The sequence below is a fragment of the Anaeromyxobacter sp. genome (assembly GCA_016718565.1).
Lineage (GTDB): Bacteria > Myxococcota > Myxococcia > Myxococcales > Anaeromyxobacteraceae > JADKCZ01.
In genome coordinates this window covers 1-227,454 of sequence record JADKCZ010000008.1, presented here as the reverse complement: position 1 = coordinate 227,454, position 227,454 = coordinate 1, and the positions used below count along the sequence as shown (strand labels likewise).

At 75.1% G+C, this 227,454-nt stretch carries 197 protein-coding genes and 6 pseudogenes; 91 read left to right on the top strand and 112 right to left on the bottom strand.

What is annotated here, in order from left to right:
- Positions 1-108: 108 nt before the first annotated feature.
- The 7 genes from IPO09_16455 to folD all read right to left on the bottom strand — a co-directional run bounded on the left by IPO09_16455 (position 109) and on the right by folD (position 7,410).
- A complete protein-coding gene (locus IPO09_16455) occupies positions 109-777 on the bottom strand; it encodes a hypothetical protein (protein ID MBK9518905.1) in 669 nt (222 codons plus the stop codon).
- Positions 778-871: 94 nt separating this feature from the next.
- Positions 872-2,407: an aminomethyl-transferring glycine dehydrogenase subunit GcvPB gene (gene gcvPB / locus IPO09_16450; GenBank protein MBK9518904.1), complete on the bottom strand. Its 1,536-nt coding sequence runs from the start codon at positions 2,405-2,407 to the stop codon at positions 872-874.
- Between the two features lie 26 nt (positions 2,408-2,433).
- Positions 2,434-3,768: an aminomethyl-transferring glycine dehydrogenase subunit GcvPA gene (gene gcvPA, locus IPO09_16445; protein ID MBK9518903.1), complete on the bottom strand. Its 1,335-nt coding sequence runs from the start codon at positions 3,766-3,768 to the stop codon at positions 2,434-2,436.
- Between the two features lie 46 nt (positions 3,769-3,814).
- On the bottom strand, positions 3,815-4,201 hold the full coding sequence (gene gcvH / locus IPO09_16440; protein ID MBK9518902.1) for a glycine cleavage system protein GcvH: 387 nt from the start codon (positions 4,199-4,201) through the stop codon (positions 3,815-3,817).
- Between the two features lie 20 nt (positions 4,202-4,221).
- The gene (gcvT, locus tag IPO09_16435) at positions 4,222-5,310 is read right to left on the bottom strand and encodes a glycine cleavage system aminomethyltransferase GcvT (GenBank protein MBK9518901.1); all 1,089 of its coding nucleotides are present in this window, start codon (positions 5,308-5,310) and stop codon (positions 4,222-4,224) included.
- Between the two features lie 142 nt (positions 5,311-5,452).
- Positions 5,453-6,538 carry a metallophosphoesterase gene (locus tag IPO09_16430; GenBank protein MBK9518900.1) on the bottom strand — a complete coding sequence of 362 codons (1,086 nt, stop codon included), beginning with the start codon at positions 6,536-6,538 and terminating at the stop codon, positions 5,453-5,455.
- 29 nt (positions 6,539-6,567) lie between these two features.
- Positions 6,568-7,410: a bifunctional methylenetetrahydrofolate dehydrogenase/methenyltetrahydrofolate cyclohydrolase FolD gene (gene folD, locus IPO09_16425; GenBank protein ID MBK9518899.1), complete on the bottom strand. Its 843-nt coding sequence runs from the start codon at positions 7,408-7,410 to the stop codon at positions 6,568-6,570.
- A gap of 100 nt (positions 7,411-7,510) precedes the next feature.
- Here folD and IPO09_16420 point away from each other — a divergent pair, with 100 nt between their 5' ends.
- On the top strand, positions 7,511-7,990 hold the full coding sequence (locus IPO09_16420; protein MBK9518898.1) for a hypothetical protein: 480 nt from the start codon (positions 7,511-7,513) through the stop codon (positions 7,988-7,990).
- 4 nt (positions 7,991-7,994) lie between these two features.
- Positions 7,995-8,999, top strand: coding sequence for an adenosine deaminase (gene add, locus IPO09_16415; protein ID MBK9518897.1), 1,005 nt, complete (start codon positions 7,995-7,997; stop codon positions 8,997-8,999).
- 10 nt (positions 9,000-9,009) lie between these two features.
- On the opposite strand, the gene IPO09_16410 is transcribed toward add, so the two are convergent.
- The 6 genes from IPO09_16410 to IPO09_16385 form a co-directional block, all read right to left on the bottom strand.
- On the bottom strand, positions 9,010-10,629 hold the full coding sequence (locus IPO09_16410) for a hypothetical protein (GenBank protein ID MBK9518896.1): 1,620 nt from the start codon (positions 10,627-10,629) through the stop codon (positions 9,010-9,012).
- The gene (locus IPO09_16405) at positions 10,629-11,483 is read right to left on the bottom strand and encodes an N-acetylmuramic acid 6-phosphate etherase (GenBank protein ID MBK9518895.1); all 855 of its coding nucleotides are present in this window, start codon (positions 11,481-11,483) and stop codon (positions 10,629-10,631) included. The genes IPO09_16410 and IPO09_16405 overlap by 1 nt, the downstream gene beginning before the upstream one ends.
- Positions 11,484-11,538: 55 nt before the next feature.
- Complete coding sequence (locus IPO09_16400) at positions 11,539-11,760, bottom strand: 50S ribosomal protein L28 (GenBank protein ID MBK9518894.1); 222 nt, start codon at positions 11,758-11,760, stop codon at positions 11,539-11,541.
- Between the two features lie 82 nt (positions 11,761-11,842).
- Entirely contained in the window at positions 11,843-13,324 is a 1,482-nt protein-coding gene (locus IPO09_16395; protein MBK9518893.1) for an NAD(P)-binding protein, read from the bottom strand.
- 27 nt (positions 13,325-13,351) lie between these two features.
- Entirely contained in the window at positions 13,352-14,032 is a 681-nt protein-coding gene (locus IPO09_16390) for a phosphoribosylglycinamide formyltransferase (GenBank protein ID MBK9518892.1), read from the bottom strand.
- Positions 14,029-15,063 carry a phosphoribosylformylglycinamidine cyclo-ligase gene (locus IPO09_16385; GenBank protein MBK9518891.1) on the bottom strand — a complete coding sequence of 345 codons (1,035 nt, stop codon included), beginning with the start codon at positions 15,061-15,063 and terminating at the stop codon, positions 14,029-14,031. The genes IPO09_16390 and IPO09_16385 overlap by 4 nt, the downstream gene beginning before the upstream one ends.
- Before the next feature lie 97 nt (positions 15,064-15,160).
- On the opposite strand from IPO09_16385, the gene IPO09_16380 reads away from it, so the two are divergent.
- The 13 genes and pseudogenes from IPO09_16380 (at position 15,161) to IPO09_16320 (ending at position 32,649) form a co-directional block, all read left to right on the top strand.
- The gene (locus IPO09_16380) at positions 15,161-17,533 is read left to right on the top strand and encodes an adenylate/guanylate cyclase domain-containing protein (GenBank protein ID MBK9518890.1); all 2,373 of its coding nucleotides are present in this window, start codon (positions 15,161-15,163) and stop codon (positions 17,531-17,533) included.
- Positions 17,534-17,619: 86 nt separating this feature from the next.
- Positions 17,620-18,267, top strand: coding sequence for a Crp/Fnr family transcriptional regulator (locus IPO09_16375; protein ID MBK9518889.1), 648 nt, complete (start codon positions 17,620-17,622; stop codon positions 18,265-18,267).
- Positions 18,264-19,028, top strand: coding sequence for a 3',5'-cyclic-nucleotide phosphodiesterase (locus IPO09_16370; GenBank protein ID MBK9518888.1), 765 nt, complete (start codon positions 18,264-18,266; stop codon positions 19,026-19,028). The genes IPO09_16375 and IPO09_16370 overlap by 4 nt, the downstream gene beginning before the upstream one ends.
- Positions 19,029-19,037: 9 nt before the next feature.
- Positions 19,038-19,895, top strand: a complete 858-nt coding sequence (locus IPO09_16365) for an acetyl-CoA carboxylase carboxyltransferase subunit beta (GenBank protein MBK9518887.1) — start codon at positions 19,038-19,040, stop codon at positions 19,893-19,895.
- 34 nt (positions 19,896-19,929) lie between these two features.
- Positions 19,930-21,139, top strand: a pseudogene (locus IPO09_16360) (bifunctional folylpolyglutamate synthase/dihydrofolate synthase).
- Between the two features lie 155 nt (positions 21,140-21,294).
- Positions 21,295-21,921: pseudogene (locus IPO09_16355) on the top strand (AMIN domain-containing protein).
- 1,095 nt (positions 21,922-23,016) lie between these two features.
- Entirely contained in the window at positions 23,017-25,518 is a 2,502-nt protein-coding gene (locus IPO09_16350; protein MBK9518886.1) for an LPS-assembly protein LptD, read from the top strand.
- Between the two features lie 38 nt (positions 25,519-25,556).
- On the top strand, positions 25,557-26,216 hold the full coding sequence (locus tag IPO09_16345; protein ID MBK9518885.1) for a TetR/AcrR family transcriptional regulator: 660 nt from the start codon (positions 25,557-25,559) through the stop codon (positions 26,214-26,216).
- Between the two features lie 98 nt (positions 26,217-26,314).
- Positions 26,315-27,898 carry a phosphoglycerate dehydrogenase gene (locus tag IPO09_16340; GenBank protein ID MBK9518884.1) on the top strand — a complete coding sequence of 528 codons (1,584 nt, stop codon included), beginning with the start codon at positions 26,315-26,317 and terminating at the stop codon, positions 27,896-27,898.
- A gap of 12 nt (positions 27,899-27,910) precedes the next feature.
- Positions 27,911-28,921: an ATP phosphoribosyltransferase regulatory subunit gene (gene hisZ / locus IPO09_16335; protein MBK9518883.1), complete on the top strand. Its 1,011-nt coding sequence runs from the start codon at positions 27,911-27,913 to the stop codon at positions 28,919-28,921.
- 170 nt (positions 28,922-29,091) lie between these two features.
- On the top strand, positions 29,092-30,387 hold the full coding sequence (locus tag IPO09_16330; protein MBK9518882.1) for an adenylosuccinate synthase: 1,296 nt from the start codon (positions 29,092-29,094) through the stop codon (positions 30,385-30,387).
- Between the two features lie 110 nt (positions 30,388-30,497).
- Positions 30,498-30,971 (top strand): annotated as a pseudogene (locus IPO09_16325) (tetratricopeptide repeat protein).
- 628 nt (positions 30,972-31,599) lie between these two features.
- Positions 31,600-32,649 carry a tetratricopeptide repeat protein gene (locus IPO09_16320; GenBank protein MBK9518881.1) on the top strand — a complete coding sequence of 350 codons (1,050 nt, stop codon included), beginning with the start codon at positions 31,600-31,602 and terminating at the stop codon, positions 32,647-32,649.
- A gap of 6 nt (positions 32,650-32,655) precedes the next feature.
- On the opposite strand, the gene IPO09_16315 is transcribed toward IPO09_16320, so the two are convergent.
- Both IPO09_16315 and IPO09_16310 read right to left on the bottom strand, forming a co-directional pair.
- Positions 32,656-33,282, bottom strand: a complete 627-nt coding sequence (locus IPO09_16315) for an FHA domain-containing protein (GenBank protein MBK9518880.1) — start codon at positions 33,280-33,282, stop codon at positions 32,656-32,658.
- Positions 33,279-35,681: a DNA internalization-related competence protein ComEC/Rec2 gene (locus tag IPO09_16310; GenBank protein ID MBK9518879.1), complete on the bottom strand. Its 2,403-nt coding sequence runs from the start codon at positions 35,679-35,681 to the stop codon at positions 33,279-33,281. The genes IPO09_16315 and IPO09_16310 overlap by 4 nt, the downstream gene beginning before the upstream one ends.
- A 161-nt stretch (positions 35,682-35,842) precedes the next feature.
- On the opposite strand from IPO09_16310, the gene IPO09_16305 reads away from it, so the two are divergent.
- From IPO09_16305 to IPO09_16290, 4 genes are all read left to right on the top strand, one after another.
- Complete coding sequence (locus IPO09_16305) at positions 35,843-36,358, top strand: CarD family transcriptional regulator (protein MBK9518878.1); 516 nt, start codon at positions 35,843-35,845, stop codon at positions 36,356-36,358.
- 193 nt (positions 36,359-36,551) lie between these two features.
- Positions 36,552-37,709 (top strand): 2-C-methyl-D-erythritol 4-phosphate cytidylyltransferase, encoded by a 1,158-nt coding sequence (gene ispD, locus IPO09_16300; GenBank protein MBK9518877.1) that lies wholly within the window; start codon positions 36,552-36,554, stop codon positions 37,707-37,709.
- On the top strand, positions 37,706-38,356 hold the full coding sequence (locus IPO09_16295; protein ID MBK9518876.1) for a hypothetical protein: 651 nt from the start codon (positions 37,706-37,708) through the stop codon (positions 38,354-38,356). The genes ispD and IPO09_16295 overlap by 4 nt, the downstream gene beginning before the upstream one ends.
- 14 nt (positions 38,357-38,370) lie before the next feature.
- Entirely contained in the window at positions 38,371-39,816 is a 1,446-nt protein-coding gene (locus IPO09_16290) for a cysteine--tRNA ligase (protein MBK9518875.1), read from the top strand.
- A 131-nt stretch (positions 39,817-39,947) separates the two neighbouring features.
- On the opposite strand, the gene IPO09_16285 is transcribed toward IPO09_16290, so the two are convergent.
- From IPO09_16285 to IPO09_16275, 3 genes are all read right to left on the bottom strand, one after another.
- Entirely contained in the window at positions 39,948-40,133 is a 186-nt protein-coding gene (locus tag IPO09_16285; GenBank protein ID MBK9518874.1) for a hypothetical protein, read from the bottom strand.
- A gap of 81 nt (positions 40,134-40,214) precedes the next feature.
- The gene (locus IPO09_16280) at positions 40,215-40,418 is read right to left on the bottom strand and encodes a cold-shock protein (protein ID MBK9518873.1); all 204 of its coding nucleotides are present in this window, start codon (positions 40,416-40,418) and stop codon (positions 40,215-40,217) included.
- A gap of 163 nt (positions 40,419-40,581) precedes the next feature.
- Positions 40,582-41,841, bottom strand: a complete 1,260-nt coding sequence (locus IPO09_16275) for a hypothetical protein (protein MBK9518872.1) — start codon at positions 41,839-41,841, stop codon at positions 40,582-40,584.
- Between the two features lie 89 nt (positions 41,842-41,930).
- Between IPO09_16275 and uvrB the strand changes: the two genes are divergently transcribed.
- The 3 genes from uvrB (at position 41,931) to IPO09_16260 (ending at position 46,254) form a co-directional block, all read left to right on the top strand.
- Positions 41,931-44,027: an excinuclease ABC subunit UvrB gene (gene uvrB, locus IPO09_16270; GenBank protein ID MBK9518871.1), complete on the top strand. Its 2,097-nt coding sequence runs from the start codon at positions 41,931-41,933 to the stop codon at positions 44,025-44,027.
- Positions 44,024-44,617: a hypothetical protein gene (locus IPO09_16265; GenBank protein MBK9518870.1), complete on the top strand. Its 594-nt coding sequence runs from the start codon at positions 44,024-44,026 to the stop codon at positions 44,615-44,617. The genes uvrB and IPO09_16265 overlap by 4 nt, the downstream gene beginning before the upstream one ends.
- Positions 44,618-44,814: 197 nt before the next feature.
- On the top strand, positions 44,815-46,254 hold the full coding sequence (locus IPO09_16260; protein ID MBK9518869.1) for a hypothetical protein: 1,440 nt from the start codon (positions 44,815-44,817) through the stop codon (positions 46,252-46,254).
- 78 nt (positions 46,255-46,332) lie between these two features.
- On the opposite strand, the gene IPO09_16255 is transcribed toward IPO09_16260, so the two are convergent.
- Entirely contained in the window at positions 46,333-48,507 is a 2,175-nt protein-coding gene (locus IPO09_16255) for a hypothetical protein (GenBank protein MBK9518868.1), read from the bottom strand.
- Positions 48,508-48,708: 201 nt separating this feature from the next.
- Here IPO09_16255 and IPO09_16250 point away from each other — a divergent pair, with 201 nt between their 5' ends.
- Positions 48,709-49,578: a neutral zinc metallopeptidase gene (locus IPO09_16250; protein MBK9518867.1), complete on the top strand. Its 870-nt coding sequence runs from the start codon at positions 48,709-48,711 to the stop codon at positions 49,576-49,578.
- 14 nt (positions 49,579-49,592) lie between these two features.
- Here the strand turns inward: IPO09_16250 and IPO09_16245 are convergent, their stop codons facing one another.
- Entirely contained in the window at positions 49,593-50,228 is a 636-nt protein-coding gene (locus tag IPO09_16245) for a PilZ domain-containing protein (protein ID MBK9518866.1), read from the bottom strand.
- A gap of 272 nt (positions 50,229-50,500) precedes the next feature.
- Positions 50,501-51,904, bottom strand: coding sequence for a peptidase T (gene pepT, locus IPO09_16240; protein MBK9518865.1), 1,404 nt, complete (start codon positions 51,902-51,904; stop codon positions 50,501-50,503).
- 124 nt (positions 51,905-52,028) lie between these two features.
- On the opposite strand from pepT, the gene IPO09_16235 reads away from it, so the two are divergent.
- Positions 52,029-53,606 carry a glycosyltransferase gene (locus IPO09_16235; GenBank protein ID MBK9518864.1) on the top strand — a complete coding sequence of 526 codons (1,578 nt, stop codon included), beginning with the start codon at positions 52,029-52,031 and terminating at the stop codon, positions 53,604-53,606.
- Positions 53,607-53,657: 51 nt separating this feature from the next.
- On the opposite strand, the gene IPO09_16230 is transcribed toward IPO09_16235, so the two are convergent.
- Complete coding sequence (locus tag IPO09_16230) at positions 53,658-54,176, bottom strand: hypothetical protein (protein ID MBK9518863.1); 519 nt, start codon at positions 54,174-54,176, stop codon at positions 53,658-53,660.
- A 242-nt stretch (positions 54,177-54,418) separates the two neighbouring features.
- On the opposite strand from IPO09_16230, the gene uvrC reads away from it, so the two are divergent.
- From uvrC to IPO09_16210, 4 genes are all read left to right on the top strand, one after another.
- On the top strand, positions 54,419-56,524 hold the full coding sequence (uvrC, locus tag IPO09_16225; GenBank protein MBK9518862.1) for an excinuclease ABC subunit UvrC: 2,106 nt from the start codon (positions 54,419-54,421) through the stop codon (positions 56,522-56,524).
- Positions 56,525-56,597: 73 nt separating this feature from the next.
- Positions 56,598-57,530 carry a cysteine synthase A gene (gene cysK / locus IPO09_16220; protein MBK9518861.1) on the top strand — a complete coding sequence of 311 codons (933 nt, stop codon included), beginning with the start codon at positions 56,598-56,600 and terminating at the stop codon, positions 57,528-57,530.
- Positions 57,527-58,450 carry a serine acetyltransferase gene (locus IPO09_16215; GenBank protein ID MBK9518860.1) on the top strand — a complete coding sequence of 308 codons (924 nt, stop codon included), beginning with the start codon at positions 57,527-57,529 and terminating at the stop codon, positions 58,448-58,450. The genes cysK and IPO09_16215 overlap by 4 nt, the downstream gene beginning before the upstream one ends.
- Before the next feature lie 32 nt (positions 58,451-58,482).
- The gene (locus tag IPO09_16210) at positions 58,483-59,076 is read left to right on the top strand and encodes an inorganic diphosphatase (protein ID MBK9518859.1); all 594 of its coding nucleotides are present in this window, start codon (positions 58,483-58,485) and stop codon (positions 59,074-59,076) included.
- Between the two features lie 58 nt (positions 59,077-59,134).
- Here the strand turns inward: IPO09_16210 and IPO09_16205 are convergent, their stop codons facing one another.
- From IPO09_16205 to IPO09_16185, 5 genes are all read right to left on the bottom strand, one after another.
- On the bottom strand, positions 59,135-59,698 hold the full coding sequence (locus IPO09_16205) for a DUF4287 domain-containing protein (protein MBK9518858.1): 564 nt from the start codon (positions 59,696-59,698) through the stop codon (positions 59,135-59,137).
- Between the two features lie 1,716 nt (positions 59,699-61,414).
- Complete coding sequence (locus tag IPO09_16200; protein ID MBK9518857.1) at positions 61,415-61,807, bottom strand: hypothetical protein; 393 nt, start codon at positions 61,805-61,807, stop codon at positions 61,415-61,417.
- A gap of 34 nt (positions 61,808-61,841) precedes the next feature.
- Positions 61,842-62,813: a putative Ig domain-containing protein gene (locus IPO09_16195; protein ID MBK9518856.1), complete on the bottom strand. Its 972-nt coding sequence runs from the start codon at positions 62,811-62,813 to the stop codon at positions 61,842-61,844.
- Between the two features lie 133 nt (positions 62,814-62,946).
- Positions 62,947-63,327, bottom strand: coding sequence for a NifB/NifX family molybdenum-iron cluster-binding protein (locus tag IPO09_16190; GenBank protein MBK9518855.1), 381 nt, complete (start codon positions 63,325-63,327; stop codon positions 62,947-62,949).
- Entirely contained in the window at positions 63,324-63,950 is a 627-nt protein-coding gene (locus tag IPO09_16185; protein MBK9518854.1) for a hypothetical protein, read from the bottom strand. The genes IPO09_16190 and IPO09_16185 overlap by 4 nt, the downstream gene beginning before the upstream one ends.
- A gap of 75 nt (positions 63,951-64,025) precedes the next feature.
- Here IPO09_16185 and IPO09_16180 point away from each other — a divergent pair, with 75 nt between their 5' ends.
- The 3 genes from IPO09_16180 to IPO09_16170 all read left to right on the top strand — a co-directional run bounded on the left by IPO09_16180 (position 64,026) and on the right by IPO09_16170 (position 67,661).
- Positions 64,026-64,232 carry a zinc ribbon domain-containing protein gene (locus tag IPO09_16180; GenBank protein MBK9518853.1) on the top strand — a complete coding sequence of 69 codons (207 nt, stop codon included), beginning with the start codon at positions 64,026-64,028 and terminating at the stop codon, positions 64,230-64,232.
- Between the two features lie 103 nt (positions 64,233-64,335).
- Positions 64,336-66,171: a type II/IV secretion system protein gene (locus IPO09_16175; GenBank protein ID MBK9518852.1), complete on the top strand. Its 1,836-nt coding sequence runs from the start codon at positions 64,336-64,338 to the stop codon at positions 66,169-66,171.
- Complete coding sequence (locus tag IPO09_16170) at positions 66,168-67,661, top strand: AAA family ATPase (GenBank protein ID MBK9518851.1); 1,494 nt, start codon at positions 66,168-66,170, stop codon at positions 67,659-67,661. Before IPO09_16175 ends, IPO09_16170 begins: the two co-directional genes overlap by 4 nt.
- 46 nt (positions 67,662-67,707) lie before the next feature.
- Here the strand turns inward: IPO09_16170 and IPO09_16165 are convergent, their stop codons facing one another.
- Positions 67,708-68,493: an inositol phosphatase gene (locus IPO09_16165; GenBank protein MBK9518850.1), complete on the bottom strand. Its 786-nt coding sequence runs from the start codon at positions 68,491-68,493 to the stop codon at positions 67,708-67,710.
- A gap of 284 nt (positions 68,494-68,777) precedes the next feature.
- Here IPO09_16165 and IPO09_16160 point away from each other — a divergent pair, with 284 nt between their 5' ends.
- Positions 68,778-69,236, top strand: coding sequence for a hypothetical protein (locus IPO09_16160; GenBank protein MBK9518849.1), 459 nt, complete (start codon positions 68,778-68,780; stop codon positions 69,234-69,236).
- A gap of 270 nt (positions 69,237-69,506) precedes the next feature.
- Here the strand turns inward: IPO09_16160 and IPO09_16155 are convergent, their stop codons facing one another.
- From IPO09_16155 to IPO09_16140, 4 genes are all read right to left on the bottom strand, one after another.
- On the bottom strand, positions 69,507-71,039 hold the full coding sequence (locus tag IPO09_16155; GenBank protein MBK9518848.1) for a succinate CoA transferase: 1,533 nt from the start codon (positions 71,037-71,039) through the stop codon (positions 69,507-69,509).
- A 142-nt stretch (positions 71,040-71,181) separates the two neighbouring features.
- Positions 71,182-73,743 (bottom strand): 1-acyl-sn-glycerol-3-phosphate acyltransferase, encoded by a 2,562-nt coding sequence (locus IPO09_16150; protein ID MBK9518847.1) that lies wholly within the window; start codon positions 73,741-73,743, stop codon positions 71,182-71,184.
- A gap of 4 nt (positions 73,744-73,747) precedes the next feature.
- On the bottom strand, positions 73,748-74,497 hold the full coding sequence (locus IPO09_16145) for a HEAT repeat domain-containing protein (GenBank protein MBK9518846.1): 750 nt from the start codon (positions 74,495-74,497) through the stop codon (positions 73,748-73,750).
- A 48-nt stretch (positions 74,498-74,545) separates the two neighbouring features.
- The gene (locus IPO09_16140; GenBank protein MBK9518845.1) at positions 74,546-75,526 is read right to left on the bottom strand and encodes a J domain-containing protein; all 981 of its coding nucleotides are present in this window, start codon (positions 75,524-75,526) and stop codon (positions 74,546-74,548) included.
- A gap of 75 nt (positions 75,527-75,601) precedes the next feature.
- Here IPO09_16140 and IPO09_16135 point away from each other — a divergent pair, with 75 nt between their 5' ends.
- From IPO09_16135 to IPO09_16050, 18 genes and pseudogenes are all read left to right on the top strand, one after another.
- On the top strand, positions 75,602-76,267 hold the full coding sequence (locus IPO09_16135) for a hypothetical protein (GenBank protein ID MBK9518844.1): 666 nt from the start codon (positions 75,602-75,604) through the stop codon (positions 76,265-76,267).
- Between the two features lie 59 nt (positions 76,268-76,326).
- The gene (gene rimI / locus IPO09_16130; GenBank protein MBK9518843.1) at positions 76,327-76,785 is read left to right on the top strand and encodes a ribosomal protein S18-alanine N-acetyltransferase; all 459 of its coding nucleotides are present in this window, start codon (positions 76,327-76,329) and stop codon (positions 76,783-76,785) included.
- Between the two features lie 8 nt (positions 76,786-76,793).
- Positions 76,794-77,867 carry a quinone-dependent dihydroorotate dehydrogenase gene (locus IPO09_16125; GenBank protein MBK9518842.1) on the top strand — a complete coding sequence of 358 codons (1,074 nt, stop codon included), beginning with the start codon at positions 76,794-76,796 and terminating at the stop codon, positions 77,865-77,867.
- Between the two features lie 209 nt (positions 77,868-78,076).
- Complete coding sequence (locus IPO09_16120; protein ID MBK9518841.1) at positions 78,077-78,547, top strand: hypothetical protein; 471 nt, start codon at positions 78,077-78,079, stop codon at positions 78,545-78,547.
- A gap of 4 nt (positions 78,548-78,551) precedes the next feature.
- Positions 78,552-78,884, top strand: coding sequence for a phasin family protein (locus IPO09_16115; protein MBK9518840.1), 333 nt, complete (start codon positions 78,552-78,554; stop codon positions 78,882-78,884).
- A gap of 206 nt (positions 78,885-79,090) precedes the next feature.
- Entirely contained in the window at positions 79,091-79,576 is a 486-nt protein-coding gene (locus IPO09_16110) for a lytic transglycosylase domain-containing protein (protein MBK9518839.1), read from the top strand.
- Between the two features lie 5 nt (positions 79,577-79,581).
- Positions 79,582-80,214, top strand: coding sequence for a radical SAM protein (locus IPO09_16105; GenBank protein ID MBK9518838.1), 633 nt, complete (start codon positions 79,582-79,584; stop codon positions 80,212-80,214).
- Between the two features lie 119 nt (positions 80,215-80,333).
- Positions 80,334-81,035: a hypothetical protein gene (locus IPO09_16100; protein ID MBK9518837.1), complete on the top strand. Its 702-nt coding sequence runs from the start codon at positions 80,334-80,336 to the stop codon at positions 81,033-81,035.
- A 21-nt stretch (positions 81,036-81,056) separates the two neighbouring features.
- Entirely contained in the window at positions 81,057-81,518 is a 462-nt protein-coding gene (locus IPO09_16095; GenBank protein MBK9518836.1) for a hypothetical protein, read from the top strand.
- A gap of 16 nt (positions 81,519-81,534) precedes the next feature.
- A complete protein-coding gene (locus tag IPO09_16090; GenBank protein ID MBK9518835.1) occupies positions 81,535-82,296 on the top strand; it encodes a tetratricopeptide repeat protein in 762 nt (253 codons plus the stop codon).
- A 6-nt stretch (positions 82,297-82,302) separates the two neighbouring features.
- Positions 82,303-82,680, top strand: coding sequence for a helix-turn-helix domain-containing protein (locus IPO09_16085; GenBank protein ID MBK9518834.1), 378 nt, complete (start codon positions 82,303-82,305; stop codon positions 82,678-82,680).
- A 7-nt stretch (positions 82,681-82,687) separates the two neighbouring features.
- Entirely contained in the window at positions 82,688-83,458 is a 771-nt protein-coding gene (gene recO / locus IPO09_16080) for a DNA repair protein RecO (protein MBK9518833.1), read from the top strand.
- Positions 83,459-83,585: 127 nt separating this feature from the next.
- Positions 83,586-84,494: pseudogene (locus IPO09_16075) on the top strand (glycine--tRNA ligase subunit alpha).
- An 84-nt stretch (positions 84,495-84,578) separates the two neighbouring features.
- Positions 84,579-86,690, top strand: coding sequence for a glycine--tRNA ligase subunit beta (locus IPO09_16070; GenBank protein ID MBK9518832.1), 2,112 nt, complete (start codon positions 84,579-84,581; stop codon positions 86,688-86,690).
- A gap of 2 nt (positions 86,691-86,692) precedes the next feature.
- Complete coding sequence (locus IPO09_16065; protein MBK9518831.1) at positions 86,693-88,138, top strand: hypothetical protein; 1,446 nt, start codon at positions 86,693-86,695, stop codon at positions 88,136-88,138.
- Positions 88,135-90,801, top strand: coding sequence for a hypothetical protein (locus tag IPO09_16060; GenBank protein ID MBK9518830.1), 2,667 nt, complete (start codon positions 88,135-88,137; stop codon positions 90,799-90,801). The genes IPO09_16065 and IPO09_16060 overlap by 4 nt, the downstream gene beginning before the upstream one ends.
- A gap of 87 nt (positions 90,802-90,888) precedes the next feature.
- Entirely contained in the window at positions 90,889-93,717 is a 2,829-nt protein-coding gene (polA, locus tag IPO09_16055; protein MBK9518829.1) for a DNA polymerase I, read from the top strand.
- 91 nt (positions 93,718-93,808) lie between these two features.
- Positions 93,809-94,546: a carbonic anhydrase gene (locus IPO09_16050; protein ID MBK9518828.1), complete on the top strand. Its 738-nt coding sequence runs from the start codon at positions 93,809-93,811 to the stop codon at positions 94,544-94,546.
- A gap of 78 nt (positions 94,547-94,624) precedes the next feature.
- On the opposite strand, the gene IPO09_16045 is transcribed toward IPO09_16050, so the two are convergent.
- On the bottom strand, positions 94,625-95,131 hold the full coding sequence (locus tag IPO09_16045; GenBank protein MBK9518827.1) for a DivIVA domain-containing protein: 507 nt from the start codon (positions 95,129-95,131) through the stop codon (positions 94,625-94,627).
- A gap of 99 nt (positions 95,132-95,230) precedes the next feature.
- On the opposite strand from IPO09_16045, the gene IPO09_16040 reads away from it, so the two are divergent.
- Genes IPO09_16040 through IPO09_16025 form a run of 4 tightly spaced genes read left to right on the top strand, consistent with a single transcriptional unit; the run spans position 95,231 to position 100,782 of the window.
- Entirely contained in the window at positions 95,231-96,409 is a 1,179-nt protein-coding gene (locus IPO09_16040) for a DNA polymerase III subunit (GenBank protein MBK9518826.1), read from the top strand.
- On the top strand, positions 96,399-97,844 hold the full coding sequence (locus IPO09_16035) for a DNA polymerase III subunit delta (GenBank protein ID MBK9518825.1): 1,446 nt from the start codon (positions 96,399-96,401) through the stop codon (positions 97,842-97,844). The genes IPO09_16040 and IPO09_16035 overlap by 11 nt, the downstream gene beginning before the upstream one ends.
- A complete protein-coding gene (gene metG, locus IPO09_16030) occupies positions 97,841-99,973 on the top strand; it encodes a methionine--tRNA ligase (protein MBK9518824.1) in 2,133 nt (710 codons plus the stop codon). The genes IPO09_16035 and metG overlap by 4 nt, the downstream gene beginning before the upstream one ends.
- Positions 99,974-99,984: 11 nt before the next feature.
- The gene (locus IPO09_16025; protein ID MBK9518823.1) at positions 99,985-100,782 is read left to right on the top strand and encodes a TatD family hydrolase; all 798 of its coding nucleotides are present in this window, start codon (positions 99,985-99,987) and stop codon (positions 100,780-100,782) included.
- 18 nt (positions 100,783-100,800) lie between these two features.
- On the opposite strand, the gene IPO09_16020 is transcribed toward IPO09_16025, so the two are convergent.
- From IPO09_16020 to IPO09_16010, 3 genes are all read right to left on the bottom strand, one after another.
- Positions 100,801-101,304, bottom strand: coding sequence for a GNAT family N-acetyltransferase (locus IPO09_16020; GenBank protein ID MBK9518822.1), 504 nt, complete (start codon positions 101,302-101,304; stop codon positions 100,801-100,803).
- Positions 101,283-102,008: an HAD family phosphatase gene (locus tag IPO09_16015; protein ID MBK9518821.1), complete on the bottom strand. Its 726-nt coding sequence runs from the start codon at positions 102,006-102,008 to the stop codon at positions 101,283-101,285. The genes IPO09_16020 and IPO09_16015 overlap by 22 nt, the downstream gene beginning before the upstream one ends.
- 100 nt (positions 102,009-102,108) lie before the next feature.
- A complete protein-coding gene (locus tag IPO09_16010) occupies positions 102,109-103,710 on the bottom strand; it encodes an HD domain-containing protein (GenBank protein ID MBK9518820.1) in 1,602 nt (533 codons plus the stop codon).
- Positions 103,711-103,832: 122 nt separating this feature from the next.
- Between IPO09_16010 and IPO09_16005 the strand changes: the two genes are divergently transcribed.
- Positions 103,833-104,468 carry an isochorismatase family protein gene (locus IPO09_16005; protein ID MBK9518819.1) on the top strand — a complete coding sequence of 212 codons (636 nt, stop codon included), beginning with the start codon at positions 103,833-103,835 and terminating at the stop codon, positions 104,466-104,468.
- A gap of 47 nt (positions 104,469-104,515) precedes the next feature.
- On the opposite strand, the gene IPO09_16000 is transcribed toward IPO09_16005, so the two are convergent.
- The gene (locus IPO09_16000) at positions 104,516-105,163 is read right to left on the bottom strand and encodes an SOS response-associated peptidase (protein ID MBK9518818.1); all 648 of its coding nucleotides are present in this window, start codon (positions 105,161-105,163) and stop codon (positions 104,516-104,518) included.
- Between the two features lie 84 nt (positions 105,164-105,247).
- Between IPO09_16000 and IPO09_15995 the strand changes: the two genes are divergently transcribed.
- From IPO09_15995 to IPO09_15975, 5 genes are all read left to right on the top strand, one after another.
- On the top strand, positions 105,248-106,948 hold the full coding sequence (locus IPO09_15995; GenBank protein MBK9518817.1) for a hypothetical protein: 1,701 nt from the start codon (positions 105,248-105,250) through the stop codon (positions 106,946-106,948).
- Entirely contained in the window at positions 106,941-108,287 is a 1,347-nt protein-coding gene (locus IPO09_15990) for a hypothetical protein (protein MBK9518816.1), read from the top strand. The genes IPO09_15995 and IPO09_15990 overlap by 8 nt, the downstream gene beginning before the upstream one ends.
- Positions 108,288-108,482: 195 nt before the next feature.
- On the top strand, positions 108,483-108,797 hold the full coding sequence (locus tag IPO09_15985; protein MBK9518815.1) for a TraR/DksA C4-type zinc finger protein: 315 nt from the start codon (positions 108,483-108,485) through the stop codon (positions 108,795-108,797).
- Between the two features lie 61 nt (positions 108,798-108,858).
- The gene (locus IPO09_15980) at positions 108,859-109,545 is read left to right on the top strand and encodes a radical SAM protein (protein ID MBK9518814.1); all 687 of its coding nucleotides are present in this window, start codon (positions 108,859-108,861) and stop codon (positions 109,543-109,545) included.
- Positions 109,546-109,651: 106 nt separating this feature from the next.
- Positions 109,652-111,079 carry a sigma-54-dependent Fis family transcriptional regulator gene (locus IPO09_15975; GenBank protein ID MBK9518813.1) on the top strand — a complete coding sequence of 476 codons (1,428 nt, stop codon included), beginning with the start codon at positions 109,652-109,654 and terminating at the stop codon, positions 111,077-111,079.
- Here IPO09_15975 and IPO09_15970 read toward each other — a convergent pair.
- Genes IPO09_15970 through IPO09_15960 form a run of 3 tightly spaced genes read right to left on the bottom strand, consistent with a single transcriptional unit; the run spans position 111,076 to position 114,083 of the window.
- Positions 111,076-112,209, bottom strand: a complete 1,134-nt coding sequence (locus IPO09_15970) for a response regulator (GenBank protein ID MBK9518812.1) — start codon at positions 112,207-112,209, stop codon at positions 111,076-111,078. The two genes, IPO09_15975 and IPO09_15970, sit on opposite strands and share 4 nt — an antisense overlap.
- Positions 112,206-112,931, bottom strand: a complete 726-nt coding sequence (locus IPO09_15965) for a response regulator (protein ID MBK9518811.1) — start codon at positions 112,929-112,931, stop codon at positions 112,206-112,208. Before IPO09_15965 ends, IPO09_15970 begins: the two co-directional genes overlap by 4 nt.
- Positions 112,932-112,946: 15 nt before the next feature.
- Positions 112,947-114,083 carry a histidine kinase gene (locus IPO09_15960; protein ID MBK9518810.1) on the bottom strand — a complete coding sequence of 379 codons (1,137 nt, stop codon included), beginning with the start codon at positions 114,081-114,083 and terminating at the stop codon, positions 112,947-112,949.
- Between the two features lie 286 nt (positions 114,084-114,369).
- Between IPO09_15960 and IPO09_15955 the strand changes: the two genes are divergently transcribed.
- The gene (locus tag IPO09_15955) at positions 114,370-115,473 is read left to right on the top strand and encodes a cardiolipin synthase B (GenBank protein MBK9518809.1); all 1,104 of its coding nucleotides are present in this window, start codon (positions 114,370-114,372) and stop codon (positions 115,471-115,473) included.
- A 62-nt stretch (positions 115,474-115,535) separates the two neighbouring features.
- On the opposite strand, the gene IPO09_15950 is transcribed toward IPO09_15955, so the two are convergent.
- Positions 115,536-115,736: a twin-arginine translocase TatA/TatE family subunit gene (locus IPO09_15950; GenBank protein ID MBK9518808.1), complete on the bottom strand. Its 201-nt coding sequence runs from the start codon at positions 115,734-115,736 to the stop codon at positions 115,536-115,538.
- Positions 115,737-115,825: 89 nt separating this feature from the next.
- The gene (locus IPO09_15945) at positions 115,826-116,482 is read right to left on the bottom strand and encodes a Crp/Fnr family transcriptional regulator (protein MBK9518807.1); all 657 of its coding nucleotides are present in this window, start codon (positions 116,480-116,482) and stop codon (positions 115,826-115,828) included.
- Between the two features lie 286 nt (positions 116,483-116,768).
- Here IPO09_15945 and IPO09_15940 point away from each other — a divergent pair, with 286 nt between their 5' ends.
- Genes IPO09_15940 through IPO09_15930 form a run of 3 tightly spaced genes read left to right on the top strand, consistent with a single transcriptional unit; the run spans position 116,769 to position 119,873 of the window.
- Complete coding sequence (locus IPO09_15940; protein MBK9518806.1) at positions 116,769-117,935, top strand: molybdopterin molybdotransferase MoeA; 1,167 nt, start codon at positions 116,769-116,771, stop codon at positions 117,933-117,935.
- Entirely contained in the window at positions 117,911-118,471 is a 561-nt protein-coding gene (gene mobB / locus IPO09_15935) for a molybdopterin-guanine dinucleotide biosynthesis protein B (protein ID MBK9518805.1), read from the top strand. Before IPO09_15940 ends, mobB begins: the two co-directional genes overlap by 25 nt.
- Positions 118,472-118,508: 37 nt before the next feature.
- Positions 118,509-119,873, top strand: a complete 1,365-nt coding sequence (locus IPO09_15930) for a glycosyltransferase (GenBank protein MBK9518804.1) — start codon at positions 118,509-118,511, stop codon at positions 119,871-119,873.
- Positions 119,874-119,966: 93 nt separating this feature from the next.
- Here IPO09_15930 and fliS read toward each other — a convergent pair whose 3' ends face one another.
- The 16 genes from fliS to IPO09_15850 all read right to left on the bottom strand — a co-directional run bounded on the left by fliS (position 119,967) and on the right by IPO09_15850 (position 134,194).
- Complete coding sequence (gene fliS, locus IPO09_15925) at positions 119,967-120,353, bottom strand: flagellar export chaperone FliS (protein MBK9518803.1); 387 nt, start codon at positions 120,351-120,353, stop codon at positions 119,967-119,969.
- Between the two features lie 87 nt (positions 120,354-120,440).
- On the bottom strand, positions 120,441-121,277 hold the full coding sequence (locus IPO09_15920; GenBank protein MBK9518802.1) for a flagellin FliC: 837 nt from the start codon (positions 121,275-121,277) through the stop codon (positions 120,441-120,443).
- Positions 121,278-121,447: 170 nt separating this feature from the next.
- Positions 121,448-121,729, bottom strand: a complete 282-nt coding sequence (locus tag IPO09_15915; GenBank protein MBK9518801.1) for a hypothetical protein — start codon at positions 121,727-121,729, stop codon at positions 121,448-121,450.
- Between the two features lie 6 nt (positions 121,730-121,735).
- A complete protein-coding gene (gene fliD / locus IPO09_15910; protein MBK9518800.1) occupies positions 121,736-123,121 on the bottom strand; it encodes a flagellar filament capping protein FliD in 1,386 nt (461 codons plus the stop codon).
- 62 nt (positions 123,122-123,183) lie between these two features.
- On the bottom strand, positions 123,184-124,020 hold the full coding sequence (locus tag IPO09_15905) for a flagellin FliC (protein MBK9518799.1): 837 nt from the start codon (positions 124,018-124,020) through the stop codon (positions 123,184-123,186).
- A 50-nt stretch (positions 124,021-124,070) separates the two neighbouring features.
- On the bottom strand, positions 124,071-126,308 hold the full coding sequence (locus IPO09_15900) for a hypothetical protein (GenBank protein MBK9518798.1): 2,238 nt from the start codon (positions 126,306-126,308) through the stop codon (positions 124,071-124,073).
- A gap of 3 nt (positions 126,309-126,311) precedes the next feature.
- Positions 126,312-127,196 (bottom strand): flagellar biosynthesis protein FlgL, encoded by an 885-nt coding sequence (locus tag IPO09_15895; protein ID MBK9518797.1) that lies wholly within the window; start codon positions 127,194-127,196, stop codon positions 126,312-126,314.
- A 9-nt stretch (positions 127,197-127,205) separates the two neighbouring features.
- Complete coding sequence (gene flgK, locus IPO09_15890; GenBank protein MBK9518796.1) at positions 127,206-128,615, bottom strand: flagellar hook-associated protein FlgK; 1,410 nt, start codon at positions 128,613-128,615, stop codon at positions 127,206-127,208.
- Positions 128,616-128,623: 8 nt separating this feature from the next.
- Positions 128,624-129,103 (bottom strand): flagellar export chaperone FlgN, encoded by a 480-nt coding sequence (gene flgN / locus IPO09_15885; GenBank protein MBK9518795.1) that lies wholly within the window; start codon positions 129,101-129,103, stop codon positions 128,624-128,626.
- 21 nt (positions 129,104-129,124) lie between these two features.
- Positions 129,125-129,430 carry a flagellar biosynthesis anti-sigma factor FlgM gene (locus IPO09_15880; protein ID MBK9518794.1) on the bottom strand — a complete coding sequence of 102 codons (306 nt, stop codon included), beginning with the start codon at positions 129,428-129,430 and terminating at the stop codon, positions 129,125-129,127.
- A gap of 15 nt (positions 129,431-129,445) precedes the next feature.
- Positions 129,446-130,126: a M23 family metallopeptidase gene (locus tag IPO09_15875; GenBank protein MBK9518793.1), complete on the bottom strand. Its 681-nt coding sequence runs from the start codon at positions 130,124-130,126 to the stop codon at positions 129,446-129,448.
- Positions 130,127-130,200: 74 nt separating this feature from the next.
- On the bottom strand, positions 130,201-131,286 hold the full coding sequence (locus tag IPO09_15870; protein ID MBK9518792.1) for a flagellar basal body P-ring protein FlgI: 1,086 nt from the start codon (positions 131,284-131,286) through the stop codon (positions 130,201-130,203).
- A 90-nt stretch (positions 131,287-131,376) separates the two neighbouring features.
- Positions 131,377-132,057, bottom strand: coding sequence for a flagellar basal body L-ring protein FlgH (locus tag IPO09_15865; GenBank protein MBK9518791.1), 681 nt, complete (start codon positions 132,055-132,057; stop codon positions 131,377-131,379).
- Positions 132,054-132,671 (bottom strand): hypothetical protein, encoded by a 618-nt coding sequence (locus tag IPO09_15860; protein MBK9518790.1) that lies wholly within the window; start codon positions 132,669-132,671, stop codon positions 132,054-132,056. The genes IPO09_15865 and IPO09_15860 overlap by 4 nt, the downstream gene beginning before the upstream one ends.
- 11 nt (positions 132,672-132,682) lie before the next feature.
- The gene (gene flgG / locus IPO09_15855) at positions 132,683-133,468 is read right to left on the bottom strand and encodes a flagellar basal-body rod protein FlgG (GenBank protein ID MBK9518789.1); all 786 of its coding nucleotides are present in this window, start codon (positions 133,466-133,468) and stop codon (positions 132,683-132,685) included.
- A gap of 15 nt (positions 133,469-133,483) precedes the next feature.
- Positions 133,484-134,194: a flagellar hook basal-body protein gene (locus tag IPO09_15850; GenBank protein ID MBK9518788.1), complete on the bottom strand. Its 711-nt coding sequence runs from the start codon at positions 134,192-134,194 to the stop codon at positions 133,484-133,486.
- 170 nt (positions 134,195-134,364) lie between these two features.
- On the opposite strand from IPO09_15850, the gene IPO09_15845 reads away from it, so the two are divergent.
- The gene (locus tag IPO09_15845; GenBank protein MBK9518787.1) at positions 134,365-134,802 is read left to right on the top strand and encodes a flagellar FliJ family protein; all 438 of its coding nucleotides are present in this window, start codon (positions 134,365-134,367) and stop codon (positions 134,800-134,802) included.
- A gap of 22 nt (positions 134,803-134,824) precedes the next feature.
- Here IPO09_15845 and IPO09_15840 read toward each other — a convergent pair whose 3' ends face one another.
- The 15 genes from IPO09_15840 to IPO09_15770 all read right to left on the bottom strand — a co-directional run bounded on the left by IPO09_15840 (position 134,825) and on the right by IPO09_15770 (position 147,738).
- Complete coding sequence (locus IPO09_15840; protein MBK9518786.1) at positions 134,825-135,520, bottom strand: FliA/WhiG family RNA polymerase sigma factor; 696 nt, start codon at positions 135,518-135,520, stop codon at positions 134,825-134,827.
- Positions 135,521-135,522: 2 nt separating this feature from the next.
- Positions 135,523-136,392 (bottom strand): MinD/ParA family protein, encoded by an 870-nt coding sequence (locus IPO09_15835; protein MBK9518785.1) that lies wholly within the window; start codon positions 136,390-136,392, stop codon positions 135,523-135,525.
- 15 nt (positions 136,393-136,407) lie between these two features.
- Entirely contained in the window at positions 136,408-137,598 is a 1,191-nt protein-coding gene (gene flhF / locus IPO09_15830) for a flagellar biosynthesis protein FlhF (protein ID MBK9518784.1), read from the bottom strand.
- A 75-nt stretch (positions 137,599-137,673) separates the two neighbouring features.
- Positions 137,674-139,755 carry a flagellar biosynthesis protein FlhA gene (gene flhA / locus IPO09_15825; protein ID MBK9518783.1) on the bottom strand — a complete coding sequence of 694 codons (2,082 nt, stop codon included), beginning with the start codon at positions 139,753-139,755 and terminating at the stop codon, positions 137,674-137,676.
- Between the two features lie 21 nt (positions 139,756-139,776).
- Positions 139,777-140,883, bottom strand: a complete 1,107-nt coding sequence (locus IPO09_15820) for an EscU/YscU/HrcU family type III secretion system export apparatus switch protein (GenBank protein ID MBK9518782.1) — start codon at positions 140,881-140,883, stop codon at positions 139,777-139,779.
- 3 nt (positions 140,884-140,886) lie between these two features.
- Complete coding sequence (locus IPO09_15815; protein MBK9518781.1) at positions 140,887-141,630, bottom strand: flagellar biosynthetic protein FliR; 744 nt, start codon at positions 141,628-141,630, stop codon at positions 140,887-140,889.
- 4 nt (positions 141,631-141,634) lie between these two features.
- Positions 141,635-141,886, bottom strand: coding sequence for a flagellar biosynthetic protein FliQ (locus tag IPO09_15810; GenBank protein MBK9518780.1), 252 nt, complete (start codon positions 141,884-141,886; stop codon positions 141,635-141,637).
- Between the two features lie 8 nt (positions 141,887-141,894).
- Entirely contained in the window at positions 141,895-142,590 is a 696-nt protein-coding gene (gene fliP / locus IPO09_15805) for a flagellar type III secretion system pore protein FliP (GenBank protein ID MBK9518779.1), read from the bottom strand.
- Complete coding sequence (locus IPO09_15800; protein MBK9518778.1) at positions 142,587-143,234, bottom strand: flagellar biosynthetic protein FliO; 648 nt, start codon at positions 143,232-143,234, stop codon at positions 142,587-142,589. Before IPO09_15800 ends, fliP begins: the two co-directional genes overlap by 4 nt.
- Before the next feature lie 7 nt (positions 143,235-143,241).
- Positions 143,242-143,538, bottom strand: coding sequence for a flagellar motor switch protein FliN (fliN, locus tag IPO09_15795; protein MBK9518777.1), 297 nt, complete (start codon positions 143,536-143,538; stop codon positions 143,242-143,244).
- 12 nt (positions 143,539-143,550) lie between these two features.
- A complete protein-coding gene (locus IPO09_15790) occupies positions 143,551-144,558 on the bottom strand; it encodes a FliM/FliN family flagellar motor switch protein (GenBank protein ID MBK9518776.1) in 1,008 nt (335 codons plus the stop codon).
- Between the two features lie 10 nt (positions 144,559-144,568).
- Positions 144,569-145,087: a flagellar basal body-associated FliL family protein gene (locus IPO09_15785; GenBank protein MBK9518775.1), complete on the bottom strand. Its 519-nt coding sequence runs from the start codon at positions 145,085-145,087 to the stop codon at positions 144,569-144,571.
- Positions 145,088-145,208: 121 nt separating this feature from the next.
- A complete protein-coding gene (locus IPO09_15780; GenBank protein ID MBK9518774.1) occupies positions 145,209-146,075 on the bottom strand; it encodes an HDOD domain-containing protein in 867 nt (288 codons plus the stop codon).
- 12 nt (positions 146,076-146,087) lie between these two features.
- Positions 146,088-147,266 (bottom strand): response regulator, encoded by a 1,179-nt coding sequence (locus IPO09_15775; protein ID MBK9518773.1) that lies wholly within the window; start codon positions 147,264-147,266, stop codon positions 146,088-146,090.
- A gap of 19 nt (positions 147,267-147,285) precedes the next feature.
- On the bottom strand, positions 147,286-147,738 hold the full coding sequence (locus IPO09_15770) for a chemotaxis protein CheX (protein ID MBK9518772.1): 453 nt from the start codon (positions 147,736-147,738) through the stop codon (positions 147,286-147,288).
- Positions 147,739-148,067: 329 nt separating this feature from the next.
- Between IPO09_15770 and IPO09_15765 the strand changes: the two genes are divergently transcribed.
- From IPO09_15765 to IPO09_15730, 8 genes are read left to right on the top strand one after another with little or no spacing between them, the layout of a single operon-like run.
- Entirely contained in the window at positions 148,068-148,430 is a 363-nt protein-coding gene (locus IPO09_15765; protein MBK9518771.1) for a response regulator, read from the top strand.
- Positions 148,427-148,903, top strand: coding sequence for a chemotaxis protein CheX (locus tag IPO09_15760; GenBank protein MBK9518770.1), 477 nt, complete (start codon positions 148,427-148,429; stop codon positions 148,901-148,903). Before IPO09_15765 ends, IPO09_15760 begins: the two co-directional genes overlap by 4 nt.
- Before the next feature lie 15 nt (positions 148,904-148,918).
- Positions 148,919-149,395, top strand: a complete 477-nt coding sequence (locus IPO09_15755; protein ID MBK9518769.1) for a hypothetical protein — start codon at positions 148,919-148,921, stop codon at positions 149,393-149,395.
- Between the two features lie 10 nt (positions 149,396-149,405).
- On the top strand, positions 149,406-151,580 hold the full coding sequence (locus tag IPO09_15750; protein ID MBK9518768.1) for a chemotaxis protein CheA: 2,175 nt from the start codon (positions 149,406-149,408) through the stop codon (positions 151,578-151,580).
- Between the two features lie 3 nt (positions 151,581-151,583).
- Positions 151,584-152,396, top strand: a complete 813-nt coding sequence (locus IPO09_15745; protein ID MBK9518767.1) for a protein-glutamate O-methyltransferase CheR — start codon at positions 151,584-151,586, stop codon at positions 152,394-152,396.
- On the top strand, positions 152,393-152,872 hold the full coding sequence (locus IPO09_15740; protein ID MBK9518766.1) for a chemotaxis protein CheD: 480 nt from the start codon (positions 152,393-152,395) through the stop codon (positions 152,870-152,872). The genes IPO09_15745 and IPO09_15740 overlap by 4 nt, the downstream gene beginning before the upstream one ends.
- Before the next feature lie 29 nt (positions 152,873-152,901).
- Entirely contained in the window at positions 152,902-153,294 is a 393-nt protein-coding gene (locus tag IPO09_15735; GenBank protein ID MBK9518765.1) for a response regulator, read from the top strand.
- Entirely contained in the window at positions 153,287-153,733 is a 447-nt protein-coding gene (locus tag IPO09_15730) for a chemotaxis protein CheX (GenBank protein ID MBK9518764.1), read from the top strand. The genes IPO09_15735 and IPO09_15730 overlap by 8 nt, the downstream gene beginning before the upstream one ends.
- A gap of 9 nt (positions 153,734-153,742) precedes the next feature.
- Here IPO09_15730 and IPO09_15725 read toward each other — a convergent pair whose 3' ends face one another.
- From IPO09_15725 to IPO09_15630, 20 genes and pseudogenes are all read right to left on the bottom strand, one after another.
- The gene (locus IPO09_15725; GenBank protein MBK9518763.1) at positions 153,743-154,828 is read right to left on the bottom strand and encodes a chemotaxis response regulator protein-glutamate methylesterase; all 1,086 of its coding nucleotides are present in this window, start codon (positions 154,826-154,828) and stop codon (positions 153,743-153,745) included.
- A gap of 65 nt (positions 154,829-154,893) precedes the next feature.
- Positions 154,894-155,427 (bottom strand): purine-binding chemotaxis protein CheW, encoded by a 534-nt coding sequence (locus tag IPO09_15720; GenBank protein MBK9518762.1) that lies wholly within the window; start codon positions 155,425-155,427, stop codon positions 154,894-154,896.
- 264 nt (positions 155,428-155,691) lie between these two features.
- Positions 155,692-158,535 (bottom strand): PAS domain-containing protein, encoded by a 2,844-nt coding sequence (locus IPO09_15715; GenBank protein ID MBK9518761.1) that lies wholly within the window; start codon positions 158,533-158,535, stop codon positions 155,692-155,694.
- Positions 158,536-158,861: 326 nt separating this feature from the next.
- Positions 158,862-159,644 (bottom strand): OmpA family protein, encoded by a 783-nt coding sequence (locus tag IPO09_15710; GenBank protein MBK9518760.1) that lies wholly within the window; start codon positions 159,642-159,644, stop codon positions 158,862-158,864.
- Between the two features lie 22 nt (positions 159,645-159,666).
- Complete coding sequence (locus tag IPO09_15705) at positions 159,667-160,440, bottom strand: flagellar motor protein (protein ID MBK9518759.1); 774 nt, start codon at positions 160,438-160,440, stop codon at positions 159,667-159,669.
- Between the two features lie 3 nt (positions 160,441-160,443).
- Positions 160,444-160,686, bottom strand: a complete 243-nt coding sequence (locus IPO09_15700) for a flagellar FlbD family protein (GenBank protein ID MBK9518758.1) — start codon at positions 160,684-160,686, stop codon at positions 160,444-160,446.
- 70 nt (positions 160,687-160,756) lie between these two features.
- Entirely contained in the window at positions 160,757-162,091 is a 1,335-nt protein-coding gene (locus IPO09_15695; GenBank protein MBK9518757.1) for a flagellar hook protein FlgE, read from the bottom strand.
- 61 nt (positions 162,092-162,152) lie between these two features.
- Complete coding sequence (locus tag IPO09_15690) at positions 162,153-162,836, bottom strand: flagellar hook assembly protein FlgD (protein MBK9518756.1); 684 nt, start codon at positions 162,834-162,836, stop codon at positions 162,153-162,155.
- Between the two features lies 1 nt (position 162,837).
- Complete coding sequence (locus tag IPO09_15685) at positions 162,838-163,482, bottom strand: hypothetical protein (protein MBK9518755.1); 645 nt, start codon at positions 163,480-163,482, stop codon at positions 162,838-162,840.
- A gap of 1,375 nt (positions 163,483-164,857) precedes the next feature.
- Positions 164,858-165,436, bottom strand: a complete 579-nt coding sequence (locus IPO09_15680) for a hypothetical protein (protein MBK9518754.1) — start codon at positions 165,434-165,436, stop codon at positions 164,858-164,860.
- Positions 165,437-165,734: 298 nt separating this feature from the next.
- Positions 165,735-167,069 carry a FliI/YscN family ATPase gene (locus IPO09_15675; protein MBK9518753.1) on the bottom strand — a complete coding sequence of 445 codons (1,335 nt, stop codon included), beginning with the start codon at positions 167,067-167,069 and terminating at the stop codon, positions 165,735-165,737.
- A pseudogene (locus IPO09_15670) lies at positions 167,066-167,687 on the bottom strand (flagellar assembly protein FliH). Before IPO09_15670 ends, IPO09_15675 begins: the two are co-directional and overlap by 4 nt.
- Before the next feature lie 2 nt (positions 167,688-167,689).
- Positions 167,690-168,757, bottom strand: coding sequence for a flagellar motor switch protein FliG (gene fliG / locus IPO09_15665; GenBank protein ID MBK9518752.1), 1,068 nt, complete (start codon positions 168,755-168,757; stop codon positions 167,690-167,692).
- Positions 168,750-170,339, bottom strand: a complete 1,590-nt coding sequence (gene fliF, locus IPO09_15660; GenBank protein ID MBK9518751.1) for a flagellar M-ring protein FliF — start codon at positions 170,337-170,339, stop codon at positions 168,750-168,752. The genes fliG and fliF overlap by 8 nt, the downstream gene beginning before the upstream one ends.
- Positions 170,340-170,346: 7 nt before the next feature.
- A complete protein-coding gene (gene fliE / locus IPO09_15655) occupies positions 170,347-170,643 on the bottom strand; it encodes a flagellar hook-basal body complex protein FliE (protein ID MBK9518750.1) in 297 nt (98 codons plus the stop codon).
- 8 nt (positions 170,644-170,651) lie between these two features.
- A complete protein-coding gene (gene flgC, locus IPO09_15650; protein ID MBK9518749.1) occupies positions 170,652-171,080 on the bottom strand; it encodes a flagellar basal body rod protein FlgC in 429 nt (142 codons plus the stop codon).
- Between the two features lie 11 nt (positions 171,081-171,091).
- On the bottom strand, positions 171,092-171,517 hold the full coding sequence (flgB, locus tag IPO09_15645; protein MBK9518748.1) for a flagellar basal body rod protein FlgB: 426 nt from the start codon (positions 171,515-171,517) through the stop codon (positions 171,092-171,094).
- Positions 171,514-172,677 (bottom strand): sigma-54-dependent Fis family transcriptional regulator, encoded by a 1,164-nt coding sequence (locus IPO09_15640; protein ID MBK9518747.1) that lies wholly within the window; start codon positions 172,675-172,677, stop codon positions 171,514-171,516. The genes flgB and IPO09_15640 overlap by 4 nt, the downstream gene beginning before the upstream one ends.
- Positions 172,674-173,990 (bottom strand): hypothetical protein, encoded by a 1,317-nt coding sequence (locus tag IPO09_15635; protein ID MBK9518746.1) that lies wholly within the window; start codon positions 173,988-173,990, stop codon positions 172,674-172,676. The genes IPO09_15640 and IPO09_15635 overlap by 4 nt, the downstream gene beginning before the upstream one ends.
- Positions 173,991-174,141: 151 nt before the next feature.
- Positions 174,142-175,275, bottom strand: coding sequence for a sigma 54-interacting transcriptional regulator (locus tag IPO09_15630; protein MBK9518745.1), 1,134 nt, complete (start codon positions 175,273-175,275; stop codon positions 174,142-174,144).
- A 384-nt stretch (positions 175,276-175,659) separates the two neighbouring features.
- Between IPO09_15630 and metX the strand changes: the two genes are divergently transcribed.
- Positions 175,660-177,882: a homoserine O-acetyltransferase gene (gene metX / locus IPO09_15625; GenBank protein MBK9518744.1), complete on the top strand. Its 2,223-nt coding sequence runs from the start codon at positions 175,660-175,662 to the stop codon at positions 177,880-177,882.
- A gap of 69 nt (positions 177,883-177,951) precedes the next feature.
- Positions 177,952-178,941, top strand: a complete 990-nt coding sequence (gene map, locus IPO09_15620) for a type I methionyl aminopeptidase (protein ID MBK9518743.1) — start codon at positions 177,952-177,954, stop codon at positions 178,939-178,941.
- Here the strand turns inward: map and IPO09_15615 are convergent.
- Together IPO09_15615 and IPO09_15610 are read right to left on the bottom strand one after the other, a co-directional pair.
- A complete protein-coding gene (locus IPO09_15615; GenBank protein MBK9518742.1) occupies positions 178,904-180,400 on the bottom strand; it encodes a HAMP domain-containing histidine kinase in 1,497 nt (498 codons plus the stop codon). The two genes, map and IPO09_15615, sit on opposite strands and share 38 nt — an antisense overlap.
- A gap of 63 nt (positions 180,401-180,463) precedes the next feature.
- Complete coding sequence (locus IPO09_15610; protein ID MBK9518741.1) at positions 180,464-182,407, bottom strand: acyl-CoA dehydrogenase family protein; 1,944 nt, start codon at positions 182,405-182,407, stop codon at positions 180,464-180,466.
- Positions 182,408-182,588: 181 nt separating this feature from the next.
- Between IPO09_15610 and IPO09_15605 the strand changes: the two genes are divergently transcribed.
- The 3 genes from IPO09_15605 to IPO09_15595 all read left to right on the top strand — a co-directional run bounded on the left by IPO09_15605 (position 182,589) and on the right by IPO09_15595 (position 191,245).
- Positions 182,589-185,144: a M1 family metallopeptidase gene (locus IPO09_15605; GenBank protein MBK9518740.1), complete on the top strand. Its 2,556-nt coding sequence runs from the start codon at positions 182,589-182,591 to the stop codon at positions 185,142-185,144.
- Between the two features lie 420 nt (positions 185,145-185,564).
- Positions 185,565-188,216 carry a hypothetical protein gene (locus IPO09_15600; GenBank protein ID MBK9518739.1) on the top strand — a complete coding sequence of 884 codons (2,652 nt, stop codon included), beginning with the start codon at positions 185,565-185,567 and terminating at the stop codon, positions 188,214-188,216.
- 347 nt (positions 188,217-188,563) lie between these two features.
- Complete coding sequence (locus IPO09_15595; protein MBK9518738.1) at positions 188,564-191,245, top strand: hypothetical protein; 2,682 nt, start codon at positions 188,564-188,566, stop codon at positions 191,243-191,245.
- Positions 191,246-191,337: 92 nt separating this feature from the next.
- On the opposite strand, the gene IPO09_15590 is transcribed toward IPO09_15595, so the two are convergent.
- Both IPO09_15590 and IPO09_15585 read right to left on the bottom strand, forming a co-directional pair.
- Positions 191,338-192,693 (bottom strand): aminotransferase class I/II-fold pyridoxal phosphate-dependent enzyme, encoded by a 1,356-nt coding sequence (locus IPO09_15590; protein MBK9518737.1) that lies wholly within the window; start codon positions 192,691-192,693, stop codon positions 191,338-191,340.
- A 64-nt stretch (positions 192,694-192,757) separates the two neighbouring features.
- The gene (locus IPO09_15585) at positions 192,758-195,322 is read right to left on the bottom strand and encodes a pyruvate, phosphate dikinase (protein ID MBK9518736.1); all 2,565 of its coding nucleotides are present in this window, start codon (positions 195,320-195,322) and stop codon (positions 192,758-192,760) included.
- A gap of 162 nt (positions 195,323-195,484) precedes the next feature.
- Here IPO09_15585 and gdhA point away from each other — a divergent pair, with 162 nt between their 5' ends.
- From gdhA to IPO09_15545, 8 genes are all read left to right on the top strand, one after another.
- A complete protein-coding gene (gene gdhA, locus IPO09_15580; protein ID MBK9518735.1) occupies positions 195,485-196,834 on the top strand; it encodes an NADP-specific glutamate dehydrogenase in 1,350 nt (449 codons plus the stop codon).
- Between the two features lie 82 nt (positions 196,835-196,916).
- Complete coding sequence (locus tag IPO09_15575) at positions 196,917-198,191, top strand: MFS transporter (GenBank protein MBK9518734.1); 1,275 nt, start codon at positions 196,917-196,919, stop codon at positions 198,189-198,191.
- A complete protein-coding gene (locus IPO09_15570) occupies positions 198,175-199,449 on the top strand; it encodes a TIGR04013 family B12-binding domain/radical SAM domain-containing protein (protein ID MBK9518733.1) in 1,275 nt (424 codons plus the stop codon). The genes IPO09_15575 and IPO09_15570 overlap by 17 nt, the downstream gene beginning before the upstream one ends.
- Positions 199,450-199,528: 79 nt before the next feature.
- Positions 199,529-200,161, top strand: coding sequence for a hypothetical protein (locus IPO09_15565; GenBank protein ID MBK9518732.1), 633 nt, complete (start codon positions 199,529-199,531; stop codon positions 200,159-200,161).
- Positions 200,162-200,175: 14 nt separating this feature from the next.
- Positions 200,176-201,096, top strand: coding sequence for a 4Fe-4S dicluster domain-containing protein (locus IPO09_15560; GenBank protein ID MBK9518731.1), 921 nt, complete (start codon positions 200,176-200,178; stop codon positions 201,094-201,096).
- Positions 201,097-201,109: 13 nt separating this feature from the next.
- Positions 201,110-202,324, top strand: a complete 1,215-nt coding sequence (nrfD, locus tag IPO09_15555) for a polysulfide reductase NrfD (protein MBK9518730.1) — start codon at positions 201,110-201,112, stop codon at positions 202,322-202,324.
- 35 nt (positions 202,325-202,359) lie between these two features.
- Complete coding sequence (locus IPO09_15550) at positions 202,360-202,659, top strand: cytochrome c (protein ID MBK9518729.1); 300 nt, start codon at positions 202,360-202,362, stop codon at positions 202,657-202,659.
- Between the two features lie 215 nt (positions 202,660-202,874).
- Positions 202,875-203,861, top strand: a complete 987-nt coding sequence (locus IPO09_15545) for an acyltransferase family protein (protein MBK9518728.1) — start codon at positions 202,875-202,877, stop codon at positions 203,859-203,861.
- Here the strand turns inward: IPO09_15545 and IPO09_15540 are convergent.
- Genes IPO09_15540 through IPO09_15530 form a run of 3 tightly spaced genes read right to left on the bottom strand, consistent with a single transcriptional unit; the run spans position 203,837 to position 206,664 of the window.
- Positions 203,837-204,811: an alpha/beta fold hydrolase gene (locus tag IPO09_15540; GenBank protein MBK9518727.1), complete on the bottom strand. Its 975-nt coding sequence runs from the start codon at positions 204,809-204,811 to the stop codon at positions 203,837-203,839. The genes IPO09_15545 and IPO09_15540 overlap by 25 nt on opposite strands.
- Positions 204,808-205,437 carry a DTW domain-containing protein gene (locus IPO09_15535; GenBank protein MBK9518726.1) on the bottom strand — a complete coding sequence of 210 codons (630 nt, stop codon included), beginning with the start codon at positions 205,435-205,437 and terminating at the stop codon, positions 204,808-204,810. Before IPO09_15535 ends, IPO09_15540 begins: the two co-directional genes overlap by 4 nt.
- 3 nt (positions 205,438-205,440) lie before the next feature.
- Positions 205,441-206,664 carry a methyl-accepting chemotaxis protein gene (locus IPO09_15530; protein MBK9518725.1) on the bottom strand — a complete coding sequence of 408 codons (1,224 nt, stop codon included), beginning with the start codon at positions 206,662-206,664 and terminating at the stop codon, positions 205,441-205,443.
- 83 nt (positions 206,665-206,747) lie between these two features.
- Here IPO09_15530 and IPO09_15525 point away from each other — a divergent pair, with 83 nt between their 5' ends.
- The 3 genes from IPO09_15525 (at position 206,748) to IPO09_15515 (ending at position 209,409) form a co-directional block, all read left to right on the top strand.
- Positions 206,748-207,782: a pyridoxal-phosphate dependent enzyme gene (locus IPO09_15525; protein ID MBK9518724.1), complete on the top strand. Its 1,035-nt coding sequence runs from the start codon at positions 206,748-206,750 to the stop codon at positions 207,780-207,782.
- Between the two features lie 43 nt (positions 207,783-207,825).
- A complete protein-coding gene (locus tag IPO09_15520) occupies positions 207,826-208,215 on the top strand; it encodes an ACT domain-containing protein (GenBank protein MBK9518723.1) in 390 nt (129 codons plus the stop codon).
- A 126-nt stretch (positions 208,216-208,341) separates the two neighbouring features.
- Positions 208,342-209,409 carry a patatin-like phospholipase family protein gene (locus IPO09_15515; protein ID MBK9518722.1) on the top strand — a complete coding sequence of 356 codons (1,068 nt, stop codon included), beginning with the start codon at positions 208,342-208,344 and terminating at the stop codon, positions 209,407-209,409.
- Between the two features lie 21 nt (positions 209,410-209,430).
- On the opposite strand, the gene IPO09_15510 is transcribed toward IPO09_15515, so the two are convergent.
- The 3 genes and pseudogenes from IPO09_15510 to IPO09_15500 form a co-directional block, all read right to left on the bottom strand.
- Complete coding sequence (locus IPO09_15510; GenBank protein ID MBK9518721.1) at positions 209,431-210,285, bottom strand: DMT family transporter; 855 nt, start codon at positions 210,283-210,285, stop codon at positions 209,431-209,433.
- Positions 210,286-210,322: 37 nt separating this feature from the next.
- On the bottom strand, positions 210,323-211,453 hold the full coding sequence (lysS, locus tag IPO09_15505) for a homocitrate synthase (GenBank protein MBK9518720.1): 1,131 nt from the start codon (positions 211,451-211,453) through the stop codon (positions 210,323-210,325).
- 18 nt (positions 211,454-211,471) lie between these two features.
- Positions 211,472-216,124, bottom strand: a pseudogene (locus tag IPO09_15500) (AMP-binding protein).
- 138 nt (positions 216,125-216,262) lie between these two features.
- On the opposite strand from IPO09_15500, the gene IPO09_15495 reads away from it, so the two are divergent.
- Complete coding sequence (locus IPO09_15495) at positions 216,263-217,534, top strand: mechanosensitive ion channel (GenBank protein ID MBK9518719.1); 1,272 nt, start codon at positions 216,263-216,265, stop codon at positions 217,532-217,534.
- 58 nt (positions 217,535-217,592) lie between these two features.
- On the opposite strand, the gene IPO09_15490 is transcribed toward IPO09_15495, so the two are convergent.
- Both IPO09_15490 and IPO09_15485 read right to left on the bottom strand, forming a co-directional pair.
- A complete protein-coding gene (locus IPO09_15490) occupies positions 217,593-218,528 on the bottom strand; it encodes an NADH:ubiquinone oxidoreductase (protein ID MBK9518718.1) in 936 nt (311 codons plus the stop codon).
- Complete coding sequence (locus IPO09_15485; GenBank protein ID MBK9518717.1) at positions 218,522-219,313, bottom strand: hypothetical protein; 792 nt, start codon at positions 219,311-219,313, stop codon at positions 218,522-218,524. Before IPO09_15485 ends, IPO09_15490 begins: the two co-directional genes overlap by 7 nt.
- 104 nt (positions 219,314-219,417) lie before the next feature.
- On the opposite strand from IPO09_15485, the gene IPO09_15480 reads away from it, so the two are divergent.
- Positions 219,418-219,795, top strand: coding sequence for a hypothetical protein (locus IPO09_15480; protein ID MBK9518716.1), 378 nt, complete (start codon positions 219,418-219,420; stop codon positions 219,793-219,795).
- A 255-nt stretch (positions 219,796-220,050) separates the two neighbouring features.
- On the opposite strand, the gene IPO09_15475 is transcribed toward IPO09_15480, so the two are convergent.
- The 7 genes from IPO09_15475 to IPO09_15445 all read right to left on the bottom strand — a co-directional run bounded on the left by IPO09_15475 (position 220,051) and on the right by IPO09_15445 (position 227,416).
- Entirely contained in the window at positions 220,051-220,773 is a 723-nt protein-coding gene (locus tag IPO09_15475) for a hypothetical protein (protein ID MBK9518715.1), read from the bottom strand.
- A 200-nt stretch (positions 220,774-220,973) separates the two neighbouring features.
- A complete protein-coding gene (locus tag IPO09_15470; protein ID MBK9518714.1) occupies positions 220,974-222,260 on the bottom strand; it encodes a hypothetical protein in 1,287 nt (428 codons plus the stop codon).
- A 103-nt stretch (positions 222,261-222,363) separates the two neighbouring features.
- On the bottom strand, positions 222,364-222,696 hold the full coding sequence (locus IPO09_15465) for a hypothetical protein (protein ID MBK9518713.1): 333 nt from the start codon (positions 222,694-222,696) through the stop codon (positions 222,364-222,366).
- A gap of 236 nt (positions 222,697-222,932) precedes the next feature.
- Positions 222,933-224,768, bottom strand: a complete 1,836-nt coding sequence (locus IPO09_15460; GenBank protein MBK9518712.1) for a hypothetical protein — start codon at positions 224,766-224,768, stop codon at positions 222,933-222,935.
- Positions 224,765-225,208 (bottom strand): hypothetical protein, encoded by a 444-nt coding sequence (locus IPO09_15455; protein ID MBK9518711.1) that lies wholly within the window; start codon positions 225,206-225,208, stop codon positions 224,765-224,767. The genes IPO09_15460 and IPO09_15455 overlap by 4 nt, the downstream gene beginning before the upstream one ends.
- Before the next feature lie 145 nt (positions 225,209-225,353).
- The gene (locus IPO09_15450) at positions 225,354-226,724 is read right to left on the bottom strand and encodes a sigma-54-dependent Fis family transcriptional regulator (GenBank protein ID MBK9518710.1); all 1,371 of its coding nucleotides are present in this window, start codon (positions 226,722-226,724) and stop codon (positions 225,354-225,356) included.
- 146 nt (positions 226,725-226,870) lie between these two features.
- The gene (locus IPO09_15445; GenBank protein ID MBK9518709.1) at positions 226,871-227,416 is read right to left on the bottom strand and encodes a hypothetical protein; all 546 of its coding nucleotides are present in this window, start codon (positions 227,414-227,416) and stop codon (positions 226,871-226,873) included.
- Between the last annotated feature and the right edge of the window lie 38 nt (positions 227,417-227,454).

Genomic DNA, 227,454 nt, shown 5'->3' with positions numbered 1-227,454 from the left:
ACCTCGACCGCGACCGCGACGGCGACCTCGACCGCGACCTCGACCGCGACCTCGCCCCCGACCTCGACAGCGTCCTCGACAGCGTCCTCGACCCCGAAGGCGGGTCGCTCAGGCTCCGCCGGGACCGATGGCCGTCCGGACGTTGCCCACGGCGCGGGCGGTGGCGCTCCGCAGGGCCTGGCTCACCCACTCGTGCCACTCGGGGCTGCCCGTCTTGACGACGTCGGCGCCCGGCGAGTTCTCGAACCAGCGGGCGTGGACCGCCTTGCCGTCCACCTCCAGGTCGATGACCACGATGAGCGGGGGCCCGGCGGTGGTCTGCTCGTTCCCGGTGTAGCCGCCGGTCAGGTCGTCCGCCGCGCAGCCGTGCACCGACTGGTCGTTCATGAGGGCGGGGATGGCCCCGCTGTGGGTGGCCGCCACCTGCCCGCGCAGCCGCCCGGACAGGTTGAAGTGCACCGTGTAGTTCTTCAGCGTCACCTTGCGGCCGGCCAGCTCGGCGCCGAGCGCCCGATCGAGGTCGCTGCGCAGCACCGCCACGCGGTCGGGCGTGAACTTGTCGTCGCCGAGCCGGTAGATGCCGTAGTCGCAGCTCGTGATGAGGAGCGACTCGTTGCCGGATGACTTCTGGCCTCCCGGCCGGGCGTCCACGAAGGTGAAGCCGGCGTTCGGCCGCAGCTCGTCGTGGCGCAGGTTCACCAGGTAGGGGTTGCAGCCGGTCAGCGCGGAGGCGCCGAGGACGGCCAGGGCAGCGAGCAACGAGCGGGCACGAGACATGCGGGGACCCCCGGGGCCGGGCGCGGGGCGCGCCCAGGCGGAGGGGTATCCTACCATGGGGCCCAGCACGCGGCGTGCGTCCCGGCCCCGCCGGTCACTCCACCTTCATCCCCGGCGTCCAGCGCAGCACCGGCCTGCGCGCCGCCCGGGTCTCGTCGAGCCGCGCCCGCACCGGCTTCAGCGGCGCCGCCTTGACGGCCTCCGGATCGGCGACCGCCTCGGCGGCGATGGCCAGCATGGCGTCCACGAAGGCGTCGATGGCCTCCTTCGACTCGGTCTCGGTGGGCTCGATCATGAGCGCCCCGTGGACCACCAGCGGGAAGTAGATGGTGGGCGGGTGGAAGCCGTGGTCGATGAGCCGCTTGGCCACGTCCATGGTGGTCACGCCGGTGGCCTTCTGCGCCTTGTCGTCGAAGACCACCTCGTGCAGCGAGTCGGTCTCGTACGGCAGGTTGTAGGTGCCCTTGAGCCTGGCCCGGGCGTAGTTGGCGTTGAGCACCGCCAGCTCGCCGGTGGCCTTGAGCCCCTCCGGGCCGTACTCGCGGATGATGGCCCAGGCGCGCACGAACATGCCGAAGTTGCCCCAGAACTCGCGCAGCTTGCCCACCGTGCCGGGCCGCTCGGCCACCTCGGTCACCAGCCGGTAGCCCTCGCCCTCCTTGACCACCACCGGCAGCGGCAGGAAGGGCGCCAGGGTGGCCTTCACCGCCACCGGGCCGGAGCCCGGGCCGCCGCCGCCGTGCGGCGTGGCGAAGGTCTTGTGCAGGTTGTACTGGATGACGTCGAAGCCCATGTCGCCGGGCCGGGCCACGCCCAGCAGGGCGTTCATGTTGGCGCCGTCGCCGTACACCAGCCCCCCCTTGGCGTGCACGATGGCGGCGATCTCGGCGATGTGGCTCTCGAAGATCCCCAGGGTGTTGGGGTTGGTGATCATGATGGCGGCCACGTCCTGGTCCATGGCGGCCGCCACCGCCTCGGGGTGGAGCCGGCCGTCCGGGCCGCTGGCCAGCTGCACGCAGGTGTAGCCGTTGAGCGCCGCCGAGGCCGGGTTGGTGCCGTGGGCGGTGTCCGGGATGAGCACCTTCTTGCGCGGGTTGCCGTGGGCCTCGTGCCAGGCGCGGATCACCATCAGGCCGCACAGCTCGCCCTGGGCGCCGGCCGCCGGGGAGAGGGTGGTGGCGTCCATGCCGGCGATCTCGGAGAGGGCCCGCTCCAGCTGGTACATCAGCTCGAGCGCGCCCTGGACCAGCTCGGCCGGGGCCAGCGGGTGGACGTTGGCGAAGCCCGGCAGGCGGGCCAGCGCCTCGCTCGACTTCGGGTTGTACTTCATGGTGCAGGAGCCGAGCGGGTAGAAGCCGGTGTCGATGCCGTGGTTCCAGGCCGACAGGCGCGTGAAGTGGCGCACCGTCTCCAGCTCGGAGAGCTCGGGCAGGCCCTCCACCGGGCCGCGCACCAGCCCGGGCGGCAGGTCGGAGGCCACCTCGGGCCCGGGCGCGGCGGGGAGCGCCACGCCGCAGCGCCCCCTGGAGCCGTGCTCGAAGACCAGCGGCTCCTCGAAGGCGATGCCCTGCACCGCGCCGCCCAGCCCGGGGGCCAGCGGCGTCCGGGCCTGGCCAGCGCCCGGCTCCATGCTCGGCTTCCAGCCGGTGGGGTTGCTCACGGCTGCACCGCCTTGGCGAAGAGGTCGATGAGCTCCGGGGTGTGGAGCTCGGTGGCCACGCAGAGGAGCGCGCCCCTGGCGCGCGGGTGGTCGGGGTACCAGCGCGACAGCGGGGCGCCGGCCACGATCCCCTTCCTGGCGAGCCTGGCCACCACGGCCTCGGCGTCGCCCACCTCGAAGGCCTGCTCGTTGAAGACCGGGCCGGCGAAGACCGGGTGGACGCCACGCGCGCCCAGGGCCTCGCGCAGCAGGCGGAGCCGGCCGTGGTTGAGCCGCGCCAGCGCCGCCAGCCCCTGCTTGCCCAGCAGGGTCAGGTGGATGGTGGCGGCCAGGGCGCACAGCCCGGCGTTGGTGCAGATGTTGGACGTGGCCTTCTCGCGGCGGATGTGCTGCTCGCGGGTGGAGAGCGTCAGCACGAAGCCGCGCCGCCCGTGCTTGTCGAGCGTGGCGCCGCAGATCCGGCCGGGCATCTGGCGCAGGTACTGCTCCTTCAGGGCGAAGAAGCCGGGGGCCGGGCCGCCGAAGCTGACCGGGTTGCCGAAGCTCTGGAAGGTGCCCACCGCCACGTCGGCCCCCAGGGCGCCGGGGGACTCCAGCAGGCCCAGCGCCACCGCCTCGGCGGTGACGGCGATGGTGAGCGCGCCGGCCGCCTTGGCCAGGGCGGCCGCCTCGGGCAGCACGTCCACCACCCCCAGGAAGGAGGGCCAGCCGACGATCACGGCGGCGGCGCCCTTCACGGCGGCGGCCAGGGCGGCCAGGTCGGTGCGCCCGTCGGCGCCGAACGGGACGGTGACCACCTCGTCGTGGGTGGAGCGCAGGTAGGTGGCCAGCACCTTGCGGTACTCGGGGTGGACCGCGGCCGAGACCACGATCTTCTTGCGCCCGGTCACCCGGGTGGCCATCAGCGCCGCCTCGGCGGTGGCGGTGGCGCCGTCGTACATGGAGGCGTTGGAGACGTCGAGGCCGGTCAGCAGGCTGACGAAGGTCTGCCACTCGAAGAGCGCGGTGAGGGTCCCCTGCGCGATCTCCGGCTGGTAGGGCGTGTAGGCGGTGAAGAACTCCCCGCGCAGCAGCAGCTGGTCCACCACCGGCGGCACGTGGTGCGGGTAGCTGCCGGCCCCGGCGAAGGGCGGGTGGGCCACCTGGTTGCGGCCGGCCAGCCGGCCGAGCTCGGCGAAGAGGGCGATCTCGTCGAGCGCCGGCGGGACGTCGAGCGGCCGCCCCAGGCGCAGCGGCGCCGGGATGGAGCGGAACAGCTCGGGGACGGAGCCGGCCCCGATGACGTCCAGCATGGCGCGGACGTCCTCGGGGGTGTGCGGGTGGTAGCGCAACGGTGCCTCCGCGGCGCAGGCGCGCCGGCAGCGGGGAGCGGCGGGCCTACTCCTGCTCGGCCACGAAGGCCGCGTAGGCCTTCACGTCGAGGAGCTCGGCGAGCTCCTTCGGGTCGGAGGGCTCGATGGCGATCATCCAGCCCTCCTCGTACGGATCCTCGTTGACGGTCTCGGGGGCCTCCACCAGCGGGTCGTTCACCTCGACCACCTTGCCGCTGACCGGGGCGAAGAGCTCGGAGACCGCCTTGGTGGACTCGACCACCCCGAAGGACTCGCCGCGCTTCACCTCGTCGCCCACCGCCGGCAGCTCCACGTAGACCACGTCGCCGAGCTGGTCCTGGGCGAAGTCGGTGACGCCGACCACCACCTTGGCCGCCGACAGCCGGGCCCACTCGTGCTCGCGGGTGTACTTCAGGTCCTCGGGGAAGTTCATGGGGTCGCCCTCCAGGGAGATCAGCGGCTGCTGCGCGTGTAGAACGGCGTCTTGACCACCGTGGCGGCCACCGGGCGGCCACGGACGTCGACGGCGAAGGTGGAGCCCTCGGCGGCCAGCGCCGGGGGCAGGTAGGCCAGGCCGATGGAGGTGCCCAGGCTCGGGCTCCTGGTGCCGCTGGTGACGGTGCCGATGGCCCGGCCGTCCTGCACCACCGGGTAGCCGTGGCGGGCGATGCCGGGCTGCGACAGCTGGAAGCCCACCAGCTTGCGCGACAGCCCGGCCTCCCGCTGGCGCCGCAGGGCCTGGCGCCCCACGAACTCGCCCTTGTCGAGCTTGACCACCCAGGCCAGGCCGGCCTCGAGCGGCGTGGTCTCGTCGTCCATGTCCGACCCGTAGAGCCGGTAGGCCATCTCCAGGCGCAGGGAGTCGCGGCACCCCAGGCCGCAGGGCTGGAGCTGCTCGGGCCTCCCGGCCTCCAGCAGGGCGTCCCACAGCGGGGTGGCGTCGTCCGGTCGGCAGAAGAGCTCGAACCCGTCCTCGCCGGTGTAGCCGGTGCGGGCCACCAGGCAGGCGCGGCCGGCCACCGTGCCGGGGGCGAAGCGGTAGGTCTTCACCTGCGCCAGGTTCACGTCGCAGAGCCGCTGCAGCAGCGCTGCGGCCAGCGGCCCCTGCAGCGCCAGCTGGGCCCACTCGTCCGACTCGTTCCGGACGTCGGCGCCGGCGGCGTGGTCGGACAGCCACTCGAAGTCCTTCTGGCGGTTGCCGGCGTTGACGCACACCAGCAGGTCCTCGGCGCCGCGCCGGTAGACCACCACGTCGTCGACGATGCCGCCCGACTCGCGGCAGAGGCAGCCGTACTGGGCCTGCCCGTCGGCCACGGTGGAGAGGTCGTTGGTGAAGACCGCCTGCAGCGCGGCCAGGGCCCTGGGGCCGCGGAAGACCACCTCGCCCATGTGGGACACGTCGAAGAGGCCCACCTGGGTGCGCACCGCGGCGTGCTCGGCCAGCAGGCCGGCGTACTGCACCGGCATCTCCCACCCGGCGAACTCCACCAGGCGGGCGCCGGCGCGGACGTGGGCGTCGTAGAGGGGGGTGCGGAGAGCCATGGGGGGGACGCTCGGGGCACGGCGGGGAGGGCGAGGGAGGCGGGCGGATTCTAGCGGGGGTGACCCTGGAATCAAGCGCGTCGGGAGGCCACCCGGCGGTCCCTGGACGCGGGTGGGCCAGCCGGCCCGGGCGGGGCTGCGCTCAGGGCGCGCAGGTGACCGGCTCGCACCGGCCCGCGCCGGTTGCGGCGCAGCAATAAAGCGCCGCGCCCCCCGGCGCCTCGAACCGGTAGCTGAAGCCGTCCGGCCGGACGGCCAGCACCCCGTGGCCCGGGCGGACCGACCCGAACAGGAGCTGGCCGCCGTCGTTGACCCGCTCGAAGCGCTCGGTGGGGCGGGCGGTGGCGCCGTTGCCGGAGACGAAGACGTCGAGGCCGCCGGCGGTGCGGGCGTGCTGCAGGTCGTGGTCGTGGCCGGCCAGCCAGCCGCGCACGCCCGGGCCGAGGGCGGCGAGGAAGCGCGCCACCCGCGCCGACCGCGCCGGCGTGAAGTCCTTGACGTGGCCCCCGGCGGTGGCGGGCGGGTGGTGGCCCACCACGAAGCAGGCGCGCGCGTCGCAGCCGCGCGCCGCCTCGGCGGCGAAGGCCAGCTCGTCGTCGAGGGTGAAGCCGGCGTAGTCGGCGTAGAGCAGGCTGGAGTCCACCACGATGAAGCGGGCGGGCCCCTCGTCCACCACGTAGTGGCGGCCCGGCATGGACCAGAGCGGCGAGCGGTAGGCCACCTCGGCGCAGGCCTGCCGGCGCGCCGCCTCGGCGGCCTCCACCCCGGGCGCCTGGCAGCCGGGCCAGGTGGCCACGTCGTGGTTGCCGAGGCCCAGGTAAACCCGCGGCGGCGGGCCCGCCGCGGCCAGGCCGGCCAGCGGCTGGTCGTGGAGCCGCTCGAACTGCGGGTCGGTCCCGAGCGGCGGGGTGGCCAGCGTGCTCCGATCGGCGGCGAAGGTGCAGGCCGCCGCGCCCGGCCGGGCCGCGTCGGGCCCGCAGGGGTAGAGGTTGTCGCCCGCCAGGAAGGCCAGGGCGAAGGGGGCGCGGCGGTGGGCCGCCGCCAGGCCGGCCGCCACCTCGGCCTGCTGGGCCGTCTGCTCGCCGAAGTCGGCCAGGTGCAGCACCCGCAGCGCGCCGGTCGCCTCGGGCGGCGCCGCGGCCGGCGCCAGGGCGGCCCCGCGGCGCACCGTGAAGGCGGCGTCGGCGCAGGCGGCGCACCCGGCCAGCGCCAGCAGCGCGCCGGCCAGCGTGAGGGGGGTGGCCGGCCCGGGCCGGCTCACCTCACGGTCCGCGCGGCCAGGTCCACCGTGTTGGCCAGCAGCATGGCGATGGTCATGGGGCCCACGCCGCCCGGCACCGGGGTGATGGCGCTGGCGCGCTGCGAGGCGGCGGCGAACTCCACGTCGCCCACCAGCTTGCCGTCGGCGCCGCGGTTCATCCCCACGTCGATGACCACCGCGCCCGGCTTGATCCAGGCGCCCCTGATCATCTCGGCCTTGCCCACCGCGGCCACCACCACGTCGGCGCGCGCCACCTCGGCGGCCAGGTCGGGGGTGCGCGAGTGGGCGATGGTGACCGTGGCGTGGCGCTCCAGCAGCATGGCGGCCATCGGCTTGCCCACGATGTTGGAGCGGCCCACCACCAGGGCGTGTCTGCCCTTCAGCTCCACCCCGGCCTCGTCGAGCAGGCGCATGACGCCGAACGGGGTGCAGGCCCGCGGCGCCGCCTTGCCGGTCCAGAGGCAGCCGACGTTGAAGGGGTGGAAGCCGTCGGCGTCCTTCTCCGGCGAGATGGCCTCCAGCACCACCTGCTCCGAGATCTGCTTCGGGAGCGGCAGCTGCACCAGGATGCCGTGCACCGCCGGGTCGGCGTTGAGGCGGGCGATGAGCGCCAGCAGCTCGGCCTGGGTGATGGAGGCGTCCGGGTGGTGCTCGGTGGAGACGATGCCGGCCTCGGCGCAGGCCTTGATCTTGTTGCGGACGTAGACGGCCGAGGCCGGGTCCTCGCCGACGCGCACCACCGTCAGCCCGGTGGCCACGCCCCTGGCCTTCAGGTCCGCCACCCTCGCCGCCACCTCGGCCCGCACCCGGGCCGCCACTGCCTTGCCGTCGATGATCATGGGGCGTGCAGTATAGCCGCAGGGCGACCCGCCGGGGCACCCCGTGGGGGAGGGGGCGGGGCTATGCTCCAGGGGCAGCTCCCGGAAGGAGGAGGTCATGGTGTCGACGTGTCCGACGTGCGCCACGCCGCTCGACGAGGCCGGCGGGTGCATCACCTGCGCGGCCAAGGGCGAGGGGCTGGTGCTGCTGGCCCGCAACGGCTACGCGCAGATCCGCGAGGTGATGACCCTGCTGGAGGGGCAGGGGCTGTCGGCCGAGATGGAGAAGGTCCCGCCCGCCACCAAGGAGGAGGCCCACCACCCCAAGTGGAACCTCTACGTCCCGGAGGCCGAGGTCGCGGTGGCCGGCGCCTTCCTGAAGCAGGACTGGGCCAGGCTGCTGGGCGACGGCGACGCCGCCGAGGCGGCGGCCCGCGGCGCGGCGCCGGTGGACCTCGACGCCGGCGGCGAGGTGGCCTGCCCGGCCTGCGGCCACCGCTTCACCATCTCGGCGGCCCAGCCCGACTGCCCGGAGTGCGGCCTGTCGCTGGGCGCGGGCGGCGAGTCGGTGCCGGGAGAGACCGAGGGCGGACGGGCCTGACCGGATGGCGGCCCGCGAGCTCTCCGACCTGCACATCCACCTGGGGGGCGCGGTGGCCCCGCACGTGCTCTGGTCCATCGCCCACGAGCAGGGCTTCAAGCTGCCGGTGGCCAGCTACTGGGAGTTCAAGGAGCTGGTCTCGGCGCGCCCCGGCAAGGTGAGGTCGCTGGAGGAGTACCTGGCGGTGATGCACACCTGGACGGAGCGGATCCAGTCCTCGCCGCAGGCCATCGAGCGGTCGGTGCACGAGGTGATCGGCAAGGAGTACCGCTCCTCGCGGGTCTCGCTCATCGAGCTGCGCTTCAACCCCATGAAGCGGAACGTGGGGGGCGAGCGGGACCTCGACCACATCATCCACGCGGCGCTGCGCGGCATGGACCGGGCGGTGCTGGAGTACGGGGTGCAGGCCGGGCTGATCTTCTGCCTGGCCAGGGAGTTCGAGCCCCGCCTGAACGAGATCATCGTGGAGAAGGCCATCAAGTACCGGCGCCGCGGGGTGGTGGGCATCGACCTGGCCGGCACCGAGCGGCTGGCGCTGGAGCTCGACCCCAGGGAGGTGCCGCGCTACCGGGAGCTCTACCGGCACGCCCGGGCCAGCGGCCTCAAGACCACCGTGCACACCGGCGAGACCGCCGGCACCGGGGCCGAGGGGGTGCGGGCGGTGGTCGAGCAGCTCGAGCCGGAGCGCATCGGCCACGGCATCCGGGCCGCCCAGGATCCGCGCGTCATGGCGCTGCTGCGCGAGCGGGGCGTCACCCTGGAGATCTGCCCCAGCTCCAACCTGGCCACCCGGGCGGTGGCCTCCATCGAGGAGCTGGGCGGGATCCTGCGGACCTTCTGGGACCACGGCGTGCGCTTCACCATCAACACCGACGGCCCCTACCTGCTCGACACCTCGATGCGCGGCGAGCTGAGGCTGCTGCGGGACGCCGGGGCCCTCTCGGACGAGCAGCTGGAGCAGACCCACCTGTGGGCGCGCCAGGCCACCTTCCTGGTCCCGGAGGCCTGAGCGGCCTGCGCTACGGCGAGACCAGCACCGCGGTGATCAGCTCGGGGCTCGAGGCGGCCTGCTCCAGGGTGGCGCGCAGCTCCTCGGCCCGCTCCCGGGCCAGCGCCAGGAGGAGCGCGCCGGCCTCGCCGCGGGCCGAGAGCCTGGGATCGTCCAGCGGCTCCAGCCGGGCCGCCGCCTCGGGCAGCTCGGCCGCGGCCAGCGGGGCCGGGGCGAAGGGGCGGCCCAGCCGCTGGTTGGCCAGCGCGGTGAGGTAGAGCGCCGAGAGGCGCGGCCCCGCGGCGTCGGCCCGCCCCGGGACCAGCCCCAGCTCGGTGGCCAGGGCGGCCAGCCCCTCGCACAGGTCGAGCGCGGCGGCGGTGCGGGCCAGGTCGGCCTCGCCGAGGAAGCGGCGCCCGTCCTGGGCGGAGGCCGCCGGCGTGCCCCAGTCCCCGCGCGGCAGGTCCAGCCCCGGCCAGTAGCGCGGCCGGCGCCCGGAGAGGGCGGTGAGGGCCTCGCCGAGCGGGGCGTCCAGCAGCGGCGCGGCGCGCGTCCCGGCGCCGCCGGCCTTGAAGAGCCGCTCGGCCCGCCAGCAGAGCGCCAGCACCCGGCCGAACCCCTCCTGGAAGAGCCGCTTCACCGGCGTGGCGGCCAGCACCTCGGCGGCCCGCGCCTCGTCGCCGCCGGCCAGGTGGGCCAGCCCCAGCTCGACCATGGCCCGGGCCCCGTCCACCGCGGCCCGCACCTGGTCCAGGTCCACCGGGTCGATGCCGTCGGCCACCAGCACGGCGTTGCCGGCCCCGACCAGCTGCAGCTCCAGCCCCTCGCGGTCCTCGGCCTCCAGCCGGGCGGCGGCGCGCCCCAGCAGCGTCCCGCCGGCCAGCGGCGCCATGAAGAAGCCGGGGGCGCGCGACGGCGAGCCCGGCGCCTCGGCGGGGCGGGTGGGTGGGCGGGCGTACCAGGAGAGGGCCTCCTCCAGCGACGGGAAGCCGAGATCGGCCAGGCGGCCGGTGCGCCAGCGCAGCGCGGTCTCCTCCAGCTCGCTGGGCAGCTCCCAGGCCAGCGAGGCGAAGAGGCGCGAGAGCTTGAAGGCGTCCTCGGCCTCCAGGTCGTCGATCAGCCCGCGGATGGCCACGTAGTCGGTGCCGTCCACCAGGAACTCGACCAGGTAGGCGCCGTCCGGCGAGCGGAAGGTCCGGTCGCTCTCGATGTCGGGGTCCTCCTCCACCTTGAGGTCGTGGATGCGCAGGGCGTCGCGGAAGAGCAGCAGCGCGATCTCGGGGTCGAGCGCGCGCATCTTGCGGGCCAGGCGGGACGCCGCCTTCGGGTCGTCGAGCGCGCCCACCCGCGCCGCCCGCAGCCAGGGGAGGGCGCGGCGGGGCTCGAAGCGCCCCTGCCGCCAGGCGTCGAGGTCCAGGATGACCTTGAACTGCTCGGCCGAGGCCAGCTGCACCAGCTCCACCGCGTCGGCCAGGCCGATCTCGCGGATGGTGAAGTAGAGCTCGTCGGGGGGCAGCGCGCGGATCAGGGCGCCCGGGTCGCTGGCGTCGAAGATCAGGTCGAGCCGCCGCTTGCCGGTGGCGCCGGCCAGCTGCCCGCGGACCTGGCGCAGCTCGGCGAGGGTGAGGGACTTCTCCGGATCCTTGGCCATCAGCGGCTCCTCCTGGACTGCGACCTCGCCCTCGACCCACCACCCGAACCCGCCTCGTCCAGCACCACCCGCACCCGCCAGCCCCGCCGCGCCAGCGCGGCCCGGGCCGCCGCCGCCGACAGGCCGGTGGCCTCGACCACCAGCCGCACCGCCCGCGCCCGCAGCTTCTGGCTGGCTGGCCGCAGGTCGATCATGGCCCCGCCGCGCACCGCGCCCAGCCGCACGAAGGCGGCGGTGGAGACCAGCCCCAGCGCCATCTTGGCCGCCGTGCCGGCCTTCATGCGGGTGGAGCCGGCGATGCGCTCCGGCCCGGTGGCCAGCAGCACCCGCAGCCCGCCGCGGCGGGGCGCGGCCGGGTTGGAGGTGAGGAGCGCCGTGGCCGCCCCGCGGGCCCTGGCCTCCGCCAGCGCCGCCAGCACGAAGGGCGTGGTGCCCGAGGCGGAGACGCCGATCAGCAGGTCGGGCGCCGCCACCCTGGCCCGCGCCACCATGCGCCGCCCGGCGCCGCGGTCGTCCTCGGCCCCCTCGACGGCCCGGGTCAGGGCCCGCGCGCCGCCGGCCACCAGCGCCCGCACCCGCGACGGCGCCACGCCGAAGGTGGGCGGGCACTCGGCGGCGTCGAGCGCCCCCAGCCGGCCGGAGGTGCCGGCGCCGGCGTAGAGCAGCCGCCCGCCGGCCGCCAGCGCGGCGACGGCGGCGTCGGCCAGGCGCGCCAGGGCGGGCAGCGCGCCCGTCACCGCGCGCACGGCCTCGCGATCGCCCAGGTGCAGGCGAGCCACGAGCCGCGCGGTGGGGAGCCGCTCCAGCGCAGGACCGTCGGGGTGAGGCGCCTCGGTGACCGGGATGCGGCCCATCCGGCGCCACGCGCCGCCCTCGCGCTCGGGGCGCGGCGGGGCGGCGCGAGAGACCTTACGCCGAGGCGGGGACGTTGGTGCGCCCGCGCCCGGCCTTCACGACCTTGCCGGCCTTGAGGCAGCGGGTGCACACCCGGATGTGCTTGACCTCTCCGGCGTGGATGACGCGAACCGAGCGCAGGTTCGGGAGGGACCGAGTCTTCGTCTTGTTGTTGGCGTGGGAGACGTTGTTGCCGACGAGCGGCCCCTTCCCACACATTTCGCAGCGGCGTGCCATGGCTTCATCTCCGAAAACGACCGAAAACCGAAAGAGCGCGGCATGATACGCATCCGCGCCCAGAATGCAAGCGGGGAGGGGATTACCTGGGGCGGTCCTTGGCCCCGAGCAGGGCGGCGACCTGCACGGCCGCCTGCAACCCGGCGTAGAGCTCGCCCTCGTGCCCCAGGCCCGGAACCACCTCGCGGCTCCCCAGCAGCAGGTTCTTCCAGGGGCTCCGCACCGGCAGCCCGGCCACCCCGAGCGCCGGCTCGTCCACCGCCAGCAGGTGGGGCGAGAGCAGCGGGCCGGCCCGGTGGACCAGGTGCCGCTGGTGGAACGGGAGGACCTCCGCCAGCGCGGCCTCCAGCCGGGCGGTGGCGGCGGGGTCGGGCGCCTGGCCGGCCTCGGCCAGCGTCCAGAGCGACACCAGCCGCTCGGCCTCGGGCGGGTGGCCGGGCCCGACGGCCTTGCCCTCGCGCCGCGCCGCGGCCACCTCCACCAGCACCGCCTCGTCGGGGCCGCCCGCGGCGGACAGCAGCAGGGCGGCGGGTCCCAGGCCGGGCGGGAGCGCCGCCGGCCGCACCACCAGGTGCAGCCCGGCCAGCCGCCGCCCCGGGCGCACCCGCGCCAGCGCCCGCTGGGCCCGCGCCGGGGGCGCCGCCGGCAGCAGCGGCAGGAGCCAGCCCACCGGCGCGGCCAGCACGTAGGCGCGCGCCAGGTAGGCGTCGGTGGAGCCGGCCAGGCGCACCGTGGTGAGCCGCCCGCCCTCCAGCCCCAGCGACTCGAGCCGGACCGGCTCGGCGGCGCTGCCGAGCACCTCGCCGCGCGACTCGACCACCTTGCGCCGCAGCGCCTCCTCCAGCGTGGCGGCGCCCGGGGCGGCGCGGTGCAGCCCCTTGAGCGCGGCGCCGCCGAGGCGGGCCAGCGCCAGCGGCGCCGGCGGCCCGTCGAGGTGGGCCAGGAAGCGGGTCAGGGCCACCACCGCCGCGCCCACCGGGTGGTCGGCCAGGGCGCCCAGGGGCGGGCGGGAGATGAGGAGCTCCCTGGAGGTGCCGGCCGCGGCGGCGCCCACCTTGAGCGCCTTGCGCAGGGCGAAGCCGTCGAGGAAGCCGGCGGGTGGGAGGGGCGGCGCGGCGCGCAGGAAGTGGCCGCCGGCCTCGGCGGCGGCGCCCAGCCCGCCCAGCGCCTCCAGCAGCGCGGCGGCCTGGGCCGGCCACTCCCGGCGCAGCTCGGCGGCCAGGACGGCCGGCTCGCGACCCAGCTCGAGCCGGTGGCGCGGCAGCAGGAGCTGCAGGTCGGGCGAGAGCGGCTCGAGGGCTCGCGCCGCGTCGTTGGCCAGCCCGACCTCGGAGAGCAGGGCCTCGGCCGCCGGCAGCTGGCGGGTGGAGGGCAGGAGCGCAGGACCGGCCGGCAGCAGCCAGCCCCCCTGGGCCGGTGGAGCCCGGCCGCCGGCGTCGAGCAGCAGGACCCGGAAGCCGCGCCGCGCCAGCAGCGCGCCGGCCGCGGCGCCGCCCAGGCCGCCGCCGAGGATGCAGGCGTCGTAGACACGCTGGGTGGCGGGGGGCTTGAAGGTGGCGGCCACGTGGCTCCGGGGGAGGGCGCTGGCGGATCAGGCCGGCGTGAGCGCGGGGGCGCGCAGCGCGCCGGCGGCCGCGGCGGGCGCGCCCGCCAGCCGGACGGTGCGGCCGGAGAGCGAGAGCCGCCCCTCGGCGAACCAGCCCACCGCGGCCGGGTAGAGGCGGTGCTCCTCCACCAGGATGCGGGCCGCCAGGCTGGCCTCGTCGTCGCCGTCCAGCACCGGCACGGCGGCCTGGGCGATGACCGGGCCGGTGTCGGTGCCCTCGTCGACGAAGTGCACGGTGCAGCCGGCCAGCTTGACGCCGGCCGCCAGCGCCTGGGCCTGGGCGTGCAGCCCGGGGAAGGCCGGCAGCAGGGCGGGGTGCACGTTGACCACCCGCGGGCAGCCGCGGCTGGTGGCGGAGGGGCCGAAGGCGCGCAGGAAGGTGGGGGTGACCAGCCGCATGTAGCCGGCCAGGCAGACCAGGTCCACGCCGGCCCCGGCCAGGCGGGCCACCAGGGCCGCGTCGTAGGCGGCCCGGTCGGCCACCCCCTTGGAGGGCAGGCAGTCGCTGGCCACGCCGGCGGCGGCCGCCCGCGCCAGGGCCCCGGCCCCGGGCACGTTGGAGAGCACCAGCGCCACCTCGGCGTCGATGCGCCGCCCGGCGCAGGCGTCCAGCAGCGCCTGCAGGTTCGTCCCCGACCCGGAGGCGAGGACGCCGAGGCGGATCACCGGACCACCTCGCAGGTGGCCTCGCCCGCGCCCTTCTCGATGGCGCCGACGGTCCAGGCGTCGAGGCCGCGCCCGCGCAGGCACGCCAGCGCGGCGCCCTCGTCGCCGGGCGCCACCACCACCGTCAGGCCCAGCCCCATGTTGAAGGTCCGGTACATCTCGTCGCGCGGCACGTTCCCCTCGCGCTCCACCAGGTCGAAGATGGTCGGGCGGTCCCAGCACCTCTCCAGGAGCACGGCGCGGGTGCCGTCCGGCAGGTTGCGAGGCACGTTGCCGGGCAGGCCGCCGCCGGTGATGTGGCTCATCGACTTCACCTTCACCACCTCGACGAGCGCCAGCACGTCCTTGGCGTAGATGCGGGTCGGCTCGAGCAGCAGGTCGGCCAGCGTCCTGCCGCCGAAGGACTCGGGGCGGTGGGTCAGCGGGTACTTCTCCAGCAGCGCCTTGCGGGCCAGCGAGTAGCCGTTGGAGTGCAGGCCGGAGGAGCCCACGCCGAGGACCACGTCGCCGGGGACCACGGTGGTGCCGTCGATGAGGCGCGGCCGATCCACGCAGCCCACCGCGAAGCCGGCCAGGTCGTACTCGCCCCGCTCGTAGAAGCCGGGCAGCTCGGCGGTCTCGCCGCCGATGAGGGCGCAGCCGGCCTGCCGGCAGCCCTCGGCGATGCCCTTGACCACCTCGGCCCCCTGCTCGGCCGAGAGCTTGCCGGTGGCGTAGTAGTCCAGGAAGAAGAGCGGCTCGGCCCCCACCACCGCGATGTCGTTGACGCACATGGCGACGAGGTCGATGCCCACGGTGGCGTGCCGGTCGGCCGCGAAGGCCACCTTGAGCTTGGTGCCGACGCCGTCGGTGCCGGAGACCAGCACCGGCTGCTTGTACTTGGCGACGTCGAGCGCGAACAGGCCGCCGAACCCGCCGATGCCCGCCAGCACCTCGGGGCGCATGGTGGGCCTGGCGTGCGGCTTGATGAGCTCGACGAGCCGGTCGCCCTCGTCGATGTCGACGCCGGCGTCGCGGTAGGTGAGGGACATGTGGCCCGCTGTACCGCGGCGGGGGTGGGAGCCGCAAGCCGCGCGCCCGGCGCGAACTGGCCGCCCGGCCCACCTCTGGTACCATCCGTGACGCCCCATGCCCTCCGCCCGCCGAGCCCTGCTGCGCGTCGACGCGTTCCGGCTGGCGCTGTACGCGGGCCTGGTGGTCTCCGCCCTGCACGTGCTGGACGTGCTCTTCGCCCAGCAGGGCTCGCAGCTGCCGGTCATCTCGCGCATCGAGCACGCCGCCCAGGACTACGTCCTGACCACGCTGCGCGGGCCGCGGGCGCCCTCGGGCCGGGTGGTGGTGGTGGCGGTGGACGAGCGCTCGGTGGAGGCCGAGGGGATGTGGCCCTGGAGCCGGGCCACCATGGCGCGGCTGGTGGACGCGCTGGCCGAGGGCGGCGTGGCGGCGGTGGGGTTCGACGTGGTCTGGTCCGACCAGGACCAGCAGGGGCGGCGGCTGGCCGAGGTGGCGGGCCTGGTCAAGGCGGCGCGCGCCGAAGCCAGCGACCCGGCCCAGGCCCGTCGGCTGGACCAGGCCTGGGCGGCCGCCGGCGGCGGCCAGCCGGGCCTGCCCCCCGACGTGGACCCGACCCGCCAGCTGGCCGATGCCATCGAGCGGGCCCGCAACGTCACGGTGGGCTTCATGTTCTCGGCCGACCCGCCGGCCTCCGCGCAGGCCGCCGAGGCGCGGGCCGGGGCGCTGCGCTTCTTCCGCGCCGAGGCGGTGGAGGTGCTGGACGCCGGCGGGCGGCTCTCCGGCGAGGCGGCGGCCGCGGGCGGCCCGGCCGGGCGGCAGCGCGCCGTGGGCCGGACCTTCCCCGACGTGGTCCCGCCGGTGGCCGAGGTGGTGGAGGTGGCCGACAGCGGCGGCTACTGCACCGTGCTTCCCGACGCCGACGGCGTCATCCGCCGCTACCACGCGCTGGCCTCCAGCGGCGGCGCCACCTACCCGGCGCTGGGGGTGGCGGTGCTGGCGCGGGTGAGCGGCCGCGACGGGCTGCCGGCCCCGGTGCGCCCGGTGGGGGTGGCCGGCTCGCAGGTGCTGGTGGGGCTGCGGGTGGGGGCCCTGGAGATCGCCACCGACGACTACGGCCGCGCGCCGCTCAACTACTACGGCCCCTTCCGCGACTTCCCGGCCTGGTCGGCCACCGACGTGCTGCACGGGCGCATCCCGCGCGAGCAGATGGCGGGGCGCATCGCGGTGGTCGGGACCACCGCCCCCGGGACCTGGGACCAGCGGGTCACCCCCTTCGACCCCATCGCGCCCGGGGTCATCACCCACGCCACCTTCCTGGACAACGTGCTGCACGGCCAGCTGCTGGAGCGGTCGCAGTGGGTGGTGATGGGCGAGGTGCTGTTCATGGTGCTGGCCTCGGTGGGGCTGGCGCTCCTCTTCTCCCGGGTCAGCTCGCTGGCGGCGCTGCCGGCCCTGGCGGCCGTGATGGCGCTGTGGGCCGCCGTCTCGGTGCTGGCGCTGCGCCGCTACAACCTGGTGCTGGCCAGCGGGCTGCCGCTGCTGCAGGTCTTCGCCATGTTCCTGGCCGCCACCTCCTACCGGGTCTTCTCGGAGGAGCGGGAGCGGCGCAAAGCGCGCGAGCGGTTCAGCCGCTTCCTGGCGCCGGCCATCGTGGACGAGGTGCTCAAGAGCGAGGGGTCCCTCAAGCTGGGCGGCGAGAAGCGGGAGCTGACCGCGCTCTTCGCCGACATCCGCGGGTTCACCAGCATCTCGGAGCAGCTGGACCCGCACGTGCTGCTGGGGGTGCTGAACCAGTACCTGACCCCCATGACCGACATCATCGTCTCGGGCCACCAGGGCACCCTCGACAAGTACATGGGCGACGCCATCATGGCGTTCTGGGGGGCGCCGCGGGCCCAGCCGGACCACGCCCTGCGGGCCTGTCGGGCCGCCCTGGCCATGCTGGAGGAGCTGGAGCGGCTGCGGGCCGGCTGGCGGGCCCAGGGCGTGCCGGACATCGACATCGGCATCGGCCTCAACACCGGCCCCATGTCGGTGGGGTTCGTCGGCAGCCAGGACCGCTTCTACAACTACACCATCCTCGGCGACGCGGTGAACCTGGCCTCGCGCCTGGAGGGGGCCAACAAGGAGTACGGCACCCGCATCCTGGTGGGGCCCGACACCTGGGCGCAGGTGCAGGGCGAGGTGGTGGGGCGGCCGCTCGACCTGGTGCGGGTCAAGGGCAAGCGGGCCCCGGTGCGGATCCACGAGATCCTCTGCCTGGCCCCGGCGCCGGCGGCGCTGGCCCCCTTCCTGGAGGCCTTCGCCTGGGGGCTGTCGGCCTGGCAGGCGCAGCGCTGGGACGAGGCCAGCGCCCATTTCAGCGAGGCGGACCGCCTGCGGGGCGGCGACGCCTGCGCCCGGGTCTACGTGGCCCGCTGCGAGGCCATGCGCCGCGCGCCCCCCGGGCCGGAGTGGGACGGGGTCTTCGAGATGAAGTCCAAGTGAGCGACGCACCGCGCAACGCCCCGAAGCGTCTGGACCTTTCGTTGACACGCCGCGGGCCCCTCGGATAAGGACGGGGCCGGAAACCAATGGCCGACGACCCCATGTTCCAGCGCTTCGGCAGGGAGTTCCCGCGTGGCGCGGTGCTGTTCCACGAGGGCGAGCGCGGCCAGGAGATGTTCGTGGTGCACCAGGGCAAGGTGACCATCTCCAAGCGGGTGGGGGAGGTGGAGAAGATCCTCTCGACCCTGGGGCCGGGCGAGTTCCTGGGCGAGATGGCCATCCTCAACAACCGGCCCCGCTCCGCCACCGCCACCTGCGCCGAGGACTCCAAGGTGCTGGTCATCGACGCCAAGACGTTCGAGACCATGGTCCGCTCCAGCGCCGAGATCGCGGTGCGGCTCATCAAGAAGCTCTCCGACCGGCTGGCCGAGGCCAACGAGCAGATCGAGAACCTGCTGCTCACCGACGCCGCCTCGCGGGTGGTGCACTGGCTGGCCATGTCGGCGGAGCGCGGCCTGCGCACGCCGGCCGGCCAGAAGATCGAGGTGCCGCCCAGGGAGCTGGCGGCGCGGGTGGGGGTGCGGCCGGAGCAGGCCGACGAGGCGCTCCTCAAGCTGCTCAAGGCCAAGCTCATCGCGGTCCACCCCGACGGCTTCGTGGTGGCCGACGTGGCCAAGCTCCGACACTTCCTGGAGTTCCTGCAGATGAAGGCGCAGTTCGGAGACGTGGCGTGAAGCTCCGCGTCCTGGGCTGCTCCGGCGGCGAGCTGCCCCGCCACAAGACCACCTGCTTCCTGCTCGACGGCCGGGTGGCGCTCGACGCCGGCGCGCTCACCTCGTCCCTCTCCCTGGAGGAGCTGCTCCGGGTGGACGACGTGGTGCTGAGCCACAGCCACTTCGACCACGTCAAGGACGTGCCGCTGCTGGCCGACCTGCTGGTGGGCCGGCGCACCACGCCGGTGCGGGTGCACGCCTCCACCGAGTGCGCCCGCACGCTGCGCGACAGCGTCTTCAACGACCGGCTCTGGCCGGACTTCACCCGCATCCCCAGCCCGGCCCGGCCGGTGCTGGAGCTCCGGCCCTTCGCCCCCACCCGGCCCTTCAAGGCCGGCACGCTCACCTTCCGCCCGGTCCCGGTCTGCCACCCGGTGGAGTCGGTGGGCTTCGTGGTCTCCGACGGCCGGTCCGAGCTGGCCATCTCCGGCGACACCGGCCCCACCGTGGCCTTCTGGAAGAAGGTCAACGCCACCCGCAAGCTGCGCGCGCTGCTGGTGGAGGTCTCCTTCCCCAACGACCTGCAGGGGCTGGCCGACGTCTCCGGCCACCTCACCCCCAACACCCTGGCGACCGAGCTCGCCAAGCTCGACCGGAACGGCTTCCCGGTGCTGCTCTACCACCTGAAGCCTGCCTACGCCGCCGCGCTGCGCCGGGAGGTGGCCGCCCTGAAGCTCCCGGGCGTCCGCATCCTGGCCGTCGGCGACCAGTTCACGCTCTAGAGGTGCCCCATGGCCTGGTTCTCGAAGGAGAAGAAGCTCAAGTCGAAGGCGACCACGCCCGACGCCCCGCCCCCGGCCGCCAAGAAGGGCGAGGGGATCTGGAACAAGTGCGACGGCTGCGGCGAGGTGGTGGCCAAGTCGGAGTGGACCAAGAACTGGAACGTCTGCCCGCTCTGCGGCCACCACGACATGCTGCTGGCCGCGCGCCGCTTCGAGATGCTGCTCGACCCGGGCACCTGGCAGGAGCTCGACACCGACCTGACGCCGCAGGACCCGCTCGGCTTCACCGACGCCAAGAAGTACAAGGACCGCCTCAAGTCCACCTACAAGGCCACCGGCCTGCGCGACGCCTTCATCTCCGGGGTGGGCAGCATCGGCGGCACGCCGGTCTCGCTGGGCAGCTTCGCCTTCGAGTTCATGGGCGGCTCGATGGGCTCGGTGGTGGGTGAGAAGGTGGCCCGGGTCATCGACCGCGCCTACGAGCGACAGATCCCCTGCATCGTCTTCAGCTCCAGCGGCGGCGCGCGCATGCAGGAGGGCATCTTCTCGCTGATGCAGATGGCCAAGACCTCGGCGGCGCTCAACCGCTTCCGCACCGTGCGCAAGCCCTACGTCTCGGTCATGCTGCACCCCACCACCGGCGGGGTGGCGGCCTCCTTCGCCTGGCTGGGCGACGTGATCATCGCCGAGCCCAAGGCCCTGATCGGCTTCGCCGGCCCGCGCGTCATCGAGCAGACCATCCGCGAGAAGCTGCCGCCGGGGTTCCAGCGCTCCGAGTTCCTGCTGGAGCACGGCATGATCGACGCCATCGTGCCGCGCGGCGAGATGCGCGACCGGCTGGCCCAGATCCTGGCGCTGCTCGGGTAGCCGCCCGAAGGGCCGCGCCCTGCGGAGCCCGCCCGTGCCTGACGTCCACCGCTACCTGGAGGGGCTCTCGCCGCTGGCGGTGCACCTCGGGCTGGAGCGCGTCGAGCGGGCCCCTCACGGCGCTGGGGCGCCCGGAGCGCGCGGCGCCGGTGCTGCACGTGGCCGGCACCAACGGCAAGGGCTCCACCTGCGCCCTGGCCGCCGCGGCCCTGCAGGCGGCCGGCCTGCGCACCGGGCTCTACACCTCGCCGCACCTGGTGCGCTTCAACGAGCGGATCCAGGTGGACGGCGCGCCGGTGGACGACCGGGCGCTGGCGCAGGTGGTGGCCGAGGTGCGGGCCGCCTGCCCCTGGCACGAGGGCGGCGCCCCGGAGGAGCGGCTCAGCTACTTCGAGGTGGCCACCCTGGCGGCGCTGCGCCACTTCGCCCGCCAGCGGGTGGACGTGATGGTGGTGGAGGTGGGGCTGGGCGGGCGGCTCGACGCCACCAACGCGGTGCGGCCGGCGGTGACGGCGGTGGCGCGCATCGGGCTCGACCACACCCAGTGGCTGGGCGACACCGTGGCGCTGGTGGCCCGCGAGAAGGCCGGCATCTTCAAGCCCGGGGTGGCGGCGGTGGTCCACGCGGCGCAGCCGCCCGGGGTCCTGGAGGTGCTCTCCGACGCGGCGGCGCGGGTGGGCGCGCCCTTCGAGGTGGCGCCGGCCGGCTGGGACGGGCCGCTGGGGCTCCTGGGCCCGCACCAGCGCGGCAACGCCGCCCTGGCGGCCGCCGCGCTGCGGGCCCTGGCGCGGACCGGCCTGCCGGTGGGGGAGGGCGAGGTGGCGCGGGGCTTCGCGGCCGCCCGCTGGCCTGGCCGGCTGGAGCGGGTGGGGGGCGTGCTGCTCGACGGGGCCCACAACCCGCAGGGCGCCGAGGCGCTGGCCGCCGCCCTGGCGGCGCTGCACCCGGGGCAGCCGGCCGAGCTGGTCTTCGGGGTGCTGGCCGACAAGGACCACCGCGCCATGCTGGCGGCGCTGGCGCCGGCGGCGCGGCGGCTCCACCTGGTGACGCCGGTCACGGCGCGGGCCCGGGCGGCGGCCGAGGTGGCGGCCCTGGCGGCCGGCCTGGGGCTCACGGCCGACGTGCACCCGGGGCTGCCGGAGGCGCTGGCCTGCGCCCGGGCGGCGGCGGGCGGCCGGCCGGTGGTGGTGGCCGGCTCGCTCTACCTGGTGGGCGAGGCGCGGGCGCTGCTGCTCGGCGCCTGAGCCGCAGCCTGGGGCGGTCCGCCGCGGCGCCCGGCGGTGGCCCGGAGGAGGCGCCAGGTGGCGGCGTGTGCGCACGATATCGGCGGACCCGATAATTCGACCCCTCCCGACCCCGTGTTATCTTTTCCGACCGGAAATCACGGACGGAGCCCACGATGCGATCCCGCCACCTGCTGGCCCTCACCTGCCTGATCGCCGGCGCCTCCCAGGCGCAGGAGCTGAACGTCATCTCCGCCGTCGACGTCAAGGACGAGGGGACGACCGTCGTGGTCACCGTCAAGGGGACCCGGCCGCCCAACTTCACCACCTTCTCGATGGCCGACCCGCCGCGCTTCGTCATCGACCTGTCGGAGTCGCAGTTCTCCGGGGTGACCGAGAGCCTGTCGGTGGAGGACGGCGTGATCTCGGTGGTGAAGAACCTGTCCTACGGCTCGGGCGCCACCTCCATCGCCCGCGTCATGGTGGCCTTCCTCGTCGAGGTGGAGCCGCCTGACGTGCAGTCGGTGGGCAACGACCTGCTGGTGCGCGTCGCCAAGCCGCCCGCCGCGGCCGCCGCCGCGCTGGCCGTCGAGGCGGCGCAGCAGGCCAAGGACGACGCGCTGGCCCAGGCCCGCGCCGACGAAGCGGCCAGGGCCCAGGTCGAGGCGGAGGCCCTGGCCCAGGCGCAGGCCCAGGCCCAGGCCGCCTCCGAGGCGCAGGTGCGCGCCCAGGCCGAGGCCGACCGGGTGGCCCGGGAGGCGTCCGCGGCCAAGGCGGCCGCCGAGGCCGAGGCGGTGGCCGCGCAGGCCAGGGTGGCCGACGCCGAGCGCGAGGTGGCCGCCGCCCGCAGCGCCGAGATCAAGGCCAAGGCCAGCGCCCAGGAGGCCCCGCCGGACGGGGTGAAGCTGGCCGAGGAGGGCGTGGTGGTGGCGCCCGCCGAGGATCCCGCGGTGGCCGCCGCCGCCGCCGAGCGCCAGGCCAGGGAGGAGGCCGCCGCCCAGGCGCGCGCCGCCGCCGAGGCCAAGACCGCCGCCATCGAGCAGGTCCGCGCCGACGCCGAGGCCAGGCGGCTGGCCGCCGCCGACGCCAGGACCCGGGCCGCCGAGGAGCTGCGCGCCCGCAAGGAGGCCGACCGGCTGGCCCGCGAGCAGGCCAGGGCCGAGGCCCAGGCCACCAAGGCGGCCGAGGCCGAGGCCCGGGCCGCCGCCGCGGCCGAGCGCAAGGCGGCCGCCGCCGCCGCCGCCGTCGAGAAGCAGGCCGCCGCCGCCGCCGCGGTGGCCGCCAGGCGGGCCGCCGCCGAGGCGGATCGCCAGGCCCGCGCCGACGCCAGGCAGCGCGCCCGCGAGGAGGCCGAGGCCGCCAGGGTGGCGGCGCTCGAGGCCCGCCGGCTGGACGTGGAGGCCCGCGCCGCCGCCAAGGCCGCCGCGCTGGCCGGGGCCGGTCCCGCCACCAGGCTGGCCGAGGTGGGCTTCCAGCAGGTGCCCGGCGCGTCGCGGGTCTTCCTGCGCACCAGCGCCCCGCCGCGCTTCACGGTGACCGACGTGGGCGACGACGTGGTGCGCATCGAGCTGGAGAACACCCGCGCCACCCGCCGCAACGACACCCGCTTCCTCGACACCTCCTTCTTCGCCTCGCCGGTGGCGCTGGTCACCCCGAGCATGCGGGGGAGCAGCTACGTGGTGGACATCAAGCTCAAGCAGCGCGTCCCCTACCAGCAGAAGGTGGAGGGGGACATGCTGGCCCTGGACTTCGAGCGGCCCCCCAGCGCGGCCGAGGCGGCCGCCCTGCCCGCCGCCGACGAGCCCGCGGCCGCCCCCGAGGACGAGGGCATCCTGGTGGCCCCGCCCGACGCGCCCGCCGGGGCCCCGGCGGAGCCCGCGCCGAAGCTCTAGGCGGGCGTGCTGCTCCCGCTCGCCGCCCTGCTCGCGGCCGGGCTCCTCGCCGCCACCCCCGTCCCGGGCGGCGATGGGGCGGTCCGCGTCGAGGCCGGCTCCGCCGCCTACGACGTGGCGGGCGGCACCTACCGGCTCGAGGGCGGCGTGGTCATCAGCCGCGGCGTGGTGCGGCTGCGCGCCCGCTCGGCCCGATGGGACCCGCGCAGCAGCACGGTGGAGGCGGCCGGCGACGTCCTGCTCACCGACGCCACCCGGGCCGTGGCGGCCGAGGGGCTGCACGCCGTGCTGGACGGCGACTTCGAGGCCAGCGGGGTGGTGGTCTACCTCAAGCGCGGCCCGACCGACCTGTCGGCCGCGGCCGACGCGGCGGCGGCGGGCCGCTGCGGCGCCAACGCCCTGGTGGCGCGGGCCGATCGCATCACCGGCACGGCCGCCGGCGAGGTCGGGCCGGTCCAGCTCACCGGCGTGCGGCTCACGCTGTGCGACTGCCCGGCCGGGCCGCCCTCCTGGGAGCTGCGGGCCGATCGGGCCGTGGTCCACCCGGGCGAGCGCGTCGAGCTGACCTGGCCGGTGGTCTACGTGACGCCCCGCTTCCTCCTGCTGGAGCGGCCGGTCCCGGTGTTCACCTTCCCGTGGGTGGCGCTGCCGCTCGGGGAGCGGGTCACCGGCCTGCTGGCCACCGAGCTCGGGACCACCGGCCCCACCGGCTTCACCCTGGGCCAGCCGGTCTACGTCACCCTGGGGCCGGCCGCCGACCTGACGGCCACGCCCCGCTGGCACTTCGGTCGGCGCCGCGCCCAGGTGGCGGCGGGCGACCCGGCGGTGCGCGGGCCCGGGGCGTCCCTGGAGCTGCGCTGGACGCCCACCCCGGAGGCGGCCGGGCGGCTGAAGGCCGATCTGGCCTGGGATCTCGACGACGAGGAGGAGCTGGGGCCGGTGGATGGCGCGGCCGGCGCCAGCGGGCTGCGGCTGGCGCTGTCCGGCGGCTGGGCCCAGCGGCTCTCGCCGCGCGCCACCCTGCGCGCCGACCTCGACCTGGTGGGAGATCCGCTGCACGTGCGCGACTTCACCCCGGACGTGCTGCAGCGAGACGCCACCACCCGCCGCTCGGCCCTGCAGGTCTCCGGCCGGGGCCAGGACCTGGTGCTGGACCTCTCCGCCGCCTGGCTCCAGCCGGTGGCGCGCGACGGCAGCCTGGCGGCCTGCGCCGGCGGCGACACCGGCTGCCAGGGCGGCCTCTTCGGCGGCGGTTTGCCGGCCTTCCAGCGCTGGCCCGCGCTGGCGGCCACCCTCCTGCCCACGGCGCTGGCCGGGCCGCTGCGGCTCTCCGGCCGGGCCGGCCTGGCCCGCTTCGCCCCGCCCGGCGGCGCCACCTCCGACGGCGGCGCCGACGGCCTCGGGCCGGGCGACCGCGGCTGGACCCGGGACGCCGCCGATCCCACCGAGCTGGACGGGCGCTGGCAGGTGGGGGAGCGGCGGGCGCTCACCCGCCTCGAGACCCGCGCCGAGCTGGCCGCTCCGTTCACCGTGGGTGGGGTGCTCTCGCTGATCCCGTCGCTGCAGGGCGCCGCGCAGGGCGCGCTCGCCGACGGCGAGGGCCAGGTGGTGACCGCCGGGTGGGGCCGGGCGCGGCTCGGCGCCGGGACCACGCTGGCGCGCCGCTTCGGCGGGCTGCGCCACCTGGTCCAGCCCAGGCTCGACTGGTCGCTCACCTCGGGGGTGGCGGGCGGGCGGGCCGAGACCTTCGCCGCCGACGGCCTGGACCGCGGGCCGGCCACCCCGGCCGGCGCCGCCGCGGCCTTCGCCGGGGCGCGCCTGGCCGCGGCCGCCCCGCCGGGACTGTCGCACCAGCTGCGGCTGGCCCTGGCCACCCGGCTGTCCCGCGGCGAGGTGGAGCTGGTGCGGGCCGAGGTGGGGCAGGAGGTGGACCTCGGGCGCGGCACGCTGGCCGAGGCCTGGCTCTCGGCGGCCGCCGCCGGCGGTCCGCTCACCGCCGAGGCCGACCTGCGCCTCTGGACCGCCGGGCGCCCGGCCGGCGCGCCGGTCTCCGCGGGCGGCTCCTGGCTGGACGCCTTCTCCGAGGTGCGCCTGGCCCTGGCGCTGGCCGACGGCCGCGGCGACTCGCTCAGGGCCGGCCTGCTGGCGGTGGGCGCGGGCGGCTCCGGGCGCCTGGGCGCGGGCCAGGACGTGCTCTTCGACGGCCGCGTCGCGCCGGTGGACGCCCTGGCCACGGCCACCCTGGGGGCCACGCTCCAGCTCGGCCCGGCGGCGCTGCGCTACGACGTCCGGCTGCCCGGCCGCACCGCCCAGGTGGCCGCCTGCCAGGGCTCGGGCACCAGGCTGGTGGGCCCCTGGGACGCCCAGCAGCACGTGGCCGGGGTGGAGTGGGACTCGCCGTGCCGCTGCTTCCGCGTCCAGGCGGCGCTCAGGGTGGACGGCTGCGGTGACCTGGGCGGCTCGGTGATGCTCGATCTGGGCCGCGCCGCCGGGCTGGGCGGGCGCTGAGCGGTCTGCTAGATACCGGCGGCACCCAGGAGCCACGAGTGACCGCCCCGCGCCCGCAGAGAGCCCCGCCGCACCGCGTCGCCGCCGACGCCGCCGAGCCGGAGAAGCGCCGCGCCATCCTGCACGCCGCGGTGCGGGTCTTCGCGGAGAAGGGCTACCACGGCTGCCGCATCGCCGACGTGGCGCGCGCCGCCGGCGTGGCCTACGGGCTCGTCTACCACTACTTCAAGAACAAGGACGAGCTGCTCGAGAGCGTCTTCGCCGAGCAGTGGACCATCCTCATCAACGCCCTCAGGGCCATCGACGAGGGGCCGGGCACCTCCGAGGAGAAGATCGCCGGGGTGTGCGGCTTCGTGCTGGACGTCTACAAGACGGCGCCGACGGCGGTGCGGGTGCTCATCCTGGAGGTGACCCGCACGCCCAACGCGCTGCGGGCCGGCTCGACTCCCCAGACCTTCGCGGCGGCGGTGGGCATCCTGGCCGACCTGGTGCGGCGCGGGCAGGCGGCCGGCGAGCTGCGCGCCGACGTCGAGCCGGTGGTGGCCGCGGCCGCCGTGCTGGGCGCGCTGGAGATGACCCTGACCGGCCTGGTGATGGGCCTGGTGCGGCCGCCCGAGCCGTCGGAGGACGAGCTCGACGCCGTCAAGGCGCAGCTGGTCGGCCTGCTGCTGTCCGGGCTGCGCGCGCCGGGGCGCTGAGCCGCCCCATCCCTGCCGGAGCGTTGACGCGCCGGCGGGCCGCTGACAGCATGCGGCCCCTTTTTCAGACACCACCCGCTCTCGCAGCAGGAGGCAGCATGTTCCGGGTCCTGGTCTCAGACGACCTCTCCACCGAGGCGGTCCAGATCCTCCGCGACGCCGGCCTGGAGGTCGACGTCAAGGTCGGCCTGAAGGCCGAGGCGCTGGAGGCCATCATCGGCGACTACGAGGGGCTGGCCGTCCGCAGCGCCACCAAGGTGACGGCCCGCCTGCTGGAGAAGGCCACCCGCCTCAGGGTGGTGGGGCGGGCCGGCGTGGGCGTGGACAACGTGGACCTGGAGGCGGCCACCCGCCGCGGCGTGGTGGTGATGAACACCCCGGGCGGCTCCTCCACGGCGGTGGCCGAGCTGGCCCTGGCGATGATCCTGTCGCTGTTCCGCCACGTGGCCGCCGCCACCGCCAGCGTCAAGGCCGGCAGGTGGGAGAAGAAGAAGTTCCAGGGGCGCGAGCTGGCCGGCAAGACGCTGGGGGTGGTGGGCATCGGCAACATCGGCTCCATCCTGGTGGACCGCTGCCGCGCCATGAAGATGAAGGTGGTGGCCTACGACCCCTTCATCTCGCCGGAGGCCGCCGCCCGGCTGGGCGTGACGCTCACCGACCTGGAGGGGGTGTGGCGCGAGGCCGACGCCATCTCGCTGCACGTGCCCCTCACCGACCAGACCCGCAACCTGGTCGACGCCGCCGCCCTGGCCAGGATGAAGCCGGGGGCGGTGCTGGTGAACTGCGCCCGCGGCGGCATCGTCGACGAGGTGGCCCTGGCGGCCGCGCTGGCGTCCGGCCACCTGGGCGGCGCGGCGCTGGACGTCTTCGACCCCGAGCCCCCGCCGGCCGGCCACCCGCTCCTGGCGCTCGACAACGTGGTGCTCACCCCGCACCTGGGCGCCTCCACCGAGGAGGCCCAGGTGGCGGTGGCGGTGGCGGTGGCCGAGCAGATGGCGCAGTACCTCAAGGCGGGCGAGGTGACCAACGCCATCAACGTACCCAGCCTGCCCAAGGAGGTGCTGGCCGCCCTGGGCCCGTACCTGCCGCTGGCCGAGACCCTGGGCGCCCTGGCCGGGCAGCTCCTGCCGGCCGGTCCCACCGAGGTGGTGGTGTCGGTGGCCGGCGAGCTGGCCTCGGCGCCGACCCGGGCGCTGGCCAACCGGGCGCTGGTGGGGCTGCTGCGCCACGTCCTCGACACCCCGGTCAACGAGGTGAGCGCCCCCAGCGCGGCCAGGGAGCGCGGCCTGGTGCTGCGCGAGGAGCGGGTGGCCGAGGCGGTGGACTACGCCAGCCTGCTCACCGTGACGGTGCGGGGGCAGGGCGGCGAGGTGAGCGTGGCCGGCACGGTCTACGGCAAGTCCGAGGCGCGGCTGGTGCGGCTCAACGGCTTCCGGCTCGAGGCGGTGCCGGCCGGCCTGGTCATCCTCTGCGAGAACGACGACGCCCCGGGGGTGGTGGGCAACCTGGGCACCACGCTGGGCGCCGCCGGCGTCAACATCGCCCGCATCTCGCTCTCCCGCCTCGACGACCGGACGCGGGCCTTCGCCTTCCTGAACGTGGACTCCGTGCCCGAGCCGGCCGTGCTGGACCGGGTGCGGGCCCTGCCGCACGTCCGCACCGTCAAGGCCATCACGCTGTAGCCCGAGGACCCGATGCTCGACCTGTCGCTGCCCACCGGCCTGCGGGACCTGCTGCCCGACCACTCGGCCCACCTGGCCGAGCTCTCCAGCCGCCTGCAGGAGGTCTTCGCCGGCTTCGGCTACCGCCGGCTCTTCCTGCCGACCCTGGAGCGCCTCGAGGTGGTGGAGCGCGGCCTGTCGCGGGCGGCGCTGGCCGACGTCATGAAGTTCGTCGAGCCCGGCTCGGGCGAGGTGGTGGCCATCCGGCCCGACATCACCCCGCAGATCGCCCGGCTCTACGCGGCGCGGCCCGACGCCCTGCCGGCGCCGGCGCGGCTCTGCTACGACGGGCCGGTGCTGCGGGCCCGCGAGGCGCGCGCCGGCCGGCCGCGCGAGGTCTACCAGGCCGGCGTGGAGCTGCTGGGCGCCGGCGGCCCCCGGGCCGACGCCGAGGCGCTGGTGGTGCTGCGCCAGTCGCTGGCCACGGTGGGCCTGAGCGACGCCGTCATCGAGGTGGGCCACGCCCGCTTCGCCGCCGCCGCGCTGGAGGCGGCCGGCCTGTCCGGCCCGGCGCAGGAGGAGGCCTGGCTGGCGCTGGCCCGCAAGGACGGCGGGGCGCTGGAGCGGCTGGCCCGACGGGCGCGCGGCGCCACCGCGGCGAGGGCGGCGCTGGCCGAGCTGGCCGGCCTGTACGGCGACGGAGCCCTGACCCGGGCCCGGGCCTTCGCCCGCCGGGTGCCGGCCTGCGCGCCGGCGCTGGCCGAGGTGGAGGCGGCGCTCCGGCTGGCCCGCCGGAAGGGGCTGGGCGAGGTGGCGGTGGACCTGGGCGAGGCCCGCGGGCTCGGCTACTACACCGGGCTGACCTTCGCCGGCTACGCGCCGGGGGCCGGGGCCGCGGTGGCGGCGGGTGGGCGCTACGACGAGCTGCTGGCCCGCTTCGGGCGGCCCGGCCCCGCCATCGGCTTCGCGGTGGACCTGGAGTTCGCCACCCAGGCGCTGGAGCGCCAGGCCAAGGCGCCGCGCCGGCGCGCCGCCAGGCGGTAGGCCGGTCCGGCGGGCCGGCCCGCGGCGCTCCGTCCGCCCCCGGGGGACGTGCGCCGCGGCGCACGTCTGGGCGCTTCCAACCTCCCGGCCCTGCTGGTATCTTTCCCGTCCCGCGCGCCCGTCGGCGCGCCGCGCCGGCCCGCCCGGGCCGGACACCAGGAGCCATCCAGATGCCGAACGTCGTGGTCGTCGGAGCCCAGTGGGGCGACGAGGGCAAGGGGAAGATCGTCGACCTCCTCACCTCGCACGCCGACGTGGTGGTCCGCTTCCAGGGAGGGAACAACGCCGGCCACACGCTGGTGGTGGACGGCGAGAAGACCGTCCTGCACCTCATCCCGGCCGGCATCCTCCACCCGGGCAAGTCCTGCGTCATCGGCAACGGCGTGGTGCTCGACCCGGCCGTCTTCGTGATGGAGATCGACCGGCTCAAGCAGAAGGGCTTCCTGAAGGACGACGCCCAGCTGGTGCTCTCGCTGGACGCCCACGTCATCATGCCGTGGCACAAGCAGATCGACGTGGCCCGCGAGGCGGCCGCCGGCGCCGGCAAGATCGGCACCACCGGCCGCGGCATCGGCCCGACCTACGAGGACAAGGTGGCGCGGCGTGGCCTGCGGGTCCGCGACCTGCTCGACGAGGCCCGGCTGGCCCGCAAGGTGAAGGAGCGGGTCCAGCAGGCCCGCGAGGAGCTGAAGCGGCTGGGCGCGCCGTCGGAGCTCGACGAGGCGGCCATCGTCCGGGAGCACGCGCTGCTCGGCAAGCGGCTGGCGGTCTACGCCACCGACGTGTCGCTCTGGCTCCACCGCGCCCTCAAGGCCGGCAAGCAGCTCCTCTTCGAGGGGGCCCAGGGCACCATGCTGGACGTGGACCACGGCACCTACCCGTTCGTCACCTCCTCCAACACGGTGGCCGGCAACGCGGTGGTGGGCTGTGGCCTCGGGCCTCGCGCCGTGGACTACGTGCTCGGCATCACCAAGGCCTACTCGACCCGGGTGGGCGGCGGCCCGTACCCCACCGAGCTGAAGGACGAGACCGGCGAGCGGCTGCGCAAGATCGGCAACGAGTTCGGGGCCACCACCGGCCGCCCCCGCCGCTGCGGCTGGCTCGACATGCTGGCGCTGCGCTTCGCCGCCCGCGTCAACGGCCTGGACGGCCTGGCCATCACCAAGCTCGACTGCCTGACCGGCTTCGAGACGCTGAAGATCGCGGTCGGGTACAAGATCGACGGCAAGGTGATGGACGAGATGCCCTCGGATCCGGAGCTGCTGGAGCGGGCCGAGGCGGTCTACGAGGAGCTGCCCGGCTTCACCGAGAAGGTGGACGGGCTGCGCGACTTCGAGGCCTTCCCGAAGAACGCCAAGGCCTACGTGCGGCGGGTCGAGGCGCTCTCCGGCGTGAAGGTGATGGGGCTGTCGGTGGGCGCCGACCGCGGCGAGACCATCATCCTCGAGAACCCGTTCCGGCGCTGAGCGCCGGCGGCCAGGCGGCCCGCCCCCCGGGCCGCCGCCGCGCCGCCGCGAGGCGCCTGGTCGCAGCCCGCCTCGTCGCGGGCCGCGGCCGCCTCAAGTAGAATGGGACGATGCGCGCCCTCCTCCCGCTCCTCGTCCTGCTCGCCGGTCCGGCCCTGGCCGCGGCCCCGCCGGCCCCTCCCGAGGCGCGGGCGCTCAAGGAGCAGGGCGACGCGCTGCGGAAGGCCGGCGACGCCGACGGGGCGCTGGCGGCCTACGCCGGCGCCCTGAAGCGCCACGGCGCCTACGCCGAGGCCTACGAGGCCCAGGGCGAGGTGCACTTCGGCCAGAAGCGGCTCCCCGAGGCCCTGCAGGCCTTCGGCTACGCCGTCGAGATCGACCCGGAGTATGCGCTGGCCTGGTACAACCTGGCCTTCGCGGCGCGCAAGTCCGGCGACCTGGCGCGCGCCCGCCAGGCCTACGGCCGCTACGTCAAGCTCCGCCCGGCCGACCCCGACGGCCACTACGGCCACGCCGAGACGCTGCGGCTGCTCGACGACAAGCCCGCCGCCGTCGCCGAGTACCGGCTCTACCTGGACCTGGCCAAGCCGCTGCCCGACCAGGCCGCCTGGGTCGAGAAGGCCAAGGCGCACCTGGAGGCGCTGCAGGCGCCGGAGCCGAAGGCCGATCCGGCGGCCGTGGTTGCGGCACCGATCGTGGCCGCGGCGCCCCCTCACCCCGGCCCTCTCCCCCAGCAGGCTGGGGGAGAGGGTGAGCGGAGCGTGGCGACCTCGGCCGCGAGTTCGACCGCGGTCCCGAGCCCGACCGCCACCCCGACTGCGACCGCAATTGCGGCCGCGACGGCGACCGCGGCCCCGACTGCGACCGAGACCGCGACCCCGACTGCGACCGAGACCGCGACCCCGACCGCGACCCCGACTGCGACCGCGACCGCGACCCCGACCTCGACCTCGACCGCGACCGCGACCCCGACCTCGACCTCGACCTCGACCTCGACCGCGACTCCGACCGCGACCCCGACCGCGACCCCGACCCCGACCCCGACTGCGGCCGCGGCCGCGGCGCCCCATCACCCCGGTGAGCAGCGCGCGGTGACCCCGGCCGGTCCCTCCTCCTCCGGCCCCGGCCTCGCCTCGGCCCTGATCACCGCGGGCGCTGCCGTGGGAGGGGCGGGTGCGGGGCTCACGGCTGCTGCGCCAGCGGCTTCCCCTGTTGCTTCCGGCACCGCTGCCGCAGCATCCGCCGCGCCGGCGCCGGCGACCACCCCACCTTCCGCCGGGCCCGTGGGCGCTGCCGTCCCCTCGGCCACGCTCGCTCCAGCCGCCGCCGCGCCGCCTGGCCACCCTCGCTCCGCCGGTCGCCGCATCGCCGCCGGCCGCGCCTGCGCCTGGCGCCGCCCCGCCAGCGGCACCGCCCAGCCCGGCCTTCGCCGAGAAGCTCGCGGCGGGGGATCGCGCGGCGGCGGCGGGCGAGCCCCGCAGCGCGCTCTTCCTCTACCAGGACGCCGTCTACCTCGACTCCGCCTCGTCGGAGGCGCGCCTCCGGCTGGCGCGCACCTACGCCACCCTCCGCCACCCGGACAAGGCCGAGGCCCAGCTCCGGCTGGTGCTGGAGGCCGAGCCCGGCAACCTCGAGGCCAGGAGGCTGCTCGACGAGGTGCGGAACCCGCCGCGCCCCGGCGTGCCCGGGGGCGGGGCGCCCGGGGTGGGCGCGGGGGCCGCGGCGGGCGTCGGCCCTGCGGGGAGCGGCGCCGGGGTCGGGGCCGGCGGCGCCGGCGCCCGGGTCTACAGGCTCGCGCCCGAGGACGGGGCCGCGCCCGGCTTCGGGGGTGGACTGGCCGCCCCACCTCCACCGGCCCGGGCGGCCCCGCCCGCGCCGCCGGAGCCCGACGGCCCCAGCGCGGCGGAGCTGTACCGCTCCGGCCTGACGCAGTTCGCGGCGCGCGACTTCGCCCTGGCGGTGGACAGCCTGAGCCGGGCGCTGGAGCGGGCCCCGGAGCTCGGGGTGGCCCACGAGGCGCGTGGCAGCGCGCGCCTCGGGCTCGGCCAGCTGCGCGAGGCGGCGCGCGACTACCAGCGCGCCGCCGAGCTCGATCCCGACCGGGCCTCCCCGCTCTGGGGGCTGGCCGAGTGCTACCGGCAGCTCGGCGACCGGCGCGCCGTGGAGGTGTACCAGCGCTACGCCTCCCACGGCGGCGCCGACGCCACCCCGCGGCTCCGGGAGCTGGCGAGCCAGCGGGCCGAGGAGCTGCGCAACCGCTGAGCAGGCTCACCAGGCCGCCAGGCCCGCCGAGGCGCCGGCCAGCAGGAGCGAGGCGGCCGCCAGGAGCGCCCAGGCGTGGACCGCCCGGTGAGGCGGCCCCGGCGCCGGAGCGTGGTCCTCGGCCGGGGTCGACGCGGCCGCCGGCGCGCCCGCTTCGACCACCAGGCCAGGCGCCAGCTCCCCGGCGCCGTGCACCAGCGCCTCCACCGGGTCGACGAAGCGGAGCTCGGTCCCGCCGAGCACCAGCCGGTCGCCCGGCCGGAGCGCCACCGCCCCGGACGCCAGGCGCGCGCCGTTGAGCACCACGCCGTTCTTGGAGCCGAGGTCCTCCACCGTGGCCTGGCCCGCCTCGCCGAGCCGGAGCCGGGCGTGCCGGCGCGACACCCCCGGGTCGGCGAGGCGCAGCCCGGCGCCGTGGTCCCGGCCGACGATCAGCTCCTCGGCCAGCGCCACGGACCGCTCGCCACCACCCCGGGCGAGGACCACCAGGTGCGGCGCCACCGGCGCCGATCCGCCTCCCAGGGCCCACCGCAGCAGGACCCCCGCAGCCACCCGGGTGGCGCCCGCAACCGGCGCTGGCGCCTCGATCCCGAGCTCAGCGCCGCCTTCGTCCTCGCCCCCGCCCTCGCTCATGGCCCCTCCTTCCCGTGCGACTCACCGAGCGCCGGCGCTGGCTCACGGGCCACGGCTCCGCCGTCCGGGACCGATGCCGGCGCCCGCCGCTCCCGCCACACCGCCAGCGGGTCCACGGCGTCGCCGGCCGGCACCCTCCGGAAGGCCTCCCCGTCCGAGAGGAAGCGCGCCGCCCCCTGGTCGGTCCGGGCCCAGGCCGCGCCGGCGCCGCGCCAGCGCGCCTCGGCCTCGGCGTGCGGGAAGCCGAAGCGGTTGCCGGCCCCCAGGCTGGCCACGGCCCAGGTCGGGCGCACCAGCTCGACGAACGGCACCGACGAGCTGGTCCGGCTCCCGTGGTGCGGCACCTTCACCAGGTCGGCGCGCAGCAGCGGGCCCGAGGCGGCCAGCGCCGCCGCCTCGCCCGCGCCCTCCAGGTCGCCGGTGAGGAGCAGCGCGGTCCGGCCGTGCTCGACGCGCAGCACCAGCGAGGCGTCGTTCTCCTCGAGCGCCGGGTCGTCGGCCGAGACGGCCAGCAGCCGCACCCCGGCCCGCTCCCAGGCCTGGCCGCGGCGCAGCCGGCGGGCGGCCGGGAGACGGGCCAGCACCTCGGCCACCGCCCCGTCGGGCGGCCCGCCGCCCAGGATGACCTCCTCCACCGGGAAGGCCGCCGCCACGGCCGCCAGCCCGAGCGTGTGATCCGGGTGGGGGTGCGACACGACCACCAGCGCCAGCCGCTCCACGCCGAGGTCGCGGAGCAGCGGCACCAGGTCGCGGGCGCCAGGGTCGACGCCGCCCGGGAAGGTCCCGCCGGCGTCCACCAGCACGGCCGCGCCGTCGGGCAGCCTGAGCAGCGTGGCGTCGCCCTGGCCCACCGAGGTGAAGATGACCTCCAGCTGCCCGCGCGACCGGGCGGCGGCGGCCCGCACCGGCCCGGGCAGGGCCAGGCAGGCCACGAAGGCCGCGGCCGCGGCCCAGCGAGCCATCCCCCGCAGCCACCCCAGCGAGAGGGCCAGGGCGCAGGCCACGCCGGCCACCAGCGGCCCGGGCGAGGCCACCCCGATCACCGCGAACGACGGGGCGGCGGCGGCATCCGAGACCGCCAGCAGGGCGGTCGCCAGCGGGCGGCACACCCAGAGGAGCGGCAGGGCCAGCGGGGGCCAGGCGGCCGCCAGCAGGGCCGCGGCGGCGGTCAGGGCGGTGAGCGCCGTGCCGATGGGGACGCCGGCCAGGTTGGCCAGCACGCCCAGGGCGGGCAGGCGGTGGAAGTGGAGCGCCAGGATGGGGGCCGTGGCCAGGCTGGCCGCCACGGTCGCGGCCAGGCCGGCCAGCAGGGGCTCGAGCAGGCGAGCCCGCCAGCTGCCGCGGTGGGGCCGAGCGAAGGGGAGGGCCCGGCGGAGCGGTCCGGCCAGCGCCACCAGCCCGGCCACCGAGGCCAGCGAGAGCTGCAGCGACGGGTCGAGCAGGGCCCCCGGCTCCACCGCCAGCACCGCCAGGGTGGCCAGCCCCAGGGTGTTGGAGGAGGAGCCCTCGCGGTCGAGCAGGCTGGCGCCGAAGAGGGCGCCCGAGGCCAGGGCGGCGCGGACGATGGCGAACCCGGCGCCGGTGGCCAGGGTGTAGGCCAGCACCGCCGGCAGGGCCAGCGCCGCCGCCAGGCGGCGGGTGTCGTACCGCGCGGCCAGCGGCTCCACCCGGGCCAGGCCGGCCCCCAGCAGCCAGGCCAGCCCGGCCGCCACCACCACCAGGTGCAGGCCGGAGACGGCCAGCACGTGGGCCAGGCCGGAGCGGGCGAAGGAGTCGCTGGTGGCCTGGTCGAGCCCGGCCCGGTCGCCCGTCCCGATGGCGCGCACCAGCCCGGCCTCCCGGGCGGGCAGGGCGGCCCTGGCCGCCTCGGCGAAGCGCTCGCGACCCCGCTCCAGCCAGGCCAGCGGGCTCGGGGGCGCCACCCGCACGGGCGGGAGCAGGGCCTGCGCCTGCAGCGCCACGCCCACCGCGGCCAGCCGGGCGGCCTGATCGGCGGCGCCTGGGTTGCGCGGTCCGGGTGGGCGCGCCAGCCGCGCCGGGAAGCGGAGCCGGTCACCCGCCGAAAGCGGCCAGGCGGCCGGCGGCGCCAGCACCTCGTAGAGATCGCCTGCCGGGGTCCGCAGGGTGAAGCGCAGCCGGTCGAAGCCCGGCGAAGGGACGGTGGTGACACGCCCCTCCAGCTCGACGGGGTGCTCCGGGACCCTGGGGGCGGGGGTCGCCCTGGCCAGGTCGGCCGAGAGCCAGCCCGCGGCGGCGAAGGCCACCGGGGCCAGCGGCGGCGAGGCGGCCAGGGGAAGCGCAACGAGCCCGGCGGGGTGGAACGGGACACCGCCGAGCGACAGGGCGGCGCCGAGCAGCAGCCCCACGGCCAGCGGCAGGAGGGGTGCGCTCGGATTCATGGATGAATCCGGACTGCGCCCGTTGACGCGCCGCGCCCACGGGGGAAATCCCGAGTGATATTGATTTGGTCCGAAAAACGTGGTACTTCTCCGCGACTAAGCTCCCGCCTCGGCCCTCCTATCAGGAGGGGGCCGGGAAGCCATGGCGAGCGGAGGTGCGAATGGCGGCTACGCAGTCTACTCAGGTTTCCCCGAGCTTCAAGGTCGGTGACAAGGCCGTCTACCCCGGACAGGGGGTGGGCGAGGTCCTGGGCATCGAGCACAAGGAGGTGGCCGGCCAGCGCCAGTCCTTCTACGTGCTGCGGATCCTCGAGAACGGGATGAAGATCATGATCCCGATGAACAAGGTCAACTCGGTCGGCCTGCGCGAGATCATCGGCGAGAAGGACGTCAAGAAGGTCTACGCCATCCTGCGCGAGAAGGAGGTCTCGGTCGACTCCACGACCTGGAACCGCCGGTACCGCGAGTACATGGACAAGATCAAGACGGGCTCGGTCTTCGAGATCGCGGAGGTGCTGCGCGACCTCTACCTGCTCCGCTCCGACAAGGACCTCTCCTTCGGCGAGCGGAAGATGCTCGACACGGCCCGCTCGCTCCTCATCAAGGAGCTGGCCATCGCCAAGGAGTGCGACGAGCAGGACGTCGAGACCGACCTGAAGAAGATCTTCAACTGTTGACCGGCCGCCCCGGCCGCACGCCGGGGCGGGCAGGGCTGGACCGCCGCCCGGACCCCCGTCCGCGCGGCGTTCTCGTTTCCGGGGCTTCCGGGCGGCGGGTGGCGCCAGCGAGCGCATGCCGCCCGGGGAGTGCAGCCGAGGTGCCAGCGCCGCCGCCGGGCCCCGAGCGGGCGCGGCGCGGCTGGAGGAGCGGATGATCGCCGGGGAGCGGGTGGGGGCCATCGTGGCAGCGGGCGGCGCCGGGCTGCGGGCCGGGGTGGCCAAGCAGTGGCTCACCCTGGGCGGGGAGTCGGTGCTGCGGCGCTCGGCCAGGCTGCTGGCGGACTGCCCGGCGGTGGACGACCTGGTGGTGGTGGTGCCCCCTGGCGAGGAGGGACGCGGCCAGGCCGAGCTCCAGGACCTCGGCAAGGGCGTCCGGGTGGTGGCCGGCGGGGCCCAGCGGGCCGACTCGGTGCTGGCCGGCCTCGAGGCCCTGGAGGGCTGCGCGGTGGTGCTGGTGCACGACGCGGCGCGCCCGTTCGCCTCGCCCGACCTGGTCCTCAGGGTGGCCCAGGCCGCCGCGGCCGGCGGCGCGGCGCTGGCGGCGCTGCCGGTGACCGACACGGTCAAGCGGGCCAGCCCCGGCCTGCCGGTGGTGGCCGAGACCCTGGATCGGCGCACCCTCTGGCTGGCCCAGACGCCCCAGGGCTTCCGGCGCGACCTGCTGCTGCGCGCCTACCAGGCGGCCGGCGCGGACGCCTCCTCGGCCACCGACGAGTGCGGCCTGGTGGAGCGGCTCGGCGCCCAGGTGGCGCTGGTGCCGGGCGAGCCAGCCAACTTCAAGATCACCACCCCGGAGGACGTGGCGCGGGCCCGGGCCCTCACCGAGGCCCCCTTCGCCACCGGGGTGGCCTACGACTGCCACCGCTTCGAGGCCGGGCGGCGGCTGGTGCTGGGCGGCGTGGAGTTCGAGGGTGACGGCCTGCTGGGCCACTCCGACGCCGACGTCTGCGCCCACGCCATCGGCGACGCCATCCTGGGCGCGGCCGGCCTGGGCGACCTGGGCCGCCACTTCCCGGACACCGACCCGCGCTGGAAGGGGGTCAGCTCGCTGGTGCTGCTCCGCGAGATCGCGGCCAAGGCCGCCGCGGCCGGCTGGCGGCTCGGCAACGCCGACGTCACCCTGGCGGCCCGGCGCCCCAGGATCGCGCCGCGGACCGAGGAGATGCGGGCCCGGCTGGCGGAGGCGCTGGGCGCCTCGCCGGCGCAGGTCAACGTCAAGGCCACCACCGGCGAGGGGATGGGGTTCGTCGGCCGCGGCGAGGGCATCGCCGCCCACGCGGTGGCGCTGCTGGTGCGGAGGGGCGCGTGAGCCGGCCCACCCCGCCGCCCGCGCCGCCCCCGGCCGAGGAGGCCTTCTTCGCCGCCCCCGGGGAGGCCGCGCCCGGGCCCACCGCACCCGGTGAGGTCGCGCCGCCCCCGCCGCGCCCGCGCCGCGAGTCGCCGCTGCTGGCCCGCTCGCCCATCTTCGCCACCCTGGCCGTGCTGGTCTCCGGCTGGCTGCTCTGGGAGCTCTCGGCCGACGTGGCCTACGTGCTGTCGGCGCGCGACCCCATCGACCTGGGCGGGCCCGGCGCCTACGCGCTCGACCGGGCCCGCGAGAACCGGCTGGTGCAGGTGCGCGGCGAGCTCGGCGACGCGGTGCCGGTCACCGTGGCGCGCACCGGGCAGCAGCGCACCGTGGGCCGGGTGGCCGGGACCAACCTGCTGGTGGACCGGCCCGGCCGCGGCGGCCCGCCGGTCTACGAGGGGCGCCTCCTGCCCGCCGCCGCCCGCGCCGACTACGCCGAGGTGGCGGCCGCCCTGAAGGCCCGGGGCGCCCCGCTGGAGGATCGCTGGCTGGTCCTGCGCGACGGCGAGCGCCCCCGCGAGCGCTGGCTGCCGGTGCTGGGCGCGGCGGTGCTCCTCCTCGTCCTGGCCGTCAACCTGCGCGCCCTCGTGAAGGCGCTGGCCCGCTGACCCCGCCCCCCACCATGACCATCCAGATCCACGACACCCTCTCCGGCGGCAAGCGCCCGCTGGTGCCGCTGGTCCCGGGCCGGATCGGCCTCTACGCCTGCGGCCCCACCGTCTACGACCTCTCCCACCTGGGCCACGCCCGCTGCTACGTGGTGTGGGACGTGGTGGTGCGCCACCTCCGGGCGCGCGGCCTGGTCGTGACGTACGTGCGCAACTTCACCGACGTCGACGACAAGATCATCCAGCGCGCCAACGAGCGCGGCGAGGACCCGGTGGCGCTGGCGGCCCGCTTCGCCGACGAGTTCCACCGCGACCTGGACGCGCTCGGCTGCCTCAGGCCCGACGTGGAGCCGCGCGTCTCCGGCCACATCCCGGAGATCGTGGCGCTGATCGCCACGCTGGTGGAGAAGGGGTTCGCCTACGCCCCCGGCAACGGCGACGTCTACTTCGCGGTCCGCAAGTTCCCGGCCTACGGGCAGCTCTCCGGGCGCAACCTCGACGACCTGCTGGCCGGGGCCAGGGTGGCCACCGGCGAGGTGAAGCACGACCCGCTCGACTTCGCCCTCTGGAAGGCGGCCAAGCCGGGCGAGCCGCGCTGGCCCTCGCCCTGGGGCGACGGCCGCCCCGGCTGGCACATCGAGTGCTCGGCCATGACCCGGAAGCACCTGGGCGACACCTTCGACCTGCACACCGGCGGCAAGGACCTGGTCTTCCCGCACCACACCAACGAGATCGCCCAGTCGGTCTGCGCCTGCGGCGACGGCGTGCGCGCCGACAGCTACGCCCGCGCCTGGCTGCACAACGGCTTCGTGGAGATCGACGACGAGAAGATGTCGAAGTCGCTGGGCAACTTCTTCACGGTGCGCCAGGTGCTGGAGCGCTGGGACGCCGAGGGGCTGCGCTTCTTCCTGCTGGGCACGCAGTACCGGCGCGACTTCAACTTCTCCGACACCATCCTGGCCGAGGCAGACCGGCGGCTCGGCTACCTCTACGAGACGCTGGAGAAGGCCGACCGCGCCGCGGGCGGGGCGGCCGCGGCGGCGGACGACGGGCTGGTGGAGCGCTGCCGCGCCGCGCTGGACGACGACTTCAACACGCCGCAGGTGCTCGGCCTGCTGGCCGAGGCCTTCACGGCCGCCAACGCGCTGTGCGACCTGAAGGGCAGGCGGACCCCGGCGCAGCAGGCCCAGCTGGCGGCCTTCGCCGGCGCGGCGCGCACCGTGGGCGAGACCCTGGGCATCCTGCAGCGCCCCCCGGCCGTGGCCCTGCTGGCGCTGCGCGACCTGGCGGCGGCGCGGCGCGGGGTGGACGGGGCGGCGGTGGAGGCGCGGCTGGCCGAGCGCCGGGCCGCTCGGCAGGCCAAGGACTTCGCCCGCTCCGACGCCATCCGCGACGAGCTGCTGGGGCAGGGCGTGGCCATCATGGACGGCGCGGCGGGCACGACCTGGAAGGTGCTGTAGCGCCCCGGGCCACCTCCTGCGCGCGCGTCGCGCTGCGCCGGGAGGTGACCGTTCGGGCCGAGGGCCGCCCCCAGGGAGGGGACGGCCGCCGCCGCCGGTGCGCCAGCGGCGCCCGGCGGCGAAGGGTGTGGCTACTCCTCGGGCTTCGGCTGCGGGCCCGGGATGATGCCGGCGATGTCCGGATCCTCACCCGGGGCGAGCGGCCCGCGCTCGTCCTTCTCCTTCTTGCGCTCCTCGCGCTTGGCGTCCTTCTCGCGCTGCTTCTCGGCGCGCTTCGCTTCCTTCTGCCGCTTCAGGTGCCCTGGGTTGAAGGCCATTCAGTCCTCCTGTTGGATGCCCCGTGAAAAGAGAAAGCCCGGCCGCGATGGCCGGGCCTCCGTGGTCGAAGCGTCTGGCGCTCAGATGGCGCGGACGTTCGCCGCCTGCAGGCCCTTGGGGCCCTTCTTCACCTCGAACTCCACCTTCTGCCCCTCCTGGAGGGAGCGGAAGCCGTCCGCGACGATCGCGGTGTGGTGGCAGAAGACGTCCTCGCCACCGCCGTCCTGAGTGATGAACCCGAAGCCCTTCGCGTCGTTGAACCACTTCACGGTACCACTGGCCATCTGATCGCTCTTTTCGTTCGGGCGGCGGCGTGCCGACCCGGTCGCCGGTGCCGACTCTGGGCGTGGGAGACCGGCGCACACTAGTCGCTTCGACCGCAAATGTCGAGGGCCCAGCGATTAAAAGAAGACTTCAGCCGCCCGGGCCGGCCGCCCGGCGTGACGGTCAGTCCCAGCCTGGCGAGGCGCTGGTGGGGCAGAGCGGGGCGATGGAGATGGTGTTGAGCTCGACCCGTCCGGCGAAGAGGCCGTCGTAGCACCAGGTGGCGGCGGCGGTGGCGGTGGCCCGGGCGTAGCAGTTGCCGGCGCAGAACTGGCCGCTGTCGAGGCCGCCGGCCGGCGACCAGGCGTCGGCGGCCCGCTGGGCGGCCGCCTGGGTGTAGGTCCCGGGCGCGCTGCAGTCGTAGTAGGTCTGGCCGAGCCCGTTCGTGTGGGCGGTCTGGCAGCCGCCGGCGCAGCAGCTGGTGCCGGCGCAGCAGGCCTTGGCCGCGCCGACCGGGCAGGCCAGCAGCCCCGCGCCGCAGCAGGTGCCGAGGGTGCAGGCCTGGCCCGCGGCGCAGGAGGTGGTGCAGGTCCCGCAGTGCAGCGGGTCGCTGGCCAGGTCGGCGCAGGCGCCGGGCGCGCCGCCGCAGGTGACCTGGCCGCCCGGGCAGGCGCAGCTCCCCCCGGCGCAGGTCGCGCCGCTGGCGCAGCGGGTCCCACAGGCGCCGCAGTTGAGCGGATCGGTGGCGAGCGCCCGGCAGGTGCCGGCGCAGTCGACCTGCCCGGCCGGGCAGGCGCAGACGCCGGCGGTGCAGGTGGCGCCGAGCGCGCAGGTGGCGCCGCAGGCCCCGCAGTGCCGCTCGTCGGTGCGGGGATCGACGCAGGCGCCGCCGCACTCCAGGCGCGGCGCCAGGCACAGGCAGGCCCCGCCGCTGCAGCTCTGGCCGGTGGCGCAGCCGTTCCGGCAGGCGCCGCAGTTCCCGGTGTCGGTCAGCGGGTCCACGCAGCGGGTGCCCGGGCCCGGGCAGGAGGTGGCGCCGACGTCACAGGCGCAGGCCCCGCCGCCGCAGCTGCCGAGGCCGCAGGCCACGCTGCAGTCGCCGCAGTGGAGGTCGTCGGTCGCCAGGTCGACGCACTGGCCGCTCGGGCCGCCGCACACGTCCGGGAGGGCGGCCGGGCAGGTGCAGGTCCCGGCCTGGCAAGAGGCGCCGGTGGGGCAGCGGTGCAGGCAGGTGCCGCAGGAGCCGGGGTCCGACTGGAGGTCGAAGCAGAGGCCGCCGCAGGCGGTCTGGCCGGCGGGGCAGGAGGGGGCGGGCGTCGAGGCCGGGCAGCCGGCCAGCGTCGCCGTTGCCAGCAGGAGCGCCGCCAGGGCAGCCGGCCGGGCCGAACGGCCGGCAGGCGGGGCGCCGAGGGCGGGGGGGAGGGCTCGGACGGGGGGGCGCATTCACCCGGAGCATACCTCCGGCCGGGGCCCGGTCGCCGCCCGGATGGGGCGGCGGCGGGTGTCCGGGTCGGGCGGTATGTTCGGGCCCCGTGCCCTTCGACCTGCAGAGCGACTTCCTCCCCACCGGAGACCAGCCGCGCGCCATCGCCGAGCTGGCCGCCGGCCTCCGGCGCGGCGACCCGGCCCAGGTGCTGCTGGGCGTGACCGGCTCGGGCAAGACCTTCACGGTGGCCAACGTGGTGGCCGACCTGAAGCGGGCCACCCTGGTCATCGCCCACAACAAGACGCTGGCGGCCCAGCTCTACGGGGAGTTCAAGGCGCTCTTCCCCGCCGCGGCGGTCCACTACTTCGTCAGCTACTACGACTACTACCAGCCGGAGGCCTACGTCCCCTCGAGCGACACCTACATCGAGAAGGACTCGTCCATCAACGACGAGATCGACCGGATGCGCCACGCCGCCACCCACGCGCTGCTGACGCGCAACGACGTGCTCATCGTGGCCTCGGTCTCCTGCATCTACGGCCTGGGCACCGCCGAGGCCTACTACGGCCTGCTGCAGCAGCTGGAGAAGGGGCAGGAGTTCCCGCGCGACCGCTTCCTGCGCTCGCTCATCGACATCCAGTACGAGCGCAACGACCTCGACTTCCACCGCGGCACCTTCCGGGTGCGCGGCGACACGGTGGAGGTCTTCCCGCCCTACGAGGAGGAGCGGGCCATCCGCATCGAGTTCTTCGGCGACGTGGTGGAGCGGCTGCAGGAGTTCGACCCGCTGCGCGGGGTGGCCCTGGCCGAGCTCGACAAGGCCGCCATCTTCCCCAACTCCCACTACGTCTCGGCGCCGGAGACCCGCAAGAAGGCCATCGCCGGCATCCGCGACGAGCTGCAGGTGCGGCTGCAGCAGCTCACCGGCCAGAACAAGCTGGTGGAGGCGCAGCGGCTGGAGCAGCGCACCAGCTTCGACCTGGAGATGCTGGAGCAGATGGGCTTCTGCACCGGCATCGAGAACTACTCGCGCTGGCTCTCGGGGCGGAAGGCCGGCGACCCGCCGCCCTGCCTGCTCGACTACTTCCCCGACGACTTCCTCATGGTCATCGACGAGTCGCACCAGACCGTCAGCCAGATCGGCGCCATGTACAAGGGCGACCGCTCGCGCAAGGAGACGCTGGTGGAGTTCGGCTTCCGGCTCCCCTCGGCGCTGGACAACCGGCCGCTCAAGTTCGAGGAGTTCGAGGCGCTGTGCGGCCAGACCATCTACGTCTCGGCCACCCCGGCCGAGTACGAGCTGAACCGGGCCGGGGGCGTGGTGGTGGAGCAGATCATCCGCCCCACCGGGCTGGTGGATCCGGAGGTGGAGATCCGCCCGGTCGCCACCCAGGTGGACGACCTGCTCGGCGAGGTGCGCCAGCGGGCCGAGGCCGGCGAGCGGGTGCTGGTGACCACCCTGACCAAGCGCATGGCCGAGGACCTGACCGAGTACTTCACCGACGTGGGGGTGAGGTGCCGCTACCTGCACGCCGACGTGGAGACCCTGGAGCGCAGCGCCCTCATCCGCGACCTGCGCAAGGGGGAGTTCGACGTCCTCATCGGCATCAACCTGCTGCGGGAGGGGCTCGACATCCCGGAGGTCTCGCTGGTGGCGGTGCTGGACGCCGACAAGGAGGGCTTCCTGCGCTCCTCGGTGTCGCTCATCCAGACCATCGGCCGGGCCGCCCGCAACGTGAGGGGCCGGGTCCTGCTCTACGCCGACCGCGTCACCGACTCGATGCGGAAGGCCATCGACGAGACCGACCGGCGGCGCGAGAAGCAGCGGGCCTACAACGCCGAGCACGGCATCACCCCCCAGTCCACGACGCGGGCCTTCTCCGACCTGGGGCCGGCGGCGGGGGAGGGCGACTACCTCACGGTGCCGGTGGCCGCGGAGGGGGCGCCCGAGTACCGGCCGGAGGAGCTGCCGGCCATGGTGGCGTCGCTGGAGGCCGAGATGAAGGCCGCCGCCGCGGCGCTCGACTTCGAGAAGGCCGCCGCCCTGCGCGACCGCATCTCGGCCATCAAGGGGTTCGGCCTGGGGCTCTCCCCGAACCTGGCCGGCATGAAGGGGCTGCTGGGGAGCGGGGCCATGGCCGGCGCGGCGGCGGCCGGGCGGCTCAGCGGGGCCAAGCGGCCGCCCAAGCGGAGGAGGCGGTGAAGATCCCGCTGCGCTGTCGCTGCGGCGCCGTGGCCGGTGAGCTCGACACCGCCCGCGGGGGGCTGCACGTGGCCTGCTCCTGCGATGACTGCCAGGCCTACGCCCGGGCGCTGGGGCGCCCCGACGTGCTCGACCCCTGGGGCGGCACCGACATCTTCCAGACCACCCCGTCGCAGGTCGCCATCACCCGGGGCGCCGAGCAGCTGCGCTGCCTGCGGCTGGCCGAGCAGGGGCTGCTGCGCTGGCACACCGGCTGCTGCGCCACGCCCATCGGCAACGGGCTCTCCTCGCCGAAGATGCCCTTCATCGGCCTGGTCCACGCCTTCCTGGACTTGCCGGCGGCGGCGCGCGACGCGGCGCTCGGGCCGCCGACCCGCCTGCAGGGGCGCTTCGCCACCGGGGTGGCGCCCTTCCCGGTGCACCCCAAGGTGCCGCCTGGGCTGATCCTGCGGATCGCGCTGTTCCTGCTGCGCGGGCGGCTGCTCGGCCGGCACCGGCCCACCCCCTTCTTCGACGCGGCCGGCCGGCCGGTGGCCATGCCGCGGGTCCTCACCGTGGCGGAGCGGGACGCGCTGCGGCCCCCGGCTTGACCGGCGACAAGGGCCCCGGTCGCTGCGTCGCATCACCAGGAGTGAACCAGGCAGCTTCGGCCGTGTCGCCTGACACTCCAGGTTGATTCGGCGCCTGCCCCTAAGGTCCCAGGGATCCCGGGCCGAGGACTGAGGCAAGGAACCCGCGCTGACGCCCCGGCCGAACGTGATCTCCCGGTGGGCGATGGCGGCACACCATGTCCCTCTCGATCCGCACCAACGTCGCCTCCCTGAACGCGCAGAAGAACCTGACCGGCACCCAGTCGGCGCTGGACTCGTCGCTGTCGCGGCTCTCGAGCGGCTTCCGCATCACCAGGGCCGGCGACGACGCCGCCGGGCTCGGCATCAGCACCACGCTCGAGGCGCAGATCCGGAGCTACAACCAGGCCACCCGCAACGCCAACGATGGCCTCTCGGTCGTGCAGGCCAGCGAGGCGGCGCTCAACGAGCAGGCCAGCATCCTGACCCGGCTCAGGGAGCTGGCCATGCAGTCGGCCTCGGACGGCATCGGCGACTCGGAGCGGGGGTACGTCGACACCGAGGCCCGGGCGCTGGTGAGCGAGCTGGAGCGGATCTCGCAGGTCACCGAGTACAACGGCCAGAAGCTGCTGGACGGCTCGGCCACCACGCTCGACTTCCAGGTGGGCATCCAGAACAGCGCCACCGGGTTCGACCGCATCAGCCTGACCACCATCAACGCGACGACGGCGGGGGCGAGCGGTACGGTCACGGGGATCGGGCCCGTGGCAGCGACGACCGGCCCCGCGGCCGCCATCCTCGCCAACGTCGCCACCACCTTCGCCACCACGTTCCAGGCAACGGACAACGTCGATACCGCGGCCAATGCGGCAGACGCCCTCGGTGTGACCCAGAGTGGCGCCGTCGGCCTGACCAACGACTTCTACGGCTATGCGAGAGGAGTCTTCTCGACCGCCTACTGGCAGTCCACCGGCTTCCCCCATGTTGTCCCGATCGCCGACAGCCCGGGGCGGGCCGCCGCCATCGCTCTGGTCGCCGCGACCGCGAGCGGCGGGACCGGCGGCGACCCGCTGCTGGCGGCGGCCTTCCAGGCCTACGCCGCCGACATCGGCGCCGGCGGGACCGACTTCTCGGCCAGGACCGCCGCCGACACGGCCGCCACCAACGCCGCGCTCGCGATGGGGTCGGCCACGATGGCGGGCTCCGAGAGCATCGCGGGCAGCGACGCAGCGGGCGCCGCCTCCAGCCTCTTCCGGATCGCCTCCCAGGTGGGGGGTGGAACCGCCGCCGGCCTGGCCGCGCTCGGCTACGCCACGACCACCAGCCCTACGACCACCGGCGGCCTCGGCGTGGCAGGCCTCTCCCTCGCCACCAAGGCCTCGGCCCGGACCGCGCTCGCCACCATCGACAGCGCGCTGAGCGCCGTCTCCTCCGCCCGGTCCACCCTCGGCGCCACCGGCAACCGGCTGCAGAGCGCGGTGACCACCATCCAGTCCTACTCGGAGTCGCTGTCGGCGGCCAACAGCCGCATCAGGGACGTGGACGTGGCCGAGGAGACCAGCCGCATGTCGCGCAGCCAGATCCTCAGCCAGGCCGGGGTCTCGGTCCTGGCCCAGGCCAACCAGATGCCGCAGCTGGCGCTCAAGCTGCTCGGGTAGCGGCGCGCCGCGGGCTCGCGCCCCGGCCCGGACTCGGCGCCAGCGCCCGCCCCCGGCCGCGCCCGCTCGGCGCCCGGCTCAGCGCTTCCTGGGCGGCGGCGCCGGGCGCGGCGCGTGCGGCGGGTGGCAGCTGGCGCAGCGCCCCGCGCCTCCGCTGGGCCCGTGGGCCGCCGCGAAGGCCGGCGTACCGGTCACGTGGCAGCGGGCGCAGAGCGCGTCGCCGGCCTCCCGGACCAGGTGGGGCTCCGAGGCGGCGTGGGGTGAGTGGCACCCGAAGCAGGCGCCGGTGGCCACCGGCTGGTGGGCCCCCCGGGCCGCCACCAGCGCGTCGAAGTCGTGGCAGTCGGCGCAGCGCGCCAGCCCGCCGGGCAGGAGGTCGGGCCTGGGCGGGGCGGCCGGCGGTGGCGGCACCGGGAAGTGGCAGGCGCCGCAGCTCCCCTCCTCGAAGGGCGGGTGGAGCTGGGCCCGCAGCAGCCCCTTGGCGGCCCCGCTGTGCGGCTCGTGGCAGCCGGTGCAGCGCGCCGCCGAGGCGTCGAACCCGCCGTGGCGGGCCGCGAAGGCCGGCCCCGCCAGGTCGTGGCAGCGGGCGCAGAGGCGCGGCGCCCGGTCCCGCTGCAGGGAGGGCTCGCTGGCGGCGTGGGCGCGGTGGCAGGTGAGGCACCCGTCCCGGGCCGGCGGGTGGACCACCGCGCCGGCCTTGCCGAGGGCGGTGGCCAGGTCGTCGTGGCAGCCCAGGCAGAGCTGCCGCTCGGGCTGGTGCAGCATGCGCGGCTGGGCGGTGCCGTGGCCGTCGTGGCAGGCGCTGCAGGGGCCGTCGGCGAAGGGCGGGTGCACCGAGGCGGCGCGGGCCCAGGTCTTGCGCACGCCCAGGTGGCAGGCCAGGCAGACGTCGGCGCCGTCCCCGCGCAGGCTGGCCTTCCCGCCGGCGTGTGGCTCGTGGCAGGTCAGGCAGTCGCCGCCGGTGAAGGCCACGTGCAGCTTCACGCCGGGGCGCATGGCGGCCGGCGTCCCGTGGCAGGAGACGCACAGCGCCCCGGGCGGCCTGGCCAGCAGGCGCGGGTGCTCGGAGACGTGCGGCGCGTGGCAGTCGAGGCAGGCGCCGCGCGGCTCCGGCGCGTGCACCCGGCTGTCCTTCCTCCAGGCCGGGGCGCCCTGCCGGTGGCAGGACAGGCAGAGCGGCTCGGCGGCCTGGCGCACCAGGTGGGTGGCCCCGCCGTGGGGGTCGTGGCAGGCCTCGCAGCGCCCCTCCCGCACCGGGGCGTGGGCGTCGCGCCGGGCGCCCCAGGCGGCCACCTGGGTGTGGCAGGCGCCGCACCGCTGGCCGGGGGGCTGCCGCAGGAGGGCCGGCTGGGCGGTGGCGTGCGGGGCGTGGCAGGCCAGGCACTTGCCCTCGCCGGCGGGCCGGTGGGGCGCGCCGGCCACCTTGGCCTGGATGGCCTGGTGGCAGCCGAGGCAGAGGGTGCGCGGCGCCTCGGTGAGCAGCGCGGGCTGGGTGGTGGCGTGCGGCGAGTGGCAGCTGGTGCAGCGCTCCCGCACCGGCCGGTGCACCACCGGCCGGGCGGCGTCGGCGGCCGCGTCGTCGTGGCACTGGTGGCACAGCGCCGGCTCGGCCGCGCTCCGGGCGAAGGGCGCCGCCGTGGCCGGGCCCGCATGGCACGAGCCGCAGTCGGCCGCCACCGGGTGCACCGTGGCGCGCAGGAGCTTGTCGCCCCCGCCGTGCAGGCCGTGGCAGCGGTCGCAGGCCACGGTGGCCACCGGGTAGCCGCCGTGGCTGCCGGCCAGGTCGGCGTGGCACTCGGTGCACAGGCCGGGCAGCGCGGCGCGCAGCAGGCGGGGCTGGTTGGCGGCGTGTGGGGCGTGGCAGGTGGTGCAGCGGGGCCGGCCGGCCGGCGCCCGCCCGTGCACCACGGCGAAGCGCGGCTGCGGGTGGCACTCGGTGCAGGCGGCCACCTTGCCCACCGGGGCGGCGCCGGCGGCGCCGTCGTGCGGCGTGTGGCAGCCGCTGCAGGACCGGCCGGGGCGGAAGGGCGCGTGGAGTACGGCGCGGGCGCGCGCCGCGTCCACGGTGGTGGCGTGGCAGGCCAGGCACGGGTTGGTGGTGGCCTCCGGCGGCGCGGCGCCGCGGCCGCCGCCGCCCGGCCCGGAGGGCGAGGCACAGGCGAGGGCGCCGAGCAGCGCGGCGGTGGTCAGCCAGCGGGCGAGGCCCGCTGCGCCCGGCGGGGGGCGGGGGAGGCGGCGCGAGGTGGTCGGCACGCCGCCATGGTGCGGCAACCGTCCCGGGGGGGTCAACGGCCTTCGACGCGGCGAGGTGCCGCTCCTGCCCGCGGCCGGCCGCCTGGGCCGGTGGCCCCACCGGGCGGGGCGGACCGGGCGTACGGGCCGGGCGCCCCGCCCCGTGGTTGATGGCGCGGCGGGCCGGCGGTAGGGTCCGCGGACACCAGCGGGGGAGGCAGCATGCGGCTCGGGGACGACGGCGACCGCAGCAACGTGGAGGACCGGCGCGGCGCCCGCCTGGGCGGCGCCGGAGCCAAGCTGGGGGTGGGCGGCACGCTGGTGGTGCTGGTCCTCTCGCTGGTCTTCAAGCAGGACCTGTTCGCGGTGCTGGGCGGCGCCGCCGACGACCCCGCGGCGGCCGCCGGCGCCCCGGTCGGCCCCGCCACCGGGGCGCGCGCCGAGGCCGAGGCGGCCCTGGAGAAGGTGGCGGTGGCCTCCTTCAACGACGCGCAGCGGACCTGGGGGGAGAAGCTGGGGCGCGGCCCGGACCGCTACCGAGACGCCAGGCTGGTGCTCTTCTGGGACGAGGTCCGCTCCGGCTGCGGCGAGGCCGGCGCGGAGATGGGCCCCTTCTACTGCCCGGCGGATCAGCGGGTCTACCTCGACCTCGGCTTCTACCGGGAGCTGGGCACCCGCTTCGGCGCGCCCGGCGAGTTCGCCCAGGCCTACGTCATCGCCCACGAGGTGGGCCACCACGTGCAGCACCTGCTGGGCATCGACGACAAGGTCCGCGAGGCGCAGCGCCGCCGCCCGCAGGATCGCAACGCCCTCTCGGTGCGCCTGGAGCTGCAGGCCGACTGCCTGGCCGGCGTCTGGGGCCACGCCGCCCGGGCGCGCGGGCTGCTCGACCCGGGCGACCTGGAGTCGGGCCTGGGCGCCGCCGCGGCCATCGGCGACGATCGGCTGCAGCAGCAGGCGGGCCGGCGCGTGGCGCCCGAGAGCTTCACCCACGGCTCGTCGGCGGAGCGGACCCGCTGGTTCCGGCGCGGCTTCGAGGGGGGCGATCCGGACGCCTGCGACACCTTCGCCGGCGGGGCCGGCCGCCCGTAGGCCGGCCCGGCCGCTCAGGCCCGGTACTGGCGGCCGCGGCCCCCGGCGTCGAGCAGGGAGCGCCACCCCACCGGGTCGGCCGCCTCGAGGGCGTCGAGCGTGACCGTGCCGCGCCCGATGAGGGCGAAGAGGGCCCGCTGCGCCCGCGACCAGTCGGGGCCGAGCACGCGCTGCAGCTGCCCCAGGGTGGGCTGGCCGCAGGCGAGCCGCAGCACCACCTTCTCCTCGTCGCCGAGCGCGGGGGCGGTGGCCGGCGCCGCGGTCACGTAGAGGCGGGCCTTCAGCTCCAGCCGGTCGGGCACCCGCACCAGGTGCAGCAGCTCCGAGTGGTGCTCGGCCAGCTCGTCGAACCAGGTCTCGGCGCGCCCGCGGTCGCCCGCCGCGAACACCACGCCGTGGCGCCAGGGTGGGCCGGGCTCCTCCCACACCACCGCGGCGCGCAGCGCGAGCGGCCCGCTGGCCCCCTCGCAGGTGAGCCGCAGCTGGAGCTGGCTGCCGGCGGCCAGGCGGGTGGGCGCCACCAGGCGGCAGCCGCGCGCGCCGAGGTCCTCGGTGGTGCCGAGGCAGACCTCGCCGTCCGCCTGGATGTGGGCGGCGCAGCGGAGCTGCAGGCGCAAGGCCCTGCGCGGATTGGCGATGAAGTCGGTCACGCGGCGTGGTCGTTGATGCAGCAAGGGCATGATAGGCCACCACCGGAGGTGAAGTGGGTGGGTCGCCGATGGGGTGCGGCAACGGGACGCGTGGGACGCCACGGCCGGTGTCGCATGAGCGGGGGACGCGGGGGCGCCCGGGCCTCCCCTGGCCGTACCGTCGGTGCGTGGAGGCGGTGCGCGGGTGGCCCGGCGCCGCGCCCCAGGGGCAGCGGGCCAGGAGCGCGGGAGCCCGCCTGGCGCGCGCCAGCGCGGGACCGCGCCGGCGCCGCTCAGGCCGCCGACACCTCGACCCAGACCTGCAGCAGCTGCAGCGCGGTGGCCAGCGAGGCCTCCAGCCCGGCCACCGAGAGCCACTCGGTCTTGCCGTGGAAGTTGTGGCCCCCGGCGAAGAAGTTGGGCGTGGGCAGCCCCATGGCCGAGAGCCGCGAGCCGTCGGTGCCGCCGCGGATCGGGGACCAGCGCGGCTCCACCCCGGCGCGGCGGGTGGCCTCCTCCAGCGCCGCGGTGACGCGCGGCGCGCCGTCCAGCACCACCTTCATGTTGCGGTAGGACTCGGTGATCGACAGCTCCAGGCGCGCCCCGCGGTGGAGCGGGCGGACCTGCGCGAGGATGCCCTCCAGCACGGCGCGCTGCCGGGCCAGCCCCTCGGTCTCGAAGTCGCGCAGCAGCAGCTTCAGGGTGGCCCGGCCCTCGTCGCCGGCGGCGCCGTGCGGGTGGATGAAGGGCTGGTACCCCTCGGTGGCCTCCGGGGACAGCGCCGGCGGCAGCCGCACGATCACGTCGGCCAGCGCCTTGAGCGCGTTCACCAGCACCCCCTTGGCCTGGCCGGGGTGGATGGAGCGACCGGTCACCGTGACGGTGGCGGCGTCGGCGCTGAAGGTCTCGCGGTTGAGCTCGCCGGTGCCGTCGCCGTCCACCGTGTAGGCCACCTCGGCGTCGAAGCGGGCCAGGTCGAAGTGGCTGGTGCCGCGCCCGACCTCCTCGTCGGGCGTGAAGGCCAGCCGCACCTCGCCGTGCGGCGGCGCGCCCGGGCGCAGCAGCGCCTCGGCCAGCGCCATCATCACCGCCACGCCGGCCTTGTCGTCGGCCCCGAGCAGCGTGGTGCCGTCGCTGGTGACGATGCGCCGCCCCACCTCGGCGGCCAGGGCCGGGTTCTCGGCGGCGCGCAGCACCACCGACCGGTCACCCGGCAGCGCCAGGTCGCCGCCCTGGTAGGTCAGGAGCTGCGGCCGGACCCCGGCGCCGGGCGCGGCCGGCGAGGTGTCGAGGTGGGCCACCAGGCCGACCCGCGGGACGCGGCCGCGGGCCGGGTGGCCCGGCGGCAGGTTCGACGGGATGGCCGCCATCAGGTAGCCGTGGCGCCCCAGGTGGACCTTGCGGGCGCCGAGCGCCAGCAGCTCGGCCTGGAGCAGCCGGGCCAGGTCGAGCTGCCCGCCGGTGCTGGGCACCTGCGGCGCGTCCTCGGCCGACTGGGTGTCGATGACGGCGTAGCGCAGGAACCTGTCCAGCACCGGCTCGGGGGCCTCGGCGCGGCCGCGCGGTCCGGGCCGCCTGGCGGTCCGGGTGGCGGCGCCCGAGGCCGGCGGGCGGGCGGCGGGGCGGCCGGCCTTCGAGGCGCGGTGGGCCTGGGCGCGCGGGGTGCGAGGCGGGGTGCGGCTGGTGCGACGTGCCATCGAGGGGTCCTCGGTCGGAGAGCGGCGGCAGTCTGCCACCGATCGCCGCGAGCAGGGGGGCGGCGCCCACCCGGGACACGCCCGAGGTCGACACCGCACCCCTCCCGTGGTCTCTTGGGCGCCCATGGCCGCGCGCCTGTCCCTCTGCATGATCCTGCGAGACGAGGAGGAGCTCCTCCCACGCTTCCTCGACCACGCCCGCGGCCTGTGGGACGAGCTGGTGGCGGTGGACACCGGCTCCACCGACCGGACCCCGCGGCTGCTGGAGGCCGCCGGCGCCAGGCTGCTGCGCCGCGAGTGGACCGGCGACTTCTCGGCGGCCCGCAACGTCTCCCTGGAGGCGGCCAGCGGCGACTGGGTGGTGGTGCTGGACGCCGACGAGCTGGTCTCGCCGGAGCTGGTGGCCTCGGCCCGCGCCGTGCTGGAGGACCAGCGGGCCGGCGCGGCCACCGTGCTCATGCGCAACCGCCTGCCACACGGCCACCTGCGCGAGACCCGGCTGCTGCGCCTGTTCCGCCGAGACCCGGCCATCCTGTTCCGCCACGCCGTGCACGAGGACGTCGGCGAGGCGGTGCGGGCCTACCTGGGGCGGACCGGGCGGCGCCAGGTCCACCTGGACGGCTTCGTCGACCACCTGGGCTACGTGCGGGCCCGGGCCTCGGCGCGCGACAAGAAGGGGCGCGACGTGGCGCTGCTGGAGAAGGTGCTGGCCGCCGACCCGGCCGACCTGTACGCCCACTTCAAGCGGCTCGAGCAGGCCCGCTTCTGGGGTGACCGGGGGCTCTGGTGGCGGGCCGCCGGCGACGCCGTGGCGGCCATCCGGGCCTACCCGGAGCCCCTGCGCACCGCCCACTTCGGCGGCGAGCTGGTGGCGCTGGTGGCCGACGGGCTGCACCGCGGCGTGCCCGGCCAGGCCCTGGCCTTCCTGGACGTCTGGGCCGGGCGGGTCCGGCCCTCGGCCGCCTTCCACCTGCGCCGCGCCGAGCTGAACGAGGCGCTGGGCCGGCCGGCGGTGGCCGCGGCCGAGTTCGAGCGCTGCCGCGCCCTGGCGGGCGAGACCCAGAACCTGCAGCTGGCCACGGTGCGGCCGCTGCTCGGGCTGGCCCGGCTGGCGCTGGCCCGCGGCGACGTGGAGGGCGCCCTGGCCCGCACCGAGGAGGCGCTGGAGCTGGCCCCGCGCGACCCCGAGGCGCTGCTGGCCGCGGTGGCGCTGCACCGGGCCCGCGGCGGGGCCCGCGGGGTGGCGGCCTTCGCCAGCGTGCACGGGGCGGCCTGGGGCCACCCGCCGGAGCTGCACGACGCGGTCGGCGAGGGGGCGCTGCTGGCCGGGGACCTGCCGCTGGCCCTGGAGGCCCTGCCACACGCCGCCGGCAAGCCGCCCTCCGGCCGGGCCGGGCTGCGGCTGGGCGTGGCGCTGCTGGCCTCCGGCGACGCCGCGGCGGCCCGCGAGCTGGCGCGCCGGCTCACCCCGGAGCTGCCCGAGGCGGCGCTGCTGGAGCTGCTGGCGGACCTGGCCGAGGGGCGCAGCTCCGACCTCTCGGTGGACCTGGAGCCCGACGAGGCCGACCGGGCGCTGCGCCCCATGGTGGCGGCGCTGGCCGCCTCGGCCCTGCCGGCGGTGCGGGCCGCGCTGTGGCAGGGCGCGCCCGAGCTGGTGCAGCTCTTCCCCTGGCTGCCGTCGGCGCTGGCGCCGCGGGGCTGAGGCGCTTGCGCCGGGGCCCGCGGGGCCGATGCCCGCCCCGGCCTGGCGCGGCTACCCGGCGATCTTGTAGGCCACCGAGCCCTTCAGGCGCAGCTCGATGACGGCGTCGGCGGCCCCGTCCAGGGTGCCCGCGCCCATGGCGGTGAAGCGGCCGCTCCCCTGGAGGACCTCGGCCAGGAAGAGGTCGAGCGCCGCCGAGCCCGGCACGGTGACGCTGGCCCCCACCTCGAACCGCAGGCCGGCCAGGGTGCCCACCCCGAGGTCCTGGCTGCCGTCGGCCGGGGCGTCCTCGGCGCGGAAGCGGAGGGCCAGGTCGACGGCCTGGGCCTGGTGGCCGGCGCCCACCCAGACCACCGTGGCGGTGAGCTCGTCCACCGAGACGGCGTCCACCTTGTCCCGCTTCTCCCAGACCGCCTCGTCGGCGCTGAGGTCGATGGCCTGGGTGGCCTCGAAGGCCCCGGCGGGCGAGCGCAGGGTGATCTCCCGGGCCACGTCGATGGGGATGATGGCGGTGCAGGCGGTGAGGAGGGGCAGGAGGGCGGCCGCGAGCGCGAGGCGGAGGCTGGTCATGGGGCCGTGGAGTGCACGCCGGCGGCCAGCCGGTCCGGGCGCCGCCGGGCGGGCGAAGCGGCCGTGGACACTGGGCCGGGTCGGCCGGGAGGACCCACGCACCGGCCGGGTGCCGGGGGGCCCAGGGTGGCGGGCCCCGGCCCGGGGCGGGGTCGCCGCGCGCTGGGCGGTGTGGGCGGAGCGGGTGCGGCGTGCGCCGGGGTGGCACGCGCGCCCGCGCCGCGACAAAGTAGGCGCCGCCCATGGACGCCGCCCTCCAGCGCACCCTCGACGACCTGCCCGCCGCCCCCGGCTGCTACCTCATGAAGGACCGGGCCGGGGTGGTGGTCTACGTGGGCAAGGCCTCCAGCCTGCGCAGCCGCGTCCGCTCCTACTTCGGGGCGCCGCGGGCCGACGAGCGGGCCTTCGTGGCCCTGCTCGACCAGCTGCTGGGCGCCATCGAGGTGATCGTCACCCGCTCCGAGAAGGAGGCGGTGCTCCTCGAGAACGAGCTCATCAAGAAGCACCGGCCGCGCTTCAACGTGGTCTTCCGGGACGACAAGACCTTCATCGTCCTCAGGCTCGACCCGACCCACCCGTACCCGCGCCTGGAGGTGCGCCGGGCCAAGGAGGCCCGCGACCCGCAGGCGCGCTACTTCGGGCCGTTCAGCTCGGCCTGGTCGATCCGCGAGACGCTCAAGCTCATCAACCGCCACTTCCAGCTGCGCACCTGCACCGACCACGTGCTGGCCACCCGGCGCCGGCCCTGCATCCTGTACCAGATCAAGCGCTGCCCCGGCCCCTGCGTCTACGAGGTGCCGCAGGAGGAGTACGCCGCCTCGGTGCAGGACGCGGTGGCCTTCCTGGAGGGGCGCGAGCCGGAGCTGGCGGCGCGGCTGGAGGCCCGCATGGCGGAGGCGGCCGGCGCCCTGCGCTTCGAGGAGGCGGCCAGGCTGCGCGACCAGCTCCGCGCCGTGGCCCGCTCGCTCGAGACCCAGCGGGTCATGCTGGGGGACGGCGCCGACCGCGACGTGGTGGGGCTGCACCGCGAGGGGCCGGACCTGGTGGTGCAGGTGATGGTGATGCGGGCCGGGCGGCTCATCGACGCGCGGGCCTTCCCGTTCCGCGGGCAGGCGGCCGGCGACCCGGAGATCCTCTCGCAGTTCCTGGCGGCCTACTACGAGCAGGCGCCGGCGCCCGAGGAGGTGCTGCTGCCGCTCGAGCCGGACGGGGCCGAGGCGCTGGCCGAGGTGCTCTCGGAGGGGCGGGGCCGCCGGGTGCGCCTGCTCACGCCGCAGCGCGGGGCCAAGGTGGAGCTGCTGGAGGGGGCGGCCCGCAACGCCGCCCAGAGCTTCACCCAGTGGCACGAGCGCGACGAGCGGCGCGAGGAGGCGCTGCTGGGGCTGACCCGCGGCCTCTCGCTGGCCCGGCCGCCGCGCTGGATGGAGTGCTACGACATCTCCACCTTCCAGGGGGCCCTGGCGGTCGGCTCGGGCGTCTCGATGCGCGACGGCGAGCCCGACAAGGCCGGCTACCGCCGCTACAAGGTGAAGGGCGTGGCCGGGCAGGACGACTTCGCCATGCTGCACGAGGTGCTGGTGCGGCGGCTCCGGCGCGGCCTGGCCGAGGGCGCCCTGCCGGACCTGATCGTCATCGACGGCGGCAAGGGACAGCTCAACGCGGCGCTGGCGGCGGCGCGCGACCTGGGCGTGCCGGTGAAGCCGGTGCCGGGCAGCCCCGAGGCGCCCTTCGTGGAGCTGATCGGCCTGGCCAAGTCGCGGCTGGTCAGCGGCGACCTGGGCGCCACCCGGGTGGTGTCGCGGCGCAGCCGGCGCGGCCGCGGGGCGGGCGGGGCCGCCGGGGCGCTGGCCGACGCGGCGGAGGCGGCCGAGAAGGGCTTCGTGCCCGAGGCCGAGCGCACGCCCGAGCGGGTCTTCCTGCCCGGGCGCAAGGACCCGCTGGTGCTGCGGCAGAACTCCGCCGAGCTGTTCCTGCTGACCCGGCTGCGCGACGAGGCCCACCGCTTCGCCATCACCTTCCACCGCAAGCTGCGGCGGGAGCGGAACTTCCAGAGCGTGCTGGAGGCCATCCCGGGCATCGGCGACGGGCGCAAGCGGGCCCTGCTGCGCCACTTCGGGGCCCTGAAGCGGGTGCGCCAGGCCACCCCGGAGGAGCTGCGGCTGGTGGAGGGGTTCGGCGAGAAGCAGGCCGCCGCGGTGCACGCCTTCTTCCACCCGCCCGGCGGCGGCCCCGGGCCCGCCGCGGACGAGGGCGGGGGGGCGGACGAGGCGGCCGCCCCGGGGGGGGCGGCGGCGCCCACCGAGGACGACATCGATCGGGCGCTGGCGGAGGAGGGCGGTCCGGCGTAGACCCCCTGGGCCCCGCCTCCCGGCTGGCCGGGGGGAGGCCGGCGTGGTATCCGCCATCACGGAGGAGCGGCACATGCGCATCGCGGACGACGTCACGAAGCTGGTGGGCAACACGCCGCTGGTCCGGCTCAACCGGATCACCGACGGCGCCGGCGCCACGGTGGTGGCCAAGCTGGAGAGCTTCAACCCGCTCTCGTCGGTCAAGGACCGGATCGGCGTGGCCATGATCGAGGCGGCCGAGCGGGCCGGGACCATCCGCCCGGACACCATCCTGCTCGAGCCCACCTCCGGCAACACCGGCATCGGCCTGGCCTTCACCGCCGCGGCCAAGGGCCTGAGGCTGGTGCTGACCATGCCGGAGACCATGTCGGTGGAGCGGCGGCGCATCCTGCTGGCGCTGGGCGCCGAGCTGGTGCTGACCCCGGGCGCCGAGGGCATGAAGGGGGCCATCGCCAAGGCCAACGCCATGGCGGCCGAGGACCCGCGCTACCTGGTGCTGCAGCAGTTCGAGAACCCGGCCAACCCGGAGATCCACCGGCGCACCACCGCCGAGGAGATCTGGCGGGACACCGACGGGAAGGTGGACATCTTCGTGGGCGGCACCGGCACCGGCGGCACCATCACCGGCGTGGGCGAGGTCCTCAAGGCCAGGAACCCGAAGATCAGGATCATCGCCGCCGAGCCCAAGGACTCGGCGGTCATCTCCGGCGGCAAGCCGGGGCCCCACAAGATCCAGGGCTGGGGCCCGGGCTTCGTGCCCAAGGTGCTCAACACGGCCATCCTCGACGAGGTCATCCAGGTCTCCAACGAGGACTCGGGCGCCTGGGCGCGGCGCCTCTCCCGCGAGGAGGGGATCCTCTCGGGCATCTCCTGCGGCGCCGCCGCCTGGGCGGCCGTGCAGGTGGCCCAGCGGCCGGAGAACGCCGGGAAGCTCATCGTGGTGGTGCTGCCGGACACCGGCGAGCGCTACCTCTCCACCTGGCTCTTCGAGGAGCAGCCCAAGTGAGCGAGCCGAGGAAGGCGGCGGAGGTGAACCTCCGCGACATCGTCGAGCAGCTGGTCAAGGGGGCCAACGGACTGGCCGGCATCCCCGGCGGCCAGGCGGTGCTGCCGGCGCGAGAGGCGGTCATCGAGATCGTGGAGGCGCTGCGCTCGGTGATCTTCCCGGGCTACTTCGGCACCGCCGACCTGCGCGAGGAGAGCCTGCACTACTACATCGGCTCGACGCTGGAGAAGGCCGCGCGGGCGCTGGAGGAGCAGGTGCGGCGCGCCTGCGCCTTCTCGGAGCGGCACGACTACCACGGCTGCGCCCACTGCGCCGCGGCGGCCCGCGAGGCGGTGGCGGCCTTCCTGGTGCAGGTGCCGGAGATCCGCCGGCTCTGCGCCTCCGACGTGGAGGCGGCCTACGAGGGCGACCCGGCGCTCAAGAGCCGCGACGAGGCCATCTTCGCCTACCCGGGCATCTTCGCCGTCACCAACCAGCGCATCGCCCACGCGCTGCACCTGCAGGGCGTGCCGCTCATCCCGCGCATCATCACCGAGTACGCCCACACCCTCACCGGCATCGACATCCACCCGGGCGCGGCCATCGGCGAGAAGTTCTTCATCGACCACGGCACCGGCGTGGTGGTGGGCGAGACCAGCAAGATCGGCGCGCGGGTGCGGCTCTACCAGGGCGTCACGCTGGGGGCCAAGAGCTTCCCGCTCGACGAGCACGGCAAGCCCATCAAGGGCATCGATCGCCACCCCATCGTCGAGGACGACGTGGTGATCTACGCCGGCGCCACCATCCTGGGGCGCAACGTCATCGGCAGGGGCTCCTCCATCGGCGGCAACGTCTGGCTCACCACCGGGGTGCCGCCCAACAGCCGCATCACCCAGGCCGAGAACCGCGACGCCAAGTTCTCCCACGGCGGCGGCATCTAGCCGGCCGCCCCGCCCACCCCGAGAGGACCGCAGTGGCCCACCACCCCTGGCACGACGTCGAGCTGCCCCGCTACATCGAGGACGCCATCCCGGCCGTCATCGAGATCGCCACCGGCTCGAAGGTGAAGTACGAGCTCGACAAGTCGACCGGCCTGCTCATGGTGGACCGCATCCTCTTCTCGGCGGTGCACTACCCGGCCAACTACGGCTTCGTGCCGCGCACCTACTGCGACGACGGCGACCCGCTCGACATCCTGGTGCTCTGCTCCGAGGTCATCCAGCCGCTCTCCATCATGCGGGCCAAGGTCATCGGCGTGATGAAGATGCGCGACGACAAGGGGCTGGACGACAAGCTCATCGCGGTGCACGCCAACGACCCCAACTACTCCGACTACACCGACGTCTCCGAGCTGCCGCCCCACCGGCTGCGCGAGCTGAAGCGGTTCTTCCAGGACTACAAGGCCCTGGAGAACAAGAAGGTGGTGGTGAGCGAGCCGCAGGGGCGCACGGTGGCCCTGCAGGTGCTGCGCGAGGCCATCAAGCTCTACGACTCGGAGGTGGACCGGCTGAAGGGGCCGCAGGTGGCGCCGAAGGCGAAGCGGGGGAAGGGCGGGAAGGCGAAGTAGCCCGCGCCAGGGAGCGCGCATCGTCGCGAGGAGGCAGGCGCCTGCCCCGCGACCGCGCCTAGGCCTGGTCGTAGGCGGCGCGCAGCCACCCGATGAGCGCGGCGTCGATCTCGGCGGCCTTCGTCACCCGCACGCGGTGGCTCACCATGGCGCTGAAGCTGCCGGAGGCTTCCAGCCGGCCACTGGGGGCGACGCCCTTCAGGTTGATGCCGACGTCCAGCCGGTCGGCCGTCGAGGGCTGCACCAGGCCGAACTGCTTCTTGCGGCGAAGGCTCACGTAGCCCTTCTTGGGCGAGAGCTCGACGTCGCCGCCGAACTTCGAGACCGCCTTCGCGAGCTTGTCGTAGGCGGGTCTGAGCGCCGCCTTGGCGCCTGCGTACTGGAGCGCCACCGGGTCCTCGCCCGCGGGCCCGGGCGCATCGGCCGCCAGGGTGCGCTGCGCGGCGAGGTTCGCGTAGCCGTGACCCAGCCCGTGGCGCTCCTTGAGCCACTTCACGATCTCGCCGTGCTTCGAGAGCTTCTCCTTGCGGGCGAGGGCGACCCACGCCTCCAGGGGCTTGCCCGTGTTCTTCTGGTAGTTCGCGATCATCGTGGCGATCGCAGCATCGACGGTGTTGGCCATCCTGATCTCCCGTTGGAGCCGCGCCGCTGGCTCGACGCCCAGCCTGGCTCGCCGGGAATGTAGGGACGGCGTCCCCGCCTCCGCAAGGGACTCCCGCACCCGCGGCGCCTGGCTGCGCCTCGGTTCGCGGCCCGGGGAGGCGCACGCCCCGTCTGTGTTGTCCGGGCGCCCGAACAACACAGAAGGTGGCGCGGGTGATGGTCCATCGGGACCGTCCATCGCAAGGCACCTGCCAGCGACGAGGACACCCCGAGTGGAGCCTTCACATCGTCAGACCTCGGGCGTATCATACTGAACAGATGTGCAGCTATGCCGCCAGTCCCGCCCACCCCGCCTCCTCGGGCCCCGCCGCTCCTCCGGCGGCGCTCGAGGAGGCGGTGCGGGTGCTGGAGGTGACGACCCCGTGTGAACGGCGCTCGGTGCTGCGCGACGAGGCGGCAGTCCTCCTCGACGGGCTGCTGGTCCGGGTGGCGCGAGGGCGCGCCGCCATCGACGTCGCGCTCTGCGAGGGGCTGGGGGCGCTCTCCATGGGCGACCGGCTCCTCTCCCTCGGCTGGTCCGGCGTGGGCGACTACGCTCGGGAGCGACTCGGCGTGGCGGCGCGCACCGGCCAGGTCATGGCGCGCCTGGGGCGGTCGATGGTGGAGAGGCCGCTGCTCCGGGCGGCGGTCCGGTCCGGGGCGGTGAGCATCCGTGCGGCCGAGGAGATCGTGCCGGTCGCGGTGGGGGCCGACGAGGCGGCCTGGGTGGAGCGGGCGCAGGCGCTCACGGTCCGTGGGCTGGTGGCGGCGGTGCGGGCTGCGCAGGCGCGTGCGGCGCCGGCGGGCGCTGGAGCCGCGGCGAGTGCTGCGCAGGCGCCTGCGGCGGGGGCGGAGGCCTCGGCGGACGAGGCGCCACCGGAGGCCGAGCACCTCGACGGCGAGGAGAAGGGCGGCGAGCCCTGGCAGCGCGTCTCGCTGGAGGTCTCCAGCGGGGCCCGCGATGCGCTGCTGCGTGCGCTCGATCTCGCCGGGGGCGTGCTGGGCGAGGGGGCGCCGCGCTGGCAGCGGCTGGAGGCGGTGGCGCAGGAGTACCTGGGCGCGTACGGCGCCGACGAGGCCGACGACGAGGTGGTGGCTGGTGCGCTGGCGGACTGGCGCGGCGAGTCACTGGAGGATCGGGCCGCCGCGGGCTCCGGCGGCTACGCGGCGGACGGAGCGACGCACGCGGCGCCGGGCTGGCGCGCCGAGCTCGAGGCGTACCTCGAGGAGGAGACCCGCCGCTGGGAGTTCCTGGAGGAGAGTCCGCGGGTGACGGCGCCGGCGGTGGACGAGGCCGTCCACCCGGCCCGGCTCGACGCCACCCTGCGGGAGCTGGCGGCCCTGCGGGAGCGCTGGGAGTCACTCCTCGGCCATCTGGCGCTCCTGGTGCGCATGCTCGGGCTCTGGCGAGACATGCAGTTCGTCTCCTTCTCCCATTACTGCAAGGAGCGGCTGGGGCTCTCGGTCCGCTCGGTGGAGCAGCGCATCGCGCTGGAGCGTCGGCTCCATTCGCTCCCCTCCCTGCGAGCTGCGCTGGCCGAGGGACGCCTCGACGCCGAGCGGGCGCGGCTGGTGGCGCGGGTGGCCGAGGAGCCCTCGACGGCCGAGTGGATCGGCCGGGCCGAGCGCATGCCTGTGGTGGCGCCGAAGGCCAAGAAGGCCCGGGCGGCCAAGAAGAAGGAGGCGGGCGGCCTCCTCACCCGGCCGGCTCCCGGAGCTGGAGCACGTTCCCCTCCGGGTCGTGGCCGTCGCAGGCCCGGAGGCCCCCGGCCGTCCACTCCCGCTCGGGCGGATCCACCAGGCCGCCCAGCCCGTCCGCCGAGGCCCGGGCCGCCGCCAGGCTGGCCACCGGGAAGAACGGCTTGAGCGCGCTCTCCTCCCGGCGCTGCGGAGGGCTGCTGAGCGTGATGGTCGCGGCGATCTCGGCCGGGATGGCGTGGACGATCACCTGGCAGCGGGGACCGCCGAGCACCACGTGGCTCGGCCCCTGCTCCACGACCGCCAGCCCCAGCACCTCCTGGTAGAACCGGGCGACCCGGGGGAGGTCGAGCGCGAAGATCACGACGCCGGCGTCGGCGAGGTTCGTCACGGGGCCGTCCTCCCTGGAGCCCGTTGGTTGCGCCTCAGAGCCGCTCGAAGGTGGGGGTCCCGGTGATCACCGCGCTGGGGGCCGAGCCCTGCGTGAGGGTCGCCTCGACGACCGGGGTCCAGCGGGTGCCGCTCACCGCGCCGGTGGCGGGGGTCCCGGAGATGGCCCCCGTCGCCGGGTCGATCGAGAGCCCAGCCGGCAGGGTGCCGCCGACCTGCCGGAAGCCGGTGAGCAGGATCCCGGGGGTACCCCTCGTCCAGTAGAGCCCCAGGGCGACCGAGATGGGCGTACCGTCGGTGACGTAGATGACCGGGCCGAGCGCCCAGCCGAAGGCGGTCGGCAGCGGATCCACCAAGAACCCGAGCGTGTGGGTCAGGTCAGCGCTCTCCCCCTGGTAGGTGTACCGGGCCTGGACCACCACGTCGAAGCCCCCGCCGGCCGGGTCCTCGGGGGTGCCCGAGAGGACGCCGGTGGCCGGGTCGAGCGTGAGGCCGGCCGGGAGGGTCGAGCCGGGCGCCAGCGAGAAGGCGCGGGTGACCCCGGCGGCCAGCGGCGCCTCGTAGCCGAAGTCGGGCTGGTAGTCATGCGAGATGCGATCCATGAGGTGCGGCCTTGCGGGGGGGATGGGGAGGCCCACCCGATAGTTCTCCACCTGTTGGAAGAAGCCGTCCGGCATCGGGTCGTAGACCAGGTAGACGGGCGCCCCCTCGATGCTGGCGGTGCTCACCAGGCTGCCGTCGAACCCCGACACGGTGAGCGTGATCTGGGCGGCCCAGGTCCCGAGCGTGGCGGGCGCGCCCCGGATGATCCCGCTGCGCGCCTCCAGCGTGAAGCCGGGTGGGAGGCTGCCCCCGGAGAGCGTGAAGGTGGCGGACTTCCCGCCCAGCCCCTCCGTGCTCGGGGTGACGGTGCAGCTCCCGAAGCGCGGGCAGGAGACGGAAGGGTAGAAGTAGTTGACCGAGAGGTCGCCGCCGCCCGCCCCACCACACCCGACCGCCAGGAGCACCGCCGCCACAGCGCCTGCGGCCCGCCCGGCCGCTCGAACTCCACTCGTCATGTTCAGCCCTCCAGGGAGGACCGGAATGTAGCACGCGGAGTACGGCGGGCGGGAGGAGGGGAGGCCTCTCTCCACAGCCCCCTCAGTGCACGCAGCCGCAGCCGCCGTGCCCGGCCCCGCCCTGGTCGGGCGGAGGTGGCGCCGCCATCGGCGCGAGGGCGCCGGCGGCGAAGCGCTCGGCCAGCTCGGTGGCGGTGGCCCCAGGCGGCGAGGCGGCCCAGACCCGCAGGCCGGCCTCGGCGAGGTGGCGGAACGCGCCGCCCCCGAGGTGGCCCACCACCACGTCGGTGACCCCGGCGGCGGCCAGCGCCTCGGCCACCCAGCGGCCGTTCAGCCCCTCGTTCCTGAGGAAGCGGGGCGGGGCCCCGGCCTCCAGCACCCCCAGCCACTTGCACTTGCCGAAGTGCTCGGAGAGCGGCGCGTCGAGCCGGTCGTGCGAGAGCGGGAAGGCGAGGCGGGTCACCACTCGCCCACCAGGCCGATCCCCATGACCACCGACCAGCCGGCCACCTCCCAGGGGACGCCCTCCACGGTGGCACGCCCGGTGGTCAGGTCTCGGCGCAGCGAGAGCGAGACCTCCAGCCGGTCGGTCCGGCCGGTCTGCGGCCGCAGGCCGAACCCGGCCCGGCCCGTCACGCCGGCGTAGAGCGTGTCGGCCGCTCCCTCGCGGTCGTTGACGGCGCTGCCGGCGAAGTCCATGTAGCGCCGCCAGCCGAGCTCGCCGGCCGCCAGGAGCCGCCAGCGCTGGCCGGGCTCGAAGACGGCGCCGGCGCTGGCGCCCACCACCGTGACCGCCGGGGGGCGGAGCTGGAGGAAGCTGACGAGCTTGATGGGGTCGCGCCCCTCGTAGACCAGCCCCAGCTCCAGGCCGCCGAGGCGGATCGCCGGGGCCAGCCCGAGCTGCAGCCAGCAGGGGTTGTCCACCCGGGTGAGGTCGGAGCGCGGCGTGGCGCAGGCGCCGGTGCCCACCGACCCGTGCAGCACCGGCGCCACCTGGCTGGACGTCGCGGCGGGGGCGGCCGGGGGCGGGGGAGCGGCGGGGGCGGCGGCGAGGAGGAGGGCGAGCGCGGACGGGGCGAGCGGCATGCCCGGGCACTCTACCCCGGCCGGGGTGCGGGCCGGCACGAACCCTTCCGGGCGGACCGGGCTCCCACGGAGGCGATGCCGATCTACGAGTACGCCTGCCCCGCCTGCGACAAGTCGTTCGAGACCCTCATCATCCGCAAGTCGGACGAGGCCGAGGTGGCCTGTCCCACCTGCAAGTCCCAGGTGGTGACCCGCCAGATGTCCCGGCCGGCCGCCACGCGGGGGGGCGGCTCCGGCGGCGGGGGCGCCTCGGCGGCGCCCTCCTGCGGCCCAGTTGGTTGAGGCATCTAGCCAGTCGCCCGGTCGGGCGACCCGAAGACAGGCAGGGCCAGCCGCCGCCCGTGAAGTGGAGCCCCCCCCGGGGGCGGGGTAGAGTGAGCGCTCCGTGCGGCTCCCCCATCGCGCCAGCGACTACACCCTCGAGTTCGTCGCCGAGGCCCTGGCCCAGGCGGGCCTGATCACCGACGACGCCAGGCGCACCGCCTTCGCCCGCGAGAACGTGCAGCGCGCCCGGCTGCTGCGCGAGCAGGCCACGCGCACCGGCGGCCGCGGCCTGCGCCGCGCCGAGCTCTCCCCGGTGGAGCTGCTGGCCTCCTTCAAGTTCGTCGACGCCCGCCGCGAGGGCGAGGTGGTGGACGAGGACAAGGCCAGCGCGGTGGTGGCCCAGGTGGCCGGGCTGCCCTACCGCAAGATCGACCCGCTCCGGCTGGACGCCCACCTCATCACCCGCACCCTGTCGCGCCCCTTCGCCCGGCGCCACGCGGTGCTGCCGCTGGAGCGGGCCCACGGCAAGCTGGTGGTGGCCACCGCCAACCCCTTCGACCGCGAGCTCTTCGAGAACCTGCGCGGCCTGACCGGGCAGGAGATCGAGCCGGTGCTGGCCTCGCCGGCCGACATCCACCGGGCCATCGCCGAGGTCTACGGCTTCCGCGCCCAGATCAGCGAGGCCAGCTCGCAGATGTCGGCGGGCCAGCCGGCCGCCGACGTCGGCAACCTGGAGCAGTTCGTCGACCTGTCGGGCATCGAGGCCCTGGAGGCCTCCAGCGAGCCGGTCATCGCGGCGGTGGAGTACCTGCTCCACTACGCCTTCGAGCAGCGGGCCAGCGACATCCACCTGGAGCCGCGCCGCGAGGAGTCGATCATCCGGATGCGCATCGACGGGGTGCTGCACCCCATCCACCGCATCCCCAAGATGGTGCACGGCGCCATCGCCAACCGCTTCAAGATCATGAGCCGGCTCGACATCGCCATGCGCAAGCCGCAGGACGGGCGCATCCGCACCGCCCGCGGCGACGCCGAGATGGAGCTGCGCGTCTCCACCATCCCCACCACCTTCGGCGACAAGGTGGTGGTGCGCATCCTCGACCCCAACGTGCTGGTGCGCGACCTCTCCGAGATCGGCTTCCTGCCGGAGGAGCGCGAGACCTTCGAGCGCTGGCTGATGCGGCCGCACGGCCTGGTGGTGGTGACCGGCCCGACCGGCAGCGGCAAGACCACCACCCTCTACTCGGCCCTGCAGGCACTCACCTCGCCCGAGGTGAACGTGGTGACCATCGAGGACCCCATCGAGATGGTCCACGAGGACTTCAACCAGATCGCCGCCAACCCCAAGACCGGCACCAGCTTCGCCGAGGCGCTGCGCCACGTGCTGCGCCAGGACCCGGACGTCATCATGGTGGGCGAGGTGCGCGACCCGGAGACCGCCTCGCAGGCGGTCCAGGCGGCCCTGACCGGCCACCTGGTGCTGACCACCCTGCACACCAACGACACGGTGGGCGCCATCGCCCGCCTGCGCGACCTGGGGGTGCCGAGCTTCCTCATCGCCGCCACCCTGGCCGGGGTGGTGGCCCAGCGGCTGGTGCGCCAGGTCTGCCCGGCCTGCGCCGAGGACGTGCCGCTGACCGCCGACGAGGTGGCCGAGCTGGGCGTGCCCCACCCCGAGGACCACGCCGGGCAGCTGCTGGGGCGGCGCGGCCAGGGCTGCGCCAAGTGCCGCTACACCGGCTTCTACGGGCGCACCGGGCTCTTCGAGCTGCTGCCCATCAACGGCCGGCTGCGCCACCTCATCGCCGAGGGGGCCACCCCCGAGGTGCTGGCGCGCACCGCCCGCCAGGACGGCCTGAAGAGCCTGCGCGAGCACGCCGTCCGCAAGGTGGCGGCCGGGGTGACCGCCTTCGAGGAGGCCATCCGCGCCACCGCCGACGTGGAGGGCACCTCGTGAGCGCCCTGGCCGGCGAGGTGGCCGAGCTGTGGGCCGCCGGGACGCCCCTGGTCTACCTGGTCACCAGCGAGGAGGAGCGGGCGGTGGCGCTGTGCCGGGCCGCCGCCGAGGGCTTCGACGCCAGCCTGGCGGTCTGGTCCTCGCAGCGCGGGCTCGACCCCCTGGCCCCGGCCGCCCGCACCCCGCTGGCGGCCCTGGAGGCGGTGCTGGCCGCGCCGGCCCCGGTGCTGGCGGTGCTGCTCGACTTCCACCTGGCCCTGCGCGACCCGGCGGTGGCCCGCGCGGTGCGCGACGCCACGGCCCGCCTGGGCGCCGAGGGGCGCTGCCTGGTGGTGGTGGCGCCGCGCCTGGAGCTGCCCGACGGGCTGCACGGCGAGGTGGCGGTGCTGCGCCTGCCGCTGCCCGACGAGGCGGAGCTGGCGGCCACCCTGGCGGCGGCCCAGCAGGCGCAGGGGGCGCCGCCGCTGCCGACCGAGGCGCGCCACCGGGCCCTCACCGCGGCCCGCGGCCTCTCCGAGGGGCAGGCCCGGCGCGCCTTCACCCGGGCCTTCCGGCAGGACCCCACCCTGGGGCTGGCCGCCGCCGGGGTGATCCTCGACGAGAAGAAGCGGCTGCTGGCCCGCGACCTGGGGCTGGAGGTGGTGGAGTCGGGAGAGTCGGCCGACGATCTGGGCGGCCTCTCGGCCTTCAAGGGCTGGCTCGACGAGCGGGCCCAGGCCTTCGCCCCCGGGGCGGCCGCCTTCGGCCTGCCCGCCCCGCGCGGCGTGCTGCTGGTGGGCGTGCAGGGGTGCGGCAAGTCGCTGGCGGCCAAGGCGGCGGCCTCCCGCCTGGGCGTGCCGCTCCTGCGGCTCGACCTGCCGCGGGTGCTGGGGCGCGAGGGCGCCGAGGAGAGCCTGGCCACCGCCCTGGAGGCGGCCGAGGCGGTCTCGCCGGCGGCGCTCTGGGTGGACGAGATCGAGAAGGGGTTCGCCGGCAGCGCGCCCGGGCAGGGTGGCGAGGCGCGGGCGGCCCGCCTGCTGGGCGCCTTCTCCACCTGGCTGCAGGAGCGCAAGGGCTCGATCTTCGTGGTGGCCACCGCCAACGACGTGACCCGCCTGCCGCCCGAGCTGCTGCGGCGCGGCCGCTTCGACGAGCTGTTCTTCGTGGACCTGCCGGACCTGGAGGCGCGGCGCGAGATCCTGACGCTGCACCTGGTGCGGCGGGCCCGCCAGCCCGGCTCGGTGGACCTGACGGCCATCGCCGAGCTGTGCGCCGACTACTCCGGCGCCGAGCTGGAGCAGGTGGTGGTGGGCGGCCTGCACCGCGCCTACGCCCTGAAGCGCGACCTGGAGACCGCCGACCTGCGGCGCGTCGCGCAGGACCTGGTGCCGCTCTTCAAGACCTACGAGGAGCAGGTCAAGGCGCTGCGCGAGTGGGCCCGCGGCCGGGCCCGGGTGGCCGGCCGCAGCGGCGCGGTGGTGGACCTGTTCCGCCGCGCGCCGCCGCCCTGACCCGGACCGGGGCGCAGCGGCCGGGAGGGGAGGCCCGCTCGGCCCTTCAGCCGCGCAGCGCCGCCAGCAGGTGCTCGTGCACCAGGCCGTTGGAGGCCACGCAGGCGCCGCTCAGGTGGGTGGCCGCGCCGGAGAGGTCGGTGAAGCGCCCGCCCGCCTCCTCGATCAGGATCTTCAGCGGGGCGATGTCCCAGACCTGCACCCCGGCCTCCAGGAAGGCCTCGGCGCGCCCGGTCAGCACCATGGCGCAGCCGGCCAGGTCGCCGTAGCCGCGGGCCTGGGCGGCGGTCACGGTCAGCTCGTTGACGATGGCGCGGGTGGAGGGGGCCAGCAGGAACTTGAGCTCGCCCAGGGAGAGGGTGGCCTCCTCCCAGGCGGCCACCCCGGAGACGCGCAGCCGCTCCGGCACGCCGGCGCCGGTGGTGCGCCAGGCGCCGCGGCCGCGCGCCGCCCAGTAGACCTCCCCCAGCGCCGGCATGCCCATGGCGCCGGCCACCACCTGCCCGTCCACCTCGAGCGCCACCAGCGGGCCCCAGAAGCTGCCGCCGCGGGTGAAGCCGCGCGTGCCGTCCACCGGGTCGACGATCCAGCGGGCGCCCTCGCCGGCGTGCGCCCCGGTCTCCTCGCCCAGGATGGCGTGCCCCGGGAAGGTGGCCTGGATGACGGCCACGATGGCGGCCTCGGCCTCGCGGTCGGCGGCCGTTACCGGGGAGCGGTCGGGCTTGAGCTCGATGCGCACGCCGGTGCGGAAGTGGCGCATGGCCGCGGCGCCGCCGGCCTCCGCGGCGCGCCGGGCGGTGACGAGGGCGAGGTCGAGATCGAGGTCGGACATGGGCGGGAGTCTAGGCCAGTTCCGGGGGCCCCGGGTCGGCCGGGTGGGCAGGTGGCGGCCGGGCGTCTATCATGCGCCCCCATGTCCAGGCCCCTCGCCGCCGCCCTCCTCCTCGCCGCCACCACCCTGACCGCCCGGGCCGAGCCCGCGCCGGCCCCAGCCCTGGCCGCGAGCCCGACCGCGACCCCGGCCGCGACCCCGACCGCGACCCCGGGTTCTGATCTCCCTCTCCCCCCCGGGGAGAGGGCCGGGGTGAGGGGGCCCCGACCCCCGACGCCAACCCGATGGAGCGCTTCGGCTGGCTGCGCCACCTGGTCGGCGCCTGCTGGCACGGCCTGCACGCCGACGGCGTCACCTCCGACACCCAGTGCTACGAGGCGCAGTGGAAGCGCCACCTGCGCGGCACCATCACCATCAGCTGGCTCAAGGACGGCAAGCGGGCCGAGGACTTCGACGGCGACTCGGTCTTCTCCTGGAGCGACCAGCGCGGGCGCATCCTCTTCACCAACTGGTCCTCCACCGGCGGCTACGGGCTGGGCGAGGCCTACCTGGAGGGTGACTCGGTGATCTTCCCCAGCATGGCCAAGGTGGCCACCTCCGAGCAGCGCCACCGCTGGATCCGGCTGGGGCGGGACGAGTTCGCGGTGATCCGGGAGCGCAGGGTGGGCGAGGCCTGGACCGAGCTCACCAAGGTGACCTACCGGCGGGTCGGCAAGAAGGACCAGAAGGCCAGGAAGAAGTAGGGCAGGGCCGCCACGGGTCCCCGCCGCAGACCCGCGGAGGAGGGGCGCCGGTGGCCGTGCGGGCGGGCAACGAAACGAGGCGGCGGCCGCCCAGGACGGGAAGCCGTCGCCTCTGGGACACGTTGGGAGCGGTCCCTGTCCCTCTCATCGGCACGAAGCGCCGCCCAGGTAAGGCCGCCCCTGGGTGGCGCCCCACCGCCCCCCTGAACGACGGCGGCGGCCACCCGTCGCCGGGGGCCGCCGCCAGGACTGCGGGGTGCTTCGGGGGGACTACTTCTTCGGCATCATCGAGCCGGTCTGCAGGTACCGGTTGTGGAAGCCGAAGGCCTCCTCGAACATGTGCGGCGAGTGCAGGCCGGCGCTGGGCTTCTTCATGGCGCGCTTGACGTAGTCCCACAGGACGGGGCGGTACTCCGGAGCGGCCGCCTTCTCGATGATCTCCTTGGCCTTCTCCTTCGGGCTGCGGCCGCGCAGGTCGGCGAAGCCGTACTCGGTCACGATGCCCGAGACGTCGTGCTCGGTGTGATCGATGTGGGAGGCGAAGGGGACGATGGCGGAGATCTTGCCGTCCTTGGCGGTCGCCGGGGACATGAAGATGGTGTAGGCCGAGTTGCGGGCGAAGTCGCCCGACCCGCCGATGCCGTTCTCGATGCCCTTGCCGGCGATGTGGGTCGAGTTGACGTGGCCGTAGATGTCGGCCTCGACGAACCCGTTCATGGCGATGCAGCCGAGGCGGCGGATGATCTCAGGGTGGTTGGAGATCTCCTGCGGGCGCAGGATGATCTGCTTGCGGTACCGGTCGATGTTCTTGTTGAACCGGACCTGGCCCTCGGGCGAGACCGAGAAGGCGGTGGCCGACGCGGCGGTGAGCTTGCCGGAGTCGAGCATGTCGAGCATGCCGTCCTGGATCACCTCGGTGTACGAGATCATCCGGTCGAACGGGCCCTCGTTCAGCCCCACCAGCACGGCGTTGGCGATGTTGCCCACGCCCGACTGCAGCGGGTTGAGGTGCTTGGAGAGGCGGCCGGCCTTCACCTCGGCGTCGAAGAACGCCAGGATGTGGCCGGCGATCTTCTTGTGGATCTCCTCGGGCGGCTTGAAGGGCGCGTTCCGGTCGGCGTTGTTGGTCTCGACGACCGCCACCACCTTGGAGATGTCGAACTTCCAGACCTGCGAGCCCTTGCGGTCGTCGGCGGCGTTGATGGGCAGCGCCACGCGGGTGCCGTGGGCGGCCGGCACCGAGATGATGTCGTGCATCCCGAGCAGCCGCTCGTCCTGCCACTCGTTGACCTCGAGGATGATCTTGTCGGCGTGCTCCAGGTAGATGTTGTTGGCGCCGCACGACGAGGAGGGCACGCAGGTGCCGTCCTCGTTGATCTTGGTGACCTCGATGAGGCAGAAGTCGATGTTGTTCTTGCCGTTCTTGCCGAAGTAGCCGTAGCGGACCTGCGTGCCCGCGTGGCTCAGGTGCATGTCCTGGTACTCGACCAGGCCGGCGTTGATCTTCTCGCGGGTGGCGGCGTCGCCCTGGTACGGGTAGCGGAAGCGCTGGGCCTCGACGATGGACATCATCGTGTCCTGCTCCGGGCCGGTGGAGGCGCCGGTGAGGACGTCGAGCTTGAGCGACTTGCCCTTGAGCTTCTCGTCGAGGGCGCGCTTGGCCAGCGCGACCGGGACGGCCTTGGGGTAGCCGGCGCCGGTGAAGCCGGACATGCCGACCACCGAGCCGTTGGGGATGAGGGCGGCGGCTGCCTCAGCCGACATGACCTTCGCCTGAAGCGACTTGTTGAGAATCCGAGACATCGTGCAAGCCTCCTGGTCTGCATCCCCTCTGGGGGAAAGGTGGAACGGGCCTTGGGGGTGCTTCGATGCTGCGCGGGTGAGGCGGCAGACTAGTCCAAAAATGCGCACGACTGGAAGGGCGCGGCGCACATTTCGCGCGGCCTCAGGACGCCAGATACGGAGTCATCCCGTCGATGATTTCCCGAAGATCCGCGGGCGCCTGCGCGAGGCCGAGCTTTCCGCCGGCCTCGGTGAGCTGCCCCGTGGCCACCAGCCACTCGACGGCGTTCTCGATGGTGGCCTTGGAGAGCGCCTCGCGGGTCTGCAGCCGCCCGGCCAGGAAGGCGGCGCGGCCCCGCTCCAGCGCCGCCTTGACCAGGCCGCGCCGGTCCAGCGCCCCCCTCGGCGCCTCGCCCAGCAGCGCCAGCGCCGCCTCGGCGGCCACCCGGTAGGCCTCCAGGTAGGGGCGGAGGAACTCGGCCAGGAAGTCCAGCACGTCCGGCTCGGCCCCGGGTCGCACCTGGGCCCCGTCCAGGGCCACGGCGCCCACCCGCGCCAGGAAGGCCAGGTGCTCGGCGAAGATCGCGTCCAGCCTGGCGTCCGGCCGGTACATGAACTCCAGCTTGAAGAGGCGCGACAGCCAGGCCGCCCGCAGCTGCGCCGCCTCGGCGGTGGCCCCTGGACCGGCGGCCCGCAGCGCGGCGGCCACGATGGCCGGCGCCACGTAGCGGTGGATGACGGCGTTGCGGTGGTAGTCGAGCACCGGCCGCTTCTCGTCCACCACCTGGTAGATGTGATCGCCGGCCGCCACCTCCACCCGCACCACGCCGCCCGCGGCCAGCCGGGCCACCGCGTCGGCCACCGGGCCGGGCTGGCGCGGGTCGGAGGAGGCGCCCGCCAGGTCGCGGCCGAAGCGGGCCCCTCCCTCGGCGGCGATGTAGCGCAGCAGCTCGACCCGCCGCGTCACCTCGCCGGCGGTCAGGCCGCGCTTGACGTGTGAGAGCAGGGCGGCCGCCACCAGCCCCACCGGGGTGATGGTGACGGCGCGGCTGATGCCCCAGGCGATGCGGTTGGCGACCGCCTGCACCAGCTGCCGCTTGGCCGTGGCCGGGTCCTCGGCGGCGGCGCCCGGGCCGGGCAGGGTGGCCGGGTGGCGCGCCGCGGCCTCGCCGGCCCAGGCGGCGTCGGGCACCAGGGCGGCGGCGCGCGCCCCGAGCCGCTGCTCGGCCACCGCCCGCAGCGACACCGGGGCGTCGAACTGCACGTAGAGCCGCTCGTAGCTGCGGAAGAGCACGCCGAAGGCGCCCAGCAGCCCGGACAGGCTCTCCTGCTTCTTCTCGCCGCCGGCCAGCTCGCGCACGTAGGCCGACGCCTCGATGAGCCGCTCGTAGTCGACGGCCACCGGCACGAAGAGCACGTCGGCGGCGGCGCCGTCGAGCCAGGCGTCCACCTCCATGGAGACCAGGCCCATCTTGGGGAAGAGCAGCTTGCCGGTGCGGCTGCGCCCGCCCTCCACGTAGAACTCCTGCGGGAAGCGGTCGCGCAGCAGGTGCTTCACGTAGGCGCGCAGCACCGCCGTGTAGACCCGGTCGCCCTTGACGGTGCGGCGGATGAAGAAGGCGCCGCCGCGCCGCGCCAGGGCGCCGAAGGGCCAGAAGGACAGGTTGAGGCCGGCCGCGACGTGCGGCGGCGTCATGCCGCGCTCGTAGAGGAGCCAGGAGAGGACCAGGAAGTCCACGTAGCTCTTGTGGCTGGGGCAGAAGACCAGCGGCGCGTCGGCGGCCGCCTTCTTCACCTCGGCCAGCCCGGCCTCGTCCACCTCCACCGACTCGTAGAGCTTGCGGAACAGCACCGCCAGGATGGGGCGCATCAGCGAGATGAAGCCCGGGTCGTAGCGGCTGGCGATCTCCTCGAAGCAGCGCTCGGCCTCGGCGGCCAGCGCCGCCGGCGTGCGGCCGCCCTCGCGCGCCAGCCCGTCGAGGGCGCCGCGCAGGGTCCGGTCGCGCAGCACCTTCTCGCGCACCCGCGCGGCGGTCTTGAGGGGCGGCCCCACCGCGGTGCGGAGCTGCCGGGCCAGCTGCTGGGCCAGGGCGCCGCGGGCGGTGCGCCCCAGCGCGGCGTCGTCCATCTCCGGCCGCGCCGCCCCGAAGGCCACCAGGTCGAGCGGGCGGCCCAGCGCCAGGAAGGTGCGCCGGAAGTTGCGCAGGAAGCCGACGGCGTTGGCGAAGGCGCTGGGCGCCTCGGGCGAGCCGTAGAGCACGTCCCAGATCGAGGGGCGCAGCCGCTGGGCCCGCCGGCTGTAGGCCAGCAGCGCCGGCACCAGGAAGACCGGCCGGGCCAGCGAGCGCTGCAGCCGGGCCAGGTGCTGGAACGGGTCGCTGGTCCGGCCCGGCTGGTTGAGGAACACCACGCTGGCGTGCCCCGCGGCCACCGCCTCCTCGAGGGCCCGGCGCGAGCGGCGCACCCTGGCCAGGGCGCCGGCCAGGCCGGTGAACCCCTGGGCGGCGCGCAGCGGCGGCAGCCCCAGGCGCCTGAGCAGCCACTTCAGGTAGAGGTAGCTGAGCAGCCCGGAGGACCGCATCACCACCACCAGGCTGCCGCGCGCCGCCAGGGCCGCCAGCTCGGCGGCGGCGTCGGGCGGCACCTGGACCGGCGAGAAGAGCCGGCCGAGCAGGCCGCGCGGCCGGGGCGCCGGGGCTTCGGGCGGGGGCGCGGGCGTGGCCATCCGGTCAGCCGCGCTTCTTCACCACGCCGTCCTTGTCGAGGTACCAGGGCTCGACGAGGAGCGGCTCGACCGAGGGGCGGTGCCCCTTCACGTCGGCGCCCAGCTGGTGCAGCGCCGCCAGCACCTCGCCGCGCACCCTGGCGTTGTCGCCGGAGCGGAGCAGGAGCTGGAGCAGCCCCTCCCGCGCCGGCTCGGAGGGCGGCCGATCGGCCAGGGCCTTGGCGGCGCCGATGCGGACGTCGTCGCTGAAGTCCTCCAGCAGCGGCAGGAGCGCGCGCTCCACGTCCTCGGCGCCGGCGCCGGCGTGGTGCTGGGCGGCCCAGGCGAGCAGGGTCAGCTTCTTCTCCGGATCGCGGGTGTAGACGGTGCCCAGCCGGGCCAGCTCGGCGGTGACCACCGCCAGCACCTCCTCCGGCCGGGCCACCTCGGCCAGGGCCCGCAGGCCCCAGGCGATGCCGCTCTCCTGCTCCTGGACGAAGGCGGACACCGGGGCGATGGCGTCGCGCCGGGCGTCGACCAGCCAGCGCAGGGCGGCCTCCTTCTCCTCCTGGTCGGTGATGCCCGGCTCGGCGTGCACCGTGAAGCGCAGGCAGAGGGTCTGCAGGGCGGCCGCGGTGCCCAGCTCGCCCAGCTGGTCCACCACCTTCTGGCGGTTCTCCGGCGGGCCGTACTTCTCGGTCACCTTGCGGGCGAGCTTCTTGATCGCGCCCTGCTGGCGCTCGTCCTTGGAACCGAACAGATCGAAGATGCCCATCCGGCCTCCCGCCGTCCGCGGCCCTCCATCGGGCGGCGCGGGGTGGTTCTACAACGAGATGCCCGCGCGTGGATCACCCTTGTAGAGCGGCTCGAGCGCCTGGGCCGCCCGGTCGAGCAGCTCCCCCGGCTCGGGCAGCACCAGCCGCACCACCACGTAGAGGTCGCCGCGCGGCCCGCCCTTGGGGTCAGGCAGGCCGCGCCCGCGCAGCCTCAGGCGGGCCCCGCTCTGCGTGCCGGCCGGCACCTGGAGCCGCACCTTGCCGTCGAAGGTGGGCAGCTCCACGGCCGCGCCCGCCACCGCCTCCGGGATGGTCACCGGCAGGTCCAGCGTCAGGTCGCGGCCGTCCACCCGGACCAGCGGGTGGGGGCGGATCTTCACCCGCAGCAGCAGGTCGCCGGCCGGGCCGCCGTGCTGGCCGGGCCCGCCCTGGCCGGCCAGGCGCATGCGGGCGCCGTCGGCCATGCCCGGCCGGACCGTGACCCGCAGGGTGCGCCCGCCCAGGCGCACGTCGCGCTCGCCGCCGGTGATGACCTCCTTCAGGTCCACCTCCAGCTCGGCCTCCAGATCCTCGCCGGCCCTGGCGACGGCGCGGCGCGCGCCGTGGCCGCGGCCGCCGCGCGGGGCGCCCTGCCCGAAGATCTGCTCGAAGATGGAGCCGAAGTCGAAGGCCTCGCCGCCGCCGCCGGCCCCGTGGCGGCCGCCGCCGGCGAAGTCGCCGAAGTCGAAGGGCTGGCCGCCCGGCGGCGCGCCCTGGCGGCGCCAGCGGCGCACCTCCTCGGCCCGGCCGGCGTCGAAGCCGGTGCGCAGCGAGTCGGCCCCGAACTCGTCGTAGAGCGAGCGTCGCTTGGCGTCGTTGAGCACCTCGAAGGCCGCGGTGCCCTCCTTGAAGCGCTCCTCCGCCGCCTTGTTCCCCTGGTTGCGGTCGGGGTGGTACTGCTTCGCCAGCTTGCGGTAGGCCTTCTTGATCTCCTCCGCGGTGGCGGTGCGGGGGACGCCCAGGATGTCGTACAGATCGCGCGGTGGCACGGGCAGAAGGTAACCCGTTGGGGCGCAACGTCAACGTCGCCGCCCCCGACGGCGCTGGAAAGGAGCGGTCCTGACATGGCGGGCGTGCTGGCGATGCTGCTGCTCTCGACCCTGGCCGCCCCCCCCGTCGAGGGGCGGGTGGTGGAGCGGATCGTCGCGGTGGTGCGAAACCCCGCCGGCGCCGCGCCGCGCCCGCTCACCCTGACCAGGCTGGTGGAGGAGGCCCGGGTGGCCCTGGTGGGGCAGGGGGCGCTGGAGGCCGCCGAGGCGCCGCTCGACGAGGCCGCCCTGCGCGCGGCGCTCCGCTGGCTGGTGGACCAGTGGCTGGTGGCCGACGAGGCGGCCCGCCTCAAGGTGGACGACGTGGCGCGCGAGGACGCGCAGGCGGCGCTGCGCCGCTTCCGCGACCGCTTCGCCGGCGAGGAGGCCTACCGGCGCTTCCTGGCCCGCGCCGACCTGGCGGAGGAGGAGGTGGCCCAGTCGCTGCTGCGAGACCTGAAGGTGCGCCGCTACCTGGACAGCCGGGTGGGGCGATCCGCCCGGGTGACCGAGGCCGAGGTGGACGCGGCGCTGGCCGCCCAGGGCGCCGGGGGTGGGGACGAGGCGGCCCGCCAGCAGGCGCGCGGGCGCCTGGCCGGAGAGAAGGCGGGGGCGCAGGCCCGCCAGCTGCTGGCCGACCTGAGGTCCCGCGCCGACGTGCGGGTGCTGGCGCCGGCGCTGCGCCAGGAGGCCGCCCGGTGAGCCGGGCCGCCCCCGCGCCGCGCTTCCGCCCGGTGGTGGAGGCCGACCTGCCGCGCCTCATGGAGATCGAGGCGGCCGGCTTCCGCCACCCGTGGAGCGAGCGGCTGCTGCGCGACGAGCTGCGCAACGCCTGGTCGGTGCTGCTGGCGGCGGTGGAGGAGGGACCGGGGGGCGCCGAGCACATGGCCGGGTACGTCATCGTCTGGGTGGTGCACGACGAGCTGCACGTGCTCAACGTGGCCACCGCCCCGGAGGACCGCCGGCGGGGCGTCGGGCGGGCGCTCATGGAGGCGGCGGCGGCGCTGGGCCGCTCGCGCGCCTGCCGGCTCGCCACCCTGGAGGTGCGACGCTCCAACGAGCCCGCCATCGCCCTCTACCGCGCCCTGGGCTACCGCCAGGTGGGGCTGCGGCCGCGCTACTACGCCGAGGAGAACGAGGACGCGCTGCTGATGACCCTGGACCTGGCCGGGCCAGGGGGGGGCCACGACGCACCCCCGGGCGGACCCGATCCGCGGTAGACGGGGGCATGCTCTGGCCCCTCCTGCGCTGGGTCCTCTTCCGCTTCGACCCCGAGACCGTCCACCGGCTGGCCCACGCCTTCCTGCACCGGGTGCCGGTGGCCTTCGCCCGCTGGCGCCGCCCGGCCCCCGACCCCGCCCTGGCGGTGTCGTGCCTGGGGCTGCGCTTCGAGAGCCCGGTGGGCCTCGGCGCCGGCTTCGACAAGGGGGACGCCTCGGTGGCCGGCCTCTTCGGCATGGGCTTCTCGCACGTGGAGGTGGGCACCATCACGCCGCGCCCGCAGTCGGGCAACGAGCGGCCGCGCATCTTCCGGCTGCCGCAGCACCGGGCCCTGGTGAACCGCATGGGGTTCAACAACGACGGCGCCGAGGCCTGCGCCGCCCGGCTGGCCCGGCTGCCGGCGGCGGCGCGCATGGGGCCGGTGGGGGTCAACGTCGGCAAGAACAAGCTCACCCCCAACGAGCAGGCCGCCGACGACTACCTGGCCTGCATCGACCGGCTCCACCCGTACGCCGACTACCTGGTGGTCAACATCTCGTCGCCCAACACCCCCGGGCTGCGCCAGCTGCAGGAGCGGGACGCCCTCGACCGGCTGCTCAGGGCCTGCGTGGCCCGCCTGGCGGAGCGGTCGCCGGGCAAGCCCCTGCTGGTCAAGCTGGCGCCGGACCTCACGCCCGAGGCGCTCGACGAGGCGGTGGACGTGGCCATCGCCGCCGGCGTCGCCGGGCTGGTGGCCACCAACACCACCCTGTCCCGCGACGGCGTGGAGGCCCACCCCCTGGCCCGCGAGGCCGGCGGGCTCTCCGGCGCGCCGCTGACCGCGCGCGCCACCGAGGTGGTCCGCCGGGTGTCGGCCCGCGCCGCCGGGCGGGTGCCGGTCATCGCCTCGGGCGGGGTCATGTCGACCGAGGACGTCTACGCCAAGCTGCGCGCCGGCGCCTCGCTGGTGCAGGTCTACACGGGGTTCATCTACGGCGGCCCCGGCTTCGCCGCCCGCGTGAACCGAGAGCTGCCGGCCCTGCTCCGGCGCGACGGCTTCCGCACCGTGGCCGAGGCGGTGGGGGCGGACGCGCGGGGCTGAGGCCCCCGGGCCGAGCCGATCCCGGTCGGAGAGTCCGAAGCACCGGGGGCGGGCCCGGGCCTGCAGGCCCCGGGCGGAGGGCCGAGGCGGTCGGCGGCGGCGCCATGACGCGGCGCGTTGTCTTGACGGGGCTGACGCGACGCGTTAAGACCCACCGTGGAATGGGGATGGCGCACTTCCGCCCACCCCGCTACACGGAGGTTCACCACATGGCCGAGACGCAGAAGAGCAGCGCCAAGGGCGCGATCAAGGTTCCGGGTTTCTTGAAGGATCAGCTCGAGCAGGCCCAGGTGAAGCTCTCGCACCTCGAGGTCAGCGCCCAGAAGACGCTCAAGGAGCTGGTCCAGAAGGGCAAGGCGAGCCGCAAGGACCTCGAGGCCCTGGTGGTGAGCGTGTCCAAGGACAGCCGGGTGGCGGACCTGCGCGTCAAGCTGGAGAAGCTCCAGCGGACCGGCGCCGTGCGGGCCGAGGCCTGGCGCGGCAAGGCCGAGACCTTCCGCGAGGAGGCCCTGGAGCGGCTGGTGGAGCTGCAGGGGAAGGCCGTGTCCTTCCTGGGGGTTGCCACCAAGGACGAGGTGGACGAGCTGCACCGCGAGCTCGATCGGCTTGCCAAGCGGTTCGAGAAGGGGCAAAAGGCGCGCCCCGCCGCGAAGAAGAACGGCCGGAAGGGCGAGGCCTGAGGCCATGGCCGACTTCCAGGGGATGTTCAAGGAGGCCTGGTCCAACGCGCTGGCGGGCGTCAACGCGGCGGAGCAGGAGGCCGAGAAGGTGCTGAACAAGATGGCCGACGCGGCTGGCTTCTCGCCGGAGGACGTCCGGCGCCATGCCCGGGAGTTCGGCGAGCGGCTGCAGGGCCAGCGCAAGGAGCTGGAGAAGGCCATCGACGAGGGCGTGCGCAGGGCGTCCACCCGCCTCAAGGTCCCGACCAAGTCGGACCTGGACGCCATCGAACAGCGGCTGACGTCCCTCACCGAGAAGGTGGAGGCGCTGGCCAAGGACAAGGAGAAGCCAGCCTGATCTCGAGCGTGGCACGGGGGGCGACCAGGTTGCTGCTGGCGGCGGCGGTGACCACCGCCGTGCTGGCGGCGCCGTCGCGCCTGGACGAGGGCATCCGCCCGCTGCTGCCGGCCGAGGTGGTGCCGACGGCCTGCGCCGCCGAGGCCTGCCCGCAGGCGGCGCGCCAGGCGCTGCTGGCCCGCATCGAGGACCACCTCTTCGAGCGCATGCCCGCCGCCTCCCAGCAGGTCCACGAGGCGGTGGCCCGGGCGGTGATCGGCGAGGCCGAGGCGGTGGAGCTCGACCCGCTGCTGGTGCTGGCCATGATCGAGGTGGAGTCGGGCTACGACCCGGGCGCGGCCAGCGGCGCCGGGGCCCGCGGCCTGATGCAGCTCCTGCCTGGCACCATGCGGCGCGAGACCGAGGCGCTGGGGCTGGGCGTCGCCGACCCGGCCGACCCCGTCGCCAACGTCAGGGCCGGCGTCCGCTACCTGCGCCGCTGCCTCGACAGCTACCCGGGCCACATGGGGCTGGCGCTCATGGCCTACAACGCCGGCCCGAACCGGGTCTTCGAGCTGCTGCAGGACGAGACCGGCATGCCCGACTGGGCGCTGGCCTATCCGCGCCGGGTCGAGTCGGAGCACCGCAAGCTGCAGCGGGCCTTCGGCGCCGCCCCCGGCCCGCGGTTCGCCTCGGCCGGCCCGGCCCGCTAGCGGCCATGCGGGTCTCCGAGGTCTTCTTCAGCATCCAGGGGGAGGGGACCCGCGCCGGCCTGCCGTGCGCCTTCGTGCGCTTCACCGGGTGCGATCTGCGCTGCACCTGGTGCGACACCGCCTACGCCTTCCACGGCGGCGAGGAGCGCACCCGCGCCGAGCTGGTGGAGGCGCTCTCGAGGCTGCCGACCAGGCTGGTCTGCCTCACCGGCGGCGAGCCGCTGCTGCAGCCCGAGCTGCCGGAGCTGTGCCGCGACCTGCTGGCGCTGGGCTGGGAGGTCACGGTGGAGACCCACGGCCAGCGCCCCACCGGGGCGCTCCCGCCGGAGGTGGTCCGCATCGTGGACGTCAAGCCGCCCGGCTCCGGCGAGGAGACGCGCGACCTCACCTTCCTCGAGGGGCTGCGGCCGCACGACGAGGTGAAGTTCGTGGTGGCCTCGCGCGCCGACTTCGACTGGTCGGTCGAGGTGGTGCGGCGCAGCCGGCTGGAGGGGCGCGCCGAGCTGCTCTTCTCGCCGGTCTTCGGCCAGGTCGAGCCGAGGGCGCTGACCGAGTGGCTGCTGGCCTCCGGGCTGCGCGCCCGCCTCTCGCTCCAGCTCCACAAGCTGGTCTGGGGGCCCGAGGTGCGGGGGGTCTGAAGGCAGGCCTCCGGCGCGTCGCGGGAATTCGCGGGGGGCCCGGACCGTCCAACGACCGGGTGCGTCAAGCGCCCGCATTCTTGACGGCCCGTGCCGCCCGGGGCTAGGAACACGAACGGATGCGCCTACTTGCACTCACCTTCGCCCTGTCGATGGCGGCCGCGCCGGCTCTCGCCGCGCCCGGCCTGACGCTCAACGGCGTGCCCATCGACGGCGCCAGGGACCAGCGGTTCGAGAACGCCACCGTGGTGATCGACGCGGCCGGCGCGGTCCACATCACCGCCCGCGGCTACGCGGTGCGGGGCGCACCGGCCCAGGGCCCGGCGGGCCTGGCCACCGCTCCGGCCGCCGCCGTGGCGGGAGTCGCCGTGGCGGGAGTCGCCGCAGGCGGCGCCACGCCTGGCGGGCCCACGGCCGCCGCGCCCGCCGCCGCCGAACCTCGCCCCGCCGCAGAGGGCAAGCTGGCGCTGCGCTACTTCCTGGCCACCGAGCAGACCCAGCCCGACGGCACCCAGTACGACGTCGAGGTCTTCATCAACGCCAGCTGGATCCGCGTCATCCGCTCGGCCGACCCGCAGGTGGTGCTGGAGATCACCCGCTTCCTCCGGCCGGGGGCCAACAAGGTGACGCTGGCCGCCTCCAAGCGGCTCGCCGGGGTGGACCGGCGCTCCCACAGCAAGGACGTGACCCTCCGGGTGGTCATCGGGGAGGGGAACGTGGGCGGCGACCACGTCATGATCGACGCGCCGCTGGTGGTGATGACCCGGACGGCGGCCGAGGTGGACGACCGGACCGAGGAGTTCACGGTCGAGGCGCGCTGAGCAGGCGGGAAGGGGACAGTCGTGTTCACGCCGGAGCCGAGCATCCAGCACCTGACCGCCACCCGCGACCAGGTGGTGGCCCTCATCGAGGGGATCAACCAGCCGCAGATCTCCATCCCCGGCAAGGCGCCCCAGGGCGTCTCCGGTCACCTGGTCGGGCTGCGCAACGCCAGCGGGACCTTCTCCATCTACGTGGCGCTGCACCTGCCCAAGACCGGCGAGAACGTGGTCTACGTGCACGGGCACCGGCAGGTGGCCGCCGAGGCCTACCGCGAGGTGCAGGAGGAGGGGCTCCACTTCCTGGAGTCGATGGGCTTCATGCTCGACAACCTCAACTTCCGGAACCTGGCCCCCGCGCTGCAGGACGACACCCTGAAGCGCCTGCCGATCTTCTCCCCGCCCAGGCCCCCGGGCGCGGCGGACCCCGCCGATCCCGCCGCCGCCGAGGCGGGCCGCCTGGCCCGCCTCCTCGCCTCCTTCTGAACCCGAGCCCCCCACCATGACCTCCGCCACCCGCTCCGCGCTCCTCGCCGTCCTGGCCTCCGCCGCGCTGGCCGCCTGCGGCCACACCCTCAGCGCCAAGGCCCAGAAGACCGCCGAGATCCACCACGACCTGGGGCTGGAGGCGCTGCAGAAGGGGCAGGCGCAGGACGCGCTGCGCGAGTTCGACACCGCGCTGCAGTCCGACCCGGACATGCCCGAGGCCCACCTGGGGCGCGGCCTGGTGCTGGAGTACGCCTTCTCCAAGCTGAAGGACGCCGAGGCCGAGTACCGCAAGGCGCTGGCGGTGCGGCCGGCCTACCCCGAGGCCCACAACAACCTGGGGCAGCTCCTGGCCCGCACCGGGCGCCCCGAGGAGGCGCTGGCCTCCTTCGACGAGGCGCTGGCCAACACCTTCTACCGGGAGCCCTGGGTGGCCCGCTGCAACAAGGGCCAGGCGCTCCACCGCATGGGGCGGCGCGACGAGGGGCTGACCGAGCTGCGCGCCTGCCTGGGCATCGCCCCGCGCTACTGCGCCGGCCACCGCGAGCTGGGGCGCATCCTGCTCGGCGACGGCAAGGTGAAGGAGGCGCTGGACGAGCTGGGCGCCTACGTGCGCCACTGCGAGCAGGTGGTGGACGCGCACCAGCAGCTGGGGCTGGCGCGCATGAAGGCGGGCGACCTGCCGGGCGCCAGGGCCAGCTTCGAGCGCTGCCTCGAGCTGGCCAAGGGGACCCCCGCCGGCGACGGCTGCCAGCAGAGCCTGGAGCTGCTCCGCTAGGGCGCCATGTCGACCGCACCCGAGCCCGCCGCCCCGCTGCTCCCCGCCTTCGGCCGCTGGCTGAAGCAGGAGCGCGAGCTGCGCGACATGTTGCCCGAGGAGATCGCCGCCTCCACCAAGCTGGCCCCGGCGGTCATCGAGGCGCTGGAGTCCGGCGAGGAGGCGCGCATGCCGCCGCGCGCCTACGTGGTGGGCTACCTGCGCAGCTACGCCGCCGCGGTGGGGCTGGACGCCGACGAGGTGGTGCTGCGCTGGCAGGAGGCGGCCGGCGAGGCCCCCGAGGTGGCGACGCGCCGGGGGCGGCGCCGGCTGGTGCCGGTGCTGGTGGCGGCCGCGGTGCTGGGCGTGGTGGCCGCCATGGTGATCGGCGCGCTGCTCCGGTAGGCCCGCGGTGACCACCCGGCTCAAGCTCCGCGCGGTGGTGCTGCGCACCGTGGATCACGGCGAGGCCGACCGGGTGGTGACCCTGCTGGCCGAGGGGCGCGGCAAGCTGGCGGCCTACGCCCGCGGCGCCCGCGCCTCCACCAGGCGCTTCGGCGGCGCCCTGGAGCCCTTCACGCTGGTGTCGGCCGAGCTCTCCGGGCGGGGCGCCGGCGACCAGCTGCTGCGGCTGGAGTCGGTGGCGCCGGAGCGGGCCTTCCCGGCCATCCGCGGCGACCTGGCCCGCATCGCCTGCGCCGCCTACGCCGTGGAGCTGGCGCGCGAGCTGACCCGCGATCACGAGCCACACGACGACCTGTTCGGGCTGCTGGTGGACTACCTGGGCCGGCTCGACGCGGCCCCGGCCCGCCCGGGCACGCTGCGGGCCTTCGAGCTGCTGGCGCTGGCGGCGGCCGGCTTCCAGCCGCGCCTGGAGGCCTGCGCCCGCTGCGGCCAGCCCCTGCCGGACGGGGCGGTGACCTTCTCGCCGGCCGACGGCGGGCCGCTCTGCCAGGACGACGCTCCCCAGGCGGCGCCGGGTCGCCTCAGCCTGTCGCCGGCCGGGCTGGCGGCGCTGCAGCGGCTCCAGGCGGGCGGCCTGCAGGCCGGGGAGGCGCCCCTCGAGCCGGGGGCCGGGCGCGAGGCGCGCGAGGCCCTGGGGCGCTTCGTGGAGCACCTGCTCGGCCGCCGCCTCCAGGCCAGGCGCTTCCTCGACGAGGTGGGGCCCATGCTGGGCGAGTGAGGCCCGGCCGCGCGCAGCGGATCGCAGCGGAAAGACGGGCCTTTCCCGTTTGACATCGGGTGGGCATGGCCCTACCTTGCCGAGTCCCGGCGCCGGTTCCACGGCGCCGCGTCGCGGGAGCGAGCGCGTGTACTTCCAGGACCTGATCCTCAAGCTGCAGACCTACTGGGCCGGGCGGAACTGCATCCTGGCGCAGGGCTACGACCAGGAGGTCGGCGCCGGCACCATGAACCCGGCCACCTTCCTCAGGGTGCTGGGCCCCGAGCCCTGGAGCGTGGCCTACGTCGAGCCCTCGCGCCGCCCGGCCGACGGGCGCTTCGGCGAGAACCCGAACCGGCTCTACCAGCACCACCAGTTCCAGGTGATCCTGAAGCCCAACCCGCCCGACGTGCAGGAGCTCTACCTCGGGTCGCTCCAGGCCATCGGCATCGACCCGAAGGCGCACGACATCCGCTTCGTCGAGGACGACTGGGAGAGCCCCACCCTGGGCGCCTGGGGCCTCGGCTGGGAGGTCTGGTGCGACGGGATGGAGATCACCCAGTACACCTACTTCCAGCAGGCCGGCGGCTTCGAGATCCGGCCGGTGGCGGCGGAGCTCACCTACGGGCTCGAGCGCATCGCCATGTACCTGCAGGACGTGGAGAACGTCTTCGACGTGGAGTGGGTCAAGGGCGTCAAGTACCGCGAGGTCTTCCACCGCAACGAGGTGGAGATGAGCGAGTACTCGCTCAGGGCCTCCGACCCCAAGATGCTCTTCGGCCTGTTCGAGACCTACGAGGCCGAGTGCAAGCGGCTCATCGGGCTCAAGCTGCCGCTGCCCGCCTACGACTTCTGCCTGAAGTGCTCCCACACCTTCAACAACCTCGACGCGCGGGGCGCCATCAGCGTGACCGAGCGGGCCGCCTACATCGGGCGGGTGCGGGCGCTGGCCCACCAGTGCGCCAAGGGCTACCTGGAGAGCCGCGAGGCCCTGGGCTTCCCGCTCCTGCCGCCCAAGGAGCGGGCCGCCGCCGTCGAGGCCGCCCGCGCCGCCCGCCTGGCCGCCGACCAGCCGGCCGGCCAGGCACCCACCCGGCCCGCCGCGCCTGCCGCGCGCTGATCCACCTCCTGGAGAGAGATCATGGCTGACCTGCTGTTCGAGATCGGGGCCGAGGAGATCCCGGCCGGCTTCGTGCCGCCGGCGCTGCGCCAGCTCCAGGACGACCTGGCCAGGCTGCTGGCCGAGGCCCGCCTGGCCCACGGCGAGGTGAAGGCGGTGGGCACGCCGCGGCGCCTGGCGGTCTGGGCCCGCGACGTGGCCGCCAGGCAGGCCGACGCCCGCACCGAGGCCCTCGGGCCGTCGGTGGCGGCGGCCTTCGACGCGGCCGGCCAGCCCACCCAGGCGGCGCTGGGCTTCGCCCGCAGCCAGGGGGTGGAGGTGGCGGCCCTGGAGCGCGTCGAGACGCCCAAGGGGCTCCGGCTGGCGGTCACCAAGGTGGAGAAGGGGCGCCCGGCGGCGCAGGTGCTGCCGGCGCTGCTGACGCGCCTGGTGGGCGGCCTCAAGTTCAGGAAGGCCATGCGGTCGCGCCACGACGAGGTGACCTTCGCCCGCCCGGTGCGCTGGCTCACCGCGCTCTACGGCGGCAAGCCGGTCAAGGTGACCTTCGGCGAGGTGACCTCCGGCAAGGTCACCTACGGCCACCGCTTCATGGCGCCCAGGGCCATCGCGCTCGCGGGCACCCCCGAGGACTACCTGGCCCGGCTGGAGAAGGCCTTCGTGGTGGCCGACCCGGTGGTCCGCCAGGCGGCCATCGTGAAGGGGCTGGCGGCGGCGGCCCGCCGGGGCGGCGGCGTGGTGCGCCCCGACCCGGCGCTGGTGGAGCAGGTCACCTACCTGGTGGAGCACCCCACCGCCGTGTCCGGCGAGTTCGAGGCCTCCAACCTGGCGCTGCCGCCGGAGGTGGTGGTCACCGAGATGCGCAACCACCAGCGCTACTTCGCGGTGGTGGACGGGCAGGGCGCGCTGACCAACCGGTTCATCGCCGTCTCCGGCACGCCGGTGCGCGAGCCCCGGGTGGCGCGCCACGGCTACGAGCGGGTGCTGCGGGCCCGGCTGGCCGACGCCCGCTTCTTCTTCGAGGAGGATCGCAAGCGGACCCTGGAGAGCCGCGTGGCCGACCTGGGGCGCCGCACCTACCAGGCCAGGCTGGGCACCGAGCTGCAGCGGGTGGAGCGCATCGGCGCGGTGGCCGAGGCGCTGGCCGGGGCGGCCGGCCGCCAGGGCGGGGAGGCGCTGGCGCTGGCGGCCCGGCTCTGCAAGGCGGACCTGGGCACCGGCATGGTGGGCGAGTTCCCCGAGCTGCAGGGCATCATGGGCGGGCACTACGCCCGCCTGGAGGGGCTGCCGGCCGAGGTGGCCGACGCCCTCACCGACCACTACAAGCCGGTGGGCGCCTCCGAGGAGATGCCGCGCGGCGACCTGGGCTCGCTGGTGGGCCTGGCCGATCGGCTGCACCAGCTGGTGGGCATCATCGGGGTGGGCGAGAAGGCCACCGGCGCCGCCGACCCGTTCGGCCTGCGCCGGGCCGCCATCGGCATCCTGCGCATCCTGCTCGACCGCGGCTACCACCTCTCGCTGCGCGCCGCGGTGGAGGCCACCCTGGCGGCGCTGGCCGGGGTCAAGCTGGCGGCCGAGCCGACGGTGGTGGCCGACCAGGTGCTCGACTTCGTGCGCGGCCGGCTCAAGGCCCTGTGGAGCGAGGAGCTGGACGCCGACCTGGTGGAGGCGGTGCTCTCGGCCGGGTTCGACGACGTGGTGGACGCGCGGCAGCGGCTGCAGGCGCTGGCGGTGGTCAAGCGGCGCGACGACTTCGTGCCGCTGGCGGTGGCGTTCAAGCGGGTGGCCAACATCCAGGAGAAGGCGCCCGCGGGGCTGGCCGTGGCGGTGGACCCGGCCCTGCTCAGCGAGGACGCCGAGCGGGCGCTGCTGGCCGAGGTGGTCCGGGTGGAGCGCGAGGCGGCGGAGTGCCGCTCGCGCCGCGACTACCCGGCCATCCTGAAGGCGGTGGCCACGCTCAAGCCGGCGGTGGACGCCTTCTTCGACGGGGTGATGGTGATGGCCGAGGACCCGGCGGTGCGCGGCAACCGCCTGGCGCTGATGCGCCGGGTGGCGGCGCTCTTCTCCGACCTGGCCGACTTCAGGAAGATCCAGGCCGAGCTGCCCCCGGGCGCCGGCGCGCGGAAGGCAGGGTAGGGATGCGGAGGCTGGCAGCGCTGCTCGTCACCCTGGCCGCGTGCGGTGAGCCCGCCGCGGTCCGGACCCCCCCGATGGACCGCTTCCTGGCGCCCACCGGCCTGGCCCTGACGTCGGTGCCGGCGCGGTCCGGCGGCGGGGCCAGCGCCCTGCTGGTCGGGTCCTCCAACTTCGACCTCAACTACGACGGCCCCACCGGCGGCACGGTGCTCTCGGTGAACCCGGACCCGGCGGCCGAGGGCGGCTCGGCGGGCCAGCCCGGCGGCGCCCTGGTGAGGCTCCCGGCCACGGGCGGGGCGCGCATCGGCAGCTACGCCGGCAACCTGGCGGTGGCCGACGGCCGCACCTGCCCCGGGTACGTCGATCCGGTGCACGGCAGCCTGGCCACCGCCCTGGTCCCCTCCCGCTTCGACGGCGCGCTCCACCGGGTGCCGGTGGCGGCCGACGGCGGCGTGGTGGCCTGCGACGCCCCCGGCTGCAGGGTGGCCTTCGACGTGCGGCTGCTCGATCCCTACGTGGTGACCCTGGGCTGCCGCCGCGGCGGGGCGCGCCGCTCGGCCTTCGTGGGCTTCCTGCAGGTGGCCGCCCTCGACGGCGCCACCGCCGCCAGCGGCCACGTCGCCGAGGTGGACCTCGACGACCCCAGCGGCGCCACGCCGGGCTTCTTCCCGGTCGGCAGGGGGCCCATCTCGGACATGGCCTACGACGCCGTGACCGACCGGCTCTTCGTCGCCACCCGGCCGGCCGTGGCCGCAGCCCCGTCCTCGCAGGCGCTCCTGTACGCGGTGGACCTGGGGAGCTGCCGCCCCGGGCAGGCCGGCTGCGCCGCACCGCAGGAGGTGGACCTCTTCGACGCCCTGCGCGGCGCCGACCTGCAGGGGCTGGCGCTCTCCAACCCGCAGCCCGGCCTGACCCGCCGGCTCTACGTGGCGGTGCGGGTCTACGACGTCTCGCTGTTCTCCCTGCTGGGGTTCCGCCCCTCCACCGATCAGGCCGGCGCGCTGCTGGTGCTGGACGCGGAGGAGGACGAGACCGGCCGCCCCGCGCTCTCGCTGGTGCGGGTGGTGCCGGTCGGGCTGGGGCCGGGGCAGGTGCGGGTGCTGCCGCAGCGCCCGGCCCTGCCGGGCGGCGCGCCGCGCCGTGACCTGGTGGTGGTGGCCAGCACCCAGGACGGGGCGGTGGCCGTCTACGACGACCAGCTGGGCGCGGTGGCGCGCACGCTGGCGCTGGACCCCGACACCGGGGCCCCCGAGGCTGGCCGGGCGCCCTACGCGCTGGCCGTCGAGCCGGTGCCCACCGGCGGGGCCGCCCCGGTGGCCCGGGTCTACGTGGCCGCCTTCAAGCAGTCGGTGGTGTCGCTGGTGGACGTGCCGCTGCTGGCCCCGGGCTCGGCCCAGGCGCTGCGCGGCGCCGCCGGCGAGCTGATCCGCATCGGAGGTGTCGAGTGACCGCGCGCCGCTTCGCCCTGGTGGCGCTGCTCCTGGCGGCCGCCTGCACCCAGACCAGCACGCGCCCGGGCATCCGCCTCGACGGGCCGAGCGCGGTGGCGGTCTTCCAGGCCGTGACCACCCGCGACGCCGCGCTGCGCGCCTACGTGGCCATCGCCAACGAGCGCGGCGGCGACCTGCGCCTCCTCGACGCCATCGACGGCGCCGCGGTGCTGGCCCCTGGCCTGATCCTGTCGCTGTCGGTGCCGACGCACCCCCGGCCGGCGCTGCTGGCGTCCGGCTCGCTGTTCGATGCCACGCCGGGGGCCGACCTGCTGGCGGTGGCGCCGGCCGGCTCGGTGGCCTGCGATCCCGCCGGCACCCGGCTCTCCGGCTGCGTCCAGGTGGTGGCCACCTGGACCCCCGCCACCGCGGTGGCCTCGGCGCTCACGCTCGACCTCGGCGAGCTGGCCGGGGAGGGTGAGACCGAGGTGCTGGCCCTGGCGATCCTGCCGGTGCCCGAGGAGCTGACGCCCGGCGTGGTGACCAGCCGCCCCGGCCGGGCCCGGCTGGTGGCCGGCCTGGCCGGCGGCCGGCTGCTGGTGGCCGACTTCCGCCGCGCCGCCGACGGCCTGGCCATCGAGCTCGACACCGCCACCTTCGACGACCCGGCCGCGCCGGGCACGCCGCTGACCAGGCCCAGGGTCCGGGTCCACGAGCTGGGCTTCAGCCCACGCTCGCTGTCGGCCTCGCCCGACCTGGTGCACCTCTACGCCGCCACGCTCGACCCCATCGGCGCGGTGGAGGGCGTGGCCGAGCTCGACCTGTCGAGCCCCGGCGTGAGCGACCCGAGCCCGGGCTTCAGCGCTCCGGTGGTGCGCGCCTTCGACGCCGGCGCCCCCACCACCGTGGTGCTGGCCGCCCGGGTGCGCGAGTTCCTCGACACCCCGCTGGCCGGCACCACCGTGGCGCTCACGCCCGACAGCTACGGCGAGCCGGTGCTGCGGGTCTACGCGGCGCTCGATCCGGCGCGCTGCGGCCCAGCCGAGGCGGTGGCCTGCGGGATCATCACCTTCGACCCGGCGCTGGGCGCGCGCGCGCCGGATCCGGCCGGCGAGCTGCCGTACCGGGCGCCCATGCCGGTGCCGGGCACGGTGCTGTCGCTCACCGCCATCTACCCGCCGGCCTGGGGCGGCGCCGACCTCTCGGGCGCCGAGATCAAGCCGCCGGCGGCCGTCCCGCCGCTGGTGCCTTCCCTGCAGAAGCTGGCGGTCGAGGCCGGGGAGCGCTGGACCTCCACGCTGGCGGCGGTCGGCAGCACCACCGGCTTCACCTACCTGGCCGACCTGGGCCACTTCGGGCTGGTCAACGCGCAGTGGATGGGCGTGGCCGGCGCCAACACCACCCCGGCCCAGGTCTTCACGGTGAGCCTGGCGGTGCCGATCGAGGACGAGGACGGGGTGGTCTATCCCGAGGTCCCGGCCAACGTCGACTACCCGCGCATCGGCGCCTGGAACGACGTCACTCCGCGGCTGGACGGGCAGGGCAACCCGGCCCCGGTGATCAACGGCCTCGACATCCGCGACCAGCGCCTGATCTCGGTGACCCCCGGCTACACCCAGACCGAGGACTGGCGCCTCACCTTCGAGGGCGCGCTGCCCGGGCTGGACAGGCGGCAGGCCGAGGTGGCGGCGGGACCGGGCGGGCTGGAGTGGCTGGCCGTGCAGGCCGCCACCGGGCTGCCGGAAGCCACCGACCCCGCCGCGCCCACCGCCAGGTTCCGCGGCGTGGCCCGGCTCTATGACGTGCGGCTCGGCGTCCAGCCGGGAGACGTGGTCCGCATCACGCCGACCGATGCGGCCTGCGCCGGCGCGACCACCTTCGAGGTGCGGGTGGCCGACCTGCTGCCGCCGGACACCGCCTCCCATCCGGGCGGGGCCGTCTCGCTGACCGCCCCGGCCGCGCTGCCCGCCTGCTTCCAGGTGGCCTCGCCCACGGTGCGCCAGGCCACCGTCACCATCCGCTCCCGGGGGCTGGTCCTGACCGGCACCGAGTCCGGCTACGCCGGCCGGCCGGTCCTCGACGTCCCCTTCTCCTTGCGCCACGAGGACGAGGCCTCGCTGCCCTGCCCCATGCTGGAGAGCCCGGCCTGGCCGCCGGCCGCCTGCGACGCCGCCTGCCGGGCCACCTGCGAGCGGCGCCTGCTGGCGCGCAAGGCGCGGCGCTTCGCCTACGTGACCGAGAAGTGCCCCACGGCGCTCACCGATCCACCCACCGATCCGCCCGACGCCGATCAGGTGGCCAAGAAGGTGGCCTGCGAGACCCGCTGGACCAGGGCGGTCGTGCCCGTGCCGCCGCCGCTGGTCTTCCCCAACCCGACCGGCGAGGTGCTGTCCCTCCGGCCCGGCCTCGGCTGGGACGACTCGGTCACCACCCCGGTGGCGCAGCTGCGCCGGGGGACCGTCCTCTTCATCCAGGCGCGCAGCGGCTTCCAGCCTGCCACGCGCCGGCCCACCTCGGGCGGCACCATCTCCGGGGACGTCTTCCCGGCCGGCCACGCCACCTTCGACCGGTCCGCGGCCACGCTGGACGCGGCGGCCGGCCAGCGCGTCTTCGGCGCCTACCCCGGCAACCTGCTGCTGGACTTCACGCCGTCCAGCGCCACGGTGACCACCTACCGGTAGGCGGCGCCGCGGCCGGGGCGGGGCGCCGCCCCGGCGCCCCTCCTTTCGCCGCGGCCGCCCGGGCGCCCGGGGGGTATGGTCCCGCCCATGCCGACCCTGACCCTCATCGACGGCTCGGGCTTCATCTTCCGCGCCTACCACGCGCTGCCGCCCCTGACGAACTCCAAGGGGGTGCCCACCAGCGCGGTGCTGGGCTTCACCAACATGCTGCTGCGCTCGCTGCGCGAGCACGCGCCCACCCACGTGGCGCTGGTGCTCGACGTGAGCCGCAAGAGCTTCCGCACCGAGCTCGACCCGACCTACAAGGCGCAGCGCCCGGAGGCGCCCCCGGACCTGGTGCCCCAGTTCCCGCTGGTGCGCGAGGTGGCGCGGGCGTTCAGCGTGCCGGTGCTGGAGGAGGCCGGGTTCGAGGCCGACGACATCATCGCCACCCTGGCGGCGCACGCCCGCGGCCACGGCTGGGAGGTGGTGATCGTCACCGGCGACAAGGACTTCGCCCAGCTGGTGGACGACCGGGTGCGGCTCTTCGACCCCATGGCGGAGGCGCGCGGGCAGGGCGGCTGGACCGGGCCGGCCGAGGTGGAGAAGAAGCTGGGGGTCACCCCGGCGCAGGTCATCGAGTACCAGGCGCTGCTGGGGGACAAGGTGGACAACGTGCCGGGCGTGCCGGGCGTGGGCGAGGTGACCGCCGCGGCGCTGGTGCGCCACTTCGGCTCCCTGGAGGCGCTGCTGGCCCGCCCCGAGGAGATCCCGCAGGCGGTCAAGCGGGGGGGCGAGAAGCTGAAGGAGAAGCTGCTGGCGCACGCCGACCGGCTCCGGCTCAACCGCCGGCTGGTGACGCTCAAGACCGACATGGCGCTGCCCTGGTCGCCCGAGGCGCTGGAGCGGCGGCCCATCGACGCGCCGCGGGCCCGGGCGCTCTTCACCGAGCTGGAGTTCACCCGGCTGCTCCGGGAGCTGCCGGCGACCGCGCCGGGGGAGGGGGAGGGACCGGCCGCGACCTCGCCCTCGACCTCGCCCTCGACCTCGACCTCGACCCCGACCTCGACCTCGACCCCGACCTCGACCTCGACCTCGACCAGCAGCCTCCCCCCTTTCGCCACCGGCCCGAGCACCCCGCGCCCGGAGCGCCCCGAGGTGCTGCTGGAGGAGGCGGCGCTGGCCGAGGCGGTGGCCTTCCTGGGGCGCGCCCCCGCGGTCGGCCTGCTGGTGAGCTCCAGCGGCGAGGCGCCGCGCACCGACCCGGTGGTCGGGATCGGGCTGGCGGGCGGGGGGCGGGCCTTCTACCTGCCGCTGGGGCACCGCTACCTGGGGGCGCCGGCGCCGCTGGACGCCGGGCTGGTGCGCGCGGCGCTGGCGCCGCTCCTGGGGGGTCCGGGACCGGTGCACGCGCACGACCGCAAGGCGGCCAAGCACGCCCTGGCGCGGCTGGGGCTCGAGCTGGGCGAGGCCGGGGAGGACACCGACCTGCTCTCGCGGCTGCTGCTGCCGACCCGGCGCGAGCACGCCCTGGCCGACGTGGCCCGGGAGCGCTGCCGCTGCGAGCTGCCCCTCGACCCGACCGCGGGCGAGCGCAAGGGCGGGCCGGGGCGCGAGGGCGCCGAGGTGGAGCGGCTGGCCGCCTGGGCCGCGCCCTCGGCGGCGGCGCTGCCGGACCTGGCGGCCGCGCTGCTGGCGGCGGTGGAGGCGGCCGGCCTGGGCCCGCTCCACCGGGAGGTGGAGCGCCCGCTGGTGTCGGTGCTCTTCGAGATGGAGCGGGACGGCATCGCGGTGGACAAGGAGGCCATGGCCGCCATGAGCGTGGAGTTCGGCGCCGCCATGGAGGGGCTGGTGACCCGCATGTCCGAGGCGGCCGGCCACCCCTTCAACGTGGCCTCCACCCGCGAGCTGGCCAGGGTGCTCTTCGAGGAGCAGCACCTGCCGGTCCTGAAGAAGCTCAAGACGGGGCCCTCCACCGACGTGGAGGTGCTGGAGAAGCTGGCCGAGCAGCACCCGCTGCCCGGCCTGGTGCTGGAGCACCGCTCGCTCTCCAAGCTGAAGGGCACCTACGTGGACGCCCTGCCCCTGCTCGTCGATCCCGCCGACGGGCGGCTCCACACCACCTTCCACCAGGCCGGGGCGGCTACCGGCCGGCTCTCCTCCACCGACCCCAACCTGCAGAACATCCCGGTCCGCACCGAGCTGTCGCGCCGCATCCGCGCCGCCTTCGTGGCCCCGGCTGGCCGCCGCCTGGTCTCGGCCGACTACTCGCAGATCGAGCTGCGCATCCTGGCCCACTACTCGGCCGACCCGGCGCTGCTCGAGTCCTTCCGCACCGGCGAGGACGTGCACACCCGCACCGCCGCCGAGACCTACGGGGTGGCGCCGGAGCTGGTCACCCCCGAGATGCGCCGGGTGGCCAAGATGCTCAACTTCGGCATCGCCTACGGCCTCTCCGCCTTCGGCCTGTCGCAGCGGCTCGATCTGCCGCCGCGCGAGGGCCAGGCCATCATCGATCGCTACTTCGCCCGCTACGCCGGGGTGAAGCGCTGGCTGGAGGAGATCGTGGCCTCGGCCCGGCGCGACGGCGAGGTGCGCACGGTCTTCGGCCGGGTGCGGGCCATGCCGGAGATCCAGAACCGCAACCCCGCCATCCGGCAGGGGGCCGAGCGGACGGCGGTCAACACGCCCATCCAGGGGACCGCCGCCGACGTCATCAAGATCGCCATGCGCCGGGTGCACGCCGCCCTGGCCGAGGCGCGGCTGGACGCCAGGCTGCTGCTGCAGGTCCACGACGAGCTGGTGGTGGAGTCGGCCGAGCGGCTGGTGGAGCCGGTGGCGGCGCTGCTGCGCCGCGAGATGGAGGGGGCCGCGACGCTGAAGGTGCCGCTGCTGGTGGAGGTGGGGCACGGGCGGAGCTGGGCCGAGGCGCACTAGGCCTTATGCGGCTAGACTGGGGGCCCGCGGTCCACCCCCACCGGACCGCCCCGACCCCTGGAGCCCACGTGACCACCCGCCGCGCCGCGCCCTGCTCGCCGCCCTGCTGCTCCCCGCCCTGGCCCAGGCGCACCCGCCCAGGGGCGGCAAGCTGGCCACCACCGCCGACGAGGCGCTGGTCGAGCTCAAGGCCGGCAACGCCCGCTTCGCGTCCGGGAAGGAGCAGAGCCCCACCCGCGATCTCAGGCGGGTCAAGGAGGTCTCGGCGGGCCAGCATCCGGAGGCGGTCATCCTGAGCTGCGCCGACTCGCGCGTCCCGCCCGAGGTGCTCTTCGACGAGGGGATCGGCGACCTCTTCGTGGTCCGCGTGGCGGGCAACATCTCGGAGCCGGCCACCACCGGCTCCATCGAGTACGCCGCCGAGCACCTGGGCGTGCCGCTCATCGTGGTCCTCGGCCACAAGAAGTGCGGCGCCGTGAAGGCCACCGCCGAGGCCACCGGCCCGGTCGAGGGGAACATCGGCGAGCTCGTGAAGGAGATCATGCCGGCGGTGGAGGCCGCCAAGGCCAACCCCGGCAAGCGGGGCCTGGTCGACGACGCGGTCTACGCCAACGCGGAGCTCGTCGCCAAGCAGCTCCTCACCGAGAGCCCGGTGCTCACCCACCTGGTCCACGAGGGCAAGGCGAAGATCGTCACCGCCATCTACGATCTCGACACCGGCAAGGTGGACTGGGGCGACGCGGGCGCTGCGCCCGCCGGGCACGGCAAGGCGGAGGCGCACGGCAAGGCCGAGAAGGCCGAGACGCACGGGAAGGGCGAGAAGCACTGAGCGGGGGGGCGCAGGAGCTCCTCGAGCTTCTGGATTCTGGCGCGCCGCAAGCGGCGCGCCGGTAAAGCGGCGCGCCGATCAATCCTCCGACGAGAGCCGCTTGCGGGCGGCGGCGAACGGCACGGCCTCCTCGCGCGGGGCCTCCTTGAAGGCCTCCAGCAGCTTGAGGTGGCTCTCCACCAGGGTCTTCACCCCGGCCTCGAACTGGATCCGCTGGCGCTTCAGCTCGCCGATGTCGTCGACGATCTTCAGGAAGCGGCCGTGGGCCGACTGGACGATCTTCTCGGCCTGCAGCTCGGCGTCGGAGAGGGTGATCTCGGCCTCCTTGCGGGCCGAGTCGCGGATCTCCTCGGAGGCCCGCTGGGCCGCCACCAGCGTCTCCTGCAGGGCCCGCTCGCGCCCGCGGTGCTCGGCCAGCTCCTCGTCCTTGCGCTGGCCGGCGTCTCGCAGCGCCGTCACCTCGCGCACCAGCCCCTCGAACTCGGAGGCCACCAGGGACAGGAAGGCCTCCACCTCCTCTGGGTCGAGGCCGCGGAAGGTCTTCTTGAACCGCTTCTGGGTGATGTCCAGGGGGGTGATGTTCATGGCGGGCTCCGGAGGCCACGGATGATACGCCCGGGGAGGGGGCTGTCCACTCCCGGGCGCCTCGGGGTGCCGGGTGGGCGTGGTATCTTCCGCGCCCCGATGCCCTTCGCGGAGGTCAAGGCGCAGGACCGCGCCGTCAGCTCGCTGCGCGCCGCGCTCTCCCGCGGCCAGCTCCACCACGCCTACCTCTTCGGAGGGCCGGCGGGGGTCGGCAAGGCGACCACGGCGCGCCTGCTGGCGCAGGCCGTCAACTGCCAGGGCGGGCCAGGCGAGCCCGGGGACCTCCGCGTCGACCCCTGCGGGGAGTGCGGGCCGTGCCGCAAGATCGCCAGGGGGGTCCACCCGGACGTGCTGGAGCTGCGCACCGAGCGCGAGATGGCGCAGGCCGGGCGCTGGGAGCCCGAGGGTGGGCGGGCCCCGTCGCGCGACATCGTGGTGGCCCAGGTCCGGGACCTGACCGACCGGCGGCTCTCCCTCAGGCTCTTCGAGGGGCGGCGCCGGGTGGTGATCATCGACCCGGCCGACGCCCTCAACCCGCAGGCCCAGAACGCCCTCCTCAAGACCCTGGAGGAGCCGCCGGACGACACCACCCTGGTGCTGGTCTCGGCGACCCCGGACGAGCTGCTGCCCACCGTCCGCAGCCGGTGCCTGCGGGTGGCCTTCGGCCCGCTGCCCGAGGAGGTGGTGGTGGAGGCGCTGCTGGCCCGGGATCGCCAGGATCCCGAGGGGGCGGGCCCGAAGGGTGCCAGGGGCCAGCGCCGCAAGGCCCCCGGCAAGGCCGAGCCGGCCGCCGAGCCGGCCGGTGCCCCGCTCGACCCGGTGGCCGCCGCGCGCACCGCGGCGGCGCTGTCGGGCGGCTCCATCTCGCGGGCGCTGGCCTACGGCGGTCCGCAGGTGCAGGCGCTGGAGCAGTCGGTCCGGGCCGTGGCCGCCCTGCGCGCCGACCGGCCGCTCGGCTGGCTGGCCTTCGCGCGCTCGCTGGGGCGGACCGACGCCGACGGCGCGGAGCTGGACGACGGCACCGACCGGGCCAAGGTGCAGGAGCTGGGGGAGCACCTGCTGGCCTGGTGGCGGGATGTGCTGGCGGTGCAGGCCGGCGGGGCGCCGCTGCTGGCCGCCCTGGCGGCCGAGACCCGCCTGGTGGCCGCGGCCCTGCCGCCCCAGGAGGCCCTGCGGCGCCGCGCCGGCGTCGAGCGGCTGCTCAGGGCCCTGGGCCAGAACGCCGCCGGCCCGCTGGCGGTGGAGCGCATGCTCATCGGGTGGTTCGATGGCCGGTAAGCCCTGGGGCGCGCCGCGCGAGGAGGGGCCGGGCCCGGCCGAGCAGCTGGAGGCCTGCCTGGCGGAGGCGCGGGAGGGCCGGCCGCTGGCGGTCTACCTGCTCGACGGGGACGCCTTCCTCTCGCTGCGCGCCGCCCGCGAGCTGTGCCACGCCCTGGTGCCGGAGGCGCAGCGCAGCCTCAACCTGGTCGAGCTGGACACCGCCGCCTCGCCGGCCGAGGTGGCCGCCGAGGTGGAGACGCGCGGCCTCTTCTCGGTGGGGCGCAAGGTGGTGCTGGTGCAGGAGCCGGCCTTCCTCACCTCCAAGGAGGAGGTGCAGGAGTCCTTCGAGAAGGCGCGCGCCCAGTGGCGCGAGGGGCGGCAGCGCGAGGCGGCCCGCCGGCTGCTGGCGCTGGTCGCCAAGGCGGGCTTCCAGGCCACCGACCTGGTGCCGGCGGCGCTGGCCGGCGGCCTGGGGCCGCTGGAGCAGGAGCCCCGCGACAAGGAGCTGGCCAAGGCGCTCAAGGCGCTGGCCCGGGACCTGCGGGCCGAGTTCGGCTTCACCCTCTCCGACGACGACCTGGAGTTCGTGGTGCGGGCCGGGAAGTTCGCCCTGGAGCGCGAGCTCAAGGTGGCCCGCGACGACTCGGCCGCCCTGGACGCCGCGCTGGAGCGCGGCCTGCCGCCCGGCCACGTGCTGGTGGTGGCGGCCGGCAAGGTGGACGCCACGCTGCCGCTGGTGAAGAAGCTGGCGGCGGCCGGCCGGCGGGTCAAGGTGGCGGTGGCCCGCGAGGCCAACTTCGGGGCCAAGGTGATCCTGGGGCCCACCGTGCGGCTGCTGCTGCAGGGCAGCGGCAAGCAGGTGGACGAGGGCGCGGTGGCGCAGCTGGCCGAGTGCGTCGACGGCGACGCCCGCACCCTGGCCCAGGAGCTCCAGAAGCTGGTGGCCTTCGTGGGCGACCGCGCCGTCATCACCGCGGCCGACGTGGCCGAGGTGGTGGTGCGCACCGCCGAGGACCAGTTCTTCGCCCTGGGCAACGCCGTCGAGGAGCGCTCGCTGGAGGAGGCCCTGCTGGTGGTGGACCGGTCGCTGGGCGGCGGCGGCTCCCCGCACATGCTGCTGGCCTCGCTGGCCAGCACGGTGCGGCGGCTGCTGCTCGAGAAGGAGCGGGCCCGCGCGGTGGTGGGCGAGCGGCGCCTCGGCTCGCCGCGCGACTGGGAGGCGCAGGTCTTCCCCACCATCCCGGCCGCCGAGGTGGGCAAGAAGAAGCCCTTCGGCTTCTGGATGAAGTACCAGGCCTCCACCCGCTTCGAGCGCGGCGAGCTCATGGGCGGGCTGGTGGCGCTGCACGAGGCCGACGTGGCCATGAAGAGCGGGCAGGACGGGCGCCTCGCGCTGGAGCGGGCGCTGCTCGGGCTGCTGGCGCCGACCGCACAGGACAGGAGAGCACCGTGACCACCCGCCGGCTCATCACCAGCGCGCTGCCCTACGCCAACGGCCCCATCCACCTGGGCCACATGGTGGAGCACGTCCAGACCGACGTCTACGTGCGCTACCTGCGGCTCATCGGCGACGACGTCACCTGGATCTGCGCCGCCGACGCCCACGGCACGCCCATCGAGGTGAACGCCGGCAAGGCCGGGATGGAGCCGGCCGCCTTCGCCGAGCAGCACCGGCAGGACCAGGACCGGACCTTCCGCCGGTTCGGCATCGCCCACGACACCTACTACACCACCCACTCCGACGAGAACCGGCGCTGGGCCTACCGGATCTACGACGCCCTCAAGGCGCGCGGGCTCATCTACAAGCGGTCGGTGGAGCAGCTGTACTGCGAGACCGACCGGCGCTTCCTGCCGGACCGCTTCGTCAAGGGCACCTGCCCCAAGTGCGGCGCGGCCGACCAGTACGGCGACGTCTGCGAGCGCTGCGGCACCACCTACGATCCGCGCGAGCTGGTGGCGCCGGCCTGCGCCCTGTGCCAGAGCACCCCGGTGGTGCGCGCCAGCGACCACGCCTACGTCGACCTGCGCCGGCCGGAGGTCACGGCCATCATCCGCGCCTGGGTCGAGGGGGAGGGGCACCTGGAGCCGGCGGTGCGCCAGCAGGTCCACGGGTGGCTGGAGGACCTGCAGGACTGGTGCATCACCCGCGACGCCCCGTACTTCGGCTTCCCGGTGAACGACCCCGACTTCCCCGGCAAGTTCCTCTACGTCTGGATGGACGCCCCCATCGGCTACCTCTCCAGCGGCGAGCACCACTTCGCCGAGGAGGCGCCGGCCGGGCGCCGCCTGACCCCGGCCGAGTACGAGGCCCGCTACCTGGCCGAGGGGGCTCCGTCCCGGCTGGAGCACGTCATCGGCAAGGACATCCTGCGCTTCCACGCCGTCTTCTGGCCCGCCATGCTGTGGGCGGCCGGCCTCAAGCGGCCGGACCGGATGGTGGTGCACGGCCACCTGACCGTGAACGGCGAGAAGATGTCGAAGTCGCGCGGCACCTTCATCAACGCCAGCACCTACCTGGAGTCGGGCCTGGACCCCGAGCTGCTGCGCTACTTCCTCTGCGCCAACCTGGGCGCCGGGGTGGGGGACCTGGACCTCTCGCTCGAGGAGTTCCGCAACCGCATCAACGCCGACCTGGCCAACAACCTGGCCAACCTGGCCTCCCGGGTGGCGGCGCTGGTGGCCCGCTCGCCGGGGCCCATCGGCGGCCCCACCGACCCGGAGATCGGGGAGGCGGTGCGCCTGGCGCTGACCGGCGCGCGCGCCGCCTACCTGGGCCTGGAGCTGCGCGAGGTGGTCCGGCTGGTGAGCCAGGCGGCCTCGGTCTGCAACCGCCGGGTCCAGGAGGCCAAGCCCTGGGAGGCACCCACCTCGCCGGAGAGCCAGGCCCTGCTGGCCTCGCTGGGCCAGGCGCTGCAGGGGCTCTCGGTGGCCCTGCACCCCATCATGCCGGTCTTCACCACCCGCCTGGCGGCCGCCTTCGGCCTCCCGGCCCTGCCGCCCTGGACCGAGGGGTGGCAGCCGTTCGACGGCCGGCCGCTGGCCGCCGCCGGCAAGCCGCCGCAGATCGCCCGGCTCGAGGCCAGCCAGGTGGAGCGGCTCATCACCGGCCAGGCGGGGGGCGGGCCTGCCGCGCCATCCGACCCTGCCAGGGCGGGCCAGGTCGCCAAGGCGGCCAAGGTGGCCAAGGCGGCCAGCCCGAGCGAGGGGGCGGCCAAGGCCAGCGCCCGGCCGGCGCCCGAGCCCCCGGTCTTCGGGATCATCCAGTACGAGGACTTCGCCAGGGTGGAGCTGCGCGTCGGGCTGGTGCGCGCCGCGGCGGCGGTCCCCAAGGCCGACAAGCTGCTCGAGCTCTCGGTCGACGTGGGCGAGGCCGCGCCGCGCACCATCGTGGCCGGCATCGCCCTGGCCTACCCGGACCCGGCCGCGCTGGTGGGGAAGCGCATCGTGGTGGTGGCCAACCTGGCGCCGCGCCCGCTGCGCGGCATCACCTCGCAGGGGATGCTGCTGGCGGCCGGCGAGGCGCCCGCCCTGCAGCTGGTCACGGTGGGCGAGGGGATCGCTCCGGGCACGCGGGTCAAGTGAGCGGCGCGGCCATGGACCTGGTCGACTCCCACGCCCACCTCGACGCCGAGGAGCTCCGCGACGACCTCGACGCCGTGGTGGCGCGCGCCGCCTCGGCCGGGGTCGGGCAGGTGGTGGTCATCGGGCTGTGGCGCGCCCCGGGCGACTTCGGCAACGCGCTGGCGCTGGCCACCAGCCGCCCCGCCACCTTCGCCGCCACCATCGGCGTCCACCCGCACGAGTGCGCCAGGGTGCCCGAGGCCGACTGGCTGGCCAGCGCGGCGCTGGCGCGGGACCCGCGGGTGGTGGGGGTGGGGGAGACCGGCCTCGACTTCCACTACGACCTCTCGCCGCGCGACGCGCAGGAGGCCGCCTTCCGGCGCTCGCTGGGCATCGCCCGGGCGGCCGGCAAGCCGGTGGTGATCCACCTGCGCGAGGCCGACGAGGCGGCGGCGCGGGTGCTCCGCGAGGAGGGGATCCCGTCGGCCGGCGGGGTGGTCCACTGCTTCACCGGCGACGCGGCGGCGGCCCGCACCTGGCTGGATCTCGGCCTGTACATCTCGGTGGCGGGCATCGTCACCTTCCGGACCGCCGGGGCCATCCGCGAGGCGGTGGCGCTGGTGCCGCACGACCGGCTGCTGGTGGAGACCGACAGCCCGTTCCTGGCCCCGGTGCCCCTGCGTGGCACGCTGAACGAGCCGGCCAACGTGGCCCACGTGGCGCGCGCGGTGGCCGGGATCTGGGGGCTGCCGGAGGCCGAGGTGGCGGCCCTCACCAGCGCCAACACCCGGCGGCTCTTCCGGCTGGCGGCGCCGGCGGCCAGCGGATAGCGCGAGGCCGGGCCGCGGCTAGAGGGCGCGCCGCATCTTCACCACCACCTGCTCCCGGCCGCCCGCCTGCTGGCAGGCCAGGCCGGTCTCCTGGTAGCCCTCGCGGGCCCAGAAGCGCAGCGCCCCGGCGTTCTCCTGCTGCACGCAGAGCTGCACCCCCTGGGCGCCGCGGCCGCGCACCCAGGCCAGCACCGCGGCGTGGAAGCCGGCGCCCATGCCCACCCCGCGCAGGGTGGGCTCGAGGATCATGGTGCCGAGCCAGTACTCGCCGACCAGCGGGTGGTCGGCGGTGACGTCCACCGCGCCCACCAGCCGCTCCTCGTCGTCGAGCAGGCCGAAGACCACCTTGTCGCCGGGCGCCCGGCCGGGGACGTTCTCCTGGTGCAGCCAGCGCTCCGCCTGGTCCGGGCGGGGCGGCGCCCCCTGCACCAGCTGGAAGAAGGCGGCGCAGCGCTCGAAGAGCGCCTGCAGCGCGTGCAGGTCGGCGGCGCCCAGCTCGACTAGCCGTCCCAGCTGCCCCATTCGTCCGCCCCCTCGCTCTCCGCCCCCGGGCGGCTCCGGTCGCTCCAGGTGACCACCTGCCAGCCGCGCTGCTCGGCCACCTCGCGGAAGGGCGGCTTGGGGTTGACCACCACCGGGTGGCCGACCGCCTCGAAGAGCGGGGTGTCGGCCTGGGAGTCACTGTAGAGCCAGGAGCGGGACAGGTCGAGGTCCCACTGCTCGCAGATCCGCTCCACCGCCTCGCGCTTCCCCTCGCGGAAGACCACCGGTGGGAGGATCTGGTCGGTGGCGCGGCCGTCGACGATGCGGGTGCGGGTGCCGATGGCGGCGTGGACCCGCAGGTGGGCGCCCACCTCGTCGATGATGTACTGGGGCGACCCGGAGGCCAGCAGCACGAAGTGGCCGGAGAGCAGGTGCTTGCGGATCTGGCGCAGCGCCCCGCTGGTGATGCGCTTGCGCAGGTGGCGCTCGAAGCAGGCGTGGGCGTGGGCCTTGAGCTCGTCGGCCCGCAGCCCCTGGTGGCACTGGCTGCCGACCTCCACCATGTCGAGCTCGCCCAGCCGGTGGCGGGCGTACTCGTAGATGATGCGCGGGATGCGCGAGCGCATCTCCGGCCGCATCACCTTCTCGCGGTAGAGGTACCAGGTGAAGATGGTGCCGGCGTTGCCGTCGAGCAGCGAGTCGTCCACGTCGAAGACCGCCGCGGTCCGGCCGAACGGAACCATCGACCACCTGTAACACGCCGCCCGGCGGCGCGCCCGCCGCGGCGCGGCAGCCGGCCGGGGACCACGGAGGGTCCGGGCCGGCGCCGCGTGGCGAAGGCGACTAGGAGGCGGAGGGCTCGCCCTCGGGCGGGGCGGACGGCGGGGTCCCCTCGGAGGCGGGAGCCGACTGGGGCTCGGGCGCCGGCGGCGCCGGCTCGGGAGGCGCCTGGGGGGCCGCCACGGCCTCCGGCGGCGCCTCGGCCGCGGGCTTGGCCTCGGCCTCGCCCAGCTTGGCGGCCAGGGCCGCGAAGGGGTTGTGGGTCAGGCTCTTGGGCTTGTCGCTGCGCGGGGTCTGTGGGCCGCGGTCGCCCGGGAGGCGCGGGCCGGTGTAGCCCTTCTTCTTGTCGCCGGGGCCGCCGAATGAGCCGGGGCCGCCGCGGTGGCCGCCGCGGTCCACCGGGCGCTCGGGGCGTTCCGGGCGCGCCTCGTGGCGAGGTGCGGCCGCCGGGGCCTCGGCCCTGGGGGCCTCGGCTGCGCCGCCCTCGGCGGGGCGCTCCTCGGCCTTCCGCTCGGGCCGCTCGGCCCGCTCCGGCCGGTCGGCGCGCGGCGCCTGGGCGGGCCGGGGCTTCTTGTCCGGGCGCTTCTTCTGCTGGACCTGCCCCTGCGTCGAGCCGTCCCTCGGCACGTAGATCACCGGGGTGAGGGCCTCAGGGGGAGGCCCCTTCTTCTCGGCCTGGGTGGTGGGCAGCGCGCCACGCCAGATGGACTGCTCGTAGACGTTGTTGGAGTCGGTCCAGCGGCGGTTGCCGCCCTCGCGCCCCATCAGGTTGAGCCAGCTGTTGACCCGGCTGTCGATCTCGTCGAGGTAGTGCACCAGCAGCGCCTCGAGCGTCATCGGCACCTTGGGCGAGCCGTACTCCTGCTTGCCGTGGTGGGCCAGCACCAGGTGCACCAGGTGGTGCTCCAGCTCGCGGGGCACGCCGATGCGGCGGGCCTTGTCGTGGATCCACTGGGCGGTCATCACCAGGTGGCCGACCAGCTTGCCCTCGTCGGTGTACTCGGCGTTGCGCTCGCCGGCCAGCTCGCGCACCTTGCCGATGTCGTGGAAGAAGGCGCCGGCCACCAGCAGGTCGCGATCCACCTGCGGGTACTGGTCGGCCAGCCGGTGGGCCAGCTTGATGGTGGCGACGGTGTGCTCCAGCAGGCCGCCGGCGTAGGCGTGGTGCACCGTCTTGGCGGCCGCCGAGCGGCGGAAGCGGGCGGCGAAGTCCTCGTCGGCCAGGAAGGCGGCGATGAGGGACTTCACGTTGGGATCGACCACCGCGTCCACCAGGACCAGCAGCTCCTTCCAGTGGACGTCGTCCACCTCGGTGGGCGCCGGGCGCTCGGGCTTCTTGGGCTCGGGCGGCGCCACCCAGATGAACTCGGCGGCGTCGAGGCCGGCCGGGTCCACCTTGGTGGCGGTCTCGACCCGCAGCTGCGGGCGGCCCTGGAAGGTGCCGACCAGCCCCTCGACCTCGACGAAGTCCTTCTCCTCGAAGGCCGCGCCGAGCTCCTCGAGCTTGTCGAAGGCGCGGGCCTCCAGCTCACCCGTCCGGTCGGTGAAGGTGGCGGCCAGGTACGTCTTGCCGCTCTTGGCGGTGGGCGTGGCCTTGCGGGCGACGAGGAAGACGCTCTTCAGCCGGTCCCCCTCCTTCACGTCCTTGACCCAGGTCTTGTCCATAGGCGGCGGAAGCTAGCCCAGAGCGTGCGCGGAGACAACCTGGAACCCGCCGGGAAAGCCTGATGATTCGGGGCTCCGGCGCGGCGCGCGGCGGGCCCGGGCCAGGGGTATCATCCGCCCCCATGCCACTCCATCCGCTGCGCGATGCCCTCCTCGTCGTCGACCTGCAGCGCGACTTCCTGCCCGGGGGGGCGCTGGGGGTGGCCGGCGGCGCCCAGGTGGTGGCCCCCATCGCCGCGCTGGCGCCCCGCTTCGGCGTGGTGGTGGCCACCCAGGACTGGCATCCGCCGGGCCACGTCTCCTTCGCCTCGAGCCACCCGGGCGCGGCGCCGTTCACCACGCTCCAGCGGCCGCAGGGGCCCCAGGAGCTCTGGCCGGACCACTGCGTCAGGGCCTCGCCGGGCGCGGCGCTGGACCCGTCCCTGCCGGACGCGGCGGTGACGCTGCTGCTGCGCAAGGGGACGCGCCTGGAGGTGGACTCCTACTCCGCCTTCCGGGAGAACCTGGGCCCGGACGGGGCTCGCCCGACCACCGGGCTGGGGGCCTGGCTGCGGGCCCGCGGCGTGTCCCGGGTGTTCCTGTGCGGCCTGGCCCGCGACTTCTGCGTCCGCTTCAGCGCCGAGGACGCTGCAGCCGAGGGGTTCGAGGCGGTGGTGCTCGACGACCTGACCCGGGCCGTCTTCCCGGCGCAGGCGGCGGCCACCGACGCCGCCTTCCAGGCCGCCGGGGTCCGGCTCGGGTCGAGCAGGGAGGTCTGAGGTCGAGGTCGCGGTCGAGGTCCCGGTCGCGGTCGAGGTCGGGTCGCTCAGAAGAGCGACCCCTGCTCGGGCGCCTCCAGGCACTCCGGCCCGTCCACTCGCGGGGAGTTCACCCGCGGCGAGACCAGCCGGGCCGCCAGCGCCCCCGGCGCCGAGGGCGGCAAGGCCGGCGGCGGCCCCTCGGCCAGCCAGGCCTCCAGGGCCTCCGGTGGCACCAGCACGGGCATCCGGTCGTGCAGCCGCGCCACCGGCGCCACCGCCCCGCAGGTGAGGATGGCGAAGGCCGGCTGCCCGTCGGAGCCAGGGCCCGACACCGCCGCCAGCAGCAGCGGCGCCCCGTCGGGGCGGTGGAACCAGCTGGGCCGGCGCGCCGCGGGGGGACCTTCCCACTCGTAGAACCCGTCGGCCGGCACCACTGCCCGGCCCTGCCGCAGCGCCTCGCGGAAGGCCGGCCTGGCGGCGGCGGTCTCGGCGCGGGCGTTCAGGTGGAGGGCGCCGTGGGCGGCCGGCAGGCCGAAGGTCGCCAGCGCCAGCCGGCGCGCGCCCGCCGGGCCGCGCAGCAGCGGCGCCCGCTGCCCGGGCGCCACGTTGAAGCGCGGCCGCCAGCCCGCCAGCAGGGCCGCGTCCACCTCGGCGCCCCAGGCGCGGGCCAGGGCGGCGATGTCGGAGAGGGTGAGCGAGAAGCGGCCGCACATCGCTCGATCATACTCGTCACCGGGTCGTGTGCTTGACGCCCTCCGGGGCGGGGGGTTCACTTCCGTGGAGAAAGCGGAGGTTCGATGACGCAGCCCCAGCCGCCATCCCCCGGCGCCCCCGCCGGCCCGGCGCACGACCCGGAGCGGGCTCCGCTGGCCACCTCGGCCGCCGGCCAGGCCGCCGCCGCCTTCGTGCTGGCGCTCTCCAAGGCGGCGCGCTCCTTCACGCTCTACGATCCGGGCAACGCCGTGGTGCGCCAGTTCCTGGCCGACTACCAGCGCAAGGCCGAGGCGGTCACCGCCGCCGGGGCGCTGGTGGTCGAGGTGCTGCCCTTCGACCTGCTGCGGGAGGGCGAGGCGGTGTACCGCGAGGAGGACCGCGAGCGGTCGCTGGCCTTCCGGCTCTTCCGCGACGGGGTGCGCCGGCTCACCTTCCAGCCGGGCCTGCCCTGGTCCGAGCTGCTGCACTTCCTCCAGCTCATGGCCATCCGGGCCACCGGGATCCGCCAGCAGGAGGAGGACCTGGTCACCATGCTGCGCAAGGCGGAGTTCTCCGGGATCTCCTTCGCCGCGGTGGAGGGCTTCACCCCGGAGGAGGACAACCCGGAGCCCGCCGAGCAGCGCCGCCGGGCCGGCCAGGGGGCTGCCACGCCGGCCGGCTTCGACACCCCGTTCCCCCTCCTGCCGCCGCCCGGGCCCATCACCTACCGCGAGGTGGGCGGGGAGGCGCTGGCGCCGCTCCGGGCCGAGGAGGGGCCGGAGACCCTGGCCCCCCACGCCCTGCGGCTGGCGGCGCTGCTGCTGCAGGAGGCCGGCCGGGGCGGGGTGGCGCCGCGCGAGGCGCAGCAGTTCCTCTGCGAGGTGCGCGACTTCCTCATCGCCGATGGCGCGCTGGCGGCGCTGGCGGCGCTGGCCGACCTGGCCGGGCGGCAGCCGGCCGGCCCGCTGCGCGACGACCTGCTGCGGGCGCTGGGCGACGCGCGGGTGCTGGAGGCGGTGGTGGCCGCGGTCCCGCCGGGCTCGATGGACCTGCCGCCGGAGGCGGCCCGCCTGCTGCCGCTGGTGCCGGCCGAGGCGGCCCTCGACCTGCTGGCCGGCGAGGCCGATCCGGCCCGCCGTCACGTGCTGCTGCACATCGCCGAGAGCCGGCTGCCGGCCGACGCCGACGTCATCGTGGCGCGCCTGGCGGCGCTCGAGCCGCAGGCCGCCCGCGCCCTCATCCAGGCCATCGTGGCGCGGGCGCCGGACCGGGCGGCGGCGGCCGCGGCGGCCCTGCTGGAGCACCGCGACCACACCCTGCAGGTGGAGGCGCTGCGGGCCATGGAGGCCGCCGAGGGCGAGGTGCCGCTGGAGCGGCTGCTCCGGCTGCTGCACGCCGACCAGGAGCCGGTGCGCATCGCCGCGGCGCAGGTGCTGGAGCGGCGCGGCCAGGCGGCCGCCTTCCCGGCGGTCCAGGAGGCGCTCACCGCCCGCAAGGGGCTGTCGCACGAGGAGGCCTCGGCCCTGGGGCGGGCGCTCTGCCAGCTGCACCCGGCCCGCGCCGCCGAGCTCTTCGCCGAGTGGCTCCGGCCCAGGAAGGGGCTGCTGGGCCGGCTGGCCGGCGGCGGCGCCGACGAGTCGCTGCAGTGGGCCGCGGTGGCCGGGCTGGGCGCCCACCCGGCGCCGGAGGCGGTGTCCCAGCTGGAGGCGGTGGCCAAGGGGGCCGACGAGGCCCTGCGCCGCCACTGCTTCGCCACGCTGGCGCGGCGCCGCCACCAGGCCGCGCAGGGGGTCCGCCATGGATGAGCTGGCGCGCGCGCAGCAGGCGCTGGGGCGGGCCCTGGGACGGGCCCGGGCCGGCGAGGACCGGGAGCTGGCGCAGAAGGTCCGGGAGGGCGGCGAGCAGCTGGCCCACATGCTGAACGGCCTGCTCAAGCTGACCCGCACCCACGCCCCCGACAACCGGGCCTTCGACGCCCCGGTGGCCGAGTTCGGGAGGGCCCTGGCCTCGCTGGGCGACCTGCTCGGCACGGTGCACCTGGTCACGGTGGAGGACCAGGTCTACGTCAACGACATCCGGGTGCGCGGCGAGGTCCGCGGCGGGCAGAAGGACCTGGGCTCGGAGCTGCGCCGCCACAACACCGGCGGGCTCTCCTTCCACGCCGCGCTGGAGCCGGAGCAGATCCGGGCGCTGGTGGCGGGGCTGGCCGGCGCCGCCGCGGCCAGCGCGCCGCGCCGCTCGCTGGGCGACTGGCTGGCGCAGCACGGGGCGGCCTCGGTGGAGCTGTCCGGCATCTACCGGTTCCGCGCCGTGCGGTCGGACGGCGACGCCCCGCGGCGCGATCCGGGCGAGGTGCTGGCGCAGCTCCTGCTGCAGGTGGAGGAGACCTTCCAGAACGTGGCCGCCGGGCGGGTGCTCAACCCGCTGCCGCTGCGCCGCAGCGTCATCGAGGCGCTGGAGGCGGGCCTCTCGGCCCCGGCCTTCTGGCTCGGCTTCCCCGACTGCCCGCCCCACGCGGCGCACGCCGTGCAGGTGGCCCTGGTGGCGCTGGTGCTGGGCAAGGAGGCCGGGCTGCCGGCGGGCTTCCTGCAGGACCTCGGCATCTCGGCGCTGGTCCACGACGCCGGCTACCTGGCGCCCGAGGTGGGCGAGGGGCCGGCTGCGCTGGGGCGCCACTCGGTGCAGGGGGCGCGCATCGTGCTGCGCCAGCGCGGCTTCTCCGAGGCCAAGCTGCGCCGCCTGCGCGCCGTGCTGGAGCACCACCGGGACTTCGCCGACCCGGCGCAGCGCCCGTCCACCATGGGGTCGATCCTGCGGCTGGCCGAGGACTACACCAACGTGATCCGACTCTACGGGGCCAAGGTGACGCGGCCCGACGCGCTGGGCGCCATGCTCAAGGCGGGCGGCAGGCTCTACCACCCGGCGCTGGCGCAGCTGCTCGTCAACGCCCTGGGGCGCTATCCGCCCGGCACCTTGCTCGAGCTCGGGGACGGGACGCTGGCCCGCTCGACGGCCCCGGCGCGCGGGGCGGACCTGTGGGACCGGCCGCTGGTGCGGCGCCTCGATCCGGCCACCCGCCAGCCCACCGGTGCCCTGCTCGACCTGGCCGCTGGCGGTCAGGTCCGGCGGGCGCTGCCGGGATAAGGGGCCGGCGGCGGGCACCTGCCGGCGGCGGCGGTGAGGGGCCGGCCTCCGGGCGAGGCGACACCTCCGGGCGCGGGAGGGGGGGATGTGCGCAACCGGTGCGCTGGCCGATTCCGGTGCGCCAGGTTTGCGGTCGAGGCCCTTGGAAACACTGCGTAAATTCCCGGCACGGGGCGTGCTTTGGAGGTGCCTGTCATGATCGGGTACGAGTCCGAGGCCAGGGAGTTCCTCATCCGCCGCCGCAGCACGCTCCACCGCCAGGTGGGCCTGCCGCCGGGCGGCGATCCGGCGGCGCGGTGGGTCGACTACGAGGCCACGCCCGAGCCCATCTCCGAGCCCGTCCGGCGCGAGCTGGCCGAGATCGACGGCGCCCTGCGCCGCATGACCGACGGCAGCTACGGCACCTGCCAGGCGTGCGGCGGGCCCATGGGACTGCAGCGCATCCGCGCCATCCCCGAGGCGCGCTTCTGCGTGGGCTGCAGCGGGCAGGAGCTGGCCGAGGCGGAGTGAGCCCGGGCCGACCCCCGCCGCCGTGGCGCCCGGGGGCCGCGGCTGCTATCACCCGGGCGCCGTGACCGCCCCCCCACAGCCCGCGCCGGTGCTCGCCTATCCGCTCGGCGACGCGCTCTACCTCAACGTCACCAGCGGCTGCACGCTGGCCTGCCTCTTCTGCCCGAAGATCCGGGACGGCGACTTCTCGGTGGGCGGCTTCGACCTGAAGCTGGAGCGCAACCCGACGGCCGACGAGGTCTGGGCGGCGGCCGTCGAGGCTGGCCTGGCGGGGCGCTCGGAGGTGGTCTTCACCGGCTTCGGCGAGCCCACCCGCCGCCTCGAGGTGGTCCTCGACCTGGCGAGGCGGCTCAAGGCGGCCGGGGTGCGCCGGGTGCGGGTGGACACCGACGGGCTGGCCTCGCTGCGCGAGGGACGCGACGTGCCGCCCGAGCTGGCCGCAGCCGGGGTGGACGCCGTCTCGGTCTCGCTCAACGCGGCCGACGGGGCCACCTACGCGCGGGTCTGCCCGAGCCGCTACGCCGAGGCCGCCTACCCGGCGGTGAAGGCCTTCATCACCAGCGCGGTGGCCTGCCTGCCCGAGGTGGCGGCCAGCGTGGTGGCCATGCCCGGGATGGTGGAGGCCGACTGCCGCGCCGTGGCGGAGGGGCTGGGGGCGCGTTTCCGCTGGCGCCCATACGACCGGCTCGGGCGGATCGACGCACCCCCGGAGGGGGCAACCCCGGCGCCGGCCGGCGCAAACTCGTAGTGTCCGCCAGACGGGTGAGGCCGCGAACGCGCTGGATTTTTCGGCGGAGCCGGGGCATAGACTCCACCTCTCCCGCAGGGTTTGCGCACCCGCTTCAGAGGCCGCGATGTCCTTGATCCCAGGAAACCGCACCAAGGAACGCATCCTCATCGTCGAGGACGAGGCCAACGCGCGCGCGGCCCTCACCACCATCCTCCTCGAGGAGGGGTTCGAGGTGGCGGTGGCCGCCAACGGCGAGGAGGCCCTGGCCCTGCTGCCCGGCTTCGCCCCGGCCGCGGTGCTGGCCGACGTCCGCATGCCGCGGATGGACGGCATGACCTTGCTCAAGCGGGCTCGCGAGCAGGGGTCCGACGCGGTCTTCGTCATGATGACCGCCTTCGCCTCGGTGGAGGCGGCGGTGGAGGCCATGCGGGCGGGGGCCGAGAACTACCTGGTCAAGCCGCTCGACACCAACGCGGTGCTGGTGGTGCTGGAGAAGGCGCTGGAGAAGCTGCGCCTGCAGCGCGACACCCAGAACCTGCGCGAGCGGGTGCGGGAGCGCTACCGCTTCCACAACATCGTGGGCGACGCCCCCGAGCTGCAGGCGGTCTTCGACGTGGTGAAGCGGGCGGCCTCCACCAAGGCCACCGTCCTCATCCTGGGCGAGTCGGGCACCGGCAAGAGCCTCATCGCCCAGGCCATCCACGAGGACTCGCCGCGGGCCGCCAAGCCCTTCGTCAAGGTGAACCTGGCGGCGCTCTCCGAGACCCTCATCGAGTCGGAGCTCTTCGGTCACGAGAAGGGCGCCTTCACCGGCGCGGTGGGCAAGCGCGACGGCCGCTTCGACCTGGCCGACGGCGGGACCATCTTCCTCGACGAGTTCGGCGACATCCCGCTGGGGCTGCAGGTGAAGCTGCTGCGGGTCATCCAGTCCCAGGAGTTCGAGCGGGTGGGCGGCAACGAGACCCGCAAGGTGGACGTGCGGGTGGTGGCCGCCACCAACAAGGACCTGCTGGAGATGGTGCGGAGCGGCCGCTTCCGCGAGGACCTCTACTACCGGCTCAACGTGGTGGCGGTGACGCTGCCGCCGCTGCGGTCGCGCAAGGGCGACATCCCCTCGCTGGTCTCCCACTTCATGGACCTGTACTCCAGGTCCTATGGCAAGGAGATCAAGGGGCTGGCTCCCGGCACCCTGAACGCGCTGCTCTCCCACGACTGGCCGGGCAACGTGCGCGAGCTGGAGAACGTGGTGGAGCGGGCGGTGGTGCTCTGCAAGTCCACCGAGCTGACCGCCGAGGACCTGCCGCCGGCGCTGCGCGGCCCGCGCCCCCGCGAGCGCTCGCCGGGCGCCCTCATCCCCGGGGCCACCCTCTACGAGATCGAGCGCGAGGCCATCCTGCGCACGCTGGAGATGGTGGGCGGCTCCACCTCGCGGGCCGCCGAGATCCTGGGCATCAGCGTCCGCAAGATCCAGTACCGGCTCAAGGAGTACGCGGCCGGCACGCCGGCGCCCGCCGGCGATCCGGGCGAGGATCCGGGCGACGGCCCCGGCTAGCCGGTCCGCGGCAGCCTGAGCACGAAGCGGGCGCCGCCCCCCACGCCGTCCTCCACCGAGATGGTCCCGCCGTGCTGCGCCACGATGGCGTGCACGATCGAGAGCCCCAGCCCCGAGCCCTTGGCCTTGGTGGTGAAGAAGGGCTCGAAGATCCGATCGCGCGCCGCCGGCTCCACCCCGGCGCCGCTGTCCTCCAGGGTGATGCCCACCCGCCCGGCGTCCCCCTCGCGCTCCGGATCGGCCGGCTCGGTGAAGCAGGCCACCCGCACCTGCCCGCCGTCCGGGGTGGCCTCCAGCGCGTTGAGGGTCAGGTTGACCAGCACCTGGCGGAGCCGCTCCTCGTCGCCGGCCACCCAGGCGGTCGGGCCGGCCGGGGCCAGCTCCCGCTCCAGCCGGATGCCCCGCCGCTCGGCCTCGCCGCCCAGCAGGTCGAGCACCCGCGCCACCACCGCCGGCACGTCCACCGGGCGCGGCACGAACTCGCGCGGCCTGGCGAACTGGAGGAAGTCCTCCAGGATGTGGTCGAGCCGGCGGATCTCGTCCTTCACCAGCGTCAGCGGCTCCAGCAGGGGGCCCTGGCCCTGGCCCGGCAGCTTGAGCAGGCGCCGCTCCAGCACGGTGAGCTGCAGCATGGCGGCGTTGAGCGGGTTGCGGATCTCGTGGGACAGGCCGGCCGTCATGGTGCCCACCGCCGCCAGCTTCTCGGCCATCTGGGCCCGCCGCGCCAGCTCGCGCTTCTCGCCGTGCAGGCGCACCTGCCGCATGGCCTGCTCCACCGTCACCAGCAGCTCGGGGGTGGCGCAGGGCTTGACCAGGTAGGCGCAGGCGCCGGCCCGCACCGCCGCCACCGCGGACTCCAGGGTGGCGAAGCCGGTCAGCAGCACCACCTCGCCGTCCGGCGAGGCCAGCTTGAGCTGCGGCGCCAGCGCGGTGCCGTCGCCGTCTGGCAGCCGCAGGTCCACCAGCGCCACGTCGAAGCCCTCCCGGGCCGCCGGCAGCGCCGCGGCGCAGGAGGCCGCGCTGCGCACCTGGTAGCCGGCCTCCTCCAGGATCTCGGAGAGGTTCTCCACCAGCCCGGCGTTGTCGTCCACCAGCAGGACGCGCGGGCGGCGCGGCGGGTGGTCCTTCACGGCGCCCCGCCGGCCGGCGTCGCGCCGGCGCGGGCCGCGTGCAGCCGGCCCACCGCGTCCAGCAGCGCGCCGGTGTCGAAGGGCTTCAGGAAGAAGGCGGTGGTGGGCGGCGGCGCCTGGTCGTGCAGCCCGGTCATGACGATCATGGGCAGGCCGGGGAAGCGCGCCCCGAGGCGGCGCATGGCCTCGCCGTCCGGCCCGCCCGGCACGCGCAGGTCCACCAGGGCCGCGAAGGGCCGGACCGGCCCGAGCCGCTCGGTCTCCAGCACCGAGGCGGCGGTCACGGCGGCGAAGCCGCGCGAGCGCAGCGCCTCGGTGAGGTTGTCGCTGAGCCGCTGGTCGTCCTCCACGATGACCACCAGGCCGTCGCGCCGCGCCGAGGCCAGCAGGTCGAGCAGCCGGCCCACCGGCACCGGCTTGGGCAGCACGGCCAGCAGCCCCTCGCTGCGGGCCGCCTCCAGCGCGTCGTCGCCGACGTGGGCGGTGATGACCAGGGCCGCCAGGCCGGGGTCGAGGCGCCGCACCTCGTGCACCAGCTCCGCCCCGCCCATGACCGGCATGCGCATGTCGGTGAGCAGGGCGTCGAAGCGGATCGTGGCGGCCCGGTCCAGGGCCTCCCGGCCGCCGCCGGCGATGATCACCTCGTCGCCGCGGTCGCGCAGGATCTCGGCCAGGTTCTCCGCGAACTGGCGGTTGTCGTCCACGATCAGGTAGCGCCGCATGGTGTCCTTCCCCCCTCAGGCCGGCAGGCGCACCGTGAAGCGCGCCCCGCCGCCCGCCCGCTCCGAGTACTCGACCCCGCCGCCGTGCCGCTCGGCGATGCGCTTGACCAGCGCCAGCCCCAGGCCGATGCCGTGCGCCTTGGTGGTGATGAGCGGCTCGAAGAGGCGGCGCCGGGTGGCCGGGTCCACCCCCGGCCCGCTGTCCTCCACGTCCAGCAGCACCTGGCCCTCGCCGCGCCGGCCGCGCACCAGCACCGCCCCCGCGGGCGAGGCGGCGTGCACCGCGTTCTCCAGCAGGTTGAACAGGATCTGGCGGAGCTGCACGGCGTCGCCCTCCACGGTCGGCAGCCCGTCCACCCCCTCCACCGCCAGGGTCACCCCGTCCGGCCGCTTCACCGAGGTCACCGCCCCGGCCACCACCTCGGCCAGGCGGACCGCCTCGCGGGTGAGCGGCTTGTTCCGGATCATGTCGAGCAGGTTGGTGATGATGCCGTTGGCGACGTCCACCTGCTCCTTGATGCGGGCCACGTGCTTGACGGCCCGCTCGTCCTCGCCGATGCGGCCGCGCAGGATGAAGAGCGAGGTCTCGATGACGCCCAGCGGGTTGCGCAGGTCGTGGCCGATGGAGCCCACCAGCTGCCCGAAGGTGGAGAGCCGCTCCACCCGGGCCTGCTGCGCCAGCAGGTCGTCGCGGTAGGTGTGCAGCATGATGGCCAGCTCGAGGTCGAGGATCTTGCCGACCGCGGCGCGGGTGGGCTCCTGGGCCGGCGAGCCGGGCAGCCGCTCGACCACCAGCCGGTCCAGCTCGCCGCGGATGACGTTCATGGCGCCGAACATGTAGTGCTGCGGCATGCCGATGCGGACGTGGACCCGGCCGATGGTGTAGCGGTGCAGCCAGTAGGCCTCGTCCCAGGGGCCGCGCAGCAGGCTGTCCATCCAGGCCACCAGGCTCACCTTGAGCTGCCCGACCTGGCTCTCGCCGCCGTGCAGGACCTTGGAGGCCTCCTCGTGCCGCAGGATGCGCTCGTAGAAGACCTCGGCGATCTCCTGGAGGTGCGGCAACGCCGCGGCGTGGAGGGCGCGCAGGCGCTCCCCGTCGGGCGGTCCGAACTCCACGTACCGCTTCAGCTCCTCGAAGACCGTCTCCGCCATGGGCGCCACCCGATCTAGGGCGCGGTCCACCCCAGGTCAACGTGCCCGGAGCGCAGGTCGACCGAAGGGGATCCCGGCCGGGGCGGGCGGGGGAGGGTCCGGGTCGGGGCACGGGGCCGAGGTCAGGGTCGAGGTCGGGGTCCGGATGAGGTGACCACCCTCTCCCCCAGCTTGCTGGGGGAGAGGGCCGGGGTGAGGGGGCCACGGCGGCCGAGGCCGGGGCCGGGTCGCCTGGTCGTCGATCCTCCCCGTGGCGGTTCCCGCGGACTGGCCGTAGGCTCGCCGCATGGCCCTCCCGCCCTGGCTCGACGTGCGCCGGCCGCGCCCCCGGGACGTGGTCCGCCTGCTCGACGGCGGCGGGGGCGCCTACCCGCCCATGCTGGCGGCCATCGAGGCGGCGCGCGAGGAGATCCTGCTGGAGGTTTACTCCTTCGCCGCCGACCGCGTGGGCGAGCGCTTCCTGGAGGCCCTGGCCGGCGCGGCGCGGCGCGGCGTCCGGGTGCGGGTGGTGCTGGACGGGTGGGGCTCCGCCCCCCAGGCCGGCGAGCTGGCCCGGCGGCTCGAGGCGGCCGGGGGCCAGGTGGAGGTCTTCAACCGCATGCTGGTGGCCCTCTTCGGGCGCTGGCGGCGCAACCACCGCAAGGTGCTGGCGGTGGACGGCGAGGTGGCCTTCCTGGGCGGCATCAACATCGGCGAGGAGTACGGCGCGCCGGGTGCCAGCGGGGAGGGGGCCTGGGCCGACCTGGCGCTGGAGGTGCGCGGGCCGACCGCCGAGTGGCTGCTGCGGCGGGCCCGGCACGAGCGCGGCAGCAGCCCGGCCGGCCCGTTCCGCGTCTGGCTGTCCGGACTGGGCGGCGGTGGGAAGCTGCGGCGGCGCTACCGCAAGGCCATCGGCGGGGCCCGGGTGCGGGTGCTGCTGGCCCACGCCTACTTCCTGCCGGACCGGCACATGGTCCGCACCATCACCGCGGCGGCGCGGCGCGGGGTGCAGGTGCGCCTGGTGCTGCCGGCCCGCAGCGACGTGGGGCTGGCCCGCCCGGCCACCCGCCGGCTCTACCGCACGCTGCTGGCGGCGGGCGTCGAGGTGCGCGAGTGGCCCGCCTCCATGCTGCACGCCAAGGTGGCGGTGGTGGACGGCCTGCGCCTGCTGCTCGGCAGCTTCAACCTCGACCCCTTCTCCCTGGCCAACCTGGAGGTGCTCGCCGAGGCGGAGGACCAGGTGCTGGCGGGGGCCGGGGCGCGCTGGATCGAGGCGCGCCTCGCCGAGGCGGTGGTGGTGCCGGCGGACGCGGTGCCCGGCACGGGGCTCGTCGACTGGTGGGAGGACCGGGTCGGCCGCCTGGCGGCGGCGCTGGCCCGGTGGGTGGGCCGGGTGATGTCGAGGCGGTGACCGCTGCGGTCCGGCGCGGGCCGGGCCGGGGGTGGGATGCCGTCGCCCGGCCGGGCGACGCGCTAGGCCTTCGGGCCCTGCTCGCCGGCCTGCGGCTTCTCGTCCTTGGAGGCGAGCTTGTCGTCGTCGCCGGAGAAGGCCTTCTTGAAGCTCCGGATGCCGTTGCCCAGCCCGGCGCCCAGCGCCGGCAGCTTGTTGGCGCCGAACAGCAGCACCACGATGAACCCGATGATGAGCAGCTCGGGCATTCTGAGACCGAACATGGGTGGACTCTCCTGTCCCCGGTGGAACGCGCGCGAACCTTTACCGCATTCCCCGGGTGGTGTCTCTAGGTGGGGCGGGCGCGGCGGCGCTAGGCGGCGGCGTCCTCCATGGCGATGGACGCCAGGCGGCGGTGGTCCAGCACCTTGACGCCCCGCGAGGCGTCCACCACGCCGTCCCGCTCCAGCTTGGTGAGGCAGCGTGAGAGGGTCTCGGGCCGCATGCCCAGCAGGCGGGCCACCACCTGCTTGCGGACCGCGTTGGGGCGATCGGCCAGGAAGCGCGAATGGGCCAGCGCGAACCGCGCCACCCGGGCCAGGCAGTCGCCCTGGCGCCAGTTGACCTCGTCGCGCTGCTGGCGGGACTCGGTGAGCAGGAGGTCGAGGATGACGCGACCGGCGCTCTTCTCCGGTCCGACCCACTGCGAGAGCGCGTCGCCGGCGATGCCGCAGACCCGCACCCGGGAGAGGGCGCGGACCTCGAAGGGGGAGGCCTCCCCTTGCAGCGCCTCGGTGCAGAGCAGCGACGACGGGCCGCGCAGCGTCAGCAGGATCTCGGAACCCCGCGGGCTGACCGCGGAGAGTGCCACGAACCCCTCCTTGACGAAGTAGACGGTCCGCGGCCGCTCGCCCTGGGCGCAGATCGTCGAACCGGACTCCCGGCTGGTCGGGGTGAGCCGGCACTTGCCCTGGGAGGCGATGCCCAGGTTGCAGGCGGCGCAGTCGGTGACGGGGGCGTTTGAAAGCACGGGTTCCTCCGAGGGGGAGATCAGGCGACTTCTTGACCGGAATCCAGTTGCACGTCTCAGGCCCTCGATACTTCTTTGGAATTTCACTTGATCCGGATGCAGGCCTTGCGCCTTGCCATGGATCAAGCCGCGGAGTGCGCAACCCTTGCGGGAGGTCCGAGCCCAGGCTCCGGATGGGGCGCCCCGATGCCACCGTGGAACTGGGACCGGCTGGCCACGTCAGGTGTGGTCGCGGTCCACACCTGGTGGCCGGCGGCCGGGGTGGCGTGAGACACTCCGCTGCCCCATGAAGCGGCTCCTCGCCACCAGGGACGCGGTCCTCGCGACCCTGACCGCGCTGCCGCCGGAGCGCGTCGCGCTCGCCGAGGCGGCTGGGCGGTACCTCGCCGCCGAGGCCCTGGCCGCGCGGGCCGCTCCCCAGGAGACCTGCTCGGCCATGGACGGCTACGCCGTGCGCGCCGCCGACCTGGCCGGCGCGCCGGCCGCGCTGCCGGTGCGCCAGGTGCTCTACGCCGGGGCGGCGGCCGCGCCGCTCGCGCCGGGCGAGGCGGCCCGCATCTTCACCGGGGCGCCGCTGCCGCCCGGCGCCGACGCCGTGGTCCGGGAGGAGGAGGTGGACGCCGCCGAGGGGCTGGCGCGCTTCCGCCGACCGGCCAGCCCTGGCCAGAACGTCCGGGCGGCCGGCGAGGACGTGGCGCGGGGCGGGCTGGCGCTGGAGGCCGGGGCGCGCCTCGGCCCGCGCCAGCTGGCGCTGCTCGAGGCGGTGGCCACCGGGCAGGTGGAGGTGGTCCGCCGGCCGCGGGTGGCGATCCTCTCCACCGGCGACGAGGTGGTGTCCGGGCGGACCCCCGACTCGAACGGCGCGGCGGTGGCCGGGCTGTGCCTGGCGCTGGGCGCCACCGTGGAGCGGCGCCGCGTGCCCGATCGGCTGGAGGCGCTGGCCGCCGCGCTCGACGAGGCGCTGGGCGCCTGCGACGCGGTGGTGACCATCGGCGGCGTCTCGGTGGGCGAGCGCGACCACGTGCCGGCCGCGCTGGAGGCCGCCGGCGCCGCCATCGAGATCCACGGCGTGCCCATGAAGCCCGGCAAGCCATACCTCTTCGCGCGGCGGGGAGCTCACCCGGCCTTCGGCCTGCCCGGGAGCCCGTCGGCCTGCCTGGTGGCCTTCGAGGTGTTCGTGCGCCCCGCCTTGCTGGCGCTCTGCGGCGCCGGGCAGCGGCTCCGCCCCGAGCTGCCGCTGCGCCTGGCCGAGGCCGCCAGCGGCCGACCGGGGCGGGCGCGGCTGGTGTGGGCGCGGCTCGAGGCCGGTGGGCGGGCCCGGCCGCTGGGCCGTGACACCGCCCAGGTGCGGGGGCCAGCCCTGGCCGACCTGCTGCTGTGCCTGGGGGCCGACACCGGCGACCTGCCGGAGGGCGCGGAGGTGACGGCGTGGCTGCTCGGCGAGGGCGGGTGACGCCCGTGGTGGCGGTCTCGGGGCCGAGCGGCGTCGGCAAGACGCGGCTGCTCTCCCGGCTCATCCCGGCGCTGGCGGCACGCGGCGTGACCGTGGCGGTGCTCAAGCACACCAGCCACGTGCACGCCTTCGACCGGCCCGGCAAGGACACCGAGGTGCTGCGGCGGGCCGGGGCGGTGGCGGCCGCCATCCAGGGGCCGGACGCCATGGCGCTCTTCGGGCCGCCAGCCGGCGGGGCCCGCGCCCTGGCCAGGCTGCTCCCGCCCTGCCACCTGGTGCTGGCCGAGGGCTGGCGGGGCGAGCCCCTGCCGCGCATCGAGGTCCACCGGCGCCGCGTCTCGCGCGAGTTCCTCTGCGCCACCGATCGCCGGGTGGTGGCGGTGGTGACCGACGAGCCGCCGCCGCGCGCCCTGCCGGCCTTCGACGCCGACGACGTGGCCGGGCTGTGCGACCTGCTGGTGGCGCGGCTCCGGGGCGACGGCGCCCGGCGCGGCGCCACCCGCCGCGGACCTCCCGCCCGGCGGAGCCGCCCGTGACCCCCTTCGCCGCGAGGAGGCCGCCGTGGCGCCACGCCTGACCCTCTGCCTCATCGCCCGCAACGAGGAGGTCCTGCTGCCAGGCTGCCTCGAGTCGGTGCGGGGCGTGGTGGACGAGATCGTGCTGGTGGACACCGGCTCGACCGACCGCACGGTGGCGCTGGCCCGGGCGGCCGGCGCCACGGTGGTGGAGCGCCCCTGGGACGACGACTTCTCGGCGCCGCGCAACCTGGCGGCGCGCCACGTCCGAGGGGGCTTCATCCTCCAGCTGGACGCGGACGAGCGGCTGGCGCCCGGCAGCGGGCCGGCGCTGCTGGCCGCGGTGGCGGGCGGGGGCTTCGACCTGGGGATGGTCCGCCTGCACAACGCCGCGCGCCAGGAGGCGCGCCTGGAGGACGTGGTGGCCGGGCGGGAGCGGCTCGGCGAGCCCATCCTGCTCCCGCGGGTGCTGCGCCACGCCAAGGGGCTGGAGTGGCGCGGCGCCGTGCACGAGGGGGTGGGCGACTGGTTCTCCCGCATCCGCGGCCGGCGGGCCGACCTCCCGGTGGACCTGGTGCACTTCGGCTACGTGCCTTCGCTGGCCCTGCAGCGCGGCAAGCGGGAGCGCAACATCGGCCTGCTGCGGCGCCGGGTGGCGGCCGAGCCGGGCGACGTCACGCCGCGCGGCTACCTGGCGCTCGAGCTCATGGAGGCCGGGCGCCTCGACGAGGCCGCCGCCCTGCTGGAGGAGGCCTGGGCGCTCCTGCCGGCCCAGCCACCGGACCGCAGCTTCCTCCGGGTGGCGGTCTTCCGCGGCCTGCTGGCGCTGCGGCGGGGCGACGGGGTGACGGCCTGCGAGTCGGCCGCGCGGGGCGAGGGACGGGACGGGCCCGGCCCCGACTTCGACTACCTCCGGGCGTTCGGCCTGGAGCTGCAGGGGCAGGCGGCGGCGCCGGGCTCGCCGGAGCGGGACGGGCTGCTCGACCGGGCCGAGGCGGCCTTCCGCTCGTCGCTGCGGCGGCTCACCCACGAGGGCCCCTTCGAGCTGGTGGCGGCGGCCGGGGTGGCGCGCATCCAGCTCCACCTCGGCGTGATCGCGCTGCAGCGCGGGCGGGCCGGCGACGCCCTGGCGGCCTTCGAGGGGGCCCTGGCGCAGGAGCCGGGCAACCCGTCGGCGCTGGCGGGCCAGGCCGAGGCGCTGCTGGAGCTGGGGGAGGCGGGGCGGGCGCTCAAGGTGGTGGAGCGGGCGCTGGGGGCCCGGCCGGACGGGTGGCTGCTGGCGGCCGAGGCGGCCTGGCGGCTGGGAGCGGCGGGCGACGCCCGGCTGCTGCTGGCCCGGGCCGACGAGCGGCGGGCCGCCGGGTGGGAGTGCCCGCACCGGCAGGCGCGCCACGCGGCGCTGGCCCGGGCCCTGGCCGGCTGAGCGGCCGGCGGCGCGAGGGGCCGGCCCCGAAAACAAGACGGGGTGGCGCGGACGCGCCACCCCGAGACGACCTGCGAGGCCGGCTGGATCCCGTCAGCGCGCCGGCGCACTGCCCATCGAGTGCACCGCCTGGGCGAAGGCCTCGGCGATGGGTGCAAAGGCCCGCTCCGCCTCCCGTGCAGCGCGTGCGTCGCGGGAGAGCGCCGCGGCGGAGAGCCGCAGGCAGACGAAGCGGTACACCTCGGCGAGGCGATCGCAGAGATCAGGGGCCTTGGACCGGTCCAGCGTGGCGTGCAGCTCGACCACGATGTCGGAGGCCTTCATGAGCGCGGCGGTCGCCTCGGACGTCCGCCCTGTCTCCAGGGCGGTCGCGCCCGACCGGATGTTCCGGAGGGCCGCCTCGAACAGGAGCACCATCAGGCGCTCCGGGGAGGCGGTCTCTCGCTGGGCCTGTGCGTAACGACGTGCGGCGGGGATCATCGCAGACCTCGTAGGTCGTCCAGAGTGCGAGAGGCCGCCCCGGGGCTTCTGGCCGCGGGGCGGCGCTTCGCGAGGCTACGTCATCGGCTAGCCGAGGAGCTTGAGGGCCAGCTGCGGGGTCTGGTTGGCCTGGGCCAACACGCTGACGCCGGCCTGGCTGAGGATCTGGCTGCGGGCCATGCGGCTGGTCTCCTCGGCCACGTCCACGTCCTTGATGCGGCTGTTGGCGGCCGAGAGGGACTCGGAGAAGGACTGGATGGAGGAGATGGCGCTCTGGAACCGGTTGCCGGCGGCGCCCAGGGTGGAGCGCTGCGTCGAGACGTTGACCAGGGCGGTGTCGATGGTGGACAGGGCCGCCTGCGCGGAGGCCTTGGTGGCCAGGCTCAGGCCGGTGACGTTGAGGCCGCCCGCCGCGGTGGTGGCGTTCAGCGTGGAGAAGCTGATGCGGTCGAAGCCGGTGGCGCTGTTGTTGATGCCGACCTGGAAGTCCAGGGTGGTGACGGTGCCGTCCAGCAGCTTGGCCCCGTTGTACTCGGTGACCTGCGAGATGCGCTCCAGCTCGTCCACCAGGCCCTGGGTCTCGGTCTGGATGTAGGTGCGCTCGGTGTTGCCGATGCCGTCCGAGGCGGACTGCATGGCCAGCTCGCGGAGGCGGGTCAGGATGTTGGCCTGCTCGTTGAGGGCGGCCTCGGTCGACTGGATGACCGAGAGGCCGTCGTTGGCGTTGCGGACGGCCTGGCCGTAGCTCTTGATCTGCGACTCGAGCTTGGTGCTGATGCCGAGGCCGGCGGCGTCGTCGCCCGCCTTGGTGATGCGGAAGCCGCTCGACAGGCGGGACAGCGAGGAGTCGAGGGCGCCCTGGGTCTGGTACAGGTTCTTCTGGGCGTTGAGGGACGCGACGTTGGTGCGGATCGACATGGCCATGGGGAATCCTCCTGAGTTTGGTGACGAGGCTCTCGACTCGTCCTTCACCCACTTCTTCGGCCCGGCCCGGCGATGACTTAAGCCCTCGTTCGCTGGGCCGTTTTGGCCGCCGCCCGCGCCGGCCGCCCGGCCGATCCTGCCCGGCCGATCCAGCCGGCCAGGCGGGCCGCTCAGCCCTGGCGATAGGCCTGGCCGGCGCGCCTGGAGCGGGCCGCCAGGTCGAGCTCTCCGCCGAGCCTCTCCAGCTGGCGCGCCGCGGCCGCCTCGCAGCGGGCCTGCAGCGCGGCGGCGCGCGCCAGCCCCTCGGCGGGCAGCCGGGTGCCGCGCCCGCCCAGGTCGGCGCAGATCGCCGCCAGCTGGTCGCTGGCCTGCTCGGCGGCCAGCGGGTCGCCGGCCTCCAGGGCCGCGGCCGTGGCGGCCAGCGCCGCCTCGAGGTCCTGCGGAGTGGCCACCGTGGGCTAGGCGCTGCTGTTGGCGGAGAGCTGCGCCGTGAGGAAGTTGCCCGAGGCCTTGAGGTTGCTGACCGTCTTCTCCATGGCCGTGAACTGCTTCACCAGGGCCAGGCGGAAGGCGTCGACGCGGCGCTGCAGCGAGGCGATCTGCGTGTCCATCGTCTTGATGGTGTCGGAGAGCCCCTTCTGCCGGCTCACCAGCACGCCGGTGCCGCTCTTGACCTGCCCCTGCACCATCGAGGAGACCACCGCCGAGAGGCCGCTGGTGGCGGTGGAGAAGAGGGCGTCGATGGCCGCCGGGTCGCGCCCCAGGGCGGCGTTGAGCACGGTGGCGTCGATGGAGAGCGAGCCGTCGCGGGCGGTCTTCACCCCCACGTCGGCCAGGGTGGAGACGCCCGGCAGCCCGGCCACCCTGGTGGTGATGAGGCCGTGCAGCAGCCCCTGCAGCGAGCGGACCGAGGACTCGCCCGCCAGCGTGGTGCCGCGGTTGGTGTCCTTGTTCACGTTGAGCTGCTTCTGCACCAGCGTCATGACCGAGTTGTAGGCGTCGACGAACTTCTGCAGCTTGGCCTGGGTGCCGGTGGCGTCCGTCGAGACCACCAGGTCCTCGACCGTGCCGGTGGCCGGCAGGCCGGGGCCGCCCTTGGTGAGGGTCAGCGTCAGGCCGCCGATGGCGTCGGCGACCACGTTGGACTGGCGGCTGAAGTCCAGGCCGTCCACGTTGAAGCGGGCGTTCCGGGCCGCCTGGGTCTCGGCGAAGCCGAGGGGCTGGCCGGCGCCGGCCGGGGTGAGGAACTCCACCCGCAGGGCCGCCGTGGGATCGGCCCCGGCGAAGCCGGTGTCGCGGGCGGTGATGGCCAGGTAGGAGGCGGGCAGCTGGGTGGTGGGGTCCATGCCGGTGAGCACGGTGGCCGAGACCGGCGCCCCGCTCTGGCGGATGGCGAAGGCCACGTCGGCCAGGCTGGCGCCGTCGGCGATGGTGAGGTCCGGGTAGGTGGTGCCCTGCACGGTGAGGCGCAGCGTGCCGCCCTGCACCCCGGTGGTGGGCGTGGCGAAGGCCGCGGAGCGCCACTTGGAGGCCTGGGCCAGCTCGTCCACCCGGACGGCGTAGCGGCCCGAGAGCGCCCCGGCGCCCACCGCGGTGGAGAAGGCGGTGTTCGTGGAGGTGACCTTGGCGGCCAGGACGCCGGTGGCGCCCAGGTCCTTGGCGGCGGCCTCCAGCGTGGAGAGCTTGGTGACCAGCTCGGCCAGCGCGCTGATCTGCGCCTGCACGCCGGTCTGGCGCTTCTGCAGCTGGGTGATGGGGCGCGACTCCAGCGAGACCAGCTGGTCGACGATCGACGCGGTGTCGATGCCCGACGCCAGACCGCTGGCCGTGAAGTTCGACGCCATGAAGACCTCCAGCCTCCCCCCGGGGCGAGCCGGGGGGAGGCCGAGAGAATACACCGGTGCGGCTAGCCGAGGAGCTTGAGGGCCAGCTGCGGCATCTGGTTGGCCTGGGCCAACACGCTGACGCCGGCCTGGCTGAGGATCTGGCTGCGGGCCATGCGGCTGGTCTCCTCGGCCACGTCCACGTCCTTGATGCGGCTGTTGGCGGCCGAGAGGGACTCGGAGAAGGACTGGATGGAGGCGATGGCGCTCTGGAACCGGTTGCCGGCGGCGCCCAGGGTGGAGCGCTGCGTCGAGACGTTGATGAGCGCGGTGTCGATGGTGGACAGGGCCGCCTGCGCCGAGGCCTTGGAGGCCAGGCTCAGGCCGGTGACGTTGAGGCCGGCCGTGGCGGTGGTGGCGTTCAGGGTGGAGAAGCTGATGCGGTCGAAGCCGGTGGCGCTGTTGTTGATGCCGACCTGGAAGTCCAGGGTGGCGGCCGAGCCGTCCAGCAGCTTGGTCCCGTTGTACTCGGTGACCTGCGAGATGCGCTCCAGCTCGTTGACCAGCGAGGTGGTCTCCGTCTGGATGTAGCCGCGCTCGGTGTTGCCGATGCCGTCCGAGGCGGACTGCATGGCCAGCTCGCGGAGGCGGGTCAGGATGTTGGCCTGCTCGTTGAGGGCGGCCTCGGTCGACTGGATGACCGAGAGGCCGTCGTTGGCGTTGCGGACGGCCTGGCCGTAGCTCTTGATCTGCGACTCGAGCTTGGTGCTGATGCCGAGGCCGGCGGCGTCGTCGCCCGCCTTGGTGATGCGGAAGCCGCTCGACAGGCGGGACAGCGAGGAGTCGAGGGCGCCCTGGGTCTGGTACAGGTTCTTCTGGGCGTTGAGGGACGCGACGTTCGTCCTGATTGACATGGCCATGACTGAATCTCCTTGGGGTCAGGTGGGGCGAACGGTGTGGTCGCCCTCACTCATGTCCTCGGCACATGCTGCCCGGCAGATAAGGCCTGGAGCTCGCGCACCACGAAAAACTTAAGGCGACGAAGTGCGATTCTTCGCACATACAGCGCCATCAGGCCGACGGCGCGCCGCCCGCCGGCCTGGACCGTCACGGCGTTGACGCTCAGGCGGGCCTCGCCGGTGCGCGGCCAGCGGGCCACCACCGCCCGGGCCGCCTCCTGCCAGCTGGCGCCGCTGCTGGTGCCGCCGTAGCGCAGCCCGCCCAGGTCCACCTGCAGGTCGAAGGGAAGCTGGCCGCGCACCGCCAGGGGGACGGCCGGGCCGGTGCGGCCGACCCGCCGCAGCGCCGGCTCGACGTCGTCGGAGAGGCGCACCGCCAGCAGCGAGTGCGGGTCGGACTGCTGCAGCACGGCGCGCGAGTCGCCCAGGTGCTCCTCCAGCTCGGTCAGGAAGACCACCTCGCGGAACTGGCCGCCGCGGGCGTCGGCGTACAGCAGCGAGGCGCGCTGGTCGTCGACCAGCGAGGCGCGGCACTCGATGAGCCCGGGCGCCGACAGCCCCACCGGGCGGCGCTCGCCCGGCGAGAGGGTCAGGTCGGGCGCGTCGGGGTCGGGCAGGAAGATCCGCGGGCGGGCCAGGAAGCGGTCGAGCGGGAAGCGCAGCAGGCGCCCGGCGCGCGGCAGGAGCACGCGCCCGCCGGCCTCCAGCGCCACCTGGGTGCGCGGCGGCGCGTCGCGCAGCAGGGCCGCCACCTGGGCCAGGCGGGCCGCCACCGGCTGGGCCTCGCTGCGGGAGGCCACCACCTCCACCGCGTGGCCGGCCTGGACCTCGCGCACCAGCCGCACCACCGCCTGCTCCCCGCTGACCACCCGCCCGCTGGGGCGCCGGCCCGGGCGGAGCCAGACCTCCAGGGCCCCGGGGAAGCCGAGGGCGCGCCCCGGCCCGCGGTTGAGCGGGTCGAAGGGGGGCCCGGAGGGGAAGGCCGGCTCGACCACCAGCAGCAGGGTGGGGCGCTCGCGCCGCTGCGCCAGGCGGGCGGCCAGGGCGCGCCAGGGCGGCTCGGCGTGCTCCAGCACCGGCTCGAGCGCGGCCGAGGCCAGCAGCGAGAGGGCCCGCACCCGGGCCTGGACCGGGGTGCCGCCGCGCCCCAGCACGGTGCCGGAGGGGAGCCGCACCTCGTGCACGTCGCCGGCCAGCCCGAGCGCGGTGCGCAGCGGCCCGTTGGCGGAGAGGCGGGCGCCCAGCGCCGGCTGCAGGGCGCGCGGCAGGCTGGCCCCCACCGCCTCGCGCCAGGCGGCGGTGAGCGCCGGGTCGAGGCCGAGGCGCCGGGCGCGGCGCACCGCCCGGGCGGCCGCCAGGGCCAGCTCCCCACCCAGGGAGAGCACCTGGCCGGCGTCCAGCACCGCGGCGGGCCGATCGGCGCGCGGCCGGCACAGGGCGAGGGCCGAGAGCAGGGCGGCCCGGTGGGCCGTGGCCTCGGCGGCCCAGCGGGCGCAGAACTCCTCCGGGTCGGCCAGGCGCTTGGCCAGGATCCCCTGCCCGAGCAGGCGGCCGGCCACCTCCAGCGGCGAGGGGGCCGGGGCCCCGCACAGCAGGGTGAGCGAGAGCGCGGCCAGCGGCGCCGGCGCCGACATGGCCAGCAGGGTCAGGGTGGCCGGCTCGACGGGCCGGCGCGAGGCCACCTCCAGCGCGCCCCAGGCCGCGGCCGAGAGGCGGCCGCCCACCAGCGCCCCGAAGACCGCCAGCCGCGCGATGGCGTCGCCGTCGCGGGCCAGCGCGGCGGCGTCGAGCACCTGCACCGGCAGCCGCGCCCCGGCGCCGGCCAGCAGGGCGGCGGCCATCTCGGCGCGCTCCGCCACCCACTCCAGGTCGGCCGCCCGGAGCCCGCCGGCCACCAGCACGGTGGCCTCCAGCCCGTGGGCGCCGGGCACCACCAGCACCGCCTCCACCAGCGGCGCGCCCCGCTGCGCCTTGAAGGGCGGCGGCAGGTCGAAGTCGCGCGACAGCTGCGACCAGCTGCGCCGGTAGCGCAGGCCGGCCACCCCCGGGGCCTCCTCGCGCAGGCGCGGCCGGTCGTAGCTGGCGTGCAGCAGCACCGGGAGCAGGCGGGCCGCCCGCACGGCGCGCGCCGGGGCCACCGTCGGCAGCCAGCGGGTGCGCCAGCGGAAGAGCGCCGTCAGCTCCCGCCGCAGCGAGGCCACCGCCGGGGCGCGGCCCGGGGGCGGGGGGCTGAGCGTCCTGAGCTCCATGGCCTACTTCAGGTAGTTGAGCAGCGTCAGCTTGAAGCCGGACGAGGTGGCGGTGAGCGAGGCCTCCAGCGCGCGCTGCGCCAGCGCCAGCTCGGTGTTGGCCTCGATGGCGTCGGCGTCGGTGAGGTGGGCGGCGCGGGTGGTGGCGTCGTCGCGGGCCACCCGGTTCACCTGCACCGCCAGGTCGAAGGTGGCCATGGCGTTGCCGGCCTGGGTGCGGGCCACCGACACCTGGTCGGTGGCGGCCACCAGGCCGGTGAGCGTGGCCGCCACGCCGGGCTGGTCGTTGGTCCGCAGCGCCGCCAGGAGCGCGCCCATGGTGCCCAGGACGTCGACCCCGCCGCCCACGCCCTTCATGGCCACGTCGGCCCGCACGCTGGTGGCCTCCAGCACGCCGGGCGCGATCTCCAGCTGGCGCAGCCCGGCGTCGCCCAGGTAGTTCCCGCCGCTGTCGAAGGGCGGCGTGCCGTCGAGGGTGCCGCCCATGATGTAGCGGTTGCCGACCCGGCTGTTGAGCGCGGCCACCACGTGGTCGAAGAGCGACTGGACCTCGCCGGCCGCCGAGGCGCGCTGCTCGGCGGAGTAGCCGGCGCTGGCGAACTGGGTGGCCAGCTCGCGGACGCGCGCCAGCGCGTTGGTGACGTCGTTGAGGGCGGTGTCCACCGCCGCCAGCTCGTCGCTGGCCTGCCCGGCGGCGGCGCCGATGGCCTCGCTCCGGGCCAGGGCGGCCAGGTGCTGGGTGACCAGGCCGGCGCCGGCCGGGTCGTCGCCCGGGTGGACCAGCCGCTGGCCGGTGGAGGCCGTGGCGATGGCCGCCTCCAGCCGGGACCTGGCCGCCCCGCCGTCGCGGGCGGTGCGGTCGTAGAGCATCCTGTCGGTGACGCGCACGGGGGCCTCCTACTTGAGCGACAGCAGCGTGTCGAACATCTCGCTCGACACCTGGATGACCTTGCTGATGGCCTCGAAGGCCTTCTGCGCCTTCTGCAGCTCGATGAGCTCCTCGTCGATGGAGACCCCGCTGACCGCCTCGCGGCGCTGCACCAGGTTGTCGGTGAGGGCCGCCTCGTGCTCCGCCAGCGCCGACGCGGAGCGGGCGGCGGCGCCGAAGTCGCTGGTCAGCTTGGCGAGCCCGGCCACGGCGTCGAGGCCGTTGCCCAGGGCCGCCCGCTCGGTGGCGATGAGCGCCTGCAGGTTGGTGGCGTCGCCCGGGGCGGCCGAGGTGGGGCCGGTGGCGGCGGCGGCGGCGGCCAGCCGGCGCGGATCGCCCAGGACCAGGGCGTTGATCTCCAGCCGCGCGGCGGCGCCGTCCAGGGTGGCGCCGGTGGTGAAGAGGGCGTCGCCGGTGGTGCCGTCCAGGCCGTAGCCGGCCTGGTGGACGGCGTTGACGCGGCTGGCCAGGTCCCAGGCCAGGGTGTCCACCGCGGTGACGGCCGCCCGCAGGGCGCCGTCGCGGGCGTCGAGCGCCCCGCCCAGCTCGCCGCCCACGCCGGTGAAGGCCAGGGCGGCCCCGCTGGCGCCCACCAGCCGGAGCGCCAGGTGCCCGCCGTTGGCGGGGTCCACCTGGGTGGCCAGGGTGCTGGCCTGCAGGCCGGACACCAGCGCCGAGCCGCCCGGCAGGAAGAGCGAGACGTCGCCCTCCGAGGTGGCCACCGGCGCCACGCCGGTCAGCTCGGCCAGCCGGTCCACCGCCTTCTGGCGGGCGTCCAGCAGGTCGTTGGGCTCGGCGCCGCCGACCCGCGCCGTGCGCACCTGGCCGTTGAGGTCGGCCACCTGCTGGGCCAGGCCGTTCACCTCGACGACCGTGCCCGCCAGCTGGGCGTCCACGCCGGCGCGGGCCTCCTCCAGGCCGCCGCGGGTGCGCTGGAAGCCAAGCGCCAGCGACCGGGAGGCGGTCACGGCCGCCTGGCGCAGGCCGGCGTCGGCCGGGCTCTGGGCCGAGGCGCGCAGCGCCGCGTAGAAGTTGGAGAGCGAGTCACCCAGGTTGCCCACCGTGTTGGGGTCGAGCGCGCTGACCGACCCGAGGGCGGCCGAGGCGGCGGCGGCGCGGGCCGTGAGCCCGAGCTGGGCCGGGATCTGCGCCTCCAGGAAGCGGTCGCGGGCCTGGGAGATGCCCTGCAGCACCGAGCCGCGGCCGATCCAGGCGTTGCCGGAGCGGTCGGCGGGGAGGGTGGTCGCCACGGTGGCGCGCTGGCGCGCGTACCCGGGCGTGTTGGCGTTCTGGAGGTTGTGCGAGGCGGTGGCGGCGGCGGCCCGCTGGGCAGCCAGGCTCGCCGCGCCCTGGGACAGGATCGCGAGGAGATCGGACATGGCGGCCCCTAGACCTTGCTGGAGTGGACGGTGAGGGGCGGGTGCGCCGGCGACCCGGTGCGGGCGCCGCGCCGATCGTAGGCGGTGGGCGCGGGGTTGAGGGCGGTCAGGTAGCCCTGCACGCAGGCCAGGGCGCGCCCCGCCAGCATGAGGTTGAGCCGGTCGAGCTCGGCCAGCGCCCCGGCCAGCGCCCGGATGTCGGCCAGCGCCCGGGAGAGCTGGGCCGCCCCCTCCGGGGCCCGCAGGGCCAGCCGGTGGATGGTGACCTCGGAGAGGCCCATGGCGCCGGCGGCTCGCGACAGCGCGGCGGCCAGGGCCGACTCGAGCCGGGCCACCTCGGCGTTGAAGGTGGCGCGCGCCGAGGCGCCCGCGAAGAGCTGGTCGGAGTCGAGGGTCCTCAGGACCTCCCGCTCACGCTGGGCGCGTGTGACCTCCCGTTCCAGGGCGCACCGCAGATCATGTGCGGTGGCGAGGGCTTCCTCGAGCATGACATCCTCCGGCTCACGTCATCAGCGCTTCAGCAGCGCCTGGATTTTCGCCGTGAGCTCGGCATCCTCGAGAATGCGCTGCGCGATCCGGTTCGGATCCGGCTTGAACGCGCCTTGGCGGATGGCCGCCTCGATCGCATCCAGTCGCACGGCCCGGTCGTTGCCGACCGCCTGCCGTGCGGCGTTTGCCGCCGCGTCCACCTGGGCCTTGACCTCGGTGCTCACCTTGTCCGCAGCCGCGGACGAGCTTCGCGCCGGTGCCTTCTTCGGCTCCGGAGGACGATTCGCCTCGATACCTCTCAGCTCACTGGCGTCCTTGACCTTCATGGCTTCCTCCTGCGGTCAGGGTCCGCTCCCATCCGACCCTTCGGCACGGAGGCCGTACTTCTTAAGTGCAACCTGCGGATCGACCGGCCGCCCACCCACACGTACCTCGAAGTGGAGGTGGGGCCCGGTCGACCGCCCCGACGAACCGACCGTGGCGATCTCCTGCCCCGGCACGACAGAATCACCTGTGGAAACCAATAGTTCGGCGGCGTGACCGTAGAGCGTGACCAGGCCGTTGCCGTGGTCGATCTCCACCGCGTTGCCGTAGCCGCCGCGCGGTCCGGCCGAGAGCACCAGGCCTGGCGCGGGGGCGCGGATGGGTGTCCCCTCCGGTGCGCCCACGTCCAGGCCGGTGTGCGTCTCGGTCGCACCCGTGAACGGGTCGCGGCGGGGGCCGTAGGAGCTGGTGAGGCGGCCGGCCACCGGCAGGGCCAGCGCCTCGCGGGCGTTGGCGGTGGGGTCGGTGGTGGGCCGGTGGGCCAGCGGGGAGGGGGCGCCGAGCTGGGACGGCCGGGACCCCGGCAGGTCGCCGCCGGGCGTGAGCGACCGGGTCAGCTGGTCGGCGATGCCCAGCCCGCCGGCACCGGCCACCGCGTCCGCCAGGGTGGAGGCGAAGAGGTCGGCCCGCACGGTGGAGCCGGCCGACTCGCCGCCCTTGAAGGCGCCGCTCGAGGAGATGATCTGCTTGATGAGCATCGACTCGAGCGCCCGCGACGCCTCGGCCAGGCGCGGGTCGGCGGCGGGCGGGGCCGCGTCGGCGAGGCGCAGCGTCACTGCAGGACCTCGAGGTCGGCGTCGAGGGCGCCGGCGGCCTTCATGGCCTCCAGCACGGCGATGAGGTCGCGCGGCCCGGCCCCCAGGGTGGAGAGGGCCTTGGCCAGCTCCTCCACGGTGGTGGTGGCGGGCAGCGCCACCGAGCCGGTGGCGCCCTCGGCGGCGTTGACCCGGTCGAGCGAGCCCTGCAGCGAGGTGCCCTGCCCGAACGCGCCGGGCTGGGAGAAGACCGGGGTGGTCTGGACGCGCACCTGCAGGCCGCCGTGGCTGATGGCCACCGCCCGGATGCGCACCCCGTCGCCGGCCACCACCGTGCCGGTGCGCTCGGACACCACCACCTTGGCCCGCTGGTCGGCCTCGACCTCCAGCCCCTCGAGCGAGGAGAGGAAGCCCACCGGGTCCTCCTTGCTGGCCTCGGGCAGCGTCACCACCACGCCGGCCGGGTCGGTGGCCCTGGCCGTGCCGGGGCCCACCTGCTGGTTGACGGCGGCGGCGATGCGGCTGGCGGTGGTCAGGTCGGGGCGACGCAGCGCCAGGGTGATGGGGCCGGCCGCCAGGTCCACCGTGAGGGCGCGCTCCACCGTGGCGCCCCCGGAGATGCGGCCGGAGGTGGGGGTGTTCTTGCGCACCGAGGACCCGCCGAAGCCGGTGTCGAAGCCGGCCACCTGCACCGAGCCCTGCCCGACCGCGTAGACCTTGCCGTCGCCGCCGGCCAGGGGCGTCACCAGCAGCACCCCGCCGGCGATGGAGCGGGCGTTGCCCATGGAGGCGACGGCCACGTCGATGCGGGTGCCGGGGCGGGCGAAGGGGGGCAGCTTGGCGGTCACCATCACCGCCGCCACGTTGCGGGCCCGCACCTCGCGGGGGTCGACCCGCACGCCCAGCCGGCCGAGCATGCCGGCGATCGACTGCTGGGTGAAGAGGATGCGCTCGGTGTCGCCGGTGCCGGCCAGGCCCACCACCAGGCCGTAGCCGTAGAGGGCGTTCTCGCGCACCCCCATGACGTCGGTGATGTCCTTGATGCGGGCGGCCCGGGCCGGCGCCGGCGCGGCCAGCGCGGCCAGCGCCAGCATGGCCAGCATGGCCAGCGCCGCGCCGCGCGCCGTGGCGCGAGGGCGCCGGGTGGCGGAGGGGGTGAGCGGCGTCGTGACGGAGCGGTCCATGGCGGGCCTCTAGAACGGCCAGAGCCAGGAGAAGGCGCGGGACAGCCAGCCCTGGCGCTGGTTGTCGGAGAGCACGCCGCGGCCGGTGAACTCCACCTCGGCCTCGCCCACCACCGAGCTCTTGACGCTGTTCTCCTGGTCGATGTCGATGGGGCGCACCACGCCGGAGAGGTAGAAGTGCTGCTCCTCGCTGTTCACCAGCACCACCCGGTGCCCCTCGATGAAGAGGTTGCCGTTGGGCAGCACCTTCTTGACGATGCACGGGACGGTGGCGGTGAGCCGCTCGGTGCGGGCGGTGGAGCCGTTGCCCTTGAAGGTGGTGTCCACCCCGCCGCCCAGGCTGTAGGACTGCGCGGTGGCCTGCATGAGCGCCTTCAGGGCCGCCTCGGTGTGGCTGTTGCGGTTGAGGTCGGTGTCGGCGGAGCGCTTGGCGTCGGCGATCTCCTCCACCTTCACCACCACCAGGTCGTTCTCCCGCAGGGCGCGCGCGTCGGTGTAGAGGTTGGAGGCCGAGAGCCCCTCGCGCCACAGGCTGCCGTCGCTGCCCGACTGGGCGCTGGCGGGCGAGGCCTCCGGCACCGGGGGGGCCCGGGTCTTGGGCACGTACTTGTCGATGTGCCCGTTGCCGCAGGCGGTCAGCAGCAGGGTGCCGAGGAGCGGCCAGGCGGCGGGGTGGCGGGGGGTCATCATGGGGCCTCCACCTGGAGGTGGCCGTCGAGGAAGCGCCCCTCGACCCGCCGGCCGGACGGGAGGAGGGCGCAGGCGCGGCCGCGCTGGCAGGGCAGGGCCCGGCCAGGCTGCTCCACCACCAGCGCGCCGAGCCGCAGGCGCACCGAGATCGGCTGGCCCGGCGCCGGTCCGAGCCTCACCGCGCCCTCGTCGAGCGGCGCCCCGGCGGCCAGGCGGCGGGCCGCGCTGGCCCCGCCCGGCGCGGCGGCCAGCAGGCGCCGGCCGGCCACCACCTCGCGCTCCTCGACCACCAGCGCGCCGTCCAGCGGCTCGCCGGCCTCGAGGGCCCGGGTGGTGACGGCGGCCGGTCCCAGCACCCGGACGCGGGCCCAGGCGTAGCCCTGGCAGGCCGCGCCGGCCGCGTCGCGCCCGCTGAAGCGCAGGGCGGCCCGGCCGGAGGCCTCCACGGCCGCCAGCGCCTCCCAGGACTCGGCCCGGCAGCCGGCCCCGGAGGAGGTCGCCACCCCGGCCAGCTCGGCGCGCGCCCCCGCCGGCGCCAGGGCGGCGTCGACGGCGGCCTGCGGCGAGGCCGCGGCGGCGAGGAGGAGCGGGAGGGCGAGGGTGGCGAGGAGCATGGCGGCCCGGCTCAGCGCATGGTGGTGAGGCGCTGCAGCATCTGGTCGGCGGTGGAGATGACCTTGGAGTTGAGCTCGTAGGCGCGCTGGGTGGAGATCATGTCGATCATCTCCTCCACGGCCTTGACGTTGGCGCCCTCCAGGTAGCCCTGGGCCAGGGTGCCGGCCCCCTGCTCGCCCGGCCGCACCACCAGGGCCTCGCCGCTGCCCACGGTCTGCACGAAGAGGTTGCCGCCGATGGCCTCCAGGCCGCCGGCGTTGGGGAAGGTGGCCAGGTCGAGGCGGCCGATCTCCTGGGGCGTGCTGCTGCCCGCCACCTTGGCGAAGAGCGTGCCGTCCGGGTTGGCCGACAGGTCGAGGGTGTCGCTGGGCACGGTAATGCCCGGCTCGACCAGCTCGCCGCGCTGGGTCACCAGGCGGCCGGTGGCGTCGATGCGGAAGTTGCCGGCGCGGGTGTAGGCCAGGGTGCCGTCGGGGCGCTGCACCTGGAAGAAGCCGCTGCCCTCGACGGCGAAGTCGAGCTTGTTCTGGGTGGCCATCATGTCGCCCTGGGCCCAGCTCCGGGTGGTGGTGCCGGTGCGCACGCCCAGGCCCACCTGCAGCGGGGAGGGGGGCGTGCCGCCGCGCGGGTCCGGGGCGGCGGCGCCGCGCAGGGTCTCGCTGAGCAGGTCCTCGAACTCGGCCCGCACCCGCTTGAAGCCGGTGGTGCTGGTGTTGGCCAGGTTGTTCGAGATGACGTCCATGCGGAGCGTCTGGGCTTCCATCCCGGTGGCGGCGGTGTAGAGCGATCGGAGCATCTGGTCTCCTCCTGGCTAGCGGGTGCGGCCCAGCTCGGCGGCGCGCTGGTCGAGCTGGCGGTACGTCTGGATGGCCTGCATGGCGGTGTCGTAGGAGCGCTGGGCCGAGACCATCCCGATGGTGGCCTCCAGGGCGCTGGCGTTGCCGAGCTCGATCTCCCCGGTGCGGACCGAGGCCTCCACCGGCACGGCGCGGCCGCCCTGGCCGGGGGCCAGCGAGGCGGGCCCGAGCCGGTCCACCGGCCCCTCCAGCCGGACCAGCGCCAGCTGCCCCACCTCCAGCGCCCCGGCGTGGACCCGGCCGCGGTCGTCCACGGTGGGGGTGAGGTCGGGTGGGATGACGATGGGGTGGCCCTGGTCGTCCAGGACCGGCTGGCCCGCGCCAGAAACGAGGCGCCGGGCGGCGTCCAGCGTCAACCGGCCGTCGCGGGTGTAGGCCGTCCCGCCCGCCTGGGTGCGCACGGCCAGGAAGGCGCCCTCGTCCGGCAGCACGTCCAGGGGGTTGCCGCTGTGGGTGGTGGGGCCGGCGCGCAGGTCGGTGGCCGTGGCCACGGCGGCGGCGTAGTGCTTGTCCTGGGCCCCGCTGGGGGAGAGGAAGGTCTCGAAGGCCGGCCTGGAGGCCTTGAACCCCGGGGTCTGGGCGTTGGCGAGGTTGTCGGCGATGGAGTCGAGCTGCTCCGCCCGGGCCACCGCCCCGCACATGCTGATGTAGATGCCGTCCGCCATGGCGCTGTCTCCTCGGCACGACATGAGCAAGGGTCGGGCCAGGGAGGCGGGGTGGTGGCGCCGGCCGGCTGACGCGGCCGAGGTCCACCACGACCCGGCCAGGGCCGCCGGGGGTGCGGCGGCGGTGTCCCTCCTTTCAGGGCTAATCACCACCGTGGGAGCGTGCCGTAATGCCTGACGTGGAACCGAAGACCCGACTCGACAAGCTGGTCCAGGTGCGCGAGCGCGGCGAGGACAGCGCGCTCGAGGGCCTGGCCCGGGCCCAGTCGGGCCTGGGGCGTGCCACGGAGCGGCTCGCCGGCCTGCGCCAGGTCGCGCGGACCGACGGCCGCAGCCGTGGGTCGGCCGAGCTCTGGCTGCTGGAGGAGACCGCCCACGTCCGGGCGCTGCAGGACGTGCGCGGCGCCGAGCGCGAGCTGGCCCAGGCGGCCCGGCGGGAGCAGCTGGCGCGGGTGGGCTACACCGCGGCCCACCGCGACGCCGAGGCGGCGCGCCGGGTCCAGGAGAAGAAGCGCTCGGAGATCCGCGACGAGCGGGAGAAGCGCGAGCAGCGCTCGATGGACGAGCTGGCCACGGTGCGCTTCAACGCCCGCGCCGCCCTGCCCTGAGCGGGGCCGCGGCCGCCCCGCCTCACCCCGGCTCGGCGAAGACCCCGCGCAGCCGCTTCATGGCGTCGCCGTGCAGCTGGCAGACGCGCGGCTCGGAGACCCCCAGCATGCGGGCGATCTCGCGGTAGGTGAGCGCCTCGTCGTAGTAGAGCGCCAGCAGGATGCGCAGCCGCTCCGGCAGCTCGGCGATGGCGCCGGCCAGGGCCCGCTGCCGCTGGTGCTGGCCGTAGGCCTCGTCGGCCGCCGGCGCCTCGCTGGCCGCCAGCTCCTCGGCCATCGGCACGGCCGGCTGGAGGAGCTGCATGACCTCCATGACGTCCTCCAGCGGCGCCCCCACCGCCTCGGCCACCTCCTCCACCGTGGGCTCCCGCTGGAGCTGCTGGGCCAGCCGGGCGTGGGCGCGCTCCACCTGGTCGGCGTCGTCGCGCAGCCGCCGCGGCAGGTGGTCCATGCGCCGCATCTCGTCGATCATGGCGCCGCGGATGCGGTGCTCGGCGAAGGTCTCGAACTTGACGTCGCGGCCGGCGTCGAAGCGCCGGGCCGCCTCGATGAGCCCCATGGCGCCGGCGCTCCACAGGTCCTCGGGCTGCACCGCGTGGCCGGTGCGCGCCGAGAGGCGCCGCGCGATGCGGTCGAGCAGCGGGCCGTGGCGCTTGAGCAGCTCCCGCTCGGGGTCGCCCCCGCCGCTCCCCCCGTACTTGGCCACGGCGCGGTTCATGGTCAGGCCCCGGGCGCGCGCTCCTCGAGCAGCTGCTGCCAGAACAGCTTGACGCCGCCCTGCAGCGCGGCCGGGGCGGGCGAGGCCAGCAGGGCGTCGGCCAGGACCTGCAGGGCGCGGCTGGCCGGCGACCGTGGGTAGAGATCGACCACCGGCTGCTGCACCTGCACGGCCCGCTGCAGGTTCTCGTCGCGCGGCACGTGGCCCAGGTAGGTGAGCTTGGCCGGCAGGAACCGCTCGGTCACCTGGGTGAGGCGCCGGAAGACGTCGCGCCCCTGGAAGTCGGCGGCCTGGTTGGCCACCACCGCGAAGGAGGCCACGCCGGCCTGCTGCGAGAGCACCTTGACGGTGGCGTAGGCGTCGGACAGCGAGGTGGGCTCGGGCGAGACCACCAGCAGGGCCTCCTGGGCCGCGCCGGCGAAGAAGAGCACGTTGTCCCCGATGCCGGCGCCGCAGTCGAGCAGCACCAGGTCGAACTGGGACTCGGCCTCCTCGAAGGCCGACACCAGCCGCAGCTTCTGCTCGTCGGTGAGCTGGGTGAGCTCCTGCACGCCGGAGGAGGCGCCCAGCACCCGCACGCCGTGGGGGCCCTCGGTGAGCACCTCGGTGGCGGTGGCGCTGCCGTCCAGCAGGTGGCCCAGGTGGCGGGTGGGGCAGATGCCCAGCACGATGTCGGCGTTGGCCAGCCCCAGGTCGGCGTCGATGAGCAGCACCCGCCGCCCGGCCTTGGCGCACAGCACCGCCAGGTTGGCGGAGACGTGGGTCTTGCCCACGCCGCCCTTGCCGCTGGTGACGGCGATCACCCGCAGCGGCGGGCGCGGCGCCCGCGGCTGTCCCACGAGGTCGCGGAGGCTGGCTGCCTGGTCCACCATCACGGCTCCCTTCGGCTACGCGGCGTCGTCGGGTCCTGCCACCAGGTCCACCAGCTGGGAGCCGGTGAGCGCGTGCAGGTCCTCCGGGACCCGCTGCCCGTCCGCCACGCAGCTGATGGGACGGCAGATCCGGACCGACGCCGAGAGGATACCGCCTGGACCGGCGGCTTCGTCGACTTTCGACACGACCAGCCGATCCGGCTGGAGGGCGCGGTAGCGGTCGGCCACCGCCGCCAGCTCGCTGGCGCCGGTGGCGGCGCTCACCACGAGGTGCAGCTGGACCCGGGGGATGGTCCGGACCAGGGCGGCCTGGCGGGCCACGTCCTCCGGGGTGGAGCGGCCGGCGGTGTCCACCAGGACCAGGTCGACGTCGGCCACCCGCTCCATGGCCCGGGCCAGCTCGCCGCGGTCGCGGGCCACCAGCACCGGCGCCCCCATGATCTCCCCGTAGCGGGCCAGCTGCTCGGTGGCCCCGATGCGGTAGGTGTCGAGCGTCACGAAGGCGACGCGCTTCTTGGCCTCCAGGATGGCCCGCGCCGCCATCTTGGCGAGGGTGGTGGTCTTCCCCACCCCGGTGGGGCCGACCACCGCGATGACGTGGCGGCTCTCGTGAAGCCAGGGGGCGCGGCAGGGGACCAGCCGCTCGCCCAGCAGGTCGCGCACCGCGGCCAGGATGGCCTGGGCGTCCGGGCCGGTGCTGGCCAGCGCCGAGCGGACCAGCCCCTCGGCCAGGGCCGGCTCCACCCCGCGGCCGGTCAGCCGGGCGTGGATCTCGGCGGCGGCCGGGGGCAGCTGCAGGTCGCGGCCGGCGCGGGCCTCGCGGGTCACCGTGGCCAGGGCCTTGCGGGCCTCCTCCACGCTGCGGCGCAGCGAGCGGAGCTCGTCGGAGACCGGGTCGTCCTCGGGGCGCACCGGCGGGGGGCGGGGCGCGGGCAGGGGGGCGGCGGCGCGCGGGGCCGGCTGGCCGGCGGCCAGGGCGTGCGCCGCCACCGCGGCGGCGGCGCTGCGGGGGCGCGGCCGGGGCCTGGGCAGGTCCTCCTCCGCCTGCCCCAGGGCGGCGGTGATCTCCACCTCGGCGCGGCGGAACATGCCGGCGTCGACGGAGCGGGTGGACAGGATGACGGCCTCGGAGCCCAGCGCGGCCTTGACGGCGGCGAGGGCGGCGTTGGTGTCGGGGGCTCTGAAGGTTCGGACGGTGGGCGTCATCGGGATGGCTCCGTGAGGCGACCAGTTGCAACCGGCGTTCCGCCGGCCGGGCAGGGGGCCCGGGCGGCGTGGAGGCTAGGCGGCCCCCAGCATGGCGTGGGCGGCCACCAGGCCGGCCGGCTCGACGGTGGTCCCCGGGGTCAGCTCCCGGGCCGAGACCACCAGCAGGTCGGGGACGAAGCGGCTGCCGAAGTCGAAGAGCGGGCGGCGCAGGTCGGGCGGGGCCAGCAGCACCACCGGGTTGCCGGCGGTGGCCAGGCGGGTGGCGTGGGACTCGAGCGCCCCCACCAGCCGCCGGGCCGTCTCCACGTCGGGGGCCAGGGCGGCCTCCCCGTCGGCGGCCCCCAGGGTGGCCCGCAGCACCTCCTCGGTGGAGCGGTCCAGCGTCAGGGCCCGCACCACCCCGTCCTGGCCGGCGGCCCGGGAGGTGATCTGGCGGGTCAGGCGGCGGCGCGCCGCCTCGACCAGGAAGCCGGTGTCCTTGGAGCGGGGCGCGGCGTCGGCCACGGCCTCCAGGATGGTGCGCAGGTCGCGGACCGAGAGCCCCTCGCGCAGCAGGCCGCGCACCACCCGCACCACCTCGCCCAGGGTGATCGAGCCCGGCACCACGTCCTCCACCAGCTTGGGCGCCTCGCGCGACACCACCGCCAGCAGCTCCTGCACCTCCTGCCGGCCCACCAGGTCCGAGGCGTTCTTGCGCAGCAGCTCGGAGAGGTGGGTGGTGATGACCGAGGGCGGGTCCACCAGGGTGAGCCCCATCCCCTCGGCGCGGGTCCGGTCGGTTTGCACCACCCAGATGGCGGGCAGGCCGAAGGCCGGGTCCACGCCGCGCAGCCCGTCGATGCCGGGCTCGCCGCCGCCCGGGTCGAGCGCCATGAGCCGGTCGGCGTGGGCCACGCCGCGGCCGATCTCCAGGCCGCGCAGCATGACCCGGTAGTCGTTGGCGTCGAGTCGCAGGTTGTCGCGCAGGTGGACCGAGGGGAGCACGATGCCGAGATCGCTGGCGATCTGGCGGCGCAGGGCGGTGACCCGGCCGGGCAGCTCGGCCCCCTTCTCCAGGTCGATGAGCGGCAGGAGGCCGTAGCCCACCTCCAGCTCCAGGGCGTCGAGGGCCAGCAGGTCCTGCACCCGGTCGCCCGGCGCCTTGGCGTCCTCCACCTTGGGGCGGGGCCCGGCCGCGGCGGCCCGGGCGGCGCCCTGGGCGCGGCGGCCCAGCGTGAAGAGCAGCAGGCCCACCGAGCCGAAGGCCGGCAGCGGCATGCCGGGCAGCAGCCCGAGGGCCAGCAGCACGCCCGCCGAGGTCTGGAGCACCCGGGCGTTGCCGAAGATCTGGGCGCCCAGCTGGGTGCCCAGGTTGGTCCCGGCGGCGCGGGTCACCACGATGCCGGCGGCGGTGGAGACCAGCAGGGCCGGCATCTGGGTCACCAGGCCGTCGCCCACGGTGAGCAGGGTGTAGTTCTCGATGGCGGTGGCCAGCGGCACCCGATCGCGCAGCAGGCCGGCCGCCAGGCCGCCCACGATGTTGACGGCGGTGATGGCCAGGCCGGCCACCGCGTCGCCGCGCACGAACTTGGAGGCGCCGTCCATGGCGCCGAAGAACTCCGACTCGGCCTCCAGCCCCTTGCGCCGCCGCATGGCCTCGCGGTCGTCGATGACGCCCGACGCCAGGTCGGCGTCGATGGCCATCTGCTTGCCGGGCATGGCGTCGAGGGTGAAGCGGGCCGCCACCTCCGAGACGCGGTTGGAGCCCTTGGTGATGACCGTGAAGTTCACGATCAGGAGGATGAGGAAGATGACCAGGCCCACCACCAGGCTGCCGCCGACCGCGAAGCGGCCGAAGGTCTCGATCATGTGGCCGGCCGCGCCGGGGCCCTCGCCGCCGTGCAGCAGGATGAGGCGGGTGGTGGCCACGTTCAGGGCCAGGCGGAAGAGGGTGATGATGAGGAGCAGGGAGGGGAAGACCGAGAACTCCACCGCCTTGGTGAGGCCCAGGGCCACCAGCAGCATGACCACCGAGATGCCGACCGAGAGGGCCAGCAGCACGTCCAGCGCCACCGCCGGGATGGGGACGATGAGGATGGCGACGATCCCCAGCACCGCCACGGCGATGAGGGTCTCGGCGCGGCCGCCAGGGGGGGTGAGGGTGGGGTCGGCCATGGGGTGGTGCCTCCGGTCCGATCAGGCGCGCGCCGCGCCGCCAGGCGCGAGGCGGGCGGGGGCCTGCCCGGCGCCCGGCGAGCGGCCGGTGACGCGGTAGACGAAGGCCAGGATGGTGGCCACCGCCTTGTAGGTGGCGGCCGGGATCTCCCGCCCGGTCTTCACCTTGCGGTAGAGGAGGCGGGCCAGCGGGATGTCCTCGACGATGGGGATGCCGTGCTCGCGGGCCAGGGCCCGCATGTGCTCGGCCAGCAGCCCCTTGCCCTTGGCGATGACCCGGGGGGCGCGCCCCTCGTCCTTGCGGTAGCGCAGGGCGATGGCCACGTGGGTGGGGTTGACCAGCAGGGCGTCGGCGCGGGGGACCTCGCGGCGCACCGCCGAGGCCACGATCTCGCGGTGGCGCTTCTTGCGCTTGCCGCGGGCCAGGGGGTCGCCCTCGTCCTCCTTGTACTCGCGCTTGGCCTCTTCCTTGGTCATCTTCATCTTCTTCATGAACCGGAAGTGCACCACTGCAACGTCGATGCCGGCGATGGCCGCCACCACCAGCAGCACCGGCTTGGCGGCCGTGGCCAGCATTCCGAACATGAAGCCCAGCGCCTCGGCCGGGGAGGCCCCCAGCATGGCCGGCAGCGCCAGGAAGTCGGCGCGCGACGCCAGCCAGGCCGCCAGGCCGATCGCCACGACCTTGACGAGGGCGATGCCGAGGTCGACCAGGAAGTCCTTGGTGAAGAGCTTGAAGAGGTGCACCCCCTGCCACAGGCGTGTGAAGTCCGGCTCGATCTTCTCGCTCCAGAACCCGCCCTTGGTCTGCGCCAGGGTGGCCAGGGCGGCGCCGGCGGCGGCGGCGGCGCACACCGCCAGGGTCAGCCCGATGGGCTGGGCCATCAGGGCCGGCAGGTCGCCGAAGGGGGTGCGGTCCACCGTGGCGGTCACGCCGGAGAAGAGGGAGGAGAGCGAGCCGCGCAGGGCCGGCCCCAGCACCACCATGGCCACCGTGGCGGCCAGCAGGCCGGCCACCGGGGCCACGTCGCGGCCCATGGGCAGGTCGCCGCGCTCCTGCGCCTGCCCCATGCGCTTGCCGCTGGGTGCCTCTGTCTTCTCTTCCTGGTCCGCTTCCTCGTCGGCCACGGCTCACCCCTGGAAGGCGGCCACCGCCGCGCGGGCCGCCAGCTCGGCCACGGTGGGGGCGGACAGGTAGACGCCGGCCCCGCCGGCCAGCAGGGCGATGGAGAAGCCCACGTTGGACAGGCCCAGCGTGGGGGCCATGCGGTTCATCACGCCCATGGTGGCGTGGCCCAGCAGCACCGCCGCCATCACCGGGAAGGCCAGCCGGACCGCCAGGGCGATGGCCAGCACGGCGTGGCCCACCACCTGCGACGCCATGGCCCCCAGCTCGTGCTCGGCGCCGGGCGGCCAGGCCAGGGCGGCCCGGGCCAGCCAGGCCACCGCCTCCCGGTGGATGCCGAGGGAGAGGGCCACGGCCTGGGCGCCGGCGAAGAGCAGCTGCGACAGGCCGGTGGACTCGGCGCCGGTGGCGGGATCGATGAGGGCCGAGAACCCCAGGCCGGCCGAGAGCCCGGCCAGGTGCCCGGCCGCCAGGGCGGCGTCGAGCATCCAGCGCGCCGACAGCCCGCCCAGCAGGCCGGTGATCACCTCCAGCGCGGCCGGGGCGGCCAGGCCGAGCACCGAGGAGGGCACCGGCACGGCCGGCGCGCCGGCCCCGGTGTAGACGGCGTAGGTCAGCACCAGCGAGAGGGAGAGGCGGACCCGGGCGGGCACGATGCGCGCGCCCAGCAGCGGGGCGGTCAGGCACAGCCCCGTGGTCCGGAAGAGCAGGAGGCCGAAGCCCCAGACGGTGGCGAGGGAGGCCTCCACCGGCTCACCGCCCCCCCATCCGCACGATGGCCTGGGCCAGGTAGGTGCTCATCCGCTCCATCATCCAGCCGCCCATGAGCCAGATGCAGGCGGCGGCGGCGGCGGCGCGGGGCAGGAAGCCCACCGCCGTGTCGTTGATCTGGGTGGCGGCCTGCAGGATGCCCATGATCAGGCCCACCCCGAGCATCACCATGAAGATGGGGCCGCCCACCACGCCCACCAGCACCAGCCCTTCGCGCAGCAGGTTGGCCGGGATCTCGAGGGTCATCCGAAGCTCCGCGCCAGCGAGGAGACCACCAGCCGCCAGCCGTCGGCCATCAGGAAGAGGGCCACCTTGACCGGCAGGGCGATCAGCGTGGGGGGCACCATCATCATGCCCATCGACATGAGCAGCGTGGCCACCAGCACGTCCACCAGCAGGAGCGGGATGTAGAGGAACAGGCCCATGCGGAAGGAGGTGGTCAGCTCGGAGATCATGAAGGCCGGCATCACCACCGTCATGGGCATGACCTCGTTGGCGGCCGGCCGCTGCTGGTTGGCGATCTCGTAGAAGAGGGCCAGGTCCTGGTCGCGGGTCTGCTTGAGCATGAACTCGCGCAGCGGGCCGCTGGCCCGCTCCAGCGCCTCGACGTGGCCGATCTGGTCCTCCAGGTAGGGCTGCAGGGCGTCGGCGTAGACCCGGTTGGCGGTGGGCCCCATGACGAAGAAGGAGAGCACCAGCGCCAGGCCCAGCAGCACCTGGTTGGGCGGCAGCTGCTGGGTGCCGAGCGCCTGCCGCAGGAAGGACAGGACGATGATGATGCGGGTGAAGGAGGTGACCGAGATGAGCAGCGCGGTGGCGAAGGTCAGCGCGGTCAGGAGCAGGAACAGCTTGACCGGCGCCGACCCGCCGCCCTGCACCGAGATGGAGAGCGGGCCGTCGCCCAGGGCCGCGGCGGTGACGGCCAGCAGGGGCGTCACCGGACGCTCCCGGCCTGACCGTTGGCGAGCTTGCGGCGCAGCTCCTGGTCCTCGGCGCTCTCGGCCAGCAGCGAGTCGAAGGTGGCGGGGTCATGGGCCGGCGCGGCCGGGGCGCGGCGCAGGCGGGAGAGCAGCCCCAGCACCGGGTGGGCTGGCGGGGCGCCCTCCGGGGCCAGGTCCGGCACCGGGCGGAGGCGCGCCGCCAGCGCCTCGGCCGGGCCGTCGGCGGCGCGATCGTCCAGGGTGGCGGGCCGGGCGGCCAGGAGCTGCAGGCCGGCCTCGGAGGCGCCGATCACCAGCAGCTCGCCGCCGAGGCGGGCCACCACCAGCGACCGCTTGGGCCCCAGGCTGGTGGTCTCCAGCACCTGCACGTAGCGGCTGGTGGCGCGGGTGCGGCGCGAGGCCCACAGCGCCGCGCCGGCCAGGGCCAGCAGGGCGGCCGCCGGCAGGGCCAGGCTGCCCAGGCCGAAGCCGCTCTCGGCCGGCAGGGTCAGCGGCGGGGGCGGGGCGGTGGGCGTCCGGGCCTGGGGCTGGTCCGGGGCCGAGGTGGTGGCCGGCGCGGCGACGGCCAGCGCGGCGGGCGGGGAGGGGAAGCCGAGCGGGTCGGCCAGCGACAGGGTCAGGGCGAGCAGGGCAGGGGTCATGGCGGGGCTATCGGAGGCGCTGGATGCGCTCTTGCGGGCTGACGATGTCGGTGATGCGGATGCCGAACTTGTCGTTGACGACCACCGCCTCGCCGCGGGCCACCAGCCGCCCGTTGACCAGGATGTCGAGGGCCTCCCCGGCCACCTTGTCGAGCTCGATGACCGAGCCGGGGCCGAGCTGCAGCAGGTCCTGGATGGTCATGCGGGTGCGGCCCAGCTCGACGTTCACCTCGAGCGGGACGTCGAGCAGCATGTCGAGGCGGCGGGAGGACTCGCCGGCGGACTGGGGGGGCTTGGGATCCATGACGTCGGGCTCCTAGTGGATGATGCTGGTCGGCGTGCGCGAGGGCGGGGCGATGGGGCCGTCGACCTGCAGGGCCATGCTGCCGCCGGAGATGGTGGGGGTGCCGTGCAGCTTCTCGCGCCCCTGCACGATGATGGGCAGCGGCTTGCCCTCGTCGGTGTCGAGCAGCAGCACGTCGCCGGCCTGCAGCTCGAGCATGCGGGCGAAGGGGATGCGGGTCTTGCCGAAGATGCCGCGGACCTCGACCATGACCTGCTCGACCTCGCGGGCCAGCGCCTCGGCGAAGCGCTCGTCGGCGCGCTGGGAGAGCCGGCGCGGGCTGGAGAGCTTCTGCTTGGCGGACTCGACGGCGGCGAAGGGGATGACCAGCTGCAGCCGGCCCTCGATGCCGCCCTTGAGCTCGAAGCCGGAGACGATGCCCACGTCGGTGGGCGGCGCGATGGAGGCCATGCGCGGGTCCAGCTCGAAGCGCAGCACCTCGGGCTGGAAGGAGATGACCGGCGCCCAGGCCTGCGCCATGGCGTCGGTGAGGATCAGCAGCAGGCGGCGCAGCACCAGCTGCTCCACGCTGGTGAGCTCGCGGCGGCTCTCGCCGGTGCCGTCGGGCGGCCGCACCCGGCGGTCGCCCAGCGCGGCCGAGAGCAGCGCCTCGCCCAGGCCCGGCTCCAGCACCGCCAGGGCGAAGCCGTAGGAGGCGCCCAGGCCGAGCACGCAGACCGAGGCCGGCGGCGCCAGCAGCGGCACCAGGTCCTGGAACTTGACCAGGGTGGCGGGCGAGGAGGTGACCCGCATGGTGACCCGGGTGCGGCCGGCCAGCCCGATGCCCAGCATGGAGGCCACCTGCTCGTTGATGGCGTCCAGGGTGGGCATCTGGCCGCGGATGATCCGGTCCTGGCTGGTCAGGTCGTAGGGCACCACCTCGGAGCGCGCCGCCTTGGCGGTCGACTCGGTGTTGACCCGGCCGTCCTGGATGGCGCTCATGAGCGCCTTGATCTCCTCCGGGGTCAGCGTCGCGGCCATGGGGGCTGCCTCACTGGATGACGAGATCGGTGATGTAGAGGGCGCGGACCTTGACGCCCGGGGCGAGCTCCTTGAAGAGCTCCTGCAGCGAGGTCTTCACCTTCTTGACCTGCTCGCTGCCGCGCAGCTCCTCCAGCGTCCGGTCGGAGAGGTAGGCGATGAAGCCGTCGCGGATGCGGGGCGAGAACTTGTCGAACTTGGCCTTCTCCACGTCGGAGGCCAGCTCGACCTCGAAGGAGATGCGGGCGTAGCGGTCCACCTCGGCGTCGCGCAGGTGGACCACGAAGTCGGCCATCTTGGTGGTGGGCCCGGGCCCCGCCGCGGAGCCGCCCTCGGCCCCCTTCTCGCCCTCGGCCGGCGCGCCCTCGGCGCCGTGGGCCGCCGCCGGCGGCGCCCCGCCGCCGCCCTTCAGCATGAAGAGCGCCAGCACGCCGACGACGAGCAGCATGTTCACGCCGAGCAGGATCGGGACGATCTTCGATCCGCCGGCGGCCTTGGGTGCTGGTGCTTCCTTGGTCTCTTCGGCCATGGTGTCTCCCGGGGCGCCATTGAGCACGGCGCGTGCCACGGGAAACCAGCCTGTTCACGGCCGCTTGGCGCCGTCAGGCGGCTGGCGGCGGGGGCGCGGCGTCAGCCGGCTGACGGGGGCGTCAGTCGTACAGCCCGGAGACCCGCTCGCGCAGCCCCTTGGTCAGGGTGCGCAGGATGTCGTCCGAGATGCCGATGACCGACCGGCCGATCATGATGATGGCGTCGTTGTCCTCGGCGTCCACCGGCCCGGCGTAGATGCCGGACTTCTTGGCCAGGGCGTTGGAGAAGCAGACCGCGTTGGCGAAGCTGTTCCGGTCGCCCTTGTCGTACTCCTGCGACTCCTTGATGCAGGCCACGATGGCGGGCGGCAGCTGCCAGCGCTCGCCCAGCGCCACCCCCACCGGCCGGTGGACGCGGGCGATGACCTCCAGCCACTCGCCCGAGTCGATCCAGTTGCGCTGGTAGACCTCGGTGAGCTGGCGCTCCAGCTCCAGCAGCATGGTGGCCACCACCGGCTTGCCGACGTCGTGCAGCAGGCCGGCCAGGTAGGCGCCCTCCGAGTCGGAGGCGCCGGTCAGCGCCAGCACGTCGCGCGCCATGGTGCCCACCGCCACCGAGTGCTCCCACAGCACCTTGAGCTGCTCGTTGATCTGCGGGTTGCGCGAGACGAAGAGCTTCTGGGCCGAGGCCTCCACCAGCAGGCTCTTGATGGTCTTGGTGCCGAGGCGGGCCAGCGCCTCCTGCAGCGAGACCTTCTTGGCGCCGCCGGCGAAGGCGGCGCTGGAGGCCATGCGCAGGGCGCGGGCGGCCAGCACCGGGTCCTTCTCGAGCTGGGCGGCCACCTCCTTCATCCCGGCGTCGGGATCCTTGAGGATCTCCGCCACCTTGAGGGCCACCGCCGGCATGGTCGGCAGGACCAGCTGGTCGGACTGGATGCGCTTGGTGAGGATGACCTCGAGCTCCGAGGCCAGCTTGTCGATGCTCATGCGGCGCCCATCCTACGCCGCCCCGCCGGCCCGCGCCTCCTGGATCGACGGGAAGTAGCGCAGCTCCTTGGTCTCGGTGAAGCCGGCCAGCTGCTTGCGGGCGCCCTCGGGCCCGACCAGCGCCAGCGTCATGCCGAACTCCTTCGACTTCTCGGCCACCGCCAGCACGAACTTGGCGAGCTTGTCGGCCTCGCCGGGGGGCGCGCCGAGGTCCAGCAGGACCTCGTCGTAGCAGGCGGCGGCCACCTTCTCGAGGGCCTCCGGGAAGACGCTGGTGAGCCGGTTGAAGAAGGGCTGCACCCGGTCGGCCTTGCCGGTGAACGGGGTGATCTTGAGGACGTTGTCCTCGACCACCAGGAAGTCCTGGTTGTCGAAGTAGTGGACCATGAAGTCGTCGATGGTCTCGGGCCGGAACGGCTTGAAGAGCACCGAGTCGAAGCCCTGGTCCTTGACCTCGCCGGCGGCGTCGTTGGCGGTGCGCAGCGACAGGGCCACGATGGCGGCGTGCGGCTGCAGCACCCGGACCTGCTGGGCCAGCACCGAGCTGTTGACGTCCGGGATCTCGGTGTCCACCAGGACCACCTTGAAGACCTTCTCGCGGCAGGCCCCCAGCGCCTGCTGCGCGCTGGTGAAGGCGTTCATGGAGACGTGCGGCGGCAGCATGGAGCGCAGCTTCTTGTGGACGTTGTCCATGTCGTCCACCAGCAGCACGTCGCAGAAGCGGCCGCCGGCCGGGTTGGTGGACGAGGCGGTCGAGGGCGCCACGGTGGCGGCGGTCTCGGCGGCGGTGGGGGCGTGGGTGGCCTCGGCCACGATGGACTCGGCGCCGGGCTCGCCCTGCAGCACCGAGAGCACCTTGGCCCGCAGCTCCTCCGGCTTGAAGGGCTTGAGGATGTAGTCGTTGATGCCCTGCTTCATGGCCCCGGCCACGATGGTCCGCTTCGACTCCGAGGTCAGCATGATGACGGGGGTCTTGTTCCCGCCCTCGCGCATCTTCTGGAGCATGGTCGGGCCGTCCATGTTGGGCATGGTCACGTCGAGGAGCACCAGGTCCACGGTGTTCTCCGAGAGCACCTGCAGGCCCTGGACGCCGTCCTCGGCCTCGAGCACGTCGAACCCGAGCTCCTTGACCTGCTTGCCGACGATGGTGCGGACGGCGCGGCTGTCGTCCACGGTCAGGATGGCTGGCATGGCGATTCCTCCGGCGGCCTCAGACGATCCCCTCGAAGACCCACAGCACCAGCCCGACCCGCTCGGCCTGCAGCACCACGCTGTTGGTGGAGGGCGGCGGGGTGGGCACGGGCGGCTGGCCGGAGGGGACGAGGCGAGGGAGCCCGAGCGCCTGCTCGAGCTTCAGGTTGGACTTGAGGAGCCCGGCCGTCATGTTGACCAGCTCGCAGAGGGCGTCGGACAGCATGTCGTCCGCCACCTCCCCGGGGTCCAGCTGGAACATCTTGGCCGCCAGCTGCACGCAGCCCGGCTGGTCGGACGACAGGCCGACGGTGAGCGGCCGGGCGCCCGGGATGGGGAGCACCGCGGCCCGCCAGACCAGCTCGTTCCAGGGCTGGCCGTCGCGGGTGGCCTTGAAGGTGAGGCCGAGCATGGTCTCGGTCACACCTGAGACCACACTGGCGAGCGTTTCGGGCGGTGGGAGTGAACTCATGTCCTTTCCCGCCCGGTGCAATCGGCACGCCTCGCCGCCGGACCCGGGGCCGGACGGATCGCCGCACCCCCGCCCGGCCGCGGATCGGCCCGCCTGGGCCCGTTTCTCCCCACCCGGGCGCCGCGCCGCCGCACCCCGGCGGCGGGTCGGCCCCGGGTGTCAGCCGTGACCCCGGTCCGTGGAGACCCGGTGCGGGACACACCAACCCGGCGCCGGCGGAGGCGCGCTCCCCTCTGGACGAGCGGGGAAAAGCTCCGGGCGCGCGCCCGGCCCGGGCGGGGCACGGCGACTGCATTGCCCTGCCCCGGACCCGCGAGGAAGGGATTTCCATGCAGATTCTGGTCGTCGATGACAGCAAGGCGATGCGCAGCATCGTGATGCGCGCGGTGCGGCAGGCCGGCTACGACAGCGTCGCCTTCGTCGAGGCGGTCAACGGTGCCGAGGCCCTCAAGCTCATCCGGGCGGCCACCCCCGACCTGGTGATGGCCGACTGGAACATGCCCGAGATGAGCGGCATCGAGCTGCTCAAGACCCTCCGGGCGGAGGGCAACCCCGTGAAGATGGGGTTCGTCACCTCCGAGAGCGACCCGGCCATGCGCGACCTGGCCTTCCAGTCCGGGGCCCTCTTCATGATCACCAAGCCGTTCACGCCCGACACCCTCAAGGCCTCGCTGGGCCCGGTGATCGGGTGAGCGGCGACCCGGCGGGCCTGGCCACCTGGCTGGCCGACCTGGAGCGGGCCTTCGAGGAGGTGGCCACCTCGGCGCTCGGGTTCGCCGGCGTCGAGGTGACGGCCCGCCACGACACCCCGGTGCCCCTGCACGGCGCCTACCTGGGCCTGATGGGCCCGGCCGGGGCCGTCCAGATCGGCCTGGCCTCCAGCCTGGAGGGCTGCCAGGCGCTGGCCAGGGGGCTGATGGGGATGACCCCCGCCGAGGCCGACCTGCCCGACGGCGAGGTGGCCGACGCCGTCAACGAGATCATCAACATCGTGGCCGGCGCCTTCAAGGCGCGGGTGCGCGATCGGGCCAGCGCCCTGCAGATGGGGCTGCCGGTCTTCATCCGCGGGGCCATCCAGGCCACCGACCGGGTCGGGGTGCGGGTGGCCGAGGTCAAGACCGGGGACCTCACGGCCGCCCTCCTGCTGGTCCACCCGCGCGCCTGACGAGGCCCGACGCCGATGGTCATCGTCCCCCTGCCCAAGCCGCCCGAGCTCGAGAAGCTCCTGGGAGCCCTGCTCATGCGGCCGGTCAAGGTGGCGCGGCTGGAGGACGAGACCCCGCCGAAGGCGCCGCACGCCACCGCCCTGTTCCACACCGACGAGCCGCTGCTGCAGGTGCTGGTGCGGGCCGACCTGGCGCTGGCCGGCTCGCTGGCGGCGGCCCTGTCGGTGGTGCCGATGGCCGCGGTCAAGGAGTGCCTGGCGAGCGGCCGGATGGACGAGTCGCTGCAGGACAACTTCGGGGAGGTCATGAACGTCCTCTCCCGCTTCCTCTCCGCCGGCGGTCGACCCTTCCGGCTGGGCGCCATGTCCTGCCCGCCGGCCGCCTGCGCCGCCGAGCTGCTGGCCCTCGTCGAGGGCTCGGACGAGCGGCGCGAGTTCAACGTCGAGGTGCCCGGCTACGCCGCCGGCCGCCTCGAGTTCGTCACGCTGTAGGGGGCACTCCATGGCTGCACGGACACCCGCCGACCTGCTCGACGCCCTGGCCACCGCGGTGGTCGAGGCCGACGCCGACGACGCCGCCACGCTGGCGGAGCTGATCAAGGCGCTGGAGGAGGCCCGCGCCGGGGGGGCCCTGACCGGCCAGCTCCGCGAGGAGGCGGCCGAGCTGGTGGCCTCGCTGGGGGCCACCGACCTCTCGGCGGAGGCCCTGAAGCGCCTCGGGCAGCTGGTCGGCGAGCAGCAGGGCGGGCGCCCGCCCGCGCCCGCCGCTCCGGCCGCGGCGCCCGCCGCCCTCTCGGGGGCGGCCAGCTCCAGGCGCGACGGCGAGACGGTGGAGCTCATCGGCGACTTCCTGGAGGAGTCGGGCGAGGGGCTGACCCGGGCCGACGAGATCCTGCTGGCCATCGAGAAGGGCGAGGCGGATCACGAGAAGATCAACGCGCTCTTCCGCGTCTTCCACACCATCAAGGGCGTGGCGGGCTTCCTCGAGCTGACCCAGCTGGTGGCCCTGGCCCACACCACCGAGACCCTCCTCAACCAGGTCCGGGAGGGCAAGCAGCCGCTGGTGGGCGAGGCCTTCGACGTCACCTTCGAGTCCACGGCGCGCCTCCGCAACATGCTGGACGCCCTGCGCCGGGCGGTGGACGCCCACGTCGACCTGGAGGACGACCCGGCGGTGCCGGGCCTGGTGGAGCGCATCCAGGCGGTCATCGACGAGGTGCCGGAGGAGGGCGCCGAGGCGCCGCAGGCCTTCGTGGTCAAGAAGGGCCCGCCCGACGCCAGCGGCAAGCCGCTCTACGTGGTGCGCAAGCCGGCCGCGCCGGCCGACCTGGCCCCGCCGCCGGCCCCGCCGGCCGAGCCCACCCCGCCGGCCGAGCCCACCCCGCTGGCCGAGCCCACCCCGCTGGCCGCCGCGCCCCGCCCGGCCGCCCCGGCCGCGCCGGCCGCGCCCGCCGGCCCCGCCAGCGACGGCGGCGGCAGCCAGCTGCGCGAGACCGTCAAGGTCGACCTGGAGCGCGTCGACTCGATGGTCGAGATGATCGGCGAGCTCATCATCGTGGAGTCGATGGTGGTGCACGCGCCGGAGATCGCGGCGCTCTCCTCGCTCAAGATCCGCAACTACCTCAACCAGCTCACCAAGATCAGCCGGGACCTGCAGAACGTGGCCATGCGGATGCGCATGGTGCCGGTGCGCGGCGCCTTCCAGAAGATGGCGCGCCTGGTGCGCGACCTGTCGCGCAAGAGCGGCAAGGACATCGTGCTGGAGCAGTTCGGCGAGGACACCGAGATGGACCGCTCCATGGTGGAGCGCATCGAGGACCCGCTGGTCCACCTGGTGCGCAACTCCATCGACCACGGCACCGAGGCGGCCGCCGAGCGCAAGACCGCCGGCAAGGCGCCGCGCGCGGTCATCAAGCTCTCCGCCTACCACGAGGGCGGCAGCATCGTGGTGGAGCTGGGCGACGACGGGCGCGGCCTGCAGAAGGACCGCATCCTGGCCAAGGCCCGCGAGAAGGGGCTGGTGGAGGAGGGGCGCGAGCTCTCCGAGCAGGAGATCTACAACCTCATCTTCCTGCCCGGGTTCTCCACCGCCGCCAAGGTCACCGAGATCTCCGGCCGCGGCGTGGGCATGGACGTGGTCAAGCGCAACATCGAGGGGATGCGCGGCCGCGTCTCGGTGACGTCCCGCCCCGGGCAGGGCTCCACCTTCAAGATGGTGCTGCCGCTCACCCTGGCCATCATCGAGGGCATGCTGATCGCCAGCGGCAAGGAGAAGTACATCATCCCCAGCCTCTCCATCGTGGAGTCGCTGCGGCCCACCCAGGAGATGATCTCCCTGGCGGCCGGGCGCGGCGAGATCATCAACGTGCGCGGCGAGATCCTGCCGCTGCTCCGCCTGCACCGGCTGCTCCAGATGGACGGCCCGGAGCGGCCGCCCACCGAGGGGCACGTGGTGGTGCTGGAGGGGCTGGGCCGCAAGCTGGGCATCGTGGTCGACGACGTGCTGACGCAGCAGCAGGTCGTCATCAAGCCGCTGGGCCAGGGGATCGGCGACACCGACTTCCTCTCCGGCGCGGCCATCCTCTCGGACGGGCGCGTCGGCCTGATCCTGAACGTCGACCGGCTCTCGTCGCTGGCGGCGCGCAGCGGCCTCCGGGAGGCGGCGGTCGGGACCTGACCCATGGACGCCCAGACCTTCAAGGAGTTCCAGGCCATCGCCTACCAGAAGGCCGGCATCTTCCTGCGGGACGGCAAGGCCGCCCTGGTGCAGGCCCGCCTGGCCAAGCGGCTGCGCGAGCTGGGCCTGTCCAGCGAGCGCGAGTACCTGGAGCGCCTGCGCGTCGACGGCGACGACGAGGTGGTGCTCTTCCTCGACGCCATCTCCACCAACTTCACCAAGTTCTACCGGGAGCCGGACCACTTCGAGACGCTGCGCGAGTGCATCCTGGAGCAGAAGGCGGCCGGGCAGCGGCGCTTCCGCATCTGGTGCGCCGCCAGCTCGTCGGGCGAGGAGCCGTACACCATCGCCATGACCCTGGATCCCATCCTGGAGGGCTGCGACTGGAAGGTGCTGGCCACCGACATCTCCACCCGCGTGCTGGCCAGGGCGGTGGCCGGGGTCTACGGCGCCGAGGAGATCGACGGCATCCCGCCGGCCATGCTGCAGCGCTACATGGATCGGCTGCCGCCGGGGGAGGACGGCGAGGTGCAGTGGGCGGTGCGCGACCGGCTCAAGCAGCGCATCACCTACCGGCGCCTCAACCTGGCCGCCCGGCCCTACCCGATGAAGGGGCCGCTCGACGCCGTCTTCTGCCGCAACGTCATGATCTACTTCGATCGCCCCATGCGGGCCGGGGTGGTGGGGGAGTTCGAGCGCCTGGTCGGGCCCGGCTGCCCGCTCTTCATCGGCCACTCCGAGACCCTCAACGGCATCACCACCCGCTTCAAGACCGAGCGCCCCTCGGTCTACCGGCTGCCCGAGGAGGCTCGATGAGGCTCATCACGGTCTCCATCGGCGGGCTGGAGGTGACGGCGGACCGCGACGCCACGCTCATCACCCACGGGCTGGGGTCCTGCATCGCCGTCATGACCTACGACCCGCTCAACAAGGTGGCGGGCATGCTGCACTTCCAGCTGCCCACCTCCACGCTGTCGCCGGAGCGCGCCCAGGGCTCGCCGGGCACCTTCGCCGACACCGGCATCCCCATGCTCTTCGAGCGGATGTACGCGCTGGGATCGAAGAAGGCCAGCATCCTGGTGAAGGTGGCCGGCGGCGGCAACTTCCACGGCGACAACGGCACCTTCGACATCGGCAAGCGCAACTACACCATGATGCGCAAGATCTTCTGGAAGGCCCAGGTGCTCATCGGCGCGGAGGACTGCGGCGGCAACCGCTCCCGCACCGCGCGCCTCTTCGTCGACACCGGCCAGATCACGATCCAGTCCGGGTCCGAGGTCTCCCAGCTGTGACCGCCGCATCTGAAGGGAAGGAGCAGGCCGTGCCGCTCGACATCCTGGTGGTGGACGACTCCCCGGTGACCCGCAAGATGGTGCGGCGCGCCATCGGCCTGTGCGGGCTGGAGATCGGCCAGGTCCACGAGGCCGGCGACGGGGCCGAGGCCCTGGCCCGGCTGGCCGAGCACCACGTGGACCTGGTGCTGGCCGACATCAACATGCCGGTCATGAACGGCATGGAGCTGGTCGAGCGCATGAGCGCCGACGACCGGCTCTCCAAGATCCCCGTCATCATCGTGGCCACCCCCATCAGCGAGCAGCGCATCGAGCGCCTGCTGGACATCGGGGCGCGGGCCTACCTGGCCAAGCCGTTCCGCCCCGAGGCGCTCAAGGACCTGGTCCTGGAGATCCTGGGCAAGGGAGACACCCGTGGCTGACGCGACGTCCGAGCTGCTGACCGACATCGTCGGCACCGTGCTGCAGGACTCGGCCTTCATGTTCGTGGAGCCGGCCGAGGAGCCCATCCAGTGGGGCGAGCGGGTCTTCGCCGCCACCCTGGCCTTCGAGTCGGTGCGCTCCGGCACCCTGCGCCTCACCATGGCGGTGCCGGTGGGGGTGGAGCTGGCCGCCAACATGCTCGGCACCGAGCCCTCCGACCCGGAGGCCGAGGAGAACGGGCGGGCCGCGGTCTCGGAGATCCTGAACGTCATCGGCGGCGCCTTCGTGACGCGCTTCTTCGGCACCAAGGTGCCGAGCCAGCTGGGCCTGCCGCAGGCGGTGCTGACCGGGCTGCCCGCCACCGGCCGGCGCACCTGCGCCGCGGTGGTGCACTCCGAGGCCGGCGACCCGGTGCTGCTCGAGCTCGACCTGGAGTAGGGGAGGCCGCTAGCCGCGGCCGGCGGCCTCGGCCAGCCGCAGCACCTCGGCGCCGATCAGGTCGAGCGGCATGACCTGCTCGACCGCCCCGGCGTCGATGGCCACCTTGGGCATGCCGAAGACCACGCAGGTGGCCTCGTCCTGCGCGATGGTGCGGGCCCCGGCCTCGCGCATGGCCAGCAGCCCCTGCGCCCCGTCGCCGCCCATGCCGGTGAGGATCACGCCCACCGCGTTCTTGCCGGCGGTGCGCGCCACCGAGCGGAACATCACGTCCACCGAGGGGCGGTGGCGGTTGACGCGCGGCCCGTCCTTCACCTCCACCAGGTAGCGGGCGCCGGAGCGCTTCAGCAGCATGTGCTTGTTGCCGGGGGCCACCAGCGCCACGCCGGGGACCACCGAGTCGCCGTCGACCGCCTCGCGCGCGTCCAGGCGCGACATGCTCTTGAGCCGGTTGGCGAAGAACTTGGTGAAGAGCTCGGGCATGTGCTGGGTGATGACGATGCCCGGCACGTTGGGGGGCAGGGTGGCCAGGATGCGCTCGATGGCCACGGTGCCGCCGGTGGAGGCCCCGATGGCCAGGATCTGGTTGGTGGTGCGGGTCAGCGAGGGGGCGGCGGCGCCGCTGCGCGGCGGCGGCGCCGGTCGGTCGGCCGGCACCCGGAGGCCGGTGCTGGCCACCTCCTTCACCTTCTCCACCAGGTCGGCGGTCATGTCGCCCACCGAGTAGGCCGCCCCGGGCTTGCACATCACCTCCACCGCCCCGGCCGCCAGCGCCTCCATGGCCAGCTCGCCGCCGGCCTGCGTCAGGGACGAGACCACGATCACCGGGGTGGGGCGGTACTGCATGATCTTGCGCAGGAAGGTGATGCCGTCCATGCGCGGCATCTCCATGTCGAGGGTGATCACGTCGGGCTCGCGCTCCAGCAGCATGTCGCGCGCCACGAAGGGGTCGGGGGCCGCCCCCACCACCTCGATGCCCGGGTCCTTGGCCAGCTCGGTGGAGAAGACGTTGCGGACCACCGCCGAGTCGTCCACCACCAGGACGCGGATCCGGCGGGTGCCGGGGCGGAGCGGGGCTGGCGTCGTGAGGGACATGGGTGGCTCCGTCCGGGTGGGGGCCGGGGCCGTGGCCCGGGCGGCGATGGGACCGCGGACCGCGGCTAGCCGGCGGTGCGGGCCAGGTCGTGGGCCTCGTCGCTGGAGAGGATGCGCGCGATGTCGAGCAGGAAGACGATGCGCTTCTCGTGCTTGCCGACGCCGAGGATGAACTCCTCGTCGAGCTGGGCGTGGGCCAGCGAGGGAGCCGGCTCGATCTGCGCGCCGTCGATGGAGAGCACCTCCAGCACCTGGTCCACCAGCAGCCCCATGGTCAGCGGCCGGCCGTCCACGGCGCACTGGACCACGATGATGACCGTCTGGTCGGTGGCCTCGGTCCGCTCCATGCCGAACTTCAGCCGCAGGTCGACCACCGGGATGACCTTGCCGCGCAGGTTGATGACGCCGCGGACGAACTCGCGGGTGCGCGGCACCCGGGTGATCTCCATGAGCCCGATGATCTCGCGCACCTTGAGGATCTCGAGGCCGTACTCCTCCCGGGCGAGCTGGAAGGTCATGTACTTGCCGGCCAGGCGCTTGCCCAGGTCTGAGGCGCCGCCCTCGGCGCCAGCGGACTTCTCGACGGTGGTCTCGTTCATGTCATCTCCCTCCCTCGGGCGGGCCGGACGTCGGCGCGCTCGGGTGTGGTGGCTCCTTGTGAGAGCAGTCGATGTGCCAGCTTTGGCCAGGCCAGCCACCGCAGATCACGGGGCCCTCCTGGCCTTGACCGGAAAAAACCGAAGTAAAAACAGAATATTGAGGCATGGCTCCTTTGGGGGTTGGCGAGGCACGGTCCCGAGGCGGCATGGGTCCCGCAGAACCTCCGCCCCCACCCGGGTCGGTCAGACCCGGCCCCGCTCCGCTCAGAACTCCTTCAGCTCGGTGGCGTCGTCCATGGGGAACAGCGCGTCGGCTGGCCGGCGCGGTGAGCGCGCCGTGGGGCCGCGGGCCTGGGTGGTGGTCCGGGGTGCGCGGCGTGTCGCCGCCGGCAGGGCCGCGGCCTGCCGCGCCGACCCGGGCCGGGCCAGCTGGAAGGCGCCCACCATGGCGGCCAGCTCCTCGGCCTGCCCGTTCAGCTCGCTGGCGGCCGAGGAGGACTGCTCCGCCGAGGCGGCGTTCTGCTGGGTCACCTTGTCCATCTCGGCCACCGCCTGGCTCACCTCCTGGATGCCGCCGGTCTGCGCCTTGGCGGCCGCGGCGATCTCCGAGACGATGTCCGAGACCTTGCCGATGCCGGCCACGATCTGGCCGAGCTGGCCCGCCACCTGGCGCGAGGTGACCTCGCCCTCGCCGGCCTGCCGCACCGACTCGCGGATCAGGGCCTCGGTCTTGGTGGCCGCCTCCTTGCTGCGCAGGGCCAGCGAGCGGACCTCCTCGGCCACCACCGCGAAGCCGCGGCCGGCCTCTCCGGCGCGCGCCGCCTCGACGGCCGCGTTGAGGGCCAGCAGGTTGGTCTGGAAGGCGATCTCGTTGATGTCCTTGATGATCTGGGAGGTGCCCTCGGCGCTGGCGCGGATCTGGGTCATGGCCACCTGCATCTGCTCCACCGCGGCGGCCCCGGCGGTGGCAGCGGACCTGGCGTCCTGCGCCAGGGTGTTGGCCTGGCCGGCGTTGTCGGCCGACTGGCGGGTCATGCCGGAGACCGACTCCAGGCTGGAGGTGGTCTGCTGCAGCGAGGCGGCCTGCTCCGAGGCGCCCGAGGCGACCGCCTGGGACGACGCGGCGATCTGCTGCGAGGCGCTGGTCACCTGCTCCACCGCCGACGACACCTGGGTCAGGGCCTCGTGCAAGGCCTCGGCGGTGGCGTTGAGCGAGTCCTTGATGCGGGCGTGATCGCCCTGGTAGGCGCCGGCCACCCGCGCCCGGAGGTCGCGCTGGGCCAGCTGGTCGAGCACCGCGGCCGCCTCGGCCAGGGGGGCCACCACCGCCTCCAGCGTGCCGTTCACGCCGGTCACGATCTTGGCGAAGTCGCCCTGGTGGCGCGAGGCGTCGGCGCGGGTGGAGAGCCGGCCGGCGATGGCCGCCTCGGAGAGGGTGGCCACGTCGCGGGTCAGGGCCCGCACCGCCTCGGCGCTGCGCTGGATGGCGCCGGCGATGGTCTGGAAGGTCCGCTGGACCTCGGCGGTGTCGGCGTCGGCCTCGGCCACCCGGGTGTCCACCTCGAGGTCGCCGCGCGACAGCTTCTCCAGCGCCGCCACCACCCGGGCCGTCTCGCTGGCCTGGAACGCCGACACCTTCTGGCCCTGCCGCATGGCGCGCTTCACCGCGGTCTGGTCGCTCACCACCTCGAAGGCGCCGATCACCTGGCCGCCCCGGTCGCGCAGCGGCACGCCGGAGTAGGCGATCTCCAGCTCGCCGGCGGCCGGGCGGGCGGTGGTCTCGCTGGCGGCCACCCGGTTGCCGCTCATGGCCCGGGCGCAGGCGCAGCGCTCGGTGTCGCAGTCCTCGGTGCGGAACAGCTCGGCGCAGCGCTGCCCCAGCGCCTGGCCGCGGTCGCGCCCCACCACCTTCAGGGCGGCGCTGTTCAGGTAGCGGGCCTTGAAGTCGCGGTCGATGATCATGGCCGGGGCCGGCATGGCGTCGAGGTGGCCGACCAGCGTGTCGATGGTGGCGTTGACGCCGTCCACCACCCGGCGGAAGGCCCCCTGGTGGCGGGCGGCGTCGGCGCGCTGCTCCAGGTGCCCCTGCACCGCGGCCTCGGCCACCCGGGCCATCTCGACCTCCAGGGCCGCGAGGGTGTCGATGCAGGTGTTGAGGTTGTCCTTGATGGCGCTGAAGTCGCCCTGGTACCGATCGGTGATCTTCGGCGGCAGGTCGCCGCGCGAGATGCGGGCCACGTAGTCGGCGGTGACCCCCATGGGCCTCATGAAGGCGTCCAGCGTGGCGTTCAGCCCCTCCACCACCGGCCGGAACTCGGGGTCCAGGTGGGCGGTGTCGCCGCGCAGGCCGAGGCGACCCTCCGCCACCGCCTGGCTGAGCTTGCCGGCCTCGGCCACCAGGGCGCGGACCGTGCCGCCGATGCGGCGGGAGAGGGTCCAGGCCATGGCCAGCAGCGCCAGGCCGGCCAGCAGCGCCGTCACCAGGATGAGCCGGGTGTCGGAGGAGGCCGCCGCCTGGCCCTCGGCGCCGTTCCTGGCGGCGTCGGCCAGGGTCTGTCCCTTGATGGCCTCGATGCCCGCCTCGGCCCGCTCGAAGACCGGCCACCCCTCCTGCATGGCGGTCCAGGCGCGGGCCTCCAGGGCGACGATGGCCGGGTCGGTGGCGGTGGCGCCGGCGGCCAGCCGGTCGGCCCGCTCCCCCGCCAGCCGGGCCAGCTCCTCCACCGTGCCGCGCCACTCGGTGAAGGGGGTCTTCCATGCCGCCCACAGCGCCAGGGTGGCGGGCTGGTGCGGCTGCGCCTCGTAGGCGCGGGTGGCCTCCTCCACGGCGGCCAGCTTCTCCCGGACCTGCGCCAGGGCCTCCCGGGCCTGGCCCGGGGTGATGCGCCGGTTGACCAGCTTCCAGGTGGCGGCCTCCAGGCTCATCTGCGCCTCGTCGGCGCTCGCCAGCGCCACCAGGCTGGGGATCTTCTGGTTGGTCGCCTCGTCGAGGTGGCCGGCGATGTCGCGGGCGCTCCACCAGGCCAGGCCGCCGACCAGCAGGAGGACCACGGTGGCGGCCGCCAGGGCCGCGAAGATCTTGGCGCCGATCGTCAGCTTCGAGAGCATGGTGCTGCCTCCAGGTGGACCGGCCGGGGGGCCGGTCTGGCGCGGCCTGGGGACGCTGCGTCCGCGGTCGCGAAGCGGACATGAGCAGTCGGCGTGCCATTCGGGGGATGGGTGAGACGGACCCCGCGTCCGCGTCGGACGGACGCTGCGGCTGGTGCGACGGAGCGGAGATCCGGCCTGGCGGCGAGGGGTTGCGCCGGCGCCGGCCCCAGCTCGACCGACGGTACGCGTCGTGGGGCGTCGCAGGGCGCGGTCGTGTGGGACAGGGCCTCGGCGGGTCCCCGCCGACCCCGCGTCGGGTGGACCCAGGTCCGGTACCCGGCCCGCTACTCCAGGCCGGAGTTCAGCAGCTCGTCGTTGGCCTCGAGCTCGATGACCAGCTCGACCCGGCGGTTGCGCTCGCGCGCCTCCAGGGTCTCCTCGGCGGAGACCGGGTGGGCCGAGCCGAGCCCCACCGCCTGCAGCAGCTCGGGGCGGGCCCGGTGGGCCGCCTCCAGGTAGGTCACCACCGTGGCGGCCCGCGCCGCCGACAGGTCCCAGTTGTTGCGGTAGCGGTCGCCGCCCTGCGGCGTCTCGTCGGTGTGCCCCTCGACGCGCAGGGTGCGCTCGAGCGGCACCAGCTCCATGGCGATGGCGTCGATGACCGAGAGGATCTGCGGGCGCAGCGCCGCCTGCCCGGCGTCGAAGAACTCGGTGGCGGCCAGCCGCACCGTCAGGCGCCGCCCCTCCACCGCCACGGTCACCGAGGGCCGGACGTTGCGCTCCATCAGGAAGGGCTTGATGCGCTTCTCCAGCTTCTTGCGCAGCATCTCGATGGCCTTGGCCTTCGGCGCCTGGTTGGAGTTGGAGCCGGAGTTGAGCGCCGGCCCGCCGCCGTTGGCGGCCGGACCGTCGAAGATGGGCAGGGCGCCGGTGCCGCCGGTGCCGCCGTAGTGCATGGCCCACTGGATGGACTGGACCGCCTGCTGCATCTTCTTGTTGTCCACCCGGGACACCGAGTAGAGCACCACGAAGAAGGCGAAGAGCAGGGTGATGAAGTCGGCGTAGGAGACCAGCCACCGCTCGTGGTTCTCGTGCTCCTCGGCGTGCGCCTTCTTCTTGCGGGCCACTCAGGTCTCCCAGGGTCGGCCGTCAGGCCGCCTTCTTCTCGGCGGGGGGCGCTTCCTCGCCCGTGTAGGCGCGCAGCTTCTCCTCGAGCACCCGCGGGTTGACGCCCTCCTGGATGGAGAGCACCCCCTCGGCGATGAGGGTCTTGCGCTCCTTCTCCAGCTTGAGCTTGCGCTTGATCTTGTTGGCGAAGGGCAGGAAGAACAGGTTGGCCGCGCCCACGCCGTACACCGTGGCCACGAAGGCGGTGGCGATGCCGCCGCCCAGCTTGGACGGGTCGTTCAGGTTCTCCATCACGTGGATGAGGCCGAGCACCGCGCCCAGGATGCCGACGGTGGGGGCGAAGCCGCCCATCGACTCCCACACCTTGGCCCCCACCTCGTTCTCCTCGTACTCGGCGTCGATGGCCCCCTCCAGCGTGTCGCGGGTGACGTTGGCGTCCACCCCGTCCACCACGAACTGCAGGGCCCGCCGCATGAACGGGTCGGTGACCTCGCCGAGCCGCCCCTCCAGCGCCAGCACGCCGTCGCGGCGGGCCAGCGAGGCGTAGTCCACCAGCTGCTTGGCGATGCCGCCCATGTCGCGCTTCTTCTCGCTGAAGACCATCTTGGCCAGCTTGAGCCCGTGGAAGAAGTCCTTCTTGGGGAAGGCCACGGCCACGGCGCCGATGGTGCCGCCGAAGACGATCATGGCGGCGGTGAGCTGCAGGATGGAGCCGACGTGGCCGCCTTCCAGCGCCTGGCCGACCAGGATGGCGGCGATGGCGAAGACGATCCCGCCGACGCTGGTGATGTCCATGGGCTAGTCCTCCGGGTTCGGCACGCTGCGCGGGAACGGCAGCACGTCGCCCCGGCGCTCGGGGCCCAGCTGGCAGCGCCGCCGCCACGCCGCCACCCGCTCCACCACCTCGTCCGGGGGCTCCTTGACCATCAGGTGCATGGCGTTGACGAGCTGGATCACGGTGTCCGGTGTGGCCTCGACGGTGAGGACGTGGTCGGCGTTGACCACCAGCTCCTTCCCGTCGAGGCGTGTCAGCACGATCATGTGAGCTCCAGGCACCCGGGTCATCGGTACGCCAGGGCGGTCCCTTAAGGACGCCCTGGGTGCAAGCCGCCTACCGCTTGAGCGCGATCAGCTCGGAGAGCAGCTGGTCGGCGGTGGTGATGGTCTTCGAGTTGGCCTGGAAGGCCCGCTGGGCGGCGATGAGCCGCACGAACTGCTCGGCCAGGTCCACGTTGGACTGCTCGAGCGAGCCCGAGATGATCGAGGCGCGTCCGCCGGCACCCGGGGCGCCGATGACCGGCTGGCCGGAGGCCTGGCTCTGCTGGAACAGGTTGCCGCCGACCCGCTCCATCCGGTCCGGACCGGAGAAGGCGGCCACCGCCACCTGGCCGAGGACGCGGGTCTGGCCGTTGGTGAAGACGCCGTTGATGTTGCCGGTGGGGTCGATGCGGATGGAGGCCAGCTGGCCGGAGCCGAAGCCGTCCTGGCCGATGAAGGTGGAGGCCGAGGGGGCGGCGAACTGCGAGACGCCCAGCAGGCCGGTGTTCCCGGCCACCGCGGTCGGGTCGCCGAAGTTGAAGGTGAGGGGCTGGGGGGCGGCCGCGCCCAGCGGGTTGAAGGTGGTGGCGTTGGTGGCCCGCGGCACGTCGGTGGCCAGGCGGCCCTGGTTGTCGAAGGTGAGGGCGCCGCCGGCGATGACCTCCAGCGTGCCGGCCACGGCCGGCGGGGCCAGCCCGCCGCCGTCGGTCATGGCGTTCCACTCCCAGGAGTTGCCGCCCGCGCCGGTGGCCGTCTTGGAGAAGAACACCTGCACCGCGTGGGCGGCGCCCAGGGTGTCGTAGACGGTCATGGAGGTGGAGAACTCGGAGGTGCCGCCGGGGTTGGCCGGGTCGAACGGGATGGGGGCGCCCAGGGCGTCGGTCTTGATGACGGCGTCGGCCTTGAGGTTGGCCTTCACCTGGATGGAGCCGGTGGCCCGCGGCTGGGCCGAGGCGGTGCCCACCAGCAGGTTGCCCGGCTGGGCCGAGAGGGCGCCGGCGGCGTCGGCCGGGAAGCCCTGCACCTTGAGCCCCTCCAGGTTCACCATGAAGCCGTCCTTGTCCACGGTGAACTGGCCGGCGCGGGTGAAGAAGTTGGCGGTCTGGCCGTTGTGGTTGCCGCTCACGATGAAGAAGCCGTTCCCCTGCAGCGCCAGGTCGGTGGCGATGCCGGTGGAGTTGAGGGCGCCCTGGGTCAGGATCTTCTGCACCGACTCGAGCCGCGCGCCCAGGCCGATCTCGCCGGTGCCGCCGATGACCGTCTGGGTCAGGGCGTCCTCGAAGGCGGCCCGGCCGCCCTTGAAGCCGATGGTGTTGGCGTTGGCGATGTTGTCGCCGACGACGGAGAGCTCGAGCGACGCGGCCTCGAGGCCGGTGGTGCCTGCGGAGAGGGAGGTGAGGAGCGACATGGCGGCTTCCTTTCGGGTGCGGTGAGGTCGGTTGGGGTGGCTGCGGTGGCGGTGGCGGTGGCTAGGTGGGCGGCGCGGTGGCGATCTCGGTGACGTCGCCGAGCTGGACGACGTTGCCGTTGACGAGCAGCTGCGGGACGGAGCCCTCGAAGGAGACCCCGCTGACCACCCCGCGCACGAAGGTGGCGCTGCCCACCTCGGTGCCGTCCCGCTTGGAGGCGGCGACGATCAGCTGGTAGGTGCCCGAGTCGAGGGGCTGGCCCTGGTCGTCGCGCCCGTCCCACTCGGTGGCGAAGGTGCCGGCGCCGCGGGCGCCCAGGTCGAGGGTGCGCACCACCTTGCCGGCGGCGTCGGTGATCATGGCCACGGTGTTGTCGGAGGCGGCGCCCAGCAGCACCGAGAACTTGGTGGCGGCGGCGCCCTTGGTGAGGGCCAGGTGGTCGGCGTTGAAGAGGATCTCCTTGCCGATCATCTGGGGCACGGCCATCTGGTTGGCGTTGGCCTGGCCCAGGGCCAGCGTGTCGAGCTTCCTGCCCATGTTCTCCAGGGCCTCCACCGAGGAGAACTGGGCCAGCTGCGCCACGAAGGCGTTGGAGTCCATCGGCGACAGCGGGTCCTGCTTCTGCAGCTGGGTGGTGAGCAGCTTGAGGAAGGAGTCCTTGTCGAGGGTGCTCTTGGCCGTCGGCGCGACGACGCCGGTGACCTGCGGCAGGCTCCCCAGGGAGCTGGTGACGACGTCGGCCATCTCAGGCCTCCACGTGGTGGGCGGTGGTGCGGCCCGCCGGGCGCCGGCCCTGCGGCGCGCCGGGGGTGGACAGGGGGCGATCGCCGGCGGGGCCGCCGGGCGGATCGCGGTCGGGCCGGTCCTGCCGGCCCTGCGGCGCCTCGTGCCCGGCGGCGGCGCGGGCCGCCTCGGGGGGCGCGGCCTGCGGCTGGGGGCGCTCCACCTCCAGCTGGCCGAGCCTGAGCCCCTCGGCCGCCAGGGCCCGCTGCAGCTCCTGGCCCCGGCCGACCACGGTGGCGGCCTGCTCGCCCTCGACGCGGACGTGGGCCACGCCGTCGCGGACGCGCAGGTGCAGGGACAGGTCGCCCAGGGTGTCCGACGCCAGCCTGAGGTGGGCCCCGCCGGGCAGGATGGCGCCACCCACGTCGCACGGCAGCGGGTCCTGGGGCAGGAACGGCGCGGGGCGCGGGGCGGCCGCGGCGGGGCGCGGCTGGGTGGGCTCGGGGGCGGCGGCCGCGGCCGGCCCGGACAGCGGGCCCTGGGGCTGCGGCTCGGCCGTGGCCCGGGAGGTCTTGGGGCGCTGCGGCTCGCCCGGCTCGCGCAGCGCCTGGCCGCCCTGCGAGGCCTGGGACAGGCGGGCGCCGGTGGCCAGGTCGCGGGCCAGCAAGGCCGCCGGCGCGAGGCGCTGGTCCGGCTCGGCGGCGGCGCGCGCCGGCGGCTGGGGTGCGGCGGGGCGCGGCGGGCCAGCCAGCTGGCGCGGCGAGGCGGTGTCGGCGGTGGCGCGGCGCGGCGCGCCGGGTCGTCGCGGCGGCGGACCGGCGCGGGGGCGGGGGGCGACTCCTCCCTGGCCGAGTCGATGGCCTGGGCGGGAGACGGGACGCCAGCGTCGCCGTCGGCCTGCGGCTGGACGGGTGGTGCCGGCTCGGCCTGCGCGGCGGGTCGCCCGGGGGCTGCAGGCGGGAGCCCGGCCGCGGTGGGACGACCTGCGGCGGCGAGGCCTCGGCGATCAAGGGCAGGGCCAGCCTCGGCGCCATCGCCGGAGCGATCCTGGTCACTGGTGGTGGTGTCGTCGGTCGTCACGTCTCGGTCCCGCTGCGGTGCAAATGCACGGACGGTGCCGGAGGCGGCCGGCGTGGCCGAGGCGGGCGCCCCGGGCTCGAGCCTGGCGCTGCGCCCCGGCATGCCGGCGGGCGCGACCGGGCCCCGTGGCTCCTGCGCGGACGGGTGGTTGGCAGGGTGCGGCCCAGGGTGGACCTCGACAGTGCAGGGCGGAACGGCGGGCTGGGCCGACGGTGTGTGGGCGGCCATTCCTGCCGGGCTGGCCGGTCCGGCCTGGCGGCCAGGCGCCAGCCCCCCGCCGGCCCGCGCCATGCGGCTGGCGCTGGCTCCGGGCGAGCCGGGCGGCAGGCCCGGCTCGGATCGCGAGAGGATCGGCGACGAAGGGGCCGTGGCGCCGGCGTCGCGGGCCTGGGAGGCCTCGCTGGACCCCGTGCTGGCGGTCACGGACGGCGTCGCCGCGGGCCTCCTGCCTGAGCTCACGGGCCACGCCGCTGCGGGCGCCATGCCCGCGGCCGTGGCCATGCTCGCCCGAGCGCCCGCGAGGGTGCTCGCCGCAGCCAGCGCGGCGGCCAGGACGACCCCCTCTCCCGCCGGGGCGGGAGAGGGGGCCTGGGCGGCGAGGAGGCTGCTCTCAGGGGCCTCCTGCGCCGCGACGGCCGAACCTTCGAGCGGGTCCGAGGTGGCGACGGCTGGCGTGCCCGACTCCGAGCCGGCCTGGGTCGCGGCAGCGGCAGCGGCGAGGGCAGCGCCAGCCGCAGCGGCGTGCTCGGCCAGGCCCGCCAGCAGGGCCGCCTGGCGGTTCCCGGCCGGCGCCTCCGCGGCCGCGCGCTCCGACGGGCGCCCCGGGCTGGCGGAGGCCAGGAGCACGGCGAAGGGGCTCTCGGCGGTGCGCCGTCCCAGCTGGGAGCCGCCCGCGGCGAGGTCGGGACCCCGCGGCGTCACGGCGCCGGTGGTGACCAGCGTGAGGCCGGCCAGGTCGATGGTCATGGCGACTCCTTCTTGGCGAGGAGCGTGACCAGCGAGGCGCTGGTGGCGCTGTCCATCTTCTCGAGCACGGCGGCGGCCTCGGCCGGCTTCATGCCGGCCAGGAGGGTGGCGGCCAGCGGGCGGTCGAGCCGGGTCAGCAGCGCGGCCGCCTGGTCGGCCTTCATGCTCTTCATGGTCTTGGCGAGCGCCTCGAACGGCGCGGCGGGGCCCTTCTGGCCTGGCCTGGGCTTGGCCCCCTTGGCGGCCCTGGCCTGCGCCTCGGCGGCCTGCGTGACCAGCGCCTCGAGCCGTCCGGTCTCCGCCTTGAGGGCGGCGCGGGCCTCGGCGATCTCCTTGGTGAGCCGGTCCAGGCGGGCCCGCTCGGCGGCCAGGGCCTCCTGGTCGGTGGCGCGCCCGCCGGCGGAGCGGCGCAGCTCCTCGGCCAGGGCCTTGCCGGTCAGCGTCGGCGGCACCGGCGGCTCGCGCGAGGCCGGGGCGGGCTCCTTCTTCCCGCCGGTCAGGCCGCGCACCGCGGCCGCCGCCGTGGCGGCGTCGCCCGCGGCGGCACGGCCGGCGCTGGGCGAGGCGGCCTGGATGGCCCCGGTGGCGTGATCCTCCAGCGTGGCGGTGCCGTTGCCGTGCCCGACCGTGCCTGGCGCGGTGGGGGCGCGCGGGGCGGCCACCACCGGCGCGGCCGCGTGCGGCTCGGGCACCTCGGGGCTGAGCGGCGGGACGGCCTCGGCGGCGTGGGGATCCGGCCGGGCCAGCGGGTGCGCCGGGCCGCGGACCTCGGGCGCCGGCGGGGCCGGCGGCTCGCTGGCGCGCGACGGGGCCGCCGCCAGGGGGGCCAGCAGCAGGCAGGCCAGCCGCAGCGACGCGAGGCAGGAGCGGCGCTCAGGCATGGGGGCGCTCCTGGGGGCCGAGGAGCTGCGCCAGCCGGCCCAGGGTCTCGTCGAGCGGGGTGCGCTCGTCCGGGTCCTGGCGCAGGAAGGCGCGCAGCGGCTCGATGCAGCGGATGGCCCGATCGACCCTGGGGTTGGAGCCGGCGGCGTAGGCGCCGACCTCGATGAGATCCGCCGCCTCGCGGTAGGCCGAGAGCACCTCGCGCGCCTGGCGGGCCAGCTCGCGGTGCTCCGGCGGCACGATGTCGCTCATGACGCGGGAGATGGAGGCCAGGACGTCCACGGCCGGGTAGAGGCCGGCCTCGGCGATGCGGCGGGAGAGGATGAGGTGGCCGTCCAGGGTGGCGCGGGCGGCGTCGGCGATGGGGTCGCCGGTGGTGTCGTCACCCTCCGCCAGGATGGTGTAGAAGGCCGTGATGCTGCCCTGGCCGGCGTCGTTGCCGGCCCGCTCCACCAGGCGCGGCAGCACCGCGAAGGCGCTGGGCGGGTAGCCCTTGGTGGTGGGCGGCTCGCCGGCCGCCAGCCCGATCTCTCGCTGGGCCTGGGCCACCCGCGACAGCGAGTCCATCAGCAGGAGCACCTTCTGGCCCTGGGCCCGGAAGTACTCGGCCACCGAGGTGGCGGCCATGGCGGCCCGCAGCCGCTTGAGGGGGGACTCGTCGCTGGTGGCCACCACCACCACCGCGCGGGCCAGGCCGGCGCCCAGGTCGCGCTCGATGAACTCGCGCACCTCGCGGCCGCGCTCGCCCACCAGCCCGACCACCACCACGTCGGCGGAGGCGGAGCGGGCCAGCATGCCCAGCAGCACCGACTTGCCGACGCCCGGGCCGGCCATGACCGCCATGCGCTGCCCCTCGCCCACGGTGAGGCAGGCGTCGATGGAGCGGATGCCCAGCGTCAGCGGCTCGGTGACCCGGCGGCGGTGCAGCGCCGGGGGCGGCACGGCGTGCAGCGGGGCGCGGCCGCGCAGCAGCGGCGTGGGCCCGGCGTCGATGGGGCGCAGCGAGGCGTCCACCACCCGGCCCAGCAGCTCCGGGCCGACCGGCACCCGGTCGGCGGCGGCGCGCGGGACCACGTCGCACCCCTCGCCGATGCCCTGGATCTCGGAGAGCGGCATCAGCCTGGCCACGCCGCCGGCGAAGCCCACCACCTCGGCCAGCACCAGCTGGCCGTCCTTGGTGCGGATCTCGCAGGCCGTGCCGACCGGCACGCGCGGCAGGGTGGCCTCCACGATCAGGCCGGTGGCCCGGATGACCGTGCCCGTCAGCGGGGTGGGGTCGGCCTCGTCGAGGATGCGCCGCAGCGCCTCGCGGTCGTAGAGGCTCACGCGGCGCCCTCCTCCAGCGCCGAGGCGGCGGCGCGGTGCAGCTCGTCGAGGCGGGTGCGCAGCCGGCCGTCCACCTTGCCGAAGTCGGTCTCCACCACCACGTCGCCGGGCTCCAGGGTGGCGTCGCCGACCACCTCGATGGCCGCGGCGGTGACCCCCAGCTCCCCGGCTGCGGCCGGACCGGCCACCTGCGAGAGGTGCTCCGGGTGGACCCGCACCACCACCCGCCGGGAGTCGCCGGCCCGCTTGAGGGCCCCGCGCACCAGGTTGAAGAGCGCCTCCGGCCCGGTGGCCAGCTCGGCCTCCAGGATGCGCCGCGCCACCAGGAAGCCGATCTCCAGGGCGTCGTTGCGGGCCTGCTCGGCCAGCCGCTCCGACTGGAGCTTCAGCACCTCCACGGCGTGCGCCACCCGCTGGAAGGCCTCGGCGCGGAGGGCGGCCAGCTCCTCCTGGGTGGGGCCGGGCGGCGGCTCCGGCTCCTGGCGCCGCCCGTGGAAGCTGGGGGGCCGCGGCGGCGGGCGCCCGCCGGCGTGCCCGAAGGTCGCCAGGCGGGCCTCGCCCACCGGGGGGATGGCCTGCAGGAAGGCCGGGCGCTGGAGGGAGTCGGCCATGGGTCACCCCTAGAGCATCTTCTCGCCGGTGCCGACGATGGTGATGCGGCCCTGCGACGCCAGCTCCTGGGCCAGCTTGGCGATCTCCTGCTGGGCGGCCTCCACGCTGGAGAGCTTGACCGGGCCCATGGCCGACAGGTCGTCGGAGAGCATCTCGGCGGCGCGCGACGAGAGGTTCTGCAGGAACTTCTGCCGCACGTCGGCGGTGGCGCCCTTGAGCGCCACGGTGAGGCGGCTGGCGTCGATCTCGCGCAGCAGCTGCTGCAGGTCGCGGTCGGCCAGGTTGACCAGGTCGTTGAAGGTGAAGAGCCGGCCGCGCATCTCGGCGGCCAGGGCCTGGTCGTCCTTCTCGATCTCGGCGATCACCACCCCCTGCTGCTGCGGGTTGATGCGGCGCAGGATCTCGAGGGCGGTGGCCTTGCCGTCCACCCGGCGCATCCCGCCGGAGACCAGCGACTTGAGCTCGGTGGAGAGGGCCTGGCCCACCTCGCGCAGCACCTCGGGGGCCACCGACTCGATGGTGGCCATGCGGCGCAGCACCTCGGGGCGGGACTTCTCGGGCAGCCGGTCCATCACGCCGGCGGCCCGCGAGGCGTCGAGCGACGAGAGCACCAGGGCGATGGTCTGCGGCTGCTCGCGCTGCAGCACCATGGCCAGGGCCTCGGGGTCGGCCTGCGAGACCGAGCCGAGCACCTCGTCCGGCGGGGGCGGCGGGATGACCCCGTCGAAGGCGCGGCGCGCCATGTCGGGCCCCAGCGCCTTGGTGGCCACGTCACGCAGCATGTCGTCCCCCGCGGCGGCGTCGCCGCCCACCGTCTCCATGGCCTCCACGAAGGTCTCCAGGGCCTCGCCGACCCGGGCCGACGGGGCGGTGCGCAGGTCCTTGGCGCCCAGCGCCACCCGGCGCAGCTCGGTCTCGCCGAACATCTTGAAGATGGTGCCGGCCGCCTCGGCGCCGACGCCCAGCAGCACCGCCGCGGCGCGCTGGCAGCCGAGGCCGGACGACTCCGCCATGATGGCGGCGGGGAGCGGGGCGTCCGCCTTCTGCTCGCGGGCGCTGGGGCCGAGGTCAGGCATCGTGGCTCCGGTTGCTGCGCTGCTCCTGGGCCATCCAGGCCTTCAGGATGTGCGCGGCGCGGGTGGGGTCCTTGGTGGCCAGCTCGCGGGCGCGGTCGCGCAGCGACTGGGTGGGGTCGACGAGGGCGGCGCGGGGCGGCACGGTCGAGGGGGGCAGGGCGGCCTCGCGGGCCAGGGCCGCCTCGATCTGGGCGACGCTGGCGCCCGGGGTGAGGAACTGCAGGTCGCTGGCGTCCTGGGCCGGGCGCTTCCTGCGCAGCGCCACCAGGCCCAGCACCGCCAGCAGCAGCACCGCGCCGCCGCCGGCCGCCGCCCAGAACCACCAGGGACGGGCGGCCACCGCGGCGGGGGCGGCCTCGCCGGCGGCCTCCTCGCTGCGGGTGAAGGGGGCGCTGGTCAGGTCGAACTCGTCCCCGCGGGCCTCGTCGAAGCCCACCGCGCGGCGCGCCAGCTCGCCCAGCTTGTCGAGCTCGGCCTGGGGTCGAGGCTGGCCGTTCAGGGCGTCCACCAGCACCGCCACCGAGATCTTGGTCAGGCGAGGCACCTTGGCCAGGGTGGTGGTGGTGGTCCTGGAGACCTCGAAGTTGCGGATGTTGTCCTCCATGGTGGAGGCGGCGCCCTTGGCGGCGGCGGCGGCCGGGGCGGCCGGGGCCAGCGGCTGGTTGGCGGCGGCGCCGGCCAGGCCGGCCGCGCCGGCGGCGGCGCCCTGGGAGGCCTGGGTGACGCGCCGCTCGCTGCGCAGCGCGGTGGCGTCGGGGTCCACCGTCTCGGCGTTGGTCTGGATCTCGTTGGCGTCCATGGTGGCGGTGACCCGGGCGATGACCGCGCCAGGCCCGACCGCCTGCTCGATCATGTCCACCACCCGCCGCTCCAGGTCGTGCTCGAGCTTCTTCTGGTAGCCCATGGCCTGGCCCCAGCCACCCTCGGCGGTCAGGACCTCGCCGGCCCCGTCCACCACGGTGACCCCCTCGGCGGCCAGCCCGGGGACGGCGGCGGAGACCAGGTGCCGGATGCCGGCGATCTCCTTGTCGCCCAGCTTGCGGCCGGGCTGGAGGTTGACCACCACGGCGGCCGAGGCGGTCTTGTCCTGGTCGCGGAAGAGCCCCTTCTCGGTCATGGTGAGGTGGACCCGGGCGGTGCGCACCTGCGTCAGGCGGGAGATGGTGCGGGCCAGCTCGCCCTCGGTGGCGCGGCGCAGGTTGACCTTCTGGGTGAACTCCGAGACGCCCAGGTCGCCGCGGTCGAAGATCTCGAAGCCCACCCCGCCGCCGCGCGGCAGGCCGGCGCCGGCCAGCAGCAGGCGGGCGTCGTAGACCTTGGCGGCCGGCACGGCCAGGGCGCTGCCGCCGGCCTCCAGGCGGAAGGGCAGGCCGGCGTTCTTGAGGGTCCCGGCCGCCTCGGCGGAGTCCTCCGGCGTCAGGTTGGTGAAGGCGTACTGGTAGGCCTCGGCGCCCTGCACGGCGCTCTGCACGCCCAGGCCGATGGCCGCCAGGGCCGCCACGAAGACCACGAACTTGATGCCGGCCGGCAGGGAGGCCAGGGCCTTGGGGAGCTCGCGGAGCTGGTTGAGCAGGGGTTCCATCGATCACCTAGACCGGCATGCGCATGATCTCTTGGTACGCCTCGACCAGCTTGTTGCGGACCTTGGAGGCCACCCGCATCCCGATGTCGGCCTTCTCCAGGGCCAGGGCCACCTCGTGCAGGTTGCCCTCGCCGTTGGCGGCGGCGCTGGCCTGGGCGTCGCCGGCCAGCTGCAGGGACTCCACCTGGCCGAGCGCCTGGCCCAGCATCCCGGCGAAGGAGGCGGCCCCCGGCTGCGCCGCCGGCGCGGGGCCGCGGAGCTCGGGGAGGCGTGAGGGGATGCTGCCGATGGATTCGATGGCCATGTGTCACCTCACCGGGCGATCTCGAGGGCGCGCTGCGCCATCGTCTTCAGGGTGTCCACCGCGGTGGCGTTGGCGTCGTAGGCCTTCTGCGCCGACATGAGGTTCACCACCTCGTGGATGGGGTTGACGTTGGGCAGGGTCACGAAGCCGTCGCCGTCGGCGTCGGGATGGGACGGCGAGTAGACGCGGCGGCCCGGCCCGTCGTCGCGGGCGATCTCGGCCACCCGCACCCCCTGCACCTCGCCGCCGTCCGGGCCGGCGCCCAGCGCCGCCTCGAAGGAGACCGCCTCCAGCACCGGGTCCAGGCGGGCGTACGGCTTGCCGTCCGGGCCCCGGGTGGACTCGGCGTTGGCCAGGTTGGAGGCGGCCAGGTTGACGCGGGTGCGCTCCGCCGAGAGGCCGGAGGCGGAGACGCGCAGGGCGGAGAGGAAGTCCATGGTGGGTGCTCCTAGCCCTGGCCGTCGTTGGCGGCGTAGCGCAGGATGGCCAGCTTCTTCCCGGCGGCCTTGGCGGCGGCGCCGTACTGCAGGGCGTTCTCCGAGACCGCCACCAGGGTGCGGTCGAGGTCCACGGCGTTGCCGTCCAGGCCGGCGCCGGCGCCGGCCACCTCGCCCACGAAGGCCTCGGGCGCGTCGGGCTGCATGGCCCCGGCGGCCGAGAGCAGCAGGTCACCGGACCTGGCCGCGCCGGCCAGCCCGGGGGCGCGCGCGGCGCCCGGGGAGGAGGCGGCCATGGCGGCGGCGAAGTCGAGGTCGCGCGGCCTGAAGCCGGGCGTGTCGGCGTTGGCGACGTTGCCGGCCAGCACGGCCTGGCGCGACAGGCGCACGTCCAGGCTGCGCTCCAGCGTCGAGAGTGTGGCGTCGAAGATCCTCACGGGTGGCCTCCTTGCGAGGGCCGTGCCGGCTGGTGCGCCAGCGCCATGGCGGCCGCCCCGTCGTCCAGGGCGAACGGGCCCGGCGGATACGGCCGATCGGCCGCCTCGGCCGCCTCGGCCGGATCGAGCGGGGCCAGCAGCAGGCCGGCCTCGCGCCAGGCCTTGAGCTTGTTGCGCAGGGTGCGCAGGCCGATGCCGAGGAGGCGGGCCGCGTGGGTGCGGTTGCCGTTGACCCGCCGCAGCGCCTCCTCGATGGCCAGCTTCTCGAGCTGGCCGAGGTCGATGGGCAGGTGGGGCGGCAGGCCGCCCTCGATCACCAGCGCGGCGACCTCGCTGGCGGAGGCCACGGCCGCCGCCACGCTGAGCGTGGCCGGCCCGAGCCCCAGGTGGCGCGGCTCGATCTGGCCCTCGCGGCAGCGCACCAGGGCCCGCTCCAGCAGGTTGCGGAGCTCGCGCACGTTGCCGGGGAAGCGGTGCTGCGCCAGGGCCTGGCGGGCGGCCTCGGAGAGGGGCGGCGGGGTGCGCCCCTGCTCGGCGGCGGCCTCGGCCAGCAGCCGGTCGGACAGCGGGGCCACGTCCTCGCGGCGGGCGCGCAGGGCCGGCAGCTGGATGGGGTAGACGTTGAGGCGGTAGTACAGGTCGGAGCGGAAGTGCCCGGCCTGCACCATGGCCAGCAGGTCGCGGTTGGTGGTGGCCACGATGCGCACGTCCACCGGCACCGGCTTGCCGCCGCCCACCCGGTCGATCTCGCGCTCCTGCAGCACCCGCAGCAGCTTGGCCTGGAGCGTCAGCGGCAGCTCGGAGACCTCGTCGAGCAGCAGCGTGCCGCCGCTGGCCTGCTCGAACCGGCCGGCCCGCCGCTCGGCGGCGCCGGTGAAGGCGCCCCGCTCGTGGCCGAAGAGCTCGGACTCCAGCAGCTCGGCCGGCAAGGCGGCGCAGTTGACCGCCACCCAGGGGCCGGCGGCCCGCAGGGAGCGGGCGTGGACGTAGCGGGCCAGCACCTCCTTGCCGGTGCCGGACTCGCCGAGCAGCAGCACGGTGGTGGGGGTGGGGGCCACGTCGGACGCGGCCAGCAGGGCCTCGCGCATGGCGGGGCTCTCGGCCACCGGCTCCAGGGAGAAGAGGCGGGGCGGGGACAGGGCGGCGATGGAGGGGATCACGGGCGGGCTCCTTGCTGCGACTGGAAGAGGCGGGCGGCCTCGACGGCGGCCTGGGCGCTGGTCACGTCGGCGTCGGCGGGCCCGGCGTCGGGCTGGTCCTCGGTGCGCCTGGGAGAGGGCTTCTGGCGCAGGGCGCGCTGCAGCGCCTCCCAGCCGTCCCGCTTCCAGGTGGCGCGGTCGAGCCGGCCGCGGGCGAAGAGCAGGATCTCCTCGGCGCGGGCCCGGTCGCCGCCCTGCAGGAACAGCCCGGCCACCCGGCGCAGGTGGGCCGGCTGGGCCGCCTCGGGCACCCGGCCGGTCTTGGCGGCCAGCATGTTGGCGGCGAAGACGGGCGCACCCGCCGCAGCCGCCTGCTCGGCGGCGGCGTCGGCCAGCTCGTCGGCCAGGGCGCCCTGGGCGCGGCCCGGCATGCCGAGGTAGAGCCCCAGCGCCTCGGCGGCGTCCGGGCCGGGGCGGCGCAGCTGGTCGAGGAGCAGGCGGCGGCACCAGGTCATGACCCCGCCGCAGACGCCGGCCGGGGACATCTCCGGCACCAGGTCGCGAACCACCGCCATGAGCTCGCCCTCCATCAGCCGCAGGCGGAAGGCGCGGATGGCGATGTCGGCGCGCACCGGCTCGGCCACCCGCTCGGCGTCGAACATGGCGCGGCGCTCCGGCCCCTTCAGGCAGGAGGGGTCCATCTCGCAGAGGCGGGCCATCACCAGGCGGCCGAAGGGGAACTCGTGGTTGGCGCGGCGCCAGTGCTCCATGGCCAGCTCGGGCTCGTCGGAGGCCAGGGCCAGGTCGCCCAGCCGCAGCGAGGCCAGCGGCGAGAAGCGGGGGCCGCGCACCGCCTCGGCGAAGAGGTCGAGCGCCTCCTGGAGCCGCCCCTCGGCCAGCAGGCACTCGCCCCGCACCGCCGGGCTCGTGCCCGGGCAGGGCTCCAGCCCCAGGCCCGCCAGGTCGAAGGGCACGAAGGGCGGGCCCTCCTCCTCCGGGCGCCAGGGGTAGATGGTCAGGGCGCGCAGGTCGAGGGTCGGCTCCAGGGTGGTGAGGTCCACGTCGGCGCGCACCCGGCTGCCCTGGCACACCAGGGTCACCGCGGCCGGCTCGACCTGGACCACCGGACAGAGGCGGGAGGCCCCGCGGAGCCGCGCCGCCACGGCCTTCACCGCCGCGGGCGCCACCTCGAGGGTGAGGCGTCGCTCGAACGGGCGGATGCGCAGCGTCACGCCGGTGGCCGGCACGGGCAGCGGGATCCGCTCCGCCCTGGTGGTGAGCGCCAGGGGCGGGGCGAGGGCGAGGAGCGCCAGGATGGCGACGGTCAGCGGCACGGGAGGGGACACTGCAATGGCCGTGCACACCTTCGTGCCGGTCGGCTGACGCTGCCGGGCCCGAAGCGGCCGCCACAACGAGAAGGCGGGCCCGCAGGCCCGCCCGATCCCACCCCGTCGAGGTCGCGGCGCCGTCAGGGCGCCGCCGCGGTCAGGCCATTGACACCGGCAGCTCGCGGTTGCGGCGGCGCAGCTTCTCCACCAGCGTGGTGCGCTGGAGGCCGAGCAGGTCGGCGGCCGCCTTCTTGTTGCCGCCGGTGCGCGTCAGCGCCGCGTCGATGTAGGCCTCCTCCAGCCGGCGCAGCATGGCCGGCAGGTCCACCGAGCGCCCCTCGGCCAGGGCCGGGTCGACCGGCACCGGCGCGTCGTCGGCCAGGCGGAAGCGGGGGGCGTCGTCGGGCGAGGTCCCCACCGCGGCGAAGGAGGAGGCGGCGGCGGGCTCGCGGTAGGGCGAGTCGTTGCACGGCTCCGGCGGCGGCACCACCGACAGGCCCGCCAGCGGTGCGCGGCGGCTGCGCAGCGAGGCGGGCAGGTCGCCCAGGCGGATGACCGGCCCCTCGGCGCAGACCGCCAGCCGCTCCACCAGGTTCTCCAGCTCGCGCACGTTGCCGGGCCAGTCGTGGCCGGCCAGCGCCTCGCTGACGGCCGGGTCGAGGGTGCGGCGCTCGCCGCGGGCCGACCAGAAGTGCATGAAGAGGCGGGCCGCGTCGCCGTTGCGGGCCCGCAGCGGCGGCACCTCGACCGGGCAGACCAGCAGGCGGTAGTAGAGGTCGCGGCGGAAGCGGCCGGCGGCCACCTCGGCGGCCAGGTCCTTGTTGGTGGCGGCCACCAGGCGGAAGTTGGCCGGCACCGACTCCGTCGCGCCCACCGGCTCGTAGGTCCGCTCCTGCAGCACCCGCAGCAGCTTGACCTGCAGCGAGAGCGGCAGCTCCCCGATCTCGTCGAGGAAGAGGGTGCCGCCGTCGGCCGCGGCGATGCGGCCGCGCCTGGAGGCCACCGCGCCGGTGAAGGCGCCGCGCACGTGGCCGAAGAGCTCGCTCTCCAGCAGGGTCTCGGGGATGGCGCCGCAGTTCACCGGCACCAGGGCCCGGCCGGCGCGGCCGCTGTGCTCGTGGATGTAGCGGGCGAAGACCTCCTTGCCGGTGCCGGTCTCGCCGGTGAGCAGCACGGTGGCCTCGCTGGCCGCGATGCGGCGGCAGGTCCGCACCAGCTCGACGAGCGGGCTGTCGGGGCCGTGCACGATGTGGGGCCCGCGGGGCTGCTCGTGAGTTGCCGTGGTGGTCATCTGGTGGTTCCCCTTGGTCGCCGGTGCGCCGACTGGTTGACGAGCGACGCTGACCTGACGCCATGAGCAAGGGCGGGGCCAATGGCGCCAGGGTGGTGACGGGCTCCAAGTCACTGAAAACATTGGGCTGAGGTGGAGCGCACCGGCGGGTTCCGGCTTACCCGTCGGGGGTCTGCGACCCGGCCCCCCCCGCTCCAGGGACGGTCCAGTGCACGCAGGGTGAAGGGCTTGACGCGCACGCGTCAGGCGCGCGGCGGGCTGGATGGAGGGTGATGTCCGCGCGCGTGGGCGCCGCACGCACCGCCGGACCAGGAGGGCGCCGCACCGACCGACGCCGTCTTGACACCCGCCGATGGGCTCCGTTAAACCTTCGCTCCCTCCAGTATGACGGATACCCGCCCCAGCGCCCCACGCCCCTCGGCCAGCGCCGCCCGCGCCGCCTTCGCCTCCCCGGAGACCCGCTCGCTGCACCTGGGGCCGCTCGAGCTGGAGCTGGGGGGGCACCTGCCCGACGTGACGGTGGGCTACCGGACCTGGGGCACGCTGGACGCCGACGGCGGCAACGCGGTGGTGGTGTGCCACGCGCTGACCGGGTCGGCCGACGCCGACCTGTGGTGGACGCGGCTGTTCGGCCCCGGCCGCGCCCTCGACCCGTCGCGCGACTTCATCGTCTGCTCCAACATCCTGGGCAGCTGCTATGGCACCACGGGCCCGGCCTCCCTCGACCCGGCCACCGGCGAGCCCTGGCAGGGCGCCTTCCCGGCCGTCACCGTGCGCGACATGGTGCGGGTGCAGCGCGACCTGGCCGACCGGCTGGGGATCCGCCGCGTCACGCTGGTGCTGGGAGGGTCGCTGGGCGGGATGCAGACCCTGGAGTGGGGGCTGATGTACCCGGAGCTGGTGGAGGCCATGGCCTTCATCGCCTCCACCGCCCGCCACTCGGCCTGGGCCATCGGGCTGGGCGAGGCGCAGCGGCAGGCGGTTGCCGCCGACCCGCGCTGGCGCGACGGCCGCTACCCGGACGACGACCCGCCGGCGGCCGGCCTGGCGGCGGCCCGCGCCATGGCCATGCTCTCCTACCGGAGCTTCCCCTCCTACGAGGAGCGCTTCGGCCGGCGCACCCAGGCGGCGGACGTCTTCGCGGTGGAGAGCTACCTGCGTTACCAGGGGCGCCAGCTGGTGGACCGGTTCGACCCGGCCTCCTACGTGGCGCTGACGCGCGCCATGGACACCCACGACGTGTCGCGCGGGCGGGGCGACTTCGAGGAGGTGCTGCGGGGCGTCCGGCAGCCCACCCTGGTGGTCTCCATCGACTCCGACGTCCTCTACTGGCCGGCCGAGCAGCGCGAGGTGGCCCGGCTGGTGCCGGGGGCGCGGCTGGCGGTGATGGACTCGCCGCACGGCCACGACGCCTTCCTCATCGACGTGGACCGGCTCAACGACGTGGTGGCCGACTTCCGGGGCCGCCCGCGGGTGGAGGCGGCCGGCGACGCGGTGGAGCGGGCCTACGCGGAGAAGGGGCTCTCCCTGCTGGTGCTGGGGAAGGGCAAGGTCGGGGCGGCGCTGCTCGACCAGCTGCAGGCGCAGGGCCCGGGGCTGGAGCGGGACTACGACCTGGTGCTGCGGGTGGCCGGCCTGGCCGACCGGCGCGCCGCCCTGTTCGCCGAGGGGGGGCTGGACCTGTCGCGCTGGCGCGAGGCGCTGGCCGACGCCCCCGAGGCCGGGCCGGTGGACGGGGCCTCGGCCCCGGCCCTGCTGGACCGGCTGGCCCGGCTGCCGCGCCCGGTGCTGGTGGACCTGACCGCCGCCGACGGCATGGAGGAGGTCTACGAGCAGGCCTTCCGGCGCGGCATCGACGTGGTGGGCGCCAACAAGCGGCCGCTGGCCGTGCCGGGCCGCCGGCTGCTGGCGCTGCGCGAGGCCCGCCGGCAGAACCACCGGCGCTTCAGCTACGACGCGGCGGTGGGCGCGGCCCTGCCGGTCATCGACACCCTGCGCAAGCTGGTCCAGGCCGGCGACCGGGTGGTGCGCATCGAGGGCTCGCTCTCCGGCACCCTGGGCTACCTGTGCGCCGAGCTGCAGAAGGGGGTGCCGCTCTCCATGGCCACCCGCTGGGCGGCCGGGCTGGGCTACGCCGAGGCCGACGCCCGCGACGACCTCTCCGGCCTCGACTCGGCCCGCAAGGCGCTGATCCTGGCGCGGGAGGCCGGGCTGGACCTCGAGCTGGCCGACGTGGCGGTGACCCCCTTCGTGCCGGCGGCCCTGCTCGAGCCGGTCGAGCTGGTGGCCTCGCTGCGGCGGCACGACGCCGCGCTGGCGGCCGAGGTGGAGCGGCTCGGCCACGCCGGCCAGGCGCTGCGCTTCCTCACCACCATCGTGCCCACCGGCGACGGCCGGGCCCGGGTGACGGTGGGGCCGGCCGCGGTGGACCGGCACCACCCGGCGGCGCGGCTCACCGGCGTGGAGGCCTTCGTGGCCTTCACCACCGTGCGCCACGCCGAGCGGCCGCTGCTGGTGCAGGGCACCGGGGTGGGCGGCGCCCTGACCGCGGGGGGCGTGCTGGCCGAGCTGCTGGCGTTGCGCGGGGCCGGGGCCGGAGCGCGCTAGGCGCCGAGCCGGCCGGCCGCGGCGGGTCGCCGCCTTGCCTCCGGTCCCATCCGGCCTTACACCCGTGCCATGACCGAAGCCGCCAGCCGCGCCGCCGCCGCCCCCAGGCCAGGGCGGAACGACCCCTGCTGGTGCGGCAGCGGGCAGAAGTACAAGCGGTGCCACCTCGAGTCCGACGACCGCGGCGCCACCGCGCCGGTGGTCCGGCTGGCCCGGCCGCCGCTGCGCCCCGGGCGCGTCAGCCCGAGACGGGCCGTGCCGGACGCCATCGGCCGGCCCGACTACGCCGCCACCGGCCGGCCCCGGGCCGGGGGGCGCGACGTGCGGACGGCCGAGGAGCTGGCCCGGCTGCGCCTGGCCTGCCGGGCGGCGGCGCGGGTGCTGCGCGTCGGCGGCGCGCTGGTCCGTCCGGGCATCACCACCGACGCCCTCGACGAGGCCTGCCACGAGGAGACCGTCCGGCTGGGCGGCTACCCCAGCCCCCTCAACTACCGCGGCTTCCCGAAGTCCATCTGCACCTCGCCCAACGAGGTCATCTGCCACGGCATCCCCGACTCGCGCCCCCTGGAGGACGGCGACATCGTCAACCTGGACATCACCGTCTTCCTGGAGGGCATGCACGGCGACTGCTCGGCCACCTTCCTGGTGGGACAGGTGGACGAGGCCGGGCAGCGGCTGGTGCGGGTGGCAAGGGAGTGCCTGGAGCGCGGCATCGCCGCGGTGCGGCCGGGCGTGCCGGTGGGGGCCATCGGCGCCGCCATCGAGCCCCACGCCGTCCGCCACGGGTTCGGCGTGGTGCGCGACTACTGCGGCCACGGCATAGGGGACACCTTCCACACCTCGCTGCAGGTGCCGCACCACCAGGACCCGCGGGCGCGCCGCACCCTGGAGGCGGGCATGACCTTCACCATCGAGCCCATGATCACCGAGGGGGACTGGCAGGCCGGCCTCTGGCCGGACGGCTGGACCGCCGTGACGGCCGACGGGCGCCGCTCGGCCCAGTTCGAGCACACCCTGGTGGTCACCGGGGACGGGGCGGAGATCCTGACGGTGGAGTGAGGGGAGGGGCCTCGGCGAGGGGCAGCTCCACGATGGCCCGGGTGCCGCCCCCGGGCGCGCGCTCCAGCCGCAGGTCGCCGCGCATGGCCTGCAGCAGCCCGCGGGCCACCGCCAGCCCGAGCCCCTTGCCGGTGCCGAAGAGGCGGGTCGAGAAGAAGGGGTCGAAGGCGCGCGCCAGGGTCTCCTGGTCCATGCCCACCCCGTCGTCCTCCACCACCAGCCTGACCCGGCCGACGCCCCGCTCCCCGCGCACCGCCACCCGGCCGGCCTGGCCCGGCCGGAGGGAGCGGAGGGCGTTGTCGAGCAGCCGGTCCAGGACCCGTGACAGGGCCGCGGCCTGCCCCAGCGCCTCCAGGTCCGCGGGCACCTGCACCAGCACCTCGCGCCCGTCGAGGCGGGGCGAGGCCTCGGCGACCACCCCGGCCACCACCTCGGCCAGCGCCAGGCGCCCCCCGCTCAGCCGGGGCCCGGAGGCCAGCCGGCTGGCGTCGAGCAGCTGCCGGGTCAGCCGGGCGATCTGCTCCACCGACTGGCGCGACTCGGCCAGGCACTCCAGGGCGTCGGGCGGCGGCGAGCCGGCCTGCAGCGCCTCCTCCAGGTACCGCAGGTTGGCGGCCACCGCCGCGGCCGGGTTGGAGACCTCGTGAGAGACCCCGGCCGAGAACTGGCCCAGCGCCGCCAGCTTCTCGGCCCGCAGCAGCGCCTCGCGGCTCGAGGCCAGCTCGGCGGTCCGCTCCACCACGGTCCGCTCCAGCAGGGCCCACTGGCGGGCCAATGCGCGCGCCTCCTCGACCACCCGGCCGGAGAGCGCGTAGGTGACCGCCGCCAGCGGCGCCAGGAAGCCCAGGTCGAGCACGTAGACGCCACGCAGGTGGCCGGTCACCACCAGGGCGTCATTGACCGCCATGCCGAGGAGCAGCCCCAGCGAGGCGAGATGCACCCCGGCGTAGGGGACCTCTCGGCGCCAGGCGGCGAAGAAGCGGGCCAGCACGGCGACCAGGATCGCCAGCACCGCCACCATCACCAGCGCGCCGAAGGTGGTGGGCCGGGCGTCCCGGTAGATGAGGTCCAGCGTGTCCACCGGCCGCTGCCGCACGGTGCCGTCATAGCCGACGCCCGGCAGCAGCAGGGGCAGGGCGGCCGCCAGCAGGGCCCAGCCTGCCGCGGCCTCCCGCGGCCAGGGCCGCCCCAGCCAGGCGGAGCAGTAGCGGAACCAGGCCACCGCGTGGATCGCCGCCAGCAGGAGCTGGAGCTTGGCCGCCCAGACGATGAGCGCCCCGGCGCTGCCTGCGGAGGCGGGGATGACGTTGAGGCCGCTGTACCCGGCGGTCGTCAGCGCCACCAGCGCGAACCACCCCTGGTCCGCCAGCCCGGGCGCGTGGCGAAACCGCCAGGCCAGCAGGGCCGCGTAGGCGCCGACCGAGGCGGCCAGCAGGGCCACCATCGCGGCCAGGTTCACGGACCCAGGGTACACGGGACCGGAGGCGAGCGAAAGCCGGTCGCGCCGTCGGCCCGCGGCGCGTCAGGCCCCCAGCCCCTCCGCCCCCACGTTCGCCGGCGCGGTGCTGGCGCGGAGGTGGTCGGCCGGCTGGTGGGGCGGCAGGCGGGGCCGCAGGTCCTCGACGGTGACGCCCAGCGGGATGGGCCCCCGCTCCAGCCAGGCGTGGTCGCCGGCCAGCACGGCCCGGCCCAGCCGGTAGGCGGCCGCGTCGTCGTTGGCCCAGAGCGCCCGGAAGAGCCGCCGCACCTTCCGCTCCGCGGCGTCGCAGAAGTGGCCGGCCAGCTCCACCGCGCGGGCCGCCTCCGGCCGCGCCGCCGCCCGCAGCGCCTCGGCCCGGGCGCAGCTGGCCGCCATGGCCAGCAGCTCGTTGGCCACGTCCACGCAGCGGAACAGGAAGGCCTGCCGCTTCTCCAGCGTGGGGCCGAAGACCACCATGCCGTGGAACACGGCGCGCGCCAGCCGGCGCGAGGACCGCTCCACGAAGCGCAGGTGGCGCGCCAGGTGGCCGAACTCGCCGAACCGCGGGGACACCAGGCCGCGCAGCCAGAGCCCCGGGTACCAGCGGGCGTAGAAGGCGGCCACGCCGGGCAGGGCCGCCAGCTTGCGCGCGGTGGGCACCCGCGGGTCCACCAGCGCCCCGGCCACCTGCAGGTGCCGGTCCACCGCCTCGCGCGCCATGAAGAGGTGCATGATCTCCGACGAGCCCTCGAAGATCAGGTTGATGCGGGCGTCGCGCATCCAGCGCTCCACGCTCAGCGGGGCCTCGCCGCGGGCCTCCAGGGAGGAGGCCTTCTCGTAGCCCCGCCCGCCGCGGACCTGCATGGTCTCGTCGAGGAGCCGCCAGGCCTGCACGGTGTTCCACTCCTTGGCGGCGGCCGCCTCCAGGCGGATGTCGTAGCCCTGCTTGTCGGCCAGCGCCTGGGCCAGGTCGCCGATGGCCTCCATGGCGAAGGTGGTGGCGGCCAGGTCGGCCAGCTTGACCGCGATGGCCTCGTGCTTGCCGATCTCCTGGCCCCACTGGGCGCGCGCCGCCGACCAGGTGCGCGCCAGCTCGAGGGCGTTCTTGGCCCCGCCCACCACCGCGGCCGGCAGCGAGAGCCGCCCGGTGTTGAGGGTGGTCAGGGCGATCTTGAGGCCGCGCCCCTCCTGCCCGATGAGGTTCTCGGCCGGGACGCGGACGCCGGTGAACTGCAGGGTGGCGTTGGCCAGGGCCCTGAGCCCCATGAAGTGGCAGCGGTGCGTCACCGCCACCCCGGGCCAGCCGGTCTCCACCACGAAGGCGCTGATGGCGTCGGTCCTCGGGTCGCGCGCCATCACCACCAGCAGCTCGGCGATGGTGCCGTTGGTGCACCAGAGCTTGGAGCCGTCGAGGACGAAGTGGCTGCCGTCGGCCGAGCGGACGGCGGTGGTGGTCAGGCGGGCCGGGTCGGAGCCCACCACGGTCTCGGTGAGGGCGAAGGCGCTGATGGCCCCGCGGGCGATGCGGGGCAGGTACTTCTGCTTCAGCAGGTCGGAGCCGAAGACCTTGAGCGGCTGGGGCACGCCGATGGACTGGTGGGCCGAGAGGAGGGCGGTGAGGTTGCCGCAGCGCCCGCCCAGGAGCTGCATCACCTTGCCGTACTCCACCTGGTTCATGCCCAGGCCCCCGTACTCGACCGGGATCTTCATCCCGAAGGCACCCATGGCCCGCAGCCCCTCCAGCACCGGGGCCGGGTACTCGCCGGCCTCGTCGATGGCCACCGGGTCCACCGCCTCCCGCAGGAACCGCTCCAGCCGCTCGTAGAAGGCGGTGAAGGCCGGCCGCTCCGGGCCGGGCAGCGGGTAGGGGTGGATGAGCCCCATGCGCAGGCGCCCCAGGAAGACGTCGCGCAGGAAGCCGGCCCCCTGCCACCCCTCCTCGCGGGCGGCCTCGGCCACCTCCCTCGACCTGGCGATGTCGGCGACAGCCCTCGTGTCCTCGGCCATGCGAACCCCGGTGGTGGCGGAGCAGATGGCCCCGTGGCCGGCCCCTGGCCGGCGCTGGTTGACTTGCTAGTCAAAGCTGGTGGCTGACGCATCGCGCCGCACCCCCAGGTGCCCATCTGGGGCGCCGACAGCCAGCGCCCGACCAGCCACAACCCGGCTCCCTCTCCCGACCGAGGAACCGATGATCCACCCCACGCAGGACCGCGCTTTCCGCCTCCCGCTCCACGTCCGCCCGGTCCGACATGACGCCCGGCTGGCCATCGACCTCGAGTCGCGGACCTTCAGCGGGGAGCTCCGGCTCGACCTCGAGCTGGCGCGCCCGGTCACCGAGGTGGTGCTGCACGCCGCCGACCTGGAGCTCACCCGTGCCGTGCTGACCGCGGGCGGGCGGGCCCACCGCGCCGCGGTGCGGCTCGAGCCGGAGAGCGAGACGGCCATCCTCACCCTGCCGGCCGAGGTCCCGGCCGGCCCGGCCACGCTGGAGCTGGCCTGGCGGGGCGCCTTCTGCGACGGCCTGCGCGGCCTCTACCTGGCCGGCCCGGGGCTGGCGGCCACCCAGTTCGAGGCCGCCGACGCCCGGCGGGTCTTCCCGTGCCTCGACGAGCCGGGCTTCAAGGCGCCGTGGCGGCTGGCGGTGGAGGCGGCGGCGGGGCTGGCGGTGCTCTCCAACGGCGCGCGGGAGCGGCTGGAGGAGCTGGGCGCCACCCAGCGCCACCACTTCGCCGAGACGCCGCCGCTGCCCACCTACCTGGTGGCGCTGGTGGTGGGCCGGCTCGACGGCGGGCCGTCCGCCCAGGCGCGCGGCGTGCCGGTGCGCACCTGGGCCGTGCCGGAGCGGGTGGGGCTGGGCGCCTTCGGGCAGGAGGTGGCGATGGAGGTGCTGCCGCGCCTGACCGACTACTTCGGCCTGCCCTACGCCTTCGGCAAGCTGGACCAGGTGGGGCTGCCGGACTTCGAGGCCGGCGCCATGGAGAACGCCGGCCTGGTCACCTACCGCGAGGTGGCGCTGCTGCTCGATCCGGCCACCGCGTCGCTGGCGCAGCGCAAGCGGGTGGCCGAGGTGGTGACCCACGAGCTGGCCCACCAGTGGTTCGGCAACCTGGTCACCATGACCTGGTGGGACGACCTGTGGCTCAACGAGGCCTTCGCCACCTGGATGGCCTACCTGGTGGTGGACCAGTGGCGGCCGGACTGGCGCGTCTGGCTGGAGTTCGACCAGGGCAAGGCGGCCGCCATGGGGCTCGACGCGCTGCGCTCGACCCACCCCATCCACGCCGAGGTGCGCACCGTGGCCGAGGCCACCGAGGCCTTCGACCTCATCACCTACGAGAAGGGCGGGGCGGTGCTCCGCATGCTCGAGGGCTACCTGGGGGCCGGGACCTTCCGCGACGGCATCCGGCGCTACATGCGGCGCCACGCCCGCGGCAACGCGGTGGCCGACGACCTGTGGCGCGCCCTGGGCGAGGCCTCGGGGCAGCCGGTGCTGGCGCTGGCCAAGGCCTGGATCGGGCGGCCCGGCTTCCCGCTGGTGGAGGCCTCGCTGGCGGGGGTCACCCTGCGCCTGGCGCAGCGCCGCTTCTTCTCCCGGCCGGGCGACCAGGACCCGGGGGCCCGCTGGCCGGTGCCGGTGGTGCTGCGCTACGGGGTGGACGGCCAGGTGCGCGAGCGGCGCCTCCTGCTGGAGGAGGAGACCGCCGAGGTGGCGCTGGAGGGCGCGCCCGACTGGCTGGTGGTGAACGGCGGCGCCACCGGCGTGTACCGGGTGGCGCCCGACCAGGGGCTGCGCGCCGGGCTGCGCCGCCACCTGCCGGCGCTCGGCGCCGCCGAGCGGGTGGGCCTGCTCTCCGACGAGTGGGCGCTGGTCCGCTGCGGGGCGCGCCCGGTGGAGGCCTGGCTCGACCTGGCGGCCGCCTGCGGGGGGGAGACGGACCACGCGGTGCTCGACGAGCTGGTGGCGCGCCTCTCGGCCCTGGATCACCGGCTGGTGGCGGAGCCGGACCGGGTCCGCTTCCAGGCCTTCGTGGCCGGGCTGCTGGGCGAGGCGCTCGGGCGCATCGGCTGGGAGCCGGCGCCCGGGGAGGGGGACGAGCCGCGCCTCACCCGGGCGGCGCTGGTGCGGGCGGTCGGCCTGGTGGCGAGGGACCCGGCCACGGCCGCCGAGGCGGCGGCACGCCTCGACCGCTTCACCGGCGGTGAGCGGTCGGCGCTGGAGGCCAACCTGCAGGACGCCGCGGTGGCCATGGCGGCCCGCGCCGGCGACGCGGCCCGCTTCGAGCGTTTCCAGGCGCTCTTCCGCGCCGAGCAGGAGCCGGCCTTCCGGCGGCGCTGGCTGCTGGCGCTGGCCTCCTTCGAGGACGGCCCGCTGGCGGCGCGGGCCATCGACCTGGCCCTCGGGGACGGGGTGCCGCTGCAGGACTGGGCCTCCTTCGCGGCCGGCCTGCTGGCCAACCGGACGGCGCGCGATCCCTTCTGGGCGCGCCTGCGGACCGAGTGGCCGGCGGTGTCGGCCCGCCTGGCCAACGCCCCCATGCTCTTCCGACGGGTGGTGGAGGCGGTGGGCGCCCTGCCGGAGCGGCGCCACCTGGAGGAGGCGCGGGCCTTCTTCGCCGAGACCCCGGTGGAGGCGGCCCGATCGGCGCTCGACCAGACGCTGGAGCGGCTGGCCGAGGAGGTGGCGCTGCGCGAGCGGTGCAGCGGCGCCATCGGGGCCTGGCTGGCGGGGCGGGGAGGGCGCTAGGGCGCCCGCAGCTGGTGGTCGGCGGCGGTCCGGCCTGGCAGGGCACGCCGCCCCGGGGAGGGTCACCTGCCGGTGCGCCGTTCCTGCGCCCCTGCGCGCTGGCGCGCAGGCTCTGCGCGGCTGCCGTAGGCGGCCGACCGACGCCAGGTCGGCGGCGGGCCGCTGGCCCCGGAGCATCAGGGGCGTAGCGGGTCGTTCGATCAGATGCTTGCAACCCAAACGACCCGGCCGTCGGGGCCATCGGCCGGGCGGGGCGCCGGCAATCTCCAGGAGGGCCGGGCGAGAGGACCGCTTACGCCCAGGATGTGGCGCGCGGGCCGCTCCTCGGCCGGCGGAGACCCCTGCGGCAGACGGGCACGAAGGTTGCTGCGCCAACTGCCTCCGGGCGCACCTCCAGCCGCCCGCGGGGAGGACACAGGCATGCACACGTCATCGTCATTCGGGAAGGCAGCGCTGTTCGCGGGGGCGCTGGCCCTGGTCCTGTCCGCCTGCTCGGGCGACACCGGTCCGGCCGGGGCCGACGGCGCGGCGGGCCCCTCGGGCCCGACCGGCGGCACCGGGCCCGCCGGCCCGGCTGGCCCCAGCGGGCCCACCGGCCCCACCGGTCCTGCCGGCGCGGACGGCAGCGTGGGCCCGACCGGCCCGACCGGCCCGGCCGGGACCGCCCCCGTGGCCGCCATCGAGCAGTGCGCCGGCTGCCACAGCGACCTGGCCGCCAGGCACGCCCAGCGCGGCATCAAGACGGTGAGCGAGGAGGCGGTGCAGGCCGTGCTCCCCACCGACACCAGCATCCGCGTCCGCTTCAACGTCAAGGTCGACGGCGTGAACGCCAACGCCTTCACCCGCGTGGCCCGGGCCTACTACTGGAACCGCGGCGCCAACGGCGCCGGCGTGCGCACCAGCGTCAGCCTGACCACCAACCCGGTCACCGTGACGCCCCTCTCCAACGGCGACTACGAGGCCACCTTCGCCGGCCTGGGCCCGGCCGCCCTGGCCGCCCTGCCCGTGCCGCTGCCGCCCCTCCCGGCGGGCACGACCTTCCTCCTCACGGTGGACAGCGGCAACGCGCCGGACGCCGTGACGGTGGTGTCCCACCTCGGCGGGGCCGACAACTTCACCATCACCAACACCTCCTGCGTCAACTGCCACGGCGACAACGTCTTCCGCGAGCCCGAGGGCGCCGAGTCGGCCGAGCACCACGGCGCCAACCCGAAGGGCATCGAGGGCTGCGTGGTGTGCCACAACCGCTTCGACTCCTCCGAGTCGCGCCTGGGCACCTCGGGCGCCGCCGGGACCGCCCAGGGCACCCGCCTCATGGGCTACGTGCACGGCATCCACAACTCGCACAGCATGCCGGCCGCCACCCTCACCGCCACCCTCGATCCGGACGGCGCCGCCGGGCCGCTGCCCCCGGCGGCGTTCACGGTCGAGAAGCCGGCCGGGACCTACGCGCGCAACGGCTCGCTCCGCATCGTGGCCGGGTCCAACCCGCCCGTGGCCGAGCTCTCCTCGCCCTTCTCGGTCGGCTTCCCGGGCTTCATGCAGAACTGCAGCGTCTGCCACAACGTGGCGACCGGCTCGCAGAGCCTGGCGGCCATCGTGAGCCGCCCGCCCACCTACCAGCTCTGCATCTCCTGCCACGACGGCTGGACCGGCTTCGGCATGGACACGGGGAACCTGGCCCTGCACTCGGGCTTCACCGCCACCACCAGCTGCGCCGGCTGCCACAACGGGGCCGTCTCGCAGAAGACCACGCTGGCCGACTTCCACAACGGCCTGGTCACGGCGCGCGCCGGCGTCATCTGGGACGGCGACGATCAGTCGGTCGAGGTCGGCAAGACCATCCGCATGGCCATCACCTCGGTCACCCCGGCGGCGGGCCCGCCGGCCACCCTGGCCATCACCTGGACGGCGGAGCAGGACACCGGCGCGGGCTTCGTGGCCGTGAACCCCTGCAACACCGACTTCGCCGGGGGCGCCCCGGTCTTCTTCGGCGCCACGGCCAGCGCGGCCACCGGCGCCACCGCCAGCAACCTCAGCATCCTGCGCGCTTACGCCCAGGCCAACGACTGGGTGAACGCGGGCATCGGCTCCTCGCCGGGCCAGCCCGGTGGAGCGGTCAACGTCACCGCCACCAACACCTCCTGCGCGGGCAACCTGGCCACCACCACGGTGACCCCCGAGGTCACCAGCGCGACGCTGGCCATCGTCTCGGTGCAGGGCAAGCCGCAGGTGCGGTTCGCCCCGGCCGCCGGGACGACCCATGAGATCATCCAGGTGCGCTCGCCGTCGCCGGTCTTCGAGTTCGTGCCCGCCAGCGGCGCCCCGGCGCCCACGGTGCGCCGCAACATCGTGGACATCGCCAAGTGCAACGCCTGCCACGAGGGCAGCATGTACCAGCACGGCGGCAACCGGGTCGACAGCATCGACCTGTGCGAGATGTGCCACAACCCGGCGGCCAACGAGCAGAACAACCGGATCAACATGGGCCTGGTGGCGGCCGAGACCTACGACGGCCTGCCCGGCCAGAGCTACGACCTGCGCAACATGGTCCACCGCATCCACTCGGCCGGCCAGACCGGCGTGCCGCTGGTCTACTACCGCACCAACGGCGTCTACTTCTTCGGCACCGACGCCGCCCTGGCCGCGGTCCCGAGCTGGCCGGGCTCCGGCTGCCAGGTGGTGGCCGGGTCGGGCGCACCGTCCGCGGCCACCGGGACGCAGTGTGATCCGGCCAACACCGCCGCCGTGACCAAGAACCACAACTACATCTCGATCCACTACCCGCGCTCGCTGGCCGACTGCGCCGCCTGCCACGTGGACGGCTCGGTGGCGCACGTGCCGAACCCGCTCATGGCGGTGGGGCTCACGGTCGAGACCGGCCCGGCGCCGTACAACAACCTGCTCGACGACGTGCTCATGGGGCCCACCGCGGCCTCCTGCATGAGCTGCCACGGCTCGAGCGACCCGGTGGTGCAGTTCGGCCTGGACGTCCACCGCTTTGGCCAGGGCTGGGTGCCGTCGGTGTTCCCGGACGGCCGCCAGACGCTGATCGACGCGGCCACGCCGTGACGTGAGGTGACGCGGGGCCATCGGCCCCTGCGTCCGTTCCCCGGGGCGGGGGCGCGCCAGCGCCTCCGCCCCGCTCGTCTGGCGCGCGGGCTGGCCCCGGCAGGGCTGCGGCAGCCCGCCACCGGCTGCGCACGGGAGCGCAGCCGAGGCCGCCCGGCTTGACCTGGGGCAGGCCGGCGGCTCGCCTGGATCAGGTTCACTGCGCGTCCTGGCACAGCCCCCGAAGAGCGCTGGAGTCCCCCTCGGTGCGACCCAAGAATTCGCCGGACCGAGGCGGCTGCGCTGCCCGGGGTCACAGGCAACACTTCTGACCATCCGGTCCGAAGGTTCAAGGGGAGGGTTCCAGGATGTCAACTTCTGCGCGTTACGGGCTCACCGTGCTGTGTGGTGCGGCGCTCGCGATCCTGTTCACCGCGTGCGCCGGCGACACCGGCCCGGCCGGCGCCGACGGTGCCAACGGCGCCACCGGTCCGGCTGGTTCGTCCGGCCCGTCCGGCCCGGCTGGCCCGACCGGACCGACCGGCCCGGCCGGCGAGACCGGCGCCGTCGGCCCGACCGGCCCCATCGGCCCCACCGGCCCCGTCGGCCCGACCGGCCCCGTGGGACCGGTCGGCCCGAGCGGCCCGCTCGGAGTCGCCGTGATCGAGACCTGCGCCGGCTGCCACGACGCCGGCCTCCCCGCGACGCACGCGCTGCCGGACCGGAACGGCGTGCAGGTCAAGCTGCAGCACTGGAGCGCGACCGGCGCCGCGGTCCTGGTGGGCGGCGTGCAGCTGCCCGCCGTGAGCCTGGACAGCGTGAGCAACAACGTCACCGTGCGCTTCAACGTCAAGGTGAACGGCGTGCCCCGCTACGACTTCCTGGCCAAGGCCCAGGACTCGCTGGCCCACAACGAGGACGCCTGGTGGATCTACAGCCTGGCGCCCACCTACACGCAGGTCGCCCCGAACGCCTCCGGCCCCGCCGGCGTGCGCACCAAGATCACCTCGGCCAACTGGAGCGTGGTCCACAGCGGCAACGGCAACTACACCGCCACCATCCTCGGCACGGCGTTCACGGCGCCCCCGGCGGCCGACACGGCCTTCATGCTCAGCACCATGAACCCGGCCGGCGCCACCGCCACGGCCGTGGCGTACCTCGGGACCCGCCCGAACGACGTGGTGGGTGACCAGGCCTGCATCAACTGCCACGACAACCACGTGTGGCGCGGCGCGGCGCACGACGTGACCAACCCCCAGGGCGTCGGGGCCTGCATCGTCTGCCACAACCGGGTGGGCTCCGCGGATCCGCGCCTCCCCGGGGCGGGCAGCGGGCTCATGGGCATCGTCCACGGCATCCACAACTCCCACAACATGCCGGACGGGCAGTACACCTTCACCTGGACCAACGGGAACCAGTTCAACTTCTCGGTCGGCTTCCCCGGCTACATGAACAACTGCTCGACCTGCCACGACAGCCCGGCGCGGCTGGCGGCGGTGGCCTCGGCCCCGGTCTCCTACGCCCTGTGCTTCTCCTGCCACGACAGCTGGGACGGCTGGACCAAGACCGTCGCCGGCGGCACGGCGGCCTTCCACCGCACCTTCACGGTGGCGACCGACTGCGCGACCTGCCACGCCGCCAACCCGGCCATCGACGCCACCAACGACTTCCACAACGGCTTCAAGACCGAGCGGAACGGCCTGATCTGGAACGGCACCGACGTGTCGGTCGACGAGGGTGAGAAGTTCGCGCTGGCCATCACCGGCGTCTCCCGCGCCGGCGCCAACTACCTGGTCACCTGGACGGCCAGCTACGACGGCGCGGCCATCAACCCCTGCAACACCGACTTCACCGCCGGGCCGGTCTTCCTGGACGTGGTCGCCGACGCCGCCACCGGCAAGTCGGCCAGCAACGCCCAGTTCATCAAGGCCTACGGCCAGGGCGACGACTGGGTGAACGCCAACCGGCCCGGGAACGTCTCGCCGGGCCAGCCGGCCACCAGCGCCACGCTGGCCAGCGCCAACACCACCTGCGCCGCCAACGTGGCCACCACCACCACCCCGGTCGACACCTTCGTCGCCGCCGGGGCCAAGGGGACCATGGCGCTGCAGGGCAAGCCGCAGCTGCGCTACGCCCCGGCCGCCGGCACCACCGGCGAGTTCATCCAGGCCCGCGCCAAGAGCCCGACCTACCCGTTCGTGGTCCCGGCCGCCGACGGCGCCGCCACGGCCGGTGCGCCGCGCCGCACCATCATCGACACCGCCAAGTGCCTGACCTGCCACAAGGGCACGCTCTACCAGCACGGCGGCAACCGGGTGGACAGCGTCGACCTCTGCGTCACCTGCCACAACCCGGCCGGCAACGAGACCAACGTCCGGGTCGGCTTCGGCGTCACCGCCGCCGAGGCCTACGACGGCAAGCCCGGCGAGGCCTACGACATGCGCACCATGATCCACGCCATCCACTCGGCCGGTGAGTCCGGGAAGGCCTACGTCATCTACCGGACCCGCGGCATCTACCTGTTCGGCAGCCAGGCGGCCGTCGACGACGCCGTGGCGAACCGGGGCTGGCCGACCACCGGCGGCGTCACCTGCCGGGGCAGCGAGGGGCTCCCGGTGACCTACTACCCGGTCTCCGGCTCCGTCGCCAACGGCACGTCCGACCGGGTCCCCGCGGTCAACGCGGACGGCAGCTGCAACACCACCACCGGCGCGCTCAGCACCGTGGGCGTGTGGCAGGTCCACAACGTCATCCTGGTGCACTACCCGCAGGCGCTGAACAACTGCGGCGCCTGCCACGCCGACGGCTGGGTGCCGGCGGCGGTGGACGGCAGCAAGGGCGTGGCCCTGACGGTCGACGCCGGCGCCGCGCCGTGGGGCAACCAGCTGGACGACGTGCTCATGGGGCCCACCGCGGCCTCCTGCATGAGCTGCCACCAGTCGGGCTCCGCGACCACGCAGTTCTACCTGCGGGCGCACGCCTATGGCGGCGGCTGGGTGCCGACCACCTTCGAGGCCGGCCGGCAGACGCTGCTCGACGCGGTCCCGTAGCGGGCCGGGCTGACGGGGGGCTCCGGCCCCCCGGGTGAATCCGGGGCGGGGGCGCCAGCGCGCCTCCGCCCCGCTCCGTTCAGGCCCGCGGCTCAGCGCCCCGTGAACTTCCGGTGGAAGGCGCCCAGGCGCTCCACCACCTGCTCGATCTGCTCGATGGGCGGCAGGATGGTGGTGCGGAAGTGCCAGGTCCCGGGGGCCTGCCCGAAGCCGCTGCCGGGCACCACGCAGATGCCGGTCTCCTCCAGCAGCGCCAGGCACCACTGCGAATCGGTCACCCCGGGGGGCAGGGTGATGCGCGGGAAGGCGTACATGGCGCCGGCCACGGCGTTGCACTGGATGCCGGGCACGGCGTTGAGGCCGCGCTCCAGCAGCTCGGCGCGGCGGGCCAGGCTGTCGAAGGTCTCGAGCTTCTCGGCCACCCAGCGGGCGTGCGAGGGCCCCCCCGGCCTCGGGCCGCGCACCATCAGGTAGGTGACGATCTGGCCGGCCGCGTTGGCGCACAGCGAGACGGACTGCAGCTTGATGACCTCGTGCATCACCTCTGGGTTCACGTTGCGGCACTCGACGTAGCCGCCGCGGTGGCCGCACTCGCCCATGAGCCCCTTGGAGGTGGAGTGGAAGCTGAAGAGCGAGACGTCCCGCAGCCCCTGGCGCTCCAGCGCGCTGGCGAAGGAGAAGAAGCGGTCGCCCGGCCGGTAGACGTTCTCCTGGTAGACCTCGTCGGCCAGCACCGCCAGGTCGTGGGCCCGGGCGAAGTCGAGCACCATCTCCACCTCGGCCTGGCGCAGCACCGCGCCGGTCGGGTTGCCCGGGTTGATGACCACGATGGCCCGCGGGGTGATGCCCCGCAGCCGGGCCTCGGCCACCGACCGCTCCAGCTCCTCGCGGGTCAGCTTCCAGTCGTGCGCCTCGTCGAGCAGGTAGGGGAGCTGGGCGCCGCCGTAGAGGGTGATGGTGGCCGAGTAGAGCGGGTACTGCGGGATGGGGATGAGCACGCCATCCTGGGGCCCCGAGATGAGCAGGTTGAGGACCGCCTGGGCGGCCTTGGAGGCGCCGTCGGTCAGGTAGATGGCCTCGGGGTCGGCCGGGATGCCGTCGCGCGCCTGGATGAAGGCCGCCACGGCGTCGCGCACGAAGCGGAAGCCCTTCGACTCGGTGTAGGCGCCCAGGCCGTGCTGCGAGCCCCGCTGGATCTCGCGGGCCACCTCCACCACGTCGGACGGGAAGGCGGCCTGCTCGGCCAGGGCCGGGTACTCGGCCAGGGCCAGGGCCTGGCGGACCCAGGTGAGCGGCCGCTGGCCCAGCGACTGGGGGTTGCCGATGTTGCACCAGATGATCTCGCGGCCCTGCTGCTCCAGCTCCTGGGCGCGAGCCACGATGGGGCCGCGCACCGCGTACTGGGTCTCGCGGACGCCGCGGCCGATGTTCTCGAGGCGGACTGACACGGGTGGTGGATCTCCGTCGAAGGGGGCGGGCCAGCCTAGCAGACCTCGGCGGGGACCTCGACCCTCAGCCGGGCACCCGGTAGCAGACCGCCTCCTGCCGGACGCAGTCGGCGTTGAGCCAGAGCGTCCCCTCGCCGTGGGCCGGGAAGTCCACCACCCGCACCACCCCGGCCAGGCGGGCGTCGTCCGGCAGCAGCGCCGGCAGGCGGTTGGGGGCGGCGCGCAGGGTGGCCTCGGCCAGGGCGTGGCCGGGCAGGGTGGGGAAGATGGCCAGGTACAGCATGTCCTCCTCCACCAGGTCGTTGAAGAAGTGGGAGCCGAGCGAGACGTCGGGCACCACGTCACCCAGGCGCATCACCTCGCAGAGCACCGAGACGCGCTGGATCTCGGCGAACGAGACCGGCACGCCCAGCGCCGGCGTGGTGGTGCCCCAGCGCCCCGGGCCGAGCAACAGCACCTTGAGCAGCCCGGCCCGGTCCAGCGCCGTGAGCCGGCCGATGACCCGCCCCACCTCGTGGCGATCGCCGGTGCCCAGCTGCGCGTAGGCGTCCGGGTCCACGTAGACCACGCGGTCGATGGGGGTGTGGGCGCTCGGGCCCACCATGGGGCCGCGCGAGCGGAGCAGCACGTCCTGCTCAGCCAGGCCGGTGGGGGCCGGCAGCACGGCGCCGCCCTCGCGCACCTGCAGCGGGCGGCACTGCACCAGGTTGAGCCGGAGCTCGCCCTCGCCGACGAAGTTGCCGGTGAACTCCACGTCCACCGGGCAGCGGTAGGCGTCGCGCAGCCGGACCAGCAGCTCGCGGAGCCGCTCCACCAGCGGGGTGGACCAGAGCAGCTGGTCGAAGGTGAGGACCCAGCCCTGGCCGCGCGGCGTGCCGAAGAGCGCCATGGGCAGCCCGGGCGCCCGCGCCAGCACCTCGTCGAGGCGCAGCGAGACCAGCCGGCGCTGCTCGAGGTCGAGGACGTCCACCCGGTGCTGGGCGTACTCGGTCAGCTCGTCGAGGCCGGACTCGGGTCGCAGGGTGGGGGCGTTGAGGGCCACGATGCGGGTGTAGTCGTCGTCGGCCCGGTCCACCGCCCGGGTGCCCAGGCCGAAGACCAGCCGCACCACGCCGGCCTGGGGGTCGATGCGCACGTTCCAGACGTAGGGGTTGTAGGAGAGGGCCACCCCCGCCACCTGCGGGAAGTACAGGCCGCCGCGCACCGCGCCGGAGACCCGCTGCACCAGCACCGCCATCTGCTCGTCGCGGTCCAGCAGGCCGCGCCGCTCGCGGTAGCGCAGCGCCTCCTCGCTCATGGCGCTGGCGTAGACCGCCTGGACCGCCGCCACGAAGTCGCGCAGCCGCTCGGCCGGAGAGCCCTGGTTGGCGCAGAAGACGCTCTCGTACTTGCCGGTGAAGGCGTTGCCGTAGCCGTCCTCCAGCAGGCTGCTGGAGCGGACCACGATGGGCGACTGCCCGTAGTACTCCAGCAGGGCCACGAACTGCCGCAGCACGAAGTCCGGGAACCGGCCCTCCAGGACCCGCCGGCGCGCCTCCTCGGCCCCGGCCAGGAAGGAGGCGCTGCGCCGCTGGTCGCGGCGGGCCCGCCAGCAGCCGCTCCGCACCAGGTAGGTGTAGAAGACGTCCGAGCCGATGAACCAGGAGTCGTGCGGCTCCAGCAGCCGGGCCCAGGCCGGGTCGGCGTTGACCAGCACGGCGCGCGCCACCAGCATGCCGGCCGCCTTGCCGCCCACCAGCCCGGTGCCCACCATGCGGCGGCGGATGGCCAGCAGGTCGTCGAGCAGCAGGTGCTGCGAGGCCAGCGCGGCGAAGCGCTCGTCGCGGGTCAGCAGCATGCCCAGCAGCTGCTGGAAGGCGTCGCGCTCCTCCTCCGGCCGGCGCCGCCCGGCCCGCACGCCGTCGCGCACCTCGCGCGCCGCCAGCACCCGCCGCTCCCACACGTCCGGCCGGCCGACCGCGTCGGCGCGCCGCTCGGCCACCTCCGAGAGCGCCTCGGAGAGCTCGGCGCTCTCGGTGAGGGCGCGGAAGGCGCCGCCGGTCCAGGCGTGCGGCAGGTACATGGTGGGCGAGTGGCGTCCGTCCACCTTGAGCGGGTGCAGGTAGGTCTCGCGCCGGTGCCTGAAGACGTCCACCAGCAGCTGGGTGGTCTCGCGGATGGCGTCCACCGCCTCGCTGGAGTGCGACTCGCGCAGCAGGGCGAAGTAGGTCACGGTCTCCAGCTCGTAGAGGTACGGGCAGGTGACCATGAAGAAGTTGCCCAGCATCAGGTCGCTGTACCAGCCGGCCGCCAGGTCGGAGAGGCAGTCGAAGACGTGGAAGGTGCCGGGCCCGGCCTCCTCGATGGCGGCGTGGATGGCGGCGGTGAAGCTCTCGAACCCCAGGGCCGGGGAGAGCTGGTGCACCGTGACGCCCGCGGCGGGCTCCACCAGCGGGGCGTGGCGGGCGAAGCGGAAGTAGACCACCCGGCGCCCCTCGGCCACCGCCCGGGCCACGAAGGGCGCCACCAGCGGCCGGTAGTCGTCCACCGCCTCCACCTGCCAGACCACGTTGTCGCCGGGCCTGAGCCCCTGCAGGACCTGGTCGAGGCCGGGCAGGCCGGTGCTGGGTGGAGCCGCTGGGCTGGTCATCGGGGAGGGGCTCCCGGGCCCGCGGCGCGGGTTCGCGTGTGAAAGCCGGCGCTTGATCGTCGAAGCGGCGGTGGGGTCGCTTGCGATGGTGCCCTGAAATCATGCAGAGTGCACGACCTTCGGGCAGGGATCGCGCCCACAACCGAACAGGAGCGGCACCACGTGACCACCAAGATGGACGAGAAGCTGGAGACCGTTTACCAGGACGTGCTGAAGCGCAACCCCGGCGAGGTGGAGTTCCACCAGGCCGTTCGCGAGGTGCTGGAGACCCTCGGGCCGGTCCTCGCCAAGTACCCGGAGTTCCGCGAGCGCAAGATCATCGAGCGCATCGCCGAGCCGGAGCGGCAGATCATCTTCCGCGTGCCCTGGCAGGACGACCGCGGCGAGGTGCAGATCAACCGCGGCTTCCGCGTCCAGTACAACAGCGCGCTCGGCCCCTACAAGGGTGGCCTGCGGTTCCACCCCTCGGTCTACCTGGGCATCATCAAGTTCCTCGGCTTCGAGCAGATCTTCAAGAACGCGCTGACCGGCCTGCCCATCGGCGGCGGCAAGGGCGGCTCGGACTTCGACCCCAAGGGCAAGAGCGACAACGAGGTGATGCGCTTCTGCCAGAGCTTCATGACCGAGCTGTGGCGCTACATCGGGGAGCACACCGACGTCCCGGCCGGCGACATCGGCGTGGGCGGCCGCGAGATCGGCTACATGTACGGCCAGTACAAGCGGCTCACCTCGCGCTACGAGGCGGGCGTGCTCACCGGCAAGGGGCTGGACTACGGCGGCTCGCTGGTGCGCACCGAGGCCACCGGCTACGGCGCCACCTTCTTCGTGAAGGAGATGCTGGAGGTCCGCAAGGACTCCTTCGGCGGCAAGACCTGCACGGTCTCCGGCTCGGGCAACGTGGCCATCTACACCATCGAGAAGATCCACCAGCTGGGCGGCAAGGTGGTGGCCTGCTCCGACTCCAACGGCACCATCTACGACGAGAAGGGCATCGACCTCGAGCTGCTCAAGCAGCTCAAGGAGCGCGAGCGGCGCCGCATCAAGGACTACGTCGAGTACCGCACGCACGCGAAGTTCGTGGCCGGCGGCAACATCTGGGAGATCCCCTGCCAGGTGGCCATGCCCTCCGCCACCCAGAACGAGCTCAACGGCAAGGACGCCGCCTTGCTCGTCAAGAACGGCTGCATCGCGGTGGGCGAGGGGGCCAACATGCCCACCACGCCGGAGGGCGTGAAGGTCTTCCTGGACGCCAAGATCGCCTACGGGCCCGGCAAGGCCGCCAACGCCGGCGGCGTGGCCACCTCGGCGCTGGAGATGCAGCAGAACGCCAGCCGCGACTCCTGGACCTTCGAGTACACCGAGAAGCGGCTCGCCAACATCATGAAGAACATCCACCAGAGCTGCTGGGACACCGCCGAGGAGTTCGGCTCCAAGGGCAACTACGTGGTCGGCGCCAACGTGGCCGGCTTCATCAAGGTGGCCAAGGCCATGGTGGCCCACGGCCTGATCTAGGCCCGGCCGCAGGCCGCACCCCGCGCCCCGGCTCCCTGGTGGGAGGCCGGGGCGCCTCGTTTCCGGCTACACTGCGCCCCCCGTGACGCCGCCGCCCGCCCCGCCCGACCGCCCGACGCCGCCCTGGTACTTCCTCTTCCTCGACCTGCCGTTCGGGGCGGCGGTGGGCTTCCTCTCCTACGCGGTGCCGCTCTGGATGTCGCTGCGCGGCTACGGGCTGGCCGAGGTGGCCACCGTCACCGCCACCGCCAACCTGCCGCACGCCATCAAGCTCCTCTGGATCCCGGTGCTCGACCTGGGGAGCGTGCGGCGCCTCTGGTACCTGGGCATGAGCGGGGTCATCGCGCTCCTCTTCCTGGCCCTGGCGCTGGTGCCCGACCCCTTCGCCAACATGCCGCTCTTCGCCCTCTGGCTGGCCGCCCTGCAGGCGGCGGCCACCACCGCGCACGCCGCCAACAACGCCCTGATGGCCTCCACCACCCGCTTCGAGGACAAGGGCAAGGTGGGCGGCTTCGCCATGGCCTCCAACGTGGGCAGCACCGGGCTGCTGGGCGGCCTGGCCATCGTGCTGGCGGAGGCCGCCGGGGTGCGGGTGGCCGCGCTGGTGATGGCCCTGGTGGCGCTGGCCAGCGCCTCGCTGGGGCTGCGCATCGTCGAGCCGCGCACCGTGGACGCGGCGGTGGCGCGGGCCGGCAGCCTGCTGCGGGCCACCGCGCTCCACCTGTGGGCCATGGCCAGGGACCTGGGGCGCACCGTGGCGAGCCGCGACGGCTTCACCGGCCTGATCATCTGCCTGGCCCCGGTGGGCTGCATGGCCATGTCCAACCTCTTCTCCGGCATCGCCGGGGAGTACCAGGCCAGCCCCAACGTGGTGGCGGCGGTCAACGGGGTGGGGGGCGGCATCGCCAGCGCGCTCGGGGCCCTGCTGGGCGGGGTGCTGTCCGACCGCATGAGCCGCCGGGTGGCCTACGCCGCCTCGGGCGGCCTGACGGCGCTGTGCGCGGTGGCCATGGCGGCGGCCCCGCTGACGCCCTGGACCTACGCCTGGGGGACCTTCACCTACATGTTCGCCGGTGGGGTGGCCTTCGCCACCTGGGCCGGCATGGTGCTGGAGATGGTGGGGGCCTCGGCCGCCACCGCCACCAAGTACGCCCTCTTCAACGCCACCGCCAACCTGGCCATCAGCTACGTCACCTGGCTGAACGGCCTGGGCGGCGAGTGGGGCAAGAAGACCTTCGGGCTGGCAGAGGCGCGCGGCGCCCTGCTCACCGATGCGGCGCTGACGGTGGTCGGGGTGGCGGTGCTGGTGGCCATGGTGCTGGTGACGCGCCGGCGCGCGGATCCCACCCCCGCCTGACCAGGGGCCACGGGTGACCGCCCTCGTCCTCCACTACCGGAAGACGGGCCGCTTCGGCCTGAACGTGCTGCTGGGCGCGGTCGAGCAGGACCCACGCACCCGGGACCTGCCGGCCCAGGTGGCCTTCGGCCTCCCGGGCGCGGTGGCCGCGGCCAGGCTGGCGCTGCGGGCGGGGCGCCGCCCGGTGGTGGCCTGGTCCTTCATGACCGCCAGCCTGCCGGAGGTGACGCGCGAGCTGGCCGCCTTCCGGGCCGCGGCCTGCGGGCCCGGCCTGCTGCACCTGGCCGGCGGCCCGCACCCCAGCGCGGATCCGGAGGGCACGCTGCGGGCCGGCTTCGACCTGGTGGCGCGCGGGGAGGGGGAGCGGACCCTGCCGGAGCTGCTGGCGGCGCTGGCCGCGGGGCGGGACCCGCGCCGCACCCCCGGGCTGGCCTGGCTCGAGGAGGGGGCGCTGCGCCACAGCGGCCGCGCCGCGCCGGTGGACCTCGACGCCGTGCCTCCCTTCGCCAGCCGGGCCGGCCGGCTCGGCCCGGTGGAGCTGACCCGCGGCTGCATCTGGGGCTGCCGCTTCTGCCACACCCCGTTCCTCTTCAAGGCCCGCTGGCGCCACCGCTCGCTGCCGGCGGTGCGCCACGCCATCGCCGAGCTGGCCCGGCGCGAGGCCCGGGACGTGCGCTTCCTCACCCCCAGCGCCCTCTCCTACGGCGCCGCCGGCGAGGCGCCCGACCTGGAGGCGGTGGAGGCGCTGCTGGCCACCACCCGGGAGGCCATCGGCCCGGCCGGCCGGGTCTTCTTCGGGACCTTCCCCTCCGAGCTCCGGCCGGAGCACGTCTCGGCGCGGGCGCTGGCCCTCATCACCCGCTACTGCGACAACCGGGCGGTCATCCTGGGTGGCCAGTCCGGCTCCGACCGGCTGCTCGAGGCCATGGGGCGGGGCCACGACGCCGCCGCGGTGGAGCGGGCGGCGCGCCTGGCGCTGGCGGCCGGCCTGGCCCCCGCGGTGGACCTGGTCTTCGGCCTGCCGGGGGAGGAGGAGGCCGATCGGGCCGCCACCCGGGCGCTGGCGCTCCGCCTGGCCGAGGCGGGCGCCACCATCCACGCCCACGCCTTCATGCCCCTGCCGGGCACCCCGTGGGCCGCCGCGCCGCCTGCCCGCATCGACGGCCAGACCCGGCTGCTGCTGGACCGGCTGGCCTCGCGGGGGCGGGCCCACGGCGCCTGGAGGCGCCAGGAAAAGCTCGCCGGCCTCCGCACCTGAGCCGCCTGGCCTGATCCAGATCAAGGGAAGGGCCCTCCCCGGTTGGTAGCCTCCGCCCCACGTCGAAGGGGGAGGGGACATGTCCGACTGGAGGCTGAACGTGAGACCGAGGAAGGCCATCCTCGCGGCGCTGGCGCTGCTCGCCCTGGCGGCCGCGCCGGCGGGCGCCACCCAGGGGCCCGCCCCCACGCCGGCGGCGCCGCCGCCCGCCCGCCCGCCCGAGCCGCAGATCCAGGCCAACTCGCCGCCCTTCAGCGACGGGGTCTTCCCCTGCTCGGGCTGCCACGACCCCAAGGACAAGGTGAACGGGGAGCGGCGCGAGCTGCAGTTCCACAACGGCGAGGGTGAGCCGGCCACGGTGCTGGCGCACGGCGGCGAGCGCTGGTGCCTGGACTGCCACGACGCCCAGAACCGCGATCAGCTGCGCTCCGCGGCGGGCAAGCCCATCCCCTTCACCGAGAGCTACCGGCTCTGCGGCCAGTGCCACGGCGACAAGTACCGCGACTGGAAGGTCGGGGTGCACGGCAAGCGCACCGGCATGTGGGACGGCGCCAAGACCTACTTCCTGTGCGTCAACTGCCACAACCCGCACACGCCGCGGTGGAAGGGCGTGGACGACCGGATGGTGGACGGCAAGCGCGTCGTCTCGCCGACCCTGCAGCTCCTCAAGCCCGAGCCCCGGCCCCGTCGGCCGGAGGAGATGCGCAAGTGAGCGCCCTTCCCACGCTGCCCGCCCAGCCCGCCGAAGACGAGGTCCGCCACGACGAGGGGCGCCGCGCCTTCCTCAAGGTGGCCGCCGCCGGCGGCGCCGCCCTGGCCGGCCTCTCCGGCTGCGCCGGCCTCGACATGGAGGACTTCCTCCGCAGCCACTTCAAGGAGCTCTCGCCGGAGCAGCTGAAGAAGGTGCTCTCCAAGGTGGAGAAGCGCAACAAGGAGACCTGGGGCAAGGACACCCAGGTGCGGGCCGAGGGGCCGCGCCAGGGCGTCGAGTTCGGCTACGGCCTCGACATCTCCCGCTGCGTCGGCTGCCGGCGCTGCGTCTACGCCTGCGTCAAGGAGAACAACCAGTCGCGCGAGGCGCCGCAGATCCACTGGATCCGGGTGCTCGAGATGGACAAGGCGCACGGCGTCAGCCTGGCCCACGCCGAGACCTACTACGACCCGGCCACCGTGCCGCAGCCCGGCAAGTTCTACTTCCCGGTGCAGTGCCAGCAGTGCCGCAACCCGCCCTGCGTCAAGGCCTGCCCCACCCAGGCGACCTGGAAGGAGCAGGACGGCATCGTGGTCATCGACTACGACTGGTGCATCGGCTGCCGCTGCTGCATGTCCGCCTGCCCCTACGGCGCCCGCCACTTCAACTTCGCCACCCCCAACCTGCCGGCCGCGGAGCTCAACCCCGACCAGCACTACCTGGGCAACCGGCCCCGCCCCAAGGGCGTGGTGGAGAAGTGCACCTTCTGCATCCAGCGGGCCCGCAACGGGCGCTACACCGCCTGCGTCGAGGTCTGCCCGGTGGGGGCGCGCAAGTTCGGCAACCTCCTCGATCCCGAGAGCGAGATCCGCAAGGTCATGGAGACCAAGCGCGTCTTCGTCTTCAAGGAGGAGCTCGCCACGCACCCGCAGTTCTACTACTTCTACGCCACCTGAGTCGGAGCCACCGATGACCGGGATCCTCCAGTTCCTCAAGGGCTGCGGCCGGCAGATCGCCACCGGCAACAAGGCCTACTTCATCTGGCTGGCCGCGCTCGGCTGCGCCATCGCGGTGGGCGCCACCGGCTACTACCACCAGGCCCAGACCGGCCTGATCGCCACCAACATCCGCGACCAGGTGAGCTGGGCCTTCTACATCGGCAACTTCACCTTCCTGGTGGGCGTGGCGGCGGCGGCGGTGCTGCTGGTCATCCCCGCCTACGTGTACCACTGGGGGCCCATCAAGGAGGTGGTGCTCCTCGGCGAGCTGCTGGCCATCTCGGCGCTGGCCATGTGCCTGCTCTTCATCATGGTGGACATGGGGCGCCCGGACCGGCTGCTGCACATGACGCCCGGCTTCGGCACCCCCAACTGGCCGCGCTCCCTGCTCACCTGGGACGCGCTGGTGCTCAACATCTACCTGGTGCTCAACGTCACGGTGGTCCTCTACATCCTGTTCCAGGCCTACAACGGCAAGGAGCCGGACAAGCGGATCCTGGTGCCGCTGGTGCTGATCTCCATCCCGGTCTCCATCAGCACCCACACCGTGACGGCCTTCCTCTACAACGGCATGGCGGCGCGCCCCTACTGGAACGCCTCCATCCTGGCGCCGCGCTTCATCGCCTCGGCCTTCTGCTCGGGCCCGGCCGTGATGATCATCCTCTTCCAGATCCTGAGGAAGACCGCCAAGATCCCCATCAAGGACGAGGCCATCTGGAAGGTGGCGGAGCTCATGAGCTACGCCATGTTCTTCAACCTCTTCCTGCTGGGCGCCGAGGTCTTCAAGGAGTTCTACTCGGCCAAGGAGGAGCTGGTGCACACCCGGTACCTCTGGTTCGGCCTGGGGCCGCACACGGCGCTGGTCAAGTACGCCTGGTTCTCGCTCTTCGCCAGCGTGGCCGCCTTCGTCATCTTCGTGGTGCCCAGGCTCCGGACCAACTGGGTCTGGCTCAACGCCGGCTGCCTGCTCATCTGGGCAGGCGTCTACATCGAGAAGGGCATGGGGCTGGTCATCCCTGGCATGACGCCGGACACCCTGGGCGAGATCTACGAGTACACCCCGACGGTCACGGAGTGGTCCATCGCGCTCGGCATCTTCGGTGTAGGATTCCTCATCCTGACGATCCTGGTGAAGATCTCGGTCCCCATCCTCGTCGGTACGTTCAAGACCCCGGCCACGCACTGAGCGCCCGGAGCGACCACCCGCCCAAGGAGCAACCCGTGAAGCGCATCGCCACCGCCCTCGCCCTCTCGTTCCTGCTCGCCGGCGCCGCCTCGGCCGCCGACGGCAAGGCCCTGTTCACCACCAAGTGCACCGTCTGCCACGGACCCGACGGCAAGGGCCAGAGCGCCATGGGCAAGAAGCTGGGCGTGAAGGACCTGACGGTCACGGCGCTCACCGCGCCGCAGATCGAGGCCATGATCGCCAAGGGCAAGGGCAAGATGACCGGCTTCGAGGGCAAGCTGAAGGCCGACGAGATCAAGGCCGTGGCCACCTTCGTCAAGGGCGGCCTGAAGTAGCCGCCGACCCCGCCGCGACGCCGCACCCCGGACGGCCGGTCCCCTTGAAGGGGACCGGCCGTTCGTGCCAAAGAGGCGCGGCCGCCGTGGACCCCTCCCGCACCGCCGACCCCGCCGCGCCGCCCCCGGGCGGCGGCCCCGCCACCCCCGCGCCCAGGGCGGCCCGCCCCCGCGTCCCCGCGCTGGACGCGGCCCGGGCCCTGGGCGTGGTGGCCATGGTGGTGGGCCACACCCTCGACGCCCTGCTCTCGCCGGCCGCCCGGCTCCACCCGGCGGCGGTGGGCTACTGGAAGGCGCGCGGGCTGACGGCGCCGCTCTTCCTGCTGGTGGCCGGCTGGGCGGTCACCGTGGCCATCCGGCGCGGCCGGGCCCGCGGCGCCGCCATCGTCCGGGAGCGGCTGCCGCGGGTGCTGCTGCTGCTGGCGGTGGGCGTGGCGCTGCGCTGGCCGGGCTGGGGATCGGCCGGGCTGTGGGCCGGCGACCCGGCCGTCTGGGCCCACCTGCTGGCCTTCGACGCCCTGCAGGTCATCGCGGTGGCCTTCCTCGGGGCGGCGCTGGTCTTCGCCGCGGGGCGGCCGCCGCTGGAGGAGCGGCTCCTCTTCGCCCTGCTGGTGGTGGTGGCGGTCACCTTCGGGATGCGCGCCCCGCCGCCGCTCCCCGCCGGCCTGGCGGCGCTGGCCTGGGAGCAGCTGGTGGGCGGCAGCTCGCCCTTCCCGCTGTTCCCGTGGGTGGGCTACTTCTACGCCGGCTGCCTGGTCGGGCTGGGGGTGGGCGACGGCTCGCGGCGGGCCACGCTGGGGCTGGCCGGCCTGGGCGCCGCGCTGGTCCTGGCCACCTTCTGGCAGGGCATCGGCACCGCGCCGCCGGGGGAGCCGGCGCTGATCGCCTTCCGCGTCGGCGCCATCCTGCTGCTGCTGGCCGCGCTGGCCCACCTGCCGGCCCGGGTGGCCGCGGCGCTGGCCCCCGTGGGGCGCCTCTCGCTGGCGGTCTACGCCCTGCACGTCCCGGTGGTCTACGGCTGGAGCACCGTCCCCGGGCTGGCCTGGCGCATCGGGCCGCGGCTGGGGGCCGCCGGGGCGCTCGGGGTGGCGCTGCTGGTGCTGCTGGCCAGCGTGGCGGCGGCCTGGCTGCTGGCCCTGGCCTGGCGGACCGGCGCGCGGCTGGCCGCGGCGGCCCGTCAGCGGACCAGCGCGGCCAGGTAGTCGGCGGCGGTGCGCTCGGCCCAGAAGCCGGGGCGCAGCCACCAGCCGTCCACGAAGGCGGTGTGGCCGCCGTGGGCCGTCACCGTCAGGGTCACCGCCGGGGTGGCGCGCGCCGCCGCCAGCGGCAGGGTCTCGCCGGGCACCATGGGGTCGTCGGCCGCCGCCAGCGCCAGCAGGGGCCGGCGCACCCCGGCCAGGAAGCGGCCGCTCGAGCAGCGGGCGTAGTAGTCGTGGCGCGAGGCGAAGCCGTGCAGCGGCGCGGTCATGAGCTCGTCGAACTCGGCGAAGGTGGTGGCCCGGGCCACCGCGGCGGCGTCGAAGGTGCCGGGGTGGGAGGCGGCCTTGCCCGCGGCCTTGCGGCGCAGCCGGCGCAGGAAGCGCTCCCGGTAGAGCCACATGAGCCGCCCCGGTCCGTCGAGGCGGCGGCTGGAGGCCGCCAGGTCGAAGGGCACCGAGATGGCGACCCCGCCGCGCACCTCGGCCGGCAGCCGGTCGCCGCGCTCGCCCAGGTACTTCACCACCACGTTGCCGCCCAGCGAGAAGCCGGCCACCAGCACCGGGCGCCCGGGGCGCTCGGCCGCCAGCCGCTCCACCACCAGCGAGAGGTCGCCGGTCTCGCCGGAGTGGTAGGTGCGCGGCAGGCGGTTGAGCTCGCCGCCGCAGGTGCGGAAGTCGAGGGCCAGGCTGGCCAGCCCGCGCAGGGCCAGCGCCCGGCACAGCCCGCGCACGTAGGGCGCCCGCGAGGAGCCCTCCAGGCCGTGGCAGACCACCACCACCGGGGCCTCGGGCGGCAGGCCGGTGGCGCGCCGGAGGTCGAGGAAGTCGCCGTCCGGCAGCTCCCAGCGCTGCCGCTCCATCGGCGGCCCGGGGCGGGGGCGCCACAGGTTGGCGAAGATGGTCTGCGCGTCGGGGTGGCCGAGCAGCGCGGCGGGGCGGAAGGGATCGGTCATGGGAGGTAGGGCGGGTGGCGCTGGCGCCCGGGCGGCCACATCCCCTTGAGCCGCAGGGTCCGCTCCACCGCCACCTGGTGCAGCCGCCGCAGGCTGGCGGCCGCCGCCGCGTCGCCCAGCAGGTCGAGGGAGGCCGCCACCGCCTCCAGCGTGGACATGCCCCCGGCCACGGTCGGCTCGCGCATGCGGGCCGCGGCCGGCCCGGGCGCCAGGGAGAGGCGCGGCAGGGTGCGCAGCGGCCCCAGCCGCTGCACCATGCGGCGGGCCTGCGACCAGGTGGCGTCCGGCACCACCAGGGTGCGCAGCCCGTCGTCCGGGCGGGCCGGGGCGTGCGGCGAGGGGAAGAGCAGCGCCGCCGGCGCCTCGCCGATGAGGGCCTGCAGCCCCTCCTCGGAGGCGGGCAGGCCGTCGCGGGCGTGGTCGTGCAGCACCGACCCCGTGAGCGCCAGCGCCACCCAGCGCCCGCTGTTGGTCATGCGCGGGATCTCGCTGGCGTGGCGCAGGATGACGAAGCGCCAGCGGGTGGAGAGCCGCGGGATCTCGGGGCACAGGCAGGCCTCGGGCGGGAAGGCGCAGCGCGGGCACCGCCCGGGCGGGACGGCGGCGTGCGGGAAGGGCCCCCCCACCGGTCAGACCCGGTAGCGGCGGACCGCGTCGCCGAGCCGCCGCGAGACGCGGGTGAGCGCGTTGGCGCCCTGCTCGATGGCCCGCGAGCCCTCGGCGCTCTCGTTGATGGTGGTGGAGAGCTCCGAGATGGCGGCCACCATCTGCTCGACCCCGATGGTCTGCTGGCGGGTGTTGTTGGCGATCTGCCGGGCGGCCAGGGCCGACTCGCGGATCACCATGGCCAGCCCCTCGATGGCCTCGCCGGCGCTGCGCGACAGCGTGACGGTGCGGACGGCGCGCGAGGCCCCCTCGTCGGTGGCGGTCGAGGCCTCGCGGGCCCCCTTCTGGATCTCGGAGAGGATGGCCCGCACCTGCACGGCCGCCTGCTTCGACTGCTCGGCCAGGTTGCGCATCTCCAGCGCCACCACCGCGAAGCCGCGGCCGTGCTCGCCGGCCTTGCTGGCCTCGATGGAGGCGTTGAGCGCCAGCAGGTTGGACTGCTCGGCCAGGTCCTTCACGGTGGCGATGATCTCGCCCACCTGCAGGGTGCGGTCGGAGAGGTCGGCCATGGTGGCGGCGATGCGCTTGACCTGTTCGCCCAGGGCCGCCGAGGAGTCGACCGCCTCCTCCACCACCTGGAGCCCCTCCTGGGACAGCTCCTCCGACCGCTGCGTCATCTGGATCACCGAGTCGGCGTGCTCGGTGGCCTGCTTGGCGGTCTGGGCGATCTCCGAGGCGGTGGTGCTGGTCTGGGTGATGGCGGCCGCCTGCTGGGTGGCGGTGGCCGCCTGGCGGGTCACGCTGCCGAGGATGTCGGCCGCCTCGTGGTCCAGCTTGCCGGCGGCGTCGCGCAGCTCGGCCAGGGTGCCCCGCAGGCCGCCCAGCATCAGGTCGAAGCTGCGCGCCAGGGTGCCGATCTCGCCCAGGCCGTCCAGGCGGCTGACCCGCCGGGTCAGCTCGCCACCGGCGATGGCGGTGACGGTGGCGGCCAGCTCCTCCAGCGGCTGCACCGTGGCCCGCACCACCAGGAAGGCCACTCCCCAGCCGGTGCCGGCCGCCACCAGGCTGGCCAGGCCGGCCCGGAGGAAGTCGGCGGGCGAGGCGTCCGAGTGGAAGGAGAAGAAGGCCAGGGCCTGCAGGCCGCAGGCGAGCAGGATGGCGGCGCCGGTCATGCCGGCCAGCCGCCAGCGCAGCGAGACCCCGCCGTCGGGCCGGTGGCGCGCCTCCTGTCCCGTCGCCCGCTCCATAGGGGCTCGCTTGTACCAAGCCTGGGCCCCAGGGGCCACCGCGGCGGGGCCGGGCCGGGCCGGCGCGTGCTAGCGTCCTCGCCGTGAGCCCCCCCCGCTCGCCCGCCGCGCCGCCCCGCGTCCCGCTGGCCAACCTGCCGACGCCGCTCTGGCCCTCGCCGCGCCTGGGCCGAGAGCTCGGCCTGGAGCTGCTCTGGAAGCGCGACGACCTGACCGGGCTCGAGCTCTCCGGCAACAAGGCCCGCAAGCTGGAGTTCCTGCTGGCCGAGGCCGAGGCAGCCGGGGCCGACACGCTGGTGACCTGCGGCGCCGTCCAGTCGAACCACGCCCGCGCCACGGCCTTCGCCGCCGCCGCGCGCGGGCTGCGCTGCGTCCTGCTCCTGCGGACCCCGGACCCGTCCCGCCCGCCGCCGCCGGAGGGGAACACCCTGCTCGACCGGCTGGCCGGCGCCGAGGTGCGCTGGCTGGGCCCGGACCAGTACCGCCGGCGCGACGAGGTGATGGCCGGGGTGGCGCGGGAGCTCACCCGGGCCGGGCGGCGCCCGTACCTCATCCCGGTGGGCGGGTCGAGCGCCCTGGGGTGCTGGGGGTACCTGCTGGCGGTGGCGGAGCTGAGGGCCCAGCTGCCGCCGGCCTGGGTGGGCCGGCCGATCACCCTGGTGGTGGCCTGCGGGTCGGGTGGCACGGCGGCAGGGCTGGCCCTGGGGCTGGCGGCCAGTGGCTGGCGCGAGGCCCGGGTGGTGGCCTTCGCGGTCTGCGACGACGCGGCCACCTTCCGGGGCGTCATCTCCGACCTGGGCCGCCAGGCGCTGGAGCGCTGGCCCGGCCTGGCGCCGGCGCCGCCCGGGGCGCTGGAGGTGGACGACCGGTTCATCGGACCGGGCTACGCCCAGACCACGCCGGAGGGGCTGGCGCTGCTCAGGCGGGTGGCCCGCACCGACGGCCTGCTGCTGGACCCGGTCTACACCGGCAAGGCCTTCCTGGGGCTGGTCGCCCGGGCCGCCGAGCTGGGCCCCCGGGTGATCTTCGTCCACACCGGCGGCGCCTTCGGGCTGCTGCCGCTCGGCGCCCGGCTGCTCGACGAAGGGGGTGGCCCCGCGCCCGCCGCGGGGCTATGAACGATCCGTTCACCAGCCGTCACCGCAGCCAGGAGGAGGACAGATGCCCAGGGTCAAGCAGCTCTCCGCGTGGGTCGAGGATCGTCCCGGCGTGCTCGGCCTGGTGGCCGCCGCCCTGGGCGATCGGGACGTCTCCATCCGGGCCTTCATGGCCTCCTCGCTCGACGGCAAGGGCTTCGTCCGGCTGGTGGTGGACAAGCCGGCCGCCGCCCAGAAGGTGCTCAAGGCGCTGGGGTGGTCGGTCACGGTGGACGAGGTGGTGGAGGTGACCACCGCCGACAAGCCGGGGGCGCTGGGCCAGGTGGCCGACAAGCTGGGGGCCCGCGGCATCAACATCCAGTACGCCTACGTCGGCCAGGCCGGAGCGCCCCGCAAGGTGAACTTCTACCTGGCGGTGGAAGACGTGAAGAAGGCGCTGGCCGCGCTCCGCTGAGCCGGCCCGGGGAGGGGCGGTGGCCGGTTCTCGTTTCGGGCTGGTCCTGACGGGCGGCGGCGCCCGCGCCGCCTACCAGGTGGGCGCCCTGCGGGCGCTGGCCGAGCTCTCGCCCGGCCCGGCGCCATGCCCTTCCCGGTGGTGGCCGGCATCTCGGCCGGCGCCATCAACGGCGTGGTCCTGGCCTGCGCCGCCCACGACTTCAAGGCCGGGGCCGAGGCGCTGCGCCAGACCTGGTCCACCCTGACGCCCGACCGGATCTTCCGGACCGGCGCGCTCAAGCTGGCCAGCATCGGCAGCCGCTGGATGCGCGACCTGGGCGGCGGCGGCTTCCTGGGCGGCAACAGCATCAACTACCTGCTCGACTCCTCGCCGCTCAGGCGCCTGCTGTCCGAGGCCCTGCCGCTGGCCCGCATGCGGCGCCACCTGAAGGCCGGGCGGCTGCGCGGGGTGGCGGTGTCGGCCACCAGCTACCTGAGCGGCGCCGGGGTGACCTGGTACGAGGCGGTCGACGAGGTGCGCCCCTGGACCCGCTCCAGCCGCCAGGGGCTGCGCGCCCGGCTCGGGGTGGACCACGTCATGGCGTCGGCCGCCATCCCCATCTTCTTCCCGCCGGTGCGGGTGGACGACGGCTTCTACGGCGACGGCTGCGTCCGCATGGTCTACCCGATGAGCCCGGCCATCCACCTCGGGGCCGAGCGCATCGTGGCCATCAGCGTGCGCCACCCCCGCGCCGCCCCGGCCAGCCCGGTGGTGCCGGAGGGGGACGAGCTGCCGCTCTCGCAGATCGCCGGCGTCCTGCTCAACGCCGTCTTCCTCGACTCGCTCGACACCGACCTCGAGCGGCTGGAGCGGGTCAACCGGACGCTCTCCTACATCCCCTCGGAGCGGGTGGCGGCCCGTGAGCTGGACCTGCGCCCCATCCCGGTGCTGGCGCTGCGCCCCTCCGAGGACCTGGGGCTGCTGGCCGCCGACGAGTACCACCGCTTCCCGGCCATGCTGCGCTACTTCCTCAAGGGCATCGGCGTGACCGAGCACTCGGGCTCGGACCTGCTCTCCTACCTGGCCTTCGAGCCGGTCTACGTGGCGCGGGCCATGGAGCTGGGCTACCGCGACACGCTGGCCCGCAGGGACGAGGTGGCCGCCTTCCTGCGAGACGAGCCGCGCGGGCGGCGGCTGGAGTCGTCGGGGTAGCCCGCGGGCCGGCCCGGCCGCTCAGCGCCGCGCCGGCCGCCCCACCAGCGCCGGCTGCACCGTCCGCCAGGTGGTGGCCGCCAGGATGACGGCGCCGCCCGCCACCGCCCAGGGGCCGGGCCGCTCGCCGGTAAAGAGCCAGGTCCAGACCGGGTTGAGGATGGGCTCCAGCAGGATGAGCAGCGCCGCCTCCACCGCCGGGGTCCCCTCCAGGCCGCGGGTGAAGCACAGGTAGGAGAGCCCCAGCTGGAAGACGCCCAGGAAGGCCACCAGCCCGAGGTCGAGCGGGGTGGCGGCCGGCCCCTGCGACCAGAGCGGCAGGGTCACCAGCGCCGCCAGGGCGTTGCCCAGCACCAGCGCGGCCGGGCCGCCCTGGCCGAGCCGGCGCAGCCCCATGATGGAGAAGGCGAAGGCCACCCCGGAGGCCAGCGCCACCAGGTTGCCCGTCACCTGGCCCGGCGTGAGCTGGTCCAGGAAGAACAGGCCGAGGCCCAGGCCGAAGACCGGCACCGACCAGAGCTCGGCGCGGCTGGGGTGCTCGCGCAGCAGCCAGGGGGAGAGCAGCAGCACCCACAGCGGCGCGGTGTCCTGGATGAAGATGGCGTTGGCCGCGGTGGTCAGCTTGGTGGCCAGGACGAACAGCACCACCGTGAAGAGGTAGGCCACCGCCACGCCGAAGGAGAGCCAGGTGGGGCGGCGCCGGGTGGCCGGCACCAGGGCGAAGAGCAGCAGCCCCGCCACCAGCGAGCGGCCGCCGGCCACCTGCCAGGCGCTCAGCCCGCAGGCCTTGATGGCGGCGCCCCCGGTGGACCAGAGGACCGCCGCGGCCAGCAGGAGCAGGCGGTGCTTCACGGCCGGGGCGGCCGGGCCGGGCAGGCCACCCGGGCGCGCCGCGCGGCCGCGGCGGCCAGGCTCACGCCGTCACCCAGTCGCGCAGCACCTTGTCGATCTGCTCCTCGGAGAGCTCGCCGGCGTCGGCCAGGGCCTTGATGCGCTGGGTGATGTCCTTCAGCTCCCGCTCGCCGAAGGTGATGCCCATCTCGCGGGCCCGGTAGGCGATGGCGGCCCGGCCGGTCAGGCGCGAGCCGAGGATCAGCTTGCGCGACAGGCCGAAGGCCTCCGGCGGGATGATCTCGTAGCTGCCCGGGTTGGCCATCATGGCCTTGAGGTGCATGCCGGCCTTGTGGCTGTAGGCGGTCTCGCCGGTGACGTAGTTGTTGAAGGGGATGTCCACGTTGGCGATGCGGGCCAGCAGCCGCTCCAGCTCGCGCAGCTGGCCCAGCCGGTACTTCTCGCCCACGCCCTGCGGGTCGAGCGAGAACATGCGGGCCACCATGCCGCCCAGCGGGGTGATCCCCACCCGCTCGCCCACCCCCAGCACCGACACGTCCACGTGGGTGGCGCCGGCGCCGATGGCCTCGAAGGCGTTGGCGATGGCGCAGCCGGTGTCGTTGTGGCCGTGGAAGCCGATGTCGCACTTGACGGAGCGGCGCACCTCGCGCACCAGCACGAAGACCTGGCGGGGCGTGCCGATGCCCACCGTGTCGGCCAGGCCGACCCGGTGCACCCCCAGCCGCTCGGCCGCCTGGTAGACGTTGATCAGGTCCTCGGTCTCGGAGCGGAACGAGTCCTCGGCGCTGAAGCGCACCTCCAGGCCGGCCTTGAGGGCGAACTCGATGGGCGGCCCCATGGCGTCGATGATCTGCTGGATCGACTTGCCGTGGGACGACTCGCGCAGGATGCGGCTGGTGGCGAAGAGCAGCCCCAGGCCGCGCACCCCGCAGTCCACCGCCGCCTTGACGTCGTCGAGGACGCAGCGGGTGTGGCTGATGACGCGCGCCCCCAGCCCCAGCTTGACGATGGAGGTGGCGTCCTTCTGCGACTGCGGGGAGGCCGCCGGGGAGGTGACCTCGATGTACTCCACGCCGAAGGTGTCGAGGGCGCGCGCCAGCTCGATCTTGTCCTCCGAGCGGAAGGAGGCCTTGGAGAACTGCTCACCCTCGCGGAGGGTGGTGTCGATGAGCTTCCAGGTTGGCTTGGCCATGGAGTTAGACGTGCCTCGCTACCACTTGAAGAGGTCCGCGGCGTCCAGGTCCCGCACCAGGCCGCCGGAGCCCGGGTCGGTGCGGAAGCCGAAGCGCTTGAGGTACTCGGGCTGGAAGTAGCCGGTCTCGACGGCCTTGACGCCGCGGGCCCGCATGCGCCGGAAGAACTCGCGCATCAGGCCGTCGGCCACGCCCTTGCCGCGCTGCTTGCGGCTGATGACCAGCTTCTCCATGTGGACCCGGTCGGCCCGCACCGGCTTGTAGAAGAGGCCGCCCAGCACCGCCTCCTTGGCGTCCAGGGTCAGCAGGAACTCGTGCTCGGTGGCGAAGGCCACCTGCAGGTTGGACTCGCCGAAGAGGTGGAGCAGCCGGGCCACCTCGCGCGGCGAGACCGGGCCGCGCACCGCGAAGCGGTGGCCCTCCTCGTCGGTCAGGGCCACCACCACCTCGGTGGTGACGTGGCCGCCGTGCGGCATGGAGATGAGCGCCACGTCCTCCCCGGGGGAGAGGTAGCGGTAGGTCATGTGGGCCAGCAGGAAGTCCTCCTCCTCGGTGGCGTGCACCCCGGAGCGGATGGCGGCCACCTGCTCGGCCAGGTCCAGGCCGCCGGCCGGCAGGACCCGCACCCGCTGCATGAGCCGGTCGAGGGCCGCCCCCAGCTCGGGGCGGGCGCCCAGCAGCACGGTCCGCCGGTAGAAGCGGATGCGGGTGTCCGGCCAGGCCTGCTCCAGCTCGGTGAGCCGGTAGGTGCCCCACAGCTCGCCGAGGTGCTTGACCTGGGCCTCCGGGGTGGCCTGCGGGTTGACCTCCAGCCAGCGCTTGAAGCGGCGCGCCGCGAAGAAGACCCGCTGCGGGGTGGGCCCCTCGACGCGCAGCCGGTCCAGGAAGGTGGAGACGGCGATGGCCCGCTTGCCGCTGGCGGCCTCCTCCAGCGCCGGCAGGGCCCGCTCCGGGCCGAGCCCCTCCACCACCGCCGAGAGGAGCATCTCGTCGGTCACCTTGCCGGCCAGCTCGGGCCGCACCTGCCCGACCTTCTCGAGGAAGGCGGTGTCGAACCGGTCCAGCAGGTCGTCGAGCGAGGTGCAGGGCGAGCGGTCGGCGATGGACACCAGCCGGGCGCCCGCGTGGTAGTCGTGGGACGGCACGATGAAGGCGGCCGGGGAGGGGTTGCGCAGGGCCAGCCGGCGGCCGGCCCGGTCCCAGAAGCGCACCAGGCACTCCAGGGCGGTCCAGCCCACGAAGGGCCAGAGCAGCTCGAGGCGGCGCCCCTCGCCCTGCCGCAGCAGGCGGGCCACCTGGCGCTCCACGTCGTCGCCGGGGATGAACTCCTCGGAGAAGATGCCCCACTCGCCGAAGTAGCCGCCGAACTGCTCCACCAGCGGCGGCGGCGCGCCGCAGGCCAGCAGCCAGTTGACCTCCTCGCGCAGCGCCGCGAAGGAGAGGTCCTCGGCCACGTTGATGGCCAGGTCGAAGACCTCGCGCGAGCGGGTGTGGATGGAGAGGCGGTAGACCGCCTTGCCGTGCTGCCGGCCCAGCAGGCTGACGCTGGCGCCGCCGGGCGGGATGTCGGCCAGCGAGAGCAGCACGCCGCGCCCCAGCAGGAACACCGAGGCCCGCACCAGGGTGGAGTCGGCCACCGCCTGCAGCAGCACCTTGCGGGCCGCCTCCGAGACGCTGGGCTCGAAGGCCAGGACGTCGCTCCAGCCGTACTCGTGGCCGCCCTGCGGGTCGATGGCGAGCCGCAGGTTGGGGCCGATCCAGTTGGAGAAGCCGCGGCGCAGGCGGTCGAACTCCTCGCCGGCGCGGGCCGCGATGGCGGCGTCCTCGTGCAGCGTGAGGCGGGCCAGCGGCACGCGCACCCGGGCGAAGTAGTTGGGGTGGGCGATGGCGGTGGCGGTGAGCAGCCGCATCACCCCGATGAGGGCGCGCCGGTCGGAGGGGTCGGCCAGCGGGCCGTTGGCGCGATCCGAGGCCAGGTGGGCCAGCAAGAGCTGCACCTGGGCGTCGGTCAGGCCGCGCTCGCCCAGGTCGGCCAGGTCCTCGTCGCGCAGGGCCACCGCGCCCATGCGGTCCAGGAAGAGGCGCAGCGTCTCCAGCGTCTTGTGCGGCTCCTCGTTGGGCAGCAGCACCCGGAAGGCGCGCCGCTTGACGTCCTCGTCGGGCGCGTCGGCGGCCCGGCGCAGCAGGGCGCGGCACAGCACCGCCTGCTCGGTGGCGGCGGCGGCCAGGCCGATGTGCAGGTGGCTGATGGCGCGGCGGGCCTCGGGCCGCTCGGCCCGCAGCAGCTCGCCGGCGGCGTGGATGGAGCGGAAGGTGACCTCGGGCCCCTCCACCAGCTCCAGCAGCTCGCCCAGCCGGTCCACCGACGGGGCGATCCAGAGCCGGGGGTCGATGCGCAGGTCGCCGCCGCCCTTGCGGCGCCGGCCCACCAGGGCCAGGAAGGCCTCGTCGCCCAGGAAGGCGCGCAGCGCCTCGTTGCCCAGCCAGAGCGAGGGGCGGGCCAGCAGCGCCCCCAGGTCGAGGACGGTGGAGTCGTTGGCGTAGGCCAGGTCGCCCAGCCGCATCGAGCCGGGCGCCGAGGGCTCCGGCCCCACCTGGATGGAGCGCTCGCCGGCGGTGAGCAGCCCGTGGCGCAGCGCCACCTCGTGCTGCAGCACGCCGATCTCGCGCAGCACCCAGTTCGGGATGCGCAGGAACATCCCGTCCATGGAGAGGGCCAGGTGCTTCTGCTCGTACATCTTCTCGATGAGGTCCTTCCAGACCTTCTCCACCACCTCGCGCTTGAAGCTGGCCTTGTGGGTCAGCTCGCCGTGCTCCAGATCGAGGGCCCGCGGCAGCACCTGGAAGGCCACCACCCGCTCGAAGGGGGCCAGGAAGCGGTTGGCGCTGGCCACCAGCGACGACAGCAGGTCGCGCAGCTGCTCGGGCTGCGCTCCTGAGCGACGGGTCCTTGTCGAAGTTGGGCCAGACCAGCAGCGTGTTGTAGTCGCGGTGGTCGCCCACCAGGAAGGCCTGGGCCACCGCCTCGAAGTCGCGGAAGAGGTTCTCCACCCGCTGCGGCGCGATGGTCTGCCCGGCCCGGTTCTTGTAGATCTCCTTCTTGCGCCCGACGATGCGGAAGTGGCCGTCCTCCAGGCTGACCAGGTCGCCGGTGTGGAACCAGCCGTCCGGGTCGTGGGAGCCGGCCTCCTCCGGCCCGGGGTCGAGGTAGCCCGGCGAGATGTAGACGCCGCGGATGAGCAGCTCGCCGTCGTCGGCGCGGCGGCACTCCACGCCCGGCAGCGGCGTGCCGATGGAGCCGTCCACGTAGCCGCCCGGCACCGTCATGGTGATGCCGCCGGTGGCCTCGGTCATGCCGTAGCCGGAGCAGAGCTCCACCCCGGCCCGGTGGAAGGTCTTGAAGATGGCGGGGTCCAGGTAGCCGGCCGCCGAGAGGCCGTAGCGCAGCCGGGTGCCGGTGATGACCCGCAGGTGGGCGGCCGTCTCGTCGGCGTCGTCGGAGGCCGCCTCCCAGACCGCGGCGTCCTGCAGCTCCATCCACTTCTTGGGGACCGAGATGAAGACCGACGGCTTGACCGAGCGGAAGTCCTCCAGCAGCGTGGCCTGGGCGGTGGAGCGGGCGAAGACGTAGGTGGCCCCCCACCACAGGGTGCCGGTCAGCTCCAGGTAGCGGCCGAACGTGTGGTAGAGCGGCAGGTAGCACAGGAAGGTGTCGCCTCGCCCACCTCGCGCAGCGCGAAGCCGCGGCACAGCCGCTTCGAGACGATGTTCTCGTGGGTGAAGACGATGGCCTTGGGCTTGCCGGTGGTGCCCGAGGTGTACATGGCGGTGGCCATGTCGGTGGCCTTGACCCGGGCGGCCCGGGCCTCGCGGGCGGCCTCGTCGAAGCCGGCCCCCTGGCCCACCACCTGGTCGAGCGAGAGCAGGCCGTTGCGCTCGGCGCAGCTCTTCGAGAAGCAGACCACCTCGCGCAGGTCGGGCAGGCCGGAGAGCGCCGGCAGCACCTTGGCCACCTGCTCCTCGTCGCTGCACAGGAGCACCCGCGCCCGCGAGTGCTTCAGCATGTAGACGATCTGCTCGGCCACCGCGTTGGCCGGCAGCGGGAAGTCGACGAAGCCGTTGGAGAGGCAGGCCAGGTCGCAGAGCGCCGCCTCCAGGCAGTTCTCCGAGAGGATGGCGACCCGCGCCTCCGGGTCGTCGCCCAGGATGGCCAGCAGGCCGCGGGCGATGGCGCGGGTGCGGCGCGCCACCTCCGACACCGTCAGCTCGGTGGCCTCGGCGCCCAGCACGCGGATGGCCACCGTCTTCGGGTCGGTCTCCTCGCGGGAGCGCAGCAGCTCGCCGAAGGTGTAGTCGGCCTCGCGGATGACCGGCAGGAGGTGCCGCAGCCAGGGCTCGACCTGGTCCTCCGGCAGCGCCTGGGTGAAGAGGCGGCGGCGCACCGTGTCGAGCAGGCCGCCCAGGGCCCGGCGGGCGGCCTCGCGGGCGCCCGGGTCGGTGAGGCGCGCCCGCAGGGCGGCCACCAGGGGGGCCACCAGGCCGAGGTCGCCGGGGGTCAGGCCACCGAAGGCCTCGCGGGTGTCCTCCACCAGCACCGGCGCCGGGGTGCCCGGGCCGGTCCAGCGCGCCGCCAGCCGGGGGTAGGGCGACTCCGCTTTCACCTGGAACATGCTGGGATCCTCGCCGCCGCCGGGACGTCTGCGGGTCCTTGGTATAGCAGGGCACTGGCGGCCCCGGATGGGTCGCTGCAGGGGGGCGACCCTCCGCCTAGTCTAGCGGGCCTTTTCGCCCCCGAGGACACCGCCGCCATGGCCCACCTGCTGCCGAGCACCGCCGCCCTGCTGGTCCGCCTGCTGGCCGCCGCGCCAGCCGAGGCCGCCCCGGCGCTGCCGCGCTCCACGCTGGAGCTCCTCCCGCTGCGCGGCCTGGTCCACTCGGTGGCGGCCACGGCCCTGCTGGCGCTCCTCCTCTGGGGCCTGGTGGGCCTGCGGCGGATGGCCGCCCGCGGGCTGGCGCACCTGGCCCACCGGCGCGCCGAGGGGCTCACGCAGCGCGGGTTCGACTTCGGCCCCCTCATCCGCGCCGTGGTGCGGACCGTGGTGCTGGGCGGGTTCTGGGTGCTGGTGGTGGGGCTGGTCGACGCCTGGCTGGCCTTCGTGCTGGGGCGCTTCGAGGCCACCGCCCCATGGGCCGAGGCGCTCAACGGCCGGGTCCTCGAGGTGCTGGCCGGCGCCGGGCTGGAGGTGGTGCGGGCCATCCCCGGGCTGGTGGCGGTCTTCGTCATCGTGCTGCTGGCGCGCGGCACCACCAGCTTCCTGGAGGGGGTCTTCGGGCGGGCCGAGGCCGGCGCCCTGACCGTGCCCGGGCTGCACCCCGAGACCCTCAAGGCCACCCGCCGCCTGGCCACCGCGCTGGTCTGGGTGGTGGCGCTGGCCGCCTCCTACCCGTACCTGCCCGGCACCAGCTCGGAGGGCTTCAAGGGGCTCTCGCTGGTGCTGGGCGTGATGATCTCGCTGGGGTCCACCGGCCTGGTGTCGCAGGCCATGAGCGGGCTGGTGGTGGTCTACTCCCGCTCGCTGGCCGTGGGCGACTACGTGCACATGGGCGAGACCGAGGGGGTGGTGAGCGAGGTGGGGCTGCTCTCCACCAAGGTGGTCACGCTGCGCGGCGAGGAGGTGACGGTCCCCAACAGCGTGGTGGTGGGCGGGCCGGTGCGCAACTTCACCCGCCTGACCCGCGGCCAGGGCGCCCAGGTCTCCACCACGGTGAGCATCGGGTACGACGCCCCCTGGCGCACGGTGGAGGCGCTGCTGCTGGCGGCCGCGGCCCAGACCGCCGGCCTGCGCGCCGACGTGAAGCCCTTCGTGCTGCAGCGCGAGCTGCAGGACTTCTACGTGGTCTACGAGCTGGTGGCCCGGCTGGAGGTGCCGCTGGACCGGCCGCAGGTGCTGTCCAGGCTGCACGCCAGCATCCAGGACGGCTTCAACGCGGCCGGGATCCAGATCATGTCCCCGCACTTCATGGTGCAGCCGGCCCACCCGGTGCTGGGGGCCTCGCCGCCCAGGCCGGCGGCGGGCTGAGAGGACTGGCCGCCGCCGGCGCCCGGGCGCGGCGCCAGGCGGGAGGTCAGGCGGGAGGTCAGGCGGCGCCGTCCGGACCCGGCGCGCGGGGCGGCGGGGGAGCCGACCCGAAGCCGGGATCGCAGCCGACGGCGCGGCACAGCCGCTCCGCGGCGTCGGTGCGGGACGTGATGGTGGCCCGGGGGAAGGTCGGGGGGCTGCCTGCCCCGCCCTGGCGCGCGGCCGCCCGGCCGGCCCGCTGCGCCGGGAGGTCGATGCCGAGGAGGTCGAGGATCCCGTTGATGATGGTGAGGGGGTGCGGAGGGCACCCCGGGACGTAGAGCGCCGGCACCTCCCGGCCCAGGAACTCGCGCGAGAGGACGCTCGACCCGGCGTAGGGTCCGCCGGAGATGGCGCAGGCGCCGACCGCGATGACGAAGCGCGGCGTGGGCAAGGCGTCCCAGGCGAGGTCGAGCGCCTGGCGCATGTTGGCGGTGAGCGGGCCGGTCAGGACCAGGCCGTCGGCGTGCCGGGGCGAGGCCACGAACTCGATGCCGTGGCGGCCCAGGTCGAAGTTGACGTTGCCGAGCGCGTTGAGCTCGAGCTCGCAGCCGTTGCAGCCGCCGGAGGAGACCGAGCGGAGCCTGAGCGACCGGCCGAAGGCCTCGGCGAGGGCCCGGGACACCGCGACGGCGGGTGGGGCGGCGGCGCCCTCGACCACCACCAGCCCGCCCGGGGAGTCCGAGGCCATCCGGTGCTCCGGCGTGAACTCGATCCTGGCCGGCGGGCAGGCCGGGGCGCAGTCGCCGCACAGGAGGCAGCGCCCCAGGTCCAGCCGGAGCGGCGCCAGCGCCAGGGCGTCGGCGGGGCAGGCCTCCAGGCAGGCCCGGCAGGCCTCCGGGCACGGCTCGCCGGACAGCACGGGCAGGCCCCGGAAGCCCCTGGGGGTGGCCGCGCGGAGGTCCGGCACGTACTGCCGCCCCTGCGAGATCCGCACCTGGATGGCGTTCAGCATGGGGTCAGCTCCCGCTCAGAGGTCGTTGCCGCAGTAGGAGAGGTCGAAGCTCTTGTTGCAGACCGGGAAGTCGGAGATGTCGTTCCGCCGCACCGCCAGCGCCAGGCCGAGCCAGTTGCGCAGCGACGGGTCCTGCACCTTGTAGTGGCGCAGGCGTCCCTCCCCGTCGGTCTCCAGGGCGTGGACCACCTCGCCGCGCCAGCCCTCGCGCAGCCCGATGGCCAGGGTCCGCGGCGCCAGCGGCCCCACGGGCGCGGACCAGCGCGCCAGCCCGGGCCGGGAGTCCAGCGCCGCCAGGAGCCAGCGGGTGGACTCCTCGATCTCGCGCATGCGCAGCGCCGCCCGCGCCAGGCAGTCGCCGCCGGCCTCGACCACCGGGGTGACGGGCAGGGCGCGGTACAGGCGCCCGGGCGGCGCGCCCGCAGGTCCAGGTCGACCCCGCTGGCCCGGGCGGCCTGGCCCACCAGCCCGATCTCCAGCGCCTGCTCGCGGGTCACGGTGCCCACCCCCTCGAGCCGGTGGCGCACGCTGGCCGACGACCGCAGCCGCTGGTCGACGAGGCGTATGTCGCGCGCCAGCAGGGCCAGGTTGGCGCGGGTGGCCTCCTCGTGCGCGCCGGCCAGGGGGGCCCGGATGGAGGCGGGCCGGACCCAGCCGCGGCCGAAGCGGCTGCCGCACACCAGCATGCTGGTGTTGATGACGGTGGTGCGCAGGCGCCCGTACGAGGCCGCCCCCTGCAGGAACGCGATGTCGTTGGCCATGCCGGAGAGCCCGGCCAGGTGCATGCCGATGCGCTCCAGCTCCAGCCCGATGCCGCGGTGGACGTCCAGGGCCGGCGCCGCTGGCCTGGCCGGCCAGCGGCCTCCACCGCCTCCGCGTAGGCCCAGGCGTGCGCCACGCTGGCGTCGCCGGCGATGGTCTCCACCAGGGGCGCGAGCAGGCGGGGGTCGCGGCGGAGCAGGAGCCGCTCGGCGCCGCGGTGCTGGTAGCCCAGGTGGATCTCCAGGTGGTGCACCGTCTCGCCGAGGCAGGTGAAGCGGAAGTGCCCGGGCTCGATGACGCCGGCGTGGATGAGGCCCACGTCGACCTCGTGGACCTCCTTGCCCTCGACGCGATAGAACGGATAGGAGTTCATCGCCGCCTGGTCCTTGCCCTGGTAGCGGATCGGGCGAAGCCACGGGTGGCCAGCGACGCGGACCCCGAGCTGCTCGTGCAGCTCCCGCTCGAAGCAGTGCAGCGCCGGGATCTCCGGGTCAGCTCGTGGTAGCCGCCGGCCGGGTGAACGGAGGTGCGCAGCAGCGAGAAGCCGCCCTCGCCCAGGAGGACCGCGGTGAGCAGGACCCGGTCGCCGTCGCGGCGTCCGTACAGCGAGGGCGGCGCGCGCCGGCGCGAACCCGGGCCATGAGCTGGGTGCGCCAGGCGCCAGGATCCAGGCGTTGCAGGGCGCGCACGTCTTCGCGGTGCAAGGGGTGCGAGAGCGCGGCGTCCCCGGCCGAGCTCGCGGGCGGTTCCGCAGCCGTGCTCATGGGCCCTCCAGCAGCGTGGCCACACTCGCCATCAGCTCGCTGAGCTGCGGCGGGATGTAGATGCCCAGGACCAGCAGCGCCATCAGGAAGATCAGCTTGTGCATGCCCGAGAGCGCGCTCTGCTTGGGCCAGGTGCGCTCTTGCTTGGGCTCGCCCCAGATCATCGGGAAGATCGTCCGCCCGGTGGCCACGAACGTCATGGTGATGAGCATGCAGAACGCGGCGAACACGAACATCTGGCCGCTGGTCACCAGCGCCGACAGGATCAAGAGCTCGCCCAGGAAGCTGCCAAAGGGAGGAAAGCCGAGCAGGCCAAACGTCCCCACCATCAAGAACAGGCCGCTGTAGGGCAGGTCCTTGATGAGGCCAGCGATGGCCTTGGTGTCCTTGGTCCCGTAGTGCTGCTCGATCTTGCCGGCGGTGAGAAACAAGATCGCCTTGATGAAGGCGTTGCTGAGCACGTAGAGCAAGAGCCCAAAGCCGGCCGGCTTGCCAAGGCCAAGGCCGATCGCGATGACCCCGGCGTGGTTGATCGAGGCGTAGGCCAGCAGGCGCTTGAAGTTGCGGGTGGCGACGATGCTGACGGTGGACACCGCCACCGAGGACAGGCCGATGGTGAGCAGCTCGCCGGTGATGAGCGCGCCCGAGCCGGCGCGGAAGACCTGCACCACGTGGAACAGAAACACCAGGGCGCAGTTGAACTGCACCGCGCCGAGCATCGCGGTGACCTCGGACGGCGCCCGTCATAGGCCTCGGGCAGCCAGCTATACATGGGCGCGAGGCCGAGCTTGGTGCCGATGCCCAGCAGCATGAGCGCCAGGCCGAGCTGGCGCCACGGGTTGGCCGGGCCGGCGAGCGCCGCCGGGAGCTTGTCGAGAAACAGCGTGGCCTCGTGCCCGTCGAGCTCCATGCTGCGGGCTCACCAGGCCCAGGAGCGCCAGCGCCAGGCCCACGGAGGAGAACAGCACGCTAGCGCCAGGACGCCCGCCGCGAGGGGAACTCCTTGGTGGCGTCCTTGCCGCCGTCCGACGCTGGCGCCTCCGGCCGGAACGATGATCAGCGGCACCGCCGACAGGGTGGCGCCCTCCAGCCGGATCCAGGCCAGCAGGTGGTTGCCGAGGATCGCCAGGTTGCACGCCGCCAGAAACACCAGCGACAGCGCGGCGAAGCCGCGCATGACGGCGGCGCGCTCGGGGGCCTTGGGGCGGCGGACCATCAGGTAGGCGAGATGCCCAGGAAGATGAGGTTGACCACCAGCAGGCAACAGCCTGGCCGTGGCGTCCGCCGCGCAGGTAGCCGCGGCGAGCACCGCGCAGCTCCGCGGCGGGCGGCCCCCCGGGGGCCCCCCCCCGGGTCCGGGCCGAGGTGGTGATGAGCAGCGCCGGCGAGGGCGACGTCGAGCGGGCGGCGAGCGCCAGCAGGGCCCGCAGGCGAGCCAAGCTTCGAGCCGACGCGCGGCCCGAAGTCCGGGATCCAGCAGGCCCCCGCAAAGAGCGCCAGGCGTGAGCCCAGGAGGGCGAGGCGGGCCCTCCACGGCGCTGACCTTGCCGGAGGTCAGCGGGGCGGGCACCGCCGCGGGCCGGCGGAACAGCCAGACGGCGAGCACGAGGATCACGGTCTGCGCGAGGAAGCCCCCAGCCGTGGCAGGGTCCGCCAGCAGGAGCACCGCGGCGGCATCGGCGGCGCCGGCTGGGGATCTGGCGGCTGGGGTCGCGGCGGCCAGCTCGAACAACGCGATGGCGTTCTCGATGCGCAGGACGCCCACCATCTGGGAGAACGGGCCGGTCTGGGTGGCCAGGAGCAGCAGCCCGAGCAGCAGCCGCCGGTGGCCACCGCGACGAGGGTCTGCGCGTCCGACTCCAGCGGCGGGTCCACCGGCACCAGCATCTCCGCGAACCGGAACGACACCAGCACCAGCGGCGATGGCCATCGTCCACGACATCAGGTTGGGCGGCAGCACGTCGCCGCTCGGCAGCGCCTTGTGCGCGCGCATCACCGCGTACAGCGCCAGCGGGGCGCCCAGGCTGCGGACCACCAGCAGGTCGAACAGCAGCGGGACGGCGGCGGCCGACGGGGTCCAGCCGCGCTGAGCCATCCAGGCCATGATGAGCCCCTGGGCCGGAGCGCGAGCAAGTTCAGGCGCCACGAGGCCGCCAGGAACAGGGGGACCAGCAACATGCCAGCAGGTGATGAGCAGCGGGCTCATCGGCCGCCGCCCTGCGCCCAGGCCGTGGCCAGGAGCGCCAGCGCGCGCCGCCACCCGCCGGCCACCAGGTACTGCGGGATGGTCCGCAGCTTGAGCCGCGCGATCAGCGACTCTGACAGCCCGAGCGCCGCGGCCAGGGCCAGGCACAGGCCGAGGTGGACCGCCGCGGCCAGGCAGGCCAGGCGTGCGAGGCGCAGCGGGTCGCCAGCACCGACAGAGCCCGACGTACCCAGCTTGATGGCCGAGGCCCACTGGAGGCCGCCAGCTCCGGCCCGCTGTGGTCGAGGATCATGACCTCGTGGATCATGGTGAGCTCGAGGTGGGTCGTCGGGTCGTCGATCGGGACGCGCGCGGCCTCGACCTGCACCAGGATCACCAGCGCCACCAGCGCCCCGGCCCACACCACCAGCGCGGCGCCGCCCGCGACCTGCGGCACCAGCAGCAGGGCCAGCTCCCGCTCGCCGGATGCCAGGCTCGCCGGCCGCCAGGAACAGCGCGGGCTCGAGGATGGCGGAGAAGGTCGCCTCGCGCGAGGCGCCCATGCCCTCGAAGGCGCTGCCGGTGTCGAGCGCGGCCAGCATGAGGAAGATCCGGCCCAGGCCCCACAGGTAGGCGAAGGCCAGACAAAGTCGAAGCGGAAGGACGCAGCGCCGGCCAACCGGCCAAGCGGGATCAGGCAGGCCGAGCCACCAGGGTGGTGGCCAGCACCACCAGCGGGCCGGCGGCGAAGAGGATGGTGGTGGTGCGGCCGTAGACGGGGCGCTTGCGGAGGAGCCGCCGCAGGTCGAGGGCGCTCTGCAGCAGGCGCGGTCCCTTCCGGCCCGCCCACAGGGACCTGGTACGCGGTGGGTGCCGAGGTGCCCTGCGCCCTGCGGGAACGGCTCGGAGGGGAGCCGCTCGCGGCGCAGGTGGCGGAGCACGGTGTCGAAGAGGCCGGCGAACTGCGCCGAGAACGACGTCCCGGTGTACTGCATCCGGGGGGTGGTCCCGACGTAGCCGCAGCCCCAGGTCGCCGCGCGTGGCGCCGCCGCGCCGCGCAGCAGCCAGCGGCGGAGCAAGGCCAGCGCGGCCAGCACCAGGAGGAGCACGAGCCCGAGCCTGGCGACCGGGCCGAGGAGGCGGGCCGCCTCGAGGGCCGCCGTCGGCGAGGCCCCCCCGGGCTGGCCGAGGAAGAGGCGGACCGGCGCGCGTCATGGTCAGCGCCCAGCGCCGCCCACGAAGGCCAGCACGCGGCCGCGCTGGTGAACAGCACCGCGCTCGACGCCGGGCGGCGCGCCCCGGCCGAGGAGCCCCGCGTAGATGAGGAACTCGCCGACGAACCCGTTGAGCGGGGGCAGCGCGGAGATGGCCAGCCCGCCCAGCAGGAAGAAGCCCGCCGTCCACGGCAGCCGCCGCGCCAGCCCGCCGAGCCGCTCCAGGTCGACGGTGTGGGTCGAGCGATAGATGGCGCCGGCCGCGTAGAAGAGCAGGCACTTGAAGACCGCGTGGTTGAGCAGGTGCAGGAGGCCGCCGGTGAAGCCGAGCACCACCAGGGCCGGCTCGTGCCAGGCCAGCCCAGGTGCCCACGCCAAAGCCCATCCCGGCGATGCCGACGTTCTCCGTGGAGGAGTAGCCGAGGAGCCGCTTCAGGTCGCGCTGGGTGGTCGTAGAGGACGCCCGCCAGCGCGGAGCGCGCCGAAAGCAGCACGACCACCCCATCCACTCCTCGGGGGTGCCGAGGAGCAGGGTGAAGCGCAGGAGGCCGAAGATGCCGGCCTTGTGGATGACGCCGGACATCAGCGCGGAGACGTGGGCGGGCGCCGCGGAGTGGGCGCGGGGCAGCCAGGTGTGGAACGGGAAGAACGCCGACTTGAGGGCGAAGGAGGGACCAGCAGGACGAAGGTGACGCCCCGCAAGGGGCCGGGCGCCGCGGAGGAACGCGCCGAAGGCCTGGAAGTCCATCGAGGCGGTCTGGCTGTGCATGACCATGAAGGCGGCCAGCAGGAAGAAGAGCCCGATGTGCGTGGAGACCAGGTAGTTGAAGCCGGCGAAGCGGATGCGCTGGTTGCGGTAGTCCCAGACCACCAGCAGCCAGGCCGCCACGGCCGCGATCTCCCACCCGAGCAGGAAGACGAAGGCGCTCTCCAGCGTGTAGATCATGACGAAGGAGATCGAGGTGACGTTGAGCAGCGCGAACTGGACGCCGGCGTTCCTGGTCTGGAAGGAGGGCTTCAGGTACCCGAGCGCGTAGACCGTGCCGAGCAGGGTCATGGGCAGCGACCAGGCCAGGAAGAAGGCGCCGAGCGGGTCGAGGTGCACCGCGATGGCGTCGATGGGATAGGACCAGGGCACGGTGGCGCGGACCTCGCCACCGCCCAGCAGCACCGGCAGGACCCCCGCCAGCACCAGCCCGCTCGCCAGCGCCTGGGTGAGGATGGCGGCCCAGCCGCGGTGCAGGTTGTCCCGCAGGCCGAGGGCCAGGACCGCCCCCACCAGCAGGACCGCGGCGCCGGCCAGGACCAGGCTCATCGGCCGGACCTCGGCCCACCGTCTGCGGTCCCGGCCAGGCCGAGCACGACGTCCACCGAGCGGCTCAGCGCCTCCGGGAGGAGCGGACAGCGCAGCACGCCGACGCCCTTCCTGGCCCAGGCCGGCGGCTCCTCGGCCTGCCGGTAGCGGATGACCAGCACCGGGATGCCCGGGCGCAGCCGATCCCGCGAGGCCAGCAGGCGCCCCACGTCGGCGACGGAGACCCCGGGGGAGGCGATCAGCAAGGCGACGGGCCTGGCCCGCAGGTCCTCCTCGGCCGAGGCGAGGGTGGCGCCGTAGCCCAGCTGGTAGTCCTGGCGCGCCGCCAGCTCCCGGAACAGGCCGTCCGGGTCGGCGCCCCCTGGCGCGACGACCAGCAGCGCAGGCGCGGCGGCGGGCGCGGCCGGCGGCGCCGCTGCAGGTCGGTCTCTCTGCGTCACGCTCCTCCGCAGAAGCACGAAGCGGGCCAGCGGCGCCTTCCCCCCTGGAAGCGAGGCCCGGCGTGGTGGGGAGGTCGTCGAGCGGGCGGCCCCGCGGCGCCGGGCCGGGGATCCATGCCGAATCGGCACCCGGCCGCGCCGAGGCCTATCGCCGGTACTGGCCCAGCTTGGTGTAGAGCGTGCGCAGGCCGATCCCGAGCACGCTGGCCGCGGCGCGCTTGTCGGGGTGGCGGCGCAGGGTGGCGAGGATGAGGTCGCGCTCCGCGGCCGCCAGGGTGCAGCCCACCCGGAGCGCCAGCTGGCCGCCGCCCGCGGCGCCGGAGCCCGCCACGCCGACGGCGCCAGGCCCCAGCTCGGCGAAGCCGTCGAGGCCGATGGTGTCGCCCGTGGCCAGGATGGCCGCGCTCTCCACGGCGTTCTTCAGCTCGCGCACGTTGCCGGGCCAGTCGTGGTCCATGATGGCCCTGAGCGCCTGCGGGGTGATCCCGCGGATCTTCTGGTCGTTGCGACGGTTGAAGTCCGCGATGAAGGAGTCGATCAGGGCCGGCACGTCCTCCTTGCGCTCGCGCAGCGGGGGGATGACCAGGGTGACCACCTTGAGGCGGTAGTAGAGGTCGTCGCGGAACCTCCCGGCCCGGATGGCGTCGTCGATGTTCCGGTTGGTGGCCGCCAGCACGCTCAGGTCCACCTTCACCTTGCCGGTGCCGCCGACCCGCCGGAACTCGTTCCGCTCCAGGACCCGGAGGAGCTTGGCCTGCGTGGCCGGGTCCATCTCGGCGATCGTCGAGGAAGAGCGTGCCCCGTCGGCCAGCTCGAAGAGCCCCTTCTTCCGGTCGTCGGCCCCGGTGAAGGCGCCCCGCTCGTGGCCGAACAGCTCGTTCTCGAGGAGCTCGCGCCCCAGGGTGGCGCAGTTGAGCGGCACGAAGAGCTGCTGCCGGCGCGGGCCACGGGCGTGCAGGGCGCGGGCGATGAGCTCCTTCCCGGTCCCGCTCTCCCCCAGGATGAGGACGTTGGTCTTGTACCGGGAGATCTTGTCGATGGTGGAGAGCACCCGGCGGATGGCCGCGGAGCCGCCGATCAGCCCCGTGAACGAGGTGACGGGGGCCAGCGGCGCCGGTCCGGGGGGCTCCACCTGCTCCAGCAGGCGCCTGAGGCGCGCCAGCAGGGTCTCGGCGTCGAAGGGCGGCGCGAGGTAGTCCGCCGCCCCTTGCTGCATGGCGTCCACGGCCTCCTGCACGGTGCCCGAGGCCCCCAGCACGACCACCGGCACCGCCGGGTGCTGGTGGCCGGCCCGGGCCACCAGGGTGGTGATGGCGACCGGGCTGAAGGAGCGGGGGATGAGGGCCGCGGCCAGCGTCTCGCGGTCCAGCACGGCCAGCGCCTCCTCCTCGGAGGAGGCCAGCAGCGTGGTGAACCCCGCCGCCGCCAGGTGGCGCGCCACCGAGGAGCTGCCGCCCCCGGCGGGCCTGACCACCAGGCAGGTGCGGCCGACTCCCCAGCTCGTGCTCTTGGGCACCGGCGCCCTCCGGGTGGAGCAGGGAGTCTAGTGCCGATCTGGCATGGGGGCCACCCGCCGGAGCGCCAGTCCATGCTGAAACGGCAGGCCACGCTGAAACGGCACCCGCCCGCCCGCCGGGCCGGGGCCGCGCCGCCGGCCCGGGGCTAGAGCAGCTCGAGCGGGTCGTACTTCACCCGCACCTCCAGCACCACGTTGACCGCGAAGCCCACCGGCCGGGCGTTGGCCTGGCCGCGCATCACCAGCGCCAGCCGCCCGCTCCCCTCCAGCGCCTCGCGCAGCACCGCGCCCGCCTCGGGGGAGGGCGTCACCTCGAGGCTCAGCCCGGTCAGGATGGGCACGTCGTCGAAGCGGCCCAGCACCACGTCGTGGCTGCCGTCCTCCGGGGCGCCGTCCGGCCGGAGCGCCAGCGTGCCCGAGCCGCGGGTGGCGGCGTTGCCGCCGTCCACCGAGACGATGACGGCCCGGGCGGCGCGGATGGTGACCCCCTTCAGGCAGCGCCGGTTGATCCAGGCGTCGCCGCTGGCGGACAGGTCCACGGTCTCGAGGCCCGCCACGCCGTGGGCGGCCTCGTCCACCTGGACCCGCCGGTCGACCGGGAAGTGGGTCGAGGTGCTGCAGCCCGCGAGGGCGATGGCGCCGGCCAGCGCCGCGGCGAGGGTCGGGAGAGCCCGGACGCTCCGAAAGGACATGTCGACCTCGGTGGGTGGGTGGCAGCACCAAGACCTCC

What these genes read in the sequence shown, in the direction of transcription:
- IPO09_15775 (MBK9518773.1), bottom strand. Translation starts at nt 147,266, where the DNA reads ATGCCAGCCATCCTGACCGTGGACGACAGCCGCGCCGTCCGCACCATC.
- IPO09_15920 (MBK9518802.1), bottom strand. Translation starts at nt 121,277, where the DNA reads ATGGCCATGTCGATCCGCACCAACGTCGCGTCCCTCAACGCCCAGAAG.
- IPO09_15600 (MBK9518739.1), top strand. Translation starts at nt 185,565, where the DNA reads ATGCACACGTCATCGTCATTCGGGAAGGCAGCGCTGTTCGCGGGGGCG.
- IPO09_15960 (MBK9518810.1), bottom strand. Translation starts at nt 114,083, where the DNA reads ATGGCGGAGACGGTCTTCGAGGAGCTGAAGCGGTACGTGGAGTTCGGA.
- IPO09_16115 (MBK9518840.1), top strand. Translation starts at nt 78,552, where the DNA reads ATGGCCGACTTCCAGGGGATGTTCAAGGAGGCCTGGTCCAACGCGCTG.
- IPO09_16135 (MBK9518844.1), top strand. Translation starts at nt 75,602, where the DNA reads ATGGCGGGCGTGCTGGCGATGCTGCTGCTCTCGACCCTGGCCGCCCCC.
- map (MBK9518743.1), top strand. Translation starts at nt 177,952, where the DNA reads ATGACCGAAGCCGCCAGCCGCGCCGCCGCCGCCCCCAGGCCAGGGCGG.
- IPO09_16125 (MBK9518842.1), top strand. Translation starts at nt 76,794, where the DNA reads ATGCTCTGGCCCCTCCTGCGCTGGGTCCTCTTCCGCTTCGACCCCGAG.
- IPO09_16015 (MBK9518821.1), bottom strand. Translation starts at nt 102,008, where the DNA reads ATGGTTCCGTTCGGCCGGACCGCGGCGGTCTTCGACGTGGACGACTCG.
- IPO09_16165 (MBK9518850.1), bottom strand. Translation starts at nt 68,493, where the DNA reads ATGTCCGACCTCGATCTCGACCTCGCCCTCGTCACCGCCCGGCGCGCC.
- IPO09_16110 (MBK9518839.1), top strand. Translation starts at nt 79,091, where the DNA reads ATGCCCGCCGCCTCCCAGCAGGTCCACGAGGCGGTGGCCCGGGCGGTG.
- IPO09_15585 (MBK9518736.1), bottom strand. Translation starts at nt 195,322, where the DNA reads ATGACCAGCCCAGCGGCTCCACCCAGCACCGGCCTGCCCGGCCTCGAC.
- IPO09_16025 (MBK9518823.1), top strand. Translation starts at nt 99,985, where the DNA reads ATGGACCTGGTCGACTCCCACGCCCACCTCGACGCCGAGGAGCTCCGC.
- IPO09_15470 (MBK9518714.1), bottom strand. Translation starts at nt 222,260, where the DNA reads ATGAGCCCGCTGCTCATCACCTGCTGGCATGTTGCTGGTCCCCCTGTT.
- IPO09_16150 (MBK9518847.1), bottom strand. Translation starts at nt 73,743, where the DNA reads ATGGCCACGCCCGCGCCCCCGCCCGAAGCCCCGGCGCCCCGGCCGCGC.
- IPO09_15605 (MBK9518740.1), top strand. Translation starts at nt 182,589, where the DNA reads ATGATCCACCCCACGCAGGACCGCGCTTTCCGCCTCCCGCTCCACGTC.
- IPO09_15955 (MBK9518809.1), top strand. Translation starts at nt 114,370, where the DNA reads ATGGCCCTCCCGCCCTGGCTCGACGTGCGCCGGCCGCGCCCCCGGGAC.
- fliE (MBK9518750.1), bottom strand. Translation starts at nt 170,643, where the DNA reads ATGGCCATCGAATCCATCGGCAGCATCCCCTCACGCCTCCCCGAGCTC.
- IPO09_16145 (MBK9518846.1), bottom strand. Translation starts at nt 74,497, where the DNA reads ATGGGCATCTTCGATCTGTTCGGTTCCAAGGACGAGCGCCAGCAGGGC.
- IPO09_15740 (MBK9518766.1), top strand. Translation starts at nt 152,393, where the DNA reads ATGAGGCTCATCACGGTCTCCATCGGCGGGCTGGAGGTGACGGCGGAC.
- IPO09_16275 (MBK9518872.1), bottom strand. Translation starts at nt 41,841, where the DNA reads ATGCGCCCCCCCGTCCGAGCCCTCCCCCCCGCCCTCGGCGCCCCGCCT.
- IPO09_16180 (MBK9518853.1), top strand. Translation starts at nt 64,026, where the DNA reads ATGCCGATCTACGAGTACGCCTGCCCCGCCTGCGACAAGTCGTTCGAG.
- IPO09_15475 (MBK9518715.1), bottom strand. Translation starts at nt 220,773, where the DNA reads ATGCTCGGCGCGGTGCAGTTCAACTGCGCCCTGGTGTTTCTGTTCCAC.
- IPO09_15780 (MBK9518774.1), bottom strand. Translation starts at nt 146,075, where the DNA reads ATGAGCATCGACAAGCTGGCCTCGGAGCTCGAGGTCATCCTCACCAAG.
- IPO09_15695 (MBK9518757.1), bottom strand. Translation starts at nt 162,091, where the DNA reads ATGTCGCTCCTCACCTCCCTCTCCGCAGGCACCACCGGCCTCGAGGCC.
- folD (MBK9518899.1), bottom strand. Translation starts at nt 7,410, where the DNA reads ATGATCATCGACGGCAAGGCAGTGGCGGCCCGGGTGCGGGCCGAGGTG.
- metX (MBK9518744.1), top strand. Translation starts at nt 175,660, where the DNA reads ATGACGGATACCCGCCCCAGCGCCCCACGCCCCTCGGCCAGCGCCGCC.
- add (MBK9518897.1), top strand. Translation starts at nt 7,995, where the DNA reads ATGGCGGCCCGCGAGCTCTCCGACCTGCACATCCACCTGGGGGGCGCG.
- flhF (MBK9518784.1), bottom strand. Translation starts at nt 137,598, where the DNA reads ATGACGCCCACCGTCCGAACCTTCAGAGCCCCCGACACCAACGCCGCC.
- IPO09_15785 (MBK9518775.1), bottom strand. Translation starts at nt 145,087, where the DNA reads ATGGCCGAAGAGACCAAGGAAGCACCAGCACCCAAGGCCGCCGGCGGA.
- IPO09_15515 (MBK9518722.1), top strand. Translation starts at nt 208,342, where the DNA reads ATGCCCTTCCCGGTGGTGGCCGGCATCTCGGCCGGCGCCATCAACGGC.
- lysS (MBK9518720.1), bottom strand. Translation starts at nt 211,453, where the DNA reads ATGGCCAAGCCAACCTGGAAGCTCATCGACACCACCCTCCGCGAGGGT.
- flhA (MBK9518783.1), bottom strand. Translation starts at nt 139,755, where the DNA reads ATGGCCGACCCCACCCTCACCCCCCCTGGCGGCCGCGCCGAGACCCTC.
- gcvH (MBK9518902.1), bottom strand. Translation starts at nt 4,201, where the DNA reads ATGAACTTCCCCGAGGACCTGAAGTACACCCGCGAGCACGAGTGGGCC.
- IPO09_16340 (MBK9518884.1), top strand. Translation starts at nt 26,315, where the DNA reads ATGTTCCGGGTCCTGGTCTCAGACGACCTCTCCACCGAGGCGGTCCAG.
- IPO09_16260 (MBK9518869.1), top strand. Translation starts at nt 44,815, where the DNA reads ATGTCCCTCTCGATCCGCACCAACGTCGCCTCCCTGAACGCGCAGAAG.
- IPO09_15845 (MBK9518787.1), top strand. Translation starts at nt 134,365, where the DNA reads ATGCCTGACGTGGAACCGAAGACCCGACTCGACAAGCTGGTCCAGGTG.
- fliS (MBK9518803.1), bottom strand. Translation starts at nt 120,353, where the DNA reads ATGATCCCCGCCGCACGTCGTTACGCACAGGCCCAGCGAGAGACCGCC.
- IPO09_16010 (MBK9518820.1), bottom strand. Translation starts at nt 103,710, where the DNA reads ATGGACAAGACCTGGGTCAAGGACGTGAAGGAGGGGGACCGGCTGAAG.
- IPO09_16330 (MBK9518882.1), top strand. Translation starts at nt 29,092, where the DNA reads ATGCCGAACGTCGTGGTCGTCGGAGCCCAGTGGGGCGACGAGGGCAAG.
- flgG (MBK9518789.1), bottom strand. Translation starts at nt 133,468, where the DNA reads ATGCTCCGATCGCTCTACACCGCCGCCACCGGGATGGAAGCCCAGACG.
- IPO09_16380 (MBK9518890.1), top strand. Translation starts at nt 15,161, where the DNA reads ATGCCCTCCGCCCGCCGAGCCCTGCTGCGCGTCGACGCGTTCCGGCTG.
- IPO09_15770 (MBK9518772.1), bottom strand. Translation starts at nt 147,738, where the DNA reads ATGAGTTCACTCCCACCGCCCGAAACGCTCGCCAGTGTGGTCTCAGGT.
- IPO09_16000 (MBK9518818.1), bottom strand. Translation starts at nt 105,163, where the DNA reads ATGTGCGGCCGCTTCTCGCTCACCCTCTCCGACATCGCCGCCCTGGCC.
- IPO09_16185 (MBK9518854.1), bottom strand. Translation starts at nt 63,950, where the DNA reads ATGCCGCTCGCCCCGTCCGCGCTCGCCCTCCTCCTCGCCGCCGCCCCC.
- IPO09_15750 (MBK9518768.1), top strand. Translation starts at nt 149,406, where the DNA reads ATGGCTGCACGGACACCCGCCGACCTGCTCGACGCCCTGGCCACCGCG.
- IPO09_16280 (MBK9518873.1), bottom strand. Translation starts at nt 40,418, where the DNA reads ATGGCCAGTGGTACCGTGAAGTGGTTCAACGACGCGAAGGGCTTCGGG.
- IPO09_15865 (MBK9518791.1), bottom strand. Translation starts at nt 132,057, where the DNA reads ATGATGACCCCCCGCCACCCCGCCGCCTGGCCGCTCCTCGGCACCCTG.
- IPO09_16455 (MBK9518905.1), bottom strand. Translation starts at nt 777, where the DNA reads ATGTCTCGTGCCCGCTCGTTGCTCGCTGCCCTGGCCGTCCTCGGCGCC.
- IPO09_16315 (MBK9518880.1), bottom strand. Translation starts at nt 33,282, where the DNA reads ATGAGCGAGGGCGGGGGCGAGGACGAAGGCGGCGCTGAGCTCGGGATC.
- cysK (MBK9518861.1), top strand. Translation starts at nt 56,598, where the DNA reads ATGCGCATCGCGGACGACGTCACGAAGCTGGTGGGCAACACGCCGCTG.
- IPO09_16305 (MBK9518878.1), top strand. Translation starts at nt 35,843, where the DNA reads ATGGCGGCTACGCAGTCTACTCAGGTTTCCCCGAGCTTCAAGGTCGGT.
- IPO09_15715 (MBK9518761.1), bottom strand. Translation starts at nt 158,535, where the DNA reads ATGCTCTCGAAGCTGACGATCGGCGCCAAGATCTTCGCGGCCCTGGCG.
- IPO09_15490 (MBK9518718.1), bottom strand. Translation starts at nt 218,528, where the DNA reads ATGCTGAACGCCATCCAGGTGCGGATCTCGCAGGGGCGGCAGTACGTG.
- IPO09_15850 (MBK9518788.1), bottom strand. Translation starts at nt 134,194, where the DNA reads ATGGCGGACGGCATCTACATCAGCATGTGCGGGGCGGTGGCCCGGGCG.
- IPO09_16065 (MBK9518831.1), top strand. Translation starts at nt 86,693, where the DNA reads ATGCGGAGGCTGGCAGCGCTGCTCGTCACCCTGGCCGCGTGCGGTGAG.
- IPO09_16090 (MBK9518835.1), top strand. Translation starts at nt 81,535, where the DNA reads ATGACCTCCGCCACCCGCTCCGCGCTCCTCGCCGTCCTGGCCTCCGCC.
- fliN (MBK9518777.1), bottom strand. Translation starts at nt 143,538, where the DNA reads ATGGATCCCAAGCCCCCCCAGTCCGCCGGCGAGTCCTCCCGCCGCCTC.
- IPO09_16365 (MBK9518887.1), top strand. Translation starts at nt 19,038, where the DNA reads ATGGCCTGGTTCTCGAAGGAGAAGAAGCTCAAGTCGAAGGCGACCACG.
- IPO09_16105 (MBK9518838.1), top strand. Translation starts at nt 79,582, where the DNA reads ATGCGGGTCTCCGAGGTCTTCTTCAGCATCCAGGGGGAGGGGACCCGC.
- IPO09_16020 (MBK9518822.1), bottom strand. Translation starts at nt 101,304, where the DNA reads ATGGGGCAGCTGGGACGGCTAGTCGAGCTGGGCGCCGCCGACCTGCAC.
- nrfD (MBK9518730.1), top strand. Translation starts at nt 201,110, where the DNA reads ATGACCGGGATCCTCCAGTTCCTCAAGGGCTGCGGCCGGCAGATCGCC.
- IPO09_15445 (MBK9518709.1), bottom strand. Translation starts at nt 227,416, where the DNA reads ATGTCCTTTCGGAGCGTCCGGGCTCTCCCGACCCTCGCCGCGGCGCTG.
- IPO09_15530 (MBK9518725.1), bottom strand. Translation starts at nt 206,664, where the DNA reads ATGGAGCGGGCGACGGGACAGGAGGCGCGCCACCGGCCCGACGGCGGG.
- IPO09_15990 (MBK9518816.1), top strand. Translation starts at nt 106,941, where the DNA reads ATGGATGAGCTGGCGCGCGCGCAGCAGGCGCTGGGGCGGGCCCTGGGA.
- IPO09_15790 (MBK9518776.1), bottom strand. Translation starts at nt 144,558, where the DNA reads ATGGCCGCGACGCTGACCCCGGAGGAGATCAAGGCGCTCATGAGCGCC.
- IPO09_15765 (MBK9518771.1), top strand. Translation starts at nt 148,068, where the DNA reads ATGCAGATTCTGGTCGTCGATGACAGCAAGGCGATGCGCAGCATCGTG.
- IPO09_15835 (MBK9518785.1), bottom strand. Translation starts at nt 136,392, where the DNA reads ATGGTGGACCAGGCAGCCAGCCTCCGCGACCTCGTGGGACAGCCGCGG.
- IPO09_15755 (MBK9518769.1), top strand. Translation starts at nt 148,919, where the DNA reads ATGGTCATCGTCCCCCTGCCCAAGCCGCCCGAGCTCGAGAAGCTCCTG.
- IPO09_15705 (MBK9518759.1), bottom strand. Translation starts at nt 160,440, where the DNA reads ATGGACATCACCAGCGTCGGCGGGATCGTCTTCGCCATCGCCGCCATC.
- flgK (MBK9518796.1), bottom strand. Translation starts at nt 128,615, where the DNA reads ATGTCCGATCTCCTCGCGATCCTGTCCCAGGGCGCGGCGAGCCTGGCT.
- IPO09_15985 (MBK9518815.1), top strand. Translation starts at nt 108,483, where the DNA reads ATGATCGGGTACGAGTCCGAGGCCAGGGAGTTCCTCATCCGCCGCCGC.
- gcvPB (MBK9518904.1), bottom strand. Translation starts at nt 2,407, where the DNA reads ATGGAGCCGGGCGCTGGCCAGGCCCGGACGCCGCTGGCCCCCGGGCTG.
- IPO09_16250 (MBK9518867.1), top strand. Translation starts at nt 48,709, where the DNA reads ATGCGGCTCGGGGACGACGGCGACCGCAGCAACGTGGAGGACCGGCGC.
- IPO09_15840 (MBK9518786.1), bottom strand. Translation starts at nt 135,520, where the DNA reads ATGAACCGCGCCGTGGCCAAGTACGGGGGGAGCGGCGGGGGCGACCCC.
- IPO09_15725 (MBK9518763.1), bottom strand. Translation starts at nt 154,828, where the DNA reads ATGTCCCTCACGACGCCAGCCCCGCTCCGCCCCGGCACCCGCCGGATC.
- IPO09_15595 (MBK9518738.1), top strand. Translation starts at nt 188,564, where the DNA reads ATGTCAACTTCTGCGCGTTACGGGCTCACCGTGCTGTGTGGTGCGGCG.
- hisZ (MBK9518883.1), top strand. Translation starts at nt 27,911, where the DNA reads ATGCTCGACCTGTCGCTGCCCACCGGCCTGCGGGACCTGCTGCCCGAC.
- IPO09_15905 (MBK9518799.1), bottom strand. Translation starts at nt 124,020, where the DNA reads ATGGCCATGTCAATCAGGACGAACGTCGCGTCCCTCAACGCCCAGAAG.
- IPO09_16400 (MBK9518894.1), bottom strand. Translation starts at nt 11,760, where the DNA reads ATGGCACGCCGCTGCGAAATGTGTGGGAAGGGGCCGCTCGTCGGCAAC.
- IPO09_15720 (MBK9518762.1), bottom strand. Translation starts at nt 155,427, where the DNA reads ATGAACGAGACCACCGTCGAGAAGTCCGCTGGCGCCGAGGGCGGCGCC.
- IPO09_15520 (MBK9518723.1), top strand. Translation starts at nt 207,826, where the DNA reads ATGCCCAGGGTCAAGCAGCTCTCCGCGTGGGTCGAGGATCGTCCCGGC.
- IPO09_16035 (MBK9518825.1), top strand. Translation starts at nt 96,399, where the DNA reads ATGGCCGGTAAGCCCTGGGGCGCGCCGCGCGAGGAGGGGCCGGGCCCG.
- IPO09_15610 (MBK9518741.1), bottom strand. Translation starts at nt 182,407, where the DNA reads ATGGCCGAGGACACGAGGGCTGTCGCCGACATCGCCAGGTCGAGGGAG.
- ispD (MBK9518877.1), top strand. Translation starts at nt 36,552, where the DNA reads ATGATCGCCGGGGAGCGGGTGGGGGCCATCGTGGCAGCGGGCGGCGCC.
- IPO09_15870 (MBK9518792.1), bottom strand. Translation starts at nt 131,286, where the DNA reads ATGCTGGCCATGCTGGCGCTGGCCGCGCTGGCCGCGCCGGCGCCGGCC.
- IPO09_15630 (MBK9518745.1), bottom strand. Translation starts at nt 175,275, where the DNA reads ATGACCACCACGGCAACTCACGAGCAGCCCCGCGGGCCCCACATCGTG.
- IPO09_16070 (MBK9518832.1), top strand. Translation starts at nt 84,579, where the DNA reads ATGGCTGACCTGCTGTTCGAGATCGGGGCCGAGGAGATCCCGGCCGGC.
- IPO09_16085 (MBK9518834.1), top strand. Translation starts at nt 82,303, where the DNA reads ATGTCGACCGCACCCGAGCCCGCCGCCCCGCTGCTCCCCGCCTTCGGC.
- fliG (MBK9518752.1), bottom strand. Translation starts at nt 168,757, where the DNA reads ATGCCTGACCTCGGCCCCAGCGCCCGCGAGCAGAAGGCGGACGCCCCG.
- IPO09_15965 (MBK9518811.1), bottom strand. Translation starts at nt 112,931, where the DNA reads ATGCGGCGCTACCTGATCGTGGACGACAACCGCCAGTTCGCGGAGAAC.
- IPO09_16160 (MBK9518849.1), top strand. Translation starts at nt 68,778, where the DNA reads ATGGAGCGCTTCGGCTGGCTGCGCCACCTGGTCGGCGCCTGCTGGCAC.
- gcvT (MBK9518901.1), bottom strand. Translation starts at nt 5,310, where the DNA reads ATGGCTCTCCGCACCCCCCTCTACGACGCCCACGTCCGCGCCGGCGCC.
- pepT (MBK9518865.1), bottom strand. Translation starts at nt 51,904, where the DNA reads ATGGCACGTCGCACCAGCCGCACCCCGCCTCGCACCCCGCGCGCCCAG.
- IPO09_15545 (MBK9518728.1), top strand. Translation starts at nt 202,875, where the DNA reads ATGGTGGTGGGCCACACCCTCGACGCCCTGCTCTCGCCGGCCGCCCGG.
- IPO09_15940 (MBK9518806.1), top strand. Translation starts at nt 116,769, where the DNA reads ATGAAGCGGCTCCTCGCCACCAGGGACGCGGTCCTCGCGACCCTGACC.
- IPO09_15495 (MBK9518719.1), top strand. Translation starts at nt 216,263, where the DNA reads ATGGCCCACCTGCTGCCGAGCACCGCCGCCCTGCTGGTCCGCCTGCTG.
- polA (MBK9518829.1), top strand. Translation starts at nt 90,889, where the DNA reads ATGCCGACCCTGACCCTCATCGACGGCTCGGGCTTCATCTTCCGCGCC.
- IPO09_15860 (MBK9518790.1), bottom strand. Translation starts at nt 132,671, where the DNA reads ATGCTCCTCGCCACCCTCGCCCTCCCGCTCCTCCTCGCCGCCGCGGCC.
- flgC (MBK9518749.1), bottom strand. Translation starts at nt 171,080, where the DNA reads ATGGACTTCCTCTCCGCCCTGCGCGTCTCCGCCTCCGGCCTCTCGGCG.
- IPO09_15800 (MBK9518778.1), bottom strand. Translation starts at nt 143,234, where the DNA reads ATGACCCCTGCCCTGCTCGCCCTGACCCTGTCGCTGGCCGACCCGCTC.
- rimI (MBK9518843.1), top strand. Translation starts at nt 76,327, where the DNA reads ATGGAGATCGAGGCGGCCGGCTTCCGCCACCCGTGGAGCGAGCGGCTG.
- IPO09_16040 (MBK9518826.1), top strand. Translation starts at nt 95,231, where the DNA reads ATGCCCTTCGCGGAGGTCAAGGCGCAGGACCGCGCCGTCAGCTCGCTG.
- IPO09_15950 (MBK9518808.1), bottom strand. Translation starts at nt 115,736, where the DNA reads ATGTTCGGTCTCAGAATGCCCGAGCTGCTCATCATCGGGTTCATCGTG.
- IPO09_16375 (MBK9518889.1), top strand. Translation starts at nt 17,620, where the DNA reads ATGGCCGACGACCCCATGTTCCAGCGCTTCGGCAGGGAGTTCCCGCGT.
- IPO09_15540 (MBK9518727.1), bottom strand. Translation starts at nt 204,811, where the DNA reads ATGACCGATCCCTTCCGCCCCGCCGCGCTGCTCGGCCACCCCGACGCG.
- IPO09_16410 (MBK9518896.1), bottom strand. Translation starts at nt 10,629, where the DNA reads ATGGCCAAGGATCCGGAGAAGTCCCTCACCCTCGCCGAGCTGCGCCAG.
- IPO09_16285 (MBK9518874.1), bottom strand. Translation starts at nt 40,133, where the DNA reads ATGGCCTTCAACCCAGGGCACCTGAAGCGGCAGAAGGAAGCGAAGCGC.
- IPO09_15700 (MBK9518758.1), bottom strand. Translation starts at nt 160,686, where the DNA reads ATGATCGTGCTGACACGCCTCGACGGGAAGGAGCTGGTGGTCAACGCC.
- fliF (MBK9518751.1), bottom strand. Translation starts at nt 170,339, where the DNA reads ATGGAACCCCTGCTCAACCAGCTCCGCGAGCTCCCCAAGGCCCTGGCC.
- IPO09_16290 (MBK9518875.1), top strand. Translation starts at nt 38,371, where the DNA reads ATGACCATCCAGATCCACGACACCCTCTCCGGCGGCAAGCGCCCGCTG.
- IPO09_16205 (MBK9518858.1), bottom strand. Translation starts at nt 59,698, where the DNA reads ATGGCCAACACCGTCGATGCTGCGATCGCCACGATGATCGCGAACTAC.
- IPO09_16005 (MBK9518819.1), top strand. Translation starts at nt 103,833, where the DNA reads ATGCCACTCCATCCGCTGCGCGATGCCCTCCTCGTCGTCGACCTGCAG.
- IPO09_15565 (MBK9518732.1), top strand. Translation starts at nt 199,529, where the DNA reads ATGTCCGACTGGAGGCTGAACGTGAGACCGAGGAAGGCCATCCTCGCG.
- IPO09_15745 (MBK9518767.1), top strand. Translation starts at nt 151,584, where the DNA reads ATGGACGCCCAGACCTTCAAGGAGTTCCAGGCCATCGCCTACCAGAAG.
- IPO09_16045 (MBK9518827.1), bottom strand. Translation starts at nt 95,131, where the DNA reads ATGAACATCACCCCCCTGGACATCACCCAGAAGCGGTTCAAGAAGACC.
- IPO09_15485 (MBK9518717.1), bottom strand. Translation starts at nt 219,313, where the DNA reads ATGCACCTGGCCGGGCTCTCCGGCATGGCCAACGACATCGCGTTCCTG.
- IPO09_15875 (MBK9518793.1), bottom strand. Translation starts at nt 130,126, where the DNA reads ATGCTCATCAAGCAGATCATCTCCTCGAGCGGCGCCTTCAAGGGCGGC.
- fliD (MBK9518800.1), bottom strand. Translation starts at nt 123,121, where the DNA reads ATGGCGTCGAACTTCACGGCCAGCGGTCTGGCGTCGGGCATCGACACC.
- IPO09_16385 (MBK9518891.1), bottom strand. Translation starts at nt 15,063, where the DNA reads ATGTCCCTCACCTACCGCGACGCCGGCGTCGACATCGACGAGGGCGAC.
- IPO09_15880 (MBK9518794.1), bottom strand. Translation starts at nt 129,430, where the DNA reads ATGAAGGTCAAGGACGCCAGTGAGCTGAGAGGTATCGAGGCGAATCGT.
- IPO09_15460 (MBK9518712.1), bottom strand. Translation starts at nt 224,768, where the DNA reads ATGAGCCTGGTCCTGGCCGGCGCCGCGGTCCTGCTGGTGGGGGCGGTC.
- IPO09_15995 (MBK9518817.1), top strand. Translation starts at nt 105,248, where the DNA reads ATGACGCAGCCCCAGCCGCCATCCCCCGGCGCCCCCGCCGGCCCGGCG.
- IPO09_16155 (MBK9518848.1), bottom strand. Translation starts at nt 71,039, where the DNA reads ATGTCTCGGATTCTCAACAAGTCGCTTCAGGCGAAGGTCATGTCGGCT.
- IPO09_16230 (MBK9518863.1), bottom strand. Translation starts at nt 54,176, where the DNA reads ATGACCAGCCTCCGCCTCGCGCTCGCGGCCGCCCTCCTGCCCCTCCTC.
- IPO09_15690 (MBK9518756.1), bottom strand. Translation starts at nt 162,836, where the DNA reads ATGGCCGACGTCGTCACCAGCTCCCTGGGGAGCCTGCCGCAGGTCACC.
- IPO09_16310 (MBK9518879.1), bottom strand. Translation starts at nt 35,681, where the DNA reads ATGAATCCGAGCGCACCCCTCCTGCCGCTGGCCGTGGGGCTGCTGCTC.
- IPO09_16100 (MBK9518837.1), top strand. Translation starts at nt 80,334, where the DNA reads ATGCGCCTACTTGCACTCACCTTCGCCCTGTCGATGGCGGCCGCGCCG.
- uvrC (MBK9518862.1), top strand. Translation starts at nt 54,419, where the DNA reads ATGGACGCCGCCCTCCAGCGCACCCTCGACGACCTGCCCGCCGCCCCC.
- flgN (MBK9518795.1), bottom strand. Translation starts at nt 129,103, where the DNA reads ATGCTCGAGGAAGCCCTCGCCACCGCACATGATCTGCGGTGCGCCCTG.
- IPO09_16235 (MBK9518864.1), top strand. Translation starts at nt 52,029, where the DNA reads ATGGCCGCGCGCCTGTCCCTCTGCATGATCCTGCGAGACGAGGAGGAG.
- IPO09_15975 (MBK9518813.1), top strand. Translation starts at nt 109,652, where the DNA reads ATGTCCTTGATCCCAGGAAACCGCACCAAGGAACGCATCCTCATCGTC.
- IPO09_16120 (MBK9518841.1), top strand. Translation starts at nt 78,077, where the DNA reads ATGGCCGAGACGCAGAAGAGCAGCGCCAAGGGCGCGATCAAGGTTCCG.
- IPO09_16405 (MBK9518895.1), bottom strand. Translation starts at nt 11,483, where the DNA reads ATGGGCCGCATCCCGGTCACCGAGGCGCCTCACCCCGACGGTCCTGCG.
- IPO09_15900 (MBK9518798.1), bottom strand. Translation starts at nt 126,308, where the DNA reads ATGGAGCTCAGGACGCTCAGCCCCCCGCCCCCGGGCCGCGCCCCGGCG.